Origin of the sequence: Prodigiosinella aquatilis, assembly GCA_030388725.1 — a bacterium.
GTDB lineage: Bacteria > Pseudomonadota > Gammaproteobacteria > Enterobacterales > Enterobacteriaceae > Prodigiosinella > Prodigiosinella aquatilis.
This window is the reverse complement of record CP128857.1, coordinates 2,938,508-3,169,193: the sequence shown is the minus strand read 5'-3', so window position 1 is coordinate 3,169,193 and position 230,686 is coordinate 2,938,508. Positions and strand designations below refer to the sequence as shown.

Below are 230,686 nucleotides of genomic sequence, written 5' to 3'. Positions count from 1 at the left end.
ATCGGAGCCAGGGGCGCCATTGTCCAGGTTGGGCTCAAACGAGGTACTGTAACTGATATAAGGAGAAATGCCGTTGTCGAAGGCATATAACAGGCCGGTACGACCGGTAAACTTATGGTCATTCTGCTGGGTTGTGCTGTCAGTTGTGCGATCCAGTGTGCGGACTTCACTCCAGTCATGACGACCAGACAGTAGCAGATTCCAGCGGTTCCATTCCAACTGATCTTGCAGGTAGACCCCGACTTGAGTCAGTTTTTTCTTGGTGCTGGTGATGAGATTCAATGCACTGTCATCCACAATGGCAGACCCGCCATAAACAGGATTAGCCCAGTCAAAATCGTACTGATTGCCTCCCAATCGCCAGTACTTATAGTCACGGTTTTGCCATTTATAGTCGAGACCACCAACGGCGGTATGTTTGACTTCACCGGTATCAAACTTTGCTTTTAGCTGGTTATCCGCGCCGAATTCACCGACCTCAGTCTCTTCCCGTTGCTGACGTCGGGATAGTATGGTGCTGGTTTCTGACCCCCCGGTGGTGTAAACGAGATACTTATATTTTTCATTCAACTGGCTGTATCTGACGTTCTGTTGGAAGGAGAATACGTCATTAAAGGAGTGATCGAAGATATACCCTATTGAGGTTTGTTCCCGCTTTGACTGGTTATAGTTCGGATCGCTGACATTCAGATCGTAAGGTACCGTACCGGCACTGTTTCCCAAGACCGTGCCGTAGGCTGGCAGAAAGTTACGGAATCCAGCCTTCGGGTCATCCTGGTAGCTGGTCAGCAGCGTAAAACTGGTATCGGCGTTTGGTAGCCAGGTAATCGCTGGCGCAATCGCTACTCGTTGTTGTTTAGAGTCCTTGACGAATTCATGCTTGGTGCTGGCGATACCGTTCAGACGGTAAAGCAGGGTTTTATCGTCATTCAACGCGCCGCCAAAATCAAACGCCGCCTCGCCCAGATGCTGGTTCCCCGTGCTGAACTCTATTTTATGGATCGCTTCAGCGGTTGGGCGTTTGCTGGTCATGTTGATCATCCCACCGGGATTTACCTGTCCGTAAAGGACTGACGCCGGACCATGCACTAACTCGACACGTTCCAGCAACCAGGGATCAATTTTACCCAGTGCGGCGCCCTGGCCGCTCAGACCATAACTCAGGCCATCAAGAAATTTGGCGGTATAGCGGAAGCCACGGGAGATAACTTCATCATTGCGGTTGGAAGAGCCTCGATAGTTGGTGACGACACCGCTGGAGTAGTTAAAGGCGTCTGCTACCGAGGAAACCGCCTGTGCGTCCATCTGGTCACGGGTTACCACGCTGATGGCCTGTGGTGTTTTCACCAGTGGGGTATTGGTCTTGGTGCCTGAGGCGCTCTCTTTGGCCACGATCCCTTGCAGTGGTGCGGTAACACTTTCTGTGGTGTCAGCACTGACAACAATGGTGTCGCTGGTGTTTGCTGTATTAGTCGCTGCCTTAGCATGCGCCAGCGGCGTCATGAGCAGAGCAGACGCCAAAACAAGCGGCATGCTGCGATTATCGGCGTGCAAAAACATCATATTTTCTAATGGTTTTTTTGTCGTTTTAAACATGTAGTGATCCCTTCAGAAGACGGCATTGTTTTAAATACATCAGCTGTTTTGAACCATGTCGGTTATGGCATGTGCCGAAAATCCACGTTAACCACCTCACGCGATTAGCGTGTGGTATGAATTTTCAGATTGGTAGCCCGTAAAACACGTTGGTTTCGCACTCTCATGAAAAGAGAGGTCGTTATCTTATTGCAAACGTAAATAATTCTCAATATTATTTGTATTTGTGTGTCTGGCTATGTGTTTTTATATAAAGCATTAGTTTTGTTAACTAAGTGTAAGCAAATTGAAGAGGCCATAACCTGGGAGGTTTACATGTCGGAAACGCAGTCGTCGGGTTGCGCAGCAGAACTCATTTCATCGCCGACGGCGGGGGAGGAAAACTGGTGGCGTGGTATCGCCAGTATGGGGACGCCGTTAGTGGAATCATTGGATGGGAAACGAGTGCGAGTGACGTTCTTCTGGCGCGATCCTGCCGGAGATGAGCGGCAGTCCGCCATTCAGCAGGTTTACATTGATGTCAACGGTGTTACCGATCACCACAGTTTTCAGCCGCAAAGTTTACAGCGTCTGGCCGGAACGGATGTCTGGCATTGGTCACTGGATATTGAAGATGATTGGCGAGGAAGTTACAGCCTGATTCCGGTTACCGGGAAGCAATTGCCGCCGGCGTTTAGCGGTGATCGTCAACAACGTTGCCAGCAACAACGTGAGTGGTGGTGCTCATTGTTTCCGCATGCCATTGCCGATCCGCTTAATCCACTACAACCACATCTCACACATCGGGGGGAATCTCTTTCTGCGGCTCATATGCCGTATGCCCCGTCTCAACAGGCATGGCTGGCATTGGATCAGGGGCAGGCAACCGCGCCGGACAGTCGGCGGTTGCAGATTTTCCAATGGGAAAGCCTGCAACTGCGTAATCAGCGACGTATCTGGCTATATAGCACGGGTAATACTGCACTACCAACGCAGCGCCCACTGATCATTGTGTTGGATGGACAGAACTGGGCCGAGGAAATACCACTGTACTCCGCGCTGGAGATAGAAACGGTCAGCGGCCAGTTACCGCCGGCCGTTTGGTTATTCATTGATGTGATTGACATGGATTGTCGTGAGCGGGAGCTGACGTGCAACGCAAATTTCTGGCAGGCCGTGCAGACCGAGCTGCTGCCGTTGGCGGCACAGCACACCTCTTTTAGCGATGATCCACAGCGAACCGTGGTAGCCGGCCAAAGTTATGGTGGACTGGCGGCGTTGTATGCCGGTTTGCACTGGCCACACCGGTTTGGTCGGGTGTTGACCCAATCCGGTTCGTTCTGGTGGCCGAATCTGAAGTTCATCACTCAGTTTAACGCGTGCGACAGCCATGAGCCCGGTTGGCTGGTGGAACAGGTACGACAAGGTGTCGGCACACAAACGCCACTGACCATCTTTCAGGAAGCGGGTGATCGTGAACAAGATATTGATTTTGTCAATCAGCAGATGAACCAGGCGCTGGTCGCCGCCGGACATCGGGTGAATTACCGCGTCTACGCCGGTGGTCATGATGCGCTCTGCTGGCGCGGTGGCCTGATTGATGGCACTCGCTGGTTGCTGGCTGATGTGGCCGGATACGAATGAAACCAACAGATGAGGTGATATGAATGCATCAGGAACAGCAAAACCCGTTTGATGATGACAGCCTGGTCTTTTCAGTGCTGATGAATGAACGTCGGCAATACAGCCTGTGGCCGGTGTTCGCGGCATTACCCACGGGGTGGAAAAGGGTATTCGGACCACAATCGCGGGCGTCTTGCATTGAGTACATCGAAAATCACTGGCTCGACATGCGACCGGCTGACCTGAAAACCATATCGGTGACTGAACGCTGAGAGCGCGAATTATCAGCCGGTATTGCGATATTTCCCCGTTGCGAAGTAAGGAAAACAACGTGTCTGAAACAATGTTAACGCCTGATGTTCAGGCGGAATATCTGGAACTGCCCCTGATTGCCGCCCAGCCTGGAATCTGGATTGCTGATCAAATCGCCAGCCAACGTAATACGTTTACTGTGGCACATGCTGTTGAATTGTGCGGGAGTCTGGATCGTCGCTGTCTTGATGCCGCCATCCGTCAGGGATTGGCGGAGGCGGATACGGTTCATGCCTGTTTTTATCTGGACGATGAGGGTACGCCGTTACAACGCATTCCCCGGCGATGGACGCCGCAGCAGGTTATCGCCCCGGAATGGCTGGACTTGAGTCAGGAGGCGGAAGGAGAATCCGCCGCACGTGCGCTGATGGCTGACGACCTCGCCGCTGAACTGTCGGCTGATGGGCAGCGTCCGTTATATCGTCAGGTCGTGATACGCGTTTCAGACTATCCTGAACGCTGGTTTTGGTATCAGCGCTTCCATCATCTGCAATTGGATGGTTTCGCTTTTGATGCGCTGACCCGACGTATTGTGGATATCTATAATGCGCTGTGTCGCGGACGACAACCCGCCGACACGCCATTTGTCCCATTCGTGCGGGTGGTAGAGGAATATCAGCACTGGCAGAACACACCGGCTTATCAATGCGCCGCTGCATTCTGGCAGCAACATGCCAGTGACTTAGCCACGCCCGTCTCGCTGGCGACAGAAGTATGTCATCCGGTGCCTGAAGGAACCCGCACGCTACATCAACATTTGTCAGTCGATGCGTCACTGTTTGATGCACTGAAATGCGATACGCGGTTACAACAGGTACAGCCAACGGACATCGTGATGGCGGCGTTATATGTCTACCTCTACCGAATGAGCGGTGAATCACGTTTGTCGGTGGGTTTCCCATTTATGCGGCGCATGGGGTCGGAGGCGTTATGCGCCACGGGTCCAGTGGTTAACGTATTGCCGCTGCAATTGACTCTGCAACCGGATATGACGCTGATCGACGTTACACTGGCATTGGTGCGTGAGATCAAGGCAGTACGTCGCCATCAACGTTATGAGGCGGAACAACTGCGGCGTGACCTTGGTCTGGTGGGCAGCAGCCAAGGATTGTATGGCCCGGTTATCAATTTCAAGATCTATAACACTGAACTGAGACTGAATGGGGTGCCTGCCGTCACTCATACACTAGCGATGGGGCCGATCGACGATCTGGAATTTGAGCTCGGTTTCCATGACGGCACACTTCATCTGGAGCTGGTGGCCAATCCGACACGTTATGATCGGCAAACGCTGCAATGGCATGCCGAGCGTATCGATTACCTGCTGCATCAATTGGTGCAGCAACCACAACAGGCGATTGGTCTACTGTCATTGATCAACGACGCTGAGCGACAGCGTGTTGCTGGTTGGGGCAGCGGTCCACTCCTGAGTATGCCTTCCGGCGTGGAATCCGTACTGGATATGTTTTTACAGCAGGTAGTAAAACAGCCGGATGCGGTAGCGTTGATCTGTGGCGATGAGCGGCTCAGCTACCAGGAGTTGTCGGCCAGAGTAATGCGGCTGGCGAGGGTATTGATAGATCAGGGCGTGGGATCTGAGGATGTGGTGGCGATCGGTATTCCTCGCTCGGTGGATTCGCTGGTGGCTATTTTCGGTGTACTGGCCAGCGGTGCCGCCTATATGCCGTTGGATCTGGATTATCCACGAGAACGTCTGATGCTGATGTGCGAGGATGCCAGACCGGTGCTGCTGCTGACGTATCGAGCGGTTGCGCCGCAACTGCCGGAACTGTCGCAGAGGTTATATCTGGATGATGCTGTGGTACGGGCTGCATGTGATGCCATGTCGCCGTTACCGGTGAGCAATGCCGAACGTCGTGAAACTCTGCGCAGCGAACATCTGGCCTACATGATCTATACCTCTGGTTCAACCGGACGGCCGAAAGGGGTGATGAGCACTCACGGTGGGTTGCTAAATCTGCTGCTTTCCCATGCCACCTTGCTGTTTGGTCCGGCGATTGAAAAATTTTCTCGGCAACATGGTCGTCGTATGCGTGCCGGTCATAGCGCGTCATTCTCGTTTGACTCGTCATGGGAACCGCTGTTTTGCCTGATGCTGGGCAGTGAACTGTGTATTTTCGATGAAGAGTTACGTCGTGATGCCTGGGCGCTGGTGCAGCACATGAAGCAGATGCCCATCGATTTGCTGGATATCACGCCCTCATTCTTATCACAGTTGATCGACAGCGGTTTGCTGGAACCTGACAACCACCAACCGGCCTTCATTATGATTGGCGGGGAAGCGGCCACACCACGGCTGTGGCAACTTATGCAGCAGCACCCGGAAATCGATATTCACAACTACTACGGGCCGTCGGAATATACCATCGACACATTGGGCGCCAGCATTGGGGTGGCGGATCAACCGGTAATCGGTCGACCGGTCGCCAATACTGAGGTCTGGTTGCTGGATCATCGTTTACAGCCGGTACCACCGGGTGTGGCGGGAGAGCTATACATCGCCGGCGCGGGGATCGCGCGGGGTTATCTGCGCCGTCCAGATCTGACAGCTGCTCGCTTTGTGGCCAATCCGTTCCGCTGCGGCGAGGTAATGTACCGTACCGGTGATCTGATGCGCTGGCGTAGCGATGGTCAGTTGGCATTTATCGGGCGGGTGGATCACCAGATTAAAGTTCGTGGTTTCCGGGTTGAGCTGGGCGAAGTGGAAAATGCGCTGGTTGCGTTACCGCAGGTCAGTACCGCGGTAGTTATTGCGGAATCGATAGGCGTCACACATCGATTGATTGGTTATTGTTCGGTGCCGGATGATGCTTTGCGTGCAATGGCGGATATTTCCGGCGGTCTGCTGGCGCAACTGGCGACGCAATTACCCGAGTATATGCTGCCGTCCGTACTGGTGGTGATGGAGACGTTACCGCTGACCGTCAACGGGAAAATCGACCGTCAGGCGTTGCCTCGGCCACAGCCGGTTGCTCTGACGCAGGGGCGTGAGGCGAAAAATGAGCAGGAAGCCCTGCTTTGCCAGTCGATTGCCGCATTGCTGGGGCTGGAACGTATGGGAGCCGATGATGATTTCTTCGCCTTGGGCGGCGACAGTATTTCTGCTATGGGGTTGGGAACGTTATTGCGTCGGGCCGGTTGGCAGTTACGTCCACGGGAAATCTTTGCTCAGCGAACACCGGCACGGATGGTATTGGCGATGCAGCCAGTTGATGCGGGGGATACCCTGCCGTCGGTGCTGCAACAGGGCGCCATTGACGGACTGCCAATTTTGCACTGGTTCGCGCAACAACAGGGAATCGATTGTTGTTTCGCCCACGGTGTATTTTTACAGGTGCCGGCCGCGTTACAGCTAACGCATGTGGAGCAGGCGCTGGCCGCACTGATTACAGCGCATCCGGCATTGGCGGCGTTTACTCGAGACAATCGGCTGATTGTCGGTGAGACACCCCCGATTGAGGTCACGGCACGTAGTTGTGTATGGGCAGTAACCGATGATCTGGCCTCCAGCGCGGAACTGGCGTTTGAAGCAGTCATCGAACAACTGGATTCTGCCGCTGGTCGGATGGTTCAGGCGGCGCTGCTGCAAGACGAACACCAGTCTTGCGGGTTGGTGCTGGTGATCCATCATCTGGTGGTGGATGGCGTATCGTGGCGGGTACTGTTGCCCGAATTACAACAGGCTGCAAATGCCGCAATGGCCGGGCAAGCTATCACGCTGGCGGCGGAAGAGCACTCCTTGCACGATTGGTCAGCCTATCTACAGGCGGATATGCCACGGCGGCGCGCTGAATTGCCATTCTGGCAGTCGATGCTGCAAGATGCGGTGCCGAGGCTGGGACACCGGGGGCTGGATCGTGAATATGATCGTCAGTACACACAATGTGAAAAACGTCTTTTGCTGGGAACGGCGCAAACTGCGGCGTTGCTGGGGGGGGTGCCCCACTACTATCGGGCCAGTGTCGAAGAAGTGTTGCTGTGTGCATTGAGCATGGCATGCGCTTGGCGATATGCAGTTTCCCAACTGCGTTTCACGCTGGAATCTCATGGGCGTATCGACGCCGGGCAAGGTGTGGATCTGGCGCGTACGGTCGGCTGGCTGACGGCAGAATATCCGGTGCAGATTGGCTGGTCCACTGTGGGTGATGATCTGCCCTGGCAGGCTATCCGGGCGGTAAAGCGTGTTCTGCGGGCGGTGCCGGATCGCGGTATTGGCTACGGCGTGCTGCGTTATCTGGATACCGACAACGAAAATGTGCTGGCTACACTGGAGCAACAGTATGCGCCGGAAATCCTCTTCAACTATCTGGGGCGTTTTGCTGCCGGGGAGGGCGAATGGACGCCCCAACGCACTCCACACTATTTCTGTGATGCGTTCGCGGTGGCGCAAGACCGTCAGATGCGTCTGGGCCATGCGCTGGAAGTGAATATTTTTGTTGATGAGCACCCGGCAGATTCCCGTCTGGCGATTAACTGGGGGTGGGCCGAGAGTATATTTACCGAACACGATATTGATGAACTGCATCGGGCAATGGTTCAGGCGGTGGATACGCTGCTGGCGCTCGCTCAACAGGATCCCCTGCGGGCGGCTGACACACTGGTTGCCGCGGACGTTGCTCTGCCGAGAGTAACGGACGACGATGTAGCCCAATTGACACGAACGTATGGACCATTGGCTGATGTGTTGCCCGTTCTGCCGCTACAACTCGGATTGCTGTTTCATGCCCAGGTGTCTGAAACGGCGGGGAGTTATAATTCACTAACCCGTCTGTCATTAAGCGGCTCGCTGCCGGTGGCGCATCTCAGTCGTGCGCTGGAAGCGGTGGTGCGCCATCATCCTCAGTTGGCAGCCCGTTTCGATACTGAACAGACGTTGACACCGTTACAGTTATTACCGTTACTGCGTGATGACACGGCTTACTGGTCGTTAGATGTGCGGTCGTTGCCGGCACTGGACACACAGAACGAGGCGGCAGCGTTGCTGACGCTGGAAAAAGCGGAGCTGGCACGGGATCTGTTTCATCAACCGGGTGCCATGCTCCATGCACTGCTGGTTCAGCATGCCGATGAACCACGTTATACGCTGTTTCTTACCGCCCACCATCTGGTGGTGGATGGATGGTCGACACCAGTATTGTTGCGCGATCTGTTCACCGTATTACACCATGGCGAAGCCGCGCTGGATGCGCATCGTGTCAGCTATCCTGACGTTATTCGTCAACTGGTGGCACGAGATCGCGCTATTTCCCGTCAGCGCTGGCAGAGTGTCTTGCAAGGTGTCCGTCCGACCCTGCTGTTTGGCGAGGCGTCGCCTACCAGTGAGGTCGGTGAACTGGAACTGTTACTGGAACCTGCGCTGGAACAGGGATTGGTAAGTTGTTGCCGCCAGTATGGGCTAACGCTCAATACCTTGATGCAGGGTATCTGGGGTGTGTTATTGAGTGCCTACAGCGGATTTGATGATGTCATTTTCGGCTCTCCGGTGTCGGGGCGCTTCGGTCAGATCGATGGTCTGGAGCAGCATGTCGGGTTATTCAGTAATACGCTACCGGTACGAGTGCAACTGGATGTGCAACAATCGCTATTAAGCCAGCTATCCGGTTTACAGGCTCAGCAAATTCAATTGATTGAGCATGATGATCTGGGGCTGGGAGAGATTCAGCAATTGGCTGGCAGTGGTACACTTTTTGATACTCTGTTGGTGGTGGAAAACTACCCCGATCACGGTGTACCCGGTGACGGTGTAATGGGGGTGCGTTGTGACGGTATCCACAACCGTGGTTACACCCATTACCCGTTGACTCTGCTGGTATTACCCGGCGAACGCTTGCGTCTGCTAATGGAGTATCGGGCGAATGTACCGCAGCCCCACCGTTTGGCGCAGCGTTTGTTGATGTTGTTGGAGCAAGTGGTTAAACGGCCAGAAGTACCGCTTGGTGAATGGGTGCTACAGACTTCGGACGAGCAAGCGCTGCTGGCCGTCGTCAATCAGACCGATCATGCCGTGCCCGCAGGAACCCTACATCAGGCCGTGGCCGAACAGGCGTACCGTACACCGGAACGTGTGGCGTTGGTAGACGGAGAACATCAATTGACTTACCGTCAGATGCGGATACAAACCCGCTTGCTGTCGGATCGATTGATAAATGCCGGGGTGCGGCCAGGAGACATTGTGGCGGTGGCGTTGCCGCGTTCAGTGCGGCTCAGTTTGGCGCTGATGGCGATTCTGGAAGCAGGTGCCGCCTGGCTGCCGCTGGATACGGGCTACCCTGATGATCGCCTGGTGTTAATGGTGGACGACGCCCAACCCCGGCTGATTATTACCGAAAGTCACTTACAGTCGCGTTTTGCGCCACTCGCCATGACACTGCTGTTGGATCGGCTGGCGGCGGAGGTGGATCAGCCGCCGGTATCATCAGTGGTGGCGGTGGACCCGCGACAGGCCGCTTATGTGATTTATACCTCCGGTTCAACCGGGCGTCCCAAAGGTGTGGTGGTTAGCCATCAGGCGATCGTTAATCGTTTGTGGTGGATGCAGGATTGTTACGCGCTCACTGGCGATGATGTGGTATTGCAGAAAACGCCATGCAGCTTTGACGTATCGGTGTGGGAATTCTTCTGGCCGTTGATGACCGGCGCACGTCTGGTCATGGCGCCGCCGGAAGCGCATCGCGATCCGGATGCGCTGCTGCAACTGATTGCCGATTATGCCGTCACTACCCTGCATTTTGTGCCGTCAATGCTGGCCGCCTGGGTCGGCGCGCTGGAAATGCGCCAGCGTCGGGACGTTGGATGCGATAGCCTGAGGCGCGTATTTTGTAGCGGTGAAGCGCTGTCGCGAGATCTGGCAGAAAGTTATCAAGCGCTGGTTGCCGCGCCGTTGCATAACCTGTATGGCCCGACGGAAGCCGCCGTAGACGTTACATATCAGCCGGCGTCGGGTGACGCGTTGGCACGGTGTTATGCGCCAGGCGTTCCGATCGGGAAACCAGTATGGAATACCCGGTTATATATACTGGATCGCTATCTGCGCCCGGTTCCTGTTGGTGTCGCGGGTGATCTCTATCTGTGTGGTGTACAACTGGCGGAAGGCTATTGGCGACGTCCAGATCTGACGGCGAGCCGTTTTATCGCCGATCCTTTTGCATCAGGCGAACGGATGTATCGCACGGGTGATATCGCCCGCTGGCTGGAAGACGGCGCGGTGGAATATCTTGGCCGTAGTGACGATCAGCTAAAAATCCGTGGACAACGCATTGAGCTGGGTGAAATCGAGCAGCAACTGCTGGCACAGCCCGGTATCGCACAGGCGGTGGTGTGCGCCCGGGAACTGGGGGAACACGGAAATCGCTTGCGTGGCGCGGATGCCCGCCAACTGGTGGCCTGGGTGATCCCGCAGGAAGGAACCTCTCTGGATGCTGATGCATTACATCAGGCGCTGGCGCGGCAATTACCTGCCCACATGCTGCCGGTCAGCTATGTACAAATGGACAATTTCCCGCTTAGCGCTAATGGCAAGCTGGATCGCAACGCATTGCCGGCACCCGCCGCGCCGCAGAATAGCGGACGTTTACCCAGATCGGACGGCGAACGTTTACTGGCGACGCTATTCGCCGATGCACTAGAACGCGAAACCGTCTTCGCTGACGATGATTTCTTTGTTTTGGGCGGTCATTCATTGTTGGCGATGCGTCTGGCGGCGGACATCCGTCGTCGTCTGAACCGGTCATTATCCGTCGGGCAGATCATGGTGGCACGTAGCGTTGAAAATATCGCTGCACTGCTGGACGGCACGACGGATGCCGATTCAGCGGAAAACCGGGGGATGGGGGACATTCTGCCACTGCGCACGGGTCGGGGTCCGACACTATTCTGTCTGCATCCGGCATCGGGTTTTGCCTGGCAATACACGGGGCTGCTGCGTTATCTGAGCGGACGTTACCCGCTGGTCGGCTTACAGTCGCCACGACCACAAGGTGGGATTGCCGATTGTGATTCGCTGGAGGAGATATGCGAACGCTATCTGGTCACCATTCGTCACATTCAGCCGCAGGGGCCGTATTTTCTGTTGGGGTATTCGCTGGGCGGTACGCTCGCTCACGGCATCGCCGCACGCTTGACACAGGTTGGTGAACGGGTGGCTTTTTTGGGGCTACTGGATACCTATCCGGTGGAAGGACAGGACTGGAGCGGGCCGAGTGAAGAGGACGCGCGTCATGAAGTGATGCGTGAACAGGCGGCGTTTATGGCGGCGGCGGAAGAGGAACCCGATCCGCAACTGCGTGCTGAAAAGGCTACCATGCTCAACAGCATAGTGGCGAATTATCAGGATGCAGTGCGTCTGCTTTCACAGGCCGTCACTCCGGATTATCACGGTGAAGTAACCCTGTTTGTGGCGACGCACACACTGCCTGCGGGAATGGATATTCAGTCAACCTGGGCACCGTATGTGAGTTCTCTGGCGCTATATCCGCAGCCTTGTGAGCATGCTGATATCCTCTCCCCGGCATCGCTGGAGTGTCTGGGTCCGTTGCTGAATCGGTTGTTGGCGGAATATTCGGAACTGGCATAGTGGTGCTGACAATGGTCGGGTCGCGGGGGAACCCGTTTCCCAGCCATTGTTATAGCCAGCGTTAAACCATTTTCTCGGGCCGTGGTGAGCGTTGTTCCGTGGTAACCCTCGAGCAAGAAAAACGGGAAGGTTTAGTCTGGCTGACTGCCGGGCGCGAAGTGATAGCGCCCGCATGGAACGATAAGCGGTGTGTGAGATACCGGGTCGTCAATGATGATACAGGACATGCCAAACACCTCTTTTACCAACTCCGCGTTAATGATATCGGTCGGTTTTCCTTGGGCGATTACGCGTCCGGCGTGCATCACGATCAGATGGTCGGCATAACGACAGGCCTGATTTAGATCATGCAGTACGGCGATCAGTGTTCGTCCATGCTGTTGATTCAGCTCGCGGAACAAGTCCAGCAAGTCAATCTGGTGTGTGATATCCAGCCAGGTCGTTGGTTCATCCAGCAGTAGCAGCGGTGTCTGCTGCGCCAGTACCATGGCGACCCACACTCGCTGGCGCTGCCCGCCGGATAATTCATCCACGTTGCGCTCGGCCAGCGCACTCACATTTGTCGCTATCATCGCCTGTTCAACCGCTTCCCTATCGGCTTGACTCCATTGCCGGAGTAGACTCTGATGCGGATATCGACCACGAGCAACCAGATCAGTCACGGTAATGTTGTCTGGAACGATAGTGTGTTGCGGTAATAAACCAAGCTGACGTGCCAGCGTTTTGGTGGGGATCTGATGAATATTTTTCCCATCCAGCAACACTTCCCCTGCCTGTGGTTTTAACAGTCGGCACAGTGCACGCAGCAGGGTCGATTTACCGCAGGCGTTGGGACCGATGATGACGCTGAACAAATTTTGTGGAATGGTAACGCTCAGGTCATTCGCAATGATTTTATTGTCATACCCAAGTGTCAGGTTTGAAGCATGCAAGAGAGGCGGCATTGATGTTCTACTCTTCATTGACGGTTAATGGCGTGATTCACGAATCAGCAGCCAGATCAGATAAATACCACCGATGCTGACGGTGACGGCCCCAACGGGTAGCTGCATATTGGTAAAAGCATGCTGGGCCACGATATCCGCGCTCAGCAGCAAAATGGCGCCAATCATCGCCGCTGAGAATAGGGGGATCGAACTGGCACGGGTCAAGCGGCGTGCAATCTGTGGTGAGGCAAGTGCAATAAACGAAATGGGCCCGGCGGTGGCGGTCACTACGGCAGTCAGAATAATGCCAGACAACATCAGGCACAGGCGACTGGCTTCGGCATTGACACCCAGCGCGCGTGCGCTGTCATCACCCATTTCCAGTAGTTGAAGGCGTTTTGCCATCAGCAATGCCGTGATGGTTGCCAGCGGTACCAACAATAGTGCGGGCTGGCTTTTAGTCCAGGTGACGCCATTCAGTGTCCCGGCGCCCCATAGTGCGGCGGTCATTGCATGTTCCAACGAGCCGGTAATAATCAGCCAGGTGTTGAACGCGGTCAGAATGGCACCGATGGCAATGCCGACAATAATGAGTCGAAAACCGACGATGCCATCGCGCCAGGCCAGCAAATAAACCAGTACCGCCGTAATCATGCCGCCCAGTACCGCGCCGCCAGCGATCTGATAGTAGCTGCCATTGAGCAGGATAATAGTCGTCAGTGCGCCGGTATAGGCACCGGTGCTAAAGCCGACCACATCAGGACTTCCCAGTGGGTTACGAATGATCGATTGAAAAATGCCACCACTGATGCCCAACCCTGCGCCTAACAGCAGCGCCATCACGGCGCGCGGTGCCCGCCACTGAGTAATCACGGTGATGATTCCTGGCTCACCCTGACCGGCGAAGGCTTGCCAGACCTGTAGAGGCGACAGTCGCAACGTACCGTAGCTGATAGCCACTGTCAGCAGCAGCAGGCTTAACAGAATCAGCAGGCTGTTAATTAATAAAACACGTTTGGACAGGCGTCCGCAGATTACGTCCCGGGGCGTGCTGAAATACAGCGCTTTAGCAATCATGTCGTGCCTCCTCAGGCTTTACGCCGCCGTACCAGCCAGATCAGCACGGGGGCACCAATAAAGGCAGTAATGATTGAAACCCGCAATTCCCCCGGCACCAACAGGCGACCAACAATATCGGCGCTCAGCAGCAGGATAGGGGCGAACAGGAATGAGTAGAGCAGGATCCAGCGCTGATCCGGCCCAGCCCACCAGCGTGCGATATGGGGAATCATCAGCCCGACAAATCCGATAGGGCCGACCAACGCCGTGGCTGAACCACACAGCAACATGATGGCGATGATGGAAACCAGCCGTACCAGAATCACCCGGGTGCCTAATGCGGCGGCGAGATCTTCACCCATACCGAGGGTGTTTAGTGACCGGGCCGCTATCAGTGCCAGTATGCTGCCGAGCAAAATGGCGGGCGTGACCAGTGCGATGTTGTGCATGGAGCGGATATCCAGCGTGCCAGCCTCCCATAAACGGAGTTGATCAAACGCCTCGGGATTGAGCAGAGAAATAGATGATGTCATGCCCATCAATACGGCACTTAGCGCCACGCCAGCCAGTGTCAAACGTACCGGGTTGACACGACCTCCACTCAGCGTCCCGATAACCCATACCACCAGACTGGTGACAAACACGCCAGCCCAGGCAAAACCCAGCGATGACCCCATGCTGTTAATGCCAAACACGGTAATACCGATCACGATGGCAAAACTCGCCCCGGCATTCACACCGAGGATACCGGGATCGGCCAGCGGGTTGCGGGTCAGCGCCTGAATCACGGCGCCAGCACCACCCAGCGCTATCCCGACGATAATACCGGCAAGAGTGCGAGGTAACCGTGCAGCAAGAATAATCGTGCTGTCTGCGTTGGTTATCTGACCCGTCAGACTTGACCAGACCACATCCAGCGGAATGGATTTGGCACCCAGTATCAGGCTGGCGGCCACCACAACGGCAATAATCAGTAAACACATCCCTACGCCATACTGGCGTCGCGTATGAACACGACAATATGAACGGGGGGGCATCGCGACAGCGTCATGATGAATCTGATGAAGTGGCATTCCCAATGATATGCTCTCTTTTATGTAAACCTATATGATTATTATTATCATTAACGTTATTGGTGAGCTATGGTAGCATGAGTTCTTCATCAAATACATTGACATAAACCTCGTATCGAGCTGCCTGTCCGTCTTTGACAGAGGGTATGGTCAATGAATAACCTTCAACCTTCGTTTAGGTAATCATGGCTAAATCGTCCATTCTGCTTGATTTCAGCTTGCTGAAAAACAATGCGCCATTTCGCGCGATCTTTGTCGCCCGTATGTTGTCAGTATTTGCACTGGGTATGCTGGCAGTCGGTGTACCGGTACAAATTCAGTCCATGACCGGGTCAACGTTACAGGTTGGTATGGCGGTGGCGCTGGATGGCGTGGGCATGTTTATCGGTCTGCTGCTGGGTGGCGTGCTGGCCGATCGCTTTGATCGCCGTAAGCTGATTCTGTTTGCACGTGGTACTTGTGGGTTGGGGTTTGTGGCTCTGAGCATGAATGCTTTTTCTGATTCACCGTCATTGTTGGCGCTCTATGTGCTGGCCGCCTGGGATGGTTTCTTCGGTGCGTTGGGTATGACGGCGTTAATGGCGGTTATTCCGCTGCTGGTCGGTCGTGAAAACCTCGCTGCCGCAGGGGCACTGAGTATGCTGACGGTGCGTCTTGGCGCCATTCTCTCTCCGGCACTGGGCGGGGTGATTATCGTTGCGGGTGGCGTGGGCTGGAATTTCGCCATTGCCGCAATAGGAACGTTGGCCACATTGATTCCGTTGGTGCGTTTACCGCCCTTGCAACCGGGAGCACGGGAACCGGAGCATCCGTTACGGGCGCTGGTCAATGGCGTGCAGTTTGTCTGTACTAATAAAGTGGTCGGTTGTGTGGTGTTAATTGGCATGCTGGTGAGCATTGTGGGCGCCATGCGTATCCTTTTTCCGGTACTGGCCAATGACGTTTACCACGCCGGTCCTTCGGCGGTTGGCCTGATGTATTCCGCTGTCCCGCTGGGGGCGATGCTGGGGGCCTTTACCAGCGGTTGGGTATCGCATGTGACGCGGCCGGGGTGGATACTACTGGGTAGTGCTACGGGCGCTTTTTTGGCGGTGACGTCGCTGGGGCTGGTTGGGCATATCCTTCCGGCATTAATGGCACTGGTCTGCTATGGCTATCTGAATTCCATCGCTTCTCTGCTGCAATTTACGCTGATACAGAGCCACACGCCGGATCACTTGCTGGGACGGGTGAACAGTCTGGGTACCGCGCAGGATGTGAGCGGGGATTCTCTGGGAGCATTGGGGCTGGGGATGATGGGACGGTTACTCACTCCGACACTGAGCATTTTGTCATTTGGCGCCGCCGCTGCTCTGTTAGGGGGATTGCTGGCCATCGGCGTGCGTCCGTTACGTCACTGTACCTTCAGTAGTGCACAAGAGAATGAACCAGAGGAACAAGCCGGTGAGGCACCCGCACGTTGATCCTGGCGTGGTAAAACGAGCAATAAACATAGGTTCTATCTGATGCCTGCCGTGAGTCGACCGGCATCACTATCACTCTCTGCGCGCGGTTATGGTTTTTTGAAATGCTGCTCAATGTGATTGAGCATATCGCTGGCACTATAGTAATCCAGGCGGAACGTATCCAGCCCCATTGCCCATACCCGATGCTGTACTACTGACTCCAGATGGTTGAGAAATGGGTTGGCGTTTAGCTTGCTGACAGTGCTGTCGTCGGCGGCAAAAAGCAGCAGACTCTTGCCGTTCAGACTGTCGGCCGTGTTTTCACCGGATATCTGCACAATATCCTGGCGTTTTCCCTGTTTGGTTTCGGTTTTTATGCCAGCGGGCAGAGTACTCAGCGTGAAGCCCAGTTCTGTCAGTAACTGGCCTTGTGCGGAAGATGCCGTCCAGAGGTTTATGCCACGACCATCCTCGTAATACACCAGCGCGGAAACTGGCTGTGGTGGCAAGGTAATCATCCTTTTTACCGTCTGAACCCGTTGTTCAAACCGGGTGATAATACGCAGGGCATCGGCATCATGGCCGGTGGCTTCACCCAATTGTTGCGCCAGTTGCTGCCAGCTTTTATTACCATAATCAATGACTAATGTCGGGGCAATCGCCGACAGTTGTTTATACAGTTTTAACGCGGAATCACCGCCGGTGGCGGCAATCACAATCAGATCCGGCGCAGCCGCGGCAATGGCTTCTGCGTTCGGCTCGGTAATGTAAAGCGGTTTCACACCACGGGCAGTGGCTTCCTTGCTCCATTGAGTAAAGAACCCCTGGCTGTCGGAAACGGCGGTATTGGGACTGGTTGCGCCGGAAGCGATCAGCGGCGCGTTAATTGCCAGCAGCGTACCACTGATCGTCACACTGGTTGATACAATGCGCTGTGGCGGATGCTGTAATGTCAGCGGCCCTTTCAGGGTTTCAATAGTCCGGGGCCAACCGACCTGATGCATTTGCGCTGTTGCATGAGGCGGAGGAGGGGGCAATGCCTCTTTATCGTCGCAGCCACTCAGCAGGACGCTTGCCAGAATACTGACAATAATTGCCTGTATCCAGTGTGTCATCGTCGGTACTTTGTGTTGCATGTCGTTTTTATTCCCTTTTAAATCAATTCATTAACGAAATGGCGGCTCATTGAAGGTACGTAGTTTGCGTGAATGCAGGCGATCACCTTCTGCCCGAAGCAGTTCAATGGCGCAGATGCCAATCTGTAGATGTTCTGAAATCGCGCCTTCGTAGAAACGGTTGGCCTGGCCAGGCAGTTTGATTTCACCATGCAGCGGTTTGTCGGAAACGCACAGTAGTGTGCCATACGGTACCCGAAAACGATAACCTTGGGCGGCAATTGTGGCACTTTCCATATCGACGGCGACAGCGCGGCTTAGGTTGAAACGCAAGGCAGAGGCTGAATATCGCAGTTCCCAGTTACGATCATCGGTGGTGACAACCGTACCGGTGCGCAGCCGTTGCTTCACTTCTTCACCGGGCATACCGCTGACGGTTTTGGTGGCGTCATACAGTGCGCGCTGTACTTCGGCGATGCTCGGAATTGGAATATCCGGTGGCAGGACTGAATCCAGCACATGGTCGTCACGTAGATAAGCGTGGGCCAGAACGTAGTCGCCGATGGTCTGGCTTTCGCGCAGGCCGCCACAATGGCCGATCATCAACCAGGCATGTGGACGCAGTACCGCGAGGTGATCGCAGATGGTCTTGGCGTTGGATGGGCCGACGCCAATATTGATCAGTGTAATTCCCCGGCCACCGGGTGCAATCAGGTGGTAGCCCGGCATTTGATGATTTTTCCAGGTGAGGTCTGAAACGACCTGTTCCGGGTGGGTGACGTCAGGGGTGATATACGACCCGCCAGCACAGGAAAGCGCTTCATACGGACTGTTCGGATCGGCAATTTGCTCACAGCCCCAACGAACAAACTCATCGACATAGCGGGTGTAATTAGTAAAAAGGACGAAGGGCTGGAAATGTTCTGCCGGGGTTCCGGTGTAATGCCGTAACCGGGCCAGTGAGAAATCGGCCCGCAGCGCGTCGAAGTGTGATAGGGGAAAGCGCGTGGTGGTCTGAAATATTCCGTCGGCGGTTTCATCGCCGATTTGTGCCAGCTCGGTGGTTGGAAAATGCTGCGCAATTCCGGCACTCATCGACCGGTTAAGGACCAGATTCGAGCCGTCAATCACATAAGGAAAAGGGATTTCTTGTTGTGACGGGCCGACATCAATAATGGCCGAATATTCTCCTGCCAGTATGGTGAGCTGGTCTGCCAGATAACGGCGGAACAATGCGGGTCGGGTGATGGTAGTAGTGTAGTGACCGGGATGAGTAAAACGACCATAGGCCCGGGTTTTGGAGTGGTTGGTGGAGGTACCGTCCCAGCTGATACGTAGCTCGGGATAAACGAATAACCCGTTGGCGCGTGTCTTCACGTCAGGCAATGTATTATTTTTGATGAAATCACTGATGGCGTCACGCAAAGCGCAAACCGCGCTGTTGTACAACGCTTCCAGTTTATCAAGCGCCTGTTCGACGGTGAGGGTCGTGCCGGATTCGTTGCTATGCATGCTTGCTCCTTTCTGCTCCCGATTTTTCACCGGATAGTAACACTACTGCGGTTAATTTAGCGTTTTGACAGAGGTGAGATCAATTTATCTTTTTGATTTTATTTAGATAAATAAAATTAATCGATAGGGATAGTATAAGCCAAATAACCGTTCTGGGTCACAGCCGGCGTCGTTTGCGTTTTGCTGGTATTTGTGGAAATAGCGCTATATGGATTGATTGAACTGAATATTATCGTATCGAATTCTTTAAATCTCATTTAACACAGATGAAGGAAGCGATTAAAGATGGTGTCGAGGTGATGGGATATACTTCCTGGGGGCCTATTGATTTAATTAGTGCATCAACATCAGAAATGGTAAAACGCTACGGTTTCATCTATGTTAATCAGGACAATGATGGTAACGGTACACTGGCGCGTTATCGCAAGAAAAGCTTCTACTGGTATCAACATGTGATTGAAACTAACGGTTCTGAACTTTAAACGAATAGTTACGATTAGACGCAGATCTGAACGTAACCGATCGGTTATCTTTCTCTTCTTTGGTTAACAAAATCCATCACTGAGTTCAAATTCATGAAAGACGGCGATGGATGAACGATATTCAAATGAATTAAAAAACCCACAAGGCGAAATTTTTCATCTTGCTTCTCTCAGTTTCATCATGAAGGGTTTTAAAAAATTAACTAAGACTGCACTTGTTAAAATTAAAATGAAGCCTACAATTTGTTGAATTGATGGTATCTCATTTAAAAATGATGAGGCTATTATTACCGTAATTACAGGGGACAACAAAGTAGCATAGCTTGCATACTCAGCACTTTCATTTTGAATGAGATAAAACCATATGTAATAAGCTACAGCATTACCCACAATACCTAAATAAAGAACCGACATTAAACAACGCGGGTCAACAAATGCTTTAGATATTGGTTGCAGTAACTCACCATTCTGAAAAAAAGGATATGTTGCACATACCAATATAGTTGACATCAGCATTTGCCAGAACAGCCTGGCTTTAAATGGAATAGTCGAGACTATCTTTTGTGATATGACTGCCCCAGCCGCCCAGAAAATTGCGCTACATAATATTACTGCTTCACCCAACCCAAACTTCACTTCCTTCAAAATGAATATTATTCCCGTCAGGCATAAAATAAGAGAGAAAAGAGATATGATGTTTACCTTACCAGATATCGCCATAAGAATAAGTGAAGTAAAGCAGGGCATTGTATAGACAAGGATGGTTGCATTAGTCACTGATATATAGTGTAAAGCGATACTGTTTAAGGTTGGGACAAGAAAGACATTTGGAACAGCAATTATGAATATTCTTATAAATGCTGACCTATCGATCATTTTAAAACTTGAAATAATGGTTTTATTAAAAAAAATGAAAATAACCAAACATGACATAAGTGAACCTGCAACCCTAAATGCATAAGGTCCTATTATATCAATGGCGATTTTAGAAACGGGAAAAGACGTTCCCCATATCAAAGCCATAAAAAATGTTAACCACAAGCTCCTTATAGCCATCTAATCTATGCCTTTCCGTATCTTGCTATCACAGACATTCTTTTGTTTTTCTGGTTGACATTAATCATCGACACTAAATGAGGAATCTGAGTTTGAGATGTATCAAACAAAAAAAGTTCACCAAATGTTGGAGTAAGCGTATCTATAACTTTCTTTCTGTTGTGATCGAGGATGTGAGTAAGGCCACCATAATTATGATCCCAATCTTCAGTTATATTAAGAGCTATGCCAATACATCGATTTTAAGTTGATACATAATAAAATCGCTGGCCGAGCCTGTATATTTATCGTAGAAACTTCTACCGCGATAATTATAGTTTTGTGTCAACCATCTAAGTACCGGCCAATTGCGCTCCTCAGAGATTTCTTTTAGTTTCTCAAAAATTTTATCCGCTATTCCCAAACCTCTAAATTTCGGGTTAATAAAAAGATCATCTAAAAATCCCATGTCTTTACCTGAAAGACTGCGAGGGCAAGCTCTAAAATGTGCCAATCCAACATGGCAACCCTCTGAGGTTACTGCTAATAACCCCTCTAATGGATGTGAAGGATCTAATAACCATTGCCATACGGTTTCCTTAATCTCCGAGGACACTGATACTTTGTAAAAATCAGCATATCCTTGGAACAGCTCAAACCAAGCCTTCTTATCACTAGAATCAAGACCTCTTACCGTTATTCCGGAGCTCATTTATAAACCTCACTTAGATTTTCATGTTGGGACTATGCATCATAGGGAAATACACCTTATAGTATAGGATAGATTTGTATCTAAATACATATACTTAATACTAATGTGTGAACTGGATTTGTCGTGAACAAGAAAAAGTGGCCACAGTTTTAGTATCATTCTTTCCATTGGTTTTTCCAAACCCTGATGAAGTTCCTGTATCTAATGCAACTTTCCGAGTATTCATGACTTCACCTCACTTAATATAAATACTTAACGCATAAACTTATAAACAGACAAAGTATGGAGAAAATCAATACAGACTTAACTAAATTGCCCCCCTTTTTTACGGCCATATTGCTGCCAACATGATTGCCAAATACGTTACTAATAACAAGTGGCAGCGCCAGTGTGTAAATAATTTTCCCGGCAATAACAAATGCAACTAAAGCACCCGCATTCGAGGCCAGATTAAATATTTTAGTATTGGCTGATGCCTGAATAAGATTTAACTTTAACAGGTAATGAAAGGCGATGATGAACATGCTGCCGGCGCCAGGGCCAAAGAAACCATCATAAAACCCAACAACAAAACAGGTGATTGATGTTTTAATATAGAATTGTACATTTTGTTCTACCTTTTTATCACCGATAATGTTTTTGTCTTTTGGTATAAGGAATAATATAATTCCTGCGGGAATCAGTAGTAAAAGCAGTTTAGCTACCCACTTTGGGTCTATCAGCAATATGCTATGAGCTCCAGCGTATGCACCAATAAGTGAAAATGGAATACCAATGCCAATGACACCCCAAACCATTTTATGGTCTTTTAAAAAGTTTCTAATTGCAGCTAATGTTCCAAAAGTGCTGACTATTTTTTCTTGCCCAAGAGCCACTTGAGGTGGCATGCCCACAAGTAGAAAACCAGGCACAAGGAATAAACCACCACCGCCGGCAATGCTGTCTACAAACCCGGCGCAGAATGCAATAAGGCATAGTAGTAGTAATGCAAAATACCCGTATTCTTGCCAAAATAGGCCTAATAATTCCATTATATTTTCCCCACTCAAGTCGTGGGACTCAATTTAATTGTTCCTGTATGATGTTTGTATACACAGTTCTATAGAACATTTTCTATAACAGTTCATCGAGCTAACATGAAAGAACTACCCCAGTATGTAAAAATAGCGCAGTTTTTATGTACACCCATTGATAGTGGAACCTTAAAACCGGGAGATAAGCTCCCGTCAATAAGACAAATAGCGCGAGAGCATAAAGTAAGTACGATGACTGCATTACAGGCGATCCGCTTACTTGAAACGAAAGGAAAAATTACTGCTTATCCTCGATCAGGCTATTTTGTCGCAGAAATATTACTTACTGAAAATAAAGAAAAAATTGATTTTTTACCCCTAACGACAGACGAAGATCTCCATCTGTCATTAGTGGGAACCCCTTGTCGGATCAGGTTGGATCTCGCCAATGCCTCAACTGAGCTATATCCGACGGATAAACTAAGCATCATCATGCGGCAGTTGATCTATAAAACACCTGCGTTGCTCGGTGCGCCAGTAAATGGAATGGGATATGAACCCCTCAGGCACCAGATAGCACGCAAAGCATTAGATTATGGTTGTGCTCTTGATATCGATGAAATCATTGTAACCAATGGTTGTATTGAAGCGCTTTCACTGGCGATCAGGGCGACAACTAAACCAGGCGATACCGTTGTCGTCGAGTCACCAACCTATTTCGTTATACTGCAAATGCTACAGAAACTCGGGCGGACTGTTATAGAAATACCAACGACAGAAAGTGGTTTAGATCTAGAACAGTTAGAGAAAGCTATCAATATGCTCAATATTAGAGCAATTATTACCATCCCAAATGCAAATAACCCGATGGGAAGTACGCCGGATGAGCATGCTAAAAAACGCTTGGTTACTCTGGCTGAAAATAATGACATCATCATTATTGAAGACGATATATACGGTGATCTTTGCTACGCTAATAATCGTCCCAAGCCTCTACGTGCTATAAGTAGCAATGTGATCTTGTGTAGTGGGTTTTCCAAAACATTGTCACCAGGCTTTAGGATTGGTTGGGTTGCGGCAGGAAGACATACATCAACATTGTCAGCCATAAAATATACCACAACCATGGGGACAGCCATCTATCCTCAAGCCACCATTGCTGAGTTTCTAAGGTCGGGTAGTTACGATATTCATATAAAAAAATTACGAAAAGCGTTGTCTGTTCAAATAAAACATATACGAGATACTATCACTCAGTATTTCCCTCCAGGTACCACAGTCACTGATCCCAAAGGGGGATTTGTACTATGGGTCACGCTTCCTGAACATACAATAAACACCCGTGAATTATTGAAAAGGGCACGGTTAGAAGGTATCGGAATAGCGCCCGGGGCCATTTTTGCATCGGATAATCGTTTCGATCATGCATTTAGATTGAATGCGGGTTTTGGCTGGAATACGGAAGTGAAAAACGCAATTATCACGTTAGCCGAACTGGTTTGTAATTAAATAGCTTCTGTCGATAGCGGCAGAAGCTATATTGCCGAATAAATTACTCATTGTATCTGGCGGGAATTACTTATAACGAATAGATGATATAAATAAAAATTTTTAATGAGACAATTGACGATGTAGCCAGTATGTATATCCATTGAGCATAGACATCAGGAGTGTTCATGACTTTTTTTATTTATGGTGATACCGAAACTGACTGGTTAAGCAAGCGTGATAAACGAATGGCGGAGGCTATCGCGCGGTTCGGTGTTATTCGCCGTCCGTCCATGCCGGATTTATTCAGCGCACTGGTGACCTATATTGTTGAACAACAGATATCAGTTGCGGCTGCCAGAACGGTGAATCAGCGATTATTAACATTGTGCGATGGCGCATTAACCCCTGAAAGCGTGTACAACCTCAGCCCGGAGGATATTCAGGCATGTGGTATGACCATGAAAAAGGCCCATTACATTCTGGGGGTAGCGCAATCTGCTGTCAGCGGGGCAGTGGATCTGTCGGCGGTTCAGCATATGGATGATCAGGCGGTGATAAAAACCCTGACCACGCTGAACGGTGTCGGCGTCTGGACTGTCGAAATGCTATTGATTTTTTCACTGCGCCGGCCTGATGTGTTGAGCTGGGGGGATCTGGCCATTCAGCGAGGCATGATGCGACTGTATCATCATAAAAAACTGTCCCGGGAGCAATTTGAGCGTTATCGGCGTCGCTACTCCCCCTACGGAACCACTGCGTCGTTCTATCTGTGGGAAATGGCGAAAGAGATACCATAAGAAAACATGGCGGCACGGTAAAACGTTTTCAATAATAAGTGTCGGAATGACGCGCCATCATTCGGCGTTATCGTGGGTAAAATTAAAAAGCAAATAACGGAGTTTATTGTCGTTAGGTGACGGGCATAATCGCCACTATGCGGCCTGATCCGGCTCGTCATTGGCTGGCGATGATGACGATGGCTCCGGTAAATCGGGTATTGATTGTGCACAGGAGAATAGAATGATGAGTGATAACGCATCGTCGCCCGAACCTTGGGAAACGGATGACGCCCGTTGGCAGGCGGTGGTTGAGCGAAACAGTGCGGCTGACGGCAGTTTCGTGTTCGGTGTCACGACGACCGGCGTATATTGTTCGCCATCCGGTGCCGCCCGACTGCCAAAACGCGAAAACGTGGTGTTTTTTGATTCAGATGCCGCGGCAGAAAAGGCTGGTTTTCGCCCTAGCCGACGGTATAAGAGGGGGCAGCCGCCGCTAGATGCCGTTCATGCCGCTAAAATAACCCAGGCGTGTCGCTATATAGCGCAGACCGACGGTGCGGTAAAACTGGCCGACATAGCGACGCATGTCGGTATGAGTGCATTTCATTTTCATCGATTATTCAAAGCGGTCACCGGTTTGACGCCCAGGGCTTTCGCCAGTGCGCATCGAGGCCAGCGTTTGCGTGAAGCATTGGGTAAAACCGGCCGTGTGACGGACGCGATTTTTGATGCGGGGTTTAACACCACTAGCCGATGCTATGAGCAATCCGACGCCATACTGGGCATGTCGCCCAAAACCTGGCAGTCAGGCGGCAAAGGGATGCGTATCTGGTTTGCGGTCGGCGTCTGTTCATTGGGAGATATACTAGTCGCGCAGAGCGAAAAGGGGATTTGCGCCATTCTGTTGGGTGACGAGGCCGAAACGCTGGTTTGTGACTTGCAAGATCAGTTTCCACAGGCCGAATTGATCGGTGGCGATGATGATTTCGAGCAGGTTATCGCCCAGGTGGTGGGGTTTATTGAAGCGCCGGGACGTAATCTGGCTTTGCCGCTGGATATTCGTGGTACCGCTTTTCAATTACGAGTCTGGCAGGCGCTGAAGGATATTCCGCCGGGGACCACCGTGAGTTATAGCGACATCGCTCAGCGCATTGGTTCACCCAAAGCCGTGCGGGCTGTCGCCAGCGCCTGTGCCAACAACCGACTGGCGGTGGCGATCCCATGTCATCGTGTGGTAAGGCGTGATGGTGCTCTGGCGGGATATCGCTGGGGGGTGGAGCGCAAACGCGCGCTGTTGGATAAAGAAGCCCGCGAATTTGTATTATTGCGCTGATGGCCCTGTTTCAGTGCTGTTTGTTCGGCTGGAAGAGGCCTGAATTGAGCTGTTGATTTGCGGCATCAAATTCAAGGTTATTCGCTTGTCTGGCGATTTCATGCATGGCCCGGCAGCGCCGTTATTTTCTCCAGGTTTATCTGCTGTAAAATAGAATAGCGGCGAAATGCTTATCCAGCAGGCTGATGCCGCACTGTACTAGTCCAAGCAGGATGGTCGTGCAAGAGTGACAGTGTTTACGGAGATGCAATCTGATTAACGCCGGTTACTGGTACGTTGCACCGGTAACCGCGACGGGTAAAAATATGTGTGACGGCCGGTAGCCGATCCTTCATTATCTTGAATGGCGCACTCTATGCCAGTTCACCGTGTTAGCGAGCCGGGTTGAGTGAAGCACTGACGTCAGGCATTGACTAAGCGGTAGTCCGGATTTTTATTGCTGGTTAACCTGAATATCAGCGCTGATTCGTTCGCCGAACTTATCAAATACCAGGCACTGCCCGGAATCGAAACCTAACTGCAATTTTTGATAGGGCGTGAAATGAGCATCTCCTGGCAGCAGTATTTTGAAGCCATCATGACCGTGACACTGACCGAACAGATAGGTGTTGTTGCCCAGTCGTTCCACCACTTCACAGTGAAACTCCAGTTGTAACGGCATTGTGCCTGCTGTGGACAGGTGTTCCGGGCGGATACCGAGCGTCACGTTCATGTTGGGCTCTACCTGTTGAGTCCGTATCGCGAGGGTGAGGGTTTTACCGTATTCAATGGTCACGGTGAGCCTCTCGGGTTCCCAGTTCACCACCGTTGCCGGTAGAAAATTCATTTTTGGTGAACCGATAAACCCGGCGACAAATCGATTGTCAGGGTTGTAATACAGGTCCATCGGTGACCCCATTTGTATTACCCGCCCATCGTTCATCACCACAATTTTATCCGCCAGCGTCATCGCTTCAATTTGATCGTGGGTAACATATACCATGGTGGTTTTCAGTTCCTGGTGCAGTTTGGCGATATGCAGACGCATATCAACCCGCAGCTCGGCATCCAGATTGGAGAGTGGTTCATCAAACATGAACACGTTGGGATTACGTACGATGGCGCGACCAATCGCGGTGCGCTGTCGTTGGCCGCCAGAGAGTTGTTTGGGTTTTCTGTCCAGCAAATGGGAGAGTTGCAGTGTTTTGGCAACCATCTCTACCTGATGGCGGATCTCTGCCTTTGGTGTACCGTTGACTTTCAGACCGTATCCCATGTTTTCGGCGACCGTCATATGCGGATACAACGCATAGGACTGAAACACCATTGCCACGCCACGGTGAGCAGGGGCGACATCGTTAACGCATTCATCGCCAATCAGTACCTCTCCTTCGCTAATCTCCTCCAGACCGGCAATCATGCGCAGTAACGTGGATTTGCCGCAGCCCGAAGGACCAACAAATACCGCAAATTCCCCTCCCTCAATATCAAGATTGATATTGTGCAGCGTCACCGTTTTGCCAAAACGTTTGGTGACATTTCTCAGTCTTATGCTGGACATCGGTTGATCCTCGGAACGTTGTCAGTAAATGAGTCGTGTTAGAGAATGAATTACTCTCTTTATGTGATACGTATAACAAAGTTTAATTAATAACTATAACGGCTAAAAAGTCTTTAAAAGACTATAACTTGGCTAGATTTTAAGCCATATCATCGCGTTTCATTTATGCAATCATGATCACACATTGATGATAATTGTATAGATTTAACAGTGTTCTAAGCATAGCGTATAACAACTGAGGGAATGGGTGAGCTCTGTTTAGTTATGTCGTTAGATAGAGCGTTTACGTATAGCTTGAATATCAAAAATATGAACGTGAATCTAAAAAATGTAATACCTTCACAAAGAGGTGAGTGATGAAAATCAAAAAAATAACCGCTCTGCTCCTGACCGCGCTGGTGGCGGGCCAATATTCCACTTTCGCCGCTGCAGCGGCAAGCCGGCAATTAACGGTGTGGGAGGACATAAAGAAGTCTGTTGGCATAAAACAGGCCGTTAGTGATTTCGAAAAACAGTACAACGTGAAAGTCAATATGCAGGAAATGCCTTATGCACAACAGATTGAGAAGCTGCGTTTGGATGGCCCGGCAGGCATTGGCCCAGATGTGCTGGTGATCCCTAACGATCAGCTCGGTTCTGCGGTCGTGCAAGGATTGCTCTCACCACTGACGGTCGACAAAGCGGAAGTCTCCGCCTTCACGCCGTCGTCCATCCATGCCTTTACCATGAACAACCGGTTGTACGGTATTCCCAAGGCGGTAGAGACATTGGTGCTGATCTATAACAAGAATCTGTTGCCTAAGCCGTTGGCTACGTTGGATGACTATTACCGCTTCTCCAAAAAACAGCGGGCGGAAAATCGATACGGTTTGCTGGCGAAATTCGATCAGCTTTATTACAGCTGGGGCGTCATGGCGTCGATGGGCGGCTACATCTTTGGCAAAGACAGCAAAGGTGGATTGAATACTCTGGACATCGGTCTCAACACCCCAGGCAGCGTGGCGGCAGTCAACAGTCTGAAAAAATTCTATACCGATGGGTTATTTCCCAGAGGGATCATCGGTGACAGTGGTCTTAATGCCATTGACTCTCTGTTTACCGAGAAAAAGGTGGCAGCGGTGATCAATGGGCCGTGGGCGTTTCAGCCTTACGCCGACGCCGGTATTAATTATGGTGTTGCGCCGCTACCGAAACTGGCCAATGGCAAGCCGATGAACTCTTTTCTGGGGGTGAAAGGTTACGTGGTGTCCACCTGGAGCAAGGACAAGGTGTTGGCGCAGCAATTCATTACGTTTATCAATCAGCCTGAGTATGTGAAAACCCGTTATCAACTGACTAAAGAGATCCCGCCACTGGTAGCGATGATTAATGACCCACTCATTAAAAATGATCAGCGGGCCAGCGCCGTCGCTATTCAGGCCAGTTTGGCGACCGCCATGCCCAGCGTACCCGAAATGCAGGAAGTCTGGGGCCCGGCCAACGCCGCACTGCAATTGAGCATGACCGGTAAACAGGCACCTAAGGCCGCGCTGGACGATGCGGTGAAGCAAATCAAGATGCAAATTGAGGCGATGAAAGCCAGCAATCAGTAACTCCGGCCTCTGCTTATTCTGAACGGGAGGGCGGCTCCCGTCATAAAGAAGGAACAGTTTGTGATTATCACTCCCAGTGAAAAGTTAACCGTTGTTAAGGGTCGGTGTCACCATGCAGTGGTCGCATTGCTGTTTGCCCTAATCCCCGGTTTCGGTCAGTTCTATCACCGGCAGTGGGCGAAAGGGCTCATTTTCCTGGTTCTGCTTAGCAGCTTTATCGGCGTGTTTCATGACTTTCTCATGGAAGGGATGTGGGGTCTGTATACGCTTGGCGAGCAAGTGCCACGGGATAACTCCATTTTTTTGTTGGCGAAGGGCATTATCAGCCTGTTGATCATCGTGTTCGGGTTGGCGGTTTACGCTCTGTCACTGCGTGATGCCTGGGTCAATGGGCAGAAACGGGATGAGGGGGTGGCGCTTAACAGCGTGCGGCAGCAATATCAGATATTGCTGAGTGAGGGTTTCCCGTATCTGATGATTACGCCGGGGTTTATCCTGCTGGTTTTTGTGGTGATCTTTCCTATTCTGTTTGGTTTTTCGATTGCTTTTACCAATTACAATCTGTACCACACCCCGCCAGCAAAGCTGGTGGATTGGGTCGGTCTCAGGAACTTCGTCAACATTTTTACCTTGTCTATCTGGCGGTCCACCTTTCTGGATGTGTTGCAGTGGACCGTGGTCTGGACGCTGCTGGCCACCACGCTACAGTGTAGTGTAGGCGTGTTGCTGGCCATTTTGGTCAATCAAAAGGATTTGCGATTTAAGCCCTTGATCCGCACCATTTTTATCCTGCCGTGGGCGGTGCCGGGTTTCGTCACTATTCTGGTATTTGCCGGCATGTTCAATGACTCTTTCGGTGTCATCAATAATGCTATTCTGGCGTTTTTCGGTATTGCCCCCAAAGCCTGGCTGACCGATCCGTTTTGGACTAAAACTGCACTGATCATGATGCAGACCTGGCTCGGTTTCCCGTTTGTGTTCGCCATGACCACTGGCGTGTTGCAGGCCATTCCAGAGGATTTGTACGAAGCGGCGACCATGGATGGCGCGAGTGTCTGGACCAAGTTAAAAACCATTACACTGCCGTTGGTACTCTACTCCATTGCACCGATCATCATTACGCAATACACCTTCAACTTTAACAATTTCAACATCATCTACCTGTTTAACAATGGCGGCCCGGCGGTAGTCGGTTCCAACGCCGGAGGCACGGATATCCTGGTCTCCTGGATCTACAAACTGACCATGTCTTCTTCGCAGTACGCCATTGCCGCCACCATCACCATTCTGCTGTCCATTTTTGTGGTCGGTTTGGCATTGTGGCAATTCCGTGCCACCCGTTCATTCAAAAATGATGATATGGCTTAAGGGGATAACCATGGCAATGTCGAAGAGCATCAAAAAAGAGAAGTGGGTGCGGCTGTCCCTTTCCTGGCTACTGATTCTGCTGGTGTCGGTGATTATCATCTACCCGCTGGTGTGGACCATCGGGGCATCACTGAATGCCGGCAACAGCCTGCTAAGCAGCTCTATCATCCCGGAAAATCTCTCGTTTCAGCACTATGCCGACCTGTTCAACGGCCAGGTTAGCTACCTGACATGGTATTGGAATTCGATGAAGATCAGCGTGCTGACCATGATACTGACGCTGATCAGTGTCAGTTTTACCGCCTACGCATTTTCCCGTTTTCGCTTCAAAGGCCGGCAAAACGGTCTGATGCTGTTTCTACTGCTGCAAATGATCCCACAGTTTTCTGCGTTGATTGCCATTTTTGTCCTGTCCCAGTTACTGGGGTTGATCAATAGCCACCTGGCATTGGTGCTGATTTATGTGGCCGGCATGATTCCGATGAACACCTATCTGATGAAAGGTTATCTGGATGCAATCCCGAGGGATCTGGATGAGTCGGCACGCATGGACGGCGCCGGGAATTTCCGTATCTTTGTGGAGATCATCATGCCACTTTCCAAGCCGATTATCGCTGTAGTGGCACTGTTTTCCTTCACCGGCCCATTAGGTGACTTCATTCTTTCCAGCACCATTTTGCGGACACCGGATCAATATACTTTGCCGATCGGTCTGTACAACCTGGTGTCCGAGAAAATGGGGGCCAGTTACACCACCTATGCGACGGGCGCGGTACTGATCGCCGTACCGGTCGCTATTTTATACCTGGCCTTGCAAAAATATTTTGTATCCGGCCTGACCTCTGGCAGTACCAAAGGATAATGTCATGAATACAAGTACGCTGGCGTTTTTAGGGTTTTGTCTCGCATTAGCCTCCGCGGCCCCGGCAGTGGCGGCTGATCCGATAGTAATCACACCGCTGCGCAATGAACCCGCCGGGTTTATTAAAGGCGTGGATATTTCCACATTGGCCGATGTCGAGCAGCATGGTGGCACGTTCTACGATGAGCATCACGTCCGGCAGGATCCACTGGTTATTCTCCGGCACAACGGCGTGAATTATGTCCGTCTGCGGTTGTGGGTCGATCCGAAGGACCGTGCTGGTAACCCGTATGGCGGGGGCAACAATGATCTCGCCACCACACTGGCGCTGGCAAAGCGCGCCAAGGCGCAAGGGATGAAGTTGCTACTGGATTTTCATTACAGCGATTTCTGGACCGATCCCGGTAAACAGTACAAGCCCAAGGCCTGGCAGGGGATGGGATATGAACAATTGAAAACGGCGATTCATGACTATACCCGCGACACCATCGCCACCTTCAAACAGCAGGGAGTGCTGCCGGATATGGTGCAAATCGGCAATGAGATTAACGGCGGCATATTGTGGCCGGAAGGCAAAAGCTGGGGGCAGGGTGGCGGTGAATTTGATCGTTTGGCTGGACTGTTGAACGCCGCGATAAGTGGTCTGCGGGAAAATCTGACCTCACCATCACAGGTGAAAATCATGCTGCATCTGGCTGAGGGAACCAAGAATGACACCTTCCGCTGGTGGTTCGATGAAATCACCCGGCGCCATGTACCGTTCGATGTTATCGGCCTGTCAATGTACACCTATTGGAATGGCCCGATCAGTGCGCTGAAAGCCAATATGGATGATATCAGCACGCGCTACGGTAAGGACGTGATTGTAGTGGAAGCCGCTTATGGTTACACCCTGGCAAATTGCGATGATACCGAAAACAGTTTTACCGCCAAAGAGGCAAAGGCCGGTGGCTATCCGGCAACGGTTCAGGGGCAGAGCGATTTCATTCACGATTTAATGCAAAGCATTATTGATGTGCCTAATGGGCGCGGTAAAGGGATGTTTTATTGGGAACCAACCTGGATTGCGGTGCCGGGTGCCGGGTGGGCAACGCCAGCGGGCATGAAATATATCCATGATAAATGGAAAGAGGGAAATGCCAGGGAGAATCAAGCCTTGTTTGATTGCCGGGGAAACGTCTTACCTTCCGTCAAGGTATTTAATTGATTCTGCACAACATCGTTATACCCGTCATCTTTCACGTTGCAGGTGTGGTGTCTCTCCCTTGGTTAAGCGCCCTCTTTGACTTGCGCCGGCTCCTGGGCATTTTCGCAGTCGGCACCTTCCTGCAACTCGAAATCTATTGGTAAATACAGAAATTCAGTGGTCAATATTCAAGAGGTTGTAATGAATAAATTTCCTCCTTTAAGTGCAAAGGTTGCTGGCTTATTACATGGAGCAGACTATAACCCGGAGCAATGGATTAATTATCCGGGGATAATTGAACAAGATATTCAAATGATGAAGCAGGCTAATTGTAATGTCATGTCGGTGGGGATTTTCAGTTGGTCAATGCTGGAACCGGAAGAGGGAAAATATCAATTCGACTGGCTGGATGATGTGCTGGATAAATTGGATGCCGCCGGTATTCGGGTCTTTTTGGCCACGCCCAGTGGCGCCAGGCCGGCGTGGATGTCGCAGAAATACCCTGAAGTGCTGCGCGTGGGGCGTGACCGGGTGCAGGCATTGCATGGCGGTCGGCATAATCATTGCCTATCGTCACCGGTTTATCGCCGTAAGGTCAATGCTATCAACCACCAGCTGGCACATCGCTATGCGTACCATCCAGCGGTGATTGGCTGGCATATTTCCAATGAATATAGTGGCGAATGCCATTGCAGCCGTTGTCAGGATAATTTTCGTCACTGGTTACAGCTGCGATATCAGACGCTGGACAAGCTGAACGACGCCTGGTGGAGCACGTTCTGGAGTCATACTTATAGCGACTGGTCACAGATTGAATCACCGGCACCGCAGGGTGAGGTGTCCATCCATGGTTTAAATCTGGACTGGCGGCGTTTTTGTAGTACACAGGCCACCGATTTCTGTGCACAGGAAATCGTCCCGCTGAAAGCGGTTAACCCGAATCTGCCCGCCACCACTAATTTTATGGAGTATTTCTACGATTACGATTACTGGCAGTTGGCGCAGGTGATTGATTTTATCTCCTGGGACAGTTACCCGCAGTGGCATAGCCAGCCGGATGAAACGGAACTGGCTTGCTACACGGCCATGTACCATGATCTGATGCGTACGTTGAAGCAAGGAAAACCGTTTGTGTTGATGGAATCGAGTCCGAGCGTCACCAACTGGCAACCAATCAGCAAGCTGAAGAGACCCGGTATGCATATTCTTTCTTCATTGCAGGCGGTGGCACACGGTGCGGATTCTATCCAATACTTCCAGTGGCGGAAAAGTCGCGGTTCGGTGGAAAAATTTCACGGTGCGGTGATTGATCATTCTGGTCGCCTTGATACCCGGGTCGGGCAGGAAGTCAGTGAGCTGGGTCGCCTGTTGGGTGTTATGGCCCCGGTGGCGGGTAGCCGGATTGACGCTCGTGTGGCTATCATTTTTGATTGGGAAAGTCGTTGGGCAATGGATGATGCGCAAGGGCCGCGCAACCATGGGTTGTATTATGAGAAGACCGTGGTGGAGCATTATCGCCCCTTCTGGGAACAGGGCATCGCCGTGGATATCATGAACGCCGATTGTGATCTCAGTGGTTATACGCTGGTGATTGCCCCCATGCTGTACATGGTACGTGACGGGTTTGCCAAAAACGTCGAAGACTTTGTCAGGCAAGGCGGGCAGTTTGTCGCTACCTATTGGAGTGGGATCGTCAATGAGACCGACCTGTGTCATCTTGGCGGTTTCCCCGGTCCTTTGCGTCCGCTGCTGGGTATCTGGGCAGAGGAGATCGATTGTCTGAAAGAGGGTGAAACCAATAGTGTTAATAGCACACCTGGCAATACGTTAGGGCTACAAGGGGCCTGGTCGGCGCGCCACCTGTGTGAATTGCTTCATCTTGAGGGGGCGACGGCGCTGGCGACTTACGGCAGTGATTTTTATGCCGGGCGTCCCGCTGTGACGGTCAACCAGTTCGGCGCGGGTGAGGCTTGGTATGTGGCCTCACGCAATGATGCGGCGTTCCAACGCGATTTCTTCGGCGCACTGGCGGCAAAGCTCAATCTGCCTCGTGCACTGGAAACCGTGCTACCTTATAGTGTTACGGCACAGCGACGAACGGATGGTGAGCGTGAGTTCGTTATTGTGCAGAATTTCAGTGATGAGATGAAAACGCTATCCTTGCCGACGGGTTATGCAGATATGGCGAATGGAAAGGCGTTGTCGGGCATGATCACTTTACTGCCATGGGGTTACCGTATTTTATCCCGTTATCTGGCATAGGTTGGTCTTTATGGATTGCGCCCGTTCTATTGAGCGGGCGTTTTTGTTTTTACATGATATGAGGAAATAATAATGGTAAATTTGAAATCTTTTATCAACTATTTTTCCCACCCCAAAAAAATGGTGGAAGATAGTGATATTGACAACCAGTATCTGGAGAAATTAATACAACACTTTGGCGGAAGAGAGAACATAAAATATGTGGATGCCTGTGTTACGCGGCTGCGTGTTACCGTTAATGACCTGTCTATGGTGGATTCTGGCGGGTTGCAGAAATCGGGAGCATTAGGCGTAATTATTATTGGTCAGGAGGTCCATGCCGTATTTGGTACTCAATCGGATAATCTACGTAAGTTACTTGAAACGCGTTTTTCTATTAATGATTAAGAATAAAAAATATTGATAACCACCTCGAGTGGTTATCAATAAATGAATTTATATCCGCTAGCCTGAAATCTATTTTGCATATATAAAACACATTGCCAGCAATAGTAAAACTCAGTTGCTGAGGGAAGTAATGTACAATTAATTTCAGTATGAAATGTTGCGGTTTATTCTATTTTATTTTTATTACCACCATGCTTCCACCTGTACACCAAAATTCCAGGTATTGCTGGCAGTGCCATCCTGGAATGATTGACCCTGCTCAGAATCATTCAGGTACGAGGCAAAGATGCGTAATTCCGGACGTGACATGAACGCTGGTCCATCTGCTAACCCCAGAGCAATGGTGTATTTCTCACCACCCTGTTTGTACTGACTGCCATCCTTGTGGTCATCTTTCTGGTAGAAGACGCCGACTTCGCCGATAGCGCGGACATAATCGGTGAATTGATACTGTGCACGACCAACCAGCGAGATCAAACGGCTTTTATCGATTTGAGCGCTGATATTGTTTGCCGAACCATAGGTCAATACGTGGTTGAGCGAGAATTTATCGGTAATCGGAACCAGGCCGGTATTGATCACCCGGTAGCCGGTGGCATCATCAGTGGTGTTCCAGACGTCATACCAGCCTCCGCCTTGAGACACCATATTTTGCGCCAGACCTTTGGTGGCATACTGCAACACGATCTTGTCATAGCCACCCAACATGTCCTGACTGATTTCACTGGTGAGCATCACGCCATTCTTGGCGTCGTACAGGCCACCATACTCTTTCTGTTTTTTGGTCGGATTAGGCATGGCGTAATCAATGCCAAATTCTGTCCAGGCGCCAGACCAGGGTTTCCAACCGGCATAGCGCAGGTCGAGATAGTTGATGTTGAGGTCGTTATCGTTATTTACCCGGTAGTCCACATCATTGCCATCACCCCGGATCCAGGCCACTGAAACCGCGCCAGGACCAAAGGACAAATTTTCTACGCCCGCGCCCGCACCAGAGATATTCCAGTATTTAGTATCAATGATGTGCAGATCGTGGCGTTGGTAATAGCGTTTGCCGCCCCAGATCACCGCGTTTGGATCGCCAGGGATCAGACCTTTGATCTGTAAATTAAGCTGGCGGAGCCCGAACTGAGCGTTATCGCCAATAGTGGTTTCATTGTCAGTAGCACCGTTAGACACCATGCTGACCATACTGTCCACATAGAAACTGACATCATTTTTTTTGTAAACCTCACTGCCCAGCTCAACTTCGCCATAGGTGTCGGATTCATTTCCCAGACGACCTACCTTGTTTTTTTGCCACTCCTCCAGGCTGCCATTACGCGAGACACCCACACCAGATCGCAAATAGCCGTGGAAATCAATGGCAAACAGAGAAGGGGAAGTGAGCGTCACTGCAATAGCGACGGATAGGGTACGCAACGTCATATTCATGTATGCCTCTTTATATTTGTAATACGTTCACATTTAAAAGGCTATGAAAGGACTAATTTACATAACAAACAATTCTCTTATCAATTTATTGTGATTTAATGCAAATAAAACAGCGATATTTGTAATGATAAGTGAAGTTGATCACTTATTCTAATATGTGAACGAGTAACTTTTAAGGTGGTTTTTTGGCGTATTGTAACGATAACTATGTTGGCGGCGGAGCGCCTGTTACAATTAAACCATCACTATTGCAGGGAGCGGACTATGAAGTCGAAAAGCAGTACGTTAGAGGATGTCGCTCGTCATGCCGGCGTATCTTACCAGACGGTTTCCCGGGTGCTGAACAAGTCTGCCAATGTATCAGAATCCACGCGCCGCAAGGTCGAGCAGTCTATTGAGCTATTAAGGTATGTGCCGAATCGTCTGGCGCAACAACTGGTAGGTAAACGCAGTCGGACGTTGGGGCTGGTGACGATTTCACTGGCGTTGCATGCGCCATCCCAGGTGGCGGCAGCGGTAAAACGTTACGCGAATGTTGAAGGGTATCTGGTGTTGATTTCAATGATTGATGAGAACGTCAACCATGCTATCCAGGACTCCATCAATGAACTTAAGTCCCAACTGGTGGAGAAGGTTATCATCAACGTCCCACTGGAAACGGTGGCGGCGGAAAAAATCGCTGCGGACAATGACGATATCATCTGTCTGTTTCTGGATGTAGACCCTTATAGCTCGGTGTTCAACGTTTCCTTCAATCCAGCGGATGGCACCCGCGCCAGCGTGAAGTATCTCTATGAGTTGGGGCACCGTGATATCGCGCTGTTGGCTGGTCCCCAGCACTCTATTTCAGCCAATCTGCGGCTGAAAAACTGGCAGGAGACGCTGCATGATTACGGACTGAATCCTGTTACGGTGTTGCATGGTAACTGGGATGCGCAAAGTGGTTATGCGGGGGCGCTACAAATGATGCGGGAAACACCGCACTTCTCGGCGGTGCTGGTGGGTAATGATCAGATGTCACTTGGTGTATTGAGTGCTTTCCACCAACATCAATTGTCTATTCCCGGAGAGAAATCAGTAATTGGTTACGATAATACCTATGAAAGCGCGTTCTTTTATCCGGCATTAACCACCGTATCGCTGGATCTGGACTTGCAAGGCAGAGAAGCGGTGAGACGAGTGCTTGGGGTCAATGAGGACGACGCACAGCGCTCGTCGTCGATCCTGCCGGCAAAACTGGTGATACGTAACTCGACCGGGCCGCAGGTTCATGATGACAATAACTTGCAACAGATTGCAGATGAATTGCGAGCGCTCGCTCAAAAGATAAGCCAGATTGGTGTTTGAGTGCCGGACGTGATACCTGCCAATCATGCCTGGAAAGGATTCCAGGCTGAGTCAGATAACGCCCTGCTTTGATAGAGTTGGCGTTTTTTAACCTACCTGCTCCGACAGAATATTCAATGGTCGGACATTTTATCTACTATACTTAAATTCGCTTTACTTTTAGTCACCTCCGCTCATGACGTGAGCGAATTCGAGCGGATGTTCGCACTCTCATAACTTTATTAAAGCACTGATACTCCTGTACCCATAAGGTTTGTCAGCTTTTTTGACGTTACTTTCAATACCACCTGTGCGGATTTTGCGCTCAGGTTAAAAGGCGATTATGAAAATATTCTCTCGATCACGGTTTAATTCGCGTGAATCCTCGTCGCCCTGGAATGATACTCTACCGGTAAGAGGCGAGTTATTTGGCCCGGAACGTTTGGAACAAAACGGGCGCACATTGGCTACCGTTCAGACGGTGACGAGTTCACCGCCTTTTGTTCCGCCGTTACACCATCGACTGAATGATAATGCTAAAGTGCTCCTGGCCGCTTATCGCGCCAATGCCGCCGAACTGGAAAAAGGCCGACGTGTGGTGCCGGCAGCCGAGTGGTTATTGGATAACTATCATCTGGTCGCTGAGCAGATTCGTGAAGTCCGTGAAGATCTTCCCCCACATTATTACCGACAACTGCCTAAGTTATCTCAGGGGCCGTTTGTCGGTTATCCACGGGTATTCGGTCTGGTGTGGGCTTTCGTCGCTCACACGGATAGCTATATTGATCCAGAAGCATTACGCCGTTTCATCACGGCATATCAAGAAGTGCAGCCCTTGACGATCGGGGAACTGTGGGCTGTTGCCATTACCTTGCGTATTGTGTTGATTGAAAATCTACGTCGTCTGGCCGACCAAATGACCGCAGGGCGTCTGGCGCGAGCCGAAGCGGAATCCGTTGCGAATAATCTTTTGCGTGCCGGGGATGGGCAAGCTGCATTGGCTAATGAAATTGCCCGTTACAACAAGGCACCTTTGTCCGATACGTTTGCGGCTCAGTTGGTGAAACGCTTACGCGATCTGGATCCCCGAACTACACCCGCACTGGGATGGCTGGAATACCGACTGAGCCAGCAGGGAAGTTCGATGGATGAAGTTGTGCAATCCACCCAGCAACGCCTTGGCGCGTCCAACGTCACTGTGCGTAATATTATCACCAGCATGCGGCTAATTTCCGACATGGATTGGGCGACATTTTTTGAAAGTGTCAGTCTGGTTGATGTGTGTCTACGGGAAGGTAGTGCATTCGATGAGATGGATTTTACCACCCGCAATCTATACCGCAGTGCAATTGAGCATCTTGGGCGTCGGGCGCCGTGTACAGAATTGGATATTGCGAAAGAAGCCTTACTGATGGCGCATGGTGACCCTGATTTATCGCCTTATGATGATCTCAGTGCCCGAAAACGCGATCCAGGTTATTACCTGATTGCAGAAGGGAGACCGCAACTGGAAGCGGCTATCGGTTTTCGGCCTGGAGCCGCACTGTGTTTTAACCGGTTTACCCGGCGTGTTGGCATGACCGGCTATCTGGGATCAATCGGGTTTTTTACTGCACTGTTATTCGCGGGGATAGGGGCCATATTGTCATTCCCCGTGGTTTCAGCCGTCTGGCTGATATTTATCGGCCTCGTCTGCCTGATTCCATTTTCTGAAGTTGCGATAGCCTGGGTTAACCGCCTGATTACCGCGTTATGCGGTGCCTCGCCATTGGCTGGGTTGGAACTATTATATGGTGTGCCAACGCGTTACCGGACCATGATAGTGATACCGACATTGCTGTCCAATGAGCAGGATATCCTGCAACAAATAGCGCAACTCGAAGTTCATTATCTGTCCAGTGGCCAGGGCGACATGACGTTTGCCTTGCTGACGGATGGTATTGATGCCGATACGGAAACTATCGAAAGAGATCACGCGCTGTTAAGCCTGGCATCACGAACCATCCAGCAGCTTAATGACCGCTATGAACCGGGGCCTGCCGGCAGGCGTTTTTTATTGCTGCATCGTAAAAGACTGTTCAACGCCAGTGAAAATGTGTGGATGGGCTGGGAGCGTAAACGGGGAAAATTGCACGAACTTAACCGCTTATTGCGTGGTGCTACGGATACCAGTTTTATACCGGTTGAGCAACAAGCTGTTTATGTCCCGCCGGATGTCCGCTATGTGATTACGCTGGATGCGGATACGCTTTTACCTCGTGATACGGCATTAAAACTGATTGGCAAAATGGCGCACCCGCTTAACCAGCCATGCTGGGATGCCAGCGGTCAGCATATTGTCGCCGGTTATGCCATTTTGCAACCCCGTATTACGCCATCGCTGCCCGCAGGACATGAAGGGTCACGGTATCAGCGTATTTTCACTGCGCCGGGGGGCATTAATCCTTATGAAGCCGCAGTATCTGATGTCTATCAGGATTTATTCGGTAATGGTTCCTATACCGGAAAGGGAATCTATGACGTGGATGCTTTTGAACGGGCATTAGAGGGACGCATTCCTGAAAACACGTTATTGAGCCATGATCTGTTTGAGGGCAGTTATGCCCGTTCGGGACTGGCATCGGATGTTGAACTGATCGAAACTTTTCCCTCCCGCTATGACGTTGTTGTCCAGCGGCAACACCGCTGGACGCGTGGTGACTGGCAACTCTTACCGTGGATCCTGGGGCTGGCGCATACCGCTACAGGCAAGACGGCGTCGTTATCCGCAGTAGGACGCTGGAAGATGGTTGATAACCTACGGCGTTCGCTTTTAGCCCCCAGTTTGTTGTTGATGATGTTTCTTTTTAACGTCTTGCCGTTGGCGCTGGCGTGGAAAGGTTTCCTCGCGGTGCTGTTGGTGCTGGCATTCTCGGCTTATTTGCCGATTTTCTGGGATATCATTTCCCGCTGCTGGTGGGGACTGACACGCCAGAAGTCATTGCAGCAGAGCCATCCCCTCGAACATCTGTTGAGTGACCTCAAACTGGCATTCATGCAGGTCTTCCTTTTGCTGGCGTTTCTTCTCGATAATAGCTGGCGAGTGCTTGATGCTCTCTCTCGTACCCTGGTGCGTTTGACTATCACCCGCAAGCATTTGCTGGAGTGGACGACCGCGGCGGAATCCGGGCGGCGTCCTCGTCTGACGCTGGTGGGTTTTTATGTTTACATGGCTGGCAGTTTGTTGCTTGGCGTAATTGTGGTTGGTGGCGCGCTGATGATGTCACCCTGGAACTGGCCACTTTGGCTTCCGCTGGCATTACTATGGTTAGCTGCACCCGCGTTGGCATTATGGGCCAGTGAAGAGCGTGCTATTACACGGGAGGAAGACATTAGCGAGACGGATAAACAGGCGTTGAGATTGATCGCCCGGCGTACCTGGCGTTTTTTCGAAACCTTTGTCACTGAGCATGAACATGGCCTGCCACCGGATAATTTTCAGGAGCGTCCAAAACCGGTTATTGCTCACCGTACCTCGCCCACCAATATTGGTCTGTATTTACTCTCCACGGTGTCAGCGCGAGATTTTGGCTGGATTGGCATAGAGAATGTGCTTGATCGTCTGGAAGCGACGTTCACCACTCTGGATCAGTTACAGCGTTTTAATGGCCATTTTCTTAACTGGTATGACACGCAGATGCTCCAGACATTATTACCGGCTTATGTCTCTTCGGTGGATAGTGGCAATCTGGCTGGTGATCTGATCGCATTGGCGAATGCCTGTGAGTTATGGCAGGAAGCGAGCTGGGAACAGGATGTTCGTGAGCCATTAGCCGACCATCTCCAACTGATTCGTGATGCGCTTTCTCGGCATCAGGAGACTCAGAATGAGCCTTTGCTACTCCAGTCGTTAGACAATATTGAGCATTTACTGAACAGTGATCTTGCCCCTGAACGTCTGTTATCGGCATCTCTTGTGCAGTTGGAACCGTTGTTGCAGCGAACTTATGTGTTGTTACCGCGAACTGATGATGGTGTGATCGCCGACCCTATTTTCTGGATGAATGCCGCGCGATCGATGTTAGTTGAGCAGGAGAGGGAACGGGTCTGCTCTGGTGCTCTGCGCGATATGCTGGTTGAGCGGTTGCAGAACCTGGCTTCTCGGGCACGGACGATGGCGATGGAAATGGACTTTAAGTTTCTTGTTGACCCGGAGCGTAAGCTGCTGTCGATTGGCTATTTAATGTCGGAAAATCGCCTTGATGTCAGTTGCTATGATCTGCTGGCTTCCGAGGCGCGATTAGCCAGTCTGTTTGCTATCGCCAAAGGCGATGTCGGCACTCGACACTGGTTTCGTCTGGGACGGGGTGCCACGCGTATCGGCCGTAGCTCGGCACTGATGTCATGGTCGGGTTCGATGTTCGAGTACCTGATGCCATCGTTGTTGATGCGTGCTCCATTAGGGAGTTTGCTGGAACAGACGACCCGTCTGATTGTGGCGCAGCAGCAAACTTATGGCCGAAGCCTATCACTTCCCTGGGGCATTTCTGAATCGGCCTATAATGCGCGTGATATCGATTTCATCTATCAATACACCAATTTCGGTGTTCCTGGTCTGGGGTTAAAACGGGGACTGGCGGATAATCTGGTGGTAGCGCCGTATGCGACCGGGTTGGCAACCATGATCGATCCGCTTGCCGCCTGTCGAAACTATGAGCGCTTGGCGGCGCTGGGGGCTTCTGGCCGCTATGGATTTTATGAAGCAATGGATTTTACACCTTCGCGCTTGCCAGATAATGAAAAGGTGGCCATTGTTTACAGCTTCATGGCACACCATCAGGGGATGACACTGGTGGCGATCGCCAACACGTTACATGATGGCAATATGCGCTGCCGTTTTCATCGTGAACCGATGATCCAGTCCTGTAACCTGCTGTTACAGGAAAGCCGGCCAGTGCACGTCGCTATTGCTGAACCGCTACCAGACGATGTGAAAGACAGCCGGAGTGAAAGCACTAATGAAACGGCCATATTGCGGCGTTTTTCCGCTATACCCGCAGGAGCGCCTGTAACACATTTACTTTCCAATGGCCGCTATGCTGTGATGCTCACCACAACCGGATCCGGTTATAGTCACTGTCGTGGGTTAGCGGTTACACGCTGGCGGGAAGATCCGACCCGGGATCACTGGGGGAGTTTTATTCTGTTACGTGATATGCGCAGTGGAAGAATCTGGACTGCGGCTGACGAACATCCGTTAATGGAACCGACGGGAAATCTGCCGCCCCCTTCTAACATCATCAATAGTGCAATTGGCGAACCACCCCATCGTCACGATGTTATTTTCGGGGAAGATCACGCCTCCTTTATCCGTTATGAACGCACATTGACCACTACGATGGATATATTGGTTTCGTGTGAAAGCGATGGTGAAGTACGCCGTATTACCCTGACGAACAGTGGCCGGCGGCAACGTGACATTGAACTGACGTCCTATGCGGAAATCGTGCTGGCTCCGCCCAGTGCCGATAATGCTCATACAGCCTTTTCCCGTTTATTTATACAAACAGAGTATCTGGATGAATTTTCTGCATTAATTGCTACCCGTCGGCCAAGAAGCCAGGATGAGCATCCGGTCTGGGCTGCACATTTTATGGTGCTGGAAGGGGCGGATGGCAGCGAAATACAGTATGAATCCGACCGTGCGCGTTTTATCGGCCGGGGGAAATCAGTTATGACTGCCGATGCTATTTCAGGCCGTAAGGCGTTGTCGAATACCACAGGCACGGTACTTGATCCCATATTTTCACTGCGTCAGCAGGTGACGGTTCCCGCTGGTAAAACGGTTCGTCTGGCGTTCTGGACCGTTATCGCTACCTCGCGTGAAGAACTGATTGATGTGATCGATAAGCATCATGATCGTAGTGCGTTTGAACGTGATAAAACCTTTGCCTGGACACAGGCTCAGGTGCAATTGCGTCATCTTGGTGTTAAGGCGGAAGAAGCGGCGGATTTTCAACGTTTGGCGGCCCCGGTACTCTATGCCGATCCGCGTTTTCGGGCCCCGGTTGAATCGATAGTCCGTGGTGCGGGAGCACAGTCGGGTCTTTGGCCGATGTCGATTTCGGGTGATTTGCCCATTGTGTTGTTACGCATTGATGATATTGATGATATTGCCCAGGTTCATCAACTGCTGAGGGCGCATGAATATTGGCGTATGAAGTTGCTGAATGTGGATCTGGTCATCGTTAATGAGCGCGCATCGTCTTATATACAGGATCTACAGATGGCTATCGAAACAGCGATTCACAGTAGCCAGTCCAGACCGCGTTTGGGAGGGGCACAGACCCGGGGATCCGTATTTGCCCTGCGTGCTGACTTAATGTCGCAAGAGTCGAGGGCCTTGCTGTTATCGGTAGCGAGAATATCGTTGATTGCCCGTCGAGGGGCAATTTCCCATCAACTTGACTTAATCCCGTATGCACCTCCTCGGCGTCGTCTGCCACGCATGTTAAAGCCGAGTGTGCCGGACAAGATGCCGTTGACGGAGGAACTCGAGTTTTTTAACGGTATTGGCGGGTTTGCCCGACAGGGGCGTGAATATGTCACGGTCCTCGAGGCTGAGCTTACAACCCCTGCGCCGTGGGTGAATATTATTGCCAACCCAACGTTTGGTTTTCAGGTGTCGGAAGTGGGTAGTGGTTACACCTGGGCGGAAAACAGCCGTGAAAATCAGCTGACGCCCTGGGGTAATGATGCGGTGTCTGATCCTGGTGGAGAAGCGCTGTACGTACATGATGATGTCAGCGGTGTACTATGGACGCCAACAGCATGGCCGATTAATGATGGTGGGTGCTACGTCGCCCGGCACGGGCTGGGTTATAGCAAGTTTGCTCATAATGCCAATGGCATTGAGCTGGAGTTATTACAGTATGTCCCACTGGTTGATCCGATAAAAATATCTCGCCTGAAAGTACATAACACCTCAACGCAAGTGCGCTATTTGACTATTACTGCCTATGCCGAATGGGTGCTGGGTGGTTTACGTAGCGCCAGCGCGCCTTATCTACTCAGCCATGTAGATACACAGACGGGCGCGATGCTGGTGAATAATCTCTGGTCTGGCAGTTTCCCAGGACGCATCGGTTTTGCTGATTTAGCGGGTCAACAGTCATCATTGACCGCCGACAGAACCGAATTTATCGGTCGTAATGGACAAATGAGGTTGCCAGCGGCACTGATAGAAAACCGCCAGTTATCAGGGAATGTAGCGGCCGGAGTCGACCCCTGTAGTGTGTTGCAGACACAGATCCATCTGGCTCCTGGAGAGCAGACCGAGATAGTCTGGTGTATCGGCCAAGGGACCTCAGTTGAACAGGTCAGAGACCTGATTGAAAAATATCGGAAAATCGATCTGGATCAGGTACTGAGTGAGGTTGAAGCGCATTGGGAAGCCATAACCGGTGCGATACAGGTTAAAACACCAGACAGAGCAATGGACATTATGCTCAATGGCTGGTTGCTCTATCAGACGTTGTCATGCCGTATTCAGGCCCGTTGTGGATTTTATCAGGCCAGTGGTGCATATGGTTTCCGCGATCAGTTACAGGATGGCATGGCATTGACCTTCTCCTCTCCTCAGGAGACGCGGCAACACCTGTTGCGGGCGGCTGGACGACAGTTTGTCGAAGGTGATTTTCAGCATTGGTGGCTGCCACATAGTGGTGCCGGGGTAAGAACCCATATTTCTGATGACCGTGTCTGGCTGGCTTTTGCCACCGCAACGTATGTGCAGGTTAGTCAGGATTACAGTGTTCTGGCCGAGTCCATCTGCTTTCTGGATGGGCCACCGGTTGCCCCGGATGAGCATGATATCTTCTTCCAGCCCATGCCGTGCGCTGAGTCAGCGTCTCTGTTTGAGCACTGTGCTCGAGGGTTGGATCAGTGCCTGTCATTGACCGGAACTCATGGTTTACCGCTGATGGGGAGCGGGGATTGGAACGATGGCATGAATCGTGTCGGGGAAGGCGGGAAAGGCGAAAGTGTCTGGCTGGGATGGTTGCTCATCCGCACAATAGAAATCTTTGCCCCACTGGCCGATGCTTCGGAAGCGGAGCGCGTCTCACGCTGGCGTGAGCATGCCGAGTCGGTGCGGCAGGCTATTGAGCGCACAGCATGGGACGGTGCCTGGTATCGCCGGGCAACGTTTGATGATGGCACCTGGCTTGGCAGTCATAGCAATGATGAGTGTGTCATTGATTCGATCGTGCAGTCATGGGCGGTACTTTCCGGTGCCGCCATCCCTGAGCGCGCGGCGTTGGCTATGGCCTCGATGGAGGACTACCTGATTCGGCGAAAAGAGGGACTTGCTTTGCTGTTCACGCCACCGTTTGATCACACTATGCATGATCCTGGTTACATCAAAGGCTACCCACCCGGTCTTCGCGAAAATGGCGGGCAATACACCCATGCCGCGCTGTGGGCGGTGCTGGCTTTTGCCCAGCTGGGGGAAGGCAATAAAGCCGCAGAACTGTTTGCATTGCTTAACCCAATCAACCACGCTTCAACGCCGGAACAGGTTTCCCGATACCGGGTTGAACCTTATGTCATCGCTGCTGATGTTTATTCCGTTGCCCCTCACACCGGACGTGGTGGCTGGACCTGGTACACCGGCTCGGCAGGGTGGATGTACCGGGCGGGTATCGAGGGCATTCTTGGCATTCATCGTGAAGGTGATCGGTTGATTATTTGCCCTTGTATTCCATCACACTGGCCGGGTTTTGAAGCAGCTGTCACGCTGGGGGACGCTCACTATGCTATTCGCGTGGTGAATGATTCGCACCGGTGCCGGGGGATTGCGCAGGCAACACTGGATGATGTGACTATCCCATTTGAGGCTGAGGAAGGATCGGTACAGGTTACTGTGGTGTCAGGGGCGCATCAGATACTACTCACGCTGTGAGCGGGATCGGGATTTGAACAATAGGAAAGTGGTTTAAGCGTTTTATTCATTATTGGCAGAAGGTTGGCGAGTAATTAAGCGTCCATGTAACATGTCCATAGCGGACGATGCTCAGTGGACGCTATTATTGTTCGTTCCTTCTGCCGATAAACATTGGTTTTAGTATGTTACGAAGGCTGATTTACCTGCATAGACTGCCGCACTGCCAAGTTCCTCTTCAATTCGCATTAACTGATTGTATTTTTCTATACGTTCACCACGACATGGTGCCCCGGTTTTAAGATGACCAGCCATCAAACCGACCGTCATATCGGCAATAAAGGAATCCACGGTTTCGCCACTACGGTGCGATATAAATGTCCCCCAACCATGTTGATGGCACAGGTGAACCGCATCGATGGTTTCACTCAATGAGCCAATCTGGTTCAGTTTTATCAATGCTGCATTGGCTAACTGTTCATCTATCCCACGCTGTATGTATTTTACGTTGGTAACAAACAGGTCATCGCCGACCAATTCCACCTGGTGCCCAATGGTGTCATTAAGGTATTTCCACCCGTCCCAATCATCTTCTGCAAGGCCATCTTCAAGCAGAATGATGGGGAAGTTTTTAATCAACCCCTGATAATAATCTGTCATTTCCTGGGATGTTAAGGCGACATTTTCGGTACGGAGATGATATTTACCCTCTTTACAGAATTCGCTTGATGCCGGGTCCATACATATTCCGATATCATCCCCAGGACGATATCCGGCTTGCTCGATTGCCTGGACAATCAGTTCCAGCGGCTGTCGATTGGATGAAACGATAGGTGCAAACCCGCCTTCATCGCCGACACCGGCACTCAACCCTTTACTGATGAGAATTTGTCTTAAGGTTTGATAAACTTCGCTACCCCAGCGCATGGCTTCACGGAAAGTAGGTGCGCCTACTGGCGCAATCATATACTCCTGGAAATCTGCGCCCTGACCCCGGGCGTGAACGCCGCCATTGATGATATTCATGCAGGGTACAGGTAATAAATTGGCGCTCATTCCCCCGATATAACGGTAAAGTGGCATGTTATAGACTGACGCCGTTAAACGAGCCACGGCCAGCGAAACGCCCAGAATGGCATTGGCGCCCAGTTTGCTTTTATTTTCTGTGCCATCGAGCGCAATCATTTTATTATCAATTGCTTTTTGATCCCGTATGTCCTGACCAATAAGCATATCGCTTATTTCATGGGTGATGCTGTTTACCGCATTCTTGACGCCTTTCCCGCCAAACCGGTTTTTGTCTCCATCACGTCTCTCTATAGCTTCTCTCTCACCAGTGCTCGCGCCTGAGGGTACGGATGCTCTGGCAAAAGCGCCACAGGGAGTATATACCTCTACTTCAACGGTCGGGTTGCCTCGGGAATCCAGAATCTCTCTGGCCAGGATTTTTTCAATTTTGAAGCTCATAATGACTCCTAATTAAGCATTAATATGTTTTATAAGCACATCAACGTCGAGGTGATTGATAAATTCAAGGGAACGGGAACTGATAATTCCCAAAAATCGATTAGTATGACCCGCGATGACAAGATCTATATTTTTTTCATGGATAAGTTTTTCAACATCATCGAATCTGCGTAATGTGACGAGTACGACCGTATCGACATTTTCAGGAACAGCCGTAACGACTTTACTAAACATTGACTTGGCTTCTATTACTTCTCTTGATTGCACACCCTCCGTACGAGAGTCAGAAATATAATTCATGGCAAGGTAATTGAAACTAATATGTCCAAGTGTGATTTTCATATTGCCATTATCTGAAATCTTTGCCGTGTGCCTTAATAAAACGGCGCCGTCTTTCTCATCATGGATTAAAACCAATGCGTGTTTATAGATATTCATGGCAGTCTCTCTTGTTGCTGACGTTATTGAGTGAATCCCGGAAGACGGTTTTTCCCGGCTCATTGACGCTGACAGACAGGTAGTATCGGGACCGATAAGTTTTACCTCCATGAGCGGAGGAATATGGAATGTCACAGGCTCTTGACCAGGCGCAGCTAATTATGTCGGTATCAGAATTTTTATAATCAGTCATGTAACACATAATCTCCCCTGAAATAGTGCAGAAGAGAAACAGATGTCGAGGAAAACAGCCTGACATACGATACTCCTCCTTGATTAAGGAAACGTAAGCCAGGCGTCATCAGCTATATTCTATAGCGGTTGGGGAAGGTAGTACGCCATTACCTTTTATAGATATGAATATAGACCACACATTATATCTTCACAACCGACAGACTGTATGGAAGTGTTACGTATTGACTTAGGGTGATCACTGTTTTGGCGATCACCCTAAGTCACTGGCCGCACGAGCAAAGCGCCTTCATGTGCGCGGTGTGCCGTCGCCCGTATCAGCAATCCTCTATGATCAAATAAGCGGCATTGACCGGACCATGCACCCCGACCACTTTGATCAGCTCAATATCTGCCGTGGAGCTGGGCCCACTGATGAGATTGATGCAAGAAGGCATACGCTCGCCTTGCTGCGTCATCTGATGCAGGCGCTGCGCCAATTGGGCGACGCGTGGCAGGATAGTGCTCTTGCGCAGCACAAAGATCGAGGACTCGGGTAGTAAACTGAGCGCACAGCCTTGCTCCGCTGTCGAGAACAGTACTACACCACCCGATTCAGTCAGGCCGTACTCGGCGTAGACCACACCAATTTTGGCTTGTTCGGCCTGGCGGATCGGCGCATTACTGTCGATTGATGACCAGACTTCCGCCTGACATTCACGCTGTAGCCATGGGGTAATGCCCAGAGCGACCAGCCGGGAATCACCGCTTACGATCACCGGAGCATGTCCATATCGGTCACACAGTTGTAACGCCGCCTGCGCGGCATCCGCTTCAGACGTCAGTTCACAGTGCGTTAGCATGACATTGGAAGCAATGTCGATAAACGCCTCATATCGCTGTTGGATGCTCAGTTCTGTTAGCCGCGTGCGGGCATAATTGTTCATCAGCGTTGGGAGCGGTTCTGGTGTACGACGAACGTCGCGCCCAAGTTGTTGAGCGATCCCGACCAGAAATGCATCACGGTTTTCCATTATTTATTCCCCTGCGCCTGATGTTTTTTGAACCAGCTGCGAAAGCTTTCACCGTCGGCTTCCGGTAAATCCCGTGCTTCGGTCCACTCTCCGATGGCACCAATGTCGATCGGCGCTTTACCGCCTTTAATGAACCAGCTTGCCGCACGTGCGCCAGCAACCATACCGACTTTCCACAGCGCCGGATGACTATTGGCGTAAGTGAACATTTTGGTCGCTCGCTGCTCGGCCTTGGATGTCATGCCACTTTCCGCCATGATGCGCCGGTGTTTGAGGATCAGTTTTGAGAGCGGAATCCGCACCGGACATACCGAGTCGCAGGCGGTACACAATGAGCAGGCGTAAGGCAGATCTTTGAAATCCTGATAGCCGCCTAACAGTGGAGAAAGCACGGCACCAATCGGTCCGGGATAGATCGAACCGTAACCATGACCGCCGATATGGCGGTAGGCCGGGCAAGTATTCATACAGGCCCCGCAGCGAATACAGCGCAAAATATCGCGAAACGGTGAACCGAGTACCTGTGAGCGACCGTTGTCGACAATCACCAAGTGAAAATCTTCCGGACCATCAATGTGGTTCGCCTGGCGTGGACCGGTCAGCCAGGTGTTATAGCCGGTTAAGCGCGCACCTACCGCGCTGCGTGCCAGCAGAGTGATCAGTACGTCCACTTCTTCAAACGTTGGTGTAATACGCTCCATGCCCATCACCGCGATATGGGTTTTGGGCAAGGTGGTGCACAATCTGGCGTTACCCTCATTGCTGACCAGGCAGACCGAGCCGGTTTCCGCCACGGCAAAGTTACAGCCGGTGATACCGACCTCGGCGCTGAGAAAATCCTGGCGAATCTTCTGGCGGATAAACAGAGTCATTGCCTCTGGCGTTTCCGGACCGTCATAGCCGAGTTTTTCATGCAACACCTGGCGAATCTGATAACGATCCTTATGGATGGCGGGTACTACCACATGGGAAGGTGGATCCTGGTCCAACTGTAAAATATACTCGCCAAGGTCGGTTTCAATGACGTTGATGCCGGCTTCCTCTAATACGTGGTTGATACCGATCTCCTCGGTAACCATTGATTTGGATTTCACCACTTTGCTGGCATTTTTAGATTGAACAACCTGTAGGATGTACTGGGTAGCCTCTTCTTTGGTTTTTGCGAAACAGACATGGCCCCCGTTGGCGGTTACCTGTTCCGATAATTGGTAGAGATAGGCATCCAGATTACTGAGCACATGGTCGCGGATTTGCCCGGCATAGTCGCGCCACGCTTCCCAATGACCCAATTCATCCACCATTTTCTGTCGATTGGTGCCGATACGCTCCTGCGCGTTGGCGACTGCCTTGCGCATGATAGGGTCTTCAATCTGGATACGAATGCGATCCTTGAATTTTACGTCGCTGGTTTTCAGATACATATCAATTCCTTATCGACTCATCAGTGCTTCGGAGATGTGTATCACTTTGACGGGATGACCTTCGCGCTGGATGCGCCCACCAATATTAATCAGGCAACTCACGTCGGCGCTAATCAGATAATCTGGTTGAACGGCCATCATATGGCTGACCTTCTCTTTGACCATTTCGCCGGAGATCTCCGCCATTTTGACCGAAAAAGTGCCACCGAATCCGCAACAGGTTTCCTGGCCTTGAAACGGTAACAGTTCCAGGTCTCTGATATGGCTAAGCAGTGTGAGCGGCTCTTCGCGAACGCCCATTTTACGGAACAGGCTACAGGAGGGATGATAGACCGCTTTGCCGGGTAACCGGGCACCCACATCGGTTACTCCCAGATGATTGACAATAAATGACGTGAGATCATGCATACGGTTGGCGACAGCTTCGGCGCGGCGCACCCACTCGGGTTCAGCCGTCAGATAGGTGGAATAGCTTTTGATGGCGTAGGTACAGGAACCCGCTGGCGAAATAATCGGATCGTTGTTTTCTTCCAGCGCGGCAATAAGATTTTTCATTCCGGGAATAGAATCCTGGATGTAGCCGCTGTTGATGGAGGGTTGTCCGCAGCATCCCTGTTTTTCCGGAAAGTTGACCGTACAGCCAAGCTGTTCCAGCAGTAGCACGGAATCGCGTGCCATACGTGACTTGAGAGCATCACCGATGCAGGTGACGAAAAAATTAATGTTCACGACAATTCTCCTGTTGCACTAGCGGATTAAGATACCTGGCTGGAATTGACGTTCGTCCAGGTTGTCTATTGCCATCCGAATTCTGTTTTTAACGCTTTGCGGCATTGTTATTTTGCATGCATAGATGCTTCATCTGTTTCTGTCATCATAACGTCAGCGATTACATAGAAATGTCTGATCTCTCCAGATGTAATTAATGGGTTGGTAAATTGAGATCGGATAGTTCAAAACGGACAGTTCAAAAAAACGATGCCGTCCCAATAACCATTATTAAAAACACTATGTGAATTTAAGGGCAGATATCCCGTTTACTCATTGCGACAAGACGCTGAACTCAGCATGATTATCACTCAAAATCTGATGTCTTATGTTATTATATAATGTCGTTATCTATCGATTAGAGGACAACTTTATGCCGCATCATTACGCCAGGCTGGCAAAGAAGCCATATGAGTTGTATTTACCGGTTTCTGTCCCTGAAGAAGTGTGTGACTTGCCGCGTCCGGTCTACTTTCGAACCTACCCGCTGAAAAAAAAGATATATATCGTGCGACATCAACATGCGTTTATTGAGTTTCTCTATGCGCGTGAAGGCAGTATGCGAGTGGAGATTGATGGCAAAACGCTTATTGTGCCGGTATTCCATGGAATATGGATTCCCGCCAATACGCCGCATCGTATATGGGCTATGAGTGATGTTCTACTCGAGTGTTTATATCTTGAACCTGATTTCATCAATATTAACAACAGTTACTGTAACGTAGTGATAATCAGTCATTTTGTCAGGGAATTCATTCATTACGCTACGGAAAACATTCCCGTTCTTTATGATGAAGATCAGCACGATGGCATGCTGGTAACGGTATTGGTTAATCTTCTTTTACAACTGCCGGATGCCGGGTTTTCGTTATCCTGGCCGCGTTCCCCTACATTTATGCATGTCTGTAGAGAAATACAGGCCAATCCGGGTATGGCTCATAGCATTGAGGAGTGGGCAGAGAAAACCAGTATGTCGATACGCACTTTTTCGCGTCGTTTTAAAAAAGAAACGGGTATTTCATTCAGCGAGTGGAAAAAGAAAATGAGGTTATTGGAATCCGTCATCATGCTGAAAAATAATCGCAGTGTTACCCAGGTGGCCCTGGATCTTGGTTACTCCGGCATTGCGTCTTTTACCTTCGCTTTTCGCCAGATGTTTGGCGTTCCTCCGACACGTTACTAACATTTGCAATCCAATACTCATATCGGCGGAAGGGGATATCCTCAAGGCAAGCGCCTCCTTGGCGTAATCGAGCCGCTTTTAGTAATCGGTCAATCCGCCTTGTATCACGTGAGCTAATTTCTGCATCCTAAACACTCCTCGAACATCAACCTGACTCATTTGTGGTTGTTCTAGCTGCAATGCCAAGTCTCTTGCCATGCCATTCAGCATGTGGCAGCTCTCCTTTTGACTTATAGTATTTGTCAATACCGATCGAATTGCGACCCACCATGCCAAAGTAATCCATCCTGCCAAAGCGAGGAGTGGTTGTTAATTAAAGATAGGTTTCCAAAATTCAACCCGAGTAATGCCGTCATTTTTGAATACGGACAATGGCTTCCAACTTAATTATAAGTACTCGAATAACATGCTTGCCAGCCAACTGATTATTTATTGATAACTTGCTATCTCGCGTCCTACTGGTTATAAAGCCACTATCTTAGATGGTGGCTTAGCAATATTGAACTCAAAGTAAAAGCTGGGGTTTTATTCTAACATCAATAATCAACTCAGTATCTCTTCGATAGTGATGTAATCACCTACTCGGCCTGTCATTTGCTCGGCATCAGTATTTACCGACAGAGTCTTTTTCCCTGGTCTCCAACCAGCAGGGCAAACTTCCCCTGTCTTGGTTGCGTATTGCCAAGCCTCAACCTGTCGTAAAAATTCATTCACATTTCGACCGACTGAATCTGCTTGTACTTCTTGTGCCACACAGATGCCATCCGGATTAAACAGGAATCGACCTCGTAGAGCTACTCCTTCTTCCTCCACTAAGACACCGAACATTTCGCTCACCGCCTTGGTGGTATCGGCGCCAATGGTTAATTGCAATCCAGCCAGCAGGGGTTCTGTTTCGACAAATCGTTTATGTGAAAACTTCGAGTCGACAGAGATTGCCAAAATCTCAACTCCGAGCTTTTGAAATTCATCGTATTTAGCATTCATAGCCGCAATTTCTGTCGGACAAACAAACGTAAAATCTGCCGGATAAAAACAGATCACCGCCCATTTGCCTTTATAGGCATCGCTTGATACTGAAATAAAATGCCCTGATTTTGCATCATATGCCTCCAGGGTAAATGAAGGCATTTCTTGTCGAACCATACTTGAACTCATAGGCTTCTTCTCCGATTGTTCATATTGATGAGAAATAGTTAATTCTTTCTTTAAGGGTTTTCTGGCTTTTATTCCGGTATCACAGCTCATTCTGCTTTCCTCGTAAATGTGAACACCAATGAACAATTACTCAAGCAAGCTACGTAGCATCCAGGCCGTTTTCTCGTGTAATTGGATACGCTGTGTCAACAAATCAGCAGTTGCCTCATCATTGGCGGCATCGACTATAGGAAATAAGGAACGAGCTGTTTTAACAACAGCTTCCTGGCCCATGACAAGATTTGCAATCATGACCGTGGCCGCAGGAACATCATGATCTTCCGGCATCACCGTCAAGCGTGAAAATTCGTGGTATGTCCCTGGAGCAAAACAACCCAATGAACGAATTCGTTCCGCGATTTGATCTACCGCCAGAGCCAATTCGTTGTATTGATTTTCAAACATTAAGTGCAAGCTATTAAACATTGGCCCGGTAACATTCCAATGGTAGTAGTGCGTTTTAATATACAAGGTATAACTGTCTGCCAAGAGCCGGGACAATCCTTCGGCAATATCCAACCGGGCTGACTCAGAAATACCAATATCAATTACTTGTTTACTCATCATTGCTCTCCACACACTAGTGATTGCGAACTTACAATATAGCATATGCTATATTGTATAAACATACAACAGGTAAACAGGATCGCGCCCAGATCAATAGTTATATTGTATATAATTGATAATTAAGTATTTTAATTCATAATACTCCGTGAGCTCACGCGGCGCGGCCGACAGAATTCATTAATTTGCACGACCCAACACGATGACTTCCGCAGCAGCAAGAGAGCCTAGGTTGATAACCTGTTAGTCGCCGTTTTGCAGCCGTGCCTGACACACGGCCTTAGCCCGATGGCCCGAACGATAGTAAAGTTGTATGGGCTCTTGTTTGCTGATCCCCAGCTTGGATACCTCCGGTACTATCCGCTGATACTCAATATTTCTCGCTTCAGGCACATGCTCGACTGAAAACCCCTCGGTAGTCCGGACATCAATCAGCCACTCTTTGGCCAGATACACTCTGGCAACTCAGAAAAGCTCCGATCAGTAACAGGGGACGCACCCATATAGTTCCCTCCTTTATGCCTTTCAACTCACGGCACGGAATATTCGATTCCGTGCAATCAATGGTCATTCATTCAGCACAGGTTCTGAAGTGCCCCTTTTGTGCCAAATTAGCGATCAGGAGCAGCAGCCAGATCGTCAGATATAGCGCAAAGGTCGGCACCAACCACTGGGGAAGTTTCCAGCCGAGAAATGACCACTGTCGTTCGGCACAATCGGCATAAACCGCAAAAAACCAGGGGCCCATGAATCGAGTGGTAACCAGCGCGGCGGTTATCAGTCCCATGGTGGCAATTCGCTCATAAATGCACATCACACAAGGTGATAATCCCAGCCCATGTTGAAACACCATGGCGCTTAGTTCTAGAAATAGAGCGGAGACCAGCAACAACTTCCAGGATGAACGCAGCTGGGAGATCCCTTGCAGATAGGCAATCATAATGACAACGTCTCTTGGGTCGTGACTGGCAGAACCTTAATATTGTAACGGGCGCCAACATGGAGCAATTTCACATCCACATCGGGTAATTGCCGTTGCAGGCGCTCGATCACGGCATCGCCGGTACAGTGTCCTGGCCGCAGGAAATCGAGCTGGCATCGCCGCAAAAAATCCAGGGTATGTGCCAAACGCGGCTCATCGGCATGCAACAGATGCAAGCCACCGATGATCCCAGCCACTTTGTTAACTCCGGTCTGTCGGCGGATATGGGCGATGGTATTGATGAGCCCTGAGTGGCAACATCCCAACACGATGACCAAACCGCGCGGCGTATTTAGCCACAAAGCCAGATCATCCTCGATATTATCTGGTGCGAATCCCTCGGCATCAAGAAAGAAGGGCCCACCGACATCCTCAAAGGTATCCTGGCGCGGGATCTCACCACTGGTGCCCCAATAGGGCGTCAGCATTTGTGCGGTGAGACACCAAAGATTCATCTGGGGTGGAAGATCCCATAACTGAGTCACAACCGGGGTCGGCATACCAATACTGCGCACCGGCTTGTGGGAATGGCGACTATAGCGCGGTAAAATGACACTTGGGTGGGCCAACACCGGGCATTGAACACCCAACCGCCAGAGTGCGCTCAAGCCACCGGAATGATCATAGTGTCCATGACTGAGCACCACCCGTTGGCAATCATTTAATCGGATATCAAGCTTATCGGCGTTGTGGATCAGTGTTTCACCCGAACCGGTATCAAACAGCAAGTCCAGCTCGGCCGAATGCATCCAAACTGCAAAGCCATGTTCGGTCTGCAACTCATCTTGAGCATGATTATCGCAAAGCACAGTGATCTGGACTTCAGTAGTCATGAGCCATACTCCCTGCGGTTGGCGCGATAAACTTGGCAGAAGCGCGTGCTAGGCGTTGATTTGCGGCAATATTCTGTCCGGCAATATGCAGTCCAGACACTAGCCAAGCTTCGAGCTGATAGATGCTTCGGCGCTGGCCGAGTAGCCTAGCACAGACTGTGAGGGCCTGACTCACACGGATTGGCGCCATGAATCGAACCGTCAACTCGGCCGTCAGCGCCGTTATTCCCTGCATGAATAAGCAGTGGGTCATGGCCGCATCGAGTAAGGTGCTGGTTATGCCGCCATGCAAAAGTCCCGAATAGCCTTGATGTTGTGAACTCACCATAAAAGGCGCACTGACGGATCCATCCGGATGTTGCGAGAAAACGAGCTCTAACGAATCAGGATTGTTTTCACGCGAGCCACAAACTATGCAGTGGGCATGACTCTGTCTAACCTCATGGTAACTATTCATTGAGCCCTACTTAGCGGCAGGTGGAAAATTACCTGCCGCATTGGGTCATCGATTAACTGGCCAGCTCTTTTACTGCTGCCAGTGCCTGAGTGCCATAAATCACCGCAGGGCCTCCGCCCATCAGGATGGCAACATCGATGGTCTCAACCAGTTCCTGCTCGCTCGCTCCCGCCTTAAGCGCTGCTGCCACATGGGCCGCGATGCACCCATCACAACGGACAGCAATCGCAATTGCCGTTGCCATCAGCTCCTTTTGTTTAATGCTGAGTTCACCCTCGTACATTGCCGCCTTATGCAAAGCTAGAAATGCATTCATGGTATCTGGACTGGCCTTGTGGTAAGCCGATCCGAATTGACGTTGTTCCTGATTAATCTCTGTGTAGTTCTTAGCCATAAAATACCTCGACTAGTTGTTGGTGCTTATCAAAATGTATCGGTAACCATCTGGTAGGTCTTATAACCCCCGGTCAGATTGCGAGCCTGAAAACCATTTTGTACCAACATGCGATAAGCAACATGTCCGCGCAAACCGACTTGGCAAGCCACCAAAATTTCTTTATCGACGGGTAGCGTATATAAGCGATCCCGTAACTCATCGAGTGGAATGTTCAACGCATTAGGAAAGGAGCCTGACGCTTCCAGCTCTGACGGATTGCGAACATCCAGCACAACGTGATCAGCAGCTCCCAGCAATAGTTCTTCTGTGTGACAAATAGCCTCATCACCATTCATCACATTACTGGCGACCATGCCCGCCTGATTCACCACATCTCGCGCCGAGCCAAAAGGTGGCGCATACGTCAGTTCCAGATCGGCCAACTGCTGAACGGTCATCCGAGCGCGTTGCGCAACAGCTAAAACATCAATTCGTTTGTCGATACCATCCAAACCAGCTGCCTGTGCACCCAGGATCTGACCATCCATTGGATCAAACAGTAATTTCAAGGTCACCGGGTGAGCTCCGGGGTAGTAACTGGCATGGCTAGCGGTATGTACATAAATCTTTTCATAGGCCATATTCAGTCGCTTGAGTGTTTTTTCATTCAAGCCTGTACTGCCAATTGCCATGTCAAACACTTTGCAGATCGCGGTGCCTTGTGTCCGGTGATAATGCTCGTGGCGACCGAGCATATTATCGGCCGCAATACGTCCTTGCCGATTGGCCGGACCAGCCAACGGCACCAGCGCCGCGTCGCCGGTAACGAAGTTCTCCGTTTCCACAACATCGCCAACCGCATAAATATCTGGTTCAGACGTTTGCATGGCGCTGTTAACCTTGATGCCGCCCAGAACACCTAATTCCAAGCCAGCTTGAGCAGCTAACGTTGTTTCAGGTTTTACCCCAATGGCCAAGATCACCATTCCGGTCTGCAACATATCGCCGGAACTCAGAATCAGATCCAGGTTATGGCTATGTGTGACGGTTTCGTCATACACTGCGGTCGCTTCAGGCTCGGCTGGATAAAAATCAGCAGTAGAAATGGCGGACAAACCGGTCTTAAGGCGCAAATCGATGCCTTTTTCACATATATGGCGGTGTAACATATTGGCCATTTCACGATCAACAGGAGCCATTACCTGATCAGAGAGCTCCAATAAGGTTACTTTGATCCCTCGATGGTGCAGTGCTTCAACCATCTCCAACCCAATAAAACCACCCCCGACAACCGTGGCATGTTTAGGTTTTTCTGCGGCTAGTGCGACAAGGATTTTATCCATATCCGGTATATTGCGCAGACTGTATACATGATGACTATTAATGCCAGGTATTGGCGGTTTGATAGGTGATGCGCCAGGGCTTAATAACAACTTATCATAAGACTCCTGATAGGTTTCCCCCGTCAACATATGCCGGGCGGTTATCGTTTTATTTTGGGCATCAATGTTTATAACTTCATTAAACACACGGACATCGACATTGAATCTGTTTTTGAAACTATCAGGAGTTTGAAGTAACAAGGCATCCCGCGACACTATTTCACCACTGATATGGTATGGCAAACCACAGTTTGCAAAGGATACAAATTCCCCACGCTCAAGAACTATGATTTCCGCATCTTCCGCAACTCGTCGCGCCCGTGCAGCGGCTGAAGCTCCACCGGCGACCCCACCAACAATTACAATTTTCGTCATATGTAATTCCTTACTGTATTTCAATTAACGAGCTCTTATTCCGGTTGGCACAATTCAGCAGCAAACACCGCTTTTACTGTTCGAACCGCCAACCAAGTCAATAAAATAGTCAACAGACATAACAGCACGGCCGATATGGCTTGAAAAAACAGATGTGATGTCAGATGAGCCATCCTCATGGAGGCAATAGTTAATGCTGCTAGCGGAAAAGAATATGCCCATGAAGAGATAAAAAAAGGCACTTTAATGAATCTGGATATGTTCATCGCCAGTAATAGGCCAAGGAAAAGTGCAATGTAATAAATAACCCGTGCAAAAACATCGAGTTCACCAACTAGACTTATATAGGAGATAAATCCGACTGATGGTGGTGCCAATAGAATAAATAACATAGGCGTCATTCGAGCGGGCAATGGCTCATGAAAGAACAGTCGATACATGATGATCGTCAACAATACGATCCAAAAAATGATCCCGATGCTAAAGCAAAACCAGCTCAACTCGGTATAGCCCAGCTGACTACCGGTAATAGGAATAATAATGTTGCCCACCACAGGGATAAACCAGCTTGGATTCGCATGTGATAGTGTGTAGTGAGTGTGGTGGATCCAACTGCTCATCACATACAAGGTGAGAGTGATTTGCAAGGCAACCCCTATCATCCACAAATAGGTTGCAACCATGGTTTCCTGTTGCCAAACGACTGAAAGCAACAACAGGCTAATAGAAAATGCAGGGAAAAAATTTATGCGAACCGGGTGGCGAATTTCTTCAAGAACAGCCTCCGGATAACGCCATGCCTTAATAGCATAAATGATAGATATTACCACCATGCCAACGGATGTGACATAAGCCAGAATAAGCCATATTACAGAATTATGGAAAAATAAGCTGTCCGCGCCTTTCCATGCCAATGTGAAACCAGATAATCCCATAACCACAGAAAAAAACGATATTGGGAAAAGGGTAATTCTGGACACATCCGAACCTGACTTGGTTAATGTTTCGTTTGGATTCATTTTTTAGTCACCACTATTAGGTAGGTGATTTAAAACCACTGCATTAGTCATCGCTACTGCAATTGGTTTATCACCAAAAAAATTCGCCATCACGCCCATGCAAATACATTGAAGCATATGGATGCTCAGGAATTACATATAAAACATTCATCCCAGAAACAGCAGGGGAATCATGAAAAAAGCTAATATTAAGAGCCGAACCATTATCCAAGTTATAAAAACCTGACTGTATATCTACTCAATATACAGTCAAATACACTTGTTTGTTGCCAACACATCGGTGAGACAATACAGCTAATATTAGTGTTTCAATGTGGTTCGTTGCTCGGGTTCAGCGGTATTAGCTCAGGAATGACGGCAGCGTCCATGACCTCGGCCTTGATTCTGCCCCTGACGGCAGTGTGATTTTGCCTGGTGATGTTGCTCATTGGACTGGCAACAATGTCCCGCAGGCTCGCTTCCTTCATGATTGCAGCCGCAACCGCCTGACTTCTTCTTTGCCTCGTGATTCAAGGATTGGCGTCCTTGACTCGCTTGATTGAGTTGTATTAGGCCACTGGCGACTGGATCACCCAGCTCACTAGCCAAACGACGTCCACAATTGGTCTGGTAAACCGCAAACTGCCGGGCTAACAACTTACCCAACATCTGTTCGCCAATATTGCGAACGACGACTTGGTTAACCCGTTGTTCCGCCAACAGGTCGACCATTTTCTGTTTCCCTGCACAATTGGCGGCCAGTGCAGGGTTATCAACGCGATTTATTTCAACTCCTCGCTCATCCAGAAACACCAGGCAATTAGCTTTGGTGAAATGGCTTGCGACCCGATCATCATTCATTGGAATTGCAGTGATCATTTTTTGTATCTCCTTCGTCCTCAAGGTGCATCATGAGCGCCTTGCCCTGGGTCAAACAGTCTACAACCTTGAAACGAGCTGCTTTCAGGACATTGGCGAGTGTCTGCCGGGAAACCCCCATCTCTACCGCCGCTTCCTGCTACTGCATGCTGAGTAAATCGACCAAACGCAATGCTTCAAACTCATCATCTTTCAAGCGCACCTGCTCCAGTTGGCTCATGGGCCGAGCATTAGGCTTGAAGCAACTATCTGCTGGGCGGCCACAGATATTGCGTGGGATCTTGGGTCTAGCCATGGGGGCTCCTTGTTGGCATATGCTATATATACACTTTGAATATAGCATATGCAATATTCAATTATGATAATGATGAAATCTGTCTAACTTGTTACAAACACGGGTGCATCAACTAGTGATGTAAAATAACTATATATTTCATATAGTTATATATTAATGGCGGAAGGCCGTTCACGATCCGACGATAAACTCAGTGCTATCATAATGAAATTTGAGGAAATATATGCACTACCACCAATACTATCCCATTGACGTGGTAAATGGACTTGGAACGCGTTGTTCATTGTTTGTTTCGAGCTGCGAACATCAGTGTAACGGTTGTTACAACCAATCAACATGGCGGTTGGACTCAGAGCATCTCTTTACCCAGGAAATGAGCGATCGAATTATTTCTGATTGACATTTCAGTGACATCAATGTGCGAAGAAGAAGGCTTAGCCTCTCAGGTGGAGACCCGCTTCATCCGGTTAATATTGCCAAGATACTTACGCTGGTGACCCGAGTAAGAAATTAGTGTCCTGGAAAATATATATGGTGTTGGACCGGCGGCTACAGCCTGGGTGAATTGACAGTGAATCAACTTACTGTAGTTGATGTCTTGATTGATAGAAAATTCGTTGCCGAAATTGCGGACCCTAGTTTGGTCTGGCGAGGAAGTAGCAACCAAGTAATTCATGAATTTGATCGCTTAGGCGCATGGTGGCAACAAGGCTCCTGACCCCTTTCGATCCTCGTCAGTCCAAAAGATCTACGAAAGGCTAAAAGAATAGAACGCGCACAATACCAAGATTGGGTGAGATCAGAGGAATGTAGAAAAAATCGTTCTTGAGATCGCTTCAGGCGCTGGACAACCTGCTTGCGTGTTTACTGCGTAGTTGCGTTATGGGAGTACCCAGCCCTATAACCTTATGCACATGACATCAATCAGCATTTACTCGCTATGAGTAATCCCGCTACTCCAACTCAGTTTCGAATCCATGTCACTGCCGATGAATCTCATCTTGGGGGTTATCAGTACACCGCCAACAGCAAAAGATTTCGTGGTACTTAACACACTGGTCAGGTTAATGCGATTGAGTGGTCAAGTCTGATGAGATTGAATGGTCAAGTAAGAGCGATTACCCACAAATGCCATTCCGTTTTAACCGGATGGGCATCGATTGTAATATCGACAGAGGGGTAGATTCCCTGACTTCCTCCCCATAAAAATCTCTCTTGGCCAAACAGACATTTTAGCCGTATGCGTTAATAAGTATGGAGGGCGGTGACGCAAAAGCATCGGACTGGACATTGTAATTGTTTCCGAGACGTTTCTGCTACAACATCATTCTCTTCAATATTAACACTTTTATTTTGTCTATTTCCTCAGCATAAATTAATATGCCTTACCAATTATGGCGTAAAATGCCTAATCAAATAACAAATTCACTCGATTCCTACTACTAATTTTATATGATTATCGGCTGGTAACTTTGAAATAATATAAAACAAACATAATGACTACATTTATAAAGCCGAAAGATATTTATTTTTCAATGAAGATATTTTGTCTGTTCTTTTTTTTATTCAATAAAAATGTGATATTAATCATACTCCATGGCTGTGTGAAAGTGATATTTGATCACAGATCAATCCTGAAAATTTAGGAGTAATACACTATGAATCATCTGGAGCTACAGGCAATGCGCCAGCTTTTTCTGTTGAGTGTAGAGGAAGCTGCGCTCCATATTGCTGGAGATGGGAACACCGAGCAATGGTTAATGTGGGAAAGAGGGGAAAAGGACATTCCTCCCTCGGTTATTGAAAAACTATCTCACCTTAATAAGGAAAGAAAAGAGAGGATTAACGCTATCATTAAAAAAATAAATAATCGAATTGGTAATAACACCATGCGATCCTTTATCGATTTTGATGCGTTTCTTTCGGTTTATACGGATGGTGACTTTTTGGAATGGAAGGTGTATCAATCCGTCGCCAATGAGCTTTATTCCCGCGATCTGGAACGATTGTGTTGAAGGGATAGATAAATGATAAATACGATCATACTTGTGGGACCCCGCGCGTCAGGAAAAACGACAGTAGGAAAGATGCTTGCAAGATGTTTGAAGCTTAGCTTTGTTGACACGGATGAAATGGTACAGAGAAAAACCCATAAAACGATTGCACAGATTGTCGATGAACAGGGCTGGGATGCCTTCCGTATGATCGAAAGCCAAATATTGAAGGAAGTTGCCATTTCCGGTTATATCGTCGCTACTGGTGGGGGAATGGTGATTTCAGAGATGAATCGTAATTATATAAAAAATAAAGGTATTGTGTTTTATCTTTCAACATCGGTCGAGATGGTGATCAGGCGTCTCGAATCCAATCCGGCGGTAAACCAGCGTCCTTCGCTGACGGGGCTATCCATTACCGATGAGATTTCCGATGTGATCAGAATACGTGATCCGCTTTATCATGATGCGGCCCATTATGTGATTAATGCCAACGAAGAAAAAGAACAGGTTGTCGAGGAGATTAAGTCTATATACCGTGCATTGCTGAATGACGCTGCCAACGATGTCCCTCGTCTGTCTCCCATTGAGAGGGCTACTCATTCAGAATAGCATCTATAGCGTTCTCATTGACTCATAATATTCGACAAGGGAACAGAACGTTGGATAAATTCTGTTTCTGGTAATGTATACGCTATTTTTAGAGTATTTCAAAAATAGCGTATACATGTTGCATTTATGTCCTTATTTATGTGAACTAAAATGGTTTTTTTATTTTATTTATGTCACTTGGCTCACAATATTATTTATCATCGGTTTCCCTATAGAAATAATCTATGAGTTTTGAATAAAAAATTAATTATTTATTGTGCTAAAGAGTTGGTAATATAAAAGATATCGAAATATTTTATTCTGGAGTCTACTCGTGACCATTTAAGAGCATGTTTTTCTATCTTCACTATGTCAGATATTTTACCGTGAAGTGTGGGGAAGATGAATAGTCACACCTGTTTTTTACCGCTTACTTTATTCATTGGAATAACACTAAAAAATCGTATTGTCATACTTTCGATAAGCAGGATTTTGGGCTGTAAGGTTTTTGAAAGACAGGAATCATTTATAAATTTTCAGGCTCTGCGCTGAGAACCCAGGAGAGAAACAAGATTATCACTCATTCAATGGACTACGCATTTTTAACATCCGGGCAGGGAAGATAATACCGGTCATTGCATCAAAAGCATCCTTTTCTGAACCGAAGGCCTGTATGAAAAATCGCTATATACCGACTGCGTTCGGGTTATATCTTAACTACCTGGTGCATGGGATGGGTGTCATATTGATGAGCCTGAATATGCAGCACCTGGAGCACCAGTGGCAAACTGATGCAGCTGGCGTGTCGATCGTCATTTCGTCATTAGGGATCGGTCGGCTAAGTTTGCTGTTGTTCGCCGGTTCGCTTTCAGACCGATTTGGTCGTAAGCCTTTTGTCTACCTGGGAATAATTTTCTATCTGGTGTTCTTTCTGGGTATCCTTGGTACGAAGAGTATCGCCGTCGCATACTGCTTTGGCCTTATGGCTGGCATGGCAAACAGTTTTCTTGATTCCGGCACCTATCCGACATTGATGGAAGCGTTTCCCAACAGCCCTGGCACAGCTAATATCCTCATTAAAGCATTCGTTTCCTGCGGACAATTTCTGTTACCGATGGTGATTAGCGTATTGGTTTGGGCTAATCTCTGGTTCGGCTGGTCGTTCCTGACTGCTGCTGGCATCATGTTGCTAAACGCGATATGTCTGTTCCGGCATCCTTTTCCCCCTTTTCGTCCTACACCTAAAGTAGATAAAAAACCGAACACGTCAGCGCAAAGGCGCACTAACGGTTGCACCTGTTCTAAACTGGATCTCGTTAGTTTCATTGTTTATGGATACATTTCCATGGCCACCTTCTATCTGGTCAGCCAGTGGTTGGCACAGTATGGACAGTTTGTGGTGGGTATGCCCTATGAGATGTCGATCAAATTGCTGAGTCTTTACACCGTAGGTTCCCTGTCGGGGGTTTTTATTACCGCTAGTCTGGCGAAGAAAGTCACCAATTCCAGTATGGTGTTGATGCTCTGTACGTTTGTCTCATTCATCACACTGTTGTTTGTGTGTCTGCACCCGACCGTCGCGACAGTGTTCGTGTTTGCCTTTGTGATTGGTTTTTCTGCTGCGGGAGGCGTCTTGCAATTGGGGTTAACGATCATGGCGCTCCGTTTTCCCCATGCAAAAGGGAAGGCTACTGCTATCTATTACAGTGCGGGCAGCTTGGCTACTTTCACTGTCCCTTTGATTACCGCCTGGCTGTCGCAAATCAGTATCGCCAGTATCATGTGGTTTGATGTCGGCCTCGCCGCTGTCGGTTTCCTGACAGCACTGTTTATTGGTTATCGTGACATGGAAGCGCGCATCAGCATGAATCAGATAGAGATTTAATGCCTGGCTGACAGGGAAGAACACACCGGGATATTTACATTCCTACTGTATCGACTGACAGGAACTTAATATGAACTGCTTAAAGGACTCCGCCGCCGGCGATAGTATTCTGTCCTTGTGCGTCGCCAGATAGACATAACGGGTCTGTCCAGGATCCTGAATGCGCATAACATGCACATTGGAGTGAGCCAGTGTGCTGATGCGCGGCATGATGGCGATACCATAATTAATGCCAACCAAGCCCACCATTGCCATGTCCTCTTCTACATAGCAGGCAATTTCAGGGATCAGTTTTTTCTGCATGAATATTTTATCGATGAATTGGCGCAAGCCGCTTTTCTGCGAAAAGAAAATAAACGGATAGGAGATAGCTTCCTCCAGCTTGATTTCGCTGTCATGGCGCTGTGCCAACGGGTGATCGCGGGCGGTAACCAACACCAGTTCCTGGCTGATTAACGGAGTAAATTCCACATCCGTTTCATCCTCAATATGGGAACAAAGCGCCATATCGAATTTGTCTTCCTTGAGTTCCTTTACAATAGACAGGGTTGTTCCTTGAAAAAAGGAAAAACGCTTATTTTTATTATCTGGAATGTGAATAAAACGATCTATTAGCTGTGGCACCACTGTTTCGCCCATAGTGTAAATAAAGGCCAGATTGATGACGCCATCGTTGGCACCACACATTTTCTGCTGATGCGCCGTGCGATAAATGCGTCCATATCCGTGAGATAAACAGCATCGCTGCGGCGTTTCAACATTTGCAAAAGAATTACAATTCCAGCGCGTTCTACTTCCTCTGAGCACCTACCGGAGAATACAGTCGATAACCCAACGCCATAGAGAGTCTATACGTCCGGCTGAGCGGGCCAGTTGATATCAGGTGCAACCGAAACATCGACGGCTTTCACAGTCTTCTTGTAGTTCATCCATGCAGCTAGTTTCGTTTTGTCGTTATCGCTAATGTCGCCCAGCATCAACTCCACCCGCCAGTCGGACGTTACTTCATCGACCAAAGTGAGCAAAACCCGTTGTTGCTGTTCTGCAGCTTCCACTAATTCCTTGTGCGTAACAATGGGAGGTATTGGTTCATGAAATGCTTTCCCATCGTATAGCCAACCGATGCCTATTGATGTGTCAGCAAGAATGGCATTACCACCGTCTGCTTTCCACTCTGTTACCCCATCCCACACAACTGTATTAATCACGACACCATCATTTACAACAGCATATACATTAGACATTATGCGTACTCCCAAATAATCACACAGCCTTGTGTACCAGAACCACCAGGCATTCCTGGCTGACCAGAACCAGAACAAGCACCGCCGCCTCCCGCACCATAACCTAAGCCATTCGCACCGCTTGCCAAATCATTACCGCTTCGATAACGGGGAATACCACCACGACCTAACGGTGAATCAGCGCCCCGACCAGAGATAAGAAATGTTCCCATGATGATCCCTGGCGTACTTACTGCACCGTGAACTTTTTCGAGGAGAATGCCGCTAGCGTCAACAACCGGTGCATCAGCAGATGAGCTGAATTCCGATGAGCAAACGCTATTAGCTGGAAATGAGTTAGACCCTCTACTCATTTTTCCACCTGGACACCTTAGTAGCGTTCCTAAGATTGTATCCCCTCCAGAGGCACCTTCTTCTTTTGCTGCTGTACCCACAGCCGATGTTCCGGCTTCCCCCCCGGCCCCTGCAGCCCCAATAGTGACGGACACTGGGGCAGATGGGGCTGGGAATCTAGCCTTTCCATAGGAGCCAGAAACACCACCGCCTGCAGCTGAGTACAGATTTGCTGTCGGAGATGACGAACCACCTCCACCAGCCCCACCACCGACCGCCTCAACAATAATATATTTTGCCCCAATGCTTGGCGTGTAAACACCGGAAGAAGTAAAAAGCTGAACATTAACCAGTCTGCCTGTGCCATCACCTAAACCAAGGTTTTTGACAAAGAGCGCTGGGTCAGGAATATCTGCGCCGTTCTGGTCTTTGGCCAGCTTTTCCGCCAGCTTGTTCAGCACGGTGGTCGCAAAGTTCGGATCGTTTCCAAGAGCGTCCGCCAGCTCTTTCAGCGTATCCAGGGTCTCTGGTGCTGTGCCAGCAAGAGCCGCAATCGCTCTTGCCACAAACTCTGTCGTCACCAGTTTTTTACTGTTGTCGTTAGCAGCTGGCGTGGGGGCTGTCGGCGTGCCGGTGAATGTTGGGCTGGCCTTCGGCGCGTACTGGGTATGAGGGTCGGCTGCCGCGATGTGTGCAGCCAGGTCTGCTCCGCCTTTTTCGACCTTCTGCTTAAGGTATGACGTGCGGCTGGCCAGCTGTTTAGCCTGACGGTTAGATATCCCGTCAGGCCCGCCCAGAACGGGGTCAGAGACCTCGATTTGGTAGACGCCTTCTTCCCACTGCGGGGTTTCGGGTAGGTTTGCCATAGTTAACTGCTCCCGTGGTTATAGCTGCCGTCATAATTGACGGTGTTGTTGTAGCGAATAGCGACAGACTGATACTCCAGGCTCGCCAGATGGCAGCGGGCCGGAGCAAAGGCTGCTAGCGTCTGGCGTAACAGCGCCGCCTGATCGTTAGTGATGGGTTGCTGAAGAATGACGCGATAAACCGCCCAGGCTTCAACATCGCCATGGACGAAAAGCCCGTTGTAAGTATGTTTGCCGTCGTAGCCGATCTGACCAGTACCTTCAATCAGATCCACTTCACCGAAGCCGAAACGGCGGATGATTTCCCGGATTGACCACGGCGTCCCTTTATAGCGGTGCAGCTCGATGGCGGATTTGATAAGCGTGCGACGTACATCATCCGATTCCGCCAGCTCCCAGCCATCGCCGAACAACGAGAATTGCTCGCCCAGCCATGGCAGCGCGGAGCTGTCGACAATATCGACCAGATAGACCATCAGTACGCTCAGGTCGATGTTGTCCAGCCGCCCGGCCAGTCTGCCCAGTACTCTGAGGCTGATATCACCCTCAAGCGGTGGCGGGAGTTGTAGCGGCTCAGCCATCGGACACCCCGGTCATGTTGAGAGTGATCGCGGTGCAGTTTGCCCATTCGTTTTCTGCCACCACCCTCAGCGCGGGTGTCACCAGTTCGACCTGGTAGACCCCGGCAACGGACAGCACGCTGATAATCTGACTGGGGACAATATCGCGGCCCAGTGCTGCGGTACGGGACGCCACCCAGTTCTGTATGGCACTGTTAGCGGTGTCTTTTATCGAGTTGGCATCCTGGTCACGGTAGATCGTGATGTTGGCTTCAATGGTGTAATCCACCTGCACTGGCGTTTTAGCCCGCACGGTATCAGTAAGTGGCCTGACTTTTTCGTCCGAACAGAAACTCTCAACCAGTGTGAGGATGCTGTCATCCGGCAGGCCGGTACTGAGTAGCGGATACAGCTCAACTGTGCCCGGAACCGGGGAGAGCACGGCAACGTCGACGATATTGGGATGGGCCTGCATGGCATGAAAGCGGTATGCCTTACGGCTTCCGGCATTCGTGAACGATTCCGGGGCCAGTTTGATGCGCTCGCGCAGCCTGTCGTTGTCTTCCTGTTCTGAGCCGCCAGAACTGGCCGCCAGATTGGTCACCTGCAGGTCAACGTTATCAATCTCATCGAGCAACTGACTGACCTGCGCAGGTTGCCATCCGTTGCCAGCGACGCCCGGTTCGGTACAGGTGGCCGTGGTGTTGACCAGCAGCAACCCGGCCTTCAGCACCACGTCCGTATCGGTGGAAAATATAATGCTGTCGGAGGCACTGACGCGGGTACCAGCCGGGATCAGCACATCAATGGCCAGTTCCTCCTCCACGGAGAACTGGAGTGGGATAGAGGCAGGCTGCGCGGCCAGACGATACACACCGACCAGTTCACCGAGGTAATCAATCATCGGTTCACGGGCAAAGGCGACCAGATTCTGTTTGGCCGCTTCCTGCGCCGCCACCCTGACCAGCATTTCGCGGTATGCCCACAGGTCAATCAGCAGGCGCTCGGCCTGAGCGGGATACAGCGTTTTACCGGTTGCGGCTTCGTACTGCGCAATCATTTCAGCCGTGATTTTATCGGCATCGCGTTCAATAAAGTCGGGTTCTGTCAGCGCCATAGCAGCTCCTGAGTCCGGGTCTGTCCGTCAGAGCCTTTCCAGCTCACCCGGAGCGTAAGATGTTCGCCGTCAACGGCGGGTTTAACCGACATAAGCTGGCAGCGAGGCTCCCAGCGCCGAATGGCATCGACGGACTCGCGCACCACATGCGGGATAGCCCGGTCGATGGGCCAGTCAATATAAAGGTGCAGATTGCTGCCGAACTCCGGGCGATGCGGGTCGCTGCCGCGAGGAGTACGCAGGATAATTTGGATGGCCTGCCAGATATCATCCAGCCCTTGGACAATTTCGCCGGGGGCCTGCAGGGCCGGTTGCCAGAATACGGAGGTTGTTTTCATAGGGGCAGTATTGCCCTTGCGCGGGAACGCCGATATTAAAGGCGTTTAAGAAGATTCAGTGGGAGTGGTGGTTGGAGTTATCGCCGTCTGACAGCATGCTGCCGGTTGAGTGGGCGTTCCCGTTGATTTCAAGGTTTCCGTTCACCGTGGTGGTGTCAGCGGTCAAATCAATGGTTTTCCCCTTCAGGCTGATACCCACCGCAACTTCGATCACCACATACTCGATACCACCTTTGACCGTCAGCGTATGGGTCTCGCGGTTATAGCTGAACTCTGCGCCATCAGCGTATTTCGTGCCCCGGACGTTTTTGTCGCTGAACGGCGGTTTATCGACTTCTGAGTACACCGCCCCCAGAATGACACCATCCTCGCCGTTAGCATCAAGCAGCACCTCAACCTGCTCCCCCACGTCAGGGAGCCAGTAATCTTTGTTGTTCTGGGTATTGCGCTGCAGCACGTTGAGCCAGTTGGTGCGCAGGTTATCGCACTCAGGCAGACGCACGCGGGCCTGAACCTTGTCGGCATCGACGGCGCTGACCGTACCGACCTGACGGGTGACAACAGACATTACTTATCTCCCTTTATTACCGTTGATGTGGTGCCATCGTAGTTGTAGACGGTGAGCGTCTGAGTCTTGCCGGTCTTTTTACCTTTCGTGGCCTTGCCCTGCGTGACAGGCCCTCGAGCCACCTCCAGTTCTGTAATGTAGCCGCTGTTACGGTCAAACGCATGGCGGGCAGTGGTTATCAGCCATGGCCCTGATAACTGACCAAAACCCACCAGTTCAATTTTGTTGCCCGCTGTCAGCTGTGGCGTGCCCATTAACGTCAGGGAGCCGTTCTGCTGATATTCGTTATGGCTGGCCAGTGCAGAGTCCGCCTTGATTTTTGCGCTATCAGGGTCGCTGACGCGGCTGTTGACCTTCAGTGAGTCGGCGCTGGTGACCTTTGCAAGTTTTACCTGACTGTCACTTTCTCTAATGCCACCGGCAACTTCGTAGGCGATCAACTTTTTACTGCTGCTCTTCTGGTGTTTCACCTTTGCGGACTTGTAGACCCGGTTGATGGTGTCGCGCAGGGAAAAGCGGGCGACATCCTGCGGTTTCAGTTGCTTAACCGGCTCCTGTCCACGAAGCGTGGCCAGATGGGAGAAAATCAGCTGGTCACTGACGACCTTCACCGCATAGCCATACTCACTGGCCAGCCGCCGCAGGAAGCCAACGTCCGTTTCAGCGTACTGCGTTACACGGTCAATTTTGATGGATTCAATGCTGCCAACCAGCTTCAGCTGATGCTTTTTGGCGATACGTCCGGCAATAGCGGCCAGCGTGGTGCTCTCAAAGCCGCGACTGGATTTAGTCCGTAAGGCGTTGTTAACCGATGTGGCCACGCCCCGGATAGCGACAACAGACGCGGGCGAACTCACTTCGATCTCGTCTATCGAGAATGTACCGCAGGACAGCAGTTTCTCGCCCTGATAGCCCATCTTCAGCGTCAGCGTGTCACCCTTGCCCGGATACCACTTATCCAGCCAGCGACCATCGGTGTCGTCCAGCTCCACCTCAATGGTATCGGACTCGCTTTTGATGTTATCGCTGTAGGTCACGCGGGTGACATAAGGTGCGATATCGTTAGTGATGTTCTTCTGCAGGTACCACAGGGTGAACACCGGACTCAGAACGTCGCTGATGCCGGTCAACGCTGAAGCGGCCTGTGTGGTGCTGTTTACCTCAGCCATGGGGCAATATCCTCTTCTGTACTGGCATCGGTAGCCTCGATAACCGGAATCAATAGCAACAACCCGGAGGGCAGCACCGGCGTGATGGCCACATGCGGGTTAGCGGCGATAATTCGGGGATAACCCAGAGGGTCGCCATAGTACTGCCATGCGAGAGCGTCCCAGCGCTCTCCGTCACGGGTGACATGTTCAAGAAACATCACACACTCCTCGCCAGTATTTTGGCTGCCATAGTGCTTAACCCCGGCGACATGCGGGTGAAGGTGGTGCTGGCGGAGTTAAGCTGCCCGGAAACAGCATCCAGCGCCGCAGCGATATTGCTGCCGTCAACGCCATTCAGCGTCCACTGGGCCTGTTGCACATACGTGGCCGCATCACTGGTGGCTCTGGCCAGACTGACGGCATCAGGCATGGATTCTGAGAGCGCATTAAATGCCGGAACGCTTTGACCTAATGCCCCGGACACGTTGCCCAGTCCGCTCATCAGCCCCGGCACGCGGGTCAGCGCGACAGCTGGGTTATCCTTCATTTTCTGTGCGACCCGAACGGCGCTGATGGTGGTCTGGAGAACGGACTGCGCTTGTTTGGCATAATTGACGCCGTCGCGGACGTACTGTGCCACCCCGGAAGGTGAAGGAACGGCACCCGAAACCGCCCCGACGCCGGGAACCTGCGTGCGTATTGCAGGCGGCTGCAGCGGGTTCTTCGGGTCGCCGATATACTCCCGCAGCGATGCAGTGGCGTTGACGGCCAGCACATTGCCGGTGCTGTCGGTCTGTTCGCTGGTCGCGGTCACGTCGGTAATGACGAACCAGCCGCGATAGTCACCATTCCCGAAGACCAGCGCCAGCGCCTGATGGGCTTTCATGGCCGTTCGCAGTCGTGCCAGCTCCACGTCGGGCACACAATAATGCTGATGGAAGACCAGGCTTATCTGGATTTCGTCCAGCTTATCGCCGACGAACTGCAGGCCGGGCTTGCCTTCGATGCGGGCATGTTCGGCATAATCGACGCCGAATGTCGCTTCGAAGCCGTCCCAGTAGGTAATCAGTTCAAACTCAATATCACCCAGTACAGCAAACATTATTCGTACCCCCGACGTTGTTTCTGAGCCATAAGGCGCTCCAGCATTTTCTCCAGTTCATGCAGGCTCATATTCAGTGCGCCGGTAAGCCCGGCAGGTGCGGCAGTCTCTTTGCCATTAAGGTAAAACTGGGGGTTAAAGCTGACCTGAATACCACCAGACGCTCCGCCACCGGCAGCAGCCGCGCCACGACCTGAATAACCCGCTGCCATGATTTCCGGCGACGGAAGCCGGGGAACATCGGGGGTCATTTCTTTAGCGATACGCTGTCCGGGTAAAAGAGATGCGGTGGCGGGAAGCCGGATAGCTGGTAGTGAAGACAGACCGTTAAGCATTGTCCCCAGCTCATTCTTAGCTGAAGACAGCAATCCATCGGCATCGAGTGACGGCAGGTTGAAGCTAAAGCCTGATGTGTTATCGATTATTTTGGGTCCCTGAATACTCTGTGGTATATCGGGGATCAACTCCTCGGCCATCTGCTGTTTAGCGATACGCTGTCCGGGTAAAAGAGATGCGGTGGCGGGAAGCCGGATAGCTGGTAGTGAAGACAGACCGTTAAGCATTGTCCCCAGCTCATTCTTAGCTGAAGACAGCAATCCATCGGCATCGAGTGACGGCAGGTTGAAGCTAAAGCCTGATGTGTTATCGATTATTTTGGGTCCCTGAATACTCTGTGGTATATCGGGGATCAACTCCTCGGCCATCTGCTGACCAGCCAGAGCCGCCAGCGGCGTGGTACGCTGCAGGCCGATAGCGGCCCCCTGGCCAATATTGTCGCCAAAGCCCATAAATACGCGGCTCGGGGAGTGAATACCCAAGGTTTCTTTAAACCAGCCGGAGATCGAATTACCAAAGTTAACGATGGTATCTTTTGCGGCCGCAAGTTTATTGCCGATCCCGTTCACCAGCCCGGCAATCAGGTTGCCGCCGAAGTCAGTAAAGTTTTTCGGCAAGTCGACGCCAAACCAACTCATGACCCCGGCAAAGGCTTTATAGAACAACCCAAGGGGCGACCAGTTCATGATGAGTTTGCCGATGCCAACTATACCGCCGTTAAATGCCGTCTTAATACTGCCCCAGATACCAGAAAACCAACCTGTGACACTGCTCCACGCGGATTTGATGCCACTCCAGGCACTGCTGAAAGCAGATGTTACCTGCGCCCACATTCGTTTAAAGAATGCTGAGATTGGTCCCCAGTAGCGGTAGATCAGATAAGCGGCCATGGCTACGCCAGTGATGATTAGTCCAATGGGATTCATCAGCAGCGCCCGACCTATGAAGAGAACGGCACGACCCGCGAGCATTAGTCCACGAACCAGACCACCACCGAGCACGCGGGCCAGTGTTCCGGCTCCTTTGGCGACCGTGCTGAAGCCGGTCACCAGCCAGCGGAGTTTGCCGCCTTCACCCAGCGCGAGCGATAGCCGCAGCCAGTTGGCCCGCAGGAGCACGGCGTTTTTCCAGACATTGACGAACGGTGAAATAAGAAGATTCAGCCCAAGCTTGAGGCCGATGGTGGCCATCTTGAAAGCAAGTAATGCTCCTACAACCTTTATGGCACCGCTCACGAGTTGGGGGTTTGCCGCTATCCATTTGCCGACACTATCCATTAAAGGAATAAAAGTCTCACTGAGTTGAATTAGTGAAGGGCGCAAAGACTCCCCAATACTTATTGCTGTTTCGTTAAATGCAATCTTCGTTCTGCGCCAATGCCCTTCAAGAGTTGCATTCTGTTTTTCAGCGTCTGTATCTAGTGTGCTCTTCGCTGATGGACTATTCATTTCCTGCTTATTGGAAAGATACTTATCCCAGCCCTGGCGCATTGACAGTAAATGGTTGACGGTCTGAATATCAGTGAATACTTCTGCCAGTCCGAAGGACTCCATCAGCTTCTGCTGACCTTCCTGGTCTCCCGAGTCCTTTGCCGCATTCCACTGTTGTACGAACGCTTTGCCTTTGTCGTCAATGAAGGCGTTGGCAATCATCAACGAGGATTCATACTGCGAAAACCCTTTTGAAACTAAGTTTTGCATGGATTTCTGATAATTAATCCCGGCCTTGGCATATTTCTGAATGGTATCGTTTCGCCCCATCGCCGCCAGCCAGTTGGACATATTGGTAACGGCTTCTTCCGCTGAGCCGCTGCCTTTGCCGACCTCCAGGCTGGAAACGATCTGCATAATCGCTTCTTTGCCTGTAATTCCACGGGCAGCAAAAGCTTTGGCCATACCGGGCAGTGCCTTAGCCATGTCTTTCAGTTCAAACGAGCCGAGTTTTGCACCAGTAGCAGCCATACCAAATGCCTGCTCCAGCTCTTTGGCATCGGTAATTTTGAGGGCGTCGCTGAAGGCATAGGTCATTTTGGCAAGGTCGGTCATATCGGCTTTGGTCGCCGTGGCCGCTTTACCCAGCATCCCTGTGAGCTGAGAAGCCTGATTAGGGGCCATACCATCAGCAACCAGCTGCCCTACACCCTGCAAAAGAGACTCCTGAGTCTGGTTGACTTTAGGAGCAATTTCACGAATTGCTTTGCCAATAGCCTGTTCTTGTTTTGCATCTAAATCGCCGGTGACGCTGATATCACGCAGTTGCGACTCGATTGACGCATATTGTTTGACAGAGGCCATGACCGGCGACCCTAGCGTTCGGGCGATGCCGTAAGTCTCTGCCCCCTGACCATAGAGCGCCATACGGTTGGATTTAAGCGCATCACTGGTGGCCGATACCGCCGACAGACGGCGCTGCTGGCGCTCAATCTGCTCCATTGTGCGACTCACGCGCAGCAGATCGCTGTTGAGGCGTTGCATCCGGGAAGAACCCAGCTGACCATAGCGTTCTGTTGCACGGGTTAAAGCGTTCTGACGCTCCTGAAGGCGGCGTGACGTATTGCCGAGAGAGTCAAGGGCGCGTCGGGTACCGCTGACGGCAGAGCGAAAGCTGCTTCCAACAATGCCGCCAATGATGACGCCGACTGAAAATTCACTGGCCACGGTGGTTATCCTCTGAAAGCAAAAAGACAGGAGGGAAATGATGGGGAACCATAAAGAACAGCCGCGAAGTGCGGCTGCTTAGGGCTGGAGAACTACTGATTGTCGCCGTACTCGCTTTTGATTTGCTCTTCAGCCTGATCCAGCCACATTTCCAGATCGTCAGTATCGAGGGCATCAATCTCCCCTGGCTGAAACCTAAACCACCTCGCCAGCAGCCCCTGCGCCTGCATCAGCGTCTTCGTTGCCCTTGCCCAGCCCAGTGATTTGCTGAAATCGTTTCTGTAGATCCAGATAATCCGCTAAATCCATATTATCCAGGTCTTCAGGAAGCAGACCGGTGCTGCGGGAAATCAGTGGTTCATCCCAGTCATTCGGGTCTTTGTGGACTTTTTTAACCTGCTTGAGGTCTTTAACCGTCAGGCGTTTAAGGGTGAGCTGGGGGATTGATTCACCCGCCGCTGTGGTGAAAGGGTATTTCAGAATAAAGAGTTCAGCTTCAGATTTGGTTTGTGACATGTTCGTGCTCCTGTGTAAGTTCAGAGCAGTATGTCCGGTAAGGAGGGCGACAGATATTAAAGGGGATTAAGAAGAAAGGGGCCGAAGCCCCTGTGATATCAGTGAGTGCGAAACCCCTTGCAGTTGCGCAGGAACGCAATGAGTAGCGCTTTTCCTTCGGCTTTACCGATGCCAGTGAACCAGTGGTCGGGTGGCGTCCAGGCTTCAATCAAATCAGCCAGCTTGCGGGCCTTTGAACGGGTACAGTCAATCGGATCATTGGTTTTGCGGATATTAAAAAGGTTTTCCACCCCCGGAATATCCAGAATGGTGAACCAGGTACCATTCCCCATGCCAATAGAACCGCAGTTCCCGCCTTTGTCCTCAATCTCGACGGTCACCGTCAGCCCCCGATATTGATGCGGTAGTCAGTCAACTGGTCAACGCCGCCGACGCGGAAGATGTTGGCCAGATAGTCCAGCTCCAGCAGTTCTTCACCGTCCAGCACCTGCTTGATGTACGTGCAGGTGAAGCTACTGGAGAACTCAGCATTCTCGTGCTGCTTGAACGTCCCCAGCGGGTTCTTCTTGAACATGATTGTCAGGAAGGTCACCAACGGGATTTCATCAATCAGTCCCTGTGAGCTGTAGCGCTGCACGCTGGAGCGGCACTGCAGGGCCAGCGATTTATACGGGTTAGCAGCAGACAACATGGCGTCGCGATAGAAGCTGTTCCACTTGATCTCGCCTTCCATTTTGTCAAAGCCTGCCGGGAGTTCCACCTTGCCCACCATCCCCAGCGCTTTGTGCTCCTGCATGGTCATGGACACATCAGGGAGTTTGACCTCCTCGGCCCGGCCCAGCAGGTTAGCACCATCCAGGTAGATGTTGGCATTGGTGATGCGGTTGATTTCAATCTTTGCCATCAGCTATTCCCCTTCAGGGTTAACAGGTATTCCGAGGTGATCTCGGTCTCAAACGTCAGTCGCTCCAGCGGCGGTGGCGGCGTGTATTTGTAGCTCAGTAACAGATGACCGGCGGCCAGTTCCGTCTCTTCGTTACGGGCCGGATCGAACCAGCATTTAAAACCCAGCAGCGCACCGTCGCCAATCAGCTTACGACCATAGGCGTTGACCGACTCCGTGAGCGCATCAATCAGCGCCTGGGTAATCGGCATGTCGATGTACTGCTGGCTGAAGTAGCGCAGGGACTCGTTGATCACATCACCGGTGCGGCGCACGTTCTCAAAGTTGCGCATATGGGTCACCGTTGGCCATGCTGCCACACGGTTGCCCCACAGACGCAGGCCGCTGCCGTAGCTGCTGAAGACCGTGGTGATACCCTGTTCGTTAAGCAGGTTCACCTCGCTCTGCGGGTCGTCAATCATTGCCGACAGCTGACGCTCCACGCCGGTGATGCCCATGATTTCCTGGTTGGATGAAGACCACCAGTAACCCTTATCCAGGTCAACTTTGGCACGCAGACCGGCAGCACGCTGGCTCAGTGGTTCCAGTCGTTCGCTGTTGGTGGCCGCGTCATAGACCTTAACGTGTGGATAACAGAGACGGACGCGATCGGAACTGGTGTTGAAGTTGATGGTGCCTTCCGGGCCACGTCCCGTCAGCGCCTGCGCAAAGGTGGTGCCAATTGGCGCGTCGATGTAGGTCACCGCCCCCAGCTTTTCAGCCATGGCAATAAGCTCCACCGAGACGCTGTTCTGGGTGCAGAACACAGGAGCAATCAGGATTTTGGCGAAGTAGCCAAACAGGTTGAAGCTGTCATTAAGCAGCTTCATGCCGGTACGGTTGCCCGCTGCGTTAACAGCACCGATGATATCAGCCGGGGTGACTTTGGTCGGGTCAGCATGGTTATAGCTGGCCGTCGCGGTTGCGCCCGCCGCAATGCTTTTCCCGAGGCTGGTAATCACGCCGCTCTGCGCATCAAGCGAGTAGTCTTCACCCTCGACATAGGGCTGACCATCGCTGGCCGGTTTCAGTACCAGCTGCGCGACCACTGGATTAGCCAGCCGGGCTTTGCCCGTCGCTTTATCGAACGTTACATCTTCATCGGCTACAGCGGTTTTATGCACAGCTGGATCAAGCACGTTAATCACCAGAACAGTGCCTGCGCCATGGTCGTAGATGGCATCCAGCGCCTGCGGAATGGTAAAGCCGGTAAGCTGGTTGCCAAATGCTGCTGCATCTTTCTCAGACAGGCACTGCACCAGCGTATTGACGTCACCCATCGGGGCGGTACCAATCAGACCAATAACAGCGGACTTCACCGTCTTAACCGGGCGGGCACCGTTTTCGACCTCAATGGTTTCGACACCATGCAGATAGTTAGCTGCCATGGGAGTCCTCCGTTTTCACATCGTTGTCGCCGCCGTTCTTGCGCTTTGGTAACTGAGGCGCGGGTGTGCTGGCGGGTTTGGTTTCTTCAGGCACTGGCGTCAAATGCTTCAGCGCCACCAGTACCTTCACATAGTCATGCTCCTCCGGCAGGGTGACGTTCTTCCCTGACCAGAGCAGGATTTCGGTTCCGTCCGACAGCGTGACGCCGCTGGCCGGGCCGGAATAGCGGTATTCTTTCATCACTCGCTTTCCTCATAATTCACTTCGGTTAACAGCGGGCCGGACGGTAAGTCGCTGTCTTCGATAAAGACGCTTTCAGTGGCAAAGTCGAGGGCGTACTGCCACAGCCCCTTGACCTCACCGATAAACACCTCGCGGGTCAGCCAGATACGACGGCGGCAGTTCGGCGGGGTGTAGCCGCCGAGAATGCGGCGCACCACGTCGAGCACATCCACCGCGCCCTGTTTACCGTTGAGCTGGCGGAAGACCACCGTGACGCACAGCTGGATGGTCTGAGGCTGGATCACCGCACCGATATCATTGGGCTTGTCGAAGCGCGACCCGGCATAACTCACCAACAGCGCTCCCTTCGGATGGTTGAGGCGGTATTCCGCTGGTTTTTCCGGGAAGTATTCCACCGCCAGCGTCGGGAGTTTTTCCCTAATGCGGGCGACAACCGCATCAATAACGGGCAGAACGTTCATCAGTATTTCTCCAGTAAGCCATCGCGCCCGCCAAAGGTGGGACGGCGTGCCCGTGCCCGGATTTCACCGGACTCAGGCACATCTTTCTGGGTCGACTGCAGCCCCAGCGTGAGTTTCCCGTCGCGAATGGCCTCCAGTTGCCGTCGTGCTTCCTTGTTATCGTCCTTGACGGTGTCAGGCAGGTCACCTTCAGGACGGCGGACGTACAGACGGTATCGGGTCAACGTGATGGCAATGTCCCGCAGAACGGTCGGCACTTCCGTCAGCGGCAGGGTATAGCGCCCACGCAGGTGGGCATCTATCAGTTCACCGGCGTAGCGGATGCAACTCTCAACCACGGTAGCATTGACCGGAGGCTGCTCATCAAAGCCAACCGACTCGTTAGTCAGCTCAATGAGCGTCCTTTCCGGTACCTGCTCAAGCAAATCCGCCAGGGTGCAGTACATGTCACACCCCGCGCAGGATGCGGATAACGTCGCCTTCTGCCAGCGCCTCATCCAGCGCAATCCCGGCAGAAATACCCGCTGGGGTGTCGCCCGATGCGGCAGTCTGGGGAACTGCGCAGGCGTTGGCATCGGACTGGACATTCTGGCCTTTTGTGACAGCCGCGCCGACTTCGACGGCGACGATACCCAGAACGTTGACCGGGGTTAAATCACCGGCAGCGGCATCAACTTCTGCCACACCGAGTGCCACAGCACCGGCCTGACAGGGGGCATTATCGGCACCGACAAAACGCTGCTGGGTTAGCGCCGCACTGGCCGTAACGGTGGTGGTCAGAATGACCTGCTGAGTGGTACCCATGACGCTCTCCTTATTTCACAATGTTGGTGACGAGATACCCGGCATCACCGCCGACCACGGCGACTTTGTAGATATCGGTATAACGGCAGTACTTCACCTTGCCGCCGACGCCGTCGTATTTGTCCGCCACCGGCATGCCCTTACGACGCAGGGTATAACCGAACGATGGTTCGTTTTCGTCGGCACTGTCGGTGCCCGGCTGGGGTTTACCGACGTAATGCAGCATCAGGTTATCGGCCCAGACATCGGTCGGGGTCTTGTCCTTATTCTGTGCGTCTTTCATCGAGGCCATGGATACCGGCTCACCGATCACCACGTCTTCCAGCTGGAAAAGGTCTTTCAGAATTTCAAGGGTGATGCGTTTGCGCTCGTTGGCTCCGATCGCGGCCTGGATCGCCGGATGGAACTTCAGCAGTGACATGACGCTGGCACCCATGGTCATCAGGTTCGGGCGTAGGCCTGTTTTGTTACGTACAGCCTCGATACCGGCTTCGATGACGGTGATTGGATTACCCTTGCCATCCACCCAGCGTTCAGCGGCAGCCAGTGCTTTAACGGACGATGCCGGGTAGACGTTTTTATCCTGGGCCAGGCGGGCTGCGTACAGTTCACGCTTCAGGTTGACGCCGCTGGTGACGCGACGAATGGCTTTGGCTTCTTCGTTGAACATTGACTCCGCCTGCTCGCGATAGTCCACCGGCGCGGCCAGATCGTGCTCATTAAGAACCAGATCCAGTTTGCCGGTTTTCTCACGTACCAGGACGTTGCTGTCAGCGCCCACGGCACGCTCGGTGTCGTACTCCACAAAAGCCGATTTGCCGAAGGTCGGCACGGTCACGCCTTCCTTGTCGGTCTGGACAATCGGGAAGATGTGCTCACCGATGAACGCGGCATTTTTATAGCCGCGTGCGATGCTGGTCAGCACCGGATCAACGACGCGCTTACCCTTTAAATAATCAGACATGCTCTCTCCTTAATTACAGGCAGCGTGAGACAGCAGCGTCGTAGCTGATGCCTTCTTTTTTCGACAAATCCAGCGCTTTCTGATGCAGCGCCAGACGCTCTGGGTCGGCTTCAGCAAACTCTGCTGAAGACGTTGAAACACCGGTATCCACACGGTCTTTGGTTGCATGCTCGCTAAAGTTCAGCACCGGTGCCGAGCCATCCAGCAATGTCTTGAACGCCGTGGCAAGCGGTGTGCGGGTGTCGCCTTCGGCAAATTCCACCGGCTTATCGCCAGCAGAGACCGCATCCAGAATGGCGACAACAACGGACTTCGCTGCTGGGGCCAGTTGACCGCCGCTTACCAGTTTCTCAGCGTAGGAAACGTTGTCAGCGTGCAGCTTCTCCTGCTGACTCTTCGCATCCAGCTCGGCTCGCTGGGTGGCCTCAGCCTTCAGGCGGGTGTTTTCCGCCTGAAGGGCTTCAATTTCTTCTTTGGTCATCGTGTCGTTCTCTTGTTGAGGGTTAGGGTTTGGTTCGCTGAAGTCCGGCCCGGCCTGCACCGGCTCGCGGTACGCTTCTTCTCGCAGGGAATCAACCTGCCATGACGGAAGTACCTTATCGGTTTCATCCAGCCCGAACTGGCCGATCAGAAAGTCACGCAGCCGTCCCCAGAGAGAGGCATTGGTGATATCGCCCCAGTCGGCAAACTCGACGACGCCTTCTTCTGACTCGCCAAATGACACCTGCTTCAGCCCCTTAATAGAGGGAGGCTGCGCCCCCAGAAAACCGACGTGGCGAAGGTAAAGCGTGCCGGGTTTCGGGTTATTGGGTGAGTCAGGGAGATAGAACGAGGCGGAAACTTTCTTGAAACGCCCGTTGCCTACCAGCTCGGCAAACTGCGGGTCGAGCTGTTCAGGCTCGGCCAGCAGGTCAGCGCCGCTGAGTGACAGGGATTTCACCCAGCCCCACGCCGGGTCTTCCGTTTTAGGGTGACCAATAACGAGCGGCGCTTCATGGACGGACGGGTCATAGGCTTTTACGCAGGCGGCAAGATCGCTTTGCGTGAACGGCAGTTTCGTGCCGTGCATGTCGGTATGAGTACCGGCTTTAAAAATATGAATGGCTGACATTTTGCTGTCCCGCGTGATGTTGTCGGAGACAGTTTGTGGAAAAGCCGCGAAGAGCGCTTTTAATCTGCTTTAGAAAAAATAAGGGGGGATACGACAGAGAGAGGGAAGCAGGAGCGATTAAAGCCGTAAACGAGGGGGCTGTAAACCTTTATAAAGGCTCCGGGGCGGGTAACGCGGTAAATCGCCCGCCCCGGAGGGTTAAAATCAACGACGGGCCGCAGATTCAAGATGACGCACAATCGTATCAAGAATGGGAACGACCACATCTGACTGCAGCTCACCGTCCCCGGTCATCGGCAGGAACGGGCGGGCCGGAAGCTCAACGGACTCATTGCGCCCCGTTTTACCACCGAACTGGTGAATCGGGCCATAAACGACGTTGGTGCCAACCGCTGCCTGCCTGTCGTCATGGTCGGTGGTCACTGACCCCATCAGCCGCCCGGTGAGTTGCAGCGTCTGACCATCACGATCCTGCGCGGCGAGCGACGGCGTCCAGCCCGGACGGCCCTCATCCAGAAAGTTAAACTGCGTTTCCGCCAGCAGGGTTCCGGCGATTTTGCGCATCGCAGGCTCCAGGTCTGTGGCAGCTAAATCCAGCGCCCGCAGACTCCGGCGCAGGGACTCATCGTTAATGGTGATATTGACCAGATTATCGGAAGCCATCGTTATCCTCTCAGTTCCCGCTGTGCCAGCGGTTGTAGCGTGCCCTGATAACGGGCAAGGTCAGGACGGTAAGCCGCACCCGGCGCATAAGACCAGCCGACGTCGGTGGCCACCTTCGTGGTACCGGTGTTGAAGGTGGCGACGTTCTGCATCTCGCCGGTTTTCTCCGACACCAGCTTCAGCTCCCAGCCCATAGCAGAACCTGAATTCACCACCTTCAAACCACGGGCGCGCACATCTGCCGCGCTCAGGGCAATCACCCCACAGCGACAGCGCCAGCCGTTCGGCGGGTAGAACGCCTGCCAGAACGGGTCATCATAACGCAGCACCAGATTGTGAAGCAGCAGATGCGCCTTGCGGGTATGGCTGTCGTTGATGCCGGTATACATCCAGTACGGCCTGTCGTCGACGTTCTCCATCTGTTCGGCCCAGCGCCCGGCGCTGTAGATCACGGACATATTGGTGCGAAAGATGGTGTCGAGACGCCACGGGCTACCCTGCTGGATAGTCACCGGCTCACCCGTTACCGGGTCGGTGGTGTCACGCGGCCCCCACCATCCCTTACGCTGCAGCTCCGGCTCCAGCTCCTTTCTGAACCAGCGGGCGGTCTTCCCCTCGTCCAGCGCTTTCTGCAAGGCGCTTCGGATATCCTCCAGAATATCGAGGCGGGTCACTTTGGCGACGGTAAAAGCTCGGGCATGCGCATCCTGCCACATCTCCTCCCAGTCCCAGGTGATTTTATACCCTTTGGATTTCAGGTAACTGATAGCCCGCTTCGGGGGAAGCGTCATGCAGTACGCCAGCTCAGCCGTGGTCACGCTCATGCAGACGCCCCCAGAGTGTTGAGACAAACAGGATACGGGCCAGCCGCTCCTGCAGGTCATCCGCGTTCATCTGCGGGTACAGTTCGGCCAGCGAACCCAGCAGCGCCGAGGGGTTAACACCGACTTCAACCTGCTTAAACAGCGGTGCCAGCACAGGCTCAAGCACGCCGTTTAACGAGCCACCGTTCATCAGAATATCCAGCGCATCATCCAGCTCCTGCTGAGCCTGAATATCGGCATCAATCGCCTCGGCGAACGACAGCGGCAGTATGTTGTTCTTCTGGCGTTCTGAAGGCGGAGTCTCGTCAATATCACCATCCAGCAGCTGGTACTCGCGTTTGAAGTATTGCGGCGTGAAGACCACACCGGCGCGGCTGAGTTTCTCATCGCGGGTGGCCTGCGTATCGTCGACCGTTCCCTGTTCCCACATCTTCCAGACGGGGCTGGCCACATCGCCAAAGTTCAGCGAGACGGCCTGACGGATAACCTGATTTACCGCGCTCACCACAATCTCGGCGTCGGCATCGCGGATATCACTGGTGACCTCCAGCCCGGCCTGCGCCGAGGCGCGGTTGCTGTTCGCCTCGGTGGTCTGGTTCTGCCCCAGCAGGGCAATAGAGATTTCACTGCGGGCGAGCGTAATCAGATTCTGGTAAATATCGCTGCTGTCGGCTTTGCCTGCGGCCTCTTTGATTTCGATAGAGGAATCATCAGGAATAGCCGCCACGGCGTCCTCGACCATCGCCTCCATCGAGTCCAGCAGCAGGTCAATCTCGCCCTGCGCCGTACCGCGTGGATGCTTACCGATAACCCACGGAGAGCCAAATTTCTCAGCAAAGCGCACCCAGAACTTCATCCCGCCTTTTTTGAAGGTCACGGGCCAGAAGCACATGGACAAATCCGGGAAGCCATACGGGTTGTCGTAGGTCGCATCCTGACGCGGCACCACGAACTTGTTCAGCGGTACGGGTTCGCCCTCCAGCCCGGCGTCTTTAGCCCGGAAGCGCAGCATATTGTCGTTGTCGAACTGGAACCATTCGGGCGGTTTGCCCACGATATCGGTGATGGCCCAGGATTTAACCGAACGGCCCCACATGATTTCGCAGGGCTGGTATCCGTAGAGCACGGCGTCGGTCATCTCGCCGATGATGCGGGAGATATCGAGATCGTCGAGCATGTCGTTAATAAAACTGAACACCCGTTCCGGGGCGTGGCCACGCTCAAGCCCACGCTCCAGCGACTTCACCGCCGCTTTACGCCTGCGAATGCAGCCACCAACCAGCGGGTCGGTACGCAGCTCGCGATAGATGCGAATATCCCGGCCCTGTGATTTGAGAATAGGATCGGGATTGGGCAGGTACATCCCGAGACCGAAGAAGTCGATGGAGCGGCTGCGTGATGCAATCTGTTCCGTAAGCGTCTTATTTGGCTCGGCAAAGCTGACAAATTCATTGGGTGAAACCCAGAGTCCACGCGGCATCAGTAACCCTCCAGCATGCGGGCCGACTGGCGACGACGGCGTGAGCTTGCCTTCACCGGCCCTTTGTTAATTTCACGGCTGGCAAAATACGCCAGCGCCAGCGAGATAGCCGAGTCCCCGTGGCGTTTGCCACTGTCCGACTTCGCTTTTGACCGCTGTTCCGGTACGCGGGGAACGCCGTTAACCACCTGAACGGCCCGCAGGTCATCCAGCGTGTCTTCATCTTTCGGCAAATCAATCAGGTTGCCATCCTCCAGCGCCGCCTTGACCGGCGGCATATGTTCCCGGTACCAGCTCTCGGTAGGCATGACCTGCTTCACCCGGCTGGAGCCGTAGCGCTGCATTGCATACTCCGCCAGATAGGAGCCATTACCTCGGGCATCAAGTGCCGCACCCATCAGGTTTGGTAGACCGTCCATCAGGTACCAGGTGATTTGTTCCTGCTGCTTGAACGGCACATTACGCAGCTCCATCACGAACGGTACGCGGCGTACCAGGTTCTTCTCCTGCAACAGTGGATAGTCCACCGACAGGTCACCGCTGCGGCCAAAGTCCCGCCCTAAAAACGAGCGGGCATCAGCGGGGAGCGCCTCCAGCAGCGGCTTCAGATTCTCATCCAGCCAGTCCTGCGTTTCACTGAAGCGCTCTGCATCGGGCTTCAGCTCGTAGCCCTCCGGGCAGGTCAGCCGCAGCACCGGCGTATCGGGTGACATACGGGACTCAATCAGAGCGCGGGACAGCCAGGCACCGCCGCCGTTGGCCGGGATACAGTCAAGCTCTTCGGATGCGCCGGTGCCGTAGAACTTGTACACCGACGCCATCCACGCCTGTTCAGCGTCCTGCGTCCATTCCTTCCCGGTTCGCAGGCAGACACGGTGAAACAAACCCTGCGCAACGGCTTCTTTGAAGGCAATTCGCTGTACGCTGCCCCCCTGACGCCCGGCACGGATATCGGTGATCTCAATGTTAAATTCATTTTTATCACCATCGTGGGTGGAGATAACGCGCACCTTGCCGCCCCAGATAAGCATCGCCATCGCAGCTTTAAGCAGCTCTTTCAGATTTTCATGGAACGCGGCTTCATCAATGACAATAACGCCCTGGCGGCCACGAAGATTAGACGGGCGACTGGAGAGCGCGACGATACGAAAACTGGAGTCAGGAAACGTGATGGTGTAGGTCTTGATGTGCTTATCGTCTTCGTCCTCTTCCCAGAACCCTTCTTCAATTTCACTGGCGGCATAGTTGAACACCCGCGCCCACATTGCACACGCCTGGATATATTCGATGGTCATATCCTGGTTGTAACCGATGTAATATACATTCATCCCGCCCGCTGCGATGGACGATGCCGCAATCAGCACGTTATCGGACGCTTCTGCCCACGTGATACCGGTACGGCGGCTTTTCTCCATAAACTTGACCGGAGATGGATCAGCAACCCAGCGCTGCTGATAAGGCAGCAGAACAGGTGGCGCGTCATTACCGGAAGTGTCAGGTATTACCGGCGCAAGCTGACTCATGTGGCAATCCCCAGAATTTCACGTCGCAGCGCCTGCACAGCATCAGCAGACAGGCCGCCCTTGCGGGCAATCTTCTCGGCGTTACCCGCCGCCAGCCGGGCGCGGTCACGGACTTCGCTCTGAAATTTCTTCAGGTTGACGGAGGCGCGGGACAGCGTGGCCACGTTTTTGGCGACTTTGGATAACAGCGCCACGCGCTCTTTGGGGTCGACTTCGCCTTCTTCCGCTTCCTGCAGCTGGACGATGCTCTCGAACAGCTCGGTCTGGATCAGGGCGATGACGGCTTCCGAACGCGCATCCTGATCGTCAGCCGCACCTTCGGTCAGCATACGGGCCGCTTCGGTGGCCGCACGGATAGCGCCGTAGCGGCGCTCAATCTTCTGCCCATAGCGATGGATAGCCGATTTGCTGATGACGTACCCCTGCTCACGCAGCAGGGATTCCAGTTCGGAATAGCCGCTGAAGCCGGATTCATTCAGCGCCCGCTCAAGCCAGCGCCGCACGTTTTCCGGCAGCTTATCTATCGTGCTGCGTCTGGCCATCATTCACTCCAGTACTTTTCCGGGCGGGCAATGCCGGGGCCGCATTCAACGGTATATTCCACCAGGTCAACACCGAGGCGGGTCAGATCGGCAAACCAGTCGCCAGAAGGCTTCTTCTCCAGATCAACCATCTTGCGGTCAGCCAGATAGTCAAGCTCCCGACGCAGCTCAAGATGCGTGGTGTCCGGGTAGATGGCGCGGGACACATCCAGCAGCAGCGTTTCGCTGGCGGTATACGGGCGGGTTTTGTTCAGAGCAACCAGCAGACTCCAGCGCAGGGATTCCCGGCGCACGCGGGCGATATCAACCATGGTGACCTCCTGTATGACGGTACTGTTGTACCACTTCCAGTTTGTTGTAGAGTGCGTCCAGCTTGGCCTCGATGACCGTCTGGCCCCGGATGTAATCCTCGCGACGGACGTAGTTGAGGGGCAGTTCAGCCCGGAAGCGCATAAATTCTTTTTCCAGCTCACCCCAGTTGGAGGCGGACTGCTGCAGCGACTGCTCAAGCGAGGCGAATCGCGCCGCCTGACGCTCCTCAGCCTTGCCAAATAACCATTTGGCGATGCCGCCGACAAAACTCATAAAGGTGATGAGAAAGCCCACCACCGTCCAGAATTCAACCTGCAACGTCATTTCTGTAATCCTTCTCGTTCGTCCAGCAGACCGTTTATCTGGCCTCGCCAGACGCGGCACTGTCTGGCGTTGTCGATGATGTTGGCGAGGACGTCACGCTGTGAGACGCCTGAGTTGCGTAGCCCGGCGTCAGGGGCTTCAGGAGGCCGGGGCGCTGTGCCAGCACCGGGGATAGCGGTGGTAGTGCTGCCTGTATGACCGCTGTCGACGGTTGCGTCGTCATATCCGAGGGCTGCGTTGTACTGGCGCACGAAACCGCGAGTAAACACGCACTCAATGGGATGGCTCTTACCTTTTTCATCAATCCAGCGCTGTGTGACATCATCAATTTTCTCTTTCAGTTGTTGGTTCTGGTTTTCAAGCAGCGATACCTGCTCAAGGTAATCGGCCTCTGCCTGATGGCCTGCGGCTACCTGCTCCTGATAGCGTTTTGCCCAGGCCCGCAGCGCGGTGTTCTCCATCTCCGTCTGCTCACGGCGGTACGTATCGAACTGCGACTGCAGCTGACTGAGTGAGGCATTCCCGTCGCGCTCAGCGCTGTCGTGTCCCTTGCTGTAGCCCCAGCGGTAGAGGCCATACACTACGCCCGCAACCGCAAGGGCCAGCAGCATGCCTCGCCACGGCAGTTTTTTTATCAGGCTAGTCCACACAGCTGCCGCCTCCCCAGGTGAGATAGCGCGGGGCCAGTTCGTGCAGGATGCGCTGCGGATAGTGACGGTTCTCCCGCCAGTTGGCAGCGCTGCGCCCGGCATTCACCGTGGCGACATGCTCAAACCAGCGGGTACCGTCCAGCCCGTTCTGCGCGGCCAGACGCTTATCGCGCTGTACCCAGCCCAGTCCACCGTTGTAGCCCGACAGCGTCATGGCCATCCGCTCGCAGCTATTGGCGGCGCTGACGCGCTGCCACAGCCAGCGGTCATAGCTGACCAGCGCCCGGATGGCCCATGCAGGATTAAACGGCTCGCGGCTGTTCAGTCCCGGTACCAGCTGACTAATCCAGTCGGCGGTGGCGGGCATAAACTGTGCCATCCCCTGAGCGCCAACCGGCGATACGGCATCGGGTCGCCAGCCGCTCTCCTGATGCAGCTGCGCGGCGAAATCGGCCACCGGCGCTGACATTCCCCATTCAAGCCGGGCATTACGGATCACATCGGCGCGGTACTGCAGGGCCGCCTGTGGAGGCTGTGCCGCTCTGGCCTGGCTGAAGAAACCACCGCACCAGAGCAGCCAGGCGATCACCAGGTTGCCAGCAAGCTGCCACCAGAAGCTATGCCTGTCGTTGCGTGGTTCGCCATGCTTGATGGCGGTCACGCCCAGACCAAAGGCCAGCAGGATGATGAGTGTGATTTGAGGCCAGCTCATGGTTACAGCCCCGTCGCCACGGCCAGACAGACCGCTGCAACAATCAGCGCACGGCGGATCAATGCGGCAGAAAAGACCAGGTGGAGACCGGTCTGTACCGGGTAACGGCCAGACGCCATCAGCGTTTCATCATGTTTCAGGTACTGGCCGGGGCGGGCTTTGGGGAACAACGAACGATCGAGCCAGTAGCCGAGTACCGCGGCGAGCGTGATGAGCGACAGCTTGTAGACCACCACCGGCAGCTGCTGCGGCGATACCAGACCGATGGTACCGAGCAGCAGCACAGCGGTCAGCAGCCAGCCGCTGAGTCGGGGCTTTTTAACGGTGGGAATAATTTTCTTCAGGTTTTTCATGGTGCGTCTCCTTGTTGTGTGGGAGACAGCATCACAAATGTCGGGGGAAATGGATTTTAAACAGCGTTAATAGTGAAGCGATGGGGCAAAACGCATGATTACTTTGAAAGAACGACAAGCCGGGCGCACCAATACCTGACTAGCCAAAAAACACAGATATTTTTCTGAAGGGGAAACGTATGACTTCGGCAACGGCTAAATCAAGCTCACTCTGCCTGATGGGGATCACCTGCGATGAGTATGAAACTGCGGCAAAAATTTACACCCTCAGCGTCAATGCTGACAATCTTGCAGAGGCAATAAGAGAGATGCAAACCGCGCTTGAGCAGGTGGAGAAAACGCCACGAATGCTCCCTGAAAATAAGCTGAATGGAATGCTTATCGGCCAGATAAAACTGACAATTAGCCACAACCCAAAAAGGAGGCAAATTAGCTGATAGCTTTTATATTACTCACTCCGATATCTGACGACCAATCAATATAGGCAGAGGAATCAGCAGTTCCCAGAACGGCTTTTCTTCTTCCTTACCTTCCCTGACTGGGGCAGGTTCTCCAGACCAGTAAAGGTATGCCCGGCGATACAATTCAAGCACCGGGCAATCATCACTTAGCAACCTCATATCGCCACAATGAACAGCCTCGTCGGTGAATACTTCATAGATAGGTGCAGTTCTGATCTCGTCTTCCTCACGCTCATCAGCCAGCTGCTCTCTGAATTCTTTAACTTCGCTGATGTGCTGACAGGCAAATAACGACTGGTAGCGGGATGGTTTCTCCGGGAAATGGCTACGGCGAACCAGCTCAAATACCAGGCCAATTAATAATGCCTGACCATCACCGTTCTTTTCATCCATAAGCGGACCGGGATTATAAAGGTAATTGTGGCCATGCTTTGACAGCCCATCTGGGTACATCTGAGTGAGGAAAGTTGCCAGCTCTTGCTTTTTAGGTTCGTAGTTTCCCTGAATAATCTCGCAAAACGGGCGTAAGCCATTTGCAGAATCAGCCGTGTAATACTTTGCCATACCAGAAAATACCCTTCCTGAATTTAGTGCAGCAGCTCTGACCCTGCATCCATTAAACCGCATTAATAGCATACGGGTATCCCTAAGCCCCATCCTGACAGTGAAAGAACGACCAGCCCGGTGCGTCCACACCGGACTGGCCATCAACCCACAGATATGCGCTGTGAGCCAACCGAGGTTCAGTCAGTCTCGCGAGACCGGACTAGCCTGCCATATTTTCACTGACTGTAAAAGGCTTACGGATAATGAAAGAACAATCTTTGCCCATCGTTCCATGGATCGGCGGTAAACGCCGTCTGGCCAAACATATTTTGCCGCTTTTCCCAGCTCATACCTGTTATGTAGAGCCATTCAGCGGTGCAGCTGCTCTGTATTTTCTCAAGACCCCCAGCAAGACCGAAGTAATCAACGATATCAATGGGGAACTCGTGAACTTATACCGGGTAGTGAAACACCATCTGGAAGAGTTTGTCCGGCAGTTTAAATGGGCGCTGGTGAGTCGCCAGATCTACAAATGGTTGCAGGATACGCCAGAAGAAACACTGACTGATATACAGCGTGCGGCCCGGTTCTACTACCTTCAGAAACAGGCGTTTGGAGGCAAGGTCGCCGATCACACGTTCGGAACTTCCACCACAAGTGCGCCGCGCTTTAACCTCCTGCGCATCGAAGAAGAACTGTCGATGGCACACCTGCGCCTGTCCAGAACGCTGATAGAGCATCTGGACTGGCACCAGTGCATAGAGCGTTATGATCGCCCGCATACGCTGTTCTACTGTGATCCACCGTACTGGGGAACAGAGGGCTATGGCGTGGATTTTCCAATAGGGAACTATATCCACATGTCGGAACTGGCGCGGAGTATCAAAGGGAAAATGATTATATCGGTGAACGATATCCCAGAGATGAGGCAGGCTTTCAAAGGCCTCAACATCCAGACCGTTTGCATCAACTACAGCCTGTCGGGTAAGTCATCACCGCGCCAGGAACTTGTGATATGCAATTTCTGAAAGGAGAAACACATGAGTTCAGCAACTAATAAACCCAAACACTCATACTTAATGGGAATAACCTGCGATGAGTATGAAACTGCAGCAAAAATCTACACACTTAGCGTCAATGCCGACAATCTGGCAGAGGCAATAAGAGAGATGCAGGCCGCGCTTGAGCAGGTGGAGAAAACGCCACGAATGCTCCCTGAAAATAAGCTGAAAGGAATACTCATTGGAGAAATAAGACTGACCATCAGCGCCAATCCCAATAGCCATGCGAACTTGCTATCAGGCTCCTGTTGTTGATGAGCAGTGACACCGTTAATGCGTAAAAAATGATACTCAAGCGCGGGTTTAAATCGCCCTTACTTCTATTAGAACTGGAAGTGTTTTTAAGCACTTTCCTAAAAAAAGAAGTGAATCACTGCCCAGACAACTAAGGTGATGACGACCAAGCCAACCGCAAGCTCAAGCTTATCTTTAGATGTCATCTTGGCTACAGTAACAGAAGGGGATAAATCTGGTTCTTTAGTCGATGGATTTTCAGCTGGAGCATCCAAATTTTGAACCTGGACCTTATCGGTTACAGGCAAATTATTTGCGTTATCGAAAGCGATTGACTGCAGCTTTACAAAGGTTTTTGCATCCGTTTTAGCTAGAAGATGCCTATTTCCCGTGAATGCCGCTTTAAATGTTATGGTCTTCTTTATCTTATCTGCTGCGCCAAGCAAGCCTCCAATGACCAAACCCGCGCCACCAAATATTAGCCCACCAAGAATACCTGTGCCTGCGGCCTTACCTATGCGGCTTTCCACCTCACTGCCTGCAATTTCAATTGATAGCAGCTCTTCCTTCGGGTTCAGCACAATAGCATCAGGGAAGCCTTGTTTAGGTTTTTTACCGAAGACAATAGTGCCAAAGCCAAAACTTGCCCATCCCTTGGGGAAATTTCCTGCAATAACCTGAATACCCGCCATGTTGGTCTCCTTTTTCTTATACATCCAGCTTATTCTGCATTAAAGATTCAGAGCATATCATGATGCTGTTTTCGTTTTTTTGCTCACCTTTCCCTGTTCCGCCAACGCAAAGGCTGTACGCTCTAAAGCCTTTTTGTCTGAATCATTTAAGTGCTCATAGTTATCCAACAACGCCGCCTGCCGGGTTGTTAAGGAAGGTCTCTCTACAATAGACCCTGGAGCACACTGACCAGTAAGTATGTAAGTAACATCTATGCCCGCTGCATCCAAAAGAGCCAATTTATCTAAGGGCGTATTGCCCTTTTCCATCCAGTTGTAAATCGTCGCACGAGATATGCCCGTTAACTTAGCAACAGTTTGAGGGCCGACGCGTTTTAATTCCTCAACTAGACGATCGTGAAGTTCTTCTAAAATAATGGACATACACCTTGCTCTGTCTAATTTTTTAGACAATAATCTAACACACATAGTACAAACATAGTTGTATCAACCAAGGAGACAACGATGACTGCAGATCAAGTCAAAACGCTCTTCCGCCAACGAGGGATCACATTCACCCAGTGGGCAGAAGAAAACGGCTACAGCCGCTACGAGGTCTACCGGGTTCTCAACGGTCAGACGAAAGCTCGTTACGGTAAATCTCATGAAATTGCCGTGAAGCTGGGACTTAAATCAACAGCTCGGGCCGCCTGATGATTTTAAGTCTTCGTAAAAGGTTATCACATATTGCAAAAAGGGGAATGTGACATGAGTAAGGCAAATGTATCCAGTTCTGGCTCCCGCATTCTGCGTGTTCTTAAAGCACTGCGTGGTCACGCCCTTAATGGGGTATCTAACGGTGAACTGGCATCGGCTCTGGGTGAATCCCCGGCAAATATCAATCGGGCACTCAATACCCTTATCGAAGAGGGGCTGGCACTCAAGCTTGAAAACGGGCGTTTTGCTCCAGGTGTACAGCTTTTGCAGATTGCCATGGCCCATAACAATGAAATGTCCCGCGCACAGGGGCGCATCGACGAACTTAACCAGCGCGTACTGGCTGGTAGCCGCTAAGGAGTAACAATGGCTCGCACAAAATCACAACCTGCTGAACTTGCACCCGACGTGGAGTTGAATCCCAAACTGGAGGCCACTCAAAATCTGATGGCGACAGTTACCAGCCAACTCAGTGATGAACGTGATCTGCTGAATCAGCTTCTTGGTCAGGCACAGATGGCTGATGCATTTGAGCAATTTTCCCGAACGGTTCGGACTTCTAAACTGGCATTTGTTAAAGAAAACAAGCTATATCGCAATCTAAAGGGCAAGAAGACACCGAACGGTTCGGAGTTTTCGGGCACATGGGATGAGTTTTGTAATGTTCTCGGAATATCCGTTGATAAGGCAGATTTGGATATTGCCAACCTTACCGCCTTCGGTGAAGAAGCCCTGGATTCCATGTCCCGCATGGGGATTGGTTATCGCGAACTGCGCCAGTTCCGCCGCCTGCCGGACGACCAGAAAAGCGCCCTCATTGAAGTGGCCAAAGAAGGCGACAAAACGGCCCTGCTGGAGCTGGCCGAAGAAATGATCGCCAAGCACACCAAAGAGAAAGAAGACCTCAAAACCGACCTCGAAATCAGCCGCCAGACGCTGGCCGAAAAGAAAGATGAGATCAACGCCCTCAAAGACCAGACTGACGAGCTGAAGGCCAGGCTGACGCGCCGCGCTACAACAGAGACGCCCGATGAAGAAGGTCAGGCGCTTGAAACGGAAGCCACTGGTTTTAAAAGCGGTGTACTCAGCGCTCTTATCAACCTCAAATGCGGCTTTGAGGCACTGGCCGAACACGCAGAACGTACCGGCATCAGCCACACCCACATTATGGCAGGGTTGCTTGATGATATCGAAGCCCGTGTCGTCGACATGCGTCAACAGTTTGACCTGCCTGACTTCCGCGAGATTGACGGCATGCCGGACTGGGTGAAAGAAGCACAGGAAGAGGATGAATAACATGGTCGCTTCACATCTGACACCACCAGTAAGAGAACGGGAACCGCAGGAAAGCCTTTACATGGATAGCCCGGAAGTTCTTGGACACGCGCTATGCACTCTTGTACCAGACATGATGGCGGGATTCTGCATCCTGACCAGTACTGGAGAAATCAGGATTTCAGCACCCGATGCGCCTGCATTTGCCACCGTAATGGAAACGTTACTTCTGGAAAAAATTCACTATATCCAAAACGAACGCTATCGCCGTTCTGCCAACAAACGGGCTGTTGAGATTGCGGAGAAACTTCAGGAGAACAGTGAGAAATGGAAGCAATGGCAACAAAAAGCGAAGGCTGATTCATGAATCCGGCGCTGACGCAACGGCTCGTCAGCATAGCCGCCGCCGCTGACGCAGCCGGACACGGTGAAAAAGAGGCGGTATACCGGGCGGCGTGTGAAGAACTACAGATGTCACGCGCTACCCTGCTGAAAAAGCTTAAAGGGGTACGGATGAGCAGACCACGCAAACAGCGCTCCGATGCCGGTAAAACGACACTGACCCACGATGAGATGCTGACCATCTCCGGGGCGTGGCTGGCATCCCCGCGCCCCGGTAACGGTAAAAAAGGTTACAGCCTGGAGGATATTGTGGACGGATTACGCGATAACGGTCTGATTATTGCTGGTCGAACCGATACTGAGACCGGAGAATTTTTCCCGCTGTCAATTGACGCCATCAGTCGTGCCCTCCGCCAGCATCGTATGCACCCCGACCAGTTGCGGGCACCATCTCCTGCGCTGGAGCTGGCCAGCTTGTACCCAAACCACGTCTGGCAACTGGATGCGTCTATTTGCGTGCTGTATTACCTCAAAAATCCGGCCAAAAAGGCGAAGGGGGATACCGGGCTGCGCGTCATGAGCGCAGCAGAGTTCAACAAAAACAAACCCCGCAACCTTGACCGTATCGTTAATGACCGCGTGTGGTCATTTGAAATCACCGACCACACCACAGGCTGGATTTACGTCGAGTACCGCTTCGGTGGTGAAAGCGCCGTCAACTTTCTGGAGGTAATGATTAATGCCATGCAGGAACGCGGCAGCGCCGACGTACTGCACGGGGTGCCGAAGATCCTGTTTACCGACCCCGGCTCTGCGCTGGTCTCGGCCTCACTGCTCAATATGTGCCGGGCTATGGGCATCCGCACCATTCAGCATAAGGTCCATAACGCCCGTGCCACCGGTTCTGTGGAAAAGGCCCGTGACATCATCGAACGCAAGTTCGAGGGCGGCCTGCGCTTTCTCAGGGTGGATGATATTGATGAACTGAACCGACTGGCGCGTCTCTGGCGCATGAAGTTTAACCGCACGGCGATACACAGCCGCCACAGTATGTCGCGTACCGATGCCTGGTTGAGAATTACCGAAGAACAACTGGTAAAAGCCCCGGCACCTGAAATCTGCAGGGAGCTGGCCATCTCTGCACCTGAAGAACGCACCGTTACCGGCAAGTTGCGCGTACCTTTCAGAGGCAAGGAATACGATGTGTCTGACGTTCCTGGTGTATTCGTCGGTGACAAGGTGCTGGTTGCCCGTAATCCCTGGTCAGATGAGGAGGCCAGAGTCGTTATCATCAATGATGAAGGTTTTGAAACCTTCCACGTTATTAACGCGATACAGAAAGATGAACTCTGGCAGTACAGCACCAGTGCGCCGGTGATTGGTGAGGAGTACCGCCTGTTACCGGAGACCGTTACCCAGACGAATCGCGATGAGGTGGAGCAGCACACCTACGGCACTGCCTGCCGGGAAGAGACAGACGCGGCGAAAAAAGACAAAGCCCTGCCATTCGGTGGTCGCTTCAACCCTTATCTGGATATTGAGCGCGATAATCATCCTGCCTACCTATCGAAGCGCGGACAGGCTTCAGACGTGCGCGGGCCGCGTATTGAGCAGCGTCCGCTGACCCATGTGGAGGCCGCGAAAGCCCTGCGCGAGAAGTTCAGCACTAACGGCCACACCTGGACGCCGGAACATTACCGCCAGTTAACGGCGCAGTACCCGGATGGCGTACCGGAAGCCACGCTGGATGAGGTCATGGTCACCCTGACCACTCCGGCCTGCAACAGCGTTATCAGCATCGTTAACGGTAACTGAGGAGGAAGGCATGCTGGTACTGAAGCAACAACTGAAAGAGGCCCGCATCCCGCAGGCGGTGGTGGCAAGAGCCGTCGCCGTTTCCGAGGCCACGCTGGCCCAGATTGTGAACCATAACGAATGGCCCCGCACCAGTCCGGAAGATGTGCGCCAGCGTCTGGCGTCCTGGCTGGAAAGTCAGGGGATTGATACAGCGAAGAGTTTTGATGCTGCACAGGGCGCTGTCACGCCCCGTACAGCGGGTACTAACGATAAAACCAACCTCAGTGAGGAAGAGAACATGTTACTCAAAAAGCAGGTGTTATTTCCAGCAACCAAAAAAGCGTTTGGCCTTTTCCGTGACCCGTTCGCCGATGAAGCCATGCAGGGCGCGGACGATGTGTTCACCACACCGGATATCCGCTACGTGCGTGAGGCGCTGTTCCAGACCGCCCGCCACGGTGGCTTTCTGGCGGTTATCGGCGAGTCCGGCGCGGGTAAATCCACGCTGCGCCGCGACCTGATTGAACGCGTCAACCGCGAGAACGCGCCGGTGATTGTTATCGAGCCATACATCATCGCCATGGAAGACAACGACGTGAAGGGCAAAACCCTGAAGGCGGCAGCTATCGCCGAGGCCATCATCAGCACCATCGCACCACTGGAGAGCATCAAACGCAGCCAGGACGCCCGCTTCCGCCAGTTGCACCGCGTCCTGAAAGACAGCAGCCAGGCGGGTTTCAGCCACGTTCTGGTGATTGAGGAGGCTCACAGTCTGCCCATCCCGACGCTGAAGCACCTCAAACGCTTCTTTGAGCTGGAGTCCGGTTTTAAACGGTTGCTGTCCATCGTGCTGATTGGCCAGCCGGAGCTGGCAGATAAGCTTTCCGAACGCAACATGGAGGTACGTGAAGTCGTACAGCGCTGCGAGGTGGTTGAACTGCTGCCACTGGACAATAGCCTCGAAGAGTTTCTGACGTTCAAGCTGCAACGCGCCGGTAAGCAGCTGGCCGACGTTATGGACGCCAGCGCGGTGGACGCCATTCGCGCCCGCCTGAGCAATCTGGGCAGCAACCGCAAGAGTCTGGTCAGCCTGCTGTATCCGCTGGCCGTCAGTAACCTGACGATCGCTGCCATGAATCTGGCTGCAGAAATCGGGGTTCCGCAGGTCAACTCCGACGTGGTTAAGGGAGTGTAACAATGAAGGCCATCACTGATATCAACCAACAGCTGCATCATTTGCAGTCTGCCATAACAGCGCTGAATGCCATGAACAGCACAGTTCAGAGCATCATGATTGTAGGCAGTAAGCCCGTTATCCGTATCGCTAAGAACGGTCACTGCCTCCGCCTGCTGGAACAGGGGAAAGCGAGCTATACCCATTTCGGCCACAATGGCTCAGGCCGTTTTCGTCAGGGTTTCTTTGAACTGTATGGCTGCAGGATTACCTGGTCAGAGTCATTACATTAACAATAAGGTGAACAACATGAGCGAAGTAAATAAAGACGAATATATGAAAGACCGTAAAGGTCGTCTGGTGCCGGTTGCGCAGGTGTCCGATTACGATCTGGCGATGGATTCCTTTGTCAAAGAGCAGGTCGCGGCAGCTAAGGTCAAAAGTGCTGACCTCAGCGACTTCAAGCAGCGCGCTTTTGATGAGTGCTATGCCTGGCTTGACCTGGTGGCTGAGAAGTACGGCAGAACACGCGGCGGGGTCAAGGGTAACGTAACATTCAGCAGCTTTGACGGCAGTGAACAAATCACTATCCGTGTGCAGGAAACCCTGACTTTCGGGCCTGAGCTGCAGATAGCCAAAGACCTGATTGACGAGTGCGTCACCGAGTGGTCTGAAGGCGCGAACGCTAATCTGCGGGCCATCATCGGTGATGCCTTCCAGGTTGATAAAGAGGGTCAGCTTAACACCGGGCGTATTCTTTCCCTGCGCCGGGTCAAAATTCAGGACGAACGCTGGAACCGGGCGATGGAGGCGATATCGGAATCACTGCAGGTAGCCATGTCCAAAACCTATATTAATTTTCGAGAGAAAAACAAACACGGGAAGCTAATTAATATCCCGTTAGATATCGCTGCCATTTAATTTTAATTCAATTTCTTTTTATTTCGGCGTCAGCGCCGTGGGTTTCTGCACGCCGAAAACAGCTTTGAGGAATTAAACATGTCCATCAAATGTACCAACTGCCAGAAAGGCATTACCACCATGAAGTTCAGCGAGGCCAGCGTCATTACCTCCGGTAAATACCGTGTCCCTGCGGTTCTCGTCACGCTGGTATGCCCTCACTGCAGCCAGCATTACTACGTGGAAGTCCCTGCCATGGAGTTCATCCCCTGCGAGGCGAAACAATGAAAGGCATGAAATTATATAACCGCTCCACTATATACGGTCTGGCCCTGAAAACCTTTGGCCCTGAAGCACAGGCTCTGAAGCTGATGGAAGAAGCCGCCGAACTGGCTGACGTTGAAATCATGATTGAACAGTTCCGCCTCAACGGAATGGGCCTGATGATTGACTATCATAAGCAGCAAAAGCTGGAACGCCTCGCCGAACGTCTGGGGGTGACTTATGCAGCAGAATAATGAAAAGGTGCTGGAGAAGTTAAAAAAACTGCTGGCGCTGGCCAAATCCGACAATCCCCATGAAGCTGCGCTGGCCCTGCAACGCGCCCAGAAGCTGATGCAGGCCTATAACATCACTCAGGCTGACCTCGCACTCAGTGATATTGATGAAAGCATCAGTCGCTACTGGGCCGCAGGCAGCGTTAATCCCCCGCGCTATATGCTGGGACTGCTGGACATCATCCAGACGGCATTTGGGGTTAAGTCTATTATTCACTCTGGTTTTAATCCCGGCGTAGGTTTTTACGGTAATAAAGACCGTGTCGAACTGTCCTCATACACATGGGAGGTGCTGGCCAGACAATTAATAGCGGCACGTAAAAGCTATATCGGCCAGCAGAATAAAAGGATCAAGAACAAAACCAAAACCAGCCGTGGTGACAAATTTGCCGAAGGCTGGGTTCTGGCCGTGCGCAGCGAAGTTCATTTATTTGCTATGTCCCGCGAGGAACGGGAGCTGGCTAAACTCTGGCTTGAGCAGAAATACCCGGAATCAGGTACAACCATGGGCCGTGAAGCCGGGAAATCACGTGACGCAGACATGTCCCGCCACCTTGGCTACAGAGAAGGCGAGAACATCAGGCTGCACCAGCCAGTAAACGGACATGAACAGCGGAAACTGGGGGGGAAGTGATGATGTTATTTCGCAAGAAGAAAGAGTCAAAACCTTGCCGTACAACTGTCAAATACCTTTTTGCTCGCGCCTTTTTTAAGAATGTCAGGCCGGGAATTCAAATTGGCGTTATCGCCGGGCGCGAACAGGTAAAAATTTACATGTCAGGTGCATGGTGGAATAACAACCCAATTATTACGGCCCGTAACATTCATATTAACTGGGGCGGGATTCATTATGATCGCTGAAACAATTGTTTGTGCCTTGTTCTGGTATGGTTTTGTGGGCTGGTGTACTGCTGAATTGCACCGGCGCTCTGGGTTTTATTCACGTTACACCGGAGCCAGTCATTGGATCAGTTGGGCCGTTATGTTCCTGTGCTGGCCTGTAGCGCTTCCTTTATATGTCGATTATATCGGTGGCGCAGGTAGAAGGAGCTGCGATGATGACTAAACAGCGTCTTATTCAACTCATCCATATTGCCCGCAGCGACCTCCAGATGGATGAAGATACCTACCGCCAGATGCTGCAGGGGTTAACCGGTACGGCTTCAACCAAAGGGATGGATCTTCCGCAGCTAACCAAAGTTCTGGAGTCCATGAAAAAGAAAGGATTCAGGGTTAAGCCTGCCGGAAACGCCAAAACCGGTATTGCGCTGGATAACCATCCACAGTCCCGCAAAATACGCGCTCTCTGGCTGGATATGGCTGCGGCGGGCGTTATCCGTGACAGTTCTGAACTCTCGCTGGCACGTTGGGTGAAACGGGAAACCGGTGTTGACGGATTGTGCTGGCTGAATTCGGAACAGGCCAGCAGTGTTATTGAGAAGCTCAAAAAGTGGCATTACCGGACAACGGGGAAACGATCATGAGCGACTATAGCCAGTTTCGCAGTAAGGGGCCTGAATTGCTGGTTGAACTTGCCCAGCATACCGCTACAACGGTGCGTGAAATCATCGTGATTGACGTCGCAGTGGCTGACCAAATCGGCGAGGCAGTAGCCAACCGCATGATGCAGGTCTGGGGCGGGCAGAACGTGTATTTCCCGATGGGCATGGTCTGGAAGGTTAGCCAGCGCGACCGGGAAATCTTTCTGGAGTTCGACGGGCGTAACCATCACGAACTGGCCCGCAAGTTTGGCGTTTCGCTGCAGTGGATCTACAGCGTGGTGAAGCGGGTAAAAAGAGAAGAACTGGATCGGATGCAGGGTAAGCTGTTTGATGGTGAACCTGATGACGATGCCGGAACAAGGGAGTAAAATAACAATCCAGACTGGTGCGAACGTGTTTTTTTCGGGCCGGTCTGATTTTCACATACTGTAAGGTTATTGCACATTCCATCCAGTATCTTCCCATGTTGACCCAGTTCTTCCCATAATTATCTCACTTATTCCCTGTCATTTATCTCAAGTCTAATCATTCTGCAATGCAATGCGGCCTTTCTCCAGTTCAAGAAGCGCATTGTCTACATAGGGCAGAAAGGTTTTCCCACATTGTGTTATGCGAACATTTCGGCCGCATTTTTCAAACAGAGTTACACCCAGCTCTTTTTCCAGCTCGGAAATAGCGTGGCTCAATGAAGGTTGTGTAATATACAGACTTGATGCCGCTTCCGTATAATGTTGTCTTTCCGCCAGTCTTTTGAAATAGTGCAATTGTTTTAAATTCATTCTACATCTCATGAAGTTAGTGAAGCGTGTATTTTTGTGGCCCGACAATATCAACATACTGCAAGCGAGAGGAAGATGTCGCTGATTAAATCACATTATGTCGTGTGGGCCTACTTACATGGAGTCAATGAGTATCGCAGTAAAAACCATACTATCTTGTCGCGGTGTGCAAAATTATTATGGTGTGATGCAATATAACATGTTCTCTTGTCACTTTATGCCGGGAAGAAACGTAGCTAAGTTGTTAATTGATAATTGTCATAAACATGAAAAAGGTAAGTATCGTCTACTATCGGGTGTCACGGTTAGTTAAAAGATGCAGCCTGATGCTTATTCGTTTACATTGAAAATGTTATTTTTCCCCCTGCTTAGCCTATTTTACAAAAAAACTTATGTTATTTACTCGGGAACAAAAAATAAATTTGATCCATCTCTCAGTATTTATTTATTATGCTGGTGTGTCACGAGATGGTATTTCATCTGTATAATGTGTTATTTTTTGTAAAATAACAAACAAATCCTCAACAAAGATCGGCACTCCCTTCCTTGACTGCGTGCAATAAAATTGACAATAAAAACCTTATATTACGTATTAATTGTTACCTTTGTTTTATACATTAACTACGAATATTAATTTGGTGGAATTTTATAAAATATATGAAGTCAGTAAAAATAAAGAACAAAAATGTGAAGTAAGACATCAGGAAATGAGTAATAAAAACATTAACTATAAACGGAGAAAAGAATGAGCCAGAATAAGGCCTTCAATGCGCCATTTTTATTAGCTGTCATAGGTATATATCTGAGCTATTTTCTTCATGGCGTCAGTGTCATTACCTTGGCACAGAATATGACTCCTTTGGCCACAAAGTTTGGCACCGATAATGCCGGTATTGCCTACCTGATTTCAGGTATAGGATTGGGTCGACTGATCAGTATCCTATTCTTCGGCGTAATATCTGACAAGTTTGGTAGACGTTTCGTGATCCTGCTGGGTGTCATCTTATATATCGTGTTCTTCTTCGGTATTCCCGCCAGCCCTAACTTGATCATTGCATTTATTCTGGCCGTCTGTGTCGGTGTAGCGAATGCGGCATTGGATACCGGTGCATACCCGGCATTAATGGAATGTTACCCCAAAACATCCGGTTCTGCGGTCATTCTGATCAAAGCTATGGTCTCTTTCGGTCAGATGTTCTATCCGTTATTAGTCGGTTATTTACTGGTGAATCATATTTGGTATGGCTACGGTATCATCATCCCAGGTATTCTATTTATCTTTGTCACGTTACTACTGCTTAAGAGTAAGTTCCCCAGCCAGCTGGTTGACGCCAATATTACCAAAGACTTGCCACAGATGAACCAAAAGCCGCTGGCATGGCTTGAAGGGGTCGCCTCAATTGTGTTTGGTGTCGCCATATTCTCAACGTTTTATGTGATTGTTGTCTGGATGCCCAAATATGCAATGGCCTATGCGGGTATGGCAGAAGCTGACGCATTGAAAACAATCTCTTACTACAGTATAGGCTCGTTAGTGTGCGTGTTCGTTTTTGCCTTGCTGTTAAAAAGAATGGTCCGTCCCGTTTGGGCTAATGTGTTCAATTCTGGATTAGCCGTAGCTGCCGGTATCGTGATCTATCTGTATCCATCATCGCTCGTCTGTAATGTTGGTTCCTTCATCATTGGTTTCTCCGCCGCCGGTGGGTTGCTGCAACTCGGCGTTTCCGTCATGTCCGAATTCTTCCCAAAAAGTAAGGCCAGGGTGACGAGCCTCTATATGTTGATGGGCGGGTTGTCAAACTTCCTTATTCCACTGATTACTGGGTATTTATCAGAAATCGGATTGAATTACATTATATTACTGGATGTCGCATTCGCTATATTAGCCTTTATCACCGCGATAATTGTTTTTGTTCGTTACTATAAAATATTCAATATACCAGCTAATGATGTGCGGTTGGGAGAGCGCTTTTTTATAATAAGAAAAGAAGACAGAAAACCACTGCATTTATAAATAACGCATTGTATGAGAAATACGTTTTTAATGAACTTTGCGTTAAATTGAGAGAATAAATTAAGGAGTTTCTAATGGATGTAACTGCAAAATATGAACTGATTGGATTAATGGCTTACCCCATCAGACACAGTTTATCACCTGAAATGCAGAATAAGGCACTGGAAAAAGTTGGCTTACCTTATACCTATATGGCTTTCGAAGTTGACAATACGCGTTTTGGCAAAGCAATCGAAGGGCTGAAGGCGTTAAAAATGCGTGGTACCGGTGTTTCCATGCCGAATAAGCAACTGGCTTGTGAGTATGTGAATGAGTTAACCCCAGCCGCCAAACTGGTGGGCGCCATCAATACCATTGTGAACGATGATGGTTATCTTACCGGCTATAACACCGACGGTACCGGGCATATCCGGGCTATCAAAGAAAGCGGCTTTGATATTAAAGGTAAGAAAATGGTGTTGGTCGGCGCTGGCGGCGCATCTACGGCTATCGGCGCCCAGGCTGCAATCGAAGGAATTAAGGAAATCATGTTGTTTAACCGCAAGGATGAGTTCTATGAAAAAGCGGTTGCCTTTGCAAAACGGGTGAATGACAACACTGATTGTACTATTACGGTTCATGATCTGGCTGACCAGAAAGTGTTTGCCGATGCCATTGCCAGCGCGGATATTTTGACCAATGGTACGAAATTGGGTATGAAACCGCTGGAAAATGAATGTATCGTCAGTGACAAATCGATGTTGCGTCCAGACTTGCTGGTTTCCGAGTGCGTTTACAACCCGCATATCACCAAGCTATTGCAAATGGCAATGGATGCCGGCTGTAAAACGGTCGATGGCTATGGAATGTTATTATGGCAAGGCGCAGAACAGTTTAAACTTTGGACGGGGAAAGATTTTCCGTTGGAATATATTAAAAAGGCCATGGGGTTTAACGCATAGTAATCCGGTTTGGATTATTTTATGTTGCCAGTCGCTACAGTATGGGACCTGAACGGAACGGGCCACTACTCGTCCAGGTTGCCAGCAACATTATCTGGGTGTTGTTCGTGTTCACACTGGCTGATGTCTACCATAACGCATTAATGTAAGGGAAAAGAATGAAAACCGTAACCGTGAAAAATCTGGTAATAGGTGAAGGCGCGCCGAAAATCATTGTGTCATTAATGGGAAAAAATGGGCCACTGGTTGAGTCGGAAGCGCAATATTACAAAGATTTTGACTTTGATATCCTGGAATGGCGTATTGATCATTTTGATGATGTGAAACATATCGATAGCGTTATCGATGCCGCCCGCAAACTCCGGAGTATTATTCACGACAAACCGATCCTCTTTACCTTCCGTACCGCAAAAGAAGGGGGTGAAAAAAGCATCGCGCCCGATGAATACATTTCCCTGAATAAAGCGGTTATTGATAGCGGTCTGGTGGATATGATTGACCTGGAGCTGTTTACCGGCGATCAACTGGTGAGTGCCACAATAGAACATGCTCACGCCAAAGGGGTGAAAGTCATTATGTCCAACCATGACTTTCATAAAACGCCGCCTAAAGACGAAATTATCAAGCGTTTGTGCAAAATGCAGACGTTGGGAGCGGACATTCCCAAAATCGCCCTGATGCCACAGAACAAGACCGATGTGGTGACGTTGCTGTCAGCCACACTGGAAATGAGTGAAAAATATGCGGATCGCCCCATTATTACGATGTCTATGTCGCAATCCGGTATTATTTCTCGCTTATCGGGTGAAGTCTTTGGGTCAGCAGCAACATTCGGAGCATTGAAAAAAGCGTCTGCTCCTGGGCAGATAGCAATTAAAGAATTAAGAACGGTTTTAAATATATTACATCAGTCATAAAACAATCTGTGGTCGAATATTTATTCGAGAACCTTCGTGGTTCTTGGATAGATATATATGGTCACTCAGTCTGTAGGTGTATTAATGTCCTGCAATAGATGGTTTATTGGGTGTATAAAATAATCATTTAAGTAAATGGTAGGCACTTTTATAACATTTTTCGTGGCTATATATACCCAAAATAATTCGAGTTGCAGGAAGGCGGCAAGAGAGTAAATCCCGATGAGCTTATTCAGATAAATGATTCGGGTGAACGAGCGCAGCCAACACACCAGCAACTTGAAGTATGACGGGTATAGATTATTTCAGTTATTTAAGCTGTAGTGAAGTGTCTTATATTTTTAGGTGATTGAGAAAAATAAACTCGATCATGATTAGGAGCACCTATGAAACTGGAAAAACCGGAAAAAATTAATGGCAGAGTCCCGGTGTTGTCTGCTGAAGACGCTGTGAAATATATTCCGAATGAAGCCACACTTTGTGTCCTGGGGGCTGGTGGCGGCATTCTTGAAGCTACAACATTAATTACGGCTTTATCTGAACGTTATAAAAATACACAATCGCCTCGAAATCTTTCTTTAATCAGCCCAACGGGGTTGGGTGACCGGGCAGAAAAAGGAATTAGTCCACTGGCCCAGGAAGGTTTGGTGAGATGGGCGCTTTGCGGCCATTGGGGGCAATCGCCACGTATTTCCGAGTTGGCCGAACAAAACAAGATTATCGCCTATAACTACCCGCAAGGTGTTTTGACGCAGACTATCCGGGCTTCAGCCGCCCATCAACCCGGCGTTTTGAGCGATATCGGTATCGGTACGTTTGTTGACCCACGACAGCAAGGCGGGAAGCTCAATGAAGTGACCAAAGAAGAGTTGATCAAACTGATTGAAATCGACAATCAGGAGTATCTCTTCTATAAGGCCATCGCACCTAATGTTGCCTTTATCCGCGCCACGACATGTGATAGCGAAGGTTATGCCTCGTTTGAAGATGAAGTGATGTATCTGGACGCGTTAGTGATCGCGCAAGCCGTGCATAACAATGGCGGTATTGTGATGATGCAAGTGCAGAAGATGGTCAAGAAAGCGACGCTTCATCCCAAATCAGTCAGGATCCCTGGCTACCTTGTCGATATTGTGGTTGTCGATTCGGCTCAGACGCAGCTTTATGGCGGTGCGCCCGTTAATCGGTTTATTTCTGGTGATTTTGTGCTTGACGACAGTACCAGAATGGATATTCCACTGAATCAGCGCAAACTGGTTGCACGGCGTGCGTTGTTTGAAATGCGCAAAGGGGCCGTGGGAAACGTAGGCGTTGGTATTGCTGACGGCATTGGTCTGGTTGCCAGAGAGGAGGGCTGTGCTGATGACTTCGTATTGACGGTAGAAACCGGCCCTATTGGCGGCATTACCACTCAGGGGGTCGCTTTCGGCGCTAATGTTAATACCCGCGCTATTCTGGATATGACCTCCCAGTTTGACTTCTATCATGGTGGTGGACTGGATGTCTGTTATTTAAGTTTTGCTGAAATAGACCAGCACGGTAATGTCGGTGTTCATAAATTCAATGGGAAAATTATGGGCACGGGCGGGTTTATTGATATCAGTGCGACGTCGAAGAAAATTATATTCTGCGGAACATTGACGGCGGGTAGCTTAAAAACAGAAGTTAGTGAAGGAAAACTAAAAATTGTTCAGGAAGGGAAAGTCAAAAAATTTATAAAAGAGATACCAGAAATAACATTCAGTGGAAAAATAGCGTTGAAGCGTGGGCTGGATGTTCGCTATATCACTGAACGCGCGGTATTTACGTTAAAAGAAGATGGATTACATTTGATTGAAATTGCGCCCGGTGTTGATCTGGAAAAAGATATTCTATCTCAAATGGACTTCAAGCCAATCATATCCAGTGACTTGAAACTGATGGATGAAAGAATGTTTTATGACAAAGTCATGGGATTTGTTTTACCTGAAGTAGATAAATAATAGGAGTACAGAATATGGACTTTGGTTTAACCGAAGAACAAGAGTTGCTGTTGGCAAGTATTCGGGAACTTATTACCAATAATTTTCCTGAAGAATATTTCAGAACATGCGACCAAACGGGAACTTATCCCAAAGAATTCATGAAGGCGTTATCTGACAATGGTATTTCTCTATTAGGTGTGCCAGAGGAATATAATGGTATTCCGGCTGATTATGTGACACAGATGCTTGCGTTGATGGAAGTCTCAAAATGTGGTGCTCCCGCATTTTTGATCACCAACGGGCAATGTATTCACAGTATGAGAAGGTTCGGTTCGCCAGAACAATTGCGGAAAACGGCGGAAAGCACATTGGCCACCGGCGACCCGGCTTATGCGCTGGCACTCACTGAACCTGGTGCCGGGTCAGACAACAATAGCGCGACAACAACCTACACTCGCAAGAACGGCAAAGTGTATTTGAATGGTCAGAAGACTTTTATTACCGGAGCCAAAGAATACCCTTACATGTTGGTGCTGGCGCGGGATCCTGAACCAAAAGATCCGAAAAAAGCGTTCACGCTTTGGTGGGTAGAATCGAACAGTCCAGGCATCAAAATCAACCCGTTGCATAAAATTGGCTGGCATATGCTGAGCACCTGTGAAGTCTATCTGGATAATGTCGAGGTTGATGAAAGCGACATGGTCGGTGAAGAGGGCATGGGTTTTCTGAATGTAATGTATAACTTTGAAATGGAACGTCTTATCAATGCTGCCCGCAGTACCGGTTTTGCCGAGTGTGCATTTGAAGATGCGGCCAAATATGCCAACCAGCGCATTCAGTTTGGCAAACCTATCGGCCATAACCAGATGATTCAGGAAAAACTGGCTTTAATGGCGATAAAAATCGAAAACATGCGCAACATGGTATTGAAAGTGGCATGGCAAGCCGATATGCATCAATCATTACGAACCAGTGCCGCACTCTGTAAATTGTATTGTGCGCGTACCGCGCTTGAAGTGATTGATGACGCAATTCAGATCATGGGTGGATTGGGTTATACGGATGATGCCCGCGTTTCCCGCTTCTGGCGCGATGTTCGTTGTGAACGAATTGGCGGTGGCACCGATGAAATCATGATCTATATTGCCGGGCGCCAGATTCTGAAAGATTATCAGAATAAGTAGTCGTATTGGGCCATCCCCGTTCATCCCCGATGAGGTGAACGGGTTCAAATTACTGAGAAATTCAGGCGTTTTACTATTAATAGATTCCCCGGTTTCCCTTTCGCAGAGAAAGGTCGGGGGTGATATTAGCATTGGAATATCTATCACTATACCCGCCATACTTCAAGTTGCAGGTGTGTTGGCGGCGTTCGTTCACCCGAATCACTTACCTGAGTAAGCTCCTCGGGATTCACTCTCTTTCCGCCTTCCTGCAACTCGAATTATTTGGGGTATAAACTTAAATTAACACTTCTGGGCGTTCGCCAAACTCTGTTATATATTCCAGCCCATTGAGATCGTTTTTGAACTGTTTTTTGTATTCAGAAGGAGAACAACCCACATGCCGAATAAATAATTTTGTGAAGTGATCGACATTCTCATATCCGACCCTGAAAGAAATTTCATTCAGGCATAATTCTGTGTTAGTTAACGAAAACTTCGCTTCCGTGATTCGGCGTTTAATAACATAGTTTATTGGTGATATATGGTACTCTTTGGTGAATTCATGGCAGATATAGCTGACGCTGGCACGGAATTTTTTTGCGAGTTGATCTAAGGTGATTTTTTCTCTGTAATTGTTGTTTAAATAAACCAGGATGTCTTTTACCAGTACATCTTTTATTATATGTCCTGAGTCAGTTCTATACGCACTCTTGAAGTTCTCATAAAACATGACGGTGAGAACATAACCAAATGCATCATAGACTGGTGATGAGAGACCATTCATTTGCTGAGGTAATAACATACTGATTTCATGGAAAATATTTTTTATAACATTTTTATTTTTTGCTATTGAAACAATAGGACATGAGTTTGGCTGCATTATCCTATTTTCCTCAAGACCCGTAATCTTGAAATCATAAACTGCACAGGTATAGGTCGTTGCGGGTAATGTGGCATCAGAAGCCACGGAGTGCAAACAACCGCGTTCGATGACAATAATGTCGCCCTCCTGAGCAATATAGTTCGATGAATCAATCGTCAGATTGACAAGCCCTTTTTTTACATAGATCAGTTCGGTTTCCACTTCATGTACATGATGACCGGATTCCCAATTGGGATCGTCGCTAATAACATATCGAGAGAGTTTAGGTGTCAGTCCATTTTCGAATATGGCATTCGTTTTATTGTCAAACCAGCGTTGATACATGACTACCTCCACATTGAACCGTAAGGTCTGAGCCAACCATTGAGTGGCACGACATACCTCATGCTTCACGTCGCAGAAGCGTTGGCTGCCCAGTCGCTTACTTACTTATTTACTATGCTATTGCTTGAGTATTGGCCCGGTTGTTGCCTTTCTGTAACTCGAATTATTTAAGATATATATAGTAAGCGAAGATAGTTATAACATGAACCTGGCGCACGAAAACAAGATTGTTTGTATGTCATGCAAGATAGTACGCCGATCCAGACGTACTATAAAACATGTCACTGTTACAGAAATTAATCAATTTATTGGTTCTGGTCTACACATTGAGCTAATCAATAATATACATATTTGACACATTGAATTTACAATATGAACGTAATTTCATTTTTAACTGAATTTAATAATGTTTTTTTCAACAGAAATAATCATATTTATGATGTGCGTCACATCTTGTTTTTTTATCTTTTTTGGCGCATTAGTCTCGTGTTTAATATTTTCCTTATTTTATGCATCAATTTATCGGGTGGGATAAAAATAAATAGCTACCGGATTGTGTTAGATAACGCTTTTTTTGCAAGATAGTTGGTAACTAAAACATATTATCATGTCGTTTTTTCTTCGGAGCCGTATCAATATATCACCATGAATTTTGTCTACTTCCTTGAGATACGTGGGATAAATGATTTTTATCTAAGAAACTGCCATTAGGGAAGTAAAGAAACTTACTTCATATATTAAGTGGATATATATTTTTAACCGGGGAAAAATATGAATCAACAAAAAGTATCTCCTTTTCCTTTATTGCCAGCGATTGGCATCTCTCTGAATTGTTGTATTAGCCTGTTGCGTCATTACCATTCAGGTATGCAAACTTTCATCATTAATTCAAATATCTGTTATTGCCGATAGGAGATACCATGAAAATTATAACCTGCTTCAAGCTGGTACCCGAAGAGCAAGACATTGTGGTTACCGCAGAGCGGACGCTCAATTTTGATCGCGCTGATGCCAAAATCAGTCAGTTTGACCTGAATGCCATCGAAGCGGCCACCCAACTGGCCGGCACTGATGGTCAGGTCATGGCGCTCAGTGCGGGCGGCAAGTTACTGGAAAATACCAAGGTGCGTAAAGACGTATTGTCACGCGGTCCACATGCGCTTTACCTGGTTCAGGATACATATCTGGAACACTCGCTCCCTAAAGATACCGCCGCAGCGTTGGCTGCCGCCGCCAGTAAAATCGGCTTCGATCTCATACTGTTTGGCGAAGGTTCAGGCGATCTATATGCCCAACAGGTCGGCTTGCTTGTCGGCGAAATGTTGCAACTTCCCACTGTTAATGCCGTCAGCAATATTCAGGTGGTTGATAACCATATTCTGGCTGAACGTACCCTGGAAGATGAAGTGGAAATTCTGGAATTACCGCTTCCGGCGGTGCTCTGTGTTACTTCAGATATTAATGTTCCCAAAGTTCCGTCGATGAAAGCTATCCTCGGCGCCGGGAAAAAACCGGTAACGCAGTGGAAGGCCGCCGATATTGGCTGGACGCCAACGCCGCCTTTTACCGAACTGACCCATATCCATGTGCCACCGCAGGCAGAGCGTAAACACATCATCATTGAAAGTGATGCGCCAGAAGCGATTAGCGAATTGGCGGAACACCTGAAAAAAGTGCTGAACTAACCCGGGATGGAGAAAAATCATCATGAGTAAATTAACCAATGTATGGGTGTTCAGCGACAATATCGATCGCTACGCCGAATTGTTGGCTGGCGCACGCCAGTGGGGTGAACATGTCAACGTACTGGTACAGGATGCTGATACTGTGCCTGACGTTAAGTCGCTGGGTGCGGATATGCTTTATGTGCTGGGGGAAAAGTCCGCTCAGCAGCGTATAGAAAACTATGCTGAAACCGTGGCTTCCATTGTGGAGAAACCAGCCGCTCAGTCTCGGTCCGTTACACTGATTCTGCTATCCGCGACGAAACGTGGTAAAGCGTTGGCCGCCAGATTGAGTATCTTGCTTGATGCGGCAGTGGTTAACGACGTTACGTCATTAACGGTCAGCGATGAAGGCACACGTGTCGAACACCGTATGTACGGGGGGCTGGCATTCGGTAGTGAAAAAATCAACACACCGATCGCCATTATCACTCTGGCGTCCGGTGTAATAGAACCTATCGCGGCTAATCCTTCCCATGACTGCCCCGTCTATCAGGCCGCTTATGTCACGCCACGTCAGGAAATTTTGTGTAAAGAGCGTCGTGCCAAATCCTTGAGCAGTGTCGACTTGAGTAAAGCCAAACGTGTCGTTGGTGTGGGCCGTGGCCTGGTCTCTCAGGATGACCTGCGCATGGTACAGGAACTGGCGACGGCGATCGGGGCGGAAGTCGGTTGTTCCCGTCCGATCGCGGAAGGTGAACACTGGATGGAACGTGAACGTTACATCGGCGTGTCCGGGGTGCTGCTGAAGTCCGATCTCTATCTGATGCTGGGTATTTCCGGCCAGATTCAGCATATGGTTGGGGGCAACGGTGCTAAAACCATCGTCGCCATCAATAAAGACAAGAATGCGCCTATTTTCAAATATGCCGACTATGGCCTGGTTGGGGACATCTATAAAGTGGTTCCCGCCCTTATTGAGCACTTGACCCGTTAATGACACAAATCCCGCCACGTTATATCGAATTGATTACGCATTGCAGGAAGTGAAGACGTCTGCAACGTAGAAGATGACGGATATCGTGGCGGGATAGGGAGCCGAAATCATGTCGGAAGAAAAATTTGATGCCATCGTGGTCGGCGCTGGCGTAGCCGGTTGTGTGGCGGGTTATGTCATGGCGAAAGCCGGGCTGGATGTTTTGGTCATTGAACGTGGCAACACTGCGGGTAGTAAAAATATGACCGGCGGGCGTCTGTATGCACACAGTCTGGAAAAAATCATGCCGGGCTTTGCGCAAGAAGCGCCTGTCGAGCGCAAAGTCACCAAAGAGAAGATCTCGTTTCTCACCGATGAAAGCGCCGTCACATTGGATTTCCATAGCGAGCAACCGGATATACCATTGAAAGCCTCTTACACCGTACTGCGTAACCGGTTCGACCCCTGGCTGATGGAAAAAGCGGAAGAGGCTGGTGTGCAGTTTATCCCTGGTGTCCGGGTCGATTCGCTGCTCAGGGATGGTAATCGGGTGATTGGTGTACAGGCCGGTGAGGAGTCGCTGGAGTCCAACATCGTTATTCTGGCCGACGGCGTTAACTCGCTTCTTGGCCGTTCTATTGGAATGGTGCCGATATCAGCGCCTCATCATTATGCTGTCGGCGTGAAAGAACTGATATCCCTGTCGCCATCCCTGATAGAGGACCGTTTTAACCTTCCTGCTGGCGAGGGGGCTGCCTGGCTATTCGCTGGTTCGCCGTCTAACGGTCTGATGGGCGGCGGATTCCTTTATACCAATCGGGATTCTGTCTCGCTGGGACTGGTCTGCGGGTTGGGCGACATGGCGCATGCTACCAAAAGCGTACCGCAGATGCTGGAGGATTTTAAACAGCATCCCGCTATTCGTCCGCTTATTCAGGGCGGAACCATGCTGGAATATTCTGCGCACATGGTGCCGGAAGGTGGTCTGGAGATGGTGCCGCAACTGGTGGATGACGGCGTCATGATTGTCGGGGATGCCGCGGGACTCTGCCTGAATCTGGGTTACACCGTGCGGGGTATGGACTTGGCTATCGCTTCAGCGGAAGCCGCCGCCCTGACCGCTATCGACGCGAAACACCATCAGGACTTTTCCGCCAACCAATTGATGCGTTACCGGAAAACACTGGAGCAAAGTTTTGTGCTACAGGATATGCACCGCTATCGCAAGGTGCCAGCGATGATGGAAAATCCGCGCATGTTTACCCAATATCCGCGGATGATCGCCGATATCATGACCGATATGTTCATTATTGATGGCAGCCCCAGCCAACCCGTGCGATCGAAAATATTGCGCCGGGCCAAACAGGTCGGGCTGATGAATCTGCTGAAGGATGGCATCAAGGGGGCGAGTGCGCTATGAGCAGTGAAAATACGGTAAATGTGGACGTGAAACTGGGGGTTAACAAGTTCCGGGTGGACGAAAGCAACCCGCATATTGTCCTGGCCGATGATCCGGATAGGGAACAATTCCGCAAGTTGATTAACGCCTGCCCGGCAGGTCTCTACAAGCAGGACAGCGAAGGCAATATTCACTTTGACTATGCGGGATGTCTGGAATGCGGCACGTGTCGAGTGCTGTGCGGCGATACGATCCTCAAGAAATGGGAATATCCGCAGGGCACCTTTGGCATTGAGTTCCGTTTCGGCTAATTCTCTCCGCCGGAAAGCGGACGTCCCTCGATAAAGAGGATAGGTATTGTCCGCCGTATCGTCGATTGTCGATACGGCGCAGTGCCACGTTATGCCTTCACGTAAATGCGGGATACAGGGTGGAATCCAGGCGTGAGACATTTCTTTGGGAACCGCCGGTATTTCTCTCCCGATCATTGGGTTGAGCGCATGGCATTACGCGGTGGAAGGACTGTTTATAACTGAGTAAAACCAATGACTGTCACAATAAAATTCAACGCTGCACGCAGGGAATTATATCGACAACAAGGTTACTGGGGAGATGCCTCACTCGCCGACTACTGGCATCAGGCGGTGAAAGCGGCTCCCGAAAAAAACGCCGTTATTGATAATCAGGGAGCCTCATATACGTATGCCGAACTGGATCGCGCGGCAGGATGTCTGGCTACTTATCTGCTGGCCTGCGGCATTCAGCCAGGAGACCGGGTTGCTTTTCAACTCCCCGGCTGGTGTGAATTCACGCTGATTTACCTGGCCTGTCTGAAAACCGGTGCTGTTTCGGTTCCCCTGTTGCCTGCTTACCGTGAGACGGAACTCATCTGGACGCTCAATAAGAGCCAGGCCCGCGTATTGTTCGTGCCGACGAAATTCAAGAATACCTGCCCGATGGAGATGATTACGCCTCTTCGTTGCCAACTCCCGTATCTGGAACAGGTGGTGGTGGTTGATAAACTCGCTCCCGCTCTCTCGGTCACGTCGCTCAGTCAGGTGTTGCAAGACTATCCACCGCTGGAATATCCGATCAAGGTGCATGGCGATCAACTGGCAGCGGTGTTGTTTACTTCCGGTACGGAAGGGGTTCCCAAGGGCGTTATGCTTACTCATAACAATATCCTGGCCAGCGAACGCGCCTATTGCGCAACATTGAATCTGAGTTGGCTGGATACGATATTGATGCCCGCGCCGCTGGCTCATGCCACCGGCTTTTTGCATGGCGTTACCGCACCGTTTCTCATCGGCGCCCGCAGTGTGCTGCTGGATATTTTTAACCCGGTGCATTGCCTCACCTTACTGGTACGGGAAAAATGTACTTGCGTCATGGGAGCAACCCCGTTTGTCTATGACTTGTTATGCACAGTACAACAACAGCATTATGACCTGTCTTCACTGCGTTTCTTTCTGTGCGGCGGTACCACTATCCCGAAAAAAATCACCCGCGATTGTCTACAGGTCGGCATCAAATTGTTGAGCGTCTACGGCGCGACGGAAAGCTCGCCCCATGCTGTCGTTAAGCTCGACGATCCGCTGTCCCGCGTGATCAATACTGATGGTATCGCCGCTCCCGGTGTCGAAATCAAAGTCGTCAGTAAAGATCGCTCGCTGGTTCCTCGTGGTGAAGAAGGTGAGGAAGCCTCCCGTGGCCCCAATGTCTTCATGGGATATCTGGATGAACCCGAACTGACTGCTCGAGCGCTGGATGATGACGGTTGGTACTACAGCGGTGACCTCTGTCGAATGGATGAGGAGGGGTACATCAAAATCACTGGCCGGAAGAAAGATATCATTGTCCGTGGTGGTGAGAATATCAGCAGCCGCGAAGTGGAAGAGATTCTGCTGGAACATCCATACGTGCGCGAGGCGGGCATCGTCGCGATGCCGGACGAACGTTTGGGCGAGCGTTCTTGTGCGTATGTGGTGTTGAAAGAACCTTCCCACAAGTTAACGTTGGAGGACGTCATCGCCTTCTTCAGCCGTAAGCGCGTCGCCAAGTATAAATATCCTGAATATCTGGTCGTGGTGGATAAGCTTCCCCGCACTGCATCAGGGAAAATCAAGAAATATTTGCTGCGACAAGATATTATCCAGCGCCTCGGGTTGACGCCGGTAACATCTGGCGAGCCAGCGACGGCAAGTTCGATGACGCCGGGTTCCTTGCTGTCCCTATGAAATGGGCTGATGGGTAGCTGTTCGATATGGTCTGACGTCATTTATCTCCGACGCCGATATACTGGCGCCGGAGAATATTCTGCGAAAACCGGCGTACTGACTTCCTCATTACGCGAGCGCTATCGGTTGTGATCCTTCTGCGTCAGCAAAGCCGCTTTTAAGACCATCGGTGGCCGAGACATCGGGGATAGTCTCTGATAAAACAATCTTCCGCACGGCCAACTCACGAAATTGTGTGGGACTGACGCCGACATGTTTGTGAAAGAAACGTGTAAAATAGGCTTCATCATTGAACCCCAGTGCCGCTGCCAGTTGCTTGATGGTTTTGGCGGTATAGACCAGTTCACGCTGGTCACCAGAATGAGACACGGCGCATGAGCGTTGAAACGGGTATAATTCAACAGGACGTCAACGTCCCCTTGCTGGATAAGTAGCAATTGCAGTAAGGATTCGTGTACGTGGGAAGACACTTTCCAATCCAATGTTCTGGAACGGAAAGATAGACGTTCCACATTGAAGAAATTCTCCCAGCTCAATTCAAATTGTTCGCCATAAAGCGCATAAGCAGGAATGGTGGTAGTCATTATGATTCCCTTTTTGTTCCGGCTTTAAAACGGATACCCGGTTATATATTGCGCCTTCGAGGATGTGGCCCGCTATGCCAACCAGCGTGTTCAGTTTGAAAAGACTATCGGCCAGTTCCAGATGATTCAACTCAAACTGACCCAAATGGTCATCAAAATCCAGAATATGAAAAACTTCGTTTACCGCGTGGCCTGGGAGTGTGATAACGGTTTGCCGATGCGTTTGTCGGCGCCGATGTGCAAGGTCTATTGCGACCGCGCCGTCTGTAAGGGCAAGCGCTGCAAGTTCAATTGTAAGCGCGGTTTTTGCGCTTTTTGTTATTGTAGTCAGCATGGATTATGGCGCAGTGCTTTTTAGACCATGTCCACTTTAGACCATGTCCGCATACAGATGAAAGAGGACTGCATGCAATACTGATACTGGCTATTCAGTTGTGAAGACTGACATATATGGCTGTGACTGTTCTTTCAGAACTGCGGATACCCAATTTGTCATGAAAGGGTGTTTATATATTTGCCTGGATTGACAGGATATTGTTTTATCCATCTTACTTTCTGCTGGTAATCAGAGTATCAGTGCGCTGAATTACCCTGCTTTTTTATAAGGGGAAAAAACATGTTACCGTCATTACGTGCGTTGGTGGCTTTTGAGACGGTCGCGAAATTGGGTTCTATTGGCGCGGCGGCCAGAGAGCTGCATGTCACCCAGGCCGCCGTGAGCCAGCAGTTGAAAAGCCTGGAGGATTATCTCGACTGCGCCCTGTTTGAGCGTAGCCAGCGAGGTGTGGTATTGACGGCGGTGGCCCAGCAATACCTGCCGGTGGTGACTGGCTCCTTGCAGCACTTGCGGCTACAGACGGAAGTGCTGTTTGGTAAGCAACAACCTGATGTTTTGCGCGTTAAGGCCAACCATTCCATTGGCCATAACTGGCTGATCCCCAACCTTAACGATTTTATTACCAAGTTCCCTTTTATCCGTCTGGATCTCACCCTGGTGGATTGGCCGTCCCGTGAACCTTGTACTGATGCCGACGTGGAAATTACCAACGGTTTTATCGAAACTGAACATACCCGTGCTGAGCGGTTGTTTCAGGAGTCATGGCTGATGGTGTGCTCACCTTGCTTTAAAGCCCTGCATGCCGAAGCGTTATCAAAAGGCGACTTGTCTTCATTACCGGCCATTCAGGTTAAAGGCTATGAAGAGAGCTGGATGCAATGGTTGGCACATAACAAGATGGTGCCTGTCGCCCCCAATATTCAGTTGGAATTAAGTAACTCTCTGCATGCCCTGGAAGCGGTAAAGCAGGGGATTGGGATACTACTGGTGCGTTCGCTTGTCGCGGCGCGAGATTTGCAGGCCGGGTATGTGGTTGAAGCGTTACCGGGTTCGATGCCTTCAGAGTCCGGTCATTATCTGATCACGGCCAACAAGCGGGATGCCAAAGTGAACTTTTTCTGCGACTGGTTACATCAGCAAAATTAGTCAATTCCCCCCTATAGTTTCTGATCCTCACACCATCATCCCCCAATAAAATCTTATGACTGGTATTGGAAAATATAACGTCACGACAAACAAGTCTGTCATAGAGGCTGCATAGGATATGCCCAACACATAACAACAGCAGCGCGTCCCATGAAGATAAATTTTCAATCATTGACGGTGAAGATCAGGGTGCTGATATTTATCGCGCCTTTGATGGTGCCGCTGCTGACTTTCTGGCTGATTCCTTTTGGCTGGAGTGTCTATATCAGTTTTACTGATTGGGACTATATCTCGCCTCATTATCATTACGTTGGTTTTGATAATTATCAGTACATGCTGGAAGACAGCGGTTTTCATCAGGCGTTGCTCAATACCTTCTGGTTCGCGCTGGGCGTGGTCATTCCAACCGTGGTCCTCGGATTGATGTTTGCCCTGTTGTTGCATAAGAAATTTGCCGGCAGTCAGTTTTACCGGGCCGTCATTTTCTCGCCGTGGATCACGCCAACCGTGGCGGTTTCAATTGTGTGGTCTTGGGTGTTCGAAACCAAGAACGGTTTGGCCAACCAGCTACTCACCAGGATGCACATTGCCCCGATTCCCTGGCTGGAAAACGGCAATAGCGCGATGGTGGCGGTTATTATTGTGACCGTTTGGCAGGCCATTGGCTGGACCATGCTGTTTTATATCAGCGCGCTGAACAAGATCCCCGTATCGCTCTATGAAGCCTCATTAATTGATGGTTGCAGCCCGATGACGCGTTTTTTCAAAATCACGCTACCACTGATTTCTCCCACCACTTTTTTTCTGGTGATCGTCAATATGATCACGGCGATACAAGCGTTTGACCAGTTCCAGATCCTGACTCAGGGAGGGCCAGGTGGCACCACCAGAACCTTGCTTTATCTGTTCTATCAGCAGGCATTCGAGCAATACAACATGGGGCCGGCTGCGGCAACGTCACTGATTATCCTGCTGATAACGGGTGTGCTCACCCTCCTTAATACCTTGATGGGTAAACGTTGGGTGTACTACTAAAGGCGGCGTTATGACAATGCAATCAATTGATCTTTCCGTTGGAAATAACCAGAGCTCAGCCAGAGTCATGTCAGGGAAAATCAGGGAAATTTTATCCGATACCGAATCCGTTGACCGCGAAAAGATCACGGTGCGTCGCAGGATTTTTCCAACGACGACCATCGCCAGACATGTCTTCCTGGTTTTCTCCGGCCTGATTATGTTGTTCCCGTTCATCTGGATGTTATCGGGGTCGATGAAGTCCAATAGTGAGATTTTCAGCAATCCGTTGAACATTATCCCCAGGCATTTCCGCTGGGAAAACTTCGTAACGACCTTCCAGCTGGCGCCTTTTGGTCAGTACATTTTCAATAGTTTTACTGTGGCATTTTTCACGACGCTGATGGTTATCATTAACTCGTCGATGTTTGCCTATGCCATCACGCAATTGCGTTTTCGCAGTCGAACGTTGCTCTATTTGGTGGTTATGGGCTGCTACATGCTGCCCGGTGCTGTGACCTATATCCCGTCTTACATCATCCTGGCCAAAATGGGGCTGCTGGACAGTCATACCGGACTGATTTTTTCCAGCGCCGCCAGTGTGTTTGGTGTGTTCTACCTGCGCCAGGTGTTTTTGAAAATCCACCCGTCGCTGGTGGAAGCCGCCCGCATTGATGGTGCCGGCGAGTTAAAAATTCTTTGGGCAATCGTTTTGCCACAGTGCAAGGCCGCCATTGCGACGCTGTCCTTGATCACCTTTATCACTGAATACAATAGCTACATGTGGCCGAGCCTGGTTATCACCACTCAGGATCGGCATCTAATCGCGGTAGGAATACGTCAGTTCTTTATTGCGCAAGGTAACTATGGCCTTAACTGGTCGCAGATTATGGCGGCCAGCACTATTGCTGTGGTGCCTTTGTTGGTTCTTTTCATGGTATGTCAAAAAACGATTTTATCCGGCATTGCCGATAACGGTGTTAAAGAGTGAATGGATATGAAACTGAAAAAACTCGCAATAATATGTACAGGTTTTGCTATGGGTTCGCTGGTTGTTGTCGGAAATGCGTCCGCTCAAACTGAGGTCGACTTCTGGTACTCAGGTGGCACCAAGCCTCAGCAGATGATGACCAAACTGATTAATGAATTTAACAGTCGCCAACATGACTATGTCATCAAAGGCGCGTTGCAGGGTAATTACGCCGAGACTTTCCAGAAGTTACAGGCGGGCATGGCGTCTAAAACAGCGCCGGAATTTGCCCTGCTGGCGGCGGATCAAGCTGAATCCATGGCACACCGGGGACTGGTTCGTGATCTTCGCCCGTATATGGATAACGCCTTCCATTTTGATGATTTTATCAGTGCCTTCCGTCAGCAAGTGACCTACCCGGACGGTACTGTCTATGGCTTGCCAGCTTACGGTACGACACAAATTTTCTACTACAACAAGGCGAAGCTGGCTGAGTACGGCTTCACGCCAGCCGATTTGGCGACCTGGCAAGGTGTGGCTAAAGTGGCGGCCAAAGTCACCAGGAAAGACGCCAGCGGCAATACTGTCTATTACGGCTGGGAGCCGATGTGGGGCAAGGACAACATGATCGATGCCGCGCTTTCCAACGGGGGCAAGATCATTAGTGATGACGGCAAAACCGTACTGATCGACTCTCCACAGTGGGTCACGGTGTGGGAGAGCTTCCGCACATGGCTGCATAAAGACAATATCATGCGTATCCACCACGGTGGCCAGGGTTGGGAATACTGGTACAAAACCATTGATGATGTGATGAAAAACCAGGCACTCGGTTATACGGGGTCTTCTGGCGATCAGGGCGATCTGGATTTCACCAGGCTTGCCGCGACGACTCAGCCTGGCTGGGGCAATCATCCGGCGGCACCTCAGGCGGGAGCGTTGGTTTTTGTGATGCCAAAAGGGACTGATGATAAGGCTGCCAAGGGCGCTTTTGAATTTATGAAATTTTACACCAATGCGGAAAATACCGCGCGCTGGTCGATGTTTACCGGTTATATCCCGGTGCGGAACAGCGCGAAGGACGTAGCGGAGTATCAGGCATATACCAAAAAGAACCCACAAGCGCTGATCCCGTTGAAACAGGCGACGACAGCCAGCAAAGACTTCCTTGATCCGACAAATGGCCAGATTGGTGATGCGTTAGCGATTGCGGCTGATCAAGTCGAAATCGAAAATATCCCCGCTGAGAAAGCGCTGAAACAAGCTGCCAAACGTGCTCAGCGTGCGCTGGATCGCGTTAACCGCCCTTAATCTGGGAAATAGCTGGTGGTGATGGCTGGGCTATTACCGACATCACCGCCTGCTATGACAGGTTGTCCGGATTTCCCTACCGAGAAAGAGGTAACTATGTTGACGTTTTCCGGTGAGCTGGCTTTCGGTCATCAGCTTGAAACGTTTGATGTGCCAGCAGGCACTGTGAGTCTGTCCTTGTCAGGAACCACGCTCAAACAGGGCTTCCTGTATGCCTATCTCTATGATGCCCGGCTGCAATTAAGAGCCTGTATGCTTTGGCAGAAACAGGAGAAGACAGTGGTGATTGGCTGCGAAACTGCTTCCCTGGGCGGCATTGCGGGTGAGATTCCGGCCGGTCGGTGGGAACTGCATATCTACAACCTCGAGGGGGAAGATCGTGGGCATAAACCGATGCAATATCGGGTTGACGTAACAACCAGTGAAATAGCCGATGATGAAAATATCGGCATTCATGTGCCGACGGTAACCAGCCTCAACGCGGATAATCATATTACGTTTGACTACCACGCGATAAAGAACCCAGCATCTGGTTGGTACCGTGGTGATATGCACGCCCACACGGTACTTTCTGATGGGCATAACCGGCTGGAGGCGGCGGTAGATATTATGGCGCGTCAGCAGTTGGATTTTATCTTCCTGACTGAACACAACATCTGTCATCCGGCGTTACCTGACGGCGGACGTACGTTGGTGCTGCCGGGGATAGAGATCACTACTGATAAAGGTCATTTCAATGTTCACGGACCGGTAATAGGTCTGGCGATGCGTGATGCTGATTTTTCCAGTGAGGGGTTGATCCGTCAAGGGTTAGCGATAGCCAGGGGATCGGAACCGCACGGCAAGCCGACCGGGTGGGGCGGCGGCACTATCAGTATCAACCATCCGATGATGAAACCCTGGCACTGGCATTTTGCAGATATGCCGCTGGCGCAAGTCAATACCCTGGAAATTTGCTGCGATCCAACCTGGTCGACATCACCCGCATCCACCGAAGCGGCGCTTGAGGTATTGAGCGCTATATGGAACAGCGGCCAGAAAATCTATGCCGTGGGGGGCAGTGATGCCCATCTTGAACCCCAAGAGCGTAATCCACAGGCAACTGAACCCTCTATTTACGGAGATCCTTCCACTTTCGTCTTTTCCCAGGGATTAAGCGGTGCGGGGATCCTCACCGGGCTGCGTCAGGGTCATGTCTATGTCGAACGGCGGTGTGGTCTTGGGGTCAGTATTAACCAGGGGCGTGTCCTGCCGGGCCAGGATGTGGGTGGCAGTGAACTGAATTACCATCTGAGCGTTACTGACCGCAGTGCGAGTTATTATGCCGAGTGTGTGGCCGATGGAAAGGTGATTGCGCGGGAGCAGATTACATCCAAAGGCATTGAGATTGATGTTGATATGCAGCATCACCAGTGGGTGAGAATTGATATTCGGCGTGGCAATCTTGCCACCTTGCCAGCGGATACGCGTGGCGAGTTCGAAGGCGTCGTTAACCCGGTATTTAATGGACAGCATGTACGCTTTACTCAACCGCAGGTTAACACCTGGGGAGAGTTGATGGAGACAATGGGAAAAAATGGAAATTAAAGGCGTATTGTTCGACAAAGATGGCACTTTACTGGAGTTCCACCAAATGTGGCTCAAGGTTTCGCTGGGTGTAGTCGGGGTGTTGTTAGATCGTTATCCAAACCAGTCTGTGATCAGCGCAGAGTGCCTGCTGAGCGCGATTGGTGTATCGGGTCAGCGGGTTGACAATAGTGGTTTGCTGGCCTCAAACCCGGTTGAAGATATCGCCTTGGCCTGGTTTGAGATACTCATACCGGATTGTTCGCCAACACGCTTTATCGATGAAGTTAAAACGTTATTTAATCAACAAGTTGAGAAAAATTCGGCATTAATTCAGGCCTTGCCGGGCATCGAGGCTGTACTCATCGCACTGAAACAAAATGGGCTCAAGCTGGGGATTGCGACGGCTGACACCAAGGCCGCAACACTGTATTCCCTGGAACAGGCTAATTTGCTTGGTCTGTTTGATTTTGTTGGTTACTCCGATGGAGACATTGCCCCAAAGCCAGCTCCGGCGCTGATGGAAGCCTTCTGCCGCCAGTGTGGACTGACTGCCGGGCAGGTGGTGATGCTGGGGGACACGGTGTCTGACATGAAATTTGGTCGTAATGCCGGGGCGATAAGTGTCGGTGTGTTAACCGGGACGGCAACGAGAGCTGAACTGGCGCCACATGCCAGATTGGTGCTGGCATCGGTTGCCGATTTTAACCCCGGTTTACTGGACATGGCATAAGTCAGTGTGTGAAGCCCCTTGGCGAAACATAGCGTGTTCCCAGCATCACCACGCTGAATTTGCCGCTGATGTCCGCATCAGCGGCGTGTAATTAAACCGGCGAATAGCCACCGTCACAACGGGAATACACCATGGCAGAAGTCGTACTTCGCAATGTAGAGAAAATTTACCCGAACGGATTCAACGCAGTAAAAGGGATCAACCTGAGTATTAAAGAGGGCGAATTCATCGTATTCGTCGGCCCTTCAGGCTGTGCAAAATCGACAACATTGCGCATGATTGCCGGTCTGGAAGAGGTAACCAGCGGCGACATTCTGATTGGTGACAAACGGGTCAATGATTTGCCGCCCAAAGATCGTGGTATTGCCATGGTATTCCAGAATTATGCCCTTTACCCGCATATGTCAGCTTATGAAAATATGGCCTTTGGCCTAAAGCAACAGAAGCTGGATCGCAGTGAAATCGACGGTCGAATCAGGGCGGCCGCTGAAACGCTTGAAATTACGCACCTGCTGAATAACAAGCCAGGGGAAATGTCGGGTGGTCAGCGCCAGCGTGTTGCGCTAGGTCGGGCTATGGTGCGCAAGCCCGAGGTATTTCTGTTTGATGAGCCTTTATCAAATCTGGATGCCAAATTACGGGTATCAACCCGCGTTAGTATTGCTCAGTTGCACAACAACCTGAAAGCCGAAGGACAGACTGCCACCATGATCTATGTGACCCACGATCAGGTGGAAGCAATGACGCTTGGCGATCGTATTTGCGTGCTCGATCATGGGCAGATAATCCAGGTCGATACACCCATGAATCTTTACCAGTATCCCGTTAATAAATTTGTGGCGGGTTTTATCGGTTCGCCAGCGATGAACCTGATTAAAGCAACCGTTGAAGTCGAAGGAACGCTAACCTACATCGTGCTTGAGAATGGCACCCGACTGTCACTGCCGGCGGATAAAGCGGCAAGAGTGCAGAATAAGATTGGCCTGCCGGTGTGGTGTGGGTTGCGCCCTGAGCACATTACTGTTGCAGATGATATATCTCTTGATCACCAGAGACAGAATATCGACATACAAACTATCAATGTAGTGGAGTCAATGGGGAACGAGCTCTATTTGTACTTTAACATTGGTAACGACAATCTGGTGGCACGAATTCCATTTGAACCTCAGCGCATGATTACGCGCGGGGAGTCAAAACCACTCTATTTTGATCTATCCCACTGCCATCTGTTTGATATTGATACAGAGCAGTCTTTGCTACGGTAATAACGAGGCCGAAACCGTCAGTGAGCTTAACCATCTTTTCTGATGACCTGGCATCTTTTATTTTGATCTCAGCATGTGGTATACCGGCCCCCCCATTACACTTCTCCGTGGTGGCGTAATATTCGGTAAAATGTCGACTTACTGGCAAGATAAATACCTTTATCCGCCAGATGTGACACGATTTGCGAGGGAGTCAGTCGTTACCGACGGTTTCTCCGTAATAGCCCCGAGTTTTTGCAGCATCGGTATTGCCTCCACCAGTGCTTTTTCTTTACGGTGCAGCTCTTTTCCCCTGTTGCTAATTCATTTCTGACGTTGCTTCAAGAGGGCATTATCTTCCGGAGCCGGGACCTGTAAAAAGGCTTGTTTCCACTGCATAATCTGTTCAGGGTAAAGGCCTTTTCCCCAGTATTCAGCGAGTTTCGGCTCACTGAGTGTGGCGGTTTCGACTATCACGGCGAGGAGGACTTCCGCCGACCATTGTTCTCTGTTTTTTGTGTTACCCGGCACCGGTTTCACCTCTGTTTTAGCCTGATCTCGTCAGATATATAGAGAGTAGCTTCGGATATTCCTTCTATCTGCGCAATGCGGCGACGGTCATGTTGTAAGAGGCGATAATTTTACCAGCACATTGACTTTACACTCTGGGAACACGTTTTATCTGTCACGCCGTGCCCTCAGCGTTCATTTTCAAAGGGAGTGATAACTATGCTGATACTTAGGGGCGTTAGACCGTAAATTTTTATCGCATAATAAATAATTTTCATTATCATTACGATTCCGTATTTAAAATTCATTCCGTTGAAGAGTTGTGTTTAATGAAAAAAGTCATCTGCGTGTTAGGAATGGTGTTCGCCTCGGTCAGTTCTGCTTTGGCCACTACGTATCCTCTGACAATTGAGAATTGTGGATATAAAGAGACGTTTACCAAAGCCCCTGAACGCGTTGTCGCACTGGGACAAAATACCGTCGAAATTCTGCTGCTATTAGGGTTGCAGGATAAGTTGGTCGCCAGCGCGTTTTGGCCGACTAAAGTTCTGCCGCAACTCGCTGAACAGAATGCAAAAATCAAAACGCTGACGGTGGAAATACCGACACTTGAATCTATTCTTGCCCAAAACCCTGATTTTGTTCCCGCACAACTGCCTTTGCTGCTCGGCCCAGAAAGTAAAGTCGCCAAGCGTGAAGATCTCGCCACCGTTGGCGTAAATAGCTACATGTCTCCTGGTATGTGTGCAACCAAAAAAGGCATTGGCGATATGTACGGTAGCCGTCAAAAACTGTGGAACATGACATTTCTTTATAAAGAGATTGAAGATTTCGCCAAAATCTTCAATGTAGAAGATCGCGGCCGGGCGTTAATTGCCGATTTTAAAAAACGCGAAGCAAATCTTCGCCAGGAGTTCGGAAAGAACAAGAAAGACCTTTCGTTTGTTTTTTGGTTCTCCAGTGCTTCTCCCTCCTCTGACGCCTATGTTGGCGGCAAGAACAGTGCTTCCGGTTTTATTGCCAATGTGTTAGGCGGCCATAACGCCATCACCTCAGAGACAGAGTGGCCAACCGTCGGTTGGGAAAGCATCATTGCCGCGAATCCCGACGTGATTGTCGTTTCAAGCCTTGACCGTAATCGCTGGGTACTCGATAACGCGGAAGAAAAAATTAAATTCCTCAAAACCGATCCTGCCGTCAGTCAGCTAGATGCGGTGAAAAAAGGTCACATAGTTGTGATGGACGGTCAGGCGATGAACCCAACTATTCGCACGATCTATGGTGCTGAACAAGTCGGCGAACAGCTCAGAAGCCTGGGATTAGATAAATGACCTCTGTGGCACAGCCGATGAGACAGACGTTCCTGCTAGGCACGTCGAGTGTTCTTTCAGTAGCGCTGTTATTCCTGGTGATCGCGATTGGCGCCAGTGTGGGTGAGTTGTCTATCCCGCTGCGAAGCGTGTTCTACGCCATAAGTAATAAACTCGGACTGACAGAGGTACCCCTTAGCCGCATTTACGAAAGTGTAATTTGGGACTTTCGCCTGAGCCGTGCTCTTGTTGCGGCCTGCTGCGGTGCCGGGTTGGCGATTTGCGGTGCGGTACTACAAAGCCTGCTGAAAAATGCACTGGCAGAACCTTATGTGCTCGGTGTTTCTGCCGGCGCTTCAACTGGTGCGGTTTCAGTGGTCGTATTGGGCATCGGAACTGGTGCCGTGTCGCTCTCTGCTGGCGCATTTGCGGGGGCATTTTCTGCCTTTGTATTTGTCGCCTTTTTGACCAATGGCGCACGCGGCGGTAATGAACGCACCATTCTGGCGGGTGTTGCTGCGTCTCAGCTCTTCAACGCTATTACCGCTTACACCATTAGCACATCCGCTAGTGCGCAGCAGGCGCGTGACGTGATGTTCTGGTTATTGGGCAGTTTCAGCGGCGTGAGATGGCCTGAGTTTCAACTTGTTCTGGTAGTCGTACTGGTAGGGCTTGCAGTGTGTCTTTACTATGCTCGAGCGTTGGATGCTTTTACTTTTGGCGATGATGCGGCCGCCTCTCTGGGCATTTCCGTTCTCTGGGTTCGCCTGATCCTGTTCACTACCACGGCACTGATCACCGCCACCATTGTCAGCATGGCTGGTTCCATCGGTTTTGTAGGGTTGGTCGTTCCGCATGTCATGCGTTTCTTCTTTGGGCCGTTGCATCGCACGTTGCTTATCGCCAGCGCACTGGCAGGCGCCATCTTGATGGTATTGGCCGATATAGCTTCGCGCTTATTGATCGCCCCGCAAAGTCTCCCGGTCGGCGTGGTCACCGCACTGGTTGGCGTGCCGTTCTTTGCCGTTATTATCTACCGCTCAAGGAATAAGTGATGAGTATCACCGCTGAAAATATTACCTGGACGGTGGGTAAAAAGACGATCGTCAACAATGTCTCGCTGAGCGTTTCGCGTGGAGAAACCGTCGGGCTGATTGGTCCTAACGGCTGTGGTAAGTCATCACTTCTGCGGATCCTCGCTGGATTACGACGCCCCCACTCGGGTACTGTCACGCTGGACGGGCAAAACATTGCTCGGATTGCCAAAAAACAGCTGGCGCGCCGGGTGGCGTTTGTTGAGCAGCACGGCATGACGGAAGCAAATATGCGCGTTGTCGATGTGGTGAAACTGGGGAGGATTCCCCATCACTCCCCATTTTCTAACTGGAGCCTGCAAGATGACGATACTGTCACCGCCGCGCTCCAGCGCGTGGATATGCTTAGCAAAAGCGAACAGGGGTGGCTGAGTTTATCGGGTGGCGAGCGTCAGCGCGTTCACATTGCACGGGCTATTGCACAATCGCCGACGGAAATCCTCCTTGATGAGCCGACCAACCATCTGGATATCCATCATCAGATACAGTTGATGAAACTTGTCAGCGAACTGCCAGTGACCAGCATTGTGGCTATTCATGACCTTAACCATGCCTCCATGTTCTGCGACGCATTGATTGTGATGCAAAAGGGCCAGATCGTCGCTGCGGGTAGCCCACAGGTGATCCTCACTGAGCCACTGCTTTGGGATGTGTTCGGGGTAGAGACAAAGATCGAAATATCTCCATTCCACGGGAAAAAACATATCTACTACATCGCTTAAGACCACACTAGTATGCCTTTTTCCATCCTGCAGTCAGTTATTCAGCTCTGGCCGCTTGTTTTATTGGGTAGCCAATTTTTTAATATTGGTTATCACGCCGCTGTGTCGGGTATTAAATGTATTTACATTGATATAAGAAGGGGGGAGGGAAATCACCATCCATGTACTTCTCTAAACTCGCTCCTTACAACCTTTATGACGTCCAGACTACGCTCGGTAGAAAAACGCTCTGCTGAGCAGTGCCGATGACTGATGTCATGGCGGCTCGCAGAGGTGAAGAAGATTATATACCACGGTTTATCAGCGAACAGGCTCCGGGATTAAATACAAGTCCCCGGTATATGCGCTGAGGGATCCCCAGAAAATCAGCGCTAATAAACCAACACCATACTTCGGTAGGTTTTGGTGAGGTGATTAAGAGCAGCGTGCAATGCTGTTTGTTTTAATGTCAGCGGAGAGTGTCGCAAGACATTCTCCGTTAATGTCAGGTAAGAGATGCCCGTCGTAATTTTACGCTGTTGGCCTGGTATCCTGGATTTACAATTATAAAAAGTGGCATTACTGATCCCATTCTGGCGACAAGTTTCCTCAACTTTCATACCTGAATCATTATTCGACTAATACTGCCAATTAGACCATTCAGCCATTTTGGCACTCGGTCTTTTCCTTATAATCACCCAGTCTGGCACTCTTTTTTGCAAATTAAATATGATGTTTTTTTGACATAATATAACGCCTTTCATGCAACAATATCTTTGATAAAATAAAAACAGATAATGTTATCTGATGGGAATTTTACTATATCATCTGTGATGATAGAAAAATAAATACTGAGTGGTTGCGAATTATGACTATATGTTTTTTTAAAACAACTTTAAAAGCATTAGTGCTGGGCGTTAAGAATATGTAGTCCAATGTAAGGGTTCCGTTCATAGTCAGTGTTCTGACCACGGTGATATGAAAGAATTATACAGATACCAGCTATGGTTTCACATGCATCATTCTTTATTATTTCGCCGTCGTCAGTACCGAGTTACAATCAGCGGAACAACGCTGTCTACTCCTTTTTACTCTTCTGACAGCAATTTCTGTGCTATCACTAAAGCTTCTTCCTTCGAAGATGTCATAATCAAAGGATAGCCCCAGAATTTTTCATATACGATAGAGAATGGTTTGGCAGCAATCCGTTTGGCATTGTTTGGTTCAATATGGATTGAGGCTTTTACGAAGGCCTGTAATTCACTCTTGTGAGCTTTCATCCAGCGTGTAGTCTGCTTCATCTCTTCAGGCGAATGCGCGTGTTTGTCATGAGCAATACCTTCATCGTTCAAGAAAACGAAGACCTCTTTACGGGCAAGCAGAGCTTCGAGCTCTGTAAACGGGGATACATCTGGATCCCTGCCAAAGGCAGCGATTTGCATCCACACGAAAGGGAACTGAGTAGCATCAATCCGCATAGTAATATTCCTTCCAAATTTTGGTTTCATCTATTGTCATTGTCGGTAGTCCCACCGGCAAGTAAAAGGCATTTACATCATTGGCATTGAGGGGCAAAGCCTCCGGCTGCAACACACCAGTATGGTTTATTCAAACATACCCAAAAGGGCATAGAACTTCATTGCGATGGTTGGTCATAATATTGCTCAATTCGGCCAGTTCACGCTCCTGTTCAATGCTCCCTTCCTGAATACAGCGGCAGGATTAACTTGCGTGTTCGGGATTTCTTCCATTTCAACGGAAGTAAATGCCCAGAGATAAGTCGTGCTTCAATGCGCCAGTGCTTGATGAGCGGAAGCGTTAAGACTGAGTGGACGGCAGAACGGGAAAGATATTTACTTGTCTATTATGGTTACCCGTCATGTGAGCTATTGCAGAGAGGGGGGACTGGTATCAGATATTCGCAGCGGATAATTTCTAGTGGCTTAGTGCCCTTTTTCTCACCACTGTTGATAAACCTCTCAATATCTTGGCCGTGCCTGCGTGTGAGTTGAAGTGCAGGCATACATGTTCCATAAATGAGGTGAATGAATTTCTGAAGATTTTTGCACGGTCCTTCATAAGTGAACTGCACATAGTCTCCGGCTTCCAGGAGTATGGCTTGCGTTGAAGGTACAGGCTGCGTCAGCACGTAAGATGAAACCGAAGTGGTATACAAAATTTCCAGTTCGTTATCCCCTTCACGCCCGGGCCGGACCTGATGTAGCCCATAAAGTACAGAGGGGGATAAGCCTGTTTCTTCAAGAAATTTCCCCCAGAAATGGGGCCGCATTTCATCTTGATAACTGGTGACCTGCTCGAGCGTACAGGTATAACTTTGTGTCTGACTGATTAACACAGTTTCCGGTAAAGTCACGAAGGTTGCTTCCGGAAGAGTTAAATCACTTGGGTGGATAGGTGGTCGTAGCCCGTATGCATTCCAATCTGGCGAATGTCGATACCTGCCGGGGGTCTGACTAAACTGCTTTTTGAAGGCACGTGTAAATGTCTGTTGAGAATCGAAGTGACACTCAAGGGCAATATCCAGAATTGGGCGGTTGGTTAATCGTAGTGCCACGGCTGCTGTTGACAGTCTGCGGGCGCGAATATAACTACCTATTACGTGACCGGTGACTTCTTTAAACATCCTTTGCAAATGCCACTTTGAGTATCCGGATTTGAGGGCGACTTTATCCAGAGACAACCGCTCTGTAAGGTGGCTTTCAAGCCAGGTAAGTAAGTCGAAAATTATTCTGGTTTGGTTCATAAATCGTCTCCCACCATATTAAACAATAGTGAAAAGGAACATTTCTGTGCTTCTGTTCCCCATTGCTGTCGTGGCAACGTTGCGATACCCACCAGTGCGAGCCCTCCGGGAAAGATTCGAGTATCTGAATGTGAAATTCAAAATAAGCGATTCTGCATTAGACTGCATTGCGAATGTTGGTCATAATATTATTCAATCCTGCCATGTCTCCCCGTTAATCGAGGTTCGATTAAGATTATGTCACGCCAAGATTACTCACTCGATTCTGCTGTGCTACCCGATGTCGATAACATACCCCGGCCTGTTTCCGCCATGAGGGCTTCAATGGTGTCTAAAGGCTGGGAACAGGAAAGACATCAACATCGCAAGTCACAATTGATCTACTCGGTTAGAGGTATGTTGAACTGCGAGATAGAAGATGGCGTGTGGATTGTTCCTCCACACTGTGCGGTATGGATCCCAGGTAATTTGCCTCACTCCGCCCGAGGTTCTGGTGATACTGAGTGTTATTGTTTGTTCGTTGAACCAGACGCGGCGCCGGGGCTTCCTAAAACCTGTTGCACGATTTCAGTAGAGCCGCTGATGCGCGAATTACTGCTGAAAGTGGTTGGTTTTCCCCAGCTATACCTGACAGATGGCCGTGAGGGGAGATTAATAGCAACCCTTTTGGATGAATTGTCTTTAGCCCCTGTGGAAGATCTTCATTTGCCAATGCCTCGCGATAGGCGGCTTCGGCAGCTTGCAGAAATGCTGCTGGCCGATCCTACTGACAAATGTTCTTTAGGTGAATGGGCTCATCGTATTGGCATGAGCGAGCGAAGTATGAGTAGGCTTCTGTTGCAGGAAATCGGCATGAGTTTCGGCCGCTGGCGTCGACAGCTGCATGTGATCCTTTCACTGCAACGTCTTACAAAGGGCGAAAGTGTGCAGACAGTAGCGCTGGAGCTTGGTTATGAGAATGCCAGCGGATTTGTCACCATGTTCCGAAAAGCATTGGGCAAACCGCCAGGGCGTTACCTTATTGAACGAATGGCGGGTTCTACTGGTGGGGAGTCTGTCTATATGCCAGGCATCATTCGTTTGGATTAAACGTTGCGCCGCTCTTAACAACATCCCATATTTTGAGAAAAGCTCATATTTGCCTGACATAAGATTGACTGGATTGGCAATATGATGGCCGGATGTCGTTAACCATCTCACACAGAGACCGGTAAATTTGAATTTTTGCATATATATCGGAGAAAATTTATGGATCTTGGGTTAAGTGACAAACGTGTGCTTGTAACGGGCTCAACGGCAGGCATTGGGTTGGCTACAGCCTGCGTGTTGACAGCGCAGTAAGTGAAATACTGAATGAGTTCCTTCATTGCGCGGGTCTCGGGAATTGCCGCGGACCTGAGTCATAATGAAGGTTGCGAGGCGCTGATAAACCAGTTACCGCATACTGACGTGTTAGTGAATAATCTGGGTATCTTCTAACCTAAATCGTTCGAGGACATCATCGACGAAGACGGAATCGGCCTTGCAGATACCCGCTGAAATGATCCACTACGGTATGACCAAAACCGCACAACTTGCCGTGGCGCACAGACTGGCTGAAAACCTTGCTGGTACAGGTATCACCGTTAACAGTGTGCTTCTAAGCCCACAACATCTGGGGGGGGGGCACATTGGTTGCTGAGGTGGCGGCGGGGCGTGGTGTTGATCCCAAATCCATTGAGCAGGCGTTCTTTGTGACAGTGCGCTCTTCTTCGATACTTCAGCGTTTTTCAACGACAGAAGGGATTGCAGCGATGATTGCCTATGTCTGTAGCGAACGCGCATCTGCTACGACCGGCACAGCACTCAGGGTTGATGGTGGGGAGGGGGGGTGTGAGGATAATCACATAAGAAAGAACTTCCAACAGATAGGTGGTGATAAGCCGTCTGTTAACCCCCATTTTATCGTGGGCAGCCAGCGCAAACTATGGTAACGGTGAAGACTGGCTCGCTGTCAAGTTCGAAACCTTCCTGACCGGCAAGAGAGAGCAGATGTTCATGCAATTTGGGGTCCTCAATAAAAATGAGTTTTTCCCCACATTTGCAACGTAGACTATCCTGGTTCCGTGATTTTTTGTATGGCTTGAGTGCATATGTAGCACGGCCACGAACCCCATCAGTGCGGATAAGTAATCCTGCCACCCATAAATCATTGAGCACCCGATAGATTGTGGCTTGTGTTAAGTGCTCAGATGGCCTCGCGTTGAGGATGCGATATAATTGACTCGCACCAAGACAATGTGGTGCAGCTTGATTCAGAGTGTCCAGTATAGAAATTCGTGAAAATGTTGCCCTGAGATGGCTTGCCTCAAGACGTTGAATATGAGGTGACTGACTTTCGTTCCCCTTGGGATTAGATACGACGACGTTAGAGCGCCTGGGTTGTTTTGATGTTGAAGTGCTTTTATCGCCAAATGACGTAATGAGATCAATGAATTTTGGGTTGTCATTACAAGCCATATTTATTCTCCTTTGCAGATTCGACTTTTCTGTTGTGCGCTACAACGAAGAGCCTGCTGGGGTGAAAATGAGTAGTGGGGACCAGCGCGACCACAGAACATGCAACGCGCTGGTGTGGGCTGTTGTTACTTTGTACTGGTCTTTTCCCATCCGCCACCCAGGGCCTTAAATACGTTTACCCGGGCGTTACCTACCCGTTGGTCAGCTGCGGCCACCTGTGACCTTGTGTCTATCAGGTTTCTTTGCGCTACGATCACATCGAGGTAACTGATTGCTCCAACACGGTATTGCTCTTCAGCTAACCGGAAGGCGTTCCCGGCACGATTACGTGCGTCGTTCAGCGCATCACGCTGCTGCATCGCGGCACCATAGGCACTCAATGATTGCTCGGACTCTTTTAGCGCATTCAGTACAGTGCCATCGAAGTGAGCCAAGGATGCAGCAGTTTGCGCCTTCGCCTGAGCGAGACGGTTGCGTGCCACCATCATGTTCGGGAATGTCCAGGAGATCAGTGGACCGACTGAGAAAGACCAGGTGCGATTGCCTTTCAGATAGTCATTACGCAAGTAGTTGCCTGATACACCCAGTGACACTCGCGGATAAAGATCTGCCACCGCCACGCCGATGCGTGCAGTGTCGCCAGCCAGTTGTCGCTCGGCTTGTCTTACATCAGGACGACGACGCAGCAGGGCAGTGCCGTCGCCCACAGGGAGCACTCCCGAAAACACTGGTGCTTTGGTGCAGGCACGTGCAGAAGCTGGTACCTGCGATGGCGTGCGGCCCATTAATGCTGCCAACTCGAACAGCGCAGCATGTCGCTGGTTCTGTAACGGCGGCAGAGTGGCCTCGGTCTGAGCCAATGTGACACCGGCACGCTCCACATCCAGATTTGATGCCGCGCCGGCGTGTGCCTGATTACTGATAAGGTCCAGACTACGTCGGGCCAGTTCAATGGACGAATGTGCTACGTCAATGGATTCACCCTGAGCGCAAGCGTCCACGTAGGCCCGTGTCGTTTCAGCGACGACCATAACTCTCGCCGCATCGTAGTCGGCGGCGACGGCATCAGTGTCATCCTGCGCAGCCTCAATATCACGTCGAACCCGGCCAAAGAGGTCGAGTTCATAAGAGACGTCAAGCCCACCGCTGTAACTCCACTGCGTGGGTGCCTGACCGGAGCCGGTCCATGTGGTCTGGTCGCGTCCGTAGCCTGCTCTACCCGATACGTTGGTAGAAGGTATCAAGCCGCCTCGTGCTTCCTTGTAAATAGCTCGTGCACGCTCGAGGTTAGCCAGGGCGACACGCAGCTCGGTATTGGCCATAAGAGCCTCTTGGACCAGCCTATTAAGGATGGGGTCATCATACAATTTCCACCACTCAGCTGGCAGAGATTGAGCAGTATCCGTATGGTCCGGTTTGCTGACAAAAGGACCTGCTGCGGTTTGAGGCAAAGACGGTGCATGGTAATCGGGGCCACTGGCACAACCGGTGATGACGGTTGTGACAGCCGTAACCAGAAAAGTGGCGCGCAAAATGGGGAGTAATGCCCGATGCAGAACTATGGTTATGGCATCAGTGTGGGCAGGAAGCAGATCACAATTCGACATTGGGTGCCTCCGTACTGGCAAGTTCGCGGGCGCGGGGGCTCTCCGCTGCCGCCCGGTGATCCTTGGCGACGAAGCTGTAGATGGTGGGCAACACGAACAGTGTGAAGAAGGTGCCGACCAACATGCCCATCACCACCACGATGCCAATGGAGAAGCGGCTGGCCGAGCCCGCACCATCAGCAAATAACATCGGCACCAGACCCGTGACCATCGCAGCGGTGGTCATCAGGACGGGCCGCATACGCACCGACGCGGCCTTCTCAATGGCTTCAATGCGGCTGAGGTTTTCGTGATGCTGAATATGATTGGCAAACGTGACCATCAGGATGCCGTGCTTGGAAATCAGGCCAATCAACGTGACCAGTCCGATCTGGGTGTAGATGTTGAGCGTGGCAAAGCCTAGCCACAGCGGCACCAGTGCGCCGAAGATCGCCAACGGCACCGTCACCAGGATCACCAGCGGATCACGCAGACTCTCGAATTGCGCCGCCAGTACCAGAAAGATGACCACCAGCGCAAAGCAGAAGGACACCAGCAGACGGTTGCCTTCTTGCACGAACTGGCGGCTGTTGCTGAGCCAGTCCACGCTGGTACCGGAAGGCAGCGGCTGAGATTGCAGGAACTTCACGGCCTCGCCCATGCTCACGCCCGGTGCCGGCAGCATTTCCAGTGTGGTGGAGTTCATCTGGTCGAACTGGGTGAGCTGGTTGGCCTGCGGACGCATTTCGACGCGGGTCACGGTCGATAGCGGCACTAACGCGCCGGAGGTCGCTTTGACGTAGAAGCGTCCGAGGTCTTCCGGCGTCATGCGCTCGGCGCTGCGCACCTGCGGAATCACATCGTAGGAGCGGCCGTGGAAGTTGAAGCGGTTGACATAGTTATCGCCAACTAGCACGGCCAGGGTATCGGCGATGGACTGCATGGTCACACCCATTTCGCGGGCCTTCGCATTGTCGATGGTGATATGCGCCTGCGAGCTGTCGTAGGAGAGGTCGTTCTGCACGTAGAGGAACAGGCCGCTGGCATAGGCCGCAGCTTTGATCTTCTCTCCTGTCTCATACAGCGTTTTGAAGTCGTCGGGCGAGCGCAGCACCATCTGCACCGGCAGGCCACCGCTGGAACCAGGCAGCGGGGGCAACTGCACGGCGGTCAACGTCTCGCCGTCAATGGCACCACCGGCCGCTTGGATTTGGCCTTGGATCTCGGTGGCTGACCGCTTGCGTTCCGACCAGTCCTTGAGGATAGCACCGCCGATCATCATGTTCTGGCCGCCGGCAGAGTCGCCGATATTCATGAAGCTGCTATCGAACTCCGGGATCGACTCGAACAGTTTTTCGATCTGCTGGGCATAGCGAGCACTATAGCCGACGCCTGCGTACTGCGGCGCTTTGGCGATGACCATGACAACGCCCTGATCCTCCGTTGGTGCGAGTTCGTGGCGGGTGCCAGTGAACAACACCACGATGGCGGCCAGCACGACTACGCCGACCAGCAGTACCGCACCGCGAGCCGCCAACGTGTGGGCCAGCAAACGTCCATAGAATGCCGTCAGCCATTCCATATAGTGTTCGACCAGCTTCGCCAGCCGTCCCTCACCCTGCTTGGAACTGAGCAACATCGAACTCATCACCGGCGAGAGCGTCAGCGCGATAACGCCCGAGACGATGACCGAGCCAGCCAGCGTGAAAGCAAACTCCTTGAACAGTGCGCCGGTCAACCCACCCATCATGCCGATAGGTGCATAGACCGCCGCCAGCGTGATGGTCATGGCGATCACTGGCGCGACGATCTCGCGCGCGCCAAGCAATGCCGCACGCACGGGTGACAGGCCTTCTTCGATGTGGCGATGGATGTTCTCCACCACCACGATGGCGTCGTCCACTACCAAGCCGATCGCCAGCACCATCGCCAACAGCGTCAATAGGTTGATCGAGAAGCCGCAGGCCAGCATCAGTGCCGCAGTGCCGATCAGCGACAGCGGGATGGTGACGACCGGAATGATGACCGCGCGGAATGTGCCGAGGAACAGGAAGATCACCACGATGACAATCACGATGGCTTCGATCAGTGTGTGCTTCACCTCCTTGATGGAGGCGTTGACGAAACGTGCAACGTCGTAGTTGGGTGCTACCGTTAGTCCTGGCGGCGCCATTGCACGAATCTTCGGCAGCAGTTGGTTGGCCTGCCTGACGATTTTCAGGGGATTTCCGTCGGGTGTGGGTTGGATGGCAACGAAGATCGCAGGTATGCCAGTAGCGAATGAGAGGTTGTTGTAGTCCTGACCACCAATCTCCACCGTGGCGACATCCGACAACCGCACCACACCGTCGCCGGGGCTGGATTTGATGACCATATGACGGAAGTCATCGACGCTGCGCAGGTCGGTCGCGGCGCTGATGTTGGTGACGGTCAGCGCGCTCTTGAGCTGGCCTGGAGCAGCCTGCACGTTGTTGGCGCGTAGCGCAGCCGAAATATCACTGGCCGACAGCCCGTGCGCGGCCAACCGTACCGGGTCGATCCAGATGCGCATAGCCAGCGGCTGACCCCCATAGACGTCAGCCGAGGCTACCCCCGGAATGCTGGTGAACAGAGGCTGCGCCACCCGAGATGCGAAATCCGTCACCTGCGGGATCGACAGGGTTTTGCTGTAGAAGGCGATGTACTGCACAGCGGTGCTGCCCCCGGTGGACATGCGGATGACCGGATCGGTGACGCCCGCTGGTAACCGGTACTTGACCTGCTGCACTTTGGCGAGGATTTCGGTCATCGTGCGGTCGGCATTGGCATTGAGCACCAGCCGCGCCTTGATCTCGCTCTTGCCCTGCGTGGTGGTCGAACTGAGGTATTCGATACCGCTGGCCGTGGCGATGGACTGCGCTATCGGTGCAGTGACGAAGCCCTGCATCACGTCCTGGGCCGCCCCCGGAAACGTGGTGCTGACCGTGATGGTGGCGTTTTCCAGATAGGGGTATTGCCGCACGGGCAGCAGGAATACAGCGGTGGTGCCCATCAGCAGGATCAACAGGCTGACGACCAGCGCCAGGATGGGCCGGCGGATGAAGATGTCGGTGAAATGCATAGTGCCGTCCTCTATTGTGCGTCAGCGGCGGGGGCGACCGCCGGGGCGACATGCGGTGCTGCGGCGGCAGGCACGGGCATATTGATCTTCACCGTCGCGCCGGGCGGCAGCCTGTTCTGACCCGCCGTCACAACGACGTCACCGGGCTTAACACCCTGCGTCACCAGGACTTCATCGCCAAGTCGGCGGCCGGTGATGACCGGTACCGCGACCGCCCTGCCGATCCCGTGTGCATCGACACCTTGCACTAGCACCACGCTGTCGCCGGAGGCCGAGGTCTGGATTGCCGTCAGCGGCAACACAATAGCGTCTTTAGTGGCGGGTAACATCAGCCGCGCTGTCACATACATGCCAGACCTCAGTAACCGGTCGGTATTGGGCAATAGCGCCTGCACGTCCACATTGCGAGTCTCGCCGTCGATGCGCGGCTCGATGGTGCTGACCTTGGCGTTGAATACCTGGCCTGGCGCTGCATCTACCGTCACCTGCACCGACGCGCCTAAAGTCAGCTTGGGCAAATCCTGCTGGGGCAACGTGAAATTGACGTAGAGCGGATCGAGCTGGGTTAGCGTGGCGATTTCATCACCTGCGTTAAGGTACTGACCAAGATTGATATGCCGGATACCAAGTTGACCAGAAAACGGTGCACGAACAACCTTTTGCTGTATACGTGCGTCAAGTTGCCGGACCGCTGCGGCGGTCTGGACGGCTTCCGCCATGCGCTGCTCAAGAAGTTCGCGGGACTCGGCTCCTGTTTGGGCTAATGCTTGTGAACGTCGCAGTTGCAGTTGCGCAAAATCAGCTTTTGCTTTGGCAGAAGCGCGATCCGCTTGTTCCGGAGCATCGTAAAGCTGTATCACGACGTCTCCTTTCTTAACAAACTGGCCCGCTTCAAAGTTAATGGCGGTCACACGTCCAGATGTATCCGGAGCGAGCAACACTTCCTGTACTGCCTGCAAACTTGCAACGGCTTGTAATTGATCTGCGACGTTACTGGTTTTTGCGCGGATCGTCGTTACAGGTATAGGTGGCAGAGTCTGCTGTTCTGCGCTACTGCTACGGAGGATCCGCCAGGTGTACAGCAGGCTGAAGACCACAATGAGGGCAAGCATGCTGATTACTGTTGGCTTCACATGGCGATTCATCGCGATGCTCATAGGCGCTCACCTTTGCCAGAGAAAACAGACAGGGCTTGCGAGCAGGGCAGCGATAAGTGCCCGTGATTGTCTTGTAAATACATGATTATTCCTTATCGATTTAAAAATCAGACTGTGCTAAAGCGCATTTTTGCCCATATCCAGGCATTTTGATTGGCAGTCTAACTTTTCGATGAAGAAGAACCATTGCGAAAAATTGTCATGTTATTTCGCATTTCAGCCAAAAACTTTTAAAGTACATTTTGGCTGAAATGGAAAACTATATGGCTGTATTTCGCTATCGCAACATTAACTCTCGTAGTTTAATGAGAATGAGTTTCATTTGAATGTATTGGCGAGATTACATCGCTGGATCCCGAATGGTCTTTTTTTCGCAGAAAAATTTATTTTCAGAAAAGTATCTGGGATGAAAGTTGCTTGGCATCTACAAGAAAATGATAGGCAGGCGCGGGGTCAGATCCAATAAGGGAATATTTATCCACTCAATATAGGGCATTTATTTGAACGCCTTGGAAAATGACCTCACGACATTATTTCTCACTTAATCCAAACGAGTATATAAATGAAATTGCAAAAAGCTCTGGTTCTACGTCCCTCTACCGTCATGATCAGTGCGTTTATCAGTTCATTGTCGTTTCCCGCAGTATCATCAGACAGCCCCACGACTTCCACTACAGAAGATACGATGACGGTTACCACTAATGGGCAGAGCCTTACTTCTGAAGATGCCTGGGGGCCAGTGGGCACAATAGTGGCTAAACGCAGCGCGACAGGTACCAAAACAGATACACCGATACTTAAAACACCACAGTCGATCACTGTCGTGACTCGTGAGGAAATGGATCTGCTGGATCCTCCGACGCTAAAAGATGCTTTTCGCTATTCAGCGGGGGTGATGGTTGACAACCGAGGCTCTGTAACGGGATTCAATTCAGTCAATATTCGGGGTTTTAGCCAGATTGCAGATAATATTTACCTTGATGGACTAAAACTTCAGAGCGATAGTTATGCATCATTCCAGGTTGACCCTTATATGCTGGAGCGTGCTGAATTATTGCGCGGTCCCATCTCTGTCTTATATGGCCTGAGTGATCCGGGGGGAATTATTTCTCTGGTGAGCAAACGTCCTACAGCGGAAACCATACGTGAAGTTCAGTTTAAAATGGGTAACCATAATCTTTTTCAAACCGGTTTTGATTTTGGCGGTGCGGCCGATGATAGCGGAGAATTAACCTACAGACTGACTGGTGTCGCCAGCGATCAAGATCAACAACAAACTGGTGAAAAAGCAAAGCGTTATTCGATAGCACCGTCTTTCACTTGGCGTCCGGATGACAAAACTAGCTTTACTTTTTTAAGCAGTTTCCTCAATGAACCTGACATCGGCTGGTATGGTTATCTACCTAAAAACGGAACTGTGACTAACGGCGCCGGAGGTAAATTGCCGACCAGCTTTAATGATGGTGAACCGGGTTATAATAAAATCTCTCGAAACCAGAAGTTAGTCGGTTATACATTCGACCATCAGATCAACGATAACTGGACTGTACGTCAGAACCTGCGTTACGGAACGGTCGATATGGATTATAAAACTATCTATGGTAGTAGTATTTCCACCGTTGATCCTACTCAGTTAACAAGAGGGGCATTGGCGTTCAAGGAGCATTTATCGACCTTTGCGGTCGATACTCAAGCGCAGAGCAAGTTTTCTACAGATACAGTCGATCACACTCTGCTTTTGGGCGTGGATTATCGACGCACCCGAAATGATAGCTGGCATACCTTTGGTCTGGCATCGAACCTGAATCTTATAAATCCTGTTTATGGTAACACGGCAGTGCAGTATTACCGTACCACCAGCCAGGTTGACCACCAGGAGCAAACGGGACTTTATCTCCAGGAGCAGGCGGAATGGAATCGCTGGGTATTAACACTGGGAGGCCGTTACGACTGGTCCAAGATAGACACTGTTAATCGCCTGAACAATAATGCTGTTTCCAAGCAGGACGACAATGAGTTTACATGGCGGGGGGGGATTAATTACCTGTTTGACAACGGTATTTCACCTTATTTCAGTTACAGTGAATCCTTTCTGCCTACAAGTGGTACTGACTATGCGGGTAAAACATTCCAGGCGTCACGTGCTAAACAATATGAGGCAGGATTAAAATATATCCCTGATGATGGGGCGATTTCTGCAACCTTATCTGTGTTCCAGTTGACCAAAAATAAAAATTTGAGTACAGATCCAGAGCATATTTATTATTCAGTGCAGAACGGTGAAATACGATCAAGAGGTATTGAGCTTGAGACTAAAGCGGCGTTAACTGAAAATGTGGATGTTATCGGAAGTTATTCCTATACAGATGCAGAATATACAAAAGACACTTCGTACAAGGGTAATCAGCCCTCTCAAATTCCAAAAAATATGGCGGCACTATGGGGTAATTACACGTTCCATGAAACCGCACTGAGCGGATTAACACTTGGACTCGGAGTACGGTATATCGGATCAACTGAAGGTGATAGCGCCAACTCCTTCAAAGTTAAGCCCTATACCATCTGGAATGCAGCAGTTCAGTACGATTTGGCCAGGTTTAATTTACCGGGATCTACTGTTGGGGTCAGCGTTAACAATCTCTTTAATAAAAAGTACGTGGCAAGTTGTTACGCCACTACAGCGTGCTTTTACGGAACTGAGCGTCAGATTACAGCGACTGCTACTTTTAGGTTTTAAACAAATAGCACTTACGAAAATTATTGGTTTTTTTGCAGACGATAAGTGAGATACTATTTACGTTAGTAACCGGAAAAAATTGATAAACTGTAAAATAATATAGAGACTGATTTTTCAGCCAAGCATACAAGGCACGTTTAGAAATGAATGCTTCGGTGTATGAGTACAAGAAGTCTTTAAAAAGTTTTCGAGGTTAAATAACCATAACGTTACAGTCAGGAAAATATACCGTTAGCAAAGATCTGTCGCTAACGATTTTTAAATCAACCACAGTTTTTAATACTCGAATTGAGCGGTTCATCTTAGCTATGGCAAGTTCAGGTTACTAACTCAAAAAAAGCAGATCCTGAATGTGTAGGATCTGCTTTCACTTTATCATTAATGACATCAAGCTGGATTAAGTTATTCTAAAACAGTTTTTTCGGCCCCGGATATAGGGCGGAACATACTTCTCCCGCAAGCATCTAGATAGTCCGACCACCATTGCATCATCGCCTTTCTGGCTTCCAAATGCGCCGCTTTGTGGATGTACGCAAACCGCACGCTATTGTGTTAGCGCCAATGATATAAGACCGTTATGGGGGTGCGGACGATTTCCTGGACTCTCAGGAGATAAATAATGTTTACCGAAGCAGAACGGCTCCGCGCAATTGAACTTTACTTTAAATACGGCAGAAAACTGGCTCCTGTAGTTCGTGAACTGGGTTACCCCTCTAAAAGAAATCTACGACGCTGGATCCGTTTATGGGAAGCGAGTGACGGTGCTACAAAATCCATACTCCGTAAGCCTCGTTACTCTGATGTGCAAAAGCAGGCTGCTGTTGAACATTATCTTAACCATGGCTGCTGCCTGGCGTTTACCAGCAGGACTCTTGGTTATCCCTGCTGTGATGTATTGGCTCGCTGGGTTAATGAACGTCATCCCGGCAGACGGCTTATTTTCACCAGTACGATCAATCAAAATGCACCTTTTGAACCTGAGGTGAAACGTCAGGCTGTCATGGCGCTTTGTACACGGCATGTACCTGCCAGAGAAATCGCCATGAACATTGGCATCAGTCGCACGGTATTGTACAAATGGAAAGATGAAATCATCGGCGATGAGGCTTACCAGTCCATGCGCAAACATGAAAAGCCGTCTCTTACGGAAGAGCGCGACACTCTGCGCGAAGAAGTTAACCGACTTAATCAGGAGATACGTCGACAGCAGATGGAGCTCGATATCCTGAAAAAAGCGGAGGAAATCATAAAAAAAGACCCGGGCATCAGCGTCAGCACTCTGACAAACAGGGAAAAGACGCAGATCGCTGATGTCCTGAGAGGCTCGTACCCGTTGACAGAGCTGCTGCGAGTCCTTGAACTTGCACGGAGCAGTTTTTTTTACCACCGGACAGCTCTGCGCTCGGGAGATAAATACGCGACCGTACGTATCGCAATAACAGAGATCTTCAACGGTAACTATCGTTGTTATGGCTATCGCCGTCTGCACGCTATGCTACGGCACAAAGGCCAGCGACTCTCTGAGAAGGTTGTACGCAGACTTATGGTGGAAGAACAGCTTGTGGTCAGTCGAAACCGTCGGCGCCGCTACAGCTCATACGGCGGAGAAATCGGCCCGGCACCTGACAATCTTCTCGCCAGAGACTTTAACGCGGAACAGCCTAATCAAAAATGGCTGACAGATATCACGGAGTTTCAGTTGCCGTCAGGCAAAGTATGGTTGTCACCTGTAATCGACTGCTTCGATGGTAAAGTTGTGAGCTGGTCGTTGGGTACACGCCCGGATGCAGAACTGGCGAATACCATGCTGGATGGTGCAATCAGCACATTAACCGCAGGCGAACGACCAATAATCCATAGCGATCGAGGCGGGCATTACCGCTGGCCAGGCTGGCTTAAGCGTGTGAATGCTGCCAGTCTTATCCGTTCGATGTCCCGTAAAGGCTGTTCACCGGATAATGCGGCTTGTGAAGGGTTCTTTGGTCGCCTGAAAACGGAAATGTACTATGGTCATGAGTGGTCAGGCGTGACACCTGAGCACTTTATGCAGCATGTTGATGCCTATATACGATGGTATAACGAACATCGCATCAAGTTGTCGCTGGGAGCACTCAGCCCGGAAATGTACCGTCGACAACTCGGCATCGCGCAATAAAACCGTCCAAGAAAACATCCGCATCCCCATTACCGTCTTATATCACTGGCGCTAACAAAAACGGGTTTCTTCCGGCCAGCGCATAAAGGAGGCACCTACTTCGTGACTGTCAACGACCAGGATATCCTGTTTGGCACTCCGACGAAGAAGCGCCGCCATACCCACTCCGGCCGGACCCGCACCGACAATAACGACTTCGCGTGGTTTATTCATAAAATTACTCTTTGCGTTACGTTATAATATAGCAATACATATTGAAATTTTTTACATCCAAAGGTACAACTTATCGGATACGCCATGAGGTATTTTCGCCGACATCTTCAAGTTCAATACCTTGATTTGCTAATTCATTTCTTAAACGATCGGCCTTGTCCCATTCGCCCATACGTCGTGCCTCACTGCGCTGGTGAATTAACTTTTCAATAAGTTGCAGTTCTGCAGGATGAAGATCACTGCGGTTTTTCAAAAAGGCATCCGATGCTTGTTCAAGCAAACCCAGCACATTCCCCAGGTATTTCAGCGTGGTGGCAAGTGCTGCGGCTTCATCATCATTCGTTCCGCAAAGCCTGTTAATCTCTCTTGTCAGTTCAAATAAAATGGCAAGCGCCTGGGGCGTATTGAAATCATCATCCATTGCCTCACAGAATCTGGCCCGCCATGCATCGTGCTGTTCAGATCGAGACCCGTCAGCGAACTGGCATGCGGTGTAGAGCCGTGTTAGAGAGGCGCGCGCAAGGTGAATATTCTCCTCGCTATAATTCAGCGGCTTACGATAATGTGCGCTTAGCAGGAAGAAGCGCACACTCTGGGCATCGAACCGGTGCAGAATATCGCGCAGGGTAAAAAAGTTATGCAGCGATTTTGACATCTTCTCTTTACTCACCGTCACCATGCCGGTGTGAAGCCAGTAATTTACGTAAGGGCCATCATTGGCGGAGGTGGATTGGGCAATCTCATTTTCATGATGGGGAAATATCAGGTCCGAACCACCGCCATGAATGTCGAAATGCGTTCCGAGGTAATGACAGTTCATCGCAGAGCATTCAATATGCCATCCCGGTCGTCCTTCTCCCCATGGAGAGGGCCAGGCCGGCTCGCCGGATTTCGCCCGCTTCCAGAGAACAAAATCCAGCGGGTCGCGTTTATACGTCATTGACGTCGATGCGGGCCTCGGCGCGAAGCATGGTAATATCTTGTCCCGAAAGCTTTCCATAGTCTTTTGCCGATGCAGTGGAGAACATGACGTCACCACTCTCTGCAATGTAAGCATATTGTCGATGCAGAAGTCGTTCGATCATACTGATGATTTGTGGAATGTGCTCTGTGGGGCGGGGTTCGATGTCTGGCGGCAGGATGCCTAACTTTGCAAAATCAATGTGCATTTCATGCACCATTCGCTCTGTCAGGCTGCGCCAGTCCTCTCCGGTCTCACGGGCGCGCTGAATAATTTTGTCATCTATATCGGTAATGTTGCGCACGAAAGTCACATCGTATCCGCAAAAACGCAGATAGCGGACAATCATATCAAAAGCTACAAAGGTTCTGGCGTGCCCCAGATGGCAAAGGTCATAAACCGTCACGCCGCATACATACATGCCGATTTTGCTCTCTTTAACCGGAACTAATAGCTCCTTTTGCATACCAAGCGTGTTTGTTAGTTTAATCATTACGTTTACCTCATTATTTTTAGATAGCAGCACACGAACACGCCTGGTGCTAATTAACAGTCGTCCGGAATAACAAAAAAATTATTTGGTGATAGTACGATTACAGTCCGGACAGATACCATGACTGGAAAGGGTAATTTCCCGTTCGGTCATACCATGTCCAGTGAGATGTGATTTTACCAATTCAATGGCCGCTTCCAGGGCCGGATCCTGCTCAATAGGAATAACATGATGGCAGTTATCGCATTCAAAAAGTCCTACGGCAGCCCGTTGGGTCAGAGCGAAACGCTGAGTTCTTGCCGAGTCGGTATAACGCTGGACAATATTTACCTGCATTAGCCGCTCCAGTATTCGGTAAAGGGTCACACGATCGGGAGCCTGCTCGCCCAGTTGCTGAGTTAAATCGTCGTGGCTCATGGCCTGGCTGGCATGTTCAAGGCATTGCAGCGTAGCAAGGGTGGGTAGCGTTGCCCGCAAACCATGTGTGCGCAACGTTTGCTTCCAGTCATACGTTTTGGCTACTGGTGTTGTCATATTTCCCCCTCCGAGTCATGTCATTTGAATTTTGGCAGGAAGCCGGTATTATTGCAACTTGATTGCATTAACGTTTAGCGGCATAAGGCTTGATGCTATGAAAAGAACACCGCTCATTATCCTTAATGGTTTTCTGGGGGCAGGGAAAACTACTCTGCTAAAAAACCTTCTTACACAGGCACACAAACGGCGAATGACTGTATTCGTCATCGTTAATGACATGAGTGAACTTGATGTGGATGGCGTCCTGATAGCCAACACAGAAATCGTTGATGCAGCCAGTAACAATTTTGTGAGTATTTCAGCAGACAATATCAGCAGCAGAAGTGGGATCCAGAAGCTGGATTCCGCGCTGAAAAACCTGCTCGAAAAACGGTCTCCGGATTTTATTTTACTGGAAACGTCAGGCAGCAGCCATCCTCTTCCCCTGGTCCGCTATCTTCGAGAACACACTCAGGTAAGTCTCAAAGCATTTTTGTCTCTTGTTGATACGGTCATGCTTAATGATGACTACGACGGTGGAAAGAAGCTTATTCCGGTTTTCCAGGAGCACCTCAACAAAGGGGCCAGGGGAGTGGAAAGCCTGCTGGCAGAACAGATTATGTTCTGTAATAAGCTCTTACTAACCAAAAACGACCGGTTACCCTTCTATGTTGTTACTGAGGTAGCCAGAGCCATACATCCACTTAATCCGCAGGTTGCAATTATGGCCGTGCCCTGGGGAAATTTACAGCTGGATGAATTGCTTTCCATGCCGGATTACGATTTTCGTCGGGTGGCGTTACTTATCGATGAGCTTCAGGATGCAATTGATGCAGTTTTGCCGGATGAACCCAACAAAAAATATGATATTTCGTGGCGGGTCATTGAGGATGACCGTCCATTTCATCCGCAGCGGCTGTGGGATACCTGCCATCGCTTCATGGGCGCAGGCGTTTACCGCAGCAAGGGGTTTTTCTGGCTACCGGGAAGGGATGACCTGGCATTATTGTGGAACCAGGCAGCAGGGAGCATCAATCTCGAATTCATAAGCTACTGGAAAGCCGGGGTCCTGACTCACACTGATAATTCACTGACACAGGAAGAACGCTCAGCTATCCGTCAGCAATTGGCAAAAATGCCTGGCAGATTTGGTGACCGGCGCTGCCGCCTGACTGTTATTGGCGAGAGCGGTGAAATTGACGATTTCGCCCTCGCGTTGCGCCAGTGTTTACTCACTGAAGAGGAAATTCGCTGGTGGCTGCAGGGGGGAATTTTCCACGATCCCTGGCCCACGAAAGTGGCCTGGCTGGCTTAACAGGTTATTTTGCAGCGATAGATAATGTTATGTTATAACGTATCAAGTTGCAATTTTATCGGTACAGAACATGACTAAACCTACCCGCGCTGAACAAGAAAGAATCCTGGCAATGTCGTCAGAAGACTACATGAACCCTGTGCAACTGGACTACTTCCGGCGGCTTATCCGCCATGAAAGGCAGGAGGTGCTTGATCATATAGACCAGATGAAGCAACAACTGCAGGATAATCCAGAAACGGGTGACGAAGGTGACATCGCCATTCGTGAAGAACAGTTACGTCTGCTGTTCAGACAGATAGACAGAGAAAGCCGCCTGTTGCCGAAATATGATGCAGCGCTTATACGGCTTGAAAAAGGAGAATATGGCTTCTGCCGGGATACAGGCGAACCTATCGGTCTGCAACGCCTGTTACTCAGGCCCACCGCAGAATTAAGTATTGAAGCCAAAACAAAAGAGGAAAAGGTTGAGGTTCAGTACCGAAAGAAATAAAGCGGTAGCTCAGGCAGTGGGCAGGATTGGGATGAGAGTAGATATCAGATCAGGCAGGACTATATGAGTATTACAGCGAAACAAACCTTATGCCCAGGCATACTACCGGATATTCAGTCCACTAAGAGTGACGACAAGGGCGAGTCATTATCCTGGGTTGGTATGGAGCAAATTGATCTGCCGGTAGACATTGCAGGCAGGCCGGTATCAGCAAAGGTCAATGCTGGTATAAACCTTCTCAGTTCACCTGAAGCAGAAAAGGGGATCCACATGTCTCGCCTTTATCTTCTTCTGGACGAACTGACACAAGGGGAAATCACACCGGCATTATTGCAACATGTGTTGAACGCATTTCTGGCATCTCATCATGGACGCAGTGATGAAGCCAGTATTGAGATTTCAGGGGAGTTATTACTGTCTCGTAAGTCGTTAAATTCTAATCACTCCGGCTGGAAAGCTTATCCTCTGACTCTGAGCGCCGAACTCAGGCAATCTTTTACGGTTGTTCTTAAAGTTGGTATCCCTTATTCGTCAACCTGCCCGGCGTCCGCAGCGCTTAGCCGCCACGTTGCGGGATTGCAGTTTAGTAAAGACTTTGGCAACCGGATCGACAGGTTCCCGGCAGCAGAAATAGCGGACTGGCTTGTTGAGAAAGGAATGCCAGCAACCCCGCACAGCCAGCGAAGCTGGGCTTGGGTGAGTATCCGGCTTAATCCTGAAGCAAAATCACTGCCTGTGATTGAGCTGATTGATTATGCTGAAGTTGCTCTCGGGACAGCCGTGCAAACGGTCGTCAAGCGGAGCGACGAACAGGCGTTTGCGGTGGCTAACGGTCAGAATCTGATGTTTTGCGAAGATGCTGCCCGTCGGCTCAATAATGTTTTTCGTTGTGCACTCTTTTGTGAAGCATTTGATATCCGGGTTGAGCATCAGGAAAGCCTGCATCCCCATAATGCCGTTGCCTGTATTCACTGGAAAGGAAGTAAAAATGTTACGTAAAAACCCATCAGGTCATACCCCAGTGGTGTCAACAAAGGCCTATATCGATCCCACCGCAGTAATTTGTGGACGTGTCATTATTCATGATTATGTTTACGTCGGACCCTATGCGGTTATCCGTGCTGACGAGCTAAATGCAGACGGGGATATGGATCCTATCATTATCCATTCCCACTCTAATATTCAGGACGGGGTGGTTATTCACTCAAAAAGTGGCGCACCAGTGACGATAGGAAGCGGAACGTCTATTGCCCACCGTGCAATAGTGCATGGCCCCTGTCAGGTTGACGAGCGGGTATTTATTGGATTCAACAGTGTGTTGTTTAACTGTCATATTCAGACGGGTTGTGTTATTCGCTATAATGCAGTTGTGGATGGCGTCACCTTGCCTGAGAATACCTATATTCCATCAACGGAACGCGTGGGGCCTGATTCCGATCTTAAAAGTTATTCGAAAGTAGACCCCGCTTCTTTGCAATTTTCAGAAGAAGTCGCCAGCACTAATGTCAAACTGGTGGAAGGTTATCAGTTGTTGCGAAATGAATTCTGAGTATGGCTCGGCTAGTGCCGTTAACATCACACCGTATTATTAACGATTTGTTATTAATGTAGCAAATTCATACTTGCCTCTTTAACCTTTTTGCGGAAGAGGCCTTTCTGTTTTATTAGAGAGGTGGGGTGAAACTTTTTATTAATGATCTGACGGTCATGGATTTTAGTTTCCTTGATGCGGAAGCCGGACTGATTGGCGATAGCCTTATCGTTGATATTATTCTTGAGGGAGATCTGAATGCTGAGTCAATGATAATGGATTTCTCACATGCAAAAAAAAGTATCAAACATGAAATTGATAAACTGGCCGATCATGTCCTGATTGTGCCGGAAAAAAATAGTCATATTATTGTTAGTAATGCAGGCACTACGACGGAAGTCGCCATGCTGCGTAAGAATAGGGAGACCCAGTGTTTTATTTCCGGGCCGCAGGAGAGTTTCTGGCTGGTCCAGGCAGATAATATTACTTCCCATTATCTTAAAACCCAAATAGAAAAACATTTACTGGCGTGTTTGCCGCAGGGAATAAAGGACATAACGATAACGTTACGGCCGGAAAGTATTAATGGTGACAGTTATCATTACTCGCATGGACTGAAAAAACACCGCGGAAATTGCCAGAGAATAGCGCATGGGCATCGCTCTGCAATCAGAATTTTTGTTGATGGTGAGCGAAGCTATATGCGGGAGCAGGAATGGGCAAAACGATGGAATAACGCTTATCTGTTAAGCCGGGAAGATGTCGTTACCGTTACAACACTTTCACCGCGTGCCGTAGCATACTGGCATAAGGGGCTGACATGTTCTTCCTGGCGGAGTTCTCAAGGATACTTTGAAATCATGCTTTGTTCTGAGGTAGTAGATATTCTGCCGTGTGATACCACGGTTGAGTCACTGGCTTTATTTATCAGGCAATCAATTGAGCACGGTTTACCCGCAGCGAAAATAGAAGTCCATGCCTTTGAGGGAGTGGGTAAAGGCGCTATTGCCTGACACACTATTCTCTTTTCAGGGGTATTGATCTGTTTTCTCTCGTAAAACTACAATACCCGGTTTTGTAGCTACGTATCTAATAAAAGGCGAGTCAACAACCTTTCTGTTTTTCGCTAATGACTATGCATTTCTGAACCAAATGTTATTGTGGTCTTTGATAATGATCCCAACATGTGAAACATCCAGTCCTCTTTTTGTTGAATAAATGCCCACGTAATCACCTGTCCGTAGTTTATTTATTACCTCTTTACCTATTGCAGATGCCGGTATATAGCTTATCCGGCGTGAGATAATGCCGAGACCCTTGACATATTCTTGCTTTTTATTCTTTTGGTTTAGCTGTTTGTTGACGGTAATAATATACGGGCTGATGTCCTGAGTAACATCTTGTGCATTTCGCGGAGATGTGACCGCCCAGTCCGTGAAAAAATGTTTTCTGCCAGTAAAATCAATCAATCCGTCTGTATAACGGGTCTTAACAAGTTCAGATACATAAGTTTGCCAGCTACTGGCGTGCGCCATGGAACGAACATAATCAAGAAAAGTAAAACAATCCACGGTACTGGGGTTAGTGACCAGCCTCTCTTGTATCGAAGATGACCCAATCAGTGTATGCGCCTGGTAAGGTGTTCCGAGGAAATGGAAAGATATCTCAGCAACGCGTTCACTATAGCTGAGGCCCTTCCTGTACAAAGAAGTGGTATGAAGGATTTTGTTAACTTTAGCCTGACTTTCTTCAGTAGAATAGTCGCTTCGTGCCTGCTGAGACTCAGCAAATCCCGCGCAGCTATAAAAAGAAAGGAGAAAGATGATTGCTTTTTTCATAAAACATTAACTTCCTCAGAGGTATTTCTCATTCCCCCCTGAGCGCGCTTTATAACTCTGGTTATAGGCTGATATTCTTGGATTTCTGCGCCAGACCGGGTAATCGAACTGGCTTCTGCGGCGTCCCCGCCACGTTCTGTTCCATGGTCTTAAACTTTTCAGCAGCTTAAGCCCCCTGGATAGCTGTCAATCCTGTGATAGGCGTGCTTAACAGAATTATCCGTTCACAATGTCCGTGGATGATTTTGGTCAGGCGCTTGAGCTGACGACGCAAGTGGTCACGTCGCTCGATCCCGACAGGGTGTGTTGCTATATGGAGCGGGCGCTGGAAAGCCTGGCGGAGACCTTGGCGCACTCGCCTGACCGACCAGTACAACTGCTTGACATTCTGCCTATGTCTGAGCGCACCTTGTTGCTCAAAACGTGGAACGCGGCAGAGGCGTCCTACCCGGGTCATCTGTGCATTCATCACTTATTCGAAGAGCAAGTGGCGCGCAGTCCCGAAGCGACGGCATTGATCTTTGAGGATGCGACGCTCAGTTATGGAGAGCTCAATGCTAAGGCCAATCAGCTGGCGCACCGGCTAATCGACCTAGGCGTGGGCCCAGACCAGCGGGTGGCCATCTGTGTGGCGCGATCCCCGGCCATGGTTGTTGGTCTCATGGCGATCTTAAAGGCGGGCGGGGCCTATGTGCCGCTCGATCCGGCCTATCCGGGCGAACGGCTTGCTTACATTCTTGCCGACGCTGCCTCGGTTCTAGTGCTGGCCGATGCGGCAGGACGCAAGGTGCTGGGTGAGGCGTTACTGTCTTATACCGTGCTTGACCCTAATGAGACGTGGTCAAGGACGGCGGCGGAGTGTGAGACTAATCCCCGGGTTCGCAGTCTCACTCCCCACAACCTTGCCTATATTATCTATACCTCAGGTTCAACCGGACAACCTAAGGGAGTTATGGTCGAACATCGCGGATTAATAGCATCGACATTGGCGAGGACCTATGTTTATGAGACGAAGTGTGATGCTCGATTCTTGCTATTGTCATCTATGGCGTTTGACAGCTCCGTAGCCGGCATTTTCGGGACTTTGACGACGGGAGGGGCCTTATGTTTACCAAACAGTAAAGCAGCAGTAGATCCAAATATTATTAGCAATCTATTGATTGAAAATAAAATTACATCCGTGCTGCTTGTGCCTTCTCTCGCTCGGTTAGTATTGCCGCAGGTTGCCCAACATGGATATGGACAACTACGCCAAGTGATCGTAGCAGGGGAGTTATGTCCTGCGAAGCTCATTCGAGAAGCGACATCAGACTCTACTTCTGTTGAACTATTTAACGAGTATGGTCCTACTGAGACGACAGTCTGGGCTACGGTCCATCATTGTATATCTGATGAACTTGACCCAGTCCCGATCGGCCGTCCCATTTTAAACACGTGTATTTACCTTCTGGACGCATATGGTCAGCCAGTTCCATTAGGGGTGGTGGGTGAGATGTATATTGGGGGAGCAGGTGTTGCGCGCGGATATCTGAACCGCTCCGAACTGACGGCAGAACGTTTCCTGCCCGATCCCTTTGCCGGCATACCTGATGCGCGGATGTTTAAGACAGGTGATTTGGCCCGTTATCTTCCAAACGGGAGCGTGGTATTCGTAGGACGCAATGACGACCAGGTCAAGATCCGGGGTTTCCGGATTGAGCCGGATGAGATTGCGGCCAGATTGGCTGAGCATCCCTCCATTCGCGAGGCAGTTGTGGTGGCGCAAGGCGCAGATACCGACAAGCGGCTGGTCGCTTATATCGTAACTCAACCTGATGTCTCGGTAAATGAAGTCTCTACGTCGACGGGCTTAACGATAGCGGGGGTGATGCGTGATTATCTGAGTAAGCGTCTGCCCGATTATATGGTGCCGTCAGCCTTCGTGCGGATGGAAAGTTTACCCCTGACGCCCAATGGCAAGCTTGATCGGCGAACATTACCTGCGCCAGTGGGCGAGGATTTTGCCCATGCGGCCTATGAAGCGCCGCAAGGCGAGATTGAGACCACTTTGGCGGCGCTCTGGTCTGGGTTGCTCGGGGTTGAGCGGGTCGGTCGCCATGACAACTTCTTCGCCCTCGGCGGTCATTCTCTCATGGCTTTGCAGTTGATGCAGAGGATCAGGAACTGCGGTTTTGATTGCTCATTAAACAAGATTTTTGAACACCCGCGATTGGCTAATTTTGCTTTGCAAATCGCACAGTCTCCATTGGGACCGCATACGAGGGCTATCCCGGTGCGTCTTGGGGGAACCGAACCACCCATCTTTTTTGTTCCCTCAGGATTAGGTGATTATTCGTATGTTATTTCTCTGGCGCAATATCTCCGAGTAAGCTGCCCAATCTACGTGCTGCCGTGGTCGGCTATTGGTGAACCTTCTCCCCTCACGCTGGAAACTATGGCTGAGAGAATGCTTCCCGTCATCCAGACAATTCAGCCCAACGGCCCCTATAGAATCGCCGGGTATTCTTCAGGCGGGATACTCGCTTATGCCCTCGCCCATTCGCTTATGGATAAAGACGCCTACGTTGAGTTTTTAGGTTTCATTGATGTACCCGCGCCCAATAAGTTAACGTACAAAAATCAAAACATTAAACTGGATTTTATTGCACATGCGAAAGCAATGGCTTCCGAAGCTGAGCACCATAAATTAGATATTTTAATTAGGGATATTGATGATACCGAATTTGAAGAACTGATAAAAAAAGCGCAGGGTCTAGGGGGCTATGATTCTAATGCAGACCTCTTGCTGGACACCGCCAAATGGAGATCAATTTATCGCTTTGCACAACTTGCGGGTGGCTATAAGCCAATGCGATTGCCAATTCAGATCCCGCTCTATCAGTTTTACGCGGCCGATCGCGAGAACGTTAATCTGCCGCCGATTGATATGGTCGGTGGGTGGAAAGATGCATTACCTGATTTGAATATTCATTCTGTTTCCATTCTCGGTGGACATCTATCGATGATGACTGACATCGACCATCGTAAGCAGCTGGCTGAGGCATTCAATCGCGCACTCTTAAAACTCAATGGTGATTGAGAGTGAGCATTGCGCGCGCCGTTCACTTACTCATAAGGGGCGCCGGTGCAAAATTCGCTATTACCCATTTGATATGGTTCGTAAATAGACCCCCCGCTGCCAGCAGCGGGAAATATATCCAGAAATGGATTCAAATAACATAATGTTATAGTGGTAAATTGCTTTTCAAAAGAAGACCATAGGTAAAATTTAGGCGTTGCTCAAAATGATGCCATAAATCAACATATCAGCGGAATGTGACCCGGCGCCGGAATACAAATTGGAGATATCATGGCTAATTCCTATCGCGAAATGCTGACAACCCCTGGAGTGATGGGATTGGTGTTCGCGAGTTTTATTGTGCGCCTGCCACAGGCGATGATCGGCATCGGCATCATTACCATGTTGGCGGAGCAGCGTGGTCTTTATTGGCTGGCGGGCTCGGTCGCAGCCACATTTACGTTAGCAAACGCGCTTATCGGCCCGCACGTGTCGAAATTCGTTGACCGGCACGGCCAGAGCAGAGTTCTTCCGGTTATTACCGCCTTCAGCATTGTCATGCTGCTGGCGCTGCTGATTGCAGCCTATATGAAAGTCGCTGCTCCATTCCTTTTTATTCTTGCTGCACTGGCCGGCACGATGCCGAACATGCCGGCCATGATAAGGGCGCGCTGGACAGAGCTTTTCCGAGGCAAGCCGCAATTGCACACGGCCTTTTCCCTCGATACCGCTCTAACAGAGCTGTCCTATATTGTTGGCCCAGTACTGGCCATTGCCTTGAGCACGAGCGTCTTTGCCGAAGCAGGACCTCTGGCTGCCGTCTTGCTGCTGGTGATTGGCATGACCGCCTTTCTTTTGCAACGGCAGACGGAACCGAAGGTGGTCAGCAGCGGCAGGGGGATCGGAAGCTCGACCTTGCATATACCCGGTCTTCGTATCATCTTTCTGGCGCTTATGGCGATGGGTGTGATTGGAGGTTCAATCGATGTGGCCGTCGTGGCCTTCGCCAACGCACAACATTGGCCAACGGCCGCCAGTTTCATCCTTGCCGCCTACGCGCTCGGCTCGGTGATCTCTGGCCTGGCTTTCGGCGCGTTCAGGATTACCTTACCGCTTGAGAGGCAGTTCCTTATAGGGATACTGGTCACGGCAGTGACAGCGATATTGCCCATTCTCTCACCGGATGTTTATATCATGACGGGAATGGTCTTTGTGGCAAGCTTATCCTTCGCGCCGACAATGGTCGTCGTCATGAATCTTGGCACCATCATTGTTCCACCGTCCAAGCTCACTGAAGGACTGACATGGATGACGACCGGCATCAGTATTGGCGTTGCGCTCGGCAGCGCACTTTCGGGCCGGATTATCGACGCCTTTGGCGCACGGGCAGGCTTCGGCGTGCCCATCGTCGCGGGGCTCGTCATGGTGATGGTCGTGCTTATCGGTTTTCGTACACTTCGTGCCGCGTCCGAGACGCACGAAGTGCTGACCTTCCGGTAAAATGCATCGTGCGGTGCGCTCTGCCCATGATCTTTTCCCATAAAACAGGTTCACGCACTTTGAGGCGAGGCTTAGTTCCGGTGTTACGCTCTTCGCTCATGACTGAACGAGGTCCTCCTATGGGCGGTTTGGTGCCGATTATAGTCATTCACACTCTGAGAGTTACACTTTTAAGTGATTCTCAGGGTGCGAATGACTATACCTCGCTCTTAACAGACTGCCAGTGACTAATCCATTCCAGCATAGAGAACGACATTTTTTAGATAGCTTTGAGTGACCACTTGCCCCCTCTTTCCCTAGCAACTACAATGTATACAAAACACACAATGTAGTGAGGTGTTACCATGGGCGTTATGTCTGTTCGATTGAATGATGAAACAACTGCGCAACTTGATGCGCTGGCTAAAGCTACGGGACGTACCCGCTCTTTTCTGGCTGGACAAGCCATTGAAGACTATCTTGCGCGGGAAGCCTGGCAGATAGCAGAGATCGAGCAAGCTATTAAAGAAGCCGATGCGGGCGATTTTGTCTCATCAGATGAAATGAATAACCTGTTTAGGAAGTTAGGTACGGCAAGACATGGAAATTAAATGGCTGCGTAAAGCTGCGGCCAATTTGGAAGCCGAGTACCTCTATATCGCGCAGGACGATCCACAAGCCGCCGGCCAATTCGTAGATGAAGTCCAAAGGTTGACGGAATTACTACCGCAACAGCCAGCAATGGGAAGGCCAGGGCGTGTGCTAGGAACGCGTGAGCTTGTGTTAACGCACTACCCCTACATCATCCCCTACCGCGTGAAAAATAATATGATCCAGATTCTACGCGTCTTTCATACGCACAGGCGTTTACCATCAAAATGGTGAACAACCGCTTCCCTGAATTTTCACGAACGTACATCCACCGACTAACAGTTACACGGCCATGAAAGACGAGAAAAAACAGAACCAACAATCAAGATCGTCAGGCTGGGGCGGGAAACGTATCGGTGCAAGTGCTCCCGTTGGTAACACCAATGCAGTGAAACATGGGGAACGCAGCCGCTAGGCATTCTTTCCTTTGGCTCGTGATAATGGGCGATTTACGCCGTTGCAATTGTTACGAGCAAGAAACCTGCTCCTTGCAGAACGTGTCGGCGAGTTGATGCACAGATCTCTTTCCTTGGGCACAGCAGAATGGCGTGAGTTTATGTTGCTAGCCGGGATTCTATGGCATCAGAGATGGCTATTGTTGACAAAAGAGGGAGTCCATATAGCCCAATTAAGGTGTGAAACGCGCAATGACCAAGCCGCTGCATGGCACTTCAATACCAAAAATCACTGCATGTCAAAAATGCCACGCGTGCTGAATCACTCTTAAATTGTTTGTTATGCGCGTGCTAAAGCTGTATGCACAGTCTCAGCATATCTTTGTGCTGAATACCATTTTCAAAGATAGGCTCAGGGTAATTGAGTAAAAAATGGTCTTTGATTATCGAATCAACTCGAAAGCCAAAACGTTGATAGTAAGTCAGTTGATAACCGAATGTGCCGGTACCAAGCTCTACACGGTCGATTCCCTTGCTTGGTAGTTGAGATAGAACATATTTTAAAAGCTTCGAGCCAACACCTTGACCTTGGTACTCTGGATATACCGAGATATTGAATATTTCAGCAAGACTATTCGTTTGTGGCTTCACAGTGCAAGCAGCCAATATACGACCATTGTCTCGTGCAGCAAAACACCATGAATCATACAAATATGAAGAAATACTTGCCTCTGAGGGATCAGCTTCGAGCAACAAATCGAGCGGAATCTGACTACTTTTGACTTCGATATATTCCATTTACCCTCCAAGCACATAGCCCAATTAAGGTGTGAAGCGCGCAATGACCAAGCCGCTGCATTGCACCGTAAACACGTTACCTGACATAGTAAAACTGCCACGCGTTGAGAATCCACTTGAATTATTTGTTATGTGAATTTCACTGTGAATTCAAAATAAATCACCGTAGAAATGAATAAATTTTAATAAGTTACGTACGAAACTGATGCTTACCAAAACTTAAATTTCACAGCGATCTGAACCAAAGAGAGCCACTTACAGAATCAACGACAAAGAAAACTACCTGATCTCTTTAACGACCTTGGTCGTCGTATAAACTTTTTTGATAAAGAAATCGATGTTGTGTTCAGACAATCTGAAGCCTGTCAGCGCATTGCCAAAGTTAAAGACATTGGCCCTAAAACGGCCACAGCTGTTGTGGTCGCTATTGGCAAAGGAACTGAATTTAAAAATGGTCGTCACTTTGCCGCATGGCTTGGTCTGGTTCCACGACAGCACTCGAGTGGCGATAGACAGGTGCTGATGAATATGACGAAAAAAGGCGACAAGCATTTGCGGACACTTTTTATTCATGGTGCCCGCGCTGTCGTCAAGGTTGCCACGAATAACAATGATGGCTGTCTGCATCAGTGGGTTAATCAGTTGAAGGAACGGCGCGGGTTTAATAAAACGACCGTGGCGGTCGCTAACAAGAACGCGAGAATAGTCTGGTCGATGCTGAGAAATGATACCGAGTATCAGGCAGTTGGAAGTTAGTACCCAGCCATAAAAGTTGCAGTGTACTGAAAAATGGTGACAGGTTGCACCTGCACAATCGGAACCTGACTATTATATTGGCCTCAGAGGCCGCCCAGTTGTTGAGGCGATTGTGTGCGGATTACCCATTTGGGCACAGATTTTCCTGATGCCGGATAGATGTAAGCAACAACCCAAAACCAGATTCAGTATTTGCAAAACGGAGGTAGTCCATAGATGTAGTTCGAGGCTTCAGAAATACCGGCCTCCCGGCAGACATCCTTAACGGTACGGACTTCAGAACGGCGATGATTTGGTGTTCGGTGAATCGGGCTTTGCGCATAGCGATCTCCTCAACGGGACATAATCAGTATGTCGGAAGATCTCTAAAAGTGGATGGTTCGTTTTACCGGGATGCTTACAACAGCATCTCGATTAATCGATGGGATTCTGAAGAAAATGGATTTGATTTCTCTACTGTTATCATGGCTATATCCTACAAAGAGACTATGACCAGCATAAAGTATCCTGCCTGGAAAAGCAGCATCCCGAAACCAGTGTTGGGACAGCTCTGATTCCTGGCTATCCCGAGGATGCTATGCCCGTTTTTCACTCAGAGCAGAATGCCAGATTTGAGAGTGTTCTACCTCAGAATACTACTAACTTAGGTCTGAACTGATACAGCTAAATTCAACCCTCAACCCACTTCACCGCTGCAGCCTAAGGGGCGCTACGTCCAGGTATGCAGGGGCAGTTTTTTCTCCCATGTGCTTTCCGTTCCCGTATCAGCTTCCGGTTAATCGTTTCTCAACACAACCCGTCCCGCAAGGGTAAATGGCACGCATTCTGCGCCCTTGCGTGCCGGAACGATGCCGGGAAAGCGAACCGTCAGGCGATACGAAGACGAAAATCACACCACTGACGGAGAAAAAACCATGATGACTTCCCTGTATACCCAGACTAGCGCCCCTAACACCGCAGCGGCGACCAGCGTATCCCCGCTGGAGCAGTCAGGCTCCTCAAAAACGAAATTTTCTCAAACCAGAACAGATATTTATCAGACCGTCACCGACAACATCATTGCAGCGCTTGAAGCCGGTGTAAAACCGTGGTCTTGCCCGTGGCAACGAGTGCCAGGCATGTCTGGGTTGCCTTCTAACTTCGCAACCGGTATCGCGTATAGCGGAATGAATATCATGCTGTTGTGGTGCAGTGCGTCAGAACAGGGCTTCGGTGATTCACGCTGGATGACCTACAAACAAGCACAGGCAGTAGGTGGGCAGGTTCGTAAAGGCGAGCATGGCACGACAGCTATTTTCTATACAACCTTAGAGAAGGAAAACGAAGACGGCGAAATCGACCAGATCCCGATGCTGAAAACCTTCACGGTGTTCAATGTTGAACAAATTGACGGCCTTCCACTGAGGACTGAAACAGCCAGCCCCGCCGGGATGTTCGAACCGTTACCACAGGCTGAAAAACTGTTTTGCCGTAGTGGTGCCAACATCATAGAGAAAGGTCAAAATGCCTTCTTCAAGCCATCAACGGATGAAATCTGGTTGCCGGAACGCTACCTTTTTTCCGATGCCGCTAATTTCTATGCCACCGGCCTGCATGAGCTGGTTCACTGGAGCGGTGCTAAAAATCGCCTGAACCGTGAAATGAAAGGAAGATTCGGCAGTGAGGATTATGCCTTTGAAGAGTTGATTGCCGAGCTGGGAAGCGCGTTCCTGATGGCGGATCTGGGGATCGCTGGAGAGGTGCAGCATGAAAGCTATATCGCTTCCTGGCTGAAAGCATTGAAGAACGACAAGCGCTATATTTTCAAAGCGGCCAGCGCCGCCTCAAAAGCGCATCGTTATCTGATGGATAAGATTTGAGTCGGAAATGATAAGCCGCAAAGGAGTGCGGCTTTAACCTTATTGCGGGGCAGGGAAGGTGGCAGATGTTTAAATTTCCCTGCGAATTTTCTGGACATAATATGCCCGGAAAATTCGCAGGCTGCGGGTGCGGGCGGCAAAGAGCCCGCGCATCCCGCAAACGGCGTTTGTACATCGGTGATTGCTGTAAACGACGGCTCAGGTATGACGACTGACTGTGAAGTTTGCAGGACTGCAACGATAGCAGAGCCTGTTTTTGGTGTTATGATAAGTGTATTATGCCGTGTAACACGCACGTATTCATGTAGGAGATAAACCATGACCGTGAAACAACGCAACACGCAGAGCGTGACCATGACGGTAGAGCGTGCCTTACTGGTCCGGGCGCGTGAAGCGGGCATTAACCTGAGTGCCACCCTGACAACCGCCCTGGATGCAGAGCTTCGCCACTATGAAGCGAAAAAATGGCAGGAAGAGAACAGGGAAGCCATCGACGCATTAAACCGTTTTCATGATGAACACGGCTGTTTCAGCGATGAATACCGGACGTTTTAACCATGCAATTCACCGTATACGGTAATACCGGGAAAAGCGCCATTTACCCGCTGTTGCTCGATGTCACGAGCGATATTATTGGGCAGTTGAATCGTCGGATAGTGATCCCGTTGCTCCCGGTTGAAAAGTACCCGGCAGGCCGCCGACCGGATCGCCTTGTCCCTGTCGTCAGGCTGACGGACGGCAAAGAGTACGCCGTAATGACGCACGAGCTGGCAAGTATCCCTGTCCAGGCTCTGGGGGCGGTGTTTTGTGATGCGTCGCAGTACCGTAATCAGGTAAAAGCCGCAATAGATTTCCTCATCGACGGCATTTAATCGTGGCTGTCGGGAGCCTGTTCCCGTTCGTCTATCGTGCGGAACAGAAACCTCTCCCGGTTTTTGGCATCAAACGGGACCGGAAGACCGTTCCTTGCCCACGTTCTGATACGGTCAAACAGCCTGATGAGAGCGGTTTTGGTTTTGTCGTCCGCATAAATATAACGCCTTTTTTCTCGATGCCTTTCAGCAGAACTATGAGATGGTGAGGTTTCAGTTTCGTGACTGGCTGGTGCCCGATAACCGAAAAGATAGGGTTGTTCATACTGGCAAGCAGACGGGCGGCATTCTTCACGCGAACGTATTGAATACAATGCTAAAAAGCAAAAATCCCGCTTAAGTTGCCTTAAGCGGGATTTTCTAAATATGGCTCCTCTGACTGGACTCGAACCAGTGACATACGGATTAACAGTCCGCCGTTCTACCGACTGAACTACAGAGGAATTGTGTGAACGGGGCGCATCTTAACGATGGCCTGAGGGGATGTCAAAGCCTGTTTTCACACTTTTGTATCGAATGCAGAATAAATCACCAGATCTGGCTGAAACCGTGATCCACCCGTCTTATCGGGCCGTGCCAATATTCCGCAGCACACTTCAGAATGGCATTGTTTGGCACCGCTATATTCAGACCTGCATGGCAAATGGCACTGGCAACATCATCAATACACCGATTTGCTTTATAGCAGGCGGAAAGCATCAGGGTTATCTTCCCTGATGCTGTGCTGATTACTGCCTCTGGAGCCGTAATTGGTAGTGGTAGTGAGTGGCGGTCAGCAGATAGTCGCTATGTACGCTCGGACTCCAGGAGTCATCGCCGCCAACCCCCATGTGGAAACCATCCAGATTCAGCCATACGCCATGTTCCGGTTTCAGCAGGTGGTGATGGCTACAGTCCATCAACTGCGTCAGGCTATAACGGCCGATACCGAAATGGAAATCACCTTCGACGCACCAGTTGCCGTAATTCAGTCGTCGGGTATGGCAGCGCAAACCATTTTCTGACGGAAAAATATACGGTGTGTGCATGGACTCCAACGGTAATGTCCAGCGCCCGTGGCGTGCTGCTAGTTGACGGTCGGGGTAGTTTTCATGTGGGCCTTGTCCCAGCCAGCTTACTGATGGATGTGAATCCGCCAGTTGGGCGCTCAGTCCTATACGAGCCAGCGCCGGCAGGGACGCCGCCGCATCGACGTTAATATCGACCGTCAGCACGCCTTGATGGTTGATCTGCCATACTTTGCGGCTTATCAGCAGTGTTTGCTGCTGATGACAGAAGGTATGTTCGGTCACGATTTGCACACTGTTGCTTAACTGCTCCGCCTCTATCCGTATGCATTGAGTTTTCAGTTGATATAAGCCCGCCAACTTCCAGCGTTCTACCCATGCGTTGGGATCGATATGGTCAACTTCGCTGATGCCGATGTCATTATCCAACGGGGCGCGGACAAAATTGTCCTGCAACGGACTGAGCAGACCTGCGTTACCATCTTGCCACCATTGTTCCAGCAGGCCGGTTTGCCGGTTGAAAACCCAGTGTTGATCGTTGTGATAAACGTGTGTCCAGGCGTCGTCCTGATTCAGTTGTGGCGGTGTTCCATCGAAATGGTCAGGCGTCGGTAATAGCCGTGAAACGGGCAATGGCCACTGATCCCAGGCGCAGCGGTGATTGGCGGCTGACCAGTCGGTAGCGTTGGGTTGAACGACGTCAACATTTAACCACATGGCTTCCACATTGTCGGTGTGTGGCAGCGTATCCAGTAATGTGATGGTGATGCTGGACTGTGGTGCCAGTGTCAACGGCAGACTGCCAGCATTGATTTGCTGATCATCCTGCATGATGTTCCAGTGCAGCGTTTCGTTGTCGCAGTGGCGAAACAGGTATTCGCTGGTGATTTCCAGTGTCAGGGGCTGGGTGGAAATCAGCTCAAACTGGAAAAATTGCTGGGCACGCTGAGCCTCATACAGGCTGGGATGCGCAGAGCGATCGGGGAACAGCAAACCATCCAGACAGAATTGGCGATCATTGGGTTGGTCGCCAAAATCTCCGCCATAAGCCCAGAAAGGGTGTTGTTGATCGTCATACTGTATCAATGCCTGGTCGACCCAATCCCAGATAAACCCGCCTTGCAGCCGGGGATGTTGGCGGAATGCCTGCCAGTAGCGATCAAAGCCGCCTAGACTGTTGCCCATGGCGTGGGCGTATTCACACAGAATCAGCGGACGTGTTTCTCCCGGTAGACCAATCCACTTTTTGATGGACCATTTTGGGACGGCCGGGAAGGGCTGATCCTGATCGACGCGGGCATACATCGGGCAAACGATATCCGTTGCGTTGCTGTCGGCACCGCCCCCTTCATATTGTACCGGTCGGGTGGGATCCTGCTGCTTGATCCATTGGTACATGGCATCGTGATTACGGCCATATCCTGATTCATTACCCAATGACCAGATGATAATGCATGGGTGGTTGCGGTCACGTTGCACCATACGCGTTACCCGTTCCGCAAACGCGGGTAGCCAGCCTGGATCGTCGGATAAACGGTTCATCGGCTGCATGCCGTGGGTTTCAATATTGGCTTCGTCTACCACATACAAACCATAGCGATCACACAGGCGATACCACAATGGGTGATTGGGATAGTGCGAACAGCGTACTGCGTTGAAATTGTGCTGTTTCATCAGCAGAATATCGTTACGCATGGTGGCTTCGTCGATAGCTTGTCCGCGTTCAGGCTGGTGTTCATGACGATTGACACCGCGAATCAGCAGCGGTTTGCCGTTAAGCTTCAGCAATCCCTGACTGATGGTGACCTCACGAAAACCGACATCGTAGGCTTCGGCTTCAATCAGTGCTCCTTCCGCGGTTTCCAGCGCTATCACCGCACGGTACAGATTGGGCGCTTCGGCGCTCCAGAGTGCGGGATGCTCGACGGGTAACTGTAGTTGTACGCGGTCGTGATAATGTCCACGTTCATCAATGATCTGGCTGCCAAACGGACGGTGGGTTTCTCCCACCAACGCTTTTCCGCGCCACAGCTGTACATGCAGTTGCCAGGTCGACGTCGTCTTTTCTGGTAGGTTGGCCTGCGCCTGCACACACAACGTTCCTTGGGTGTAATCATGATGTAACGGTGTGGTGATGTGCACATCGCACAGATGAATATCGGGTTTATGCAGCAACGCGACATCGCGGAAAATTCCGCTCATACGCCACATATCCTGATCTTCCAGATAGGTACCATCCGACCAGCGCAATACCATGACGGCGAGTCGGTTTTCTCCCACTTTCAGATAGGCGGTGAGGTTAAACTCGGCCGGTAGGCGACTGTCCTGAGAATAGCCTACCCAATGTCCATTGCACCACAGATGAAAGGCTGAGTTGACACCGTCAAAAACAATCCTTGTCTGTTCGTGATTTATTCTCTCACTGTCCATAGAAAATGTGAGCGAATAACACCCCGTGGGGTTCTGTTTGGGTACATAGGGTGGGCTGACAGGAATCGGGTATTTGACATTGGTATAAATGGGGGTGTCGTAGCCGGCGATCTGCCAGTTTGAGGGCACGGTGATCTGGTCAGCATCAGGTAAATCCTGGCGTAACCAGCTTTCTGGTACCACTTCCGGCTGAGGGAAATAGCTGAAAGACCATTCGCCATTTAACGAGTGTCGCTGCGGTGACAATGCATCATCTCTGGCTTGCTCTAGTGTCCGCCAGCTCTGAAATGGGGGATGTGCCGGCAAGCGCTGAACGTGGGTACAAGCTGGATTCTCCCAATCACGCCGGGCCAGAATCGCCGTGAGAGTAGTAAGCGTATGATGCGGATAGATTGAAATAGACATAAGGCTGAGTTTCCCTGCTTCGTCGGCAACAATGATAGTAACCAGTAGTATTATTGTTATTCGCTCAGAGTTTATTTGAACATCACGATATCTTTTGCCGGAGCAAATAGGAAGTCTCACCACATTAAATCAAACTGATTAGCTGTGGTTTTAATTGATGAAGCAATTTGTGGCAGTGCGTGGTTTGATAGAAAACCCTGACAACGTGAAATATGGCCGATATGTTATAGCCAATTCAAGTAGCTGGACAATGTAAGGAAATATGCAACGCGGTGAATGTTATGGCAAAACATGATTTTTCAGACGCTACGCATTGCCATACTGCGTAGCGTCTATTCTGCATCCTGGGTAATTAAACGGTTGGGCGTTTACGCCGCAACGTTATTACGACCTGCATGTTGGTAATACCAAGACACGGTTTTTTTGATCAACTCTTCGGTGGCGTCAATATAGTCGGACGGTGCGGCCTTGATTTCATTTTCCAGTATGAGCGGCAGTTCGGTGCAACCCAGTATTATTTTTTCCACGCCCATTTGTTGCAGGTGTTCTTTTACCGGTAGCAACAGATGATAGGCCTGATCAAAATCACCGGCTTTATAGGCGTAAATACTGTTCATGACCTGTTCCTGCTCTGTCCTTTCAGGGATGTAGCACTGCACCTGATTTTCCCTCAGAGAGCCTTGATATATTTCGGCTTTAATGGTGGCAGTCGTTGCCAGCAACCCAATCCGGTGAATATTTTTCTCTTTGATCAGTTGGCAGGTGGTCTCAATAATACTGATCATCTCAACCTGGGTGTGTTGTTTTAATTCATTAAACCAGTAATGCGCGGTATTGCAGGGGATAATGATGCATTCTGCGCCCGCATTTTCCAATATTTTCATGTATTTAATCATTTTTTTTAGCGGTGAGGCGCTATTCTGAAGAATACATTGAGTGCGATCAGGAATATCTGGAATAGAAATGGCAATCAGCGGAATGTGGTCCTGATCCTTGTAGGCTGGCGTGTTTTTAATCAATTTTTGCATGGCATCGACAGTGGCACCCGGCCCCATGCCACCAAGAATACCGATTAAACTGTTCACACTCTTAACCTCTTATATATTGAAATTAAAAGGATAATCGCATAATCGTTCAGAATGTGAATTGCTAAATTCCCATCTGCTATGTATGATTTGCATAGCTTTAGTTATCTCTATGCTTTTACTGGCATTACTATCCATGCTAACGACGGGTATACCATGCTGAATAATATTGAGACCAAATGGCTGTATGATTTTATCGCTCTGGAGGAATACCGTAGTTTTACTACTGCCGCCGAAAAAAGAAATATTTCTCAATCCTCCTTTAGTCGACGTATTCGCGCACTGGAAAGTGCCGTAGGTTTTGATATTTTTAACCGTAATTCCACACCGTTGCAATTAACGGAGCAGGGGAAAGTATTCCATGCGCATATCCGTAATACGTTAGATGATCTTGAATATCAGATAAATAAATTGCATGGTGGCAGTAATTACAAAAACAAAATTACCATTGCTGCCGCACATTCATTATCGGTATTTATCATGCCGGAATTACTCAAGACCGTTCCAGAACCACAGGAAAAGATATTTTATGTGGAATCCATCGATGTAGATGAAGCGGTTTTAAACCTTAAAGATGGCCGCAGTGATTTTATTTTCTCTTTTTATAACGAAGAGTTGATGTCTGAGCCGTTTTTACATACAGAAATTCTGGCGTCGCGGCTTTATCCGGTATGTGCTGCTTCCCCGGCGGGAAAGCCGATATTTGATGTGAATGCCGCTACTGTCCCACTCCTGAATTATGCTGATACCAGTTATATGGGACGTCAGGTTAACCGTTATCTTTCTAGCATTGATAGCGAAAGATTCACGGTAAATTTCGTTTCTTCCATGAGCGATTTGCTGAAGCGCATGACGCAAAAAGGTTACGGTATTGCCTGGTTACCGGACTATTCCATCAAAGAAGAATTGAAGAATGGGGAATTGGTTATTCTTCAGATGGAAAATGCGGTTATGCATATGGAAGTCTATCTCTATCGCCTTGATGCCCGGCTGAATGTGGCTTCAGAAAAGTTCTGGCGTTATATGAAAGCGTTACATCAGTAGGAAGATAAAATAATAGCGACCGCGATGGCCGCTATATTCGTTATCTTTCATGTGCAGGTGTGTTCTCGGCCTTCGCATACCCCAGTTACTTATTTGCGTAAGTTCCTGGGGATTCACCCGGCTGTCGCTTTCCTGCACCTGAAATCTATCAGGTTATGACCCGAGTGATTAGCTGTTCTGGCCGACCTGTGCTTCCTGATAAGCGATAACGTCTTCTTCCTCGTCGTCAGTCACGTCTTTCTCCAGACTGGCGACAACGGCGGTGGAGATACTGTTACCAATCACATTCGTGGCGGTACGTCCCATATCCAGGAACTGATCAACACCGATAATCAGTAGGATACCGGCTTCCGGCAGGTTAAACATGGGTAATGTTGCCGCTACCACCACTACTGAGGCGCGAGCGACGCCAGCCATCCCTTTACTGGTGAGCATCAGCGTCAGCAGAATCAAGATCTGTTGCGTCAGACTTAAATCAATATTGTAAGCCTGAGCGATAAACAGAATGGCGAATGACTGATACATCATGGAGCCGTCAAGGTTGAAAGAGTACCCCAGCGGTAATACGAAGCTGGTAATTTTCTTCGGTACGCCAAACTTGGTTAGTGCTTCCATGGTCTTTGGATATGCCGACTCGCTACTTGCGGTGGCAAATGCCAGCATCGTGGGTTCGCGGATCAGTTTTGCCAGCACTGTGATAGCTTTGCCCAGAAACGCGTAACCCACCAAGAACAGCACTGCCCACAGTAATGCCAGACCCAGGTAGAATTCGCCGATCAATTTTCCAAAGTCATAAATCAGTCCCAGGCCTTGCGTTGTAATGGCAGAAGCCAGTGCGGCAAACACGGCAATGGGTGCCAGATTCATGACGTAATCCGTTACGCGGAACATCACTTTAGCCAACTCTTCGATCAGGGATGCAATCGCTGTCGCATTTTTATTCTTGTTTTTGACATAAGCGAGAGCCGAGCCGAAGAACAGAGAGAAGACCAGAATTTGCAAAATTTCATTGTTTGCCATCGCTTCCACAATGCTTTTCGGGAAGATATGACTGATGAAGTTCTTCAATGTGAAACCGTCGGTGTTCAGACCGGTAGCGACATGCGCGTTAGCAGTGACCACCAGATTCATTCCGGCACCCGGCTGGAAGAAGTTGGCCAACACCATACCAATAAGCAGGGAAAGGAAAGAGGCGGAGATAAACCAGGTCATGGCTTTCAGACCGACGCGTCCTACCGCTGAAGAGTTCCCCATACTGGCCAGACCGGAAACCAGCGTGGCGAATACCAGTGGTGCGATGATCATTTTGATCAAGCGCAGAAAAATGGTGGTAATCATATTGAAGTAAGACGCTACTTCTTTTGCACGTCCGCCATCCAGATATTGATGACATACCCATCCTACGAATATCCCTAATAGGATAGCCAAAGCTATTTGTATAACTAACTTCTGCCTTTGCATATTGACCTCATGTTGATGAATTGACTCAGACAACACACAGTATTATTGGCATAGTGGGCTGCGTGTATCGTGTGAATACACGGTGTTGCCGCTCTTGACCTGTTATTGGGGTGTTGTGTCTGCGTCCCAGATATTACAGCGATTATTTTTTTTTACATTTTTTTCTGCGTGATAAGATTCAAAATTATCATATTGGATGAAAAAAAAGCGGGTAGCGTTCTTTGGATGGAAAATAGCGAGCAAATGACTGCTGGCAATCGCTTGCCATTATCATGAATTACATTTATAAACAAGTTTTTAGTATGAAAATGGTTGAAGTTTCAATCCTGAGATGACTAAATCATAAGATTTACTTATGTTAATGGTGTTATTAACGATAAATAAAATTTGGCAGAATTTCATTGTGTTAATTATAAGCATCTTATTGCTTATTCATTAAGCGGCTTATTGTCAGAAAGTAATATATTTGTTTCGTGATAATGAGTCTCTATCATTAATGCTGTTCATTATCTCCACAATATTGATACCGAAGTGGATAATATCGGTTTTCCTCAGTGCGATAAATCCAGGTAATGGCACTTCTGCATTGACAATGTCATTATGGCGTTACATTACGTTATCAAGAAATCAATAACCAAAATAAGACCGTGACGTCACATTGCCATCAGCAGAATGCCTATTCGTCAAAAGTGACGATGACGCGCTTACCGTGAACAAAAAATGAGATCATTATGGTGGTAAATAATTCTTATTATTATCCTGGTGTGTTGATAAGGTTAATTAGCACTTCTTAAGTACGATTCAGATCAAGCTATTGGCGAGGTAGCGTGTCATTTACTGGATGAAGATCCTAAACTGTTCTCCATAATTGGTTATAGCAAGTTGATTGCGGTGGTTATGGCGACACGACTGACAGATTCACCTTCCCGTCTTTCCATTCTGTGGCAGGATGCCTTACTGAAAGTGTCACAGGCGTTATTGCAGCAACGCAGTATTGATGCACTGTTGCAGGTATTGGATGGCCTGTCATTTTCAGTGGTGCGTTTTGGACGCGTCAACCTGTTGCTGATCGATCCTCTACATAACCAGATCCTGTTTTATCGTCATGACCGTGAGGCGAGCTGTACGATATGCAGCGAAGAGAATGTGCTACTGGCGGATGGTCCGGGCGGCGTAGTGTGGAACACCCATGCCTTGCTGCATTGTGATCGTGTGCATTTTCAACGTGATTTCCCCCATCTTATTGAACAATCCGCTTATGTTGGGTTGAGCGACTATTGCCAGTTACCGTTGTTGGCATCGCATCGTGCATTGGGCGGCATCGAGTTTCTTAAAACCGACGGCAGCCGGTTTACTGATAGTGAGATCGATTTTTTCCAGGCCTTGTCCGGTGTCATATCTGTCGTGGTCGAGAATATCTGTGAGCGTGAGCTGACGCAGCGCGAAGAAGAACGTCTGCGGCATGAGCGCGATCACTATCGTATTTTGGTAGATGTCACCAATACCGTGATTTCCAAGTTGGAACTGAAAGCGCTGGCGCTGGAAGTTTCAAAGGAGATTCACCGCTTTTTCGGTATCGATTTCATTGCGCTGGTATTAAAGGACAGCGATGGCGATGAAAAAAAAAATTGAAATATTACGCCACTCACTACCTTGCCGGGCGCTCGCCCAAACAGGTGCAGGGTGAAGTAGATCGTGCCGAAGCACTGGCAGCTGGCGTTATTGATACGAATCAGGTGCAGTTGATTAATGCTGAACAGTCCATTATCCATGCCGGTGCGCCACGCTATCTGGCGCAGTGGTCTGACAGCCAGTTAAAACATGCCTGCCTGCTGCCACTGGCGTTTGGAAACCGGGTGTTGGGCGTTCTGGAACTGGCGCATCGCAGTGATTTGACCGTGAGTGACGCAGAAATAAAGCTGTTGCGTCAGATTGCGGCCCGTATTGCGATTGCGTTGGATAATGCGCTGGCTTATGAGCAGATTACGCGGTTGAAAGACTCGCTGATTCATGAAAATTTCTATCTGACTGAGCAATTGACCGAGCACATTCATAGTGTCGGTGGTGAAGAATTCGGTGAGATTATTGGTCGCAGCGCTGCTATCCGCCAGGTGCTGGAGCAGGTGGAAATGGTGGCAGCCAGCGATAGCACGGTATTGATCCTCGGAGAAACCGGTACGGGTAAAGAGCTGATTGCCCGGGCTATTCACAGTCTCAGCCAGCGCAAATCCAACCGGATGATCAAAATGAACTGCGCGGCTATCCCTTCCGGTTTACTGGAAAGTGATCTGTTTGGTCATGAGAGAGGTGCCTTTACCGGCGCGACTAGCCTACGGCAGGGGCGTTTTGAGCTGGCGGACAATAGCTCGCTGTTTCTGGATGAGGTCGGAGATATTCCACTGGAGCTGCAACCCAAGTTGCTGCGGGTATTGCAGGAACGGGAAATTGAGCGTTTAGGGGGGAGTAAAGTCATTCCTGTGAATGTAAGGCTGATCGCCGCTACTAACCGCGATCTAAAACAGATGGTGGCTGACCGTGAGTACCGTAGCGACCTTTACTACCGTCTTAATGTCTTCCCGATTGTGATCCCGCCACTGCGTGAGCGGCCGGAAGATATTCCGTTGCTAGTGAAATTTTTCACTCGCAAGATCGCCCGCCGAATGAATCGCACTATCGACAGTATTCCGTCTGATATTTTGCGCCAATTAAGCCGTCTACCGTGGCCAGGTAATGTGCGTGAGCTGGAGAATGTGATTGAGCGAGCGGTGATCCTGACCCGCGGTACTACGCTGAACCTGCAAATGGAAGAGTTGCAACACCATCTCTCGCCGCTGGAGGCGCCAAAGCCGGTTTATCATGCGACTGAGGTCCCCTCGTCACCGATGGTGGCCGAAAAAAACCTGGAGCAAGAGGGCGAGGAGGAGTCCGAACGTCAGCGAATCATCCGGGTATTGCGGGAAACCAACGGTATTGTCGCGGGTCCGAAAGGGGCTGCCGCCCGGTTGGGCCTGAAGCGAACCACGCTGCTTTCCCGTATGCAGCGAATGGGGATCTCGGTGAAAGAAATCGAGAATATTGAGTGAGTCGTGCATAACATCGCCACTGTGCTAGCTCAATCTCGTGTGGGCGAACGACGGTGATGAGATCGCTGGGAATAACAATCAACGTGTTGTTTTTTGTGATTTAAGGCGCTCCAGAGCGGAGCGCCTTATGAAGATCAACCAGCGACTTCTGCTTCCTTGCGCAGTCTGGCTTTCAGCGCACTATATTCTTGCTGGACATAATTTTCCGCCCAGTTCTGATCGGCAATCGCTTCCAGTTTGACGGCACAGTGTTTGTATTCCGGTGTTTTGGCGATGGGATCAACTTCATCCAGCGTTAGCTCGTTACAGGCACCGATCCACCACTGATAGGTCATATACACCGCGCCCTTGTTGATGCGCTCACTGACTGACACGCGGCTGATGACTTTGCCGCGGCGTGAAGCAACCCAGGTCAGTTGCTGATCACGCAAGCCAAGACGCTCGGCGTCTTCCGGACTGATCTGCACATAACCGGGTTCGTCGGCCAGTGTTTGCAATGCGGTACAGTTACCTGTCATGGAGCGGCAGGAATAATGCCCAACTTCACGCACGGTACACAGCACTAGTGGGTATTCACTGTCAGTCTGCTCCATCGGCGGATGCCATTCGGTGGCAAACAGGAAGCCTTTACCATTAGGGCGGTCAAACTTGTTACCTGCGTACAACCACGGAGTTCCCGGATTGTCTTCGGTAAGACACGGCCACTGAACATAACCCAGACCGGCCATTTTTTCGTAGGTCGCTCCGTAATACAGCGGGCACAGGTGACGCAGCTCATCCCAGATTTCCTGCGTGTTGTTGTAGTGCATCGGGTAGCCCATGGCGGTCGCCATCAGACTAATGATTTCCCAGTCCGGTTTCACATTGCCCTGCGGTTCCACTGCTTTGTAGAAACGTTGGAAACCACGGTCTGCCGCAGTATAAACCCCTTCATGTTCTCCCCAGGAAGTGGCGGGGAAAATGACATCGGCCACGGCAGCGGTTTTAGTCATAAAGATGTCTTGTACGATCAACAAATCCAGCTCATTGAAGGCTTCACGTACCACCGACAAATCGGGTTCGGTCTGTAATGGGTCTTCTCCCATGACATAATTGGCCCGAATTTTACCTTCTTTCACCTTATGGGGAACGTCAGTGAGCGAGTAACCCACGTGGGCGGGCAGGGAAGGTACGCCCCAGGTTTTGGCAAATTTTTCGCGGATAGCCGCGTCGGTGACATTTTGATAGCCGGGGAACTGATTCGGTAGCGCGCCCATGTCGCAGGCACCCTGCACGTTGTTCTGGCCGCGTACCGGACCGACGCCCACGTTGGGGCGACCCAGATTGCCGGTCAACAACGCCAGGCCGGATAACCCTTTCACAACGTCGACACCTTGCGTCCATTGCGTTACACCCATACCCCACAAGATAGTGGCGGATGGCGCAGCGGCGTACATTCGTATGGCATCACGGATTAACTGCGGTGACAGACCGGTGATTTCTGCTACATATTCCGGCGTGTATTTGGCCACCAGGTTGCGATATTCTTCCAACCCTTCGGTATGCTGGGCGACAAAGTTCTGGTTATATAAACCTTCGTTAAGTAATACATTGGCGAACGCATTGACCAGCGCCATGTTGGAGCCATTCTTCAGTGGCAACCACAAGTCAGCGATACGGGCGGTTTCGATATGGCGAGGATCACAGACGATGACTTTCGCACCGCGCTCTTTGGCCTTTATGATGCGGCGTGCGACTATCGGATGCGAATCGGCGGCATTGTAACCAAATACCAGAATACAGTCGGTGTGTTCAATCTCGCAGATAGAGTTACTCATCGCGCCGTTGCCCAGCGTGACTTGCAGGCCGGAAACTGACGGGCCGTGGCAGACACGGGCGCAGCAGTCGATATTGTTGGTGCCGGTCACCGCACGGGCAAATTTCTGCATGACAAAGTTGGTTTCGTTACCCGGACCACGGGACGAACCGGTGTGCATGATGGCATCCGGACCATATTTTTCCTTGATGTCCATCAGGCGGGAACTGGCAAATTCAATGGCTTCATCCCAACTGACCACTTCAAACGGTGCCCCTTTCTGACGACGGATCATCGGCTGTTTCAGCCGAGGGGTCAGCAGTTTGGTGTCGTTGAGGAAATCCCAGCCGTAATAGCCTTTCAGGCATAGCTCACCTTCGTTGGTGACACCGTTGGCACCTTCGGCACCGACGACTTTGCCATTTTCTACCAGTAAATTAATTTTGCAGCCTGACCCACAGTAAGGACAGACGGTAATCACTTTCTGCATGATGATTCTTCTCCTTCAGCGTACCCGAATGGCACTACTCAGAATTGCATGTCTGCGGCTTCATCAAGTGCCGCACGCCGTTGTTTACGTTGGATCATGGCCTGAATTTCATCACGGTTGATCATTCGTAACGCTTTTGTCGGGCAGACCTCAATACACGCCGGGCCTGCGGCTCGACCTTCGCACAAATCGCACTTTTGCGCCTCGGCCTTAATGCAGTGGCCCAGCGTCTGATAATGACTGATACGAGCGACCGGTTTACTGATCACCGTCATAGCACCATAAGGACAAGCCACGACGCAGGTTTTACAACCGATGCATTTTTCCTGCAGAACCTTGATGTGATCCCCATCGTGGATAATGGCACCGTTCGGGCATACGTTGGCACAGGGGGCATCTTCACACTGCCGGCATTGAATGGTGGTGCTGACGTTCAGTCCCTTTACCACTTTCAGCCGTGGCGAGAAATGTTCGGGTGACAGCGAAGAAGGATTGCCATCGCTATGAGCCAGCACACAGGCGACTTCGCAAGTGCGACAGCCAATACATTTCTTGGGATCTGCTAATACGAACCGGTTCATGACATCTTTCTCCTTCCTCGGCTCAGGTTAAATTGCGGTTTTGTCGACAATAGACTTGCTGCCGACACATCACCACACCTAAAGCAGGGTTTATGCCAGGATTGTTCTTTATGTATTAATTATTTGATTTATAAAGTATTAAATATTATTTTTAGCCGGGTTATACGTTGCTAAGCGCTGAGTGACGAATGCTGGCCGTAGTGTGTCGGCAGATTTGACGACGGTGGGTAGTAGCGCGTGATGGATACGTCTCTGTGGGTACTCGTGGTAAGCGATCTCACTTTTAGGGTATATATTGCCATAAGGTATCTGTTGTTTATACCCGTCATACTTCAAGTTGCAGGTATGTTGGCTACGTTCGCTCACCCGAATCACTTACCTGAGTAAGCTTATCGGGATTCGCTCGCTTGCCGCCTTCCTGCAACTCGAATTATTTGGGGTATATAACCAGTGAATCTTCGCTAAACACATTATCTGTTTTCCTTTTCTTATGACTATCTATTGGGTGAATGAGTGAACTATCCGATTGCGTCTATTAATCGCGCCGGTTTAAGTGCCAGTGTTTATGCAACATTACGCGATGCATTGATTACCGGGCGGCTTAAGCCGAATGATCGTCTGCGTATCAGAGAGTTGGCGGCACAACTGGGAACCAGCGTCACACCGGTGCGCGACGCTATTTTGCAACTGGCGAAAGAACAGGCCCTGGAACTTCGCACCCCAAGGGATATTCGGGTGCCGGAACTGACGCTGGCGCAGTATCTGGAAATACGCACATTGCGTATTGCCATTGAAGGCATTGGCGCGGAGAACGCTGCTCGTCTGGTAACACCAACCCGATTGTCGCAGATTGAAGAGAACATCGCGTTAAATATTAAGGCGATTAACAAGGCAGATTTCGTGGATGCGCTGCGGTTGAACAGCGAATTCCATTTGCTATTGGCGCAAACCGCGCAGATGCCACTGCTTTGCAGTTTTCTGGATCGTTTGTGGATGAGAACCGGACCGCTGATTGCGCAGTCCTATGCCCAGTTTTCACAACACATGGCTATCGGTCATCATCAGGAAGTGCTGGCAGCGCTGAGAAACAGTGATCCAGAGGCCGCCAGATTGGCGATTCAGGACGATATTCAGGATGGTCATGAAAAGCTGTTTAACAGTGTGGATAGTAAAGGTAATGATCAACTGGCGCCGACAGTCGATAAATGACCCTCAATCATACGGCAGTTCTCAGCACCATTCAGTACCACACCAGCGAGACAGATGATCGTTTTCGTCATCGGAACCTGATGATAAAAGCCACTTCATGACAGTGGCTTTTTATGTCACGTTGTCCTGCCGGTCAGCCTTTAGCCAGAGACTGCTGCTGTTGCCAGTTGAACAACCAGAACACGGCAACGCCTGCGATCACCAGCCCCGGTGCTGCCGCGCCCATTACGCCTATTGCCCCGGTGCCAAGGGACAGCATTTTTCCTGCCAGCAACGGGCCGCTCATTGCGCCCAAGCGCCCGACTGCCACCGCCGTGCCAACGCCGGTGGCACGAATCTCGGTGGGATAAAACAGAGGGGCCAGCGCATACAAGACCCCTTGACCCCCGGTTGCGAAGAACCCGGCAATAAAGCCAGCCAGCAGCATGGTGCTGAGTTGTTCGGCACTGGCCAATACCAGCAATGCCGTCAACATGCCGAGGTAGATTAATGTTGCCATCGCCAGCGCGTTCAACCGGGTCATTAAATATCCCAGCGATAAGGTTCCCAAAGTAGCGCCCAGTTGCAGAAGCAGCATCACCCAACTGGCTTCACCTGATGAAAAACCCTGACCTACCAGTAACAAGGGTAACCAGTTGATCAGCATATACACCACTAGCAGGGTGAAGAAATAACACAGCCACAGTAAGCCGGTTGCCCGTATCGTGCCGGGAGTAAACAACACTTGCACGGGGGGTGGGGCTGCTCTGTTTTGGCGTTGATAATGCGCTGATTCCGGTAGCAACCAGCCAAGTAACGGCAACAGTGCCAGCGGCGTGAATCCGCCAATCCAGAAAACGGTTTTCCACTCACCAATACTGACAAAAGTACCAGTGAACGCTGCGAATGCCGCACCGAGCGGTACGCCACAGTACATCACGTTGACGGCGATACCTCGCAAACGTGGCCCTGCCGCTTCCGAACATAGTGCAATCAGATTGGGTAGGGCGGCACCCAATCCAACACCGGTTAGAAAGCGGGCGAGCACCAGGGCGGGGAAATTCCAGGAGAGTGCTGTTGCAAGAGAAAACAGACCAAATAATGCCATGGAGCCAAACAGAATCGGTTTGCGGCCATATCGGTCTGACAGCCAGCCTCCGGCCAGCGCTCCAGGTAATAGCCCGAGGATACCGGCGCTGAAAATCCAGCCCATTTGCATTTTATCGAAGGAGAACGCGGTAGCTATCCCAGGCGCGGCAATACCCGCAGCCTGTAAATCAAGTCCTTCCATTAAAGCGACAAGAAAGCACAACGAGATAGTTAACAGTAATCGGGACGTAGGTAGGGCGATGTTCATACTCATAATAGGTACCTGCAGGTAAAGTGACAGCGCGTTATGCGATGCGTCAGTTCGTTGCTGACGCGTTATCATCATTCGACTATCAGGAATTACTGACGAGTAAGATCAAGAGCGACATCGACGATCATATCCTCCTGGCCTCCCACCATTCGCCTCTTACCCAGTTCAACCAGGATATCCACTGTATTTAGCCCGTAGCGAGCGGCGGCCACTTCGCAGTGACGCAAAAAACTCGAATAGACGCCAGCATAGCCCAGCGCCAGCGTTTCTCTGTCAACCCTGACCGGCCTGTCCTGAAGTGGCCGCACCAGATTCTCCGCCGCATCCATCAACGTATACAGGTCAGTGCCATGCTGCCAGCCCTGTTTGTCGATGGCGGCAATAAACACTTCCAGTGGGGCGTTACCCGCGCCCGCGCCCATCCCGGCAAGACTGGCGTCGATACGATCACAGCCTTCTTCCACTGCCACCAGCGAGTTGGCGACGCCAAGGCTCAGGTTATGGTGAGCGTGGATACCGGTTTGGGTTTCTGGTTTTAGCTCCGCTTTCAGGGCCCGGAATCGGGCACGGATATCGTGCATATTCATGGCACCGCCGGAATCCACCACATATATGCAGGTGGCACCATAGCTTTCCATCAGTTTTGCCTGATGGGCCAGGTTTTCGGGAGTGGTCATGTGGCTCATCATCAGGAAACCCACTGCATCCATCCCGGCTTCCCGCGCCCATTCCAGATGTTGGCGGGAGACGTCTGCTTCAGTGCAATGGGTGGCAACGCGTACCACACGGGCTCCTGCGCGCCAGGCACTCTTCAGATCATGGATGGTACCGATACCTGGGATCAGTAAGGTGGCGATACTGGCCTGTTTGACAACATCTGCTGTCGCTTCAATCCACTCTACATCTGTGTGGGCGCCGAATCCGTAGTTAAAGCTTGAGCCTTGTAATCCATCCCCGTGGGTGACTTCAATGGAGTCCACTCCCGCGCTATCCAGCGCCTGGGCGATAATACGGACATCATCCAATGAGTACTGGTGGCGAATAGCATGCATACCATCACGTAGTGTGACATCGGAGATATAGAGTTTTTTATTCATGCTATGGCTCCTGCTGATTGACGTTGATACTCGGCCATCCGCTCGGCGGTCGCGAGTGCGGCAGAGGTCATGATGTCCAGGTTCCCCGCATACGCGGGCAAGTAGTGCGCTGCCCCCAATACTTCCAGGTAGACAGCGGTTTTCAGCCCTGAGAAATCCCCGACACCGGGAATATGCAATGGTCGTTCCGGTGGGATGACGTCGAACTGAACCGCCTGTTTCAGGCGGTAACCAGGTACATACGCCTGCACCGCTGCTGCCATGAGATGGATGGCCTCCTCAACATGCTTCTGGGATGCCGCTTCACTGAGCACATATACTGTATCCCGCATCATCAGTGGTGGTTCTGCGGGGTTGAGAATGATGATCGCTTTGCCTTTGCTGGCTCCGCCTACCACTTCAATCGCTCGTGAGGTCGTTTCGGTAAATTCATCGATATTGGCGCGGGTGCCGGGACCGGCGGATTTACTCGCGATGGAAGCGATGATTTCGGCATAGTGCACCTGGCACACGGATGAGATTGCCGCGACGATTGGAATGGTGGCCTGCCCGCCACAAGTCACCATATTGACATTCCTCTGGGTGAGGTTTTCGGACAGATTAACCACCGGCACACAGTACGGACCGATGGCGGCAGGGGTGAGATCGACCAGTTGAATATCCGGTTTCGCGGCATGCAATAAGGCATCATTGTGGACATGGGCACCGGCGCTGGTCGCATCGAATACAATACGGATGTCGGCAAACCCAGGCATGGCAATAAGCCCTTTTACCCCCTCGTGCGTGGTTGGTACGCCCATACGTCGTGCCCGTGCCAGCCCGTCGGAATCGGGGTCAATTCCTACCATCGCCGCGACGTTGAGATGGTTACTCTGGCGCAGGATCTTGATCATCAAATCCGTGCCGATATTGCCCGAGCCAATAATGGCAACGTTAACTTTATTCATGGGGATACTCCTGTCCGGCGGTGTGAGAGAAACGGGTGGCGACACAGCCAATACCACTGATGGTGGCTTCGAAATGATCCCCGGCATTGACATTGACCATTGGCCCCAACGCACCGGTTAAAATCAGGTCGCCTTTGCGTAGCGGTTCACCAAGCGTTGCCATCTTTCGCGCCAGCCAGACGGCGGCGTTGATAGGATTACCGAGACATTCACTGCCCTGACCGGTAGAAACTATTTCGTTATTGCGAGTCATTTGCATCATACAGTGACGCAGATCTACCCCGGCCAGACGTTGGAATGGCCCACCCAGTACAAACAATCCGCATGAGGCGTTGTCTGCCACGGTATCGACGAAGCTGATTGACCAGTCACGGATTCGGCTGCCAACAATTTCCAGTGCCGGAACCACCCACTCAATTGCCGCCGCCAGTTCAGCAAAAGTAGTGTCGGTGTTTGGTAGGTCCCGGTTAAGGATCAGGGCGATTTCCGCCTCAATACGGGGTTGCATCACGTTACCCCAGGGGATGGGATCATTATCGCCGAAGCACATATCCGCAAACAGGGTGCCAAAATCGGGCTGATTAACCCCCAGTTGTTGCTGGACTTTCGGATTGGTCAGCCCAATTTTCCGCCCCACCACCCGGCGGCCTTCCGCTGTCCAGTGCGCGACATTCAGTCGTTGAATGAGGTAGGCATCCTGGGCGTTGTCCATACCCAGAATGTCACGTAGTGGACCAATCGGACGACCGGTATGCTCAGCGTCGCGTAGCTGTAGTGCCAACGCGTCAAGTTCATGGTGACTCATCATCGGCTCCTTTATGCGTGGGCCAGAAAATCAACAACCATGCGGTTGAAGGTGTCGGCGTGTTCCCACTGAGCCCAGTGACCGCAATCGCGGAAAATGTGCAACTGTGATCCCGGTATTCCGGAAAGTAAACGCAGCCCGGCATCCATGGGCACAAAACGGTCATTACGGCCCCAGATAATCAGTGTCGGCGCACTGATTTCATTTAGTCGGGGGGTGAAGTCCGGGAATTGTTTCGGGTTGGCTTCGCTACTTTTGATAAAGTTTTCCAGATGATCACGATGAGCCAGCATATTGTCGAGCCGGGTCTTAAACAGGGTGTCTGTCAAATCGCGGGTGTCGAAGACAAAAATATCCATCATCGCTTTCAGGTTGTCGATGTTCGGTTCCCGATACAACGCTTGTAAGCGCTTGATCCCTTCCGTCGGCATGGGCGTAAACAGGCTCATACCACCGGTACCGCCCCCCATTAATACCAGCTTGCCGGTACGTTCAGGCCAACTGAGGGTAAACGCCACCGCACTGTGTCCGCCCATGGAGTTGCCAAGGAGATGCACTTTCTCGATATCCAGGTGATCGATCACCTGTTTCAGCACTCGGGCATTGAGATCTGCGCGAGATCCCGTGTTCACAATCGAATCACTCTTACCCCAACCTGGGCAGTCCAACAACAGGACCCGGTAACCGGCCATTACCAGCGGGTCGATGTTGCGGCTGAAGTTCGCCCAGCCGGTTGCCCCTGGACCCGAGCCATGTAACATCACGACCGTTTCTTTGCCGCTGCCACAGTCGTTGTAATGAATACGCAGATGCTGGCCATTTTCTTCTACATCAACAAAATGACTGGTTTCTGCTTCGTTGAAAGACAATTGTGTGTTCATGATAATTCTCCTGACAGGGTTAACGATGTGGTGCAGCACTGATGGAGGCAAAACCCGCGATCCATTCCGGGATTGGGCGGTAATAGCGTGCTTCCGTGGTGTAAGACCCATACGCGGATAACGCCGCAAACGCGGCAACCCAGGTTTTAATTTCGTGGGTTGATTTCCCGGCAATGGCAGATAATTCGTCATTGTTCATGGCATCGAGCTCGGCAAGACGCCCTTGATCGAGAATGTTCAGGAATCTGTTGTCCCATACCGGGTTTAAAGGGTGGAGCGAGTGAGGATCCCCCACAAACTGGCGGGCAGCATTGATGACGCGTTGTTGACGAAGATCGCGCTCGTGGGGCGGCAGGGTGCGACCACTGCCGAGCAACCGGTCACGCAGATGGGCATCAGCCCCTGCCAGCTCAGGCACCGGGGGCTGATGAGACAGACCGCCGGACCCCAGGATCAACACGCGCTTATTGAGATTGCGGATAAAACGCCCGATGGCTTCCCCCATCAGACGTGTGCGCTGGAACGTCGGCAGTGGCGGGGCCACACAGTTGATGAACACCGGTAAGACCGGACAGCGATCCAGCCCTCCCAGCAAGAAAGAGAGTGGTTGAGCGAAGCCATGATCGACCTGCATACACCATGATACGGCCATATCGATACCGTCATGGAGCAGTGCACTGGCACATGCCTGCGCGATATCGACGGGAACCGGTAACTCGCCGGGTTCACTGTCAAAATCACCAATCGAGGTGGCGGCCATCGCCATGCAAAATGGCGGCATCACATCGTAGAAAAAACCGTTGTAGTGGTCCGGTGCAAAAAGGATGACCAGTTCGGGATTGAATTCGGCGATGCGCTTTCTGGCGGCAGCAATGACATCATCTACCGCATTGAGAACAGCGGGTTCCGGGTCTACATATCCCACCAGCGGGGTATGAGACAGGCAGTGTAAATAGGCGCTCATATCAGGCCACCTTTTCAATCTGTGTTTCTACAGATGATGGGGCGAGCGTCATAATTGCCGCCAGATTATCGAGGGTATCGCCCAACGTCTGTGGAATAGCCACGCCAGCCACAAAGCGGTCTGGACGCAGGATGGCGACGGAGCCTTTGTTGGCGGCGAACCAATGACGTAAACGGCCTGTCACATCCCCCACCCGGATCACGCCGGGTATCCCGTCGCCGAGCGCCGACAGTTGCACATCCGGTACGACCTCAATAAACGTGACGCCCACATGGCGCCATTGCGCTATCTGGGATGCATTCAGTCCCCATAAGGGATTAGATCCCCATACCAGTACCGCAAAGCGAGGCCCGATCACGTCGTCGAGTAACACTCGATTCCCGTTTTCCAGCAGTACCGGGGGTTGAATAAACAGGCGACCAATTGGCGTCTCTTTGTCATTTGTGGTGATCAACGCCCCTTGTCGATAGGCCGGCATTGGTTTGAAGCGCATTTCAAGGAAATAGCGTTTTACCGGTGGAAAAAAGTTCATGGCCCAGGTCAGGCTATCACGTACGACACCCTGCCAGCGCCTTGGTGGCGCCAGGACATTTCCTGCCATCACGGATAAATCAATCATCGCTTTGGCATGATCCCGGCGTTCTTGCTGGTAGGTATCCAGCAATTGGTCACTGGCTTCGCCATTCACCACCAGAGCCAGTTTCCATGCAAGGTTGAACGCATCGCGCATGCCGCTGTTATACCCCTGACCCTGCCAGACCGGCATGATGTGGGCGGCATCGCCTGCCAGCAGAATACGATCCCGACGAAACTCACTGGCAATCCGGGCGTTGTGGGTATAGACCCGTTTACGGATAAGTTCGACGCGATCCGGGTCGGGCAACACATTTGCCAGTAGTGCGCGTATGTTGTCCGGCTGGATTAGCTGTTCTTCGGTCTCTCCCGGCATCACCATGAATTCAAAGCGGCGCACACCATGGGGTAACGCGGCAGAGACGTAGGGACGGACCGGATCGCAACACAGATAAACATGCGGAGTGCTGAGTGGATCGTTGGCGATATCAATCACAATCCACTGGTTAGGTGCGGTTTTGCCTTCAAACCCAATGCCCAGTGTACGACGCACAAAACTGTTGCCGCCGTCACAGGCGACCAGCCACTGAGCATGGACGATTTCTCGTTTGCCCTCAGCGGTGTCCAGGGTTAGCGTGACGCCTTGTTCCTGCTGAGTTACCTGAGTCAATTCCCGGGAAAAACGCATCTGTACGTTCGGGAAGCGTTTCAGACCTTCACATAACACCTTATCGACTTGAGGCTGAATAAAAGCGTTACGTCGAGACCAACCAAATTCGTCGGTCATCGGTTGAATGTCGGCAAAACAGCGTCCTTTGGGGGTTAAAAAACGCATGGCGTGCCAGGGAGTGGTATGCGGCAGGACTTGTTCAATCAATCCCACGGACTGAATGGTGCGTAATGATTCATCATCAATACCAATGGCGCGAGGGTAGTCGATAAGCGCATCGAGCTTTTCAATCACCAGCACATCAATGCCGAGCTGACCAAGATAATTGGCCATCATCAGCCCGACCGGACCCGTGCCTATAATGGCAACTTGTGATTGATATTCCTTCGGCGTTAACGCCGACAGTGTCGTTGTCATGGTGTTACCTCATTGCATTTAGCCGAGACTTATCGCCGGATTTGGGCAATAGCCATCCACACTTTTACAAGCGAAATCTGTGTTATGCAGAAACGCACCTAAGTGGTGCCTGATGGTTGCTACCCCGTTACAACTTTTCGGGGCGACACCGTGCAGCGGTTATGCAGGGCAGATCGGGTTCTCGGATAAAAGAATCAGACCATGGCAGCGACGGTGTAGGGTTAGGTAATGTGTTCATATGTTAATTTTATGTGAAATATATTTTAATTGTTGGATCAGTATAGAGGGTATTTTTTGGTCTACAATGAAAAAGTGATGGGATGTGCACCAGGTGCACTTCATTGTTAAATAAAACTTTTTAGTAAAAATGAGCCCTATAATCCAATGAGTGAATATAAAAATGTGCGCGGTTTATCCCGTGGGCTTGATGTTCTCAATGCCCTTAACCGTCTGGATGGTGGCGCAAACTGCAACCAGCTTTCATTATTGACCGGTTTACATCGCACCACGGTCAGGCGCTTGCTTGAAACCCTTCAGCAGGAGGGTTATGTGTGCCGTAGCGCGTTCGATGATAGCTATCGCCTGACATTGAAAGTGCGTCAGTTAAGTGAAGGATTTCGTGACGAACAGTGGATTTCCGCTCTTGCTGCCCCATTGCTGGGTGACTTACTGCGGGAAGTGGTGTGGCCTACGGATGTGACCACACTTGATGTGGATGAGATGGTGGTCAGAGAAACTACCCATCGTTTCAGTCGACTGTCGTTTCACCGGGCTATGGTCGGGCGACGGTTGCCATTGTTATTGACGGCTTCCGGTCTGACATACCTTGCGTTTTGCCCGGAGAACGAACGACAGCAAATTATTACGATGTTGGCGGGGCGTGAAGGCGATGAGTACCGTCTGGCGCGAGAACCAGTGAGACTTGCAGAAATCTTGCAACGCGTACAACGAAATGGCTATGGCGAAAACTATCAGAACTGGGAGAGTGAGTCTCGCATCGCGGCTATTGCGGTGCCAGTTCGCCATGATGAGCGGCTCATTGGCTGCCTGAGTTTAATCTATATTGCCAAGGCAATGACCATAGAACAGGCAGCGCAGAAATATTTATCAACATTACAACGTGTTGCCGATCAAATCGGTGAAAGCGCAACGCAGGCGATCCACGGGGAAAAACCCTGATAGTTAATTGTTAGGGTGCGTGGTCAGCACCTCATCCAGCGTACTTAACAAGATATCGGCATGCTCAGGTTGAAAAACCAGCGGGGGCCGGATTTTGAGAATATTGCCATTCGGCCCGGTCGTGCTGATGAGCACCCGTTTTTGTCGCATTAGATTAACCACCCGTTCCGCGTAAGCGCTTGCTGGTTGCTGGCGGCTGGCGTTGTCCACCAGTTCGATGCCAATGAACAGGCCATAGGCCCTGATATCGCCAATCACGTCATGTTGTGCTGCCAGCTTACGTAAACCCACCTCAAGATAATGGCCCACCTGTAATGCATTTTCCTGTAATCGTTCCCGTCGCAGTATGTTCAGTACGGCATGAGCGGCCTGGCAGGACACCGGATTGCCGCCAAAGGTATTGAAGTAACGCTGGTTGCGGCCGAATTCATCAAATAACGCCGGTCGCCCGACCACCGCTGCAACAGGATGGCCATTACCCATCGGTTTTCCCATCGTCACCAGATCGGGTGTGATGCCATAGCGAGCGAACCCCCAGCGATGTGAACCGGTGCGACCAAATCCGGCCTGTACCTCATCCGCAATACACAACCCACCCGCATCGCGTACCAACCTGACGGCCTGCTGAACGTCTTGCATCTCACCACTGAACACACCGTCGCTGGAAAAAATGGTATCAAACAACAACGCTGCCGGGCGCGCACCAGCCTGCTGCATCGCTTCAAGCGCCCGGACGACGCTGGTGGTCATGCTGCCAGTAGCATGGTGGTATGTGTCGGGCGGATCAATCAACCAGACGTTGTCACCACGGGGTGCGCCAGCGCCCAGCGCCGGGGATAGGCCGGACAGCAAGGTAGTCACGCCGTGATACGCCCAGCGAGTGACTAATATGCCGGTTCCGCCAGTAACCTGTCGGGCGATTCTCAAGGCTAAATCATTCGACTCGCTGCCGGTACAGGTCATGGTGATATTTTGCAGTTCGTCAGGAAATTCCTGTAAAAAGTCCTCGGCAAATTCCAGAATGGCATCAGTAAGATAGCGTGTATGGGTATTCAACTGCGCTGACTGGGTGGCGATCGCCGCGACGACGTCTGGATGGCAATGACCGACGGAAACCACGTTGTTGTAGACATCCAGGTAACGGTTGCCGTCACTGTCATACAGCCAGACGCCTTCGCCGCGGACAACGTGAAGCGGTTGCTGATAAAACAGCCGATAGCCGGCACCCAGCAATTTTTTGCGCCGTGCCAGCAAATCTCGCTCAGAGTGAGGGGTCATTGGATGCCCTTTCTACAGGTGGTCAGGAGACGATCTTCATATTGTGTCAGCGGGAAACGACTGAGATTCTGCAAACTACGCCATGCACGGTGAAGATTCCGCCGCAGGTATTCCCGGTTTTTCGGATAGAGCGCACTGCGCCATTGCGTAATTGAGAGGATCAGCGTCAAACGAGCCACGATCAGCCGGGGAAGCAGGCAGATTTCCTGCTCGGTTAACGGCAGATGGGTATGGTAGGCCGAAACAAAAGGCGTAATCCATAGCAGCGGGTCATCACTCTCGCTGATCTGATAGGCGAGGGCGGTTGCCAGCTCATTAATCAACGGCGCGTACAGGGCATCGCCAAAATCAATAATGCCGGTGATTTGCCAGTCCGCCTGTGGGGTGGTGAAAACATTGTACGGATTGAGATCATTGTGAATAACCTGCCTACGCAGCTTATGAATAACGGGCGCAACGCTGTTTTCCCACTGCGACAACCCACGTTTGATCAATATCTGTTGCTCCGGATCTTCCACATAATCCAGCCATCCCGCTACCCGTTCCATGTGCGTAATATCCCACAGTAACGTCCGCTCTGCCGCTGGATGGGTAAATGAATGCAATGCGATATCAAGTTGCGCCAGGGTTTGCCCAAGATGGTGAGCCAGTTGCGGATTCGGCGTAACCTGATGTAACGGTGTGCCAGATAACCAGGAAAACAGACGGGTCTGTAGCGTTTGTCCGGCAAGATCTACGACCGGAGCCCTATTTCCGTGTTGGTCAGCAAGGACGCGGGGAACAGGCAAATCGGTATGTTGTTGTTCGATATGTAATAGCAGGGCGCTCTGAAAATCACTGACGGCCGGTTCTTCGGCCGGATTGATAAATTTCAGCATGTATCCATGCTGTTTTTCCGTACAAAGATAGAAATTGGCATCACGTTCACCCGGTAGTGGCGTGATATCGCCTTCAACACCATAACGTTCACGGGAAGCGTGATGTGCCTGCGCGAGCGATACTAATGGCACATCGGTGGTGAACAGGACATGAGGATCAGACATGCTGTCCCCCGTTGACGTGAATTTCCGCTCCGTTGACATAGGAGGCGCCCGCCGTACAGAGAAAATAGATCAGCGACGCCACTTCTTCCGGTTTTCCCAGCCGTTTCATGGGGACGGTATGCTCCACCATCTCCAGTGTTCCCGGTGAAAGAATGGCGGTGTCAATTTCGCCGGGCGCAATCGCGTTAACGCGAATACCATGTTTGCCGAAGTCGCATGCCATCTCACGAGTGAGCGCGGATAACCCGGCTTTTGAAGTGGCATAAGCCGCTCCGGCAAACGGATGTACGCGGGAACCGGCGATAGAGGTGATATTAATGATGCTTCCCTGGGCGGCCTGCAATTCGTCAAACAAGCCGTTGGCAAGTATCGCCGTGGAGAACAGATTGACGTTAAATACTCGAATCCAGGTGGCATAGTCGGTTTCACGCACGCCCAGCCTGCTGCCGTCTTCCCCTTTGGGAGAAACACCAGCATTATTGACCAGTGCATGCAGTCGTCCACCGAGACGCTCTTTAATCATCGGTATGGCCGCGCTCAGGCTGTCGATGTCCTCCAAATCGAGATGAATGTGATTGAGTAATCCCTCAGCCCAAGGGCAGTCTTCCACCCAACTTTGCCGCGAGGCGGTAAATATGGTCCAGCCCGCGGCATGGAAATGTTTGACCGTCGCGTGGCCGATCCCCCGGCTGGCACCGGTTAACAACAGTGTCTTATGATCTGTCATCAGGGCTACTCCAGATATATGATGCATCATAAAATAGAGCCAAATTTTTTGGGGCACAAGCGAAAAAATGCGGTAAGAGGGGCCATCTCCATCCGGCCTTCACCTTGACACGGCCCCTTGATCAGACGCTCTGATCAAGGGGCCGCTTTTGCCGAAAAGAGGGTTAGGGTGGGGTAATCATTCCAACGGGCTAAACCCGCCATTGCCTTCCCAGGTCGCCAGCCGCTGGTACAATGTGTCTACCGCCTGAGTGACTTCCGGGCCGAGGGGAAAATAGAACGCCACCAGTGCTGGCTGAATGCCGATAAAAATCACTTCGGGAATGTCTTCCTTCAACTGATCAATGAGGAAATTTAGCGGCAGGTTGTGGGTATTCATCAACAGATCTTCGGCGATACGATCAGGATTGACGATGCGGATTTCGCCAGGGTTGAGACCCATATCAGTGGCGTCCACCACCAGCAGGCGCTGTGGACACAGTTCGCGTAGCGTGTGCGCCGTGTTTTCTGGAATGGCGCCGCCATCAATCACCGACCAACCATCAATCGGCTGTTGCGTCATGCGCTCGGCCAGCAACGGACCCGCGCCATCGTCGCCCATCATGGTATTACCGACGGTAAGCACCATATTTTCAGTTCGTAGTGGACGTTCAGTAATCAACGCGTTTCACCATCAGGTAGAGAGCCGTTTCACGGTCAATCGCCCCCAGATAGTCCATCAGGGTGCGGGTCCATTCAGCGTAGTGGTCCTGCGTGCTGTCCAGTGTGCTGAAAGCACCACCCAACAGGGTGGTGTGAGTGCTATCAATCGTAATTTCACCGAATTTCATCAAACCGGCCATTTTTCGTTTGGCTTCACCCTCCGCCAGTTGATCGATCCAGCTTTCGTACTCTGTCAGCGGGCATTCCAATACCCGTTTCAGACAATCAATGACCCCGACGTGATGACCAATAGCCAGCGAGTAGTACATGACCTGCTGCGCCTGCTCCGGGATCTTGTCCTGTGTATCGAGAAATTTCTGATTCAAGGCATAGAAAATGACCCGCGTATTCATCGCAAACGCTCCCCATTAAGTAACGACAGATAAATCTGTTGCAACTGGCCGAAGATTTCCGTTAGTCGCGGATCGTTATGTTGTTGAAGGTAGGCCTTGATACGTTGATCAAGCCCTTCCAGCGGCTGGTTTTCCAGCAAGGCCAAAAAGCTGTCGCTGATTTCCCGACCTTGCCAGTAACCGGCCATACGACGGGCTTCACGCTCCAACAGAATGCGTAAATCGAGTGGAACATCCGGGTGAATCAAGGTCGCTTTTTCGTTATCACCCTGAGTATGGTCGCTGCCGTGCAACTTTTGCTCCAGCAGGCCCAGCGCCACGGCGAAACCATAGATAGTGGCGGCGGGGGTTGGCGGGCATCCGGGAATGTACACGTCAATCGGCACGATTTTGTCGCTACCACCCCACACGCAATACAGATCGTGGAAGATACCGCCGCCGCAGCCACAGGCACCGTACGAGATACAGATTTTCGGATCCGGCGCCGATTCATAGGCACGCAGCGCTGGTGTGCGCATGGCGCGGGTGACCGCGCCGGTGAACAGCAGGATATCGGCGTGACGAGGGGAAGCCACTACCTTGATACCGAAGCGTTCGGCGTCGAACAGCGGCGTAATGGCGGAAAAAATTTCGATTTCACAGCCGTTACAGCCGCCACAGTCCACGCGGTAAACATAGGCAGAACGCTGAATGTCCTTCAGCAGCGTTTTTTTCAGTTTAATCGCCTGCTCATCAAGGGTGATAGGCGTAGTGCGATAGTGATCGACACCATCAGGCAGCATGCTCATGAGCGCTCTCCCTCTCTGGTCGTCGGGGCGGACAGATGCTGACTCAACATCACGTTACCCCGTTGGTTCATATTCTGTTTACGTTTACATTCGGGACAGGTTTCAAAACGGCTGCGCTGAGATTCTACTTCAGCTTCCGTCAACCCGGATTGCACCAGCAGCGCCATGGCATATTCCACCTCTTTTTGCGGTGCAAACGGACGATGGCAGACATGGCAGTCCAGCAATTTGAACGTTGCCCGTTGATAGAGGTCGGCTTTATTGCTGACCGCCATTTCAAACTCCGGCGATAGCGCGATGGCGCGGGTGGGACACACTTCCTCGCAGCGCCCACAGAAGATGCAGCGGCCAAGAAACAACTGCCAGGTGCGGGTACCGTTCACCACGTCGTTTTCCATGGTTAGTGCATTCGCTGGGCAGACCATGGTGCAGGCGCCACAGGCAATACACTGTTCCGGGTCATACTCGGGTTTACCGCGAAAACCCGCCGCAACTTCAAGCGGGGCAAACGGGTATTTCACCGTGCTGTTGCCCGCTTTCAGGATAGTTTTAAACAGTTTCAACATAATGCATCTCTCTATTTAAGCGGCGAGTTGGTGCGTTCCAGACCGTAACGCTCCATTTCTTTATAAGGCACGGTGGTGATTTTCTGCGTACGCACATCCACCAGTGTTACCCGGTCGGTACAGGAGTAGCACGGATCGAGACTGCCGATAATCAGCGGCGCATCAGAAACGGTATTACCGCGCAGCATGTAACGCAGTACCGGCCAGTTGGCGTAGGTGGCGGCACGACAGCGCCAGCGAAACAGTTTCTGGTTATCGCCGGTCATGCTCCAGTGAATATCTTCACCGCGTGGCGCTTCGGTGAAGCCCAGTGCGAATTTATGCGGCTGATAAGTGAAATGCTCGTTCAGCAGCGGGCCTTCCGGCAGGTTATCCAGACCGAATTCAATCATCGCCAGTGAGGTGAAGACTTCACGCACGCGCACCAGCAGCCGCGAATAGACGTCGCCGGCATCCAGATGATGCAGCTCCATCGGCAGGTCAAGGTAACCGGCAAACGGATGATCGATACGCACATCACGCTGGAAGCCGCTGGCGCGGATCATCGGCCCGACCGGGCTGTAGTCACGCGCCACTTTGCGATCCAGGATACCGATACCCTGGGTGCGTTGTCCCATGTTGGCGGTATTGAGCAGCATATCGGTAAGTTGGGTGACTTCTTCACGCATTTCCCGCACCAGCTTGATGGTTTTTAACCGGCTGTCTTTCAGAATATCGCGGCGCACGCCACCAATCAGGTTCAGACCGTAGGTTTTACGTGCGCCAGTCAGCATCTCCGCCATCTGCATGGATTTTTCACGTATCCGGAAGAACTGCATAAAGCCGGTATCAAAGCCGACAAAGTGGCTGGACAACCCAATATTCAGCAAATGACTGTGCAGACGTTCCACTTCCAACAGCACGCTGCGGATGGCATGGGCGCGAGGCGGTACCGGAATGCCCAGCGCGTTTTCAATCGACGAGGTATAGGCCACGCTGTGGGTGAAACCACAAATGCCGCATACCCGATCAGACAGGAAAGTCACTTCGTTGTAACCCATGCGGGTTTCCGCCAGTTTTTCCATGCCGCGGTGGACATAGAACAGGCGATAATCGGCATCAATAATCTGTTCACCATCGACAAACAGACGGAAGTGGCCCGGTTCGTCCGAGGTGATATGCAACGGACCAATTGGCACCACTCGGGTGTCGCCAGTGGCTTCGTTGACGAAAGTATAGGACTCGTCGTCACAGGTTGGTGTCGGGCGCTGGCGGTAATCCATTGAATCTTTACGCAGCGGATAGAGTTCGTCCGGCCAGTCATCCGGTAACACCAGACGGCGTTCATCCGGTAGACCCACCGGGATAAGTCCGTACATGTCGCGCACTTCGCGCTCACCCCAGACGGCAGCCGGTACGCGTGGTGTGACGGACGGGAATTCCGGTACGGTAGGATTCACCAGGGCTTTCACTACCACCCAGCATTTTTCGCCTTCTTCCATCGACAGCACGTAGTAGACCGCGAAGTGACCGTTGAGTGAGCGTTCATCATTACCAAATAACACCGATAACCAGCCGCCATTCTGGTAGTACAGAAATTCCACTACCTCCGGCAGCATGTTCAGTTTGACGGTCAGGGTCAGTTGGTTGTGGGTTTGCCACTCCTCCTCCAGGACTGTCGCCGGGAATTTCTCTCTGACGCGGGCGACATAGCCAGCACCCAGTTTGTCCAGGTTGGCAACAGGGGTTTCATTAATCACGGTACATCTCCTGACGGGAAGGGGTTAACGATGAATGCTCAGCCAGCGGCGCAGCGTCCGTTGCGGTGGTGGTAATCGCCGTTTGACGATGAAACAATGACTGCCATGACAAGGAAAATGGCTGCGTTTCGGCTGGCTTGCCGTTGTTCAGTACGATGGTGGTGGCGTTTTCCAGCAGGTGGGTAACCGGCTGTGGAATATGGGTGCCCATTACCAGCATCAGTATCAGCAGAACCGCCATCGGGACGGTGGTCAACCAACCCAGTTCACCTTTGCTGACCGCTTCCGGGCGACTGCCCAGTACGGTACTGGCTATCATGCGTACCAGACCAGCCAATACCACGGTTAGCAGCACCAGCAGCACTATCACCAGCACCAGATGTCCGCCGTGAATACCGGCAACAATGGTCAGAAATTCACTCAGGAACACATTGAATGGCGGCATGCCGCCCAGAGCCAGCGCCCCCACGAACAGCGCGCCGGTGAGCGGCATCACGCGCAGAATTCCTTTCACCGCATCCATGTCGCGGGTGCCATATTTCAGTAGCACATTACCGGAACCGCAGAACAACAGGGTTTTCGCCAGACTATGGTTCAGTGTATGCAGCAACGCCGCCAGTATGCCCAGCGGGCCGCCGATACCGATCGCCACGGCAATCAGCCCCATATTTTCCATACTTGAATAGGCCAGCAGACGCTTCATGTCACGCTGTACCAGAATCAGTAACGCGGCCACGGCGACCGACATCGTGCCGAAAATAATCAGCAGTCGTTGTGGGAACTCGGGGCCAATAGCGGCACTGATCAGCATGTAATAGCGGATTATTACCAATAATGCACAGTTCAGCAGTACCGCTGATAACAGCGCACTGGTCGGGCTGGGGGCTTCACTGTGTGCGTCAGGTAACCAGGCGTGCATCGGGAACAGGCCGGTTTTGGTGCCAAAGCCGATGAGGATGAAGATAAATGCCAGGTGCATCAGCGTGCTATCTAGCTGGCTGGCGTGTTTCATCACCTCAGTCCAGAAAATGGCGTCGCCAGGGTTAGCCATCACGCTGGCGGCATTGGAATACACCAACACCGTGCCATACAGACCAAACGCGACACCCACGGTACAAATAATGATATATTTCCAGGCCGCTTCCAGCGAGGAACGCTGACCGTACAGCCCCACCAGAAACGCCGAGCTGAGCGTGGTGGCTTCAATCGCCGCCCACATCAGGATCAGGTTGTTACTGGTGATCACCAACAGCATGGTGAACAGGAACAGGTGGAAGAAACCGTAGTAGTTGCACAATGTGGTCACGGTGATTTCACCACTGTCCACTTCATGGCGCATATAGCCGATCGAATAGAGGCCGGTGATAAAGCCGATGATACCCAGAATGACCAGGAACAGGGCGCTCAGGCTATCCAGATGCAACCAGCGGTTGGCGGCCAGCAACTCGCCGTGCTGGTAGACGGTCCACACGGCGAACAGCGTGACAACCAATAGCACGATGATACCCAGCAAGTGCAACAGGTTGACCAACCCGCGCGCCGCGCCGCCGGTAAAGCGGCAGACAAAGGCCAACAGGGCGACCACCAGCGGCGAACCCAGCAGGATGAGAAAGAGATCGATATTACTCATGTTATTCACCCTTTCAGCGCTGTCAGTTGCTGAACATCCAGCGTGTTAAGTGTGCGATGGATTTTGCGTGCCATCAGTGCCATCACGATGACCGCAAAAATGGCATCGGTAGCGATACCGATTTCCACCAGCTCCGGTGCGCGGTTTGCCAGCAACGCCAGCGTCAAATGCGCACCGTTTTCCATCAGGCAGTAACCAAATACCTGTTTGAGAATGTTGCGCTGGCTGACAATACACAGCAGGCCAATCATGAAATGTCCCAGCGATACTGCCAGCGCTGGTTTCAGTTCGCTGACCATCGGCAGTTGCACCGGGGCCACCGCGAAGTAGCTCAGTACCACAATCACCGTGGCGATCAGAATAATCATCGCCGGGCTGAGCACGCCGCCATCGGCTTTCGGGTCGGCCAGCTTACGGAAGGAGCGGTACATGATGGTCGGCACCAGCACCACTTTGGTGATAAAGGCGCTGATGGACCACCAGTACAACTCCGGTGCGTGCAAGGTATTGGCCAGTGAAATGAAAATCAGCACCAGCACTAACGATTGCAGTGCGTACAGACAAGCCGAGGTGGTGGGCTTTCTGGCGCCGATCACCAGCAGTGAAGTGATGATCAGCAGTCCGGCCAGGTTATTTACGATAAGTGATCCAGTCATGATCGTTCCTTATTTCAGCCACAGGGCGGCAATGACGCTGGAAAACAGTGACATCCCAATCAGTACCAACAGCACCGCCTGCATGGAGCGGGGCACTGGTGTCGCGGTAGCCACTTCCTCCGAAGGTTCGCCCGGTACGGTGCGGCCAAACCAGTAAAGGAACCAGGCGAAGCTGCCAACCGATTCAATCAGCGTGATGATCAGCAGTGGCAGCAACCACACTTGTTCACGGGACAGCGCAAAACCGGCGGCAAACAGCGGAAATTTACTGAAGAAGCCATTGAAAGGCGGCACCCCGGTGATCGCCAGCGCTGCGACGCAGAATCCCACGCCCAGCAGCGGCATCTTGCGCATGATCCCTTTCAGCTTCGGTAACATACGGGTACCGCAGCTGTAGCTGAGCGCGCCCGCCACCAGGAAGAACAGACTCTTGGCGAAAGCATGGTTGAAGATGTAGGCAATACCGGCATCAAAGGCCATGCGTGAGCCGAAGATCGACAGTGACAGCGCAAAGAAGATGTAAGACAGCTGGGTGATGGTGGAGTAGGCCAGCAGACGTTTCATATCTTTTTGCGGCAGATACATCAGGAAGCCATACACCAGGGTAATGGTGGCCATCACGATACCGACGACGCCAATCACGTGCGGAACCTCACCAGCAGACAGAATGGCGCGGGCAAAAATGTAAACCCCCACTTTCACCATTGACGCGGCGTGCAGGTACGAGCTGACCGGTGTGGGTGCTTCCATCGCGTCCGGCAACCAGACGTGTAACGGGAACTGGGCGGATTTCCCCCAGGCGGCAAACAGAATTCCGCTGAACACGATGATCTTGCCGGTTTCATCTAACTGCGACAGCGCGCTGAGCGCAAAGGTGCCGGTGTTGACGAACAGATACGCCGCCGCCAGATAAAGCCCGATGGAGGCCACGTGGGTTACCAACAGTGCTTTCATCGCCGAGCGCAGCGACTTGGGGGTTTGGTAGTAGCCGATCAGCGCCCAGGAACATCCTCCGGTGATTTCAAAGAACAGCAACTGCCCCAGAATGGTGGAAGAGAGTGTCAGCCCGGCCATCGCGCCGATGAACACCAACAGGAGCGCGTAATAACGGTTGGTCCCTTCATGGGGATGTTCACGGTTACCCAGCGTCAGGTAACCGCAGGAATAAATGCTCACCAGCAGGCCGAGGGACACCACGGCAAAGCCAATCAGCAGGCTGATTCGGTCCAGTATGAATCCGAAGATTTCAGTCTGGCCGTAGCGGTAGAGGGTGAAGGTGACGTCCGTCTTCCCGCTGTTGAAATAGGCGCAGGCCAGCCAGGCCATGCCGAGCGTCGCCAGCAATGCGAACAGACTGCACAGGATTTTGGCCTGTCGCTGCGGCATAAAAGCGATCAACAGTGCGCCGAAGAACGGCAGCAGGATGGTCGCAAGGGCAACATTCTTTATTGCAAAAGTCTCCATGATGAATGCTTACTCCTTATAGACCAGTCAGATAGAAAACGAACGCCAGCGCCGCAACGCCGAAGCCCAGCCAGGTAACTCGTCCGGTCAGCAGGAAACGTCCACGGGCCAGGCTGTTCTCAATCAGGGCGGCAACGATAAATACCACTCCCAGCTTGATGACAAAGGTCAGTGAACCCCACAGTATGCCCGCCAGCGAGACACTGGCGGCTTTACCAAACGGGATGAAAATTGACAGAAACAGCGCGGCAACCACCACCTGTTTCAGGCTGATACCCCATTTCACCAATGCCAGGCCAGCACCGGAATACTCGGTCAGCGGGCCTTCCTGTAATTCCTGTTCGGCTTCGGCTACATCGAACGGGATTTTGCCCATCTCGATGAAAACGGCGAAGGCGCAGGCCAGCAGCGCCAGTACGGTTGCGGTCGGTGAAACCCAATGGCCGTTGGCCAGCTGCTCACTGATGTTGCCGATATTGGTCGATCCGGCAATCAGTGCTACCACCAGCAGCGCCAGAATCAGGATCGGCTCCACCAGCACGCCGAGTGTCAGCTCACGGCTGGCACCAATCCCGGCGAAACTACTGCCGGAATCCAGACCGGATAGCGAGAAGAAGAAACGGAACACCGCAAACAGATAGAGCAGGGTGATGATGTCGCCACCCGCCCCGAACGGAGAGGCATCGGTGATGATAGGTAACGTCATCGCCACCACCATCATGGTGCTCAGCAACACAAACGGCATCAGACGAAAGACACCACCGCTGTGCTGCGGCGCCACTTCCTGACGGCGCAGCAGTTTGAAGATGTCACGGTAATCCTGCAATATGCCCGGCCCCTGGCGAGAGTGCATCTTGGCGCGGATGACCCGCGACATGCCAGACATCAGCGGTGCAATAGCCAGTAACAGCACGGCCTGTAACAGGGCACAGACGATCAGGGTAAGTACGGAAACGTGAGTCATGATCCTGTTCTCCTTAGGCCATTGTCGCGAATATCAGAATGACCAGCGCGGCGACCACATACAGGCAGTAGACCCGGAAGTCACCATTCTGAATCCACTGCGCGGCGCGGCCGAGACGTTGTACGCCCCGCACTAATGGCGCCACGATATGGTCGTCCCACACCGGTTCGACGTATCCTGCTGCCTGGGTGGTATGTTCCAGTGCGCTTTGCATCGCCGGGGCGGGATCCAGAGTTTTACGCATCCGGTACAGTGGCGCGAACATCACGCGTAACGGTTGGGTAAAGCTACCTGCTGATGCCGCCATCGAGGCTTCATAACCATAACCACAAGCCCACGGCGTGCCGCGTTGACGGAAGTTCAGACGAGCACCGCGACAGCCGACGTAAAGCAGTAGCGGCAGCAGCGGTAATGCCAGCAACAGAATGAAGATCAATGGGGTGTTCAGTGTGGTCTGTTGCGGATTGCCAGGGAATACCTGCATACCCAGTGCCACGGTCGGGGCGCTATTGTGGGTCAGACTGGCGGCCACTTGTGCGATGATGGGAGCGATCTCGCTGGCACCGATACCCAGCAGCACGCACAGTAACGCCAGCAACAGCATGGCGGTGGTCATCGGCCACGGGACTTCCCGGGCCTGAGCGGCTTTTTCACTGCGTGGCGCACCAGAGAAACTGATACCGTAAACCTTGACAAAGCACATGGCTGCCAGCGCACCGGTAATCGCCAGCATCACGATGGCAATTGGCGCCACCAGACGCAGGCCAAAGCTGCCGTCGTGACTGAGGCTGAACAGAGACTGATAGGTGAACCATTCACTGACAAAACCGTTCAGTGGCGGCAGCGCGGAGATCGCCATACACCCGACCATAAATGCCAGTGCGGTACGTGGCATCAGGCGAGCCAGACCCCCCATTTTTTCCATGTCTTTTGTGTGCAGACGATAAATGACGGCTCCGGCCCCGAGGAACAACAAGCCTTTAAACACGGCATGGTTAAGCAGGTGATACAAGCCACCAAGCAGACCCAGCATCGCCAGCAGTGGATGATGCGTGGCAATGCCAATCATGCCAACGCCGACGCCCATCAGAATAATGCCGATGTTTTCTACCGTGTGGTAAGCCAACAGCCGTTTGATATCGTGTTCGGCCAGCGCATACAGCACACCCAGTACCGAAGACACCGCACCAAACACCAATACCACCACGCCCCACCATGTTTCGGTGGCACCGAGCAGATCGATACCGACTTTGATGATCCCGAAGATACCGATTTTCACCATGACGCCGGACATCAACGCGGAAGCGTGTGACGGTGCTGCCGGGTGAGCGCGTGGCAACCAGCCGTGTAATGGCAACATCCCGGCTTTGGCACCAAAACCAAAGAACGCCAGCAGGAAGACAACGGAAGCCTGCGGTGCAGATAGCGATGCCTTGCGGAAATCAGCAAAATCCAGGCTACCGCTATGCCGGTAGAGCAGGAAGAAGGCGATCATGATCAGCACCGAACCGGCGTGGGCAATCAGGAAATAGAGCAGACCAGCGCTGACCGCTTCTTCGTTTTGTTCGGAAATCACCAGGAAGTAGGAGCTAAGGGACATCACTTCAAACAGAATAATGAAGTAGAAAGCGTTATCCACCACCACCAGCGCTACCATCGAGGCGATAAACAGGTTCATGAAGAACCCCATCGCCCAGGCGCCGCGTCCGCGGTATTCCTGGAGGTAAGCCAGTGAGTAGAGCGATGTCATCATCACCAGCAGAGAGATCACCATCACCATAAATGCCGCCAGGGCATCAAGACGTAAGGTCAGATGGGCGAAGGCATCAAAGGGACCACTAAACATGGCAGTGACGACCGGGCCACCGAGTAATAGGGGTAATGCCGCCGCGACGCCGGCGCAACCGCCGACAAACGAACAGAGTCCACTCAGGCGGATAGCCAGCGACTCCTGACGCGACAGACACAGGGAAAGCAGTGCGCCCGCCAGATAAAATGCCAGTGACAGACTCAGCCATTGCAATGCAGTCATCATAATTTTGGCTCCCGTTCAGTTTCCGTTGGCGGGAAAGGAATATTACCGGTCGGCCATTCCATCGCCTGTTTCTGCTTGGCGGCTATAGCGTTTTCCATGCTCTGGTCATCGACCAGATACAAGGCGTTGGTCGGACAGACACGCACACATTCCGGGCCATTTTCCAGGAAGTCACACAAGTCGCATTTCACCGCAATGCTGCGAACACCGGCATTCCATGACAGGAACGGATGAATAGAGGAAACGCTGACCGGCACGTCAGAGAGCATGGACAGCGGAATATGCTGATCAAAAGTTTCCGGAATAGACAGCGGCTTGCTGCCTGATGGAGTGATTGCGCCAAATGGACAGGCGATAGCACAAAGCTTGCAACCGATGCAGGTATTCTCATCCAGTACCACCGCATTATCCTGATGCGTAATGGCATTGACCGGACATACTTTGGCACAAGGCGCATCCTCACAGTGACGGCATAGTACCGGAGCGGTGCCACCGGCATCGCGCTCGACCGTCAATCTCGGATGTGTCTGTAGTCCCTGTTGGCGGTGTACCTGTGTACAGGCGGCCATACAGGTGTTGCATCCGATACAACGTTTTGGCTCCGCAATGACGAAGCGGTTCATAGCCATACCCTCCGGGGTCATGATGAAGTAGTCTATCGCCGGAAAGCATATTCCATGCCATGTGAGTTGAATTCTTACTTAGTTATTTTAAATCAATGTGTTGCTCTCTTTTTTCTGAAAAATGAGTGGTGTGAAAAACGTCGCTCGACATTAGTGACGACGGTTCTTTCCGACAATGAAGGCAATCTCGTCACTATCGACAGCAAAAGATTTTTTCATTCTGGATAAAACACCGGAAGAAGGAAGATGATGCGTTTTTCGCCAAAACAGTGGGAATCAAAAGGTAAATTATCGTCATAAGCGCTGTTTTTATGGTTCGGTTGGGTGTAATCAAGATCGCTGGCATTAAATTTGCTTAGTCTGTTTCATTCTTTTTTGTGTCGACAATCGAGAGGAGCTGGATATGTGTCTTGGTATTCCGGGTCAGGTCGTGGAGTGGGCGTCAGTGGATCGCCAATTGGCGTGGGTGGATGTCTGTGGCGTAAAGCGTGAGGTCAATGTGGCATTGATCGTGGGTGATGACGATCAGCAACCGTTGATCGGCAGTTGGGTTCTGGTTCATGTCGGGTTTGCCATGAGCCGCCTCGACGAACGTGAAGCCCGTGATACGTTGGACGCATTACGACAGATGGAAGAAGTAGAACAGGACGTGACGGTGTTTCTGAGAACCTGACGGAGATGTCGCTAGCCTGCCATCCCGCACTCATTTTATCGAGATGACTACGCGGCGGGGATAATATTGTTACCCCATATACGGGTTATACCCGTCATACTTCAAGTTGCAGGTGTGTTGGCTGCGTTCGTTCACCCGAATCACTTACCTGAGTAAGCTCCTCGGGATTCACTCTCTTTCCGCCTTCCTGCAACTTGAATTATTTGGGGTATATATAATGTGCCTCCGCAGCGCCGATCGTCTGTTTGATCTGTTCTGGCGCGGCTTCAACCATGTTCGTGGTCAGTCATGGGCGGCGGCGATACGGTGGAAACCATCGGTTTCGGTTTAATTCGCATGGTATAAATGACGCCACTGATCAGGCAGATAATTCCGCATAATGTCAGCAATGGCGGCCAGGATTGGCGCAGTAAAAAGGTATATGCCAGACCCGCCAGCGTTTCAAATACCAGCAGTGGCCCCACTAATACGGTGGGCAGGCGTTGGCTAGCCTCGTTCCAACACAGCGTGCCGAGCCAGGAGCTGAACAGGCCGATGATCACCATCAGCGTAATAAATACCTCCGGTCGTGGGCCGAAAGGGAGTGCGAAGTGCGGCTCGGTCAACGCCAGATAACCACCAACCAGCAGGTATCCCACCAGTGCCAGTGGTAGTGTCGCGACACCTTGTGCAGTAGCCCAAGTGCCTGGGTTTTTATCCGGATGTTGGCGTAACCAGCGAGCGTTGCGCAATGGATACCAGGTCCAGCAGACAACGGCCAGCAGGGCCAGTGCCATGCCACTGAGGTAGTTCCATAACGATAGCGGTGCCGACGCATTGGTGATCTCCGCTATATTCACCAGGATTAACCCCACAGCAATCAGCCCCAGCGCGGGTGTCAGGCGTCGCCATGATAAGCGACCATCATGACGGCTATAAAGCAGGTTGGCGCTTATGGCGATCACCACCGGTAGTGTTCCGATAATCATGGTAGTAATCGGTGCGCCAGTTCGCTTGATGGCACTGGCCAAACAGAGGTAGTACAGCAGGTTGCCGATCGTCGAAAGCTTCAGTGCCTCAAGCCAGTCCTGAAGGGTTAGCTGCGTCAGACGGGCGCGATCACTCCAGGCCAGCGGGAGGGCAATCAGACCAAACGCGAGGTAACGCCCGGTAGACTGTAAGGCGGCTGGGTAGTCGGGTATGAGTAGCGGCCCGATAAATATCAATCCCCACATCAAGCCTGCGGACAGCGCAAATATTATACCGGTTAACATTAGCCTTCCTGTTCTGTAGTTAAACCTATCCAAGGGGAACGATGATCTTGCTAACCGAAATACGGGTGATAGAAAAACCATAAAAGAATCAAATTAGGTATTGGTATGGAATAGCAAAACTTTGTACTGATAATGGCCACTAGCATAATTGACTTGAAGTAAGGTGTGAACTTTCAGCAGTTAAAAAATTATCCGTGAATCTTCACATTGTCATTACAACCTGGCCGACGTAGTTAATACGCGGTTCTCCCTTCCTGGTCCGGCGTGAGCTGCTATATCTGCGAGATGGCAGCCCTTTTTTGCGATCGGGTATAACGCACATGATGACCATTATGGCATGCCATTCAGCATAGTTATGAACTATCAATTTTACGATTTTCTTGATCTCATCTGTTCTGGATAGTAGCATTCTCGGCGATAACAATAACTTATGGAATATGTTTTATTTTTGTAATCAAATACTTGTTCGTTTTTTATGAATAACTATGTGATTTTCAAGTCTGTGGCTTGCTGAAATGAAATGGTTTATCACGATAATAACAACATCTTATCTCCGTAATCTCTCCTCGTTTTACCAATTCAGCTTGAGCTGAATTTATTGCTGGCAGTCGTTTTGCCACAGGGTGGTCGCAGGGAGCATAAACATGGATTATCACTATGAAAAAACAGAAAGTTAGTCTTGCCTGGCAAATCCTCATCGCACTGATTATTGGTATTGTTGTCGGTGCACTTTTACATGAGTATCCCAATGACAAGCAATGGCTAATCAGTAATATCCTTAGTCCGGCAGGGGACATATTTATACGGTTAATCAAGATGATTGTGGTCCCCATTGTTATTACTACGCTGGTGGTGGGAATTGCCGGTGTTGGTGATGCCAAGAAATTGGGGCGCATCGGTTTAAAGACCATCGTCTATTTTGAAATCATTACGACATTGGCCATTATTCTCGGTATTACGTTGGCGAATGTCTTCCATCCTGGTTATGGCATCGATATGTCGACGCTGACCTCGGTGGATATTTCCCAGTATGAAAAAACCACGCAACAAGTACAAAGCGGTACTCACAGTTTGGTGGGGACTATTCTGTCGCTGATTCCCTCCAATATTTTTGCCGCATTGGCTAAAGGGGATATGCTGCCGGTGATTTTTTTCTCGGTACTGTTTGGGTTGGGCTTGTCCTCGCTACCGAGAGAACAGCGTGAACCTTTGCTGAATGTGTTCCGCAGTGCATCGGAGACCATGTTCAAAGTGACACATATGATCATGCGTTATGCTCCGGTGGGGGTGTTTGCGTTGATTTCCGTCACTGTGGCCAATTTCGGTTTTGCTTCACTGTGGCCACTGGCAAAACTGGTGATACTGGTTTATGTCGCCATCCTGTTTTTTGCGCTGGTGGTACTGGGATTGGTGGCACGCGTGAGTGGTCTGCGCGTGACAATGTTGATCCGCATTCTGAAAGATGAACTGATTCTGGCGTATTCCACAGCCAGTTCGGAAACCGTACTGCCACGGATCATTGAAAAAATGGAAGCGTATGGTGCGCCGAAAGCCATCACCAGTTTTGTGGTGCCAACTGGTTACTCTTTTAACCTGGATGGCTCTACGTTGTATCAGAGTATCGCCGCCATTTTCATCGCCCAACTCTATGGTATTGACCTCTCTCTCAGCCAGGAACTGTTGCTGGTGGTGACACTGATGCTGACGTCCAAGGGCATCGCCGGTGTACCAGGGGTCTCTTTTGTGGTGTTGTTGGCGACGTTGGGCAGTGTCGGGATTCCGCTGGAAGGCCTGGCGTTTATCGCCGGGGTTGACCGTATTCTGGATATGGCGCGTACCGCGCTCAATGTGGTAGGTAACTCACTGGCGGTGCTGGTGATATCCAAATGGGAAGGTCAGTTTGACGAGGAGAAAGCACGGGCTTACGAGCGTGAATTGATCGGACTTGAGGCTCGGCCCGCCAGTCAGGAGTAACGTATCCATAAAAAAACCGGGCATTGCCCGGTTTTTTGACGATTGAAAACCTTTTTCACGTTAACGCCGGATTTCCCTGAACCATCCGGCGCATCGCGCGGTTAGTAATAGCCGTACAGTGCCGCTAAAATCCAGCCAAAGACACAGGATGTACTCACGCCAATCAACCCTGGCAAAATAAAACTGTGGTTAATGACGAAACGACCAATGTGGGTAGTACCGGAGCGGTCAAACTGGATGGCAGCCAGATCGCTGGGGTAAGTCGGCAGAATGTAGTAACCGTAGCAGGCTGGCGCTGATGCCACGATATAGGCGGGATCAACACCAATCGCCAGTGCTACAGGCACAATGGCAGCCAGTGCTGCGGCCTGAGAGTTGACGAATTTGGAAACCAGCAGCAGGATTAACGCGTAAGCCCAGGGATAATCTTTTACCAATGCGCCCAGTGTATCTTTAATTTGCGACATGTGGGCGCCGAACATGGTTTCCGCCATCCAGGCAATACCATACACCGCGACAATAGCGATCATCCCTGAACGAAACACTTCGTTTTTCGAAATAGACGCGGGATTGGTTTTAGTCGCTATGATGATGATGGCGCCAGACAGTAGCATGAACATCTGAATGACCAACACCATGGACAACGGCTTGTTGTTAAATATCGGACGCAGGCTGGGTATTGCCCCCATCAACGCTACAGCCGCAATAGTCGCCAGGAAGATCCACATGGCTACCCAGTTTTTGCGCGGCAGTTTTTTATCCAGCAGCGTAGCGGTATCACCGTAGACGTATTCTTTGTTTTCCGGTACGGAAATAAATTTTTGGAAAACGGGGTCTTTATCCAGATCTTTACCTCTGAACCAACTGAAAATCCCGATAGCCAGAATACCCAATAAGGTTGACGGAACCGTGATTGCCAGTAAGTTCAGAAATTCAAGATGTTTACCCTGAAAGGTAAAGTTACCCAACATGGCAACCAGCGATACCACGGCGACAGAAACCGGGCTGGCAATAATCCCCATCTGGGCACCGATAGAACTGGCCGCCATTGGACGTTCAGGGCGGATATTATTTTTGATTGCCACGTCATAGATAATGGGCAAAATGGTGTACACCACATGTCCAGTACCACAAAGAATGGTCAGGATACAGGTGACAAACGGCGCAATAATCGAAACATATTTCGGATTACGGCGCAGCATTTTTTCCGCCATTTGCAACATGACATCCAAACCACCAGATGCTTGCAATGTTGCGGATGCGGCGACTACAGAAATAATAACCAGCATTACATCAACTGGTGGTTTTCCTGGTGGAAGTTTGAAAATGAAAACCAGAATGACAAGTCCGATACCGCCTAATAAACCCAGCGCGATCCCACCTTTACGTGCGCCATAAAACAGGCATATCAAGACAATGATAAGCTGAATGATAAAGTCCATAGATTCCCCATTACTCATAATGACGAGTTAATTAATTAAGATTGGCTTACTTTCGTCACGGCTACTATAGATATTATTGATCATTTTTTTTCTTGATCTGAGTCTATTATTTTTAATGTTTCTTTAATTTGTCTTAAATTTATCTTAAATAAAAGAACTCCTCTGCAATAATAAATAATTATTGGTTTTTTTAGTTTTTTAATTATAAAATTAGTTTATTAAATAATCTGGAATATTGAGCGTTATTTTCAGGTTTGATTTTGGCTTTGTTGTCGATTTTTTGTTTATATTATTGTTTTGTTTTTGTTGTAATAAGGTTCTTGGTTTGTTTTTTATTGGCGATTAATACTAATAAATGTCTTAATCTAAATGATTTCTGAAATGGATAACGTATGGTACTTAACGTAATAAATTGATAAATATCATGTTTTTATATTATTTTTTTATTGCTCGCTTTATTAATATTAATGTCAATATTAACGCGCTTTATTATCTCATCAATAGATGATAATGATTAACGATTGCGACAGATTCAACCCTTGGTACTGGTATGTGAGGGCGATTCACATTTTTCCAAGGATGATGGTTAGAAAACTCAATAGTATCTTTAGTTATTAAAATGAAGATAATATAAAACTTATTAGTATAATATGGACGATAAATGGCGGTATAAGCCCAAAATAATTCGAGTTGCAGGAAGGCGGCAAGTGAGCAAATCCCGATGAGCTTACTCAGGTAAGTGATTCGGGTGAGCGAACGCAGCCAACACACCTGCAACTTGAAGTATGACGGGTATAGACGTGTTTTGATAACCGCTTAAATATGTAAAAATCACCGCACTTTCATGTTCCGTCCTCTGCAATATGACCTTGCCAGTTTACCGTTACAGCCGCTGTTACTCTCCCTTCATCTGATCTCGCTCATCTGGTTATCGAACCGGGGTAATATCTGGTGAAATGCGCTGTGCAGCGCTATACAAGATATATGCGAAAAACACCGGTCAGCCGGTGGTCGGAATCAGCAGACTGCTGACAAAGTCAGATATCTCAGATATCTCAGATATCAGGGCGTGTGCGTCGATGGGCGTAGCGGTGTAAGCCGCTGAAGTGACCTTAGGCGCGGTATTCCTGGGGATCTTGGGTGTAAAGGCAACGTTGCCAACAAACATCGATGCTGGTCAGTAACTGGTCGTCATCTTTTTTGAATGTGACAACTATTTTGCCAGTCCATCACAGATAGATTTCTGCTCAAAGGGAGAGTGTTATGCACGACAAATTACTTATTGATGGTAAACAGGTTGCGGGAAACGGCGAATATCTGGCGGTGTACAACCCTGCTACCGGTGAAGAGATCGCCGCTATTCCACAGGCTGATTTGGCGCAGGTCGATGACGCGGTGAACGCGGCGGACGCGGCCTTTGTTCATTGGGGGCGTACATCACCCAAAACCCGTGCCGCACTGCTGCTGGCAGTGGCTGAGGCGATTGAAACGCATGCCCAAGCCCTGGCGAAACTGGAATCGCTGAACTGTGGTAAACCCTACCATGCGGTACTGAACGATGAGATCCCGGCCGTCGTCGATGTCTTTCGCTTTTTTGCCGGCGCAGTCCGTTGTCTGAGTGGGTCAGCCGCCGGTGAGTATCTTGAAGGACACACGTCGATGGTCCGCCGTGATCCGGTGGGCGTTGTCGCGTCTATCGCACCCTGGAATTATCCGCTGATGATGGCAGCATGGAAGTTGGCTCCAGCGCTGGCCGCCGGCAACTGTGTCGTGATGAAACCGGCAGAGCAGACACCGCTGACCACCTTTTATCTGGCCACTCTGCTGGCAGATATTTTCCCGCCGGGTGTGGTCAACATCCTGTTTGGTCGGGGGAAAGATATCGGTGATGCTTTAACCGGTCATAAACTGGTGCGCATGGTATCGCTTACGGGCTCTATCGCCACCGGTGCCCACATTGTGGCTCATACCGCTGACAGTGTTAAACGCACACATATGGAGCTGGGCGGCAAGGCACCAGTCATTGTATTTGCGGATGCCGATCTGGCGCAGGTCGTGGCGGGGATCCGGAGCTTTGGTTTCTATAATGCGGGTCAGGATTGTACGGCGGCCTGTCGGTTATATGTGCAACGTCCAGTCTATGAGGAAGTGGTCGCGGCGCTGGGTAGAGCGGTTTCTACCCTGAATATGGGTGATCCGCAGGATGACGATACTGAATTGGGGCCGCTGATCACAGCCGGACAACTGGAACGTGTGATTGGTTTCGTAGAACGGGCCAAAGCACAATCGCATATTCGGGTCATTACCGGTGGGGCGCGTGTATCAGGCGGCGGTTACTATTTTCAACCGACAGTGCTGGCCGATGCCCGTCAGGACGATGAAATCGTGCAGCAGGAAGTATTTGGTCCAGTAATTTCCATCACCCCATTTGATGACGAGGCCCAGGTCGTGGCATGGGCCAATGACTCCGGCTATGGTTTGGCCTCGTCGATATGGACAAAAGATGTGGGCCGTGCCCATCGTATCGCGGCCAGGCTGCAATATGGTTGTACCTGGGTAAACACGCATTTCATGCTGGTGAGTGAAATGCCCCACGGTGGGCAAAAGCTTTCCGGTTATGGCAAAGATCTGTCCATGTACGGGCTGGAGGATTACACCCTGGTGCGCCATATTATGATCCGACATTGATTCAGAACCAGCGCCATTGTTATTGATAAATCGTGTTGTTGATAACTCGTGGCGCTTTAGTGGGCAGTATGCCCACTAATGGTGCATTTGGTCTGGGTTTTTGGCGGTATTTGATCCTGAAGAATACTGATATGGGTTTTTATCTCTGTTCCGCATTGTTCCTATTTATTTAATCTTACAAAGCCTCTATCCAGAGGCGAAAAGTTTTTATTTCAAAATTTGATGGGCAACTGGCGTGTTCTGTGCATTACTTAAATTGGTATCACATGATACCCGTTAAGCAAGGAGTCTATTTTGTCCAGATTGCCGACTTGTCTCAACCCGCTAGAGTGTTCTCAGCAGGCGCTTAAATGGATTATGAGTGATGTGTTATCCGATGAGGATGTACAGACACTAAATCAGGAAACACTGAATTCCTTCCGTGAATATGTCAATCCTGGTTTCCTCGAATACCGGAAATCAGTTACCAGCGGCGGTGGCTATGGCGCAGTAGAGTGGCGCGCCAGCGGCCCGAATACCCTGCTCGATACCCAAGGTAATGAATATCTCGACTGTCTCGGTGGTTATGGCATTTTCAATGTTGGCCACCGTAACCCTACCGTGGTGGCTGCCGTTGAGAAACAGCTTGCCAAACAGCCGTTGCACAGCCAGGAATTGCTGGACCCGCTACGCGGTATGTTAGCAAAAACGCTGGCGGCGATTACGCCGGGTAACCTGAAATACAGCTTTTTATCCAACAGTGGCACGGAAGCAGTGGAAGCGGCATTGAAGCTGGCGAAAGCGTATCAGGGGCCAAAAGGTAAATTCAGTTTTATCGCCGCTCATGGGGCGTTCCACGGTAAATCGCTGGGTTCTCTCTCCGCTACCGCCAAACCGATATTCCGCAAACCTTTCATGCCGCTGTTGCCGGGGTTCCATCATGTGCCTTTTGGTGACATTGACGCCATGAGAAAGCAGATTCATCAATGCCAAAGTAACGGTGAAGGCATTGCCGCCGTGATCCTGGAACCGATTCAGGGTGAAGGTGGGGTGATTTTGCCTCCGGATCAATACTTGCCTGCGGTGCGTGCACTGTGTGACGAGATTGGGGCATTGCTGATTCTGGACGAAGTTCAGACCGGTATGGGACGTACTGGAAAAATGTTTGCCTGCCAACATTATGGTGTTCAGCCCGATATTCTTTGTCTGGCGAAGGCACTGGGCGGCGGCGTGATGCCGATTGGCGCGACAGTAGCAACCGAAGCGGTATTCTCGGTGCTGTTTGATAACCCGTTCCTGCATACCACTACGTTTGGTGGCAATCCGCTGGCTTGTGCGGCGGCGCTGGCAACGATAAATGTGCTGTTGCGGGACAATCTGCCTGAACAGGCGGCGCAACAAGGCAGCTTCCTGCTGTCCGGGCTGAAACGGCTGGCGGCACGTTATCCGGAGCTGGTGGCCGAGGTTCGCGGACGGGGATTGTTGCAGGCTATTGAGTTTAAAAAGAACGAGATCGGTTATGCCTTTGCCAGTGAACTGTTCCAACGCCGAGTGTTGGTGGCCGGTACGCTGAACAATGCCAAGTCGATCCGTATTGAGCCACCGCTGACTATCACCCATGAACAGTGTTGCCATGTTCTGCTTGAAGCAGAACGGGCACTGGAGAAGTTATGGAAAACGCAGCGGGCAGGGGTTAAACCAGAATTCATCGATGAGGAACTTTCGATACAGTGAAAAACCAGCGAAATTCTGTCAACGTCGTGCTGTCACGATGTGACAAGCCAGTCCGGTAATCTGACTGGCTTTTTTTTGTCTTCCCTCCGTTACATCTCTTCATTATCCCGCAATGCATCCTTCACCTCAGTGTCACAGTCAGTCGGCATCATGTTGCACATTACCCATACAAGGTAAGTGTCATGCGAATCACCGCTGTTTCCCTGCGTATTTGTTCTTGTTCCAAGCGATTTGATGGATTTTCTTCTGATACGAGTTTTTCACCTGACAATGACGGGATTTTTTGAATGATTCAGTTATCTAGACATCCTACCACTCTATATCAAGCCATTGCCGCGCAGTTGGAAGAGGAACTGCGCAAGGGGTATCGCAGTGGTGATTACCTGCCTTCTGAGCAGCAACTGGCGGATCGCTACTCAGTGAACCGCCATACATTACGCCGTGCGGTGGACGAACTGGTGAATAGAGGGCTGGTTCAGCGCCGTCGAGGCATCGGTATCCTGGTGTTGATGCGCCCTTATGATTATCCGCTGCATGCTCAGGCCCGGTTCAGTCAGAATCTGATGGAGCAGGGCAGCCATCCCACCAGTGAACGTCTGTTGGCTGTGTTGCGGCCCTGCAATAGCGACGTGGCTTCTGCATTAGGCTGTCAGGAAGGGAAACCCGTGATTCACCTGCGTACGCTGCGGCGGGTCAATGCTGTGCCGGTCAGCGTGATCGACCATTATTTGCCGGAACTCAACTGGTGGCCCGCACTACAGCAATTTCATAGCGGGTCGCTGCACGACTTTATCGCCCGCGAACTGCACCAGCCGTTAACCCGTCGCCAAACCCGCATCAGTGCCCGTCCGGCGCAGGCGAAAGAGCGGCAGCTACTGGAAACGGTGGCACAGTCGCCACTGCTGTGCATCCGTACCCTGAATATCTGTACCGACAGTGATCGCGTGGCGGAGTATTCCGTCAGCCTGGTTCGGGCAGAGATGATTGAACTGACCATGGAGCACTAGATGGCAATACAAACGGCAAGACAACGCTGGATGTCGATACTGGCGCACAGCGATCCGGACGTCATGCAACAACACTGGCAACAGCTGGGTTTGCGCTATAGCTACCAGGTGTTGCGTGCACCAGAGACCGGACTGGCGCGCGTGCAAGGGCGCATGGGTGGCACTGGAAAACGCTTTGTATTGGGAGATGTCACCCTTACTCGCGCAGTAGTACGGCTTGATGATGGGACTTGTGGTTACAGCTACGTGATCGGACGTAACAAACCGCACGCCGAGCTGTGTGCGTTGGTGGATGCCCTGTTGCAAAAACAGGGTGCCGATACGCCGCTTTATCAGCAGCTAATCGTACCGTTGGCGGCAACCCGCGCAGAGCAATTACAGCAGCGGGCACAGGAAATTGCCAGTAGCAAGGTGGATTTCTTTACTTTGGTTCGTGGAGACAATGAATGACGCTACTTGCTGGCTTTACCCATCCGTTCAGGGACGCGCAATACGCCTTCCGCCGTATTTTAAAGGCCATGAGCGAACCGGGGGTGATTGTTTCTCTCCCTCATTCGCCGTGTTGGGGCGCGCTTTCGCCAGCCGCGACCGCGGTGCTGCTGACGTTGGTCGATCGTGAAACGCCGCTATGGCTGGATCCGGCATTACAGGATGAAACCCTGCTCACTAATCTGCGCTTTCATACTGGCACACTGGTTACTGAACGTGCGCAGGCGGATTTTGCGCTATTGCTGTCAGTGCCACAAGTTTCACTGGCGGGTTTTCCTGCCGGTGACGCACTGGCCCCGGAAAAAAGCACCTCGATCATTGTGGAGGTGCCCAGTCTGGGCGGGGGGCTGCCATTGGCACTTAGCGGGCCGGGAATGGCGGAACCGCGCGGTGTCGCGCCACAACTGCCGGAAAGTGTGCTGCATTATTTGCGTGAGCGGCCGCACCCATTCCCGCTGGGATTTGACTTTATTTTCACCAGTGGTGAGTCGCTGATGGCACTGCCGCGCACCACGCATGTGGAGGTGTCCTGATGTACGTTGCGGTTAAAGGGGGCGAAAAGGCGATCGACGCTGCCCATCAGTTACAGGCGCAGTTACGCCGGGGAACGAGCGACCAGGCGGAACTGTCGGTAGATCAAATTGAACAGCAACTGGGTCTGGCGGTGGATCGGGTAATGACCGAAGGCGGGATTTATGACCGACAACTGGCGGCACTGGCGATTAAACAGGCCAGTGGCGATCTGGTGGAAGCCATTTTCCTGCTGCGTGCTTACCGTACGACCTTGCCGCGTCTGGCGGACAGCGTGCCGCTCGACAGTAGCCAGATGCGTCTGGAACGGCGTATCTCGGCCGTTTACAAAGATCTACCCGGCGGGCAGGTGCTTGGCCCCACTTATGATTACACCCACCGTCTGCTGGATTTTGCTTTACTGGCGGAAGGTGCGACTCCATCGGTGTCGACGTCGGACAATGCGCCGATTGAGCCATGTCCGCCAATGTTCTCGCTGATGACGTCGGAAGGCATCGCTGCCCGGGAGGAAGATGATGGCAGCGAACCACAGGACATCACCCGTGAACCTCCCTCGTATCCCGCTTCCCGCTCCGCACGCCTGCAACAGTTGGCACGCGGCGATGAAGGTTTTTTGCTGGCGCTGGGATATTCCACCCAACGGGGTTATGGCCGCACACATCCGTTTGCCGGTGAAATTCGTACTGGTTATGTCACGGTAGAGATTGAGCCGGAAGAACTGGGGTTCTCACTGGAGGTGGGTGAGATCTTGCTGACGGAATGCGAAATGGTGAACGGCTTCACGGTGCCGGAACAGGAGCCGCCGTATTTCACCCGTGGTTACGGACTGGTATTCGGCCGTGCCGAACGTAAAGCGATGGCGATGGCGCTGGTGGATCGTGCCTTGCAGGCTGAAGCGTATAACGAGCGTGTGACTAGCCCGGCGCAGGATGAAGAGTTCGTACTGTCGCATGCAGATAATGTCGAAGCCGCTGGTTTTGTTTCACATCTCAAATTACCGCATTACGTGGATTTTCAGGCCGAACTGGAACTGTTACGGCGTTTACGTCAGGCACATCAGGAGGGAAAGGATGAAAGCGTTGAACGGCTATAACCCCGGCTATCTGGATGAACACACCAAGCGCACGCTGCGCCGGGCGATCCTCAAGGCGGTGGCCATACCCGGTTATCAAGTGCCGTTTGGCGGACGGGAAATGCCGATGCCCTACGGCTGGGGCACGGGGGGTATTCAACTGACTGCCAGTCTGATCGGCGAACAGGATGTACTGAAAGTGATCGATCAGGGGGCGGACGATACCACCAACGCGGTATCTATCCGGCGTTTTTTCCAGCGTGTCAGTGGCGCTGCCGTTACTGAACGTACCACGCAAGCCACGTTGATTCAGACCCGTCACCGCATTCCGGAAACCCCGCTGCGTGAAGATCAGATTCTGGTTTATCAGGTACCGATCCCCGAACCACTGCGTTTTATCGAACCGCGGGAAACGGAAACCCGCAAAATGCACGCACTGGAGGAGTACGGCATTATGCAGGTGAAGTTGTATGAAGATATTGCCCGCTTCGGTCATATTGCCACCACCTATGCGTATCCGGTGAAGGTGAATGATCGCTATGTCATGGATCCGTCACCGATTCCGAAATTTGATAATCCCAAGTTGCACATGATGCCCGCGCTTCAGTTATTCGGTGCCGGACGAGAGAAACGTATCTACGCCTTACCGCCTTATACCAAAGTGGAAAGCCTGGATTTTGATGACCACCCATTCAGCGTACAACGCTGGGAGCAGCCGTGCGAGCTATGCGGTTCGCGGGAGAGTTATCTGGATGAAGTGGTTATGGATAACCAAGGCACTCGACTGTTTGTCTGTTCTGATACCGATTATTGCCAGCAACGTCAGGAGGCCCTGCGCCATGACTCACACTAGCGAGGCTGTTGAACAACCATTGCTGACAGTACGACAACTCACCCATCTTTATGCGCCGGGGAAGGGTTTCAGCAATGTGTCATTGGAGATTTATCCCGGTGAAGTGCTGGGTATTGTTGGCGAATCTGGTTCTGGTAAAACCACGTTGTTGCAGGCGATGTCGGCGCGTCTGACGCCGCAACACGGTGAAGTTTGCTATCGGGGACGCGATTTATATGCCATGAGCGAGAGCGATCGTCGCCGGCTGTTGCGCGCCGAATGGGGCGTGGTACACCAAAATCCGATGGACGGTCTGCGTCCACAGGTATCCGCCGGGGGAAATATCGGCGAACGACTGATGGCGATGGGACAGCGGCATTATGGTGATATCCGTCGTCAGGCCGGGCAATGGCTGTCGGATGTGGAAATTCCACTTTCCCGACTGGATGATCTGCCGACCACGTTTTCCGGTGGTATGCAGCAACGCCTACAGATTGCCCGTAACCTGGTGACGCATCCCCGGCTGGTATTTATGGATGAACCTACCGGTGGTCTGGATGTGTCGGTACAGGCGCGATTACTTGACCTGCTACGCAATCTGGTCCGGGATTTGAATCTGTCGGTGGTGATCGTGACCCACGATCTCGGTGTCGCCCGGTTGCTGGCCCATCGTTTGCTGGTGATGCGTCAAGGTGAAGTGGTGGAAAGTGGATTAACCGATCGGGTGCTGGATGATCCGCATCATTCCTATACCCAACTGCTGGTGTCATCGGTGCTGAGCTAGCATTTACACGAACGTCACCAGGTATATATAGATACGAGTCGTTTTGCTTGCCCGAACCAATATTGCGGGTACCCATAATGTTTCTCTACAGGTTGTAAAAACCATGAATATTCAGCTTCGCGTCGAAAATCTGTGTAAAACCTTTGTGCTGCATAATCAGCACGGCACCCAACTGCCCGTGCTGCATGACGCCAGTCTGACGGTGGCGGCCGGGGAGTGTGTGGTGCTGCATGGTCATTCCGGTAGCGGGAAATCCACCTTGCTACGTTCACTGTATGCCAACTATCAACCGGACAGCGGCCATGTCTGGGTACACCATCAGCAACAATGGGTCGATCTGGTGACGGCCCCGGCCCGCGAGGTGCTGGCAGTACGGCGGGAAACTATGGGGTGGGTCAGCCAGTTTTTACGGGTCATCCCACGTATTCCGACACTGGAGGTGGTCATGCAGCCGCTGTTGGAGCGGGGAGTGGAACGCTGCGAGTGTGAAGAGCGGGCGCGGACACTGTTGTCGCGCCTGAATGTGCCATCCCATCTGTGGTCGTTGGCGCCGTCCACCTTTTCCGGCGGAGAGCAGCAACGGGTGAACATCGCGCGTGGTTTTATTGCTGACTATCCGGTGTTGCTGCTGGATGAACCGACTGCCTCACTGGACAATGCCAACCGCGACGCGGTGGTGATGCTAATCGAAGCGGCACGTGAACGTGGCGCTGCCGTAGTGGGGATATTTCATGATGCGGAAGTGCGTGCCAGAGTAGCCGATCGTCTGTATGTGATGGACCCGGTGATGCAGGAGCCAGTGCTATGATTATCAATCATGTACGGATGGTTATGGACCATGAGGTGGTCAGCGGTTCGTTGGAATGCCGGGATGGCGTGATTTGTGCGATTTCCGATACCCCTAGCCGGCTGCCACAGGCGCTGGACGGGGAGAATGGCTGGTTATTACCGGGGCTGGTGGAGTTGCATACCGATAACCTGGACAAATTTTTCATGCCACGCCCGAAGGTAGATTGGCCAGCACATTCTGCCATGAGTAGTCACGACGCGCTAATTGTCGCCAGCGGTATTACCACCGTGCTGGATGCGGTGGCGGTTGGTGATGTACGCGATGGCGGCCACCGGCTGGATAATCTGCAACGGATGATTAGCGCTATTGTTCATAGTCAACAGCAGGGTGTGAACCGGGCGGAACATCGTCTTCATCTGCGTTGCGAGTTACCGCATGATTCCACGCTGCCGCTGTTTGAGTCGCTGATGGATACACAAAATCTGTCGCTGGTATCCCTGATGGATCATTCGCCGGGGCAGCGTCAGTTCGCCTCGCCAGAAAAATATCGCGAATATTATCAGGGAAAATATCATCTGAATGATGACGAAATGGATGCGTTTGATGCGGAGCAGCGTCGTCTGGCGGGGCGTTGGTCTCAACCGAACCGGTTGGCGATTGCCGCTTGCTGTCGTGAGCGCGGTATTGCACTGGCCAGTCATGATGATGCCACGGCTGAACATGTTGAGGAGTCCCATGGGCTGGGCAGCATGATTGCGGAGTTTCCCACCACCGAAGTGGCGGCCCACGCCTCTCACCAATGCGGTATGCAGGTACTGATGGGGGCACCGAATATTGTGCGCGGTGGTTCGCATTCCGGCAATGTGTCGGCGCATCATCTGGCTGCGTTGGGCCTGCTGGATATTCTGTCGTCGGACTATTATCCCGCCAGTATGCTGGATGCGGTATTCCGTATCGCCGACGATGACAGTAACCGATTCACTCTGTCACAGGCAGTGGCGCTGGTCTCTGCTAATCCGGCCCGGGCCATCGGGTTGACGGATCGCGGTCAGATTGCCGAGGGAAAGCGGGCGGACCTGGTGCTGGCGCATGCGCCGCATGGTCAGGTGCGGGTGCAGCATGTGTGGGCGCAAGGGCGACAGGTGTTTTGATGGCACGGCTTATCTGGCTGATGGGTGCGTCCGGTTCTGGCAAGGACTCATTACTAGCGGCTCTACGCCAGCAGGCACTGGATGACCTGCTGGTGGCTCATCGTTATATCACCCGTCCTGCCGATGCCGGGGGCGAGAATCATGTCGCTCTTAGTGAGAGGGAGTTTATCTGTCGTCAGGTCAACGGGCTGTTTGCGCTGCACTGGCAGGCGCATCAGCACTATTACGGTCTGGGCATTGAGATTGATGTCTGGCTGGGCCAAGGGATGGATGTGGTGGCTAATGGCTCGCGGTTTGCCCTGCATCAGGCTCAGGCGCGTTATGGCGCACAACTGCTGCCAGTGTGTCTACAGGTTTCTACTTCGGTGTTGGCTCAGCGGTTGCGTCAACGCGGACGGGAGAGCGCTGCTGAGATTGAGCAACGACTGCGCCGTGCCAATAATGTGGTGCCGGCCGATTGTCAGCAATTGATGAATGATGGACCGTTATCACACACCCTGTTGGCATTTTGCCAACTGCTGGAGAAAACGTGATGGAGTTTACTTTTCTGGGAACCGGCGATGTTCGGCAGGTGCCGGTGTTTGGCTGTGACTGTCCTGCGTGTGTTCGGGCGCAGCGTGAATACCGTTACCGGCGCGGTCCCTGTAGCGCGTCGATTCGTTGTGGCGACGAAACGACGTTGTTGGATGCCGGGCTGCCGCGACTGGAACAGCGCTTCAGTCCAGGCGAAATCAGTCATATAGTGCTAACCCATTACCACATGGATCATGTTCAGGGGCTGTTTTCGCTACGCTGGGGGATCGGGGAGAAAATCCCGGTATATGGCCCGCCAGATATGCAGGGCTGCGACGATCTCTACAAGCATCCGGGGATGTTGGATTTTAAACCGTTTCTGACCCCGTTCCAGACGCTGCGATTAGGCGAACTTCGCGTGACACCGCTACCACTTAATCATTCGCGGCCGACATTCGGTTATTTGCTGGAAGATACTCACCAGACGCTGGCGTACCTGACGGACACGATCGGGTTGCCGACGGAGACGTTTCGTTATCTGAGCGAACGGGCGCTGACGCATCTGATTGTCGATTGCTCCGCCGCCCCTTGCGAACCGCCGCCCCGAAATCACAATGACCTGACCCGGGCACTGGCCATTCATGAGGCGCTTAATCCAGCGCAAACCTGGCTGACACACCTGAGTCATGAAATGGACAGTTGGTTAATGATGCATACCCTACCGGATAGAGTAGCTACCGCCGAGGATGGTCTGATACTGCATGCCTGATGCAAATTGGTGGTGTTTTACATCTTAATTGGCACCAATCATGACACGTTCTCCACTATGTTCATTTTTTAATCATGAATCTGTCATGAAGCTTTCATCTGTGATGCCCTTAATAGCAGCTATTCCGTTCACTGATTGACGAGATATGGCACAGCTATGACACAGGTACTGTTGGAATCTGAGACTTATCTGCACGTTCATTCCCAGCCGATTACACAGAAGAAAGTGCTGGAAGTCCGCCAGTTAAGTAAGGCTTATACGGCGCAGCAACGGGTACTGGATGACCTCAATTTTGATCTGCACAGTGGTGAAATGGTGGCGGTGATTGGCCGTTCTGGGGCAGGGAAGTCAACACTGTTGCATGTCATGAATGGTACACTCCCGGCCAGTGAAGGCCAGATCCTGCACTACCGCGACAATGGCGATACACAGGACATCACACAACTCAACAGCCGCCAGATGCGGCAGTGGCGCAGTGAATGCGGGATGATTTTCCAGGATTTTTGCCTGGTGCCGCGGCTTGATGTGCTTACCAATGTCCTGCTTGGCCGGTTGAGCCAGACGTCCCCTGTTAAATCCTTTTTCAAATGCTTTTCTGATGAAGATCGTGCGCATGCCATCGGCCTGCTGCAATGGATGAGTATGCTACCCCATGCGTTGCAGCGGGCAGAAAATCTCTCCGGTGGACAGATGCAGCGTGTCGCCATCTGCCGTGCGCTGATGCAAAACCCCCATATTCTGCTGGCCGATGAACCGGTCGCATCGCTCGACCCCAAAAATACCCAACGCATCATGGATGTCCTGCGTCAGGTGAGTGACAACGGCATCACCGTGGTGGTGAATCTCCACTCCGTTGAACTGGTAAAAGAGTACTGTACGCGGGCGATCGGCATCGCTAAAGGACGTATTCTGTTTGACGGTCATCCCGCTGAGTTAACCGACGCTTTGCTTCACACTCTCTATGGCGATGAGATTAATCAACTCCACTAATAACGCCACTTTTGGCATGACCACTATCTTTGACATGACTACACATAGGCGAGAACCGATGAAAAAAATTGTTCGTTTGACCACGATGTTAGCTGCAATGTTTGCGGCCAACGCTTTTGCTGCCGATGCACCGAGAGAGCTTAACCTGGGTATTCTGGGTGGGCAGAATGCCACGCAGCAGATTGGCGACAATCAGTGCGTCAAAGATTTTCTGGACAAGACATTGAATGTGGATACCAAGATGCGCAACGCATCCGACTATTCCGGCGTAATTCAGGGATTGCTGGGCAAGAAAATCGATCTGGTGCTGAGTATGTCACCGTCAGCGTTTGCTTCGGTCTACATCAAAGATCCAAAAGCGGTGGATATCGCGGGTATCGCGGTGGATGACACTGATCAGTCTCGCGGTTACCACTCAGTGGTTATTGTCAAGGCTGACAGTCCCTACAAAAAACTGGAAGATCTGAAAGGTAAGGCGTTTGGTTTCGCTGATCCAGATTCCACCTCTGGCTACCTGATCCCTAACCACTCGTTCAAACAGAAATTTGGTGGCACGACGGATAATCAGTATAACCACTTTTTTTCCAGCACCACATTCTCGGGCGGACATGAGCAGGACATTCTGGGCGTGCTGAATGGCCAGTTTGCTGGTGCGGTGACCTGGACATCAATGGTGGGTAATTATAACACCGGGTATTCCAGTGGTGCCTTTACTCGCCTGATTCGCATGGATCACCCGGATTTGATGAAACAAATCCGCATTATCTGGGAATCACCGCTGATCCCTAACGGTCCGATACTGGTGAGCAATGCGCTGCCGGCAGCGTTCAAAGCCAAACTGATTGCTGCGGTAAAAACGCTGGATAAGCAAGACCATGCCTGTTTCGTGAAAGCGATGGGTGGCAAGCAGCACATTGGCGATGCCACGCTGGATGACTATAAAACGATCATCGAACTGAAACGCGAACTGATCAGCGGCGGTCGTTGACAGAACGGTGAATACAGGCCGCCATCTGAATGGGCGGCCTGATAACAGGCGATGACAGCATGTTGAACCCTGACTTTGAACACTATTACCAACAGATACGCGGGCGACAGACGCGTGATTCTCTACTCTGGTCGCTGATGCTGGTTCTGCTGTATCTGGGCGCGGGTCATATAGCGGAATTTAATCCGCGTACCATTCTGGTGGCGTTTCCTCATTTTCTGGATTATCTGTCAGAGACGCTGCCGGTGCTGCACTGGAAGCTGCTATTGGCGGATGGTCATACACAGGGGTCGCTGGCCTACTGGGGTTATCGTCTGCCAATCCAACTGCCGTTGATTTGGGAAACCGTGCAACTGGCGCTGGCCTCCACTGTGTTTTCGGTGATGGTAGCGACGGTGCTGGCATTTCTGGCGGCCAATAACACGCAAAGTCCACCGGGGGTGCGTTTTACTGTCCGCACTCTGGTGGCTTTTCTACGTACCATGCCGGAACTGGCCTGGGCGGTGATGTTTGTTATGGCGTTTGGCATCGGCGCCATACCGGGCTTTCTGGCGCTGGCGCTGCACACTGTCGGTAGTTTGACCAAGCTATTTTATGAAGCGATTGAAACTGCATCCGGCAAACCGGTACGAGGTCTGGCGGCCTGTGGGGCCAGTGTCCTGCAACGTATGCGTTTCGGGATGTGGCCGCAGGTAAAGCCGGTTTTTCTGTCTTACAGCTTTATGCGACTGGAAATCAATTTCCGTCAGTCCACCATTCTCGGTCTGGTGGGGGCGGGCGGTATCGGGCAGGAACTCATGACCAACATTAAACTGGATCGTTACGATCAGGTCAGTATGACGATGCTACAGATTGTGCTGGTGGTCTTCGTCCTGGACGCACTCTCCGGCAAGTTGCGCCGTCGAGTGGTGGAGGGGGAAAAATGAAGCTGACAAACGCGCCGCAGGTGGAATTGTCCGTAGTAAAACAGCAACACCACGAACTGTTTAGCATACAACGGCGTTACTTGTTCCGTCTTGGTCTGTTGGCTGTCGCGATCGTGCTCTATTACCTCTATTTTTTTGTCTTTTTTGGTATCAGCTGGGCACAGTGGTTACAGGGAAGCGGTGAAATTGGCCACTATTTCATGAGTATGTTTGTCTGGCGCGATTTCCTTAACTGGCCTTTTGGCTATTACCTGATGCAGATATTGATCACGCTTGCCATTGTGTTTGTCGGTACGTTGACGGCGACCTTGATGGCGTTGCCGCTCTCTTTTTTGGCCGCCCGCAATGTGATGATAACGCCAGTGCAACGACCGCTGGCAGTGCTGGTGAGACGAGTGCTGGATACATTACGTGGCATTGATATGGCTATCTGGGGGTTGATTTTTGTCCGCGCCGTCGGAATGGGGCCGCTGGCCGGCGTGCTGTCGATCATCATGCAGGATACCGGCCTGCTGGGTAAACTGTACGCCGAAGGTCATGAAGCCGTGGAGCGCTCACCCAGTCGGGGATTGACGGCGGTGGGGGCGAATAGCCTGCAAAAGCATCGTTTTGGTATTTTCACACAATCCTTTCCTACCTTACTGGCGCTTAGCCTTTATCAGATGGAATCTAACGTTCGCTCGGCCGCTGTCCTGGGCTTCGTGGGAGCGGGTGGTGTCGGCTTGGTTTACGCTGAAAACATGCGGTTGTGGAACTGGGATGTGGTGATGTTTATCACCCTGATTCTGGTCGTGGTCGTCATGCTAATGGATTACCTCTCTTCCCGGTTACGCCAGCGTTATATCATTGGTTTGCCCATTGCGTTGTATCAGGAAAAACCGTTTCTCACCGGGCCGCGTCAGACAAATAGCGCGCCGCCTTTAAAACCGCGCTGATCTGTCAGGCTAGTCATTTTTTCGATAGTTGGTTTTGTGGTTTATCGGGCAAAACCAACGACTGGGTAGATCGTTGATGCATGCAGGAATACATCGACATCACGGGCTATTCCACCTGGGTTTCCTGTGAAGGTACGGCGGCGTCCAATACGCCATCAACGTGCTGTACCCTCTCCCACCAGGCAGGTGAGACGGGGGACAGATGTTTGGTGGCAATCTCACCCAGTCGTGGGGTCAGCATAGTGAGCTGTCGCTCGCTCGCCAACTGGCTGGTGCGAATCACCGGTTCCGACCAATGATGGAATGAGAGGGTGAACATCCCCCAGTGGATGGGCACAAACACGTTTGCCTGTATATCCTGCACCGCCTGAATGGTATTTTCCGGCATCATGTGCGCATCCGGCCAGCGCCGGTCATATTGACCATTTTCCATGAAGGCGAGGTCAAACGGGCCGAAACGTTCGCCGATGTCTTTAAAGTGGGTGTCGTAGCTGGAGTCGCCACTGAAAAAAATCCGTTCGGACTGACTCTGGATCACCCAGGAAACCCACAGGGTTTTATTATGCGCAAAGGGACTACGGCCGGAAAAATGACGGGCCGGGGTGGCGGTGAATGTCAGGTTGCCGTAGCGCAGGGTGTCATACCAATCGAGCTCCTGAATGCGTGAGCGCTCAATCCCCCATTTCTGTAAATGCTTACCGACCTTGAGCGGCACGATGAATGCGGTTTCCTGGTTGAGAAAGAACCTAATGGCTTTCTTATCCAGATGATCATAATGATCGTGGGAAATCAGGATGATATCCACTTTTGGTAGTTCATCCAGCGTTATCGCTGCTGGCTGGAATCGTCGAAACATAAAACTGAAAGGCGAAACGGTGGCGGAAAACACCGGATCGACAAGCATGATTTTCCCTTCCAGATTCAGCAGTAGTGTGGAATGCCCGAACCAGATAAATTTCAGGTGGTCGGCCGGCGCCAGAAAGGTAGTCATGTCCGGTTGAATGTCGGGGAGTTTGCCAGTCGGGATGCGTGAGGCGGTATCGAACCCCAGTTTGAAGAGTAACGACAGGCTTTCTCTCAGGCTCAGGCGCGGCGCGGTGGTTTTTCGAGGATTATAAAACCGCCCGGTTTCAGCAGAATAATGGTCAACGGTCTGGTTCGACATACAGCCTCCGGGAATCATCTGTCCAGCATTTATCTTCGGTCGATAAGCTATGGTAAAGTTCAAAAATAGCATGCTCTCATGTTGCACACCCGGCAATGTGTGCGGGTGGTCAATGCCTGATGTGGATGGTAAATGCTGAGTGGTGAGCGCTGTTCTCACATGAACTGGCCATGAATGGGTTAAAAATAGAGGGTCGGATGATGCCTTTGACCCTATGAGCTGACCGTTTAATTAACATCTGTCTGGAGATGACAATGACGCGAACCGGACATATCCAACTATTGGCGGAATACAACCAGTGGATGAACACCAAGATCTATGAGGCTGCCAGATGTTTATCGCCCACTCAGCTGAGTGAGGACAAAAAAGCTTTCTTTGGCTCTATCCTGGGGACACTGAATCATCTGGTCGTGGCTGATACCTTGTGGCTTAAACGTTTTGCCAATCATCTGCCGAACAACCCGGCATTAGATTTTGTCCGGGTTCAACCCATGCCGACAGCATTGGCGCAAATATTATTCGCCGATATAGAGAGCCTGTGGCAACACCGCAAACAGCTTGATCTCACTATCCGTGAATGGATCGGTTTGTTAACCGAGGCGGATCTTGATAGCAGGTTAAGATATTCAAACACGAAGGATATTGCTTCAAACAAACCCTTTTTTGCTTTACTGGTCCATTTTTTTAATCATCAAACCCATCACCGGGGACAAGTCGCAACCCTATTGTCGCAGGAAGGGATTGATATCGGCTCCACTGACCTGCTGATGTTGATTTCCAATGATTGAGGGCGGTTATGTAACCTGCATTGTACGACGCGGCATACCGGGCTGAACCGCTGTAATGGTGGTGTTGACATACTGTCGCGCTTCTTTATGGCAATTTGCTGGTGGTTTGGTGGCGGCCAGTGCATTGGCGGTGCAAGAACCTAGTTCTCCCTGGTTATACGCTGAAAAATCGACAGCCAGCTCCATTGCGGGTGGCAGACTATGCAGGACAGCAAGAGCAGGTGCGTAGTGGTGATCGCGGATATCCGGCAGGTCTGGTCGGTAGCCAAGTCGAGATATGCGTCTTCTTGATAGCATGATAGTGACCTTCTGTGGTTGACATCCTTTTCAGTGTGGCGACCTCGTATTATTCGGCTATCAGAATGGGTTTAGAGATAATGAGTAAATATTGATTTTTTGTTGCGAGATGTGACGGCAGGTTCAGGCAGTACTGGTTGTAAATGCGGTGGATTATCAGATAAATTTTATTAATTATTTATTGCCCTAATTAATGTAATTGTTAAAACGCCGACAGAATTAATCCAGATTGGCGTTTCTTCCCTTTTATTTTTCCCCCCATGTTTTCAGCGTATTGTCCGCGAGAATCAATTGGTCCTAAATGGTGCAAGTAGTGAATTAATTGCATTGTGATAGTGCATTTATTTTTTATTAAAATCATGTAATTAGTTGGTCGGCGTATCTGGAAAATTTTACCGTTCATAACGGCATAAAATTTTTTTGGCTCCGTTTTTACGCATTATTATTTTTTATCGGCTGGCATACTTTCTGCATTAGTCAAAACAGAAATTAAACGGAAAGTTAACGTAAGGTTGGGGATAAGTTAACGCCGCGATGTGACTTAAATAATTAAAACTTATCTGATAATTGAACGTATTTTTCAACGACGCGACTACACCGTCATCGTGAAAAATGGTGACGATAAACAGTGCATTCAACTATAAGGCGCAGGTTATGTTGAGTTTCAATCCCGATAGTGTCGCACTGCCTGCCAGTCATTTTATTGACGGGCGGCAACGGGTGGGGCAAGGCAACTCAATCACGGTAATGCGTCCGTCAGATGGTCAGCCTTATGCGGATTTACATGAAGCGAATACCCAGTTAGTGGATGAGGCCGTTACGTTGGCGGATAGTGCACTGAAGACGAGTGGCTGGAGTCGTTGTCCGCCGCGTCAGCGTGCTGTCGTATTACGGCGCTGGGCTGACTTGATCGAAGCTGATGCGGATTATCTTGGCCAGCTTGAAGCGGTGGGCTCAACCCGTCCTATTACCGATGTGCGTCAACACGAAATTCCTTTTACCGCCGAAGCCATTCGCTTTTATGCCGAGTGCGCTGATAAGTATAGCGGTGACCTGTTTTCTACCCGCGATACCAGCCTTGGCATGTTGGTACCTGAACCCTATGGGGTTATTGGTGCTATCACACCGTGGAATTTTCCTCTGTCGATGGCGTCCTGGAAATGTGGTCCGGCGCTGGCGGCAGGTAATGCGGTGGTGCTGAAACCCTCTGAGCTGACACCCTTTTCTACTGTACGTCTGGCTGAACTGGCGTTGGAGGCGGGGCTGCCACCCGGTGTGCTGAATATCATTCAGGGCAGCGGCGCAGTAACCGGCGCCGCTCTGGTAGCACATCCACTGGTCCGCAAAGTCTCGTTCACCGGCTCGACCCAGACCGGCGCGCGCATCATGAGCGACGCGGCGTTCAACGGTATGAAGCCGGTGACGCTGGAGTTGGGCGGCAAAAGCCCACAACTGGTATTTGATGACGCCGGGGATGTTGACGAGGTAGCCGGACGTATCCTGCGGGGATTTACCGCCAACGGCGGTCAGGCTTGTGTGGCCGGAACTCGCTTGATTGTACAGCGCGCTATCGCGGGTCCATTACTTGAAAAGCTGATTGCCGGTTGTCAGAGGATACGTCCCGGTGCGACCTGGCTGGAGAGCAGCCGTTATTCTCCGCTGATCGATGCCCGGCAAGCGCAGAAAGTGGCACAACGGGTGTCTGCGGCCCGGTCTGAAGGGGGAGACGTTCTGGTGGGTGGGGCCCGTTTTGACGCCACCGGTGATGGCTATTTCTGGCAACCGACGCTGATTGCTGGCGTGCAGTCGGATAACCCGGCAGTCCTTGAAGAGATTTTCGGCCCGGTGCTCACGGTGCAACTGTTCGACGATGAAGATGAGGGGCTGGCGCTGGCGGCGCATCCGACATACGGCCTGTGTGCCGGAGTGCATACCCTGAATATTCAGCGTGCCTTACGTGCCATGCGGGGTATCGCCGCCGGTACAGTGTGGATCAACCGTTATGGCCGTTCCGGTGACTTTATTATTCCTACTGGCGGTTTTCATGGTTCGGGGATTGGCAAGGATTTAGGCCGCCAGGCATTTGAAAGCTGTCGCCGCGATAAAAGCGTATTGATTGATTTTTGAATCAGTGCGGTGTTCTCCATTTCTGACTTTTTGAGGTAGCAAATGGCTGTGTTTAAACCGAAATACATCACGTTCGACTGCTATGGCACTCTGATCAAATTTGATATGGCCGGTGCTGCTGCCGCCAGATTTGCTGATCGGGTCAGCGAAGCGGATATGCCTGGCTTCATCAGCGATTTCTCGGCCTACCGTATGGATGAAGTATTGGGCGCGTGGAAACCCTATTCGCAGGTAGTGAGTAACGCGCTGCAACGCACCTGTGCCAAATGGCATATCCCTTGTGATGAACATGACTGTGACACCATCAATACCGCTGTCACCACCTGGGGGCCGCATCCGGATGTTCCCGCCGGGCTGGCAACCGTGGCACGTGAATTCCCGCTGGTGTTGTTGACCAATTCTATGGATGACCTGATCACATATCACGTGCCGCGACTGGGCGCGCCGATTCACAAGGTTTTCACCGCCGAGCAGGCTGGCGCATATAAACCACAGATGCGGGCCTTTGAATATATGCTCGCTCAGCTCAACTGTGGCCCGGAAGAGATTCTGCATGTTTCTTCCAGTCTGCGTTATGACCTGATGACCGCTCACGATATGGGGATCACCCATAAGGTTTTTGTAAACCGCGGGCATGATGCCGGCAATCCATACTATGGCTACACCGAAATTAGCAATATCGGTGGGCTGGCCGCCATTGTCGGGCTTTAAACCACAAATTGCGCCGTAACGAAAAGGGGCGGGTGATGAAACTGGAATCCTTCTGGCAGGCAACAGCACCGGTTTTTACTGGCGGGGATCAGGATGAACTGCCGTCGCGGGCTGATGTGGTGGTGATCGGTGCCGGGTTTACCGGGTTGTCTGCGGCGAGAAGTCTGGCCCGCAGCGGACAGCAAGTGGTGGTGTTGGAAGCGGAAACGGTGCTGGGACAGGCGTCAGGTCGCAACGGGGGACATTGCAATACCGGTGTGGCGCAAAACTTTTCTTCACTGGTAGCCCGCCAGGGGCTGGAGCAGGCCAGCCGCTATTACCGTGCTTATGCCGATGCCGTCGATTATGTGCAGCGGCTGGTGGTGGAAGAGCAGATCGAGTGTGATTTTCTGCGTTGCGGAAAGCTGAAACTGGCCAGTAAACCGTCTCATTTCCCGGCGTTGCAGGCAGCCTGGGAAATGATGCGTAACACGGTTGATCCAGACGTTGAGCTGATGAGTGCGGCGGATGTTCGCCATGAAATCGGTAGCGACCGTTTTCATGGCGGGTTGATTCAACACCGTGGTGGACAGATGCACATGGGCAAGTTTGGCATTGGGCTGGCGAATGTGGCGGCTCGTCATGGCGCACGTATTTTTGAACAGACTCCCGTGACGGGGTTGCATCGGGTGGAAGGCTATCGCCACCGGGTAATAACACTACGCGGTGAAATTGATGCCGACCGGGTATTGATGGCGACTGGTTGTTCTAATCACGGCCCGTTCCGCTGGTTCCAGCGCCGCATTATTCCCGTGGGCAGCTTTATCGTGGCCACGGAGCCATTGGATGCCGGGCTGTTGGCCGCGCTGTTTCCGACGACACGCACTTATGTGACGTCAATGAATATCGGCAATTACTTTCGTACCACGGCAGATCAACGGTTGATTTTCGGTGGTCGTGCTCGCTTCGCAATGAGCAACCCGACCTCGGATCAGCGCAGTGGCGAGGTACTGAAAGCGGGCATGAGTGCGCTATTCCCCGTATTACGAGAAGCCCGGATTGATTACTGCTGGGGTGGACAGGTCGATATGACCGCCGATCGTTTGCCTCGGGCCGGTGAGCATGATGGCGTGTTCTATTCAGTGGGTTATAGCGGACACGGTACTCAGATGTCGGTATGGATGGGAAACGTTATGGCGAACTGTGTTACTGGTCATGCTGGCGATAACCCGTGGATGCGCAAGCACTGGCCAGCGATACCCGGTTATTTCGGCAAACCCTGGTTTTTACCACTAGCGGGTCTCTACTACAAAGCCAGGGATCGGTTCTCCTGAGTTCTACAACGTTATCATTTTGAGGGTAGACAGATGAGTAAATTTGATAAAAATAACCAGGCAAAGATTTCACCGCTGACGCAAGCCATCACCGATGTGTCGTTTTCCCGGCGGGGCGTCATCAAGCTGCTGTCTGCTGGTGTGGTGATGAGTACCGGGCTGTTCGGTTTCCCGGATCTGGGCTTCGCCGCCGAAACCCCGGTCAACGGCGGAAAACTGCGTGCAGCAGTGTCCAATGCCTCGGCTACCGATACCCTCGACCCGGCTAAAGGCAGTAATAATGGCGACTACACGCGCCAGTTCATGTTTTACAATGGGTTGACCGAGCTGGATAAACACATGATCCCTCAGCCAGCCTTGGCCGAGAGTATTGAAACTACCGATGGTCGCGTCTGGCAGTTCAAACTGCGTTCCGGCGTCACGTTCCACGATGGTAAACCGTTGACAGCACAGGATGCGGTTTATTCCCTGTTGCGGCATAAAGATCCGGCAGTCGGTTCAGTGGCTATCAAGCTGGCGGATCAGATTCAGTCGGCAACGGCGATCAACCCGACAGAAGTAAAGATTGTGCTGGTACAGCCCAACTTTGATTTGCCGTCCATCCTTGCCACCAGCCCATTCTTGATCCTGCAGGACGGCACCAAAAGCTTCACCAAAGCCGTGGGCACGGGGCCTTATGTTTGTCAGGAATTTTCACCGGGTGTGCGTTCGGTAGGGATCCGCAATAAAAATTACTGGAAACCGGGACTGCCGCATCTGGATGAAGTTGAACTGCTGGGCGTGACCGATCAGGCGGCCCGTGTTAACGCACTATTATCTGGTGACTTGCATGTTGTGGCGACTATCGGGGCCCGGGATGTAAAACGCCTCAACCAGAGCAATCAGTTCGGCATTCTGGAAAGTAAGTCCGGTATGTACAGCGATCTGATCATCCGTGCTGATCGTGCGCCGGGAAACAATCCTGATTTTGTTTTGGCCATGAAGTACATGCAACCGCGAGAAATGCTGTTGAAAACCGTGTTACAGGGCTATGGCGATATTGCCAACGATGTGCCGGTTCCACCCTGGCATCCGATGTACAACAAGGATCTGCCGCAGCGGCCCTACGATCTGGATAAAGCCCGCTTTCATCTGAAAAAGGCTGGTCTACAAGGTATCAAAGCCGAAATTGTCACCACACCGAATATTGAAGGGGCGGTGGAAGGCGGTCAGTTATTACAACAGATTGGGACATCGGTGGGGATGAATTTGCAGGTACGACGCGTACCCTATGATGGCTACTGGTCAGCACACTGGATGAAAGATCCCATCGGTTACGGCTCCATTAATCCGCGCCCGACGCTGGATATGCTGTTCTCCCAGTTTTACCGCTCTGATGCGCCGTGGAATGAATCCGGCTGGAAAAATGTGCAATTTGACCAGTTGCTGATGCAAGCACGCAGTGAGCGTGATACGGCAAAACGCAAGCAGATGTACGGCGATATGCAGACGCTGATTTATGACCATAACAGTACACTCATTCCGTTGTTCATCAGTTCTCTTGATGGTTACAGCCGTAAGGTGAAAGGAATTGAGGCCTGGCCGTCAGGTCTGCTGATGGGCTATCGCTTCCATGAATTTGCCTGGTTGTCTGCCTGATCAAGGAGAAGCGTAATGAACCGGTACATGTTGGCACTGATCGCCCGGCGCTGTAGCGCTGGTCTGTTGATGATACTGATTATCTCGGCACTGGTTTTTTTCATCACCAGTCTGTTGCCGGGGGATGCGGCCCAAATGATTCTCGGTCAGTCCGCCACGCCGGAAACCGTGGCGGCGCTGCGTCAGCAACTGGGGTTGGATCAGCCCTTGCCGGTACGTTATATCTTGTGGATTACCGGTATATTGCACGGGAATTTTGGCACCTCTTTCGCCAGCAATGTTCCGGTCACGCAATTGATCGCGCAACGCATTCCGGCCACGTTTGAGCTGGCAGCCGTTACCACGCTGGTATCTGTCCCATTGTCGCTGGTGATTGGTATTACCGCAGCCATGAAACGTGGTTCTCTGTTGGATCGCGTACTGGTGATCGGCACGATGTCCGTAGTAGCTGTGCCGGAGTTTCTGGTGGCGACGGTAGCGGTATTGATTTTTGCGGTGAAGCTGCATTGGGTTCCCGCTA

At 51.1% G+C, this 230,686-nt stretch carries 206 protein-coding genes, 1 tRNA gene, 13 pseudogenes and 1 riboswitch (2 of these 221 cut by a window edge); of the genes and pseudogenes, 106 read left to right on the top strand and 114 right to left on the bottom strand.

Translation table 11 applies throughout. The annotated features are described in order from the left end of the window. On the bottom strand, positions 1–1,596 hold the 5' portion of the coding sequence (locus PCO85_14710; protein ID WJV52476.1) for a TonB-dependent siderophore receptor. Its footprint begins 621 nt before the window's first position; 1,596 of the gene's 2,217 nt are visible here — the first part of the coding sequence; the start codon lies at positions 1,594–1,596; its stop codon lies off the left edge, out of view. Between the two features lie 315 nt (positions 1,597–1,911). On the opposite strand from PCO85_14710, the gene fes reads away from it, so the two are divergent. The 3 genes from fes to PCO85_14695 are packed head-to-tail and all read left to right on the top strand — an operon-like array spanning position 1,912 to position 12,103. Then, positions 1,912–3,219, top strand: coding sequence for an enterochelin esterase (gene fes, locus PCO85_14705; protein ID WJV52475.1), 1,308 nt, complete (start codon positions 1,912–1,914; stop codon positions 3,217–3,219). Positions 3,220–3,242: 23 nt separating this feature from the next. Then, entirely contained in the window at positions 3,243–3,470 is a 228-nt protein-coding gene (locus PCO85_14700; protein WJV52474.1) for an MbtH family protein, read from the top strand. A gap of 59 nt (positions 3,471–3,529) precedes the next feature. After that, positions 3,530–12,103, top strand: a complete 8,574-nt coding sequence (locus tag PCO85_14695; protein WJV52473.1) for an amino acid adenylation domain-containing protein — start codon at positions 3,530–3,532, stop codon at positions 12,101–12,103. Between the two features lie 131 nt (positions 12,104–12,234). On the opposite strand, the gene PCO85_14690 is transcribed toward PCO85_14695, so the two are convergent. The 3 genes from PCO85_14690 to fepD are packed head-to-tail and all read right to left on the bottom strand — an operon-like array spanning position 12,235 to position 15,125. Next, on the bottom strand, positions 12,235–13,047 hold the full coding sequence (locus PCO85_14690; GenBank protein ID WJV52472.1) for an ABC transporter ATP-binding protein: 813 nt from the start codon (positions 13,045–13,047) through the stop codon (positions 12,235–12,237). A gap of 24 nt (positions 13,048–13,071) precedes the next feature. Beyond that, positions 13,072–14,106 (bottom strand): iron-enterobactin ABC transporter permease, encoded by a 1,035-nt coding sequence (gene fepG, locus PCO85_14685; protein ID WJV52471.1) that lies wholly within the window; start codon positions 14,104–14,106, stop codon positions 13,072–13,074. An 11-nt stretch (positions 14,107–14,117) separates the two neighbouring features. Next, the gene (fepD, locus tag PCO85_14680) at positions 14,118–15,125 is read right to left on the bottom strand and encodes a Fe(3+)-siderophore ABC transporter permease (protein ID WJV52470.1); all 1,008 of its coding nucleotides are present in this window, start codon (positions 15,123–15,125) and stop codon (positions 14,118–14,120) included. Positions 15,126–15,346: 221 nt separating this feature from the next. Here fepD and entS point away from each other — a divergent pair, with 221 nt between their 5' ends. Further along, positions 15,347–16,624, top strand: a complete 1,278-nt coding sequence (gene entS, locus PCO85_14675) for an enterobactin transporter EntS (protein ID WJV52469.1) — start codon at positions 15,347–15,349, stop codon at positions 16,622–16,624. An 89-nt stretch (positions 16,625–16,713) separates the two neighbouring features. On the opposite strand, the gene fepB is transcribed toward entS, so the two are convergent. Together fepB and PCO85_14665 are read right to left on the bottom strand one after the other, a co-directional pair. Beyond that, positions 16,714–17,721 (bottom strand): Fe2+-enterobactin ABC transporter substrate-binding protein, encoded by a 1,008-nt coding sequence (gene fepB / locus PCO85_14670; protein ID WJV56096.1) that lies wholly within the window; start codon positions 17,719–17,721, stop codon positions 16,714–16,716. A 51-nt stretch (positions 17,722–17,772) separates the two neighbouring features. Continuing rightward, positions 17,773–19,233: an AMP nucleosidase gene (locus tag PCO85_14665; GenBank protein WJV52468.1), complete on the bottom strand. Its 1,461-nt coding sequence runs from the start codon at positions 19,231–19,233 to the stop codon at positions 17,773–17,775. A 230-nt stretch (positions 19,234–19,463) separates the two neighbouring features. Here PCO85_14665 and PCO85_14660 point away from each other — a divergent pair. Beyond that, positions 19,464–19,715, top strand: a pseudogene (locus PCO85_14660) (family 1 glycosylhydrolase). A 156-nt stretch (positions 19,716–19,871) separates the two neighbouring features. On the opposite strand, the gene PCO85_14655 reads toward PCO85_14660, so the two are convergent. The 4 genes from PCO85_14655 to PCO85_14640 form a co-directional block, all read right to left on the bottom strand. Beyond that, positions 19,872–20,771 (bottom strand): DMT family transporter, encoded by a 900-nt coding sequence (locus tag PCO85_14655; GenBank protein WJV52467.1) that lies wholly within the window; start codon positions 20,769–20,771, stop codon positions 19,872–19,874. Positions 20,772–20,776: 5 nt separating this feature from the next. After that, positions 20,777–20,986, bottom strand: coding sequence for a 2OG-Fe(II) oxygenase family protein (locus PCO85_14650; GenBank protein ID WJV56095.1), 210 nt, complete (start codon positions 20,984–20,986; stop codon positions 20,777–20,779). A gap of 8 nt (positions 20,987–20,994) precedes the next feature. Then, a complete protein-coding gene (locus PCO85_14645; protein WJV52466.1) occupies positions 20,995–21,462 on the bottom strand; it encodes a GNAT family N-acetyltransferase in 468 nt (155 codons plus the stop codon). Positions 21,463–21,701: 239 nt separating this feature from the next. After that, positions 21,702–22,493, bottom strand: coding sequence for a TSUP family transporter (locus PCO85_14640; protein ID WJV52465.1), 792 nt, complete (start codon positions 22,491–22,493; stop codon positions 21,702–21,704). Positions 22,494–22,598: 105 nt separating this feature from the next. Between PCO85_14640 and PCO85_14635 the strand changes: the two genes are divergently transcribed. The 3 genes from PCO85_14635 (at position 22,599) to ada (ending at position 26,078) form a co-directional block, all read left to right on the top strand. Further along, on the top strand, positions 22,599–23,984 hold the full coding sequence (locus PCO85_14635; protein ID WJV52464.1) for a PLP-dependent aminotransferase family protein: 1,386 nt from the start codon (positions 22,599–22,601) through the stop codon (positions 23,982–23,984). A 167-nt stretch (positions 23,985–24,151) separates the two neighbouring features. Continuing rightward, positions 24,152–24,763: a DNA-3-methyladenine glycosylase gene (locus tag PCO85_14630; GenBank protein WJV52463.1), complete on the top strand. Its 612-nt coding sequence runs from the start codon at positions 24,152–24,154 to the stop codon at positions 24,761–24,763. A gap of 223 nt (positions 24,764–24,986) precedes the next feature. Beyond that, complete coding sequence (ada, locus tag PCO85_14625; protein ID WJV52462.1) at positions 24,987–26,078, top strand: bifunctional DNA-binding transcriptional regulator/O6-methylguanine-DNA methyltransferase Ada; 1,092 nt, start codon at positions 24,987–24,989, stop codon at positions 26,076–26,078. Between the two features lie 433 nt (positions 26,079–26,511). On the opposite strand, the gene PCO85_14620 is transcribed toward ada, so the two are convergent. Beyond that, positions 26,512–27,618, bottom strand: a complete 1,107-nt coding sequence (locus tag PCO85_14620) for an ABC transporter ATP-binding protein (GenBank protein ID WJV52461.1) — start codon at positions 27,616–27,618, stop codon at positions 26,512–26,514. Positions 27,619–27,974: 356 nt separating this feature from the next. Here PCO85_14620 and PCO85_14615 point away from each other — a divergent pair, with 356 nt between their 5' ends. The 6 genes from PCO85_14615 to PCO85_14590 all read left to right on the top strand — a co-directional run bounded on the left by PCO85_14615 (position 27,975) and on the right by PCO85_14590 (position 35,275). After that, the gene (locus PCO85_14615; GenBank protein WJV52460.1) at positions 27,975–29,210 is read left to right on the top strand and encodes an extracellular solute-binding protein; all 1,236 of its coding nucleotides are present in this window, start codon (positions 27,975–27,977) and stop codon (positions 29,208–29,210) included. A gap of 66 nt (positions 29,211–29,276) precedes the next feature. Next, on the top strand, positions 29,277–30,578 hold the full coding sequence (locus tag PCO85_14610; GenBank protein ID WJV56094.1) for a sugar ABC transporter permease: 1,302 nt from the start codon (positions 29,277–29,279) through the stop codon (positions 30,576–30,578). A 10-nt stretch (positions 30,579–30,588) separates the two neighbouring features. Then, entirely contained in the window at positions 30,589–31,440 is an 852-nt protein-coding gene (locus tag PCO85_14605) for a sugar ABC transporter permease (protein ID WJV52459.1), read from the top strand. A gap of 4 nt (positions 31,441–31,444) precedes the next feature. Further along, entirely contained in the window at positions 31,445–32,647 is a 1,203-nt protein-coding gene (locus PCO85_14600; GenBank protein ID WJV52458.1) for an arabinogalactan endo-beta-1,4-galactanase, read from the top strand. Positions 32,648–32,827: 180 nt separating this feature from the next. After that, entirely contained in the window at positions 32,828–34,888 is a 2,061-nt protein-coding gene (locus PCO85_14595) for a beta-galactosidase (GenBank protein WJV52457.1), read from the top strand. Positions 34,889–34,960: 72 nt separating this feature from the next. Then, the gene (locus PCO85_14590; GenBank protein ID WJV52456.1) at positions 34,961–35,275 is read left to right on the top strand and encodes a PTS transporter subunit EIIB; all 315 of its coding nucleotides are present in this window, start codon (positions 34,961–34,963) and stop codon (positions 35,273–35,275) included. A 183-nt stretch (positions 35,276–35,458) separates the two neighbouring features. Here PCO85_14590 and PCO85_14585 read toward each other — a convergent pair whose 3' ends face one another. Beyond that, a complete protein-coding gene (locus tag PCO85_14585) occupies positions 35,459–36,709 on the bottom strand; it encodes a maltoporin (protein WJV52455.1) in 1,251 nt (416 codons plus the stop codon). A gap of 264 nt (positions 36,710–36,973) precedes the next feature. Here PCO85_14585 and PCO85_14580 point away from each other — a divergent pair, with 264 nt between their 5' ends. After that, the gene (locus PCO85_14580) at positions 36,974–38,056 is read left to right on the top strand and encodes a LacI family DNA-binding transcriptional regulator (GenBank protein ID WJV52454.1); all 1,083 of its coding nucleotides are present in this window, start codon (positions 36,974–36,976) and stop codon (positions 38,054–38,056) included. A gap of 322 nt (positions 38,057–38,378) precedes the next feature. Further along, positions 38,379–46,976 (top strand): glucoamylase family protein, encoded by an 8,598-nt coding sequence (locus PCO85_14575; protein WJV52453.1) that lies wholly within the window; start codon positions 38,379–38,381, stop codon positions 46,974–46,976. A 159-nt stretch (positions 46,977–47,135) separates the two neighbouring features. Here the strand turns inward: PCO85_14575 and eno are convergent, their stop codons facing one another. The 5 genes from eno to PCO85_14550 all read right to left on the bottom strand — a co-directional run bounded on the left by eno (position 47,136) and on the right by PCO85_14550 (position 52,215). After that, positions 47,136–48,422, bottom strand: coding sequence for a phosphopyruvate hydratase (gene eno, locus PCO85_14570; protein WJV52452.1), 1,287 nt, complete (start codon positions 48,420–48,422; stop codon positions 47,136–47,138). Between the two features lie 12 nt (positions 48,423–48,434). After that, the gene (locus PCO85_14565; protein WJV52451.1) at positions 48,435–48,860 is read right to left on the bottom strand and encodes a universal stress protein; all 426 of its coding nucleotides are present in this window, start codon (positions 48,858–48,860) and stop codon (positions 48,435–48,437) included. Between the two features lie 285 nt (positions 48,861–49,145). Further along, positions 49,146–49,215, bottom strand: a riboswitch (Fluoride riboswitch). 154 nt (positions 49,216–49,369) lie between these two features. Continuing rightward, positions 49,370–50,065, bottom strand: a complete 696-nt coding sequence (locus tag PCO85_14560) for a lactate utilization protein C (GenBank protein WJV52450.1) — start codon at positions 50,063–50,065, stop codon at positions 49,370–49,372. Further along, a complete protein-coding gene (locus PCO85_14555; protein WJV52449.1) occupies positions 50,065–51,486 on the bottom strand; it encodes a LutB/LldF family L-lactate oxidation iron-sulfur protein in 1,422 nt (473 codons plus the stop codon). The genes PCO85_14560 and PCO85_14555 overlap by 1 nt, the downstream gene beginning before the upstream one ends. A gap of 9 nt (positions 51,487–51,495) precedes the next feature. Beyond that, positions 51,496–52,215 carry a (Fe-S)-binding protein gene (locus tag PCO85_14550; GenBank protein ID WJV52448.1) on the bottom strand — a complete coding sequence of 240 codons (720 nt, stop codon included), beginning with the start codon at positions 52,213–52,215 and terminating at the stop codon, positions 51,496–51,498. 412 nt (positions 52,216–52,627) lie between these two features. Here PCO85_14550 and PCO85_14545 point away from each other — a divergent pair, with 412 nt between their 5' ends. After that, the gene (locus PCO85_14545; protein ID WJV52447.1) at positions 52,628–53,437 is read left to right on the top strand and encodes an AraC family transcriptional regulator; all 810 of its coding nucleotides are present in this window, start codon (positions 52,628–52,630) and stop codon (positions 53,435–53,437) included. 543 nt (positions 53,438–53,980) lie between these two features. Here the strand turns inward: PCO85_14545 and PCO85_14540 are convergent. The 11 genes and pseudogenes from PCO85_14540 to PCO85_14490 all read right to left on the bottom strand — a co-directional run bounded on the left by PCO85_14540 (position 53,981) and on the right by PCO85_14490 (position 61,775). Further along, on the bottom strand, positions 53,981–54,685 hold the full coding sequence (locus PCO85_14540; protein WJV52446.1) for a peroxiredoxin: 705 nt from the start codon (positions 54,683–54,685) through the stop codon (positions 53,981–53,983). 36 nt (positions 54,686–54,721) lie between these two features. Beyond that, positions 54,722–55,201 (bottom strand): Dps family protein, encoded by a 480-nt coding sequence (locus PCO85_14535; protein WJV52445.1) that lies wholly within the window; start codon positions 55,199–55,201, stop codon positions 54,722–54,724. A gap of 240 nt (positions 55,202–55,441) precedes the next feature. After that, positions 55,442–55,654: a rhodanese-like domain-containing protein gene (locus PCO85_14530; protein ID WJV52444.1), complete on the bottom strand. Its 213-nt coding sequence runs from the start codon at positions 55,652–55,654 to the stop codon at positions 55,442–55,444. A gap of 115 nt (positions 55,655–55,769) precedes the next feature. Next, the gene (locus tag PCO85_14525; protein ID WJV52443.1) at positions 55,770–56,138 is read right to left on the bottom strand and encodes a disulfide bond formation protein B; all 369 of its coding nucleotides are present in this window, start codon (positions 56,136–56,138) and stop codon (positions 55,770–55,772) included. Next, the gene (locus PCO85_14520) at positions 56,135–57,013 is read right to left on the bottom strand and encodes an MBL fold metallo-hydrolase (GenBank protein WJV52442.1); all 879 of its coding nucleotides are present in this window, start codon (positions 57,011–57,013) and stop codon (positions 56,135–56,137) included. The genes PCO85_14525 and PCO85_14520 overlap by 4 nt, the downstream gene beginning before the upstream one ends. Beyond that, positions 57,003–57,341: a PaaI family thioesterase gene (locus PCO85_14515; protein WJV56093.1), complete on the bottom strand. Its 339-nt coding sequence runs from the start codon at positions 57,339–57,341 to the stop codon at positions 57,003–57,005. Before PCO85_14515 ends, PCO85_14520 begins: the two co-directional genes overlap by 11 nt. A gap of 181 nt (positions 57,342–57,522) precedes the next feature. Continuing rightward, entirely contained in the window at positions 57,523–57,864 is a 342-nt protein-coding gene (locus PCO85_14510; protein WJV52441.1) for a carboxymuconolactone decarboxylase family protein, read from the bottom strand. Between the two features lie 29 nt (positions 57,865–57,893). Next, positions 57,894–59,603, bottom strand: coding sequence for an FAD-dependent oxidoreductase (locus tag PCO85_14505; protein ID WJV52440.1), 1,710 nt, complete (start codon positions 59,601–59,603; stop codon positions 57,894–57,896). 35 nt (positions 59,604–59,638) lie between these two features. Further along, positions 59,639–60,622 (bottom strand): SLAC1 anion channel family protein, encoded by a 984-nt coding sequence (locus tag PCO85_14500; GenBank protein WJV52439.1) that lies wholly within the window; start codon positions 60,620–60,622, stop codon positions 59,639–59,641. Positions 60,623–60,967: 345 nt separating this feature from the next. Then, entirely contained in the window at positions 60,968–61,480 is a 513-nt protein-coding gene (locus PCO85_14495) for a NifB/NifX family molybdenum-iron cluster-binding protein (GenBank protein ID WJV52438.1), read from the bottom strand. Continuing rightward, positions 61,455–61,775, bottom strand: a pseudogene (locus PCO85_14490) (DUF134 domain-containing protein). Before PCO85_14490 ends, PCO85_14495 begins: the two are co-directional and overlap by 26 nt. A 223-nt stretch (positions 61,776–61,998) precedes the next feature. Here PCO85_14490 and nrdG point away from each other — a divergent pair. From nrdG to PCO85_14470, 4 genes and pseudogenes are all read left to right on the top strand, one after another. Then, a pseudogene (nrdG, locus tag PCO85_14485) lies at positions 61,999–62,493 on the top strand (anaerobic ribonucleoside-triphosphate reductase-activating protein). Positions 62,494–63,433: 940 nt separating this feature from the next. Further along, complete coding sequence (locus PCO85_14480) at positions 63,434–63,790, top strand: DUF1870 family protein (GenBank protein ID WJV52437.1); 357 nt, start codon at positions 63,434–63,436, stop codon at positions 63,788–63,790. A 12-nt stretch (positions 63,791–63,802) separates the two neighbouring features. Then, a complete protein-coding gene (gene aroL / locus PCO85_14475; GenBank protein ID WJV52436.1) occupies positions 63,803–64,381 on the top strand; it encodes a shikimate kinase AroL in 579 nt (192 codons plus the stop codon). Positions 64,382–65,033: 652 nt separating this feature from the next. Continuing rightward, positions 65,034–66,245: an MFS transporter gene (locus PCO85_14470; protein ID WJV52435.1), complete on the top strand. Its 1,212-nt coding sequence runs from the start codon at positions 65,034–65,036 to the stop codon at positions 66,243–66,245. Between the two features lie 42 nt (positions 66,246–66,287). Here the strand turns inward: PCO85_14470 and PCO85_14465 are convergent, their stop codons facing one another. The 32 genes and pseudogenes from PCO85_14465 to PCO85_14310 all read right to left on the bottom strand — a co-directional run bounded on the left by PCO85_14465 (position 66,288) and on the right by PCO85_14310 (position 90,331). Then, entirely contained in the window at positions 66,288–66,932 is a 645-nt protein-coding gene (locus tag PCO85_14465; GenBank protein WJV52434.1) for a LysR substrate-binding domain-containing protein, read from the bottom strand. Positions 66,933–67,093: 161 nt separating this feature from the next. Beyond that, positions 67,094–67,489: a tail fiber assembly protein gene (locus PCO85_14460; protein ID WJV52433.1), complete on the bottom strand. Its 396-nt coding sequence runs from the start codon at positions 67,487–67,489 to the stop codon at positions 67,094–67,096. A gap of 692 nt (positions 67,490–68,181) precedes the next feature. Continuing rightward, positions 68,182–68,688, bottom strand: a pseudogene (locus tag PCO85_14455) (phage tail protein). 2 nt (positions 68,689–68,690) lie between these two features. Beyond that, complete coding sequence (locus PCO85_14450) at positions 68,691–69,269, bottom strand: phage tail protein I (protein WJV52432.1); 579 nt, start codon at positions 69,267–69,269, stop codon at positions 68,691–68,693. Then, the gene (locus tag PCO85_14445) at positions 69,262–70,365 is read right to left on the bottom strand and encodes a baseplate J/gp47 family protein (GenBank protein ID WJV52431.1); all 1,104 of its coding nucleotides are present in this window, start codon (positions 70,363–70,365) and stop codon (positions 69,262–69,264) included. Before PCO85_14445 ends, PCO85_14450 begins: the two co-directional genes overlap by 8 nt. Then, positions 70,356–70,703 (bottom strand): GPW/gp25 family protein, encoded by a 348-nt coding sequence (locus PCO85_14440; GenBank protein WJV52430.1) that lies wholly within the window; start codon positions 70,701–70,703, stop codon positions 70,356–70,358. The genes PCO85_14445 and PCO85_14440 overlap by 10 nt, the downstream gene beginning before the upstream one ends. A 55-nt stretch (positions 70,704–70,758) precedes the next feature. Further along, positions 70,759–71,271 (bottom strand): phage baseplate assembly protein V, encoded by a 513-nt coding sequence (locus tag PCO85_14435; protein WJV52429.1) that lies wholly within the window; start codon positions 71,269–71,271, stop codon positions 70,759–70,761. Next, entirely contained in the window at positions 71,271–72,440 is a 1,170-nt protein-coding gene (locus PCO85_14430) for a contractile injection system protein, VgrG/Pvc8 family (protein ID WJV52428.1), read from the bottom strand. Before PCO85_14430 ends, PCO85_14435 begins: the two co-directional genes overlap by 1 nt. Further along, positions 72,428–72,640 (bottom strand): tail protein X, encoded by a 213-nt coding sequence (locus PCO85_14425; GenBank protein WJV52427.1) that lies wholly within the window; start codon positions 72,638–72,640, stop codon positions 72,428–72,430. The genes PCO85_14430 and PCO85_14425 overlap by 13 nt, the downstream gene beginning before the upstream one ends. Continuing rightward, positions 72,640–73,524: a phage tail protein gene (locus PCO85_14420; GenBank protein ID WJV52426.1), complete on the bottom strand. Its 885-nt coding sequence runs from the start codon at positions 73,522–73,524 to the stop codon at positions 72,640–72,642. Before PCO85_14420 ends, PCO85_14425 begins: the two co-directional genes overlap by 1 nt. After that, positions 73,524–76,517 carry a phage tail tape measure protein gene (locus tag PCO85_14415; GenBank protein WJV52425.1) on the bottom strand — a complete coding sequence of 998 codons (2,994 nt, stop codon included), beginning with the start codon at positions 76,515–76,517 and terminating at the stop codon, positions 73,524–73,526. The genes PCO85_14420 and PCO85_14415 overlap by 1 nt, the downstream gene beginning before the upstream one ends. 92 nt (positions 76,518–76,609) lie before the next feature. Next, on the bottom strand, positions 76,610–76,747 hold the full coding sequence (locus PCO85_14410; GenBank protein ID WJV52424.1) for a GpE family phage tail protein: 138 nt from the start codon (positions 76,745–76,747) through the stop codon (positions 76,610–76,612). Beyond that, entirely contained in the window at positions 76,713–77,033 is a 321-nt protein-coding gene (locus tag PCO85_14405) for a phage tail assembly protein (GenBank protein ID WJV52423.1), read from the bottom strand. Before PCO85_14405 ends, PCO85_14410 begins: the two co-directional genes overlap by 35 nt. Positions 77,034–77,131: 98 nt before the next feature. Next, positions 77,132–77,413 carry a hypothetical protein gene (locus tag PCO85_14400; GenBank protein WJV52422.1) on the bottom strand — a complete coding sequence of 94 codons (282 nt, stop codon included), beginning with the start codon at positions 77,411–77,413 and terminating at the stop codon, positions 77,132–77,134. A 2-nt stretch (positions 77,414–77,415) separates the two neighbouring features. Next, complete coding sequence (locus tag PCO85_14395; GenBank protein ID WJV56092.1) at positions 77,416–77,940, bottom strand: phage major tail tube protein; 525 nt, start codon at positions 77,938–77,940, stop codon at positions 77,416–77,418. After that, positions 77,937–79,364 carry a phage tail sheath subtilisin-like domain-containing protein gene (locus PCO85_14390; GenBank protein WJV52421.1) on the bottom strand — a complete coding sequence of 476 codons (1,428 nt, stop codon included), beginning with the start codon at positions 79,362–79,364 and terminating at the stop codon, positions 77,937–77,939. The genes PCO85_14395 and PCO85_14390 overlap by 4 nt, the downstream gene beginning before the upstream one ends. Beyond that, the gene (locus PCO85_14385; GenBank protein WJV52420.1) at positions 79,354–79,605 is read right to left on the bottom strand and encodes a hypothetical protein; all 252 of its coding nucleotides are present in this window, start codon (positions 79,603–79,605) and stop codon (positions 79,354–79,356) included. The genes PCO85_14390 and PCO85_14385 overlap by 11 nt, the downstream gene beginning before the upstream one ends. Beyond that, positions 79,605–80,069, bottom strand: coding sequence for a Gp37 family protein (locus PCO85_14380; protein ID WJV52419.1), 465 nt, complete (start codon positions 80,067–80,069; stop codon positions 79,605–79,607). The genes PCO85_14385 and PCO85_14380 overlap by 1 nt, the downstream gene beginning before the upstream one ends. Then, positions 80,069–80,515, bottom strand: coding sequence for a DUF1320 domain-containing protein (locus tag PCO85_14375; protein WJV52418.1), 447 nt, complete (start codon positions 80,513–80,515; stop codon positions 80,069–80,071). Before PCO85_14375 ends, PCO85_14380 begins: the two co-directional genes overlap by 1 nt. Before the next feature lies 1 nt (position 80,516). After that, positions 80,517–80,873, bottom strand: coding sequence for a DUF2190 family protein (locus tag PCO85_14370; GenBank protein WJV52417.1), 357 nt, complete (start codon positions 80,871–80,873; stop codon positions 80,517–80,519). A 10-nt stretch (positions 80,874–80,883) separates the two neighbouring features. After that, positions 80,884–81,837: a hypothetical protein gene (locus PCO85_14365; protein WJV52416.1), complete on the bottom strand. Its 954-nt coding sequence runs from the start codon at positions 81,835–81,837 to the stop codon at positions 80,884–80,886. A gap of 13 nt (positions 81,838–81,850) precedes the next feature. Next, positions 81,851–82,948: a peptidase gene (locus PCO85_14360; GenBank protein ID WJV52415.1), complete on the bottom strand. Its 1,098-nt coding sequence runs from the start codon at positions 82,946–82,948 to the stop codon at positions 81,851–81,853. Positions 82,949–83,152: 204 nt separating this feature from the next. Further along, the gene (locus PCO85_14355; protein WJV52414.1) at positions 83,153–83,611 is read right to left on the bottom strand and encodes a phage virion morphogenesis protein; all 459 of its coding nucleotides are present in this window, start codon (positions 83,609–83,611) and stop codon (positions 83,153–83,155) included. 2 nt (positions 83,612–83,613) lie between these two features. Further along, positions 83,614–84,435 carry a phage minor head protein gene (locus PCO85_14350; protein ID WJV52413.1) on the bottom strand — a complete coding sequence of 274 codons (822 nt, stop codon included), beginning with the start codon at positions 84,433–84,435 and terminating at the stop codon, positions 83,614–83,616. Beyond that, positions 84,416–85,915 (bottom strand): DUF935 domain-containing protein, encoded by a 1,500-nt coding sequence (locus tag PCO85_14345; protein WJV52412.1) that lies wholly within the window; start codon positions 85,913–85,915, stop codon positions 84,416–84,418. Before PCO85_14345 ends, PCO85_14350 begins: the two co-directional genes overlap by 20 nt. Beyond that, positions 85,915–87,438 (bottom strand): hypothetical protein, encoded by a 1,524-nt coding sequence (locus tag PCO85_14340; protein ID WJV52411.1) that lies wholly within the window; start codon positions 87,436–87,438, stop codon positions 85,915–85,917. Before PCO85_14340 ends, PCO85_14345 begins: the two co-directional genes overlap by 1 nt. After that, complete coding sequence (locus PCO85_14335; protein ID WJV56091.1) at positions 87,435–87,980, bottom strand: DUF3486 family protein; 546 nt, start codon at positions 87,978–87,980, stop codon at positions 87,435–87,437. Before PCO85_14335 ends, PCO85_14340 begins: the two co-directional genes overlap by 4 nt. Continuing rightward, a complete protein-coding gene (locus tag PCO85_14330) occupies positions 87,980–88,291 on the bottom strand; it encodes a hypothetical protein (GenBank protein ID WJV52410.1) in 312 nt (103 codons plus the stop codon). The genes PCO85_14335 and PCO85_14330 overlap by 1 nt, the downstream gene beginning before the upstream one ends. Beyond that, positions 88,284–88,616, bottom strand: a complete 333-nt coding sequence (locus PCO85_14325) for a hypothetical protein (GenBank protein WJV52409.1) — start codon at positions 88,614–88,616, stop codon at positions 88,284–88,286. The genes PCO85_14330 and PCO85_14325 overlap by 8 nt, the downstream gene beginning before the upstream one ends. Then, entirely contained in the window at positions 88,613–89,266 is a 654-nt protein-coding gene (locus PCO85_14320; GenBank protein WJV52408.1) for a hypothetical protein, read from the bottom strand. The genes PCO85_14325 and PCO85_14320 overlap by 4 nt, the downstream gene beginning before the upstream one ends. After that, the gene (locus PCO85_14315; GenBank protein ID WJV52407.1) at positions 89,256–89,978 is read right to left on the bottom strand and encodes a transglycosylase SLT domain-containing protein; all 723 of its coding nucleotides are present in this window, start codon (positions 89,976–89,978) and stop codon (positions 89,256–89,258) included. The genes PCO85_14320 and PCO85_14315 overlap by 11 nt, the downstream gene beginning before the upstream one ends. A 2-nt stretch (positions 89,979–89,980) precedes the next feature. Next, positions 89,981–90,331 carry a putative holin gene (locus PCO85_14310; GenBank protein WJV52406.1) on the bottom strand — a complete coding sequence of 117 codons (351 nt, stop codon included), beginning with the start codon at positions 90,329–90,331 and terminating at the stop codon, positions 89,981–89,983. A gap of 179 nt (positions 90,332–90,510) precedes the next feature. Here PCO85_14310 and PCO85_14305 point away from each other — a divergent pair, with 179 nt between their 5' ends. Further along, on the top strand, positions 90,511–90,768 hold the full coding sequence (locus PCO85_14305; GenBank protein ID WJV52405.1) for a hypothetical protein: 258 nt from the start codon (positions 90,511–90,513) through the stop codon (positions 90,766–90,768). 15 nt (positions 90,769–90,783) lie between these two features. On the opposite strand, the gene PCO85_14300 is transcribed toward PCO85_14305, so the two are convergent. Next, the gene (locus tag PCO85_14300; protein ID WJV52404.1) at positions 90,784–91,356 is read right to left on the bottom strand and encodes a DUF2441 domain-containing protein; all 573 of its coding nucleotides are present in this window, start codon (positions 91,354–91,356) and stop codon (positions 90,784–90,786) included. 245 nt (positions 91,357–91,601) lie between these two features. Here PCO85_14300 and PCO85_14295 point away from each other — a divergent pair, with 245 nt between their 5' ends. After that, a complete protein-coding gene (locus tag PCO85_14295; GenBank protein ID WJV52403.1) occupies positions 91,602–92,366 on the top strand; it encodes a DNA adenine methylase in 765 nt (254 codons plus the stop codon). 12 nt (positions 92,367–92,378) lie between these two features. Continuing rightward, a complete protein-coding gene (locus PCO85_14290) occupies positions 92,379–92,654 on the top strand; it encodes a hypothetical protein (protein WJV52402.1) in 276 nt (91 codons plus the stop codon). A gap of 98 nt (positions 92,655–92,752) precedes the next feature. Here PCO85_14290 and PCO85_14285 read toward each other — a convergent pair whose 3' ends face one another. Together PCO85_14285 and PCO85_14280 are read right to left on the bottom strand one after the other, a co-directional pair. Next, the gene (locus PCO85_14285) at positions 92,753–93,325 is read right to left on the bottom strand and encodes a hypothetical protein (protein ID WJV52401.1); all 573 of its coding nucleotides are present in this window, start codon (positions 93,323–93,325) and stop codon (positions 92,753–92,755) included. A gap of 57 nt (positions 93,326–93,382) precedes the next feature. Next, entirely contained in the window at positions 93,383–93,748 is a 366-nt protein-coding gene (locus tag PCO85_14280; protein ID WJV52400.1) for an AlpA family phage regulatory protein, read from the bottom strand. A gap of 81 nt (positions 93,749–93,829) precedes the next feature. On the opposite strand from PCO85_14280, the gene PCO85_14275 reads away from it, so the two are divergent. The 15 genes from PCO85_14275 (at position 93,830) to PCO85_14205 (ending at position 101,936) form a co-directional block, all read left to right on the top strand. After that, the gene (locus PCO85_14275) at positions 93,830–94,018 is read left to right on the top strand and encodes a DNA-binding protein (protein ID WJV52399.1); all 189 of its coding nucleotides are present in this window, start codon (positions 93,830–93,832) and stop codon (positions 94,016–94,018) included. 54 nt (positions 94,019–94,072) lie between these two features. Beyond that, a complete protein-coding gene (locus PCO85_14270; GenBank protein ID WJV52398.1) occupies positions 94,073–94,378 on the top strand; it encodes a helix-turn-helix domain-containing protein in 306 nt (101 codons plus the stop codon). Positions 94,379–94,387: 9 nt separating this feature from the next. Continuing rightward, positions 94,388–95,317 carry a hypothetical protein gene (locus tag PCO85_14265; GenBank protein WJV52397.1) on the top strand — a complete coding sequence of 310 codons (930 nt, stop codon included), beginning with the start codon at positions 94,388–94,390 and terminating at the stop codon, positions 95,315–95,317. 1 nt (position 95,318) lies between these two features. Further along, positions 95,319–95,663 carry a hypothetical protein gene (locus PCO85_14260; protein WJV52396.1) on the top strand — a complete coding sequence of 115 codons (345 nt, stop codon included), beginning with the start codon at positions 95,319–95,321 and terminating at the stop codon, positions 95,661–95,663. Further along, positions 95,660–97,453, top strand: a complete 1,794-nt coding sequence (locus PCO85_14255; GenBank protein ID WJV52395.1) for an integrase — start codon at positions 95,660–95,662, stop codon at positions 97,451–97,453. Before PCO85_14260 ends, PCO85_14255 begins: the two co-directional genes overlap by 4 nt. Positions 97,454–97,463: 10 nt before the next feature. After that, on the top strand, positions 97,464–98,630 hold the full coding sequence (locus tag PCO85_14250) for an AAA family ATPase (protein WJV52394.1): 1,167 nt from the start codon (positions 97,464–97,466) through the stop codon (positions 98,628–98,630). A 2-nt stretch (positions 98,631–98,632) separates the two neighbouring features. After that, on the top strand, positions 98,633–98,902 hold the full coding sequence (locus tag PCO85_14245; protein ID WJV52393.1) for a hypothetical protein: 270 nt from the start codon (positions 98,633–98,635) through the stop codon (positions 98,900–98,902). A gap of 16 nt (positions 98,903–98,918) precedes the next feature. After that, positions 98,919–99,530: a DUF3164 family protein gene (locus PCO85_14240; GenBank protein ID WJV52392.1), complete on the top strand. Its 612-nt coding sequence runs from the start codon at positions 98,919–98,921 to the stop codon at positions 99,528–99,530. 78 nt (positions 99,531–99,608) lie between these two features. Continuing rightward, a complete protein-coding gene (locus tag PCO85_14235; protein ID WJV52391.1) occupies positions 99,609–99,797 on the top strand; it encodes a hypothetical protein in 189 nt (62 codons plus the stop codon). Further along, entirely contained in the window at positions 99,794–100,027 is a 234-nt protein-coding gene (locus tag PCO85_14230; GenBank protein ID WJV52390.1) for a hypothetical protein, read from the top strand. Before PCO85_14235 ends, PCO85_14230 begins: the two co-directional genes overlap by 4 nt. Continuing rightward, positions 100,014–100,700 carry a DUF2786 domain-containing protein gene (locus tag PCO85_14225; protein ID WJV52389.1) on the top strand — a complete coding sequence of 229 codons (687 nt, stop codon included), beginning with the start codon at positions 100,014–100,016 and terminating at the stop codon, positions 100,698–100,700. The genes PCO85_14230 and PCO85_14225 overlap by 14 nt, the downstream gene beginning before the upstream one ends. Continuing rightward, a complete protein-coding gene (locus PCO85_14220) occupies positions 100,700–100,927 on the top strand; it encodes a hypothetical protein (protein WJV52388.1) in 228 nt (75 codons plus the stop codon). The genes PCO85_14225 and PCO85_14220 overlap by 1 nt, the downstream gene beginning before the upstream one ends. Continuing rightward, positions 100,917–101,132, top strand: a complete 216-nt coding sequence (locus PCO85_14215) for a hypothetical protein (protein WJV52387.1) — start codon at positions 100,917–100,919, stop codon at positions 101,130–101,132. Before PCO85_14220 ends, PCO85_14215 begins: the two co-directional genes overlap by 11 nt. After that, on the top strand, positions 101,122–101,550 hold the full coding sequence (locus tag PCO85_14210) for a regulatory protein GemA (GenBank protein ID WJV52386.1): 429 nt from the start codon (positions 101,122–101,124) through the stop codon (positions 101,548–101,550). The genes PCO85_14215 and PCO85_14210 overlap by 11 nt, the downstream gene beginning before the upstream one ends. Next, positions 101,547–101,936 carry a Mor transcription activator family protein gene (locus PCO85_14205; GenBank protein WJV52385.1) on the top strand — a complete coding sequence of 130 codons (390 nt, stop codon included), beginning with the start codon at positions 101,547–101,549 and terminating at the stop codon, positions 101,934–101,936. Before PCO85_14210 ends, PCO85_14205 begins: the two co-directional genes overlap by 4 nt. 156 nt (positions 101,937–102,092) lie before the next feature. Here PCO85_14205 and PCO85_14200 read toward each other — a convergent pair. Beyond that, positions 102,093–102,347, bottom strand: a pseudogene (locus PCO85_14200) (LysR family transcriptional regulator). A 745-nt stretch (positions 102,348–103,092) separates the two neighbouring features. Between PCO85_14200 and PCO85_14195 the strand changes: the two are divergent. The 5 genes from PCO85_14195 (at position 103,093) to PCO85_14175 (ending at position 109,367) form a co-directional block, all read left to right on the top strand. Next, the gene (locus tag PCO85_14195) at positions 103,093–104,361 is read left to right on the top strand and encodes an MFS transporter (protein ID WJV52384.1); all 1,269 of its coding nucleotides are present in this window, start codon (positions 103,093–103,095) and stop codon (positions 104,359–104,361) included. Between the two features lie 74 nt (positions 104,362–104,435). Beyond that, complete coding sequence (ydiB, locus tag PCO85_14190) at positions 104,436–105,302, top strand: quinate/shikimate dehydrogenase (GenBank protein ID WJV52383.1); 867 nt, start codon at positions 104,436–104,438, stop codon at positions 105,300–105,302. 158 nt (positions 105,303–105,460) lie between these two features. Further along, positions 105,461–106,219 (top strand): type I 3-dehydroquinate dehydratase, encoded by a 759-nt coding sequence (gene aroD / locus PCO85_14185; protein WJV52382.1) that lies wholly within the window; start codon positions 105,461–105,463, stop codon positions 106,217–106,219. Between the two features lie 386 nt (positions 106,220–106,605). Further along, positions 106,606–108,201, top strand: coding sequence for an acyl CoA:acetate/3-ketoacid CoA transferase (locus tag PCO85_14180; protein WJV52381.1), 1,596 nt, complete (start codon positions 106,606–106,608; stop codon positions 108,199–108,201). A 14-nt stretch (positions 108,202–108,215) separates the two neighbouring features. Beyond that, positions 108,216–109,367, top strand: coding sequence for an acyl-CoA dehydrogenase (locus PCO85_14175; GenBank protein ID WJV52380.1), 1,152 nt, complete (start codon positions 108,216–108,218; stop codon positions 109,365–109,367). Positions 109,368–109,644: 277 nt separating this feature from the next. On the opposite strand, the gene PCO85_14170 is transcribed toward PCO85_14175, so the two are convergent. Continuing rightward, complete coding sequence (locus tag PCO85_14170) at positions 109,645–110,556, bottom strand: AraC family transcriptional regulator (protein WJV52379.1); 912 nt, start codon at positions 110,554–110,556, stop codon at positions 109,645–109,647. A gap of 920 nt (positions 110,557–111,476) precedes the next feature. Between PCO85_14170 and PCO85_14165 the strand changes: the two genes are divergently transcribed. From PCO85_14165 to fadK, 5 genes are all read left to right on the top strand, one after another. After that, positions 111,477–112,241 (top strand): electron transfer flavoprotein, encoded by a 765-nt coding sequence (locus PCO85_14165; GenBank protein ID WJV52378.1) that lies wholly within the window; start codon positions 111,477–111,479, stop codon positions 112,239–112,241. A 22-nt stretch (positions 112,242–112,263) separates the two neighbouring features. Beyond that, positions 112,264–113,217 (top strand): electron transfer flavoprotein subunit alpha, encoded by a 954-nt coding sequence (locus PCO85_14160; GenBank protein ID WJV52377.1) that lies wholly within the window; start codon positions 112,264–112,266, stop codon positions 113,215–113,217. A gap of 109 nt (positions 113,218–113,326) precedes the next feature. After that, on the top strand, positions 113,327–114,616 hold the full coding sequence (locus PCO85_14155; GenBank protein WJV52376.1) for an FAD-dependent oxidoreductase: 1,290 nt from the start codon (positions 113,327–113,329) through the stop codon (positions 114,614–114,616). Next, positions 114,613–114,906, top strand: a complete 294-nt coding sequence (locus PCO85_14150; protein WJV52375.1) for a ferredoxin family protein — start codon at positions 114,613–114,615, stop codon at positions 114,904–114,906. The genes PCO85_14155 and PCO85_14150 overlap by 4 nt, the downstream gene beginning before the upstream one ends. A gap of 234 nt (positions 114,907–115,140) precedes the next feature. Next, entirely contained in the window at positions 115,141–116,832 is a 1,692-nt protein-coding gene (gene fadK, locus PCO85_14145; GenBank protein ID WJV52374.1) for a medium-chain fatty-acid--CoA ligase, read from the top strand. Positions 116,833–116,940: 108 nt separating this feature from the next. Here fadK and PCO85_14140 read toward each other — a convergent pair whose 3' ends face one another. After that, complete coding sequence (locus PCO85_14140) at positions 116,941–117,201, bottom strand: helix-turn-helix domain-containing protein (GenBank protein WJV52373.1); 261 nt, start codon at positions 117,199–117,201, stop codon at positions 116,941–116,943. 264 nt (positions 117,202–117,465) lie between these two features. Between PCO85_14140 and PCO85_14135 the strand changes: the two are divergent. The 8 genes and pseudogenes from PCO85_14135 (at position 117,466) to ugpC (ending at position 125,758) form a co-directional block, all read left to right on the top strand. Then, positions 117,466–117,675, top strand: a pseudogene (locus PCO85_14135) (acyl-CoA dehydrogenase family protein). A 357-nt stretch (positions 117,676–118,032) separates the two neighbouring features. After that, the gene (locus tag PCO85_14130; protein WJV52372.1) at positions 118,033–118,899 is read left to right on the top strand and encodes a LysR substrate-binding domain-containing protein; all 867 of its coding nucleotides are present in this window, start codon (positions 118,033–118,035) and stop codon (positions 118,897–118,899) included. Between the two features lie 150 nt (positions 118,900–119,049). After that, entirely contained in the window at positions 119,050–119,934 is an 885-nt protein-coding gene (locus PCO85_14125; GenBank protein WJV52371.1) for a sugar ABC transporter permease, read from the top strand. Between the two features lie 10 nt (positions 119,935–119,944). Continuing rightward, complete coding sequence (locus tag PCO85_14120; protein ID WJV52370.1) at positions 119,945–120,904, top strand: carbohydrate ABC transporter permease; 960 nt, start codon at positions 119,945–119,947, stop codon at positions 120,902–120,904. A gap of 48 nt (positions 120,905–120,952) precedes the next feature. Beyond that, positions 120,953–122,194 carry an extracellular solute-binding protein gene (locus PCO85_14115; protein WJV52369.1) on the top strand — a complete coding sequence of 414 codons (1,242 nt, stop codon included), beginning with the start codon at positions 120,953–120,955 and terminating at the stop codon, positions 122,192–122,194. 96 nt (positions 122,195–122,290) lie between these two features. Continuing rightward, positions 122,291–123,781 (top strand): CehA/McbA family metallohydrolase, encoded by a 1,491-nt coding sequence (locus PCO85_14110; GenBank protein WJV52368.1) that lies wholly within the window; start codon positions 122,291–122,293, stop codon positions 123,779–123,781. Further along, a complete protein-coding gene (locus PCO85_14105; protein ID WJV52367.1) occupies positions 123,771–124,493 on the top strand; it encodes an HAD family hydrolase in 723 nt (240 codons plus the stop codon). The genes PCO85_14110 and PCO85_14105 overlap by 11 nt, the downstream gene beginning before the upstream one ends. 131 nt (positions 124,494–124,624) lie before the next feature. Then, the gene (gene ugpC / locus PCO85_14100; protein ID WJV52366.1) at positions 124,625–125,758 is read left to right on the top strand and encodes a sn-glycerol-3-phosphate ABC transporter ATP-binding protein UgpC; all 1,134 of its coding nucleotides are present in this window, start codon (positions 124,625–124,627) and stop codon (positions 125,756–125,758) included. 303 nt (positions 125,759–126,061) lie between these two features. On the opposite strand, the gene PCO85_14095 is transcribed toward ugpC, so the two are convergent. Further along, complete coding sequence (locus PCO85_14095) at positions 126,062–126,268, bottom strand: hypothetical protein (GenBank protein WJV52365.1); 207 nt, start codon at positions 126,266–126,268, stop codon at positions 126,062–126,064. 308 nt (positions 126,269–126,576) lie between these two features. Between PCO85_14095 and PCO85_14090 the strand changes: the two genes are divergently transcribed. The 3 genes from PCO85_14090 to PCO85_14080 are packed head-to-tail and all read left to right on the top strand — an operon-like array spanning position 126,577 to position 129,373. Beyond that, positions 126,577–127,578: an ABC transporter substrate-binding protein gene (locus PCO85_14090; GenBank protein ID WJV52364.1), complete on the top strand. Its 1,002-nt coding sequence runs from the start codon at positions 126,577–126,579 to the stop codon at positions 127,576–127,578. Next, on the top strand, positions 127,575–128,612 hold the full coding sequence (locus PCO85_14085; GenBank protein WJV52363.1) for an iron chelate uptake ABC transporter family permease subunit: 1,038 nt from the start codon (positions 127,575–127,577) through the stop codon (positions 128,610–128,612). Before PCO85_14090 ends, PCO85_14085 begins: the two co-directional genes overlap by 4 nt. Further along, the gene (locus PCO85_14080) at positions 128,612–129,373 is read left to right on the top strand and encodes an ABC transporter ATP-binding protein (GenBank protein ID WJV52362.1); all 762 of its coding nucleotides are present in this window, start codon (positions 128,612–128,614) and stop codon (positions 129,371–129,373) included. Before PCO85_14085 ends, PCO85_14080 begins: the two co-directional genes overlap by 1 nt. 371 nt (positions 129,374–129,744) lie before the next feature. Here the strand turns inward: PCO85_14080 and PCO85_14075 are convergent. The 3 genes and pseudogenes from PCO85_14075 to robA form a co-directional block, all read right to left on the bottom strand. Beyond that, positions 129,745–129,902, bottom strand: a pseudogene (locus PCO85_14075) (IS4/IS5 family transposase). Positions 129,903–130,440: 538 nt separating this feature from the next. Further along, positions 130,441–130,830, bottom strand: a complete 390-nt coding sequence (locus PCO85_14070; GenBank protein ID WJV52361.1) for a hypothetical protein — start codon at positions 130,828–130,830, stop codon at positions 130,441–130,443. 392 nt (positions 130,831–131,222) lie between these two features. After that, positions 131,223–132,116: an MDR efflux pump AcrAB transcriptional activator RobA gene (gene robA / locus PCO85_14065; GenBank protein ID WJV52360.1), complete on the bottom strand. Its 894-nt coding sequence runs from the start codon at positions 132,114–132,116 to the stop codon at positions 131,223–131,225. Positions 132,117–132,353: 237 nt separating this feature from the next. Between robA and PCO85_14060 the strand changes: the two genes are divergently transcribed. The 3 genes from PCO85_14060 to PCO85_14050 all read left to right on the top strand — a co-directional run bounded on the left by PCO85_14060 (position 132,354) and on the right by PCO85_14050 (position 134,089). After that, positions 132,354–133,205: a helix-turn-helix transcriptional regulator gene (locus PCO85_14060; GenBank protein ID WJV52359.1), complete on the top strand. Its 852-nt coding sequence runs from the start codon at positions 132,354–132,356 to the stop codon at positions 133,203–133,205. A gap of 433 nt (positions 133,206–133,638) precedes the next feature. Continuing rightward, a complete protein-coding gene (locus PCO85_14055; GenBank protein WJV52358.1) occupies positions 133,639–133,797 on the top strand; it encodes a hypothetical protein in 159 nt (52 codons plus the stop codon). Then, on the top strand, positions 133,787–134,089 hold the full coding sequence (locus tag PCO85_14050) for an SDR family oxidoreductase (GenBank protein ID WJV52357.1): 303 nt from the start codon (positions 133,787–133,789) through the stop codon (positions 134,087–134,089). Before PCO85_14055 ends, PCO85_14050 begins: the two co-directional genes overlap by 11 nt. Here the strand turns inward: PCO85_14050 and PCO85_14045 are convergent. The 4 genes from PCO85_14045 to PCO85_14030 all read right to left on the bottom strand — a co-directional run bounded on the left by PCO85_14045 (position 134,058) and on the right by PCO85_14030 (position 140,458). After that, the gene (locus PCO85_14045) at positions 134,058–134,615 is read right to left on the bottom strand and encodes a transcriptional repressor (protein WJV52356.1); all 558 of its coding nucleotides are present in this window, start codon (positions 134,613–134,615) and stop codon (positions 134,058–134,060) included. The genes PCO85_14050 and PCO85_14045 overlap by 32 nt on opposite strands. A 125-nt stretch (positions 134,616–134,740) precedes the next feature. Beyond that, positions 134,741–136,222 carry an efflux transporter outer membrane subunit gene (locus PCO85_14040; protein ID WJV52355.1) on the bottom strand — a complete coding sequence of 494 codons (1,482 nt, stop codon included), beginning with the start codon at positions 136,220–136,222 and terminating at the stop codon, positions 134,741–134,743. Next, complete coding sequence (locus tag PCO85_14035; protein WJV52354.1) at positions 136,209–139,301, bottom strand: efflux RND transporter permease subunit; 3,093 nt, start codon at positions 139,299–139,301, stop codon at positions 136,209–136,211. Before PCO85_14035 ends, PCO85_14040 begins: the two co-directional genes overlap by 14 nt. Before the next feature lie 11 nt (positions 139,302–139,312). Continuing rightward, positions 139,313–140,458, bottom strand: a complete 1,146-nt coding sequence (locus tag PCO85_14030; protein ID WJV52353.1) for an efflux RND transporter periplasmic adaptor subunit — start codon at positions 140,456–140,458, stop codon at positions 139,313–139,315. 562 nt (positions 140,459–141,020) lie between these two features. On the opposite strand from PCO85_14030, the gene fhuA reads away from it, so the two are divergent. After that, positions 141,021–143,195, top strand: coding sequence for a ferrichrome porin FhuA (gene fhuA / locus PCO85_14025; GenBank protein WJV52352.1), 2,175 nt, complete (start codon positions 141,021–141,023; stop codon positions 143,193–143,195). Between the two features lie 397 nt (positions 143,196–143,592). Here fhuA and PCO85_14020 read toward each other — a convergent pair. Beyond that, positions 143,593–143,744 (bottom strand): annotated as a pseudogene (locus tag PCO85_14020) (integrase). A gap of 70 nt (positions 143,745–143,814) precedes the next feature. Here PCO85_14020 and PCO85_14015 point away from each other — a divergent pair. After that, complete coding sequence (locus PCO85_14015) at positions 143,815–145,350, top strand: IS3 family transposase (GenBank protein ID WJV52351.1); 1,536 nt, start codon at positions 143,815–143,817, stop codon at positions 145,348–145,350. A 51-nt stretch (positions 145,351–145,401) separates the two neighbouring features. Here PCO85_14015 and PCO85_14010 read toward each other — a convergent pair whose 3' ends face one another. From PCO85_14010 to PCO85_14000, 3 genes and pseudogenes are all read right to left on the bottom strand, one after another. Next, positions 145,402–145,563, bottom strand: coding sequence for an NAD(P)-binding domain-containing protein (locus PCO85_14010; GenBank protein ID WJV52350.1), 162 nt, complete (start codon positions 145,561–145,563; stop codon positions 145,402–145,404). Positions 145,564–145,633: 70 nt separating this feature from the next. Next, a pseudogene (gene cysS / locus PCO85_14005) lies at positions 145,634–147,017 on the bottom strand (cysteine--tRNA ligase). A gap of 81 nt (positions 147,018–147,098) precedes the next feature. Continuing rightward, positions 147,099–147,551 carry a transcriptional repressor gene (locus tag PCO85_14000; GenBank protein ID WJV52349.1) on the bottom strand — a complete coding sequence of 151 codons (453 nt, stop codon included), beginning with the start codon at positions 147,549–147,551 and terminating at the stop codon, positions 147,099–147,101. A gap of 97 nt (positions 147,552–147,648) precedes the next feature. Here PCO85_14000 and PCO85_13995 point away from each other — a divergent pair, with 97 nt between their 5' ends. The 5 genes from PCO85_13995 (at position 147,649) to PCO85_13975 (ending at position 151,885) form a co-directional block, all read left to right on the top strand. Continuing rightward, the gene (locus tag PCO85_13995; GenBank protein ID WJV52348.1) at positions 147,649–148,848 is read left to right on the top strand and encodes a GTP-binding protein; all 1,200 of its coding nucleotides are present in this window, start codon (positions 147,649–147,651) and stop codon (positions 148,846–148,848) included. Between the two features lie 70 nt (positions 148,849–148,918). Beyond that, a complete protein-coding gene (dksA, locus tag PCO85_13990) occupies positions 148,919–149,341 on the top strand; it encodes an RNA polymerase-binding protein DksA (GenBank protein WJV52347.1) in 423 nt (140 codons plus the stop codon). Between the two features lie 63 nt (positions 149,342–149,404). Continuing rightward, entirely contained in the window at positions 149,405–150,340 is a 936-nt protein-coding gene (gene folE2, locus PCO85_13985; GenBank protein WJV52346.1) for a GTP cyclohydrolase FolE2, read from the top strand. After that, the gene (locus PCO85_13980; protein WJV52345.1) at positions 150,330–150,890 is read left to right on the top strand and encodes a carbonate dehydratase; all 561 of its coding nucleotides are present in this window, start codon (positions 150,330–150,332) and stop codon (positions 150,888–150,890) included. The genes folE2 and PCO85_13980 overlap by 11 nt, the downstream gene beginning before the upstream one ends. A 128-nt stretch (positions 150,891–151,018) precedes the next feature. After that, positions 151,019–151,885: an isocitrate dehydrogenase gene (locus PCO85_13975; protein WJV52344.1), complete on the top strand. Its 867-nt coding sequence runs from the start codon at positions 151,019–151,021 to the stop codon at positions 151,883–151,885. Positions 151,886–152,005: 120 nt separating this feature from the next. On the opposite strand, the gene PCO85_13970 is transcribed toward PCO85_13975, so the two are convergent. Both PCO85_13970 and PCO85_13965 read right to left on the bottom strand, forming a co-directional pair. Next, positions 152,006–152,710, bottom strand: coding sequence for a DUF1460 domain-containing protein (locus PCO85_13970; protein WJV52343.1), 705 nt, complete (start codon positions 152,708–152,710; stop codon positions 152,006–152,008). 35 nt (positions 152,711–152,745) lie between these two features. Continuing rightward, positions 152,746–152,909: pseudogene (locus PCO85_13965) on the bottom strand (metal ABC transporter substrate-binding protein). A gap of 30 nt (positions 152,910–152,939) precedes the next feature. On the opposite strand from PCO85_13965, the gene PCO85_13960 reads away from it, so the two are divergent. The 4 genes from PCO85_13960 to PCO85_13945 all read left to right on the top strand — a co-directional run bounded on the left by PCO85_13960 (position 152,940) and on the right by PCO85_13945 (position 158,132). Further along, positions 152,940–155,789, top strand: coding sequence for an amino acid adenylation domain-containing protein (locus PCO85_13960; protein WJV52342.1), 2,850 nt, complete (start codon positions 152,940–152,942; stop codon positions 155,787–155,789). 270 nt (positions 155,790–156,059) lie between these two features. Beyond that, positions 156,060–157,268 (top strand): MFS transporter, encoded by a 1,209-nt coding sequence (locus PCO85_13955; GenBank protein ID WJV52341.1) that lies wholly within the window; start codon positions 156,060–156,062, stop codon positions 157,266–157,268. A 344-nt stretch (positions 157,269–157,612) separates the two neighbouring features. Then, a complete protein-coding gene (locus tag PCO85_13950) occupies positions 157,613–157,858 on the top strand; it encodes a CopG family ribbon-helix-helix protein (GenBank protein ID WJV52340.1) in 246 nt (81 codons plus the stop codon). Next, positions 157,848–158,132 (top strand): type II toxin-antitoxin system RelE/ParE family toxin, encoded by a 285-nt coding sequence (locus tag PCO85_13945; GenBank protein ID WJV52339.1) that lies wholly within the window; start codon positions 157,848–157,850, stop codon positions 158,130–158,132. Before PCO85_13950 ends, PCO85_13945 begins: the two co-directional genes overlap by 11 nt. Before the next feature lie 512 nt (positions 158,133–158,644). Here the strand turns inward: PCO85_13945 and PCO85_13940 are convergent. Next, a complete protein-coding gene (locus PCO85_13940) occupies positions 158,645–159,091 on the bottom strand; it encodes a GNAT family N-acetyltransferase (GenBank protein WJV52338.1) in 447 nt (148 codons plus the stop codon). A 276-nt stretch (positions 159,092–159,367) separates the two neighbouring features. On the opposite strand from PCO85_13940, the pseudogene PCO85_13935 reads away from it, so the two are divergent. The 4 genes and pseudogenes from PCO85_13935 to PCO85_13920 all read left to right on the top strand — a co-directional run bounded on the left by PCO85_13935 (position 159,368) and on the right by PCO85_13920 (position 162,578). Continuing rightward, a pseudogene (locus tag PCO85_13935) lies at positions 159,368–159,847 on the top strand (IS110 family transposase). A 914-nt stretch (positions 159,848–160,761) separates the two neighbouring features. Then, positions 160,762–161,706 carry a zincin-like metallopeptidase domain-containing protein gene (locus PCO85_13930; protein ID WJV52337.1) on the top strand — a complete coding sequence of 315 codons (945 nt, stop codon included), beginning with the start codon at positions 160,762–160,764 and terminating at the stop codon, positions 161,704–161,706. 318 nt (positions 161,707–162,024) lie between these two features. After that, positions 162,025–162,261: a type II toxin-antitoxin system CcdA family antitoxin gene (locus PCO85_13925; GenBank protein ID WJV52336.1), complete on the top strand. Its 237-nt coding sequence runs from the start codon at positions 162,025–162,027 to the stop codon at positions 162,259–162,261. A 2-nt stretch (positions 162,262–162,263) separates the two neighbouring features. Beyond that, on the top strand, positions 162,264–162,578 hold the full coding sequence (locus tag PCO85_13920) for a CcdB family protein (GenBank protein WJV52335.1): 315 nt from the start codon (positions 162,264–162,266) through the stop codon (positions 162,576–162,578). Positions 162,579–162,738: 160 nt separating this feature from the next. Here the strand turns inward: PCO85_13920 and PCO85_13915 are convergent. The 5 genes and pseudogenes from PCO85_13915 to PCO85_13895 all read right to left on the bottom strand — a co-directional run bounded on the left by PCO85_13915 (position 162,739) and on the right by PCO85_13895 (position 167,505). Further along, positions 162,739–162,867: pseudogene (locus tag PCO85_13915) on the bottom strand (integrase). 78 nt (positions 162,868–162,945) lie between these two features. Beyond that, a tRNA-Asn gene (locus PCO85_13910) sits at positions 162,946–163,021 on the bottom strand. 85 nt (positions 163,022–163,106) lie between these two features. Further along, positions 163,107–163,277, bottom strand: coding sequence for a hypothetical protein (locus tag PCO85_13905; protein WJV52334.1), 171 nt, complete (start codon positions 163,275–163,277; stop codon positions 163,107–163,109). Positions 163,278–163,306: 29 nt separating this feature from the next. Continuing rightward, positions 163,307–166,420 carry a beta-galactosidase gene (locus PCO85_13900; GenBank protein WJV52333.1) on the bottom strand — a complete coding sequence of 1,038 codons (3,114 nt, stop codon included), beginning with the start codon at positions 166,418–166,420 and terminating at the stop codon, positions 163,307–163,309. Positions 166,421–166,788: 368 nt separating this feature from the next. Next, entirely contained in the window at positions 166,789–167,505 is a 717-nt protein-coding gene (locus tag PCO85_13895; protein WJV52332.1) for an amino acid racemase, read from the bottom strand. A gap of 156 nt (positions 167,506–167,661) precedes the next feature. On the opposite strand from PCO85_13895, the gene hypT reads away from it, so the two are divergent. After that, positions 167,662–168,549, top strand: coding sequence for a hypochlorite stress DNA-binding transcriptional regulator HypT (gene hypT, locus PCO85_13890; protein ID WJV52331.1), 888 nt, complete (start codon positions 167,662–167,664; stop codon positions 168,547–168,549). Between the two features lie 168 nt (positions 168,550–168,717). On the opposite strand, the gene PCO85_13885 is transcribed toward hypT, so the two are convergent. After that, complete coding sequence (locus PCO85_13885; GenBank protein WJV52330.1) at positions 168,718–170,010, bottom strand: dicarboxylate/amino acid:cation symporter; 1,293 nt, start codon at positions 170,008–170,010, stop codon at positions 168,718–168,720. 897 nt (positions 170,011–170,907) lie between these two features. Here PCO85_13885 and flhA point away from each other — a divergent pair. After that, a pseudogene (flhA, locus tag PCO85_13880) lies at positions 170,908–173,093 on the top strand (formate hydrogenlyase transcriptional activator FlhA). 134 nt (positions 173,094–173,227) lie between these two features. Here the strand turns inward: flhA and fdhF are convergent. Both fdhF and PCO85_13870 read right to left on the bottom strand, forming a co-directional pair. After that, positions 173,228–175,378, bottom strand: coding sequence for a formate dehydrogenase subunit alpha (gene fdhF / locus PCO85_13875; protein ID WJV52329.1), 2,151 nt, complete (start codon positions 175,376–175,378; stop codon positions 173,228–173,230). A gap of 38 nt (positions 175,379–175,416) precedes the next feature. Further along, positions 175,417–175,959 (bottom strand): 4Fe-4S dicluster domain-containing protein, encoded by a 543-nt coding sequence (locus PCO85_13870; protein WJV52328.1) that lies wholly within the window; start codon positions 175,957–175,959, stop codon positions 175,417–175,419. A gap of 513 nt (positions 175,960–176,472) precedes the next feature. Between PCO85_13870 and PCO85_13865 the strand changes: the two genes are divergently transcribed. Further along, on the top strand, positions 176,473–177,168 hold the full coding sequence (locus PCO85_13865; protein ID WJV52327.1) for a GntR family transcriptional regulator: 696 nt from the start codon (positions 176,473–176,475) through the stop codon (positions 177,166–177,168). A gap of 133 nt (positions 177,169–177,301) precedes the next feature. Here PCO85_13865 and mhpT read toward each other — a convergent pair whose 3' ends face one another. The 7 genes from mhpT to PCO85_13830 form a co-directional block, all read right to left on the bottom strand. Further along, a complete protein-coding gene (mhpT, locus tag PCO85_13860; protein WJV52326.1) occupies positions 177,302–178,510 on the bottom strand; it encodes a 3-(3-hydroxy-phenyl)propionate transporter MhpT in 1,209 nt (402 codons plus the stop codon). A gap of 86 nt (positions 178,511–178,596) precedes the next feature. Beyond that, positions 178,597–179,604 carry a 4-hydroxy-2-oxovalerate aldolase gene (gene dmpG, locus PCO85_13855; protein WJV52325.1) on the bottom strand — a complete coding sequence of 336 codons (1,008 nt, stop codon included), beginning with the start codon at positions 179,602–179,604 and terminating at the stop codon, positions 178,597–178,599. Then, positions 179,601–180,551 (bottom strand): acetaldehyde dehydrogenase (acetylating), encoded by a 951-nt coding sequence (locus PCO85_13850; protein ID WJV52324.1) that lies wholly within the window; start codon positions 180,549–180,551, stop codon positions 179,601–179,603. Before PCO85_13850 ends, dmpG begins: the two co-directional genes overlap by 4 nt. Then, entirely contained in the window at positions 180,544–181,356 is an 813-nt protein-coding gene (gene mhpD, locus PCO85_13845; protein ID WJV56090.1) for a 2-keto-4-pentenoate hydratase, read from the bottom strand. Before mhpD ends, PCO85_13850 begins: the two co-directional genes overlap by 8 nt. 11 nt (positions 181,357–181,367) lie before the next feature. Next, positions 181,368–182,237 carry an alpha/beta fold hydrolase gene (locus PCO85_13840; protein WJV52323.1) on the bottom strand — a complete coding sequence of 290 codons (870 nt, stop codon included), beginning with the start codon at positions 182,235–182,237 and terminating at the stop codon, positions 181,368–181,370. Between the two features lie 19 nt (positions 182,238–182,256). Continuing rightward, the gene (mhpB, locus tag PCO85_13835) at positions 182,257–183,201 is read right to left on the bottom strand and encodes a 3-carboxyethylcatechol 2,3-dioxygenase (GenBank protein ID WJV52322.1); all 945 of its coding nucleotides are present in this window, start codon (positions 183,199–183,201) and stop codon (positions 182,257–182,259) included. A 1-nt stretch (position 183,202) separates the two neighbouring features. Next, positions 183,203–184,861, bottom strand: a complete 1,659-nt coding sequence (locus tag PCO85_13830) for a bifunctional 3-(3-hydroxy-phenyl)propionate/3-hydroxycinnamic acid hydroxylase (protein WJV52321.1) — start codon at positions 184,859–184,861, stop codon at positions 183,203–183,205. 384 nt (positions 184,862–185,245) lie between these two features. Here PCO85_13830 and PCO85_13825 point away from each other — a divergent pair, with 384 nt between their 5' ends. Next, positions 185,246–186,040: a DNA-binding transcriptional regulator gene (locus PCO85_13825; GenBank protein ID WJV52320.1), complete on the top strand. Its 795-nt coding sequence runs from the start codon at positions 185,246–185,248 to the stop codon at positions 186,038–186,040. 3 nt (positions 186,041–186,043) lie between these two features. Here PCO85_13825 and PCO85_13820 read toward each other — a convergent pair whose 3' ends face one another. The 14 genes from PCO85_13820 to PCO85_13755 all read right to left on the bottom strand — a co-directional run bounded on the left by PCO85_13820 (position 186,044) and on the right by PCO85_13755 (position 200,607). Then, positions 186,044–187,318: an aminotransferase class III-fold pyridoxal phosphate-dependent enzyme gene (locus tag PCO85_13820; protein ID WJV52319.1), complete on the bottom strand. Its 1,275-nt coding sequence runs from the start codon at positions 187,316–187,318 to the stop codon at positions 186,044–186,046. After that, positions 187,315–188,361: a phosphotransferase gene (locus tag PCO85_13815; protein ID WJV52318.1), complete on the bottom strand. Its 1,047-nt coding sequence runs from the start codon at positions 188,359–188,361 to the stop codon at positions 187,315–187,317. Before PCO85_13815 ends, PCO85_13820 begins: the two co-directional genes overlap by 4 nt. Next, a complete protein-coding gene (locus tag PCO85_13810; GenBank protein WJV52317.1) occupies positions 188,354–189,088 on the bottom strand; it encodes an SDR family oxidoreductase in 735 nt (244 codons plus the stop codon). Before PCO85_13810 ends, PCO85_13815 begins: the two co-directional genes overlap by 8 nt. Positions 189,089–189,265: 177 nt before the next feature. Further along, on the bottom strand, positions 189,266–189,715 hold the full coding sequence (hycI, locus tag PCO85_13805; GenBank protein WJV56089.1) for a hydrogenase maturation peptidase HycI: 450 nt from the start codon (positions 189,713–189,715) through the stop codon (positions 189,266–189,268). 22 nt (positions 189,716–189,737) lie between these two features. Further along, on the bottom strand, positions 189,738–190,142 hold the full coding sequence (locus tag PCO85_13800; GenBank protein WJV52316.1) for a formate hydrogenlyase maturation HycH family protein: 405 nt from the start codon (positions 190,140–190,142) through the stop codon (positions 189,738–189,740). Beyond that, positions 190,139–190,930, bottom strand: a complete 792-nt coding sequence (locus tag PCO85_13795) for an NADH-quinone oxidoreductase subunit B family protein (GenBank protein WJV52315.1) — start codon at positions 190,928–190,930, stop codon at positions 190,139–190,141. Before PCO85_13795 ends, PCO85_13800 begins: the two co-directional genes overlap by 4 nt. Continuing rightward, positions 190,927–191,496, bottom strand: a complete 570-nt coding sequence (hyfH, locus tag PCO85_13790) for a hydrogenase 4 subunit H (GenBank protein ID WJV52314.1) — start codon at positions 191,494–191,496, stop codon at positions 190,927–190,929. Before hyfH ends, PCO85_13795 begins: the two co-directional genes overlap by 4 nt. A gap of 11 nt (positions 191,497–191,507) precedes the next feature. Further along, positions 191,508–193,235: a hydrogenase large subunit gene (locus PCO85_13785; protein ID WJV52313.1), complete on the bottom strand. Its 1,728-nt coding sequence runs from the start codon at positions 193,233–193,235 to the stop codon at positions 191,508–191,510. Then, the gene (locus PCO85_13780; GenBank protein ID WJV52312.1) at positions 193,228–194,865 is read right to left on the bottom strand and encodes a hydrogenase 4 subunit F; all 1,638 of its coding nucleotides are present in this window, start codon (positions 194,863–194,865) and stop codon (positions 193,228–193,230) included. The genes PCO85_13785 and PCO85_13780 overlap by 8 nt, the downstream gene beginning before the upstream one ends. A 5-nt stretch (positions 194,866–194,870) precedes the next feature. Continuing rightward, positions 194,871–195,521 (bottom strand): hydrogenase 4 membrane subunit, encoded by a 651-nt coding sequence (gene hyfE / locus PCO85_13775; GenBank protein ID WJV52311.1) that lies wholly within the window; start codon positions 195,519–195,521, stop codon positions 194,871–194,873. 9 nt (positions 195,522–195,530) lie between these two features. After that, positions 195,531–196,985 (bottom strand): hydrogenase 4 subunit D, encoded by a 1,455-nt coding sequence (locus tag PCO85_13770; protein ID WJV52310.1) that lies wholly within the window; start codon positions 196,983–196,985, stop codon positions 195,531–195,533. Between the two features lie 16 nt (positions 196,986–197,001). Next, positions 197,002–197,949 carry a respiratory chain complex I subunit 1 family protein gene (locus PCO85_13765; GenBank protein WJV52309.1) on the bottom strand — a complete coding sequence of 316 codons (948 nt, stop codon included), beginning with the start codon at positions 197,947–197,949 and terminating at the stop codon, positions 197,002–197,004. Positions 197,950–197,962: 13 nt separating this feature from the next. Beyond that, complete coding sequence (hyfB, locus tag PCO85_13760; GenBank protein WJV52308.1) at positions 197,963–199,984, bottom strand: hydrogenase 4 subunit B; 2,022 nt, start codon at positions 199,982–199,984, stop codon at positions 197,963–197,965. Further along, entirely contained in the window at positions 199,981–200,607 is a 627-nt protein-coding gene (locus tag PCO85_13755; protein ID WJV56088.1) for a 4Fe-4S dicluster domain-containing protein, read from the bottom strand. Before PCO85_13755 ends, hyfB begins: the two co-directional genes overlap by 4 nt. A gap of 403 nt (positions 200,608–201,010) precedes the next feature. Here PCO85_13755 and hypC point away from each other — a divergent pair, with 403 nt between their 5' ends. Further along, positions 201,011–201,280, top strand: a complete 270-nt coding sequence (gene hypC, locus PCO85_13750) for a HypC/HybG/HupF family hydrogenase formation chaperone (protein WJV52307.1) — start codon at positions 201,011–201,013, stop codon at positions 201,278–201,280. A 266-nt stretch (positions 201,281–201,546) separates the two neighbouring features. Here the strand turns inward: hypC and PCO85_13745 are convergent, their stop codons facing one another. Continuing rightward, positions 201,547–202,533, bottom strand: a complete 987-nt coding sequence (locus PCO85_13745; protein ID WJV52306.1) for a DMT family transporter — start codon at positions 202,531–202,533, stop codon at positions 201,547–201,549. Positions 202,534–203,190: 657 nt separating this feature from the next. Here PCO85_13745 and gltP point away from each other — a divergent pair. Beyond that, complete coding sequence (gene gltP / locus PCO85_13740; GenBank protein ID WJV52305.1) at positions 203,191–204,507, top strand: glutamate/aspartate:proton symporter GltP; 1,317 nt, start codon at positions 203,191–203,193, stop codon at positions 204,505–204,507. Positions 204,508–204,608: 101 nt separating this feature from the next. On the opposite strand, the gene PCO85_13735 is transcribed toward gltP, so the two are convergent. Further along, on the bottom strand, positions 204,609–205,949 hold the full coding sequence (locus PCO85_13735; protein ID WJV52304.1) for an anaerobic C4-dicarboxylate transporter: 1,341 nt from the start codon (positions 205,947–205,949) through the stop codon (positions 204,609–204,611). A gap of 1,263 nt (positions 205,950–207,212) precedes the next feature. On the opposite strand from PCO85_13735, the gene patD reads away from it, so the two are divergent. The 16 genes from patD (at position 207,213) to phnE (PCO85_13655) (ending at position 222,127) form a co-directional block, all read left to right on the top strand. Next, positions 207,213–208,637 (top strand): aminobutyraldehyde dehydrogenase, encoded by a 1,425-nt coding sequence (patD, locus tag PCO85_13730; protein WJV52303.1) that lies wholly within the window; start codon positions 207,213–207,215, stop codon positions 208,635–208,637. 294 nt (positions 208,638–208,931) lie between these two features. Next, entirely contained in the window at positions 208,932–210,350 is a 1,419-nt protein-coding gene (ygjG, locus tag PCO85_13725) for a putrescine aminotransferase (GenBank protein ID WJV52302.1), read from the top strand. A gap of 287 nt (positions 210,351–210,637) precedes the next feature. Continuing rightward, positions 210,638–211,357, top strand: a complete 720-nt coding sequence (gene phnF, locus PCO85_13720; protein WJV52301.1) for a phosphonate metabolism transcriptional regulator PhnF — start codon at positions 210,638–210,640, stop codon at positions 211,355–211,357. Continuing rightward, entirely contained in the window at positions 211,358–211,807 is a 450-nt protein-coding gene (gene phnG, locus PCO85_13715) for a phosphonate C-P lyase system protein PhnG (protein WJV52300.1), read from the top strand. Then, positions 211,804–212,379, top strand: coding sequence for a phosphonate C-P lyase system protein PhnH (gene phnH / locus PCO85_13710; GenBank protein ID WJV52299.1), 576 nt, complete (start codon positions 211,804–211,806; stop codon positions 212,377–212,379). Before phnG ends, phnH begins: the two co-directional genes overlap by 4 nt. Then, positions 212,379–213,470, top strand: a complete 1,092-nt coding sequence (locus PCO85_13705; GenBank protein ID WJV52298.1) for a carbon-phosphorus lyase complex subunit PhnI — start codon at positions 212,379–212,381, stop codon at positions 213,468–213,470. The genes phnH and PCO85_13705 overlap by 1 nt, the downstream gene beginning before the upstream one ends. Next, the gene (locus PCO85_13700; protein WJV52297.1) at positions 213,448–214,302 is read left to right on the top strand and encodes an alpha-D-ribose 1-methylphosphonate 5-phosphate C-P-lyase PhnJ; all 855 of its coding nucleotides are present in this window, start codon (positions 213,448–213,450) and stop codon (positions 214,300–214,302) included. The genes PCO85_13705 and PCO85_13700 overlap by 23 nt, the downstream gene beginning before the upstream one ends. Further along, positions 214,289–215,065, top strand: a complete 777-nt coding sequence (gene phnK / locus PCO85_13695; GenBank protein WJV52296.1) for a phosphonate C-P lyase system protein PhnK — start codon at positions 214,289–214,291, stop codon at positions 215,063–215,065. The genes PCO85_13700 and phnK overlap by 14 nt, the downstream gene beginning before the upstream one ends. A gap of 103 nt (positions 215,066–215,168) precedes the next feature. Then, on the top strand, positions 215,169–215,873 hold the full coding sequence (phnL, locus tag PCO85_13690; protein ID WJV52295.1) for a phosphonate C-P lyase system protein PhnL: 705 nt from the start codon (positions 215,169–215,171) through the stop codon (positions 215,871–215,873). Next, positions 215,870–217,006: an alpha-D-ribose 1-methylphosphonate 5-triphosphate diphosphatase gene (phnM, locus tag PCO85_13685; GenBank protein WJV52294.1), complete on the top strand. Its 1,137-nt coding sequence runs from the start codon at positions 215,870–215,872 to the stop codon at positions 217,004–217,006. Before phnL ends, phnM begins: the two co-directional genes overlap by 4 nt. Then, on the top strand, positions 217,006–217,539 hold the full coding sequence (gene phnN / locus PCO85_13680; GenBank protein WJV52293.1) for a ribose 1,5-bisphosphokinase: 534 nt from the start codon (positions 217,006–217,008) through the stop codon (positions 217,537–217,539). Before phnM ends, phnN begins: the two co-directional genes overlap by 1 nt. Beyond that, positions 217,539–218,288 (top strand): phosphonate metabolism protein PhnP, encoded by a 750-nt coding sequence (phnP, locus tag PCO85_13675; GenBank protein ID WJV56087.1) that lies wholly within the window; start codon positions 217,539–217,541, stop codon positions 218,286–218,288. Before phnN ends, phnP begins: the two co-directional genes overlap by 1 nt. A 156-nt stretch (positions 218,289–218,444) precedes the next feature. Further along, a complete protein-coding gene (gene phnC / locus PCO85_13670) occupies positions 218,445–219,278 on the top strand; it encodes a phosphonate ABC transporter ATP-binding protein (protein WJV52292.1) in 834 nt (277 codons plus the stop codon). A gap of 58 nt (positions 219,279–219,336) precedes the next feature. Further along, a complete protein-coding gene (phnD, locus tag PCO85_13665; protein ID WJV52291.1) occupies positions 219,337–220,266 on the top strand; it encodes a phosphonate ABC transporter substrate-binding protein in 930 nt (309 codons plus the stop codon). Between the two features lie 62 nt (positions 220,267–220,328). After that, positions 220,329–221,192 (top strand): phosphonate ABC transporter, permease protein PhnE, encoded by an 864-nt coding sequence (gene phnE / locus PCO85_13660; GenBank protein WJV56086.1) that lies wholly within the window; start codon positions 220,329–220,331, stop codon positions 221,190–221,192. Next, complete coding sequence (gene phnE / locus PCO85_13655; protein WJV52290.1) at positions 221,189–222,127, top strand: phosphonate ABC transporter, permease protein PhnE; 939 nt, start codon at positions 221,189–221,191, stop codon at positions 222,125–222,127. Before phnE (PCO85_13660) ends, phnE (PCO85_13655) begins: the two co-directional genes overlap by 4 nt. 106 nt (positions 222,128–222,233) lie before the next feature. Here phnE (PCO85_13655) and PCO85_13650 read toward each other — a convergent pair whose 3' ends face one another. Beyond that, complete coding sequence (locus PCO85_13650) at positions 222,234–223,292, bottom strand: MBL fold metallo-hydrolase (GenBank protein WJV52289.1); 1,059 nt, start codon at positions 223,290–223,292, stop codon at positions 222,234–222,236. A gap of 254 nt (positions 223,293–223,546) precedes the next feature. On the opposite strand from PCO85_13650, the gene PCO85_13645 reads away from it, so the two are divergent. Then, positions 223,547–224,080, top strand: coding sequence for a DinB family protein (locus PCO85_13645; GenBank protein ID WJV52288.1), 534 nt, complete (start codon positions 223,547–223,549; stop codon positions 224,078–224,080). 6 nt (positions 224,081–224,086) lie between these two features. Here the strand turns inward: PCO85_13645 and PCO85_13640 are convergent, their stop codons facing one another. Continuing rightward, entirely contained in the window at positions 224,087–224,377 is a 291-nt protein-coding gene (locus tag PCO85_13640) for a hypothetical protein (protein ID WJV52287.1), read from the bottom strand. A gap of 654 nt (positions 224,378–225,031) precedes the next feature. Between PCO85_13640 and PCO85_13635 the strand changes: the two genes are divergently transcribed. The 5 genes in view from PCO85_13635 to PCO85_13615 are tightly spaced (at most 42 nt apart) and all read left to right on the top strand, a layout consistent with a single transcriptional unit that may run on beyond the window. Next, positions 225,032–226,504, top strand: a complete 1,473-nt coding sequence (locus tag PCO85_13635) for an aldehyde dehydrogenase family protein (GenBank protein WJV52286.1) — start codon at positions 225,032–225,034, stop codon at positions 226,502–226,504. Positions 226,505–226,546: 42 nt separating this feature from the next. Then, the gene (locus PCO85_13630) at positions 226,547–227,215 is read left to right on the top strand and encodes a haloacid dehalogenase type II (GenBank protein ID WJV52285.1); all 669 of its coding nucleotides are present in this window, start codon (positions 226,547–226,549) and stop codon (positions 227,213–227,215) included. Positions 227,216–227,250: 35 nt separating this feature from the next. Beyond that, entirely contained in the window at positions 227,251–228,528 is a 1,278-nt protein-coding gene (locus PCO85_13625; protein ID WJV52284.1) for an FAD-binding oxidoreductase, read from the top strand. 33 nt (positions 228,529–228,561) lie between these two features. Beyond that, entirely contained in the window at positions 228,562–230,166 is a 1,605-nt protein-coding gene (locus PCO85_13620; protein ID WJV52283.1) for an ABC transporter substrate-binding protein, read from the top strand. 15 nt (positions 230,167–230,181) lie between these two features. Next, positions 230,182–230,686, top strand: the 5' portion of a protein-coding gene (locus PCO85_13615; protein ID WJV52282.1) for an ABC transporter permease. 449 nt of this gene lie beyond the right edge of the window; 505 of the gene's 954 nt are visible here — the first part of the coding sequence; the start codon lies at positions 230,182–230,184; its stop codon lies beyond the right edge, outside the window.

Excerpts from the sequence above, each read along its gene's own strand:
- fes (WJV52475.1), top strand. The coding sequence starts at position 1,912 with ATGTCGGAAACGCAGTCGTCGGGTTGCGCAGCAGAACTCATTTCATCG.
- PCO85_14700 (WJV52474.1), top strand. The coding sequence starts at position 3,243 with ATGCATCAGGAACAGCAAAACCCGTTTGATGATGACAGCCTGGTCTTT.
- PCO85_14690 (WJV52472.1), bottom strand. The coding sequence starts at position 13,047 with ATGCCGCCTCTCTTGCATGCTTCAAACCTGACACTTGGGTATGACAAT.
- fepG (WJV52471.1), bottom strand. The coding sequence starts at position 14,106 with ATGATTGCTAAAGCGCTGTATTTCAGCACGCCCCGGGACGTAATCTGC.
- fepD (WJV52470.1), bottom strand. The coding sequence starts at position 15,125 with ATGCCCCCCCGTTCATATTGTCGTGTTCATACGCGACGCCAGTATGGC.
- entS (WJV52469.1), top strand. The coding sequence starts at position 15,347 with ATGGCTAAATCGTCCATTCTGCTTGATTTCAGCTTGCTGAAAAACAAT.
- fepB (WJV56096.1), bottom strand. The coding sequence starts at position 17,721 with ATGACACACTGGATACAGGCAATTATTGTCAGTATTCTGGCAAGCGTC.
- PCO85_14665 (WJV52468.1), bottom strand. The coding sequence starts at position 19,233 with ATGCATAGCAACGAATCCGGCACGACCCTCACCGTCGAACAGGCGCTT.
- PCO85_14655 (WJV52467.1), bottom strand. The coding sequence starts at position 20,771 with ATGGCTATAAGGAGCTTGTGGTTAACATTTTTTATGGCTTTGATATGG.
- PCO85_14645 (WJV52466.1), bottom strand. The coding sequence starts at position 21,462 with ATGAGCTCCGGAATAACGGTAAGAGGTCTTGATTCTAGTGATAAGAAG.
- PCO85_14640 (WJV52465.1), bottom strand. The coding sequence starts at position 22,493 with ATGGAATTATTAGGCCTATTTTGGCAAGAATACGGGTATTTTGCATTA.
- PCO85_14635 (WJV52464.1), top strand. The coding sequence starts at position 22,599 with ATGAAAGAACTACCCCAGTATGTAAAAATAGCGCAGTTTTTATGTACA.
- PCO85_14630 (WJV52463.1), top strand. The coding sequence starts at position 24,152 with ATGACTTTTTTTATTTATGGTGATACCGAAACTGACTGGTTAAGCAAG.
- ada (WJV52462.1), top strand. The coding sequence starts at position 24,987 with ATGATGAGTGATAACGCATCGTCGCCCGAACCTTGGGAAACGGATGAC.
- PCO85_14620 (WJV52461.1), bottom strand. The coding sequence starts at position 27,618 with ATGTCCAGCATAAGACTGAGAAATGTCACCAAACGTTTTGGCAAAACG.
- PCO85_14615 (WJV52460.1), top strand. The coding sequence starts at position 27,975 with ATGAAAATCAAAAAAATAACCGCTCTGCTCCTGACCGCGCTGGTGGCG.
- PCO85_14605 (WJV52459.1), top strand. The coding sequence starts at position 30,589 with ATGGCAATGTCGAAGAGCATCAAAAAAGAGAAGTGGGTGCGGCTGTCC.
- PCO85_14600 (WJV52458.1), top strand. The coding sequence starts at position 31,445 with ATGAATACAAGTACGCTGGCGTTTTTAGGGTTTTGTCTCGCATTAGCC.
- PCO85_14595 (WJV52457.1), top strand. The coding sequence starts at position 32,828 with ATGAATAAATTTCCTCCTTTAAGTGCAAAGGTTGCTGGCTTATTACAT.
- PCO85_14590 (WJV52456.1), top strand. The coding sequence starts at position 34,961 with ATGGTAAATTTGAAATCTTTTATCAACTATTTTTCCCACCCCAAAAAA.
- PCO85_14585 (WJV52455.1), bottom strand. The coding sequence starts at position 36,709 with ATGAATATGACGTTGCGTACCCTATCCGTCGCTATTGCAGTGACGCTC.
- PCO85_14580 (WJV52454.1), top strand. The coding sequence starts at position 36,974 with ATGAAGTCGAAAAGCAGTACGTTAGAGGATGTCGCTCGTCATGCCGGC.
- PCO85_14575 (WJV52453.1), top strand. The coding sequence starts at position 38,379 with ATGAAAATATTCTCTCGATCACGGTTTAATTCGCGTGAATCCTCGTCG.
- eno (WJV52452.1), bottom strand. The coding sequence starts at position 48,422 with ATGAGCTTCAAAATTGAAAAAATCCTGGCCAGAGAGATTCTGGATTCC.
- PCO85_14565 (WJV52451.1), bottom strand. The coding sequence starts at position 48,860 with ATGAATATCTATAAACACGCATTGGTTTTAATCCATGATGAGAAAGAC.
- PCO85_14560 (WJV52450.1), bottom strand. The coding sequence starts at position 50,065 with ATGGAAAACCGTGATGCATTTCTGGTCGGGATCGCTCAACAACTTGGG.
- PCO85_14555 (WJV52449.1), bottom strand. The coding sequence starts at position 51,486 with ATGTATCTGAAAACCAGCGACGTAAAATTCAAGGATCGCATTCGTATC.
- PCO85_14545 (WJV52447.1), top strand. The coding sequence starts at position 52,628 with ATGCCGCATCATTACGCCAGGCTGGCAAAGAAGCCATATGAGTTGTAT.
- PCO85_14540 (WJV52446.1), bottom strand. The coding sequence starts at position 54,685 with ATGAGCTGTGATACCGGAATAAAAGCCAGAAAACCCTTAAAGAAAGAA.
- PCO85_14535 (WJV52445.1), bottom strand. The coding sequence starts at position 55,201 with ATGATGAGTAAACAAGTAATTGATATTGGTATTTCTGAGTCAGCCCGG.
- PCO85_14525 (WJV52443.1), bottom strand. The coding sequence starts at position 56,138 with ATGATTGCCTATCTGCAAGGGATCTCCCAGCTGCGTTCATCCTGGAAG.
- PCO85_14520 (WJV52442.1), bottom strand. The coding sequence starts at position 57,013 with ATGACTACTGAAGTCCAGATCACTGTGCTTTGCGATAATCATGCTCAA.
- PCO85_14515 (WJV56093.1), bottom strand. The coding sequence starts at position 57,341 with ATGGTGAGTTCACAACATCAAGGCTATTCGGGACTTTTGCATGGCGGC.
- PCO85_14510 (WJV52441.1), bottom strand. The coding sequence starts at position 57,864 with ATGGCTAAGAACTACACAGAGATTAATCAGGAACAACGTCAATTCGGA.
- PCO85_14505 (WJV52440.1), bottom strand. The coding sequence starts at position 59,603 with ATGACGAAAATTGTAATTGTTGGTGGGGTCGCCGGTGGAGCTTCAGCC.
- PCO85_14500 (WJV52439.1), bottom strand. The coding sequence starts at position 60,622 with ATGAATCCAAACGAAACATTAACCAAGTCAGGTTCGGATGTGTCCAGA.
- PCO85_14495 (WJV52438.1), bottom strand. The coding sequence starts at position 61,480 with ATGATCACTGCAATTCCAATGAATGATGATCGGGTCGCAAGCCATTTC.
- PCO85_14480 (WJV52437.1), top strand. The coding sequence starts at position 63,434 with ATGAATCATCTGGAGCTACAGGCAATGCGCCAGCTTTTTCTGTTGAGT.
- aroL (WJV52436.1), top strand. The coding sequence starts at position 63,803 with ATGATAAATACGATCATACTTGTGGGACCCCGCGCGTCAGGAAAAACG.
- PCO85_14470 (WJV52435.1), top strand. The coding sequence starts at position 65,034 with ATGAAAAATCGCTATATACCGACTGCGTTCGGGTTATATCTTAACTAC.
- PCO85_14465 (WJV52434.1), bottom strand. The coding sequence starts at position 66,932 with ATGTGTGGTGCCAACGATGGCGTCATCAATCTGGCCTTTATTTACACT.
- PCO85_14460 (WJV52433.1), bottom strand. The coding sequence starts at position 67,489 with ATGTCTAATGTATATGCTGTTGTAAATGATGGTGTCGTGATTAATACA.
- PCO85_14450 (WJV52432.1), bottom strand. The coding sequence starts at position 69,269 with ATGGCTGAGCCGCTACAACTCCCGCCACCGCTTGAGGGTGATATCAGC.
- PCO85_14445 (WJV52431.1), bottom strand. The coding sequence starts at position 70,365 with ATGGCGCTGACAGAACCCGACTTTATTGAACGCGATGCCGATAAAATC.
- PCO85_14440 (WJV52430.1), bottom strand. The coding sequence starts at position 70,703 with ATGAAAACAACCTCCGTATTCTGGCAACCGGCCCTGCAGGCCCCCGGC.
- PCO85_14435 (WJV52429.1), bottom strand. The coding sequence starts at position 71,271 with ATGTCTGTTGTCACCCGTCAGGTCGGTACGGTCAGCGCCGTCGATGCC.
- PCO85_14430 (WJV52428.1), bottom strand. The coding sequence starts at position 72,440 with ATGGCTGAGGTAAACAGCACCACACAGGCCGCTTCAGCGTTGACCGGC.
- PCO85_14425 (WJV52427.1), bottom strand. The coding sequence starts at position 72,640 with ATGTTTCTTGAACATGTCACCCGTGACGGAGAGCGCTGGGACGCTCTC.
- PCO85_14420 (WJV52426.1), bottom strand. The coding sequence starts at position 73,524 with ATGTTTGCTGTACTGGGTGATATTGAGTTTGAACTGATTACCTACTGG.
- PCO85_14410 (WJV52424.1), bottom strand. The coding sequence starts at position 76,747 with ATGCAGGCGCAGGGGCTGCTGGCGAGGTGGTTTAGGTTTCAGCCAGGG.
- PCO85_14405 (WJV52423.1), bottom strand. The coding sequence starts at position 77,033 with ATGTCACAAACCAAATCTGAAGCTGAACTCTTTATTCTGAAATACCCT.
- PCO85_14390 (WJV52421.1), bottom strand. The coding sequence starts at position 79,364 with ATGGCAGCTAACTATCTGCATGGTGTCGAAACCATTGAGGTCGAAAAC.
- PCO85_14385 (WJV52420.1), bottom strand. The coding sequence starts at position 79,605 with ATGAAAGAATACCGCTATTCCGGCCCGGCCAGCGGCGTCACGCTGTCG.
- PCO85_14380 (WJV52419.1), bottom strand. The coding sequence starts at position 80,069 with ATGAACGTTCTGCCCGTTATTGATGCGGTTGTCGCCCGCATTAGGGAA.
- PCO85_14375 (WJV52418.1), bottom strand. The coding sequence starts at position 80,515 with ATGTACTGCACCCTGGCGGATTTGCTTGAGCAGGTACCGGAAAGGACG.
- PCO85_14370 (WJV52417.1), bottom strand. The coding sequence starts at position 80,873 with ATGGGTACCACTCAGCAGGTCATTCTGACCACCACCGTTACGGCCAGT.
- PCO85_14365 (WJV52416.1), bottom strand. The coding sequence starts at position 81,837 with ATGTCTGATTATTTAAAGGGTAAGCGCGTCGTTGATCCGGTGCTGACC.
- PCO85_14360 (WJV52415.1), bottom strand. The coding sequence starts at position 82,948 with ATGTCAGCCATTCATATTTTTAAAGCCGGTACTCATACCGACATGCAC.
- PCO85_14355 (WJV52414.1), bottom strand. The coding sequence starts at position 83,611 with ATGGCTTCCGATAATCTGGTCAATATCACCATTAACGATGAGTCCCTG.
- PCO85_14350 (WJV52413.1), bottom strand. The coding sequence starts at position 84,435 with ATGAGCGTGACCACGGCTGAGCTGGCGTACTGCATGACGCTTCCCCCG.
- PCO85_14345 (WJV52412.1), bottom strand. The coding sequence starts at position 85,915 with ATGCCGCGTGGACTCTGGGTTTCACCCAATGAATTTGTCAGCTTTGCC.
- PCO85_14340 (WJV52411.1), bottom strand. The coding sequence starts at position 87,438 with ATGAGTCAGCTTGCGCCGGTAATACCTGACACTTCCGGTAATGACGCG.
- PCO85_14335 (WJV56091.1), bottom strand. The coding sequence starts at position 87,980 with ATGGCCAGACGCAGCACGATAGATAAGCTGCCGGAAAACGTGCGGCGC.
- PCO85_14330 (WJV52410.1), bottom strand. The coding sequence starts at position 88,291 with ATGGTTGATATCGCCCGCGTGCGCCGGGAATCCCTGCGCTGGAGTCTG.
- PCO85_14325 (WJV52409.1), bottom strand. The coding sequence starts at position 88,616 with ATGACGTTGCAGGTTGAATTCTGGACGGTGGTGGGCTTTCTCATCACC.
- PCO85_14315 (WJV52407.1), bottom strand. The coding sequence starts at position 89,978 with ATGAGCTGGCCTCAAATCACACTCATCATCCTGCTGGCCTTTGGTCTG.
- PCO85_14310 (WJV52406.1), bottom strand. The coding sequence starts at position 90,331 with ATGAAAAACCTGAAGAAAATTATTCCCACCGTTAAAAAGCCCCGACTC.
- PCO85_14305 (WJV52405.1), top strand. The coding sequence starts at position 90,511 with ATGACTTCGGCAACGGCTAAATCAAGCTCACTCTGCCTGATGGGGATC.
- PCO85_14300 (WJV52404.1), bottom strand. The coding sequence starts at position 91,356 with ATGGCAAAGTATTACACGGCTGATTCTGCAAATGGCTTACGCCCGTTT.
- PCO85_14295 (WJV52403.1), top strand. The coding sequence starts at position 91,602 with ATGAAAGAACAATCTTTGCCCATCGTTCCATGGATCGGCGGTAAACGC.
- PCO85_14290 (WJV52402.1), top strand. The coding sequence starts at position 92,379 with ATGAGTTCAGCAACTAATAAACCCAAACACTCATACTTAATGGGAATA.
- PCO85_14285 (WJV52401.1), bottom strand. The coding sequence starts at position 93,325 with ATGGCGGGTATTCAGGTTATTGCAGGAAATTTCCCCAAGGGATGGGCA.
- PCO85_14280 (WJV52400.1), bottom strand. The coding sequence starts at position 93,748 with ATGTCCATTATTTTAGAAGAACTTCACGATCGTCTAGTTGAGGAATTA.
- PCO85_14275 (WJV52399.1), top strand. The coding sequence starts at position 93,830 with ATGACTGCAGATCAAGTCAAAACGCTCTTCCGCCAACGAGGGATCACA.
- PCO85_14270 (WJV52398.1), top strand. The coding sequence starts at position 94,073 with ATGAGTAAGGCAAATGTATCCAGTTCTGGCTCCCGCATTCTGCGTGTT.
- PCO85_14265 (WJV52397.1), top strand. The coding sequence starts at position 94,388 with ATGGCTCGCACAAAATCACAACCTGCTGAACTTGCACCCGACGTGGAG.
- PCO85_14260 (WJV52396.1), top strand. The coding sequence starts at position 95,319 with ATGGTCGCTTCACATCTGACACCACCAGTAAGAGAACGGGAACCGCAG.
- PCO85_14255 (WJV52395.1), top strand. The coding sequence starts at position 95,660 with ATGAATCCGGCGCTGACGCAACGGCTCGTCAGCATAGCCGCCGCCGCT.
- PCO85_14250 (WJV52394.1), top strand. The coding sequence starts at position 97,464 with ATGCTGGTACTGAAGCAACAACTGAAAGAGGCCCGCATCCCGCAGGCG.
- PCO85_14245 (WJV52393.1), top strand. The coding sequence starts at position 98,633 with ATGAAGGCCATCACTGATATCAACCAACAGCTGCATCATTTGCAGTCT.
- PCO85_14240 (WJV52392.1), top strand. The coding sequence starts at position 98,919 with ATGAGCGAAGTAAATAAAGACGAATATATGAAAGACCGTAAAGGTCGT.
- PCO85_14235 (WJV52391.1), top strand. The coding sequence starts at position 99,609 with ATGTCCATCAAATGTACCAACTGCCAGAAAGGCATTACCACCATGAAG.
- PCO85_14230 (WJV52390.1), top strand. The coding sequence starts at position 99,794 with ATGAAAGGCATGAAATTATATAACCGCTCCACTATATACGGTCTGGCC.
- PCO85_14225 (WJV52389.1), top strand. The coding sequence starts at position 100,014 with ATGCAGCAGAATAATGAAAAGGTGCTGGAGAAGTTAAAAAAACTGCTG.
- PCO85_14220 (WJV52388.1), top strand. The coding sequence starts at position 100,700 with ATGATGTTATTTCGCAAGAAGAAAGAGTCAAAACCTTGCCGTACAACT.
- PCO85_14215 (WJV52387.1), top strand. The coding sequence starts at position 100,917 with ATGATCGCTGAAACAATTGTTTGTGCCTTGTTCTGGTATGGTTTTGTG.
- PCO85_14210 (WJV52386.1), top strand. The coding sequence starts at position 101,122 with ATGATGACTAAACAGCGTCTTATTCAACTCATCCATATTGCCCGCAGC.
- PCO85_14205 (WJV52385.1), top strand. The coding sequence starts at position 101,547 with ATGAGCGACTATAGCCAGTTTCGCAGTAAGGGGCCTGAATTGCTGGTT.
- PCO85_14195 (WJV52384.1), top strand. The coding sequence starts at position 103,093 with ATGAGCCAGAATAAGGCCTTCAATGCGCCATTTTTATTAGCTGTCATA.
- ydiB (WJV52383.1), top strand. The coding sequence starts at position 104,436 with ATGGATGTAACTGCAAAATATGAACTGATTGGATTAATGGCTTACCCC.
- aroD (WJV52382.1), top strand. The coding sequence starts at position 105,461 with ATGAAAACCGTAACCGTGAAAAATCTGGTAATAGGTGAAGGCGCGCCG.
- PCO85_14180 (WJV52381.1), top strand. The coding sequence starts at position 106,606 with ATGAAACTGGAAAAACCGGAAAAAATTAATGGCAGAGTCCCGGTGTTG.
- PCO85_14175 (WJV52380.1), top strand. The coding sequence starts at position 108,216 with ATGGACTTTGGTTTAACCGAAGAACAAGAGTTGCTGTTGGCAAGTATT.
- PCO85_14170 (WJV52379.1), bottom strand. The coding sequence starts at position 110,556 with ATGTATCAACGCTGGTTTGACAATAAAACGAATGCCATATTCGAAAAT.
- PCO85_14165 (WJV52378.1), top strand. The coding sequence starts at position 111,477 with ATGAAAATTATAACCTGCTTCAAGCTGGTACCCGAAGAGCAAGACATT.
- PCO85_14160 (WJV52377.1), top strand. The coding sequence starts at position 112,264 with ATGAGTAAATTAACCAATGTATGGGTGTTCAGCGACAATATCGATCGC.
- PCO85_14155 (WJV52376.1), top strand. The coding sequence starts at position 113,327 with ATGTCGGAAGAAAAATTTGATGCCATCGTGGTCGGCGCTGGCGTAGCC.
- PCO85_14150 (WJV52375.1), top strand. The coding sequence starts at position 114,613 with ATGAGCAGTGAAAATACGGTAAATGTGGACGTGAAACTGGGGGTTAAC.
- fadK (WJV52374.1), top strand. The coding sequence starts at position 115,141 with ATGACTGTCACAATAAAATTCAACGCTGCACGCAGGGAATTATATCGA.
- PCO85_14130 (WJV52372.1), top strand. The coding sequence starts at position 118,033 with ATGTTACCGTCATTACGTGCGTTGGTGGCTTTTGAGACGGTCGCGAAA.
- PCO85_14125 (WJV52371.1), top strand. The coding sequence starts at position 119,050 with ATGAAGATAAATTTTCAATCATTGACGGTGAAGATCAGGGTGCTGATA.
- PCO85_14120 (WJV52370.1), top strand. The coding sequence starts at position 119,945 with ATGACAATGCAATCAATTGATCTTTCCGTTGGAAATAACCAGAGCTCA.
- PCO85_14115 (WJV52369.1), top strand. The coding sequence starts at position 120,953 with ATGGGTTCGCTGGTTGTTGTCGGAAATGCGTCCGCTCAAACTGAGGTC.
- PCO85_14110 (WJV52368.1), top strand. The coding sequence starts at position 122,291 with ATGTTGACGTTTTCCGGTGAGCTGGCTTTCGGTCATCAGCTTGAAACG.
- PCO85_14105 (WJV52367.1), top strand. The coding sequence starts at position 123,771 with ATGGAAATTAAAGGCGTATTGTTCGACAAAGATGGCACTTTACTGGAG.
- ugpC (WJV52366.1), top strand. The coding sequence starts at position 124,625 with ATGGCAGAAGTCGTACTTCGCAATGTAGAGAAAATTTACCCGAACGGA.
- PCO85_14090 (WJV52364.1), top strand. The coding sequence starts at position 126,577 with ATGAAAAAAGTCATCTGCGTGTTAGGAATGGTGTTCGCCTCGGTCAGT.
- PCO85_14085 (WJV52363.1), top strand. The coding sequence starts at position 127,575 with ATGACCTCTGTGGCACAGCCGATGAGACAGACGTTCCTGCTAGGCACG.
- PCO85_14080 (WJV52362.1), top strand. The coding sequence starts at position 128,612 with ATGAGTATCACCGCTGAAAATATTACCTGGACGGTGGGTAAAAAGACG.
- PCO85_14070 (WJV52361.1), bottom strand. The coding sequence starts at position 130,830 with ATGCGGATTGATGCTACTCAGTTCCCTTTCGTGTGGATGCAAATCGCT.
- robA (WJV52360.1), bottom strand. The coding sequence starts at position 132,116 with ATGAACCAAACCAGAATAATTTTCGACTTACTTACCTGGCTTGAAAGC.
- PCO85_14060 (WJV52359.1), top strand. The coding sequence starts at position 132,354 with ATGTCACGCCAAGATTACTCACTCGATTCTGCTGTGCTACCCGATGTC.
- PCO85_14045 (WJV52356.1), bottom strand. The coding sequence starts at position 134,615 with ATGGCTTGTAATGACAACCCAAAATTCATTGATCTCATTACGTCATTT.
- PCO85_14040 (WJV52355.1), bottom strand. The coding sequence starts at position 136,222 with ATGTCGAATTGTGATCTGCTTCCTGCCCACACTGATGCCATAACCATA.
- PCO85_14035 (WJV52354.1), bottom strand. The coding sequence starts at position 139,301 with ATGCATTTCACCGACATCTTCATCCGCCGGCCCATCCTGGCGCTGGTC.
- PCO85_14030 (WJV52353.1), bottom strand. The coding sequence starts at position 140,458 with ATGAGCATCGCGATGAATCGCCATGTGAAGCCAACAGTAATCAGCATG.
- fhuA (WJV52352.1), top strand. The coding sequence starts at position 141,021 with ATGAAATTGCAAAAAGCTCTGGTTCTACGTCCCTCTACCGTCATGATC.
- PCO85_14015 (WJV52351.1), top strand. The coding sequence starts at position 143,815 with ATGTTTACCGAAGCAGAACGGCTCCGCGCAATTGAACTTTACTTTAAA.
- PCO85_14010 (WJV52350.1), bottom strand. The coding sequence starts at position 145,563 with ATGAATAAACCACGCGAAGTCGTTATTGTCGGTGCGGGTCCGGCCGGA.
- PCO85_14000 (WJV52349.1), bottom strand. The coding sequence starts at position 147,551 with ATGACAACACCAGTAGCCAAAACGTATGACTGGAAGCAAACGTTGCGC.
- PCO85_13995 (WJV52348.1), top strand. The coding sequence starts at position 147,649 with ATGAAAAGAACACCGCTCATTATCCTTAATGGTTTTCTGGGGGCAGGG.
- dksA (WJV52347.1), top strand. The coding sequence starts at position 148,919 with ATGACTAAACCTACCCGCGCTGAACAAGAAAGAATCCTGGCAATGTCG.
- folE2 (WJV52346.1), top strand. The coding sequence starts at position 149,405 with ATGAGTATTACAGCGAAACAAACCTTATGCCCAGGCATACTACCGGAT.
- PCO85_13980 (WJV52345.1), top strand. The coding sequence starts at position 150,330 with ATGTTACGTAAAAACCCATCAGGTCATACCCCAGTGGTGTCAACAAAG.
- PCO85_13970 (WJV52343.1), bottom strand. The coding sequence starts at position 152,710 with ATGAAAAAAGCAATCATCTTTCTCCTTTCTTTTTATAGCTGCGCGGGA.
- PCO85_13960 (WJV52342.1), top strand. The coding sequence starts at position 152,940 with ATGTCCGTGGATGATTTTGGTCAGGCGCTTGAGCTGACGACGCAAGTG.
- PCO85_13955 (WJV52341.1), top strand. The coding sequence starts at position 156,060 with ATGGCTAATTCCTATCGCGAAATGCTGACAACCCCTGGAGTGATGGGA.
- PCO85_13950 (WJV52340.1), top strand. The coding sequence starts at position 157,613 with ATGGGCGTTATGTCTGTTCGATTGAATGATGAAACAACTGCGCAACTT.
- PCO85_13945 (WJV52339.1), top strand. The coding sequence starts at position 157,848 with ATGGAAATTAAATGGCTGCGTAAAGCTGCGGCCAATTTGGAAGCCGAG.
- PCO85_13940 (WJV52338.1), bottom strand. The coding sequence starts at position 159,091 with ATGGAATATATCGAAGTCAAAAGTAGTCAGATTCCGCTCGATTTGTTG.
- PCO85_13930 (WJV52337.1), top strand. The coding sequence starts at position 160,762 with ATGATGACTTCCCTGTATACCCAGACTAGCGCCCCTAACACCGCAGCG.
- PCO85_13925 (WJV52336.1), top strand. The coding sequence starts at position 162,025 with ATGACCGTGAAACAACGCAACACGCAGAGCGTGACCATGACGGTAGAG.
- PCO85_13920 (WJV52335.1), top strand. The coding sequence starts at position 162,264 with ATGCAATTCACCGTATACGGTAATACCGGGAAAAGCGCCATTTACCCG.
- PCO85_13905 (WJV52334.1), bottom strand. The coding sequence starts at position 163,277 with ATGCTTTCCGCCTGCTATAAAGCAAATCGGTGTATTGATGATGTTGCC.
- PCO85_13900 (WJV52333.1), bottom strand. The coding sequence starts at position 166,420 with ATGTCTATTTCAATCTATCCGCATCATACGCTTACTACTCTCACGGCG.
- hypT (WJV52331.1), top strand. The coding sequence starts at position 167,662 with ATGCTGAATAATATTGAGACCAAATGGCTGTATGATTTTATCGCTCTG.
- PCO85_13885 (WJV52330.1), bottom strand. The coding sequence starts at position 170,010 with ATGCAAAGGCAGAAGTTAGTTATACAAATAGCTTTGGCTATCCTATTA.
- fdhF (WJV52329.1), bottom strand. The coding sequence starts at position 175,378 with ATGCAGAAAGTGATTACCGTCTGTCCTTACTGTGGGTCAGGCTGCAAA.
- PCO85_13870 (WJV52328.1), bottom strand. The coding sequence starts at position 175,959 with ATGAACCGGTTCGTATTAGCAGATCCCAAGAAATGTATTGGCTGTCGC.
- mhpT (WJV52326.1), bottom strand. The coding sequence starts at position 178,510 with ATGAGTATGAACATCGCCCTACCTACGTCCCGATTACTGTTAACTATC.
- dmpG (WJV52325.1), bottom strand. The coding sequence starts at position 179,604 with ATGAATAAAAAACTCTATATCTCCGATGTCACACTACGTGATGGTATG.
- PCO85_13850 (WJV52324.1), bottom strand. The coding sequence starts at position 180,551 with ATGAATAAAGTTAACGTTGCCATTATTGGCTCGGGCAATATCGGCACG.
- mhpD (WJV56090.1), bottom strand. The coding sequence starts at position 181,356 with ATGAGTCACCATGAACTTGACGCGTTGGCACTACAGCTACGCGACGCT.
- PCO85_13840 (WJV52323.1), bottom strand. The coding sequence starts at position 182,237 with ATGAACACACAATTGTCTTTCAACGAAGCAGAAACCAGTCATTTTGTT.
- mhpB (WJV52322.1), bottom strand. The coding sequence starts at position 183,201 with ATGAGCGCCTATTTACACTGCCTGTCTCATACCCCGCTGGTGGGATAT.
- PCO85_13830 (WJV52321.1), bottom strand. The coding sequence starts at position 184,861 with ATGACAACGACACTGTCGGCGTTAACGCCGAAGGAATATCAATCACAA.
- PCO85_13825 (WJV52320.1), top strand. The coding sequence starts at position 185,246 with ATGAGTGAATATAAAAATGTGCGCGGTTTATCCCGTGGGCTTGATGTT.
- PCO85_13820 (WJV52319.1), bottom strand. The coding sequence starts at position 187,318 with ATGACCCCTCACTCTGAGCGAGATTTGCTGGCACGGCGCAAAAAATTG.
- PCO85_13815 (WJV52318.1), bottom strand. The coding sequence starts at position 188,361 with ATGTCTGATCCTCATGTCCTGTTCACCACCGATGTGCCATTAGTATCG.
- PCO85_13810 (WJV52317.1), bottom strand. The coding sequence starts at position 189,088 with ATGACAGATCATAAGACACTGTTGTTAACCGGTGCCAGCCGGGGGATC.
- hycI (WJV56089.1), bottom strand. The coding sequence starts at position 189,715 with ATGGTGCTTACCGTCGGTAATACCATGATGGGCGACGATGGCGCGGGT.
- PCO85_13800 (WJV52316.1), bottom strand. The coding sequence starts at position 190,142 with ATGAATACGCGGGTCATTTTCTATGCCTTGAATCAGAAATTTCTCGAT.
- PCO85_13795 (WJV52315.1), bottom strand. The coding sequence starts at position 190,930 with ATGAGCATGCTGCCTGATGGTGTCGATCACTATCGCACTACGCCTATC.
- hyfH (WJV52314.1), bottom strand. The coding sequence starts at position 191,496 with ATGTTGAAACTGTTTAAAACTATCCTGAAAGCGGGCAACAGCACGGTG.
- PCO85_13780 (WJV52312.1), bottom strand. The coding sequence starts at position 194,865 with ATGAGTAATATCGATCTCTTTCTCATCCTGCTGGGTTCGCCGCTGGTG.
- hyfE (WJV52311.1), bottom strand. The coding sequence starts at position 195,521 with ATGACTGGATCACTTATCGTAAATAACCTGGCCGGACTGCTGATCATC.
- PCO85_13770 (WJV52310.1), bottom strand. The coding sequence starts at position 196,985 with ATGGAGACTTTTGCAATAAAGAATGTTGCCCTTGCGACCATCCTGCTG.
- PCO85_13765 (WJV52309.1), bottom strand. The coding sequence starts at position 197,949 with ATGACTCACGTTTCCGTACTTACCCTGATCGTCTGTGCCCTGTTACAG.
- hyfB (WJV52308.1), bottom strand. The coding sequence starts at position 199,984 with ATGATGACTGCATTGCAATGGCTGAGTCTGTCACTGGCATTTTATCTG.
- PCO85_13755 (WJV56088.1), bottom strand. The coding sequence starts at position 200,607 with ATGAACCGCTTCGTCATTGCGGAGCCAAAACGTTGTATCGGATGCAAC.
- hypC (WJV52307.1), top strand. The coding sequence starts at position 201,011 with ATGTGTCTTGGTATTCCGGGTCAGGTCGTGGAGTGGGCGTCAGTGGAT.
- PCO85_13745 (WJV52306.1), bottom strand. The coding sequence starts at position 202,533 with ATGTTAACCGGTATAATATTTGCGCTGTCCGCAGGCTTGATGTGGGGA.
- gltP (WJV52305.1), top strand. The coding sequence starts at position 203,191 with ATGAAAAAACAGAAAGTTAGTCTTGCCTGGCAAATCCTCATCGCACTG.
- PCO85_13735 (WJV52304.1), bottom strand. The coding sequence starts at position 205,949 with ATGGACTTTATCATTCAGCTTATCATTGTCTTGATATGCCTGTTTTAT.
- patD (WJV52303.1), top strand. The coding sequence starts at position 207,213 with ATGCACGACAAATTACTTATTGATGGTAAACAGGTTGCGGGAAACGGC.
- phnF (WJV52301.1), top strand. The coding sequence starts at position 210,638 with ATGATTCAGTTATCTAGACATCCTACCACTCTATATCAAGCCATTGCC.
- phnG (WJV52300.1), top strand. The coding sequence starts at position 211,358 with ATGGCAATACAAACGGCAAGACAACGCTGGATGTCGATACTGGCGCAC.
- phnH (WJV52299.1), top strand. The coding sequence starts at position 211,804 with ATGACGCTACTTGCTGGCTTTACCCATCCGTTCAGGGACGCGCAATAC.
- PCO85_13705 (WJV52298.1), top strand. The coding sequence starts at position 212,379 with ATGTACGTTGCGGTTAAAGGGGGCGAAAAGGCGATCGACGCTGCCCAT.
- PCO85_13700 (WJV52297.1), top strand. The coding sequence starts at position 213,448 with ATGAAAGCGTTGAACGGCTATAACCCCGGCTATCTGGATGAACACACC.
- phnK (WJV52296.1), top strand. The coding sequence starts at position 214,289 with ATGACTCACACTAGCGAGGCTGTTGAACAACCATTGCTGACAGTACGA.
- phnL (WJV52295.1), top strand. The coding sequence starts at position 215,169 with ATGAATATTCAGCTTCGCGTCGAAAATCTGTGTAAAACCTTTGTGCTG.
- phnM (WJV52294.1), top strand. The coding sequence starts at position 215,870 with ATGATTATCAATCATGTACGGATGGTTATGGACCATGAGGTGGTCAGC.
- phnN (WJV52293.1), top strand. The coding sequence starts at position 217,006 with ATGGCACGGCTTATCTGGCTGATGGGTGCGTCCGGTTCTGGCAAGGAC.
- phnP (WJV56087.1), top strand. The coding sequence starts at position 217,539 with ATGGAGTTTACTTTTCTGGGAACCGGCGATGTTCGGCAGGTGCCGGTG.
- phnC (WJV52292.1), top strand. The coding sequence starts at position 218,445 with ATGACACAGGTACTGTTGGAATCTGAGACTTATCTGCACGTTCATTCC.
- phnD (WJV52291.1), top strand. The coding sequence starts at position 219,337 with ATGAAAAAAATTGTTCGTTTGACCACGATGTTAGCTGCAATGTTTGCG.
- phnE (WJV52290.1), top strand. The coding sequence starts at position 221,189 with ATGAAGCTGACAAACGCGCCGCAGGTGGAATTGTCCGTAGTAAAACAG.
- PCO85_13650 (WJV52289.1), bottom strand. The coding sequence starts at position 223,292 with ATGTCGAACCAGACCGTTGACCATTATTCTGCTGAAACCGGGCGGTTT.
- PCO85_13645 (WJV52288.1), top strand. The coding sequence starts at position 223,547 with ATGACGCGAACCGGACATATCCAACTATTGGCGGAATACAACCAGTGG.
- PCO85_13640 (WJV52287.1), bottom strand. The coding sequence starts at position 224,377 with ATGCTATCAAGAAGACGCATATCTCGACTTGGCTACCGACCAGACCTG.
- PCO85_13635 (WJV52286.1), top strand. The coding sequence starts at position 225,032 with ATGTTGAGTTTCAATCCCGATAGTGTCGCACTGCCTGCCAGTCATTTT.
- PCO85_13630 (WJV52285.1), top strand. The coding sequence starts at position 226,547 with ATGGCTGTGTTTAAACCGAAATACATCACGTTCGACTGCTATGGCACT.
- PCO85_13625 (WJV52284.1), top strand. The coding sequence starts at position 227,251 with ATGAAACTGGAATCCTTCTGGCAGGCAACAGCACCGGTTTTTACTGGC.
- PCO85_13620 (WJV52283.1), top strand. The coding sequence starts at position 228,562 with ATGAGTAAATTTGATAAAAATAACCAGGCAAAGATTTCACCGCTGACG.